This window comes from Bradyrhizobium sp. USDA 4353 (assembly GCF_054063215.1).
Genome location: NZ_JBSSGB010000001.1, coordinates 57,672 through 286,163 on the forward strand (window position 1 = coordinate 57,672; position 228,492 = coordinate 286,163).

The following is a 228,492-nucleotide window of genomic DNA, read 5'->3' on the forward strand; positions in this document are numbered from 1 at the left end:
GATGTCCTTGGTCTCGCCGCCATTGGCGCCGGCATTCATGCGCAGCGCACCACCGATCGTGCCGGGAATGCCGAACAGGAATTCCAGTCCGGCGAGATCGGCTGAAGCCGCGACCTCGGCGACGCGCTTGTCGAGCGCGGCGGTGCCCGCAGTGACGATCTCGCCGTCCGCCTTGACCTCACCGAACGCACGCGGCGCCAGTCGGATGACCACGCCCGGCACGCCGCCATCGCGGACGATCAGGTTCGAGCCGACGCCGATGACGTAGACTGGAAGTTCCCCCGGAAGGTGCTTCAGAAAATAGGCGAGGTCATCGGTGTCAGCCGGCGTGAACAGCACCTGCGCCGGGCCGCCGACGCGAAACCAGGTGAGCGGGGCAAGACTCTCATTGGCGAGCAGCCGGCCGCGCAGCTCGGGCATCGCCGCTTTGAGGTCGGGTGTGATGTCGGGGAAGCTCACTGCGCGCCTCTCAGTTTGCGCCCTGGCATTGTCAGGGGCGACACAGTCTTTTCGTTCCCTCCCCCCTTGTGGGGGAGGGGCAGGGAGGGGGGTGAGCCGCAGACGCCGGCGTTCGTGGTCCCCCCCTCTCCACCTCTCCCCCACAAGGGGGGAGAGAGCCGAGCGTGCCGTGTCGTTGTCAGCTCGCGTACCAACATCGAGACTAGCCCAGCGCCTTCAACTCATTCGGCAGCGCGTAGGCCCATTGCGTGATGTTGCCGGCGCCGAGGCAGACGACGAGGTCGCCCGGCTTGGCGAGATCCTTGACGATGCCGGCGAGACCGGCGGCGCTCGGCAGCGGCACGACGTCGCGGTGGCCATGGGCGCGCAGGCCGAGCACGAAGTGGTCGCGGTCGATGCCCTCGATCGGCGCTTCACCGGCCGGATATACGTCGGCGACGACGACGGCGTCGGCGTCGTTGAAGCAGGTGCAGAACTCCTCGAACAGCGACTGCAGCCTTGTGTAGCGATGCGGCTGCACCACGGCGACGACCTTGCCGTTGGTGGATTCGCGCGCCGCCTTCAGCACGGCTGCGATCTCCACGGGATGATGGCCGTAGTCGTCGATGACGGTGACGCCATTCCATTCGCCGGTACGGGTGAAGCGGCGCTTGACGCCGCCGAAGCCGGCGATGGCCTTGCGAATGGCCTCGTCGGACAGGCCGAGCTCGCGGGCGACCGCGATCGCGGCGGTGGCGTTCGAGGCGTTGTGCCGGCCGGGCATCGGCAGCGCGATGTCGGCAATCTCGTGCGTCGCGCCGCTCTTGCGGTCGCGGAACACGACCTTGAACGACGAGCCGCCGCCCATCGGCGTGAGATCGACGAGCCGGACATCGGCCTGCGGGTTCACGCCATAGGTGATGATGCGGCGGTCCTCGATCTTGCCGACCAGCGCCTGCACCACCGGATGATCGATGCACATCACCGCGAAGCCGTAGAACGGGACGTTCTCGACGAAGGCGCGGAAGGCGTCCTGCACGGCATCGAAGGTCTTGAAGTGATCGAGATGCTCGGGATCGACATTGGTGACGATGGCGACATCCGCCGGCAGCTTCAGGAAAGTGCCGTCGCTCTCGTCGGCCTCGACCACCATCCACTCGCCGCCGCCGAGCCGCGCATTGGTGCCATAGGCATTGATGATGCCGCCATTGATGACGGTCGGATCGAGCCCGCCGGCATCGAGCAGCGCCGCGACCATCGAGGTGGTCGTGGTCTTGCCATGGGTGCCGGCGATGGCGACGCAGCTCTTCAGCCGCATCAGCTCGGCCAGCATCTCGGCCCGACGGACAACAGGAATGCGCTGCGCACGCGCGGCCATCAGCTCGGGATTGTCGCGCTTGATCGCGGTCGACACGACCACGACGTCGGCACCGGCGACGTTCTCGGCCTTGTGGCCGACGCTCACGGTGATGCCCTTCTCGCGCAGGCGCGCGACATTGGCATTGTCCGAGGCATCGGAACCCTGCACCGTATAGCCGAGATTGCACAGCACCTCGGCGATGCCACTCATGCCGATGCCGCCGATCCCGACGAAGTGGATGGGTCCGATTTCGCGCGGCAGTCTCATGGGGCGTCTCGTCTCAAAGGGGGCTCCGCCGCGCCCGTCGGAGGGCGAGCGGCCGCGAATCACCCGCCCTTCTTGCAAGACATGGCCGACCGGGACAAGCCCGCTTCGACCGCAAAGATCGCCAAATCGAGGGTCAACCGCCTGACTTTGGCCGATTTTCCGGCTCCGCTCCCCCCGAAATCCTGGGTGCCGCCTGCCCTCGCCCCGCGATTTTTCACGATTCGTTAAGTGCAACCTCAGGCCAGACGGGCGCAGTCCGATACCTGCAGTTTTTGCGCGTTCACTCCGCGCACCGTCGTGGCATGGGCCTCTCCAAGCCGCGGCCACACGCGCCGCGTGCAATGCCGATGGAGTGACCCGACGATGTGCGCGCTGTGTGAAACCAAATCTCCCCTCCTGTCCCGGCGCCGGCTGCTCGGCAGCGGCGTCGGTCTGCTCGCCGCAGCCACGCTGGGCGCCGGCACCGCCTGGGCCAAGGATGCAAACAAGACCGCGCCGAACGCCATCTCCGCCGACGAGGCACTGAAGCGGATCATGGACGGCAATGCCCGCTACGCCGCCGGCAATCTCGACAACAAGGATTTTTCGGCCGGACGCGCCGCACGCGCCACCGCGCAATATCCGATCGCGGCGATCGTGAGCTGCGCCGACTCCCGCGTCGCACCGGAGCTGGTGTTCGATCAGGCCCCCGGCGAGCTGTTCGTGGTCCGCGTCGCCGGCAATTTCGTCAATGACGATGGTCTGGCCAGCCTCGAATATGGCGTGAAGTTCCTCGGCATTCCGCTCGTGCTCGTTCTCGGCCATAGCGGCTGCGGGGCCGTCGACGCCACCATCAAGGTGTTGAAGGACGGCACCAAGCTGCCGGGCCATCTGCCGGAGCTGGTGAACGCGCTGAAGCCGGGGGTGGAGGCCGCGATCGCCAGGAAACCGCAGGATCTGCTGGCGGAGGCGACGAAAGAAAACGTCCGCCACAACGTGCAGCGCCTGTCGAAGGCCAAGCCGATCGTCAGCAGCATGGTGGCCGACGGCAAGGTGAAGATCATCGGCGGCGTCTACGACATCGAGTCCGGCCGCGTCGTCACGCTCTGACACTTGCCGACAGCAGCGCGCGGTCAGCACGCTCGCCGGCCGCCGCCAGCCAGCAGATCTGATGGCAGAACCAGGCTTCGACCGACTCCACGAATTCAGGCGTCAGCGACAACCGCTGGCGCCGCTCGTCGAAGCGCAGCAGGCCGCGCCCCTCCATGGCCGTGAGCAGGTTGCGGATATGCGAGCGTGACACACCGAGCGAGGCCGCAAGCTCGGCGGTCGACACGTCGACGGCGGCCCGGCCAGCAGCAGAGCGGGCGACGAGCGTCAGCGCCAGATGAATGCCGCTGTCATGCTCGTCGGTCCAGGCGAGATCCGGAAAATTCGTCAGCGGCCGGTTGGCGCGGCACAGCCATGTCGCACATTGCCGGATCATCTCGGCGAAAAAAGTGTCGTCGCTATGCAGACGCCGGATCAATCGCTCGCCCCGTGTCAGCTGGGCGTGGCAGTCGAGGTGAAGCGCGAGCCAGCCACGAAGGCCATCGAGGATGATCGGCCCCGGAACCAGATAGCGGATGCGGGCATCGTTGGGATCGCGCTCCACCTTCACCAGCGCCAGACCGCGCAGCATCGCAACGAAGACCGCGGTCTGTCGCGGCCCCGGCAGCCGTGCCTGCAACCGAGTCAGGGTCGGACGCTCGGTGGCGTCGCGCGCCGACACATGCATCATGACGATATGCGCGGCGATCTCGGTGGGAGCACGCTGCCCGAACAGCTTGATCATCAGGCGCTGGCCGCGCAGCGGCGCGACCAGCTGGTCGCAGAAGTTGACGAAGACCGGGACGAAGGACGGATGATGCCGCAGGCGCATCGGATCGTGCTGCGACTGCGTCACTCCGGTCATGCCCAGCCTGCGCGCGCTCCGCTCAAGGCGTGGCGGTCTTGATGACGAGATCGGCCAGCCGCTCCGCGGCATCGAGCCGGCCCGCGGCGCGCGCGGCCTGAACCATAGCGGTGAGGCGCGACGGCTCGGCGGCTAGGGACGAGATCTCCGAGGCCAAGCGGTCGGACGTGAACTCGCTCTGCACGATCCGGATCGCGGCGTTGGCGTCCGACAGCACGCCGGCATTGGCGAACTGGTCCTGGTCGATGGCGCCGGGCAGCGGCACCAGGATCGAGGGCCGGCCGATGGCAGCGAGCTCCGCCACGGTGCCGGCGCCGGAGCGGGAGATGACCAGGTGATTGGCGGCGAGCCGCGCCGGCAGGTCGGTAAAGAACGGCGCAAGCTCGGCATTGATCTTGAGCCGATCGTAGACCGCGCGAACCCGCGCCATGTCCTCCTGGCGGACCTGCTGGGTCAGCACCAGCCGGCTCCACAGCGCCGGCTCCAGCCGCTCGATCGCTCCAGGGACGACATCGCTCATGACGCGCGCGCCCTGGCTGCCGCCGATCACGAGCAGCCGCAAGGGACCCGCGGGCTGCGGCGCCGCATAGGGAACGGCCGCCGCTTCGAGAATTGCGGGACGCATCGGCGTGCCGACGGTGGTGGTCTTGGCCGATAGCGCGGGATCGCGGTCGAGCACGCCGGGCAACGAGGTCGCGATCGCCTTCACGTGAGATGACAGGAAGCGGTTGGCGCGGCCGAGCACGGCGTTGGCATCGTGGATCAGGCTGGGCACGCCGGCGAGCCGCGCGGCAAGCAGCGGCGGCACGGTCGGATAGCCGCCGAAGCCGATCACGGCCGCGGGCTTGAGCCGCCGCATCAGGTTGAAGGCAGCCAGGGTGCCGGTGCCCAGCAGCAGCGCGGTGCGCGCCAGCGCCACCGGCGAGCGGCTGCGCACCGTCTCGCTCGGGACAACGTCGATCATGTCCTTGGTGAACAGGCCGCTATATTTCAGCGCGCGGGCATCGGTGACGAGGCGGACGCGATAGCCGCGCTTGATCAGCTCGACGCCGAGCGCTTCGGCGGGAAACAGATGGCCGCCGGTGCCGCCGGCGGCCAGGAGAATGAGAGGCGCAGATGAGATCATGCGGGCTTGTTTACAGGCAATGTGTCGTCATTGCGAGCCGGCCGGCCTCTAGGCGTAGGTGCGCAGCGTTCCGGCCGCATCCGTGACCTCGGCCTCGATCCGCGGCCGCTGGCGCGTCAGCGCCAGCATCATGCCGACGCCATAGGCCAGCGACACGATCGAGGAGCCGCCATAGGAGATGAAAGGCAGGGTCATGCCCTTCGCGGGGATCAGCTGCAAATTGACCGAGATGTTGATGGCCGCCTGGATGCCGAACAGGATCGCGAGGCCCGAGGCGGCGAACCGCGAAAAACCGTCCTCGCTGGCATAGGCCCGCGTCAGCGTGCGGATGACGATGAAGCCGAACAGCGCGACCAGCGCCAGGCACAGGATGATGCCGAACTCCTCGGCGGCGACCGCGAACACGAAGTCGGTGTGGCTGTCCGGCAGGCTGCGCTTGGCGATGCCCTCGCCCGGCCCGAGGCCGAACCAGCCGCCGTTGGAAAACGCCTCCATCGCTGTATCGACCTGGAAGGTGTCGCCCGAGGCCGGGTTCATGAAGCGCTTGATGCGCCCGGCGACGTGGGGAACCAGCAGATAGGCGCCGAACAGGCCGGCGGCGGCGGCGCCGGCGAGGCCGGCGACCCAGATCATCCGCATGCCGGCGATGAAGAACAGCGAGCCCCACACCATCAGGATCAGCATGGTCTGGCCGAAATCCGGCTCCATGACCAGGAGCGACACCAGCATCAACAGCAGCACCAGCGCCATCGTCGTCGCCGGCATGTCCGGCCGCCGCGCCGACTCCGAGAACAGCCAGGCGGCGACGACGACGAAGGCCGGCTTCGCCGCCTCCGAGGCCTGGATGTTGACGCCGACGATCGTGATCCAGCGCCGCGAGCCCTTCACCTCGGGACCGATGGCGAGCGTCAGCACGATCAGCACGATGGCGATCGCGAACACTACCAGCGCGCTGCGCCGGATCTGTCGCGGCGACAGGAAGGAGACGCCGATCAGCACGATGAAGGACGGCAGCAGGAACAGGACGTGGCGGTTGAAGAAGTGGAACGGATCGAGCCCGATGCGCGTCGCCACCGGCGGGCTCGCCGCCAGGGACAGGATCACCCCGCACAACATCAGCGCGAGAATGGAGCCCAGCAGCGGCTTGTCGACCGTCCACCACCAGTCCGACAGCGGATTGCGTTCTTCACGGGAGAGCATCGGGCGTCCACCTGAGCCGAATGATTCAGCCCATTGGCGCTCAGGATGGTTATCGAAGGGTTAAGGATGCCCTACGCGTTTGAGCCAGGAAACAGACCGGCTCGCAATTCGACCTGACCGATATCGCGCACTCCATCTCGGGCCCGACATAGGACATCGCGGTCGCTCTGAGCCAGACTCGGCAAGTCGCCATCCTTGAAAAAACCGAGAGCCTTCAATGGCAGGGCAGCATCGCTCCTGAACATCCTCGCGAAGCCGGCGAGCGCACGTTCCAGGGATACGCCTGCAAGCAGCATCGCAGCAATGTCGCGATAGTCCTTCGCCTCGGCGCGATCGAGGATCGCCTTCAACTTGGTTGCAAGAAGATCTTCCAGAGACGCAACCAGTAGGACCCCATCCCTGGTCGGCAACGGATCGTTGAGCCGTCCCAACGCAAGGCCGCCAAAGAAAGAGACTTTCACTTGGCCGTCCGAAGTGTCCACGTTCAAGACGAGAGAATTGATGTCTTCCTGAATTGGTCGCGCATACCGCATGAATAAGAAAGCTGACGAGATCCTTTCCTTGTCGAGCGGCGACGCATTGAAAAAATCGAAGTCGACGGACGTTCTGTGACCAAGATGCAGCGCAACCGCCGTTCCGCCGTAGAGCACAAAACCAAGCTCCCGAGCCGGAGAAAGCTCGGTCCAAAGCTTCAACTGGGCCGGGGGCAGAAGATCGAGGTGTGGCTCAAACGGGACCGGCATCGAAAGATCTCGCCGGCGCCTCCACAGGGATCGTTCGTCCCGTCGCGCGCGTGAGGCGGCCGCGCCAGAATTCCCAGGATCGCGCATCGATCCAGCCCGGCTGGGCATTGAGCATGATGTCGACGAGCAGATCTGGACCCAGCTCCTGCTCGAGTTTGCGGATCTCGTCGTATCCGGCAAAGCTCATCGCCTGTGCGATGATCCGTTCAGGCGAGCGCGGCTCAGATCCCACGGGGGCCCACCAGAAGAACCGCCGTTCGAGATCGGAAAGCTTGTCTCCGGGAATGAGTAGCTCCGCCTGACTTGCCATGCTGCCACCCTAGCACGATCACGGTTTCAGAACCAGCAGCAGGCCTTCAAACCACCTTCTCTACCCCGGGCAGTGCCTGCACGAGATCGCGGAAGCGGGTGCCGCGGATTTCGAAATTGCGGAACTGGTCGAACGAGGCGCAGGCGGGCGACAGCAGGACGACGGCTTCCCGCAAACCCGACGCCTCGGCGTCGGCGGCCGCCTGCTCCACCGCGACTTCGAGTGTGCCGGACATCGCGTGCGGCACTTTTTCGCCGAGCGTGCCGGCGAACTCGGCGGCGGCTTCGCCGATCAGATAGGCCTTGCGGATGCGCGGGAAGAAGCCGGTCAGGCTGGTGATGCCGCCCGCCTTCGGCTTGCCGCCGGCGATCCAGAAGATATCGGCAAAGGACGACAGCGCGTGCGCGGTCGCGTCCGCATTGGTGCCTTTGGAATCGTTCACGAACAGCACGTGGCCACGGCGGCCGACTTGCTCCATGCGGTGTGCCAGCCCGGGGAAGCTGCGCAGGCCCTGCTGCAGCACGTCCTCTTTCACGCCGATTGCGAGCGCGGCCGCGGCGGCGCACGCCGCGTTCTGGGCATTGTGCTGGCCGCGCAGCGAGCCGATGCCGCCCAGCCGCGCGACCTCGCTGCGCGCGCCACCGGCGCTGCGCAAGATGGTCTCATGCTCAGTGTAGAGGCCGTCAGCCAGCGGGTTCTTCACCGAGATTCGCACGACGCGCTTGCCGGCCCGGTCGAGCCGGTCGGCGATGGCGCGGCAGAAGCCGTCGTCGACGCCGACAACCGCAGTGCCCGCAGGCTGAACACCGGCCACCAGCCGCTCCTTCACCGCCGCGTAGTTCTCGATCGTGCCGTGGCGATCGATATGGTCCTCGCTGACATTGATCAGGATGCCCACGCTCGGATCGAGCGAAGGCGTCAAATCGATCTGATAGGACGACATCTCGATCACATGGACGCGGCCCATCCGCGGCGGCTCCAGCGACAAAATCGCGGTGCCGATATTGCCGCCCATCTGGGTGTCGTAGCCGGCGACCCGCATCAGATGCGCGATCAGCGCTGTTGTCGTCGACTTGCCGTTGGTGCCGGTGATCGCGACGAACGGCGCGTCCGGCGCGTGCCGCTTGCGCTCGCGGCAGAACAGCTCGATGTCGCCGATCACCTCGACACCGGCTTCGCGCGCCCTCAGCACGCTCCAATGCGGTACCGGATGCGTCAGCGGCACGCCGGGCGCGAGCACCAGCGCGGCGAAGTTCGCCCAGGACACGGTGCGCAGATCGGCGGTGATAAAGCCGGCCTTGGCCGCTTCCGTCACGCGGTCAGCACCGTCGTCGGCCGCAATCACTTCGGCGCCTCCGGCACGAAGCGCGTGGCACGAGGTAAGACCCGAGCCGCCGAGCCCGAACACGGCGACGGTCTTGCCGGCGAATGAGGTGACGGGGATCATGTCAGCGCAACTTCAAGGTCGACAGGCCGACCAGCGCCAGCATCACCGAGATGATCCAGAACCGGATCACGATCTGCGGCTCGGTCCAGCCGAGCTGCTCGAAGTGGTGATGGATCGGCGCCATCCTGAAGATGCGTTTTCCGGTCAGCTTGAACGAGGCCACCTGCACGATCACCGACACCGCCTCGAGCACGAACAGGCCGCCGATGACGGCCAGCACGATTTCGTGCTTCACCGCGACCGCGATCGAGCCGAGCATGCCGCCGAGCGCGAGCGAGCCGGTATCGCCCATGAAGATCGAGGCCGGCGGCGCGTTGAACCAGAGGAAGCCGAGGCCCGCGCCGAGCACGGCGCCGCAGAGCACGGCGAGCTCGCCGGTGCCCGCGACATAGTGGATCTGCAGATAGTCGGAGAACACGGCATTGCCGGCGAGATAGGCGATCAGGCCGAAGCTGGCGGAGGCGATCATCACGGGCACGATGGCAAGGCCGTCCAGGCCGTCGGTCAGGTTGACCGCGTTGCCGGCGCCGACGATCACGAAGGCGCCGAAGATCACGTACATCCAGCCGAACTTGAAGATCAGATCCTTGAAGAACGGAATCGCCAGACCGGCCGAGGAGGGATCGCGCCCCAGCCGGACCAGCGCGTAGCAGGCGACCAGCGCGATCGCAGCCTCGATCAAGAGCCGCGCGCGTCCGGCAAAGCCCGAATGCGACTGCTTGGTCACCTTCAGATAGTCGTCGTAGAAGCCGACGAAGCCGAAGCCGAGCGTCACCGCGAGCACGATCCAGACGTAAGGGTTGAGCGGATTGGCCCACAGCACGGTGGAAACGACGAGACCGGACAGGATCATCAGGCCGCCCATCGTGGGCGTGCCCTTCTTGCTGATGATGTGCGACTGCGGGCCGTCGGTGCGGATCGGCTGGCCCTTGCCCTGGCGCAGGCGTAGATGATCGATGATCCAGGGCCCGAACAGGAACACGAACAGCGCACCGGTGACCACGGCGCCGCCGGTGCGGAACGTGATGTACCGGAATACGTTCAGCACTCCGCGAAACACCGACAGGCTCGGAAACGTATTCGTCAGCTCGATCAACCAGTAGAACATCCAACCCGCCTATGCCGTCTCACCGAGACTGCGAACACGAACTCGTCGACGCGAATCCGGCCCACCGCCTCTTTTAACCATGATCGGAGCCCGGTGCGAATCGCAGCCGACGGAATGTTCCGTCCGGCGTGGACCGGTCACCAATGAATCATCGCCCCTGCCGCGCCGCGATATTGCCCGCTGTCACGCGCTGCCCTGCAGCGCGGCGGCGAGCTTCGACACGAACTTGTTGACCCAGAAGATCTTCTTGCTGCCCTTGATGACCACGACGTCGCCGGGCGCAAGCAGCGCCGCGACCTGCTTGGGGTCGAGCGTTGCGGGATCCTCGTGCCAGCCGAGCCGCTTGTCCTGCGGCAAGGCGTCGAACAAATGACGCATCAGCGGGCCGACGCAATAGACACCATCGATCCCGGCGAGGTGACTGACCATGCCGGCATGATAGGCCGGCGCCTCGTCGCCGAGCTCCAGCATGTCGCCGATGACAGCGATCCGCCGCCTGCGCACGGGCCGCGCCTGCAGACCGTCGAGGGCAGCCGCCATGCTGGCCGGATTGCCGTTGAAGCTGTCGTCGATCAGCACGATGTCGCCGACGGTCTGCTCGACGCCGCGTCCCGTCATGATGCCGACGTGGCTGAGAGCTGGCGCCAGCTGCGCCGGATCGAGCCCGGCCGCGGCCACTGAGGCGAGCGCCGCCAGGGCGTTGTGCAGGCGATGCGGCGCGCCCGGCGTCAGCGCGAATTCGACGCGGCGGCCGGCGATGTCGGCGGTCACGTCCCAGCTCTCGCCGCGAGACGTGTGCGACAGCTCGCGCACCTCGGCCCCGCCGCCGAAGCGGATCGTCTTGCCGGTCCATTCCGGCGCCGAGAGATCGGCGGGCAGCACAAAGATGCCGTCGGCCGGCAGGCCGCGCGCGATCGAGACCTTCTCTTGCCGGATCGCCTCCAGGCTGCCGAGCTTCTCCAGATGCACCGGCTGGACGTTGACGACCAGCGCCACGGTCGGCTGCGACAACTCGGTCAGCCGCGCGATCTCGCCCTTCTGGTTCATGCCCATCTCCACGACCCAGACGGAGGCCGAGGGATCGGCATTGCAGAGCGTCAGCGGCACGCCCCAGAAATTGTTGAAGCTCGATGGGCTCGCAGAGGCGCCGGGATAGGCGGCAATGAACTCCTTGGTCGAGGTCTTGCCCGCGCTGCCGGTCAGTCCGATCACAGGCCCATGGAAGCGGGCGCGGGCAGCGCGCGCGAGCGCCCACAAACCATCGATCAGCGTGTCCGGCACCACGAGCTGTGGCACCGTGATGCCCTCGATCCGATGCGGCACGATCATCGCCACCGCGCCGGCCTGCTCCGCATTGGCCGCGAACTCCCAGCCGTCCCGGCTGGAGGCAAAGCTCGACACGAAGCCGCCGCTCGGCGTGCCGCTGAGCGCCACAAACAGGCTGCCGGGCTTCACCGCGCGGCTATCCTGCGTGACGAAGTCGATCGGCGTGTCCGGATAGTCCCCTGTCAGGCCGAGCGCGCGCGCCGCCTCGGCCACGGTCCACAGCGCCTTCGTCATGATCCCCTCGCCGCCAATACGTCCGCGACCGCCTCGTGATCGCTGAAATGCAGGGTGGTGCTGCCGATGATCTGGCCGACCTCATGCCCCTTGCCGGCGATGATCAGCGCGTCGCCCGGCTGAAGCTCGCTGATCGCGAGCTTGATCGCCTCGGCGCGGTCACCGATCTCGCGCGCGCCCGGCGCGGCCGCCAGGATTGCGGCGCGGATGGAGGCCGGGTCCTCGCTGCGCGGGTTGTCGTCGGTCACGATGACGCTGTCAGCCCCGGCGGCGGCGATTTCCCCCATCAGCGGCCGCTTGCCGGTGTCGCGATCGCCGCCGGCGCCAAACACCACGACCAGCTTGCGCGCGGCATAGGGACGCAAGGCGTGCAGCGCCTTCGCGAGCGCATCCGGCTTGTGAGCGTAGTCGATGAAGATCGGCGCGCCATTTTGCTCACCGACCAGCTCGAGCCGCCCCTTGGCGCCCTCGAGCGTCTCCAGCGACTCGAACACGGCTTGCGGATCGCTGCCGGTGCCGATCGCAAGACCGGCAGCGACCAGCGCGTTCTCGATCTGAAAGGCGCCGACCAGCGGCAGCCGGACCGAATACATCCGGCCGCAATGCTGGATCTGGAGCTGCTGCGCAAAGCCGTCCACCGCCGCGGCCACCAGCCGGATGCCCGGCCCTGCCCCGTCGCCGCTCGTTCCCACGGTCATCAGCCGAAGCCCGCGCGCCTCAGCCGCCGCGATCACCTCCGGCGAGCAGTCATGATCAGCCGAGATCACGGCGGCACCACCCGGCGGCACGAGATCGCGAAACAGCCTGAGCTTGGCGTTGAGATAGTGCGCGAGGTCGGGATGGTAATCCATGTGGTCGCGCGACAGGTTCGTGAACCCGCCGGCCGAGACCTTGACGCCATCCAGCCTGAACTGATCGAGCCCGTGCGACGACGCCTCGAAGGCGAGATGCGTGACGCCGTCCTGGGTGATCTCGTCGATCTGCCGGTGCAGCGCGATCGGATCCGGCGTGGTCAACGACCCGTAGACCGTGCGCTTGTCCGACACCAGGCCGACCGTCCCGATGCTGGCCGAGCTGTGACCGAGCTTCTGCCAGATCTGCCGAGTGAAGGCTGCGACCGACGTCTTGCCGCTGGTGCCGGTGACGGCCGCGATGGTCGCAGGTTGCCGAGGAAAGAACCGCGACGCGGCAAGCGCCAGGGCCCGCCGCGGGTTGGACAGCGCGACGAATGGAACCGGGAGCGGCCCGTCAGGTGCCGAGGCACCGGCCACGGCGACCGCGCCCGCCGCAATGGCGGCTGCGACGAAGCGGGCACCGTCCGTCTTGGTTCCCGAGAGGGCGAAAAACAGGTCGCCGGGCCGGACGGCCCGGCTGTCCACGGCAAGGCCGGAGACGTCCACGGCGGCGATCTGCGGATCGAGCCCCGCCTGATCGCCGAGGAGGTCGTGAAGTTTCATCCTGGTCCCGTACCGGTGCCGGCCCGCCCAGCGGGCGGAACCTCGAAAGCCGATGATTCGCGGACGGCTTACTGTGTCAGCCGCGATGCCGCAAGAATTTGGCGGTCGGACGGCGGCAGGTCGAAACGGGGCTCGATGCCGAGCAGCGGCCCGATCCGGGAGATCACATTGCCGGCGGTCGGCACCGCGTTCCAGCCGGAGGTGATGAAGCCGTAGGTCTCCTTCAGCGCCTGCGGCTCGTCGAGCATGATCAGGAGCTGGTATTTCGGCTTGTCGGCCGGGATCACGGCCGTGAAGAGGGTCAGCACCTTCTTCTTGGCATAGCGGCCGTTGATCACCTTCTCGGCGGTGCCGGTCTTGCCGCCGATGTAATAGCCCTTCACGTCGGCCTTGCGCGCGGTGCCGACCTCGGCGTTCAGACGCATCAGATAGCGCATCTTCTCCGAGGTTTCCGGCTTGATCACGCGCTTGGCGATCGCCATCGCCTCCGCTTCGGTGCGCTTCATGAAGGTCGGCGGGATCAGCAGGCCGCCATTGACCAGCGCGCTGACGCCCATCACGCCCTGCAGCGGCGCCACCGCCATGCCATGGCCGAACGCGATCGTGACCGTGTTCAACTCGGCCCAGCGCTTGGGCAGGATCGGCGAGGCGCTCTCCGGCAGCTCGGTGCGCAGCCGGTCGAACTGGCCCATCTTGCGCAGGAACGCCTTATGGCCCTCCACGCCCTGCGTCAGCGCGATCCTGGCCGCGCCGACGTTGGAGGAGAAGTAGAACACCTCCTTCATGTTGAGGAAGCGGCCCTTCGGCTCGTCGTCATGAATCGCGAACTTGCCATAATGCAGCGGCCCGCGCGCATCCCATAGCGAGTTCAGATCATACTTGCCGGTGTCGAGCGCCATCGCCAAAGTGAACGCCTTGAACGTCGAGCCCATCTCGTACACGCCGGTGGTCAGGCGATTGATCCGATCGGGATCGTGCGCTTCCTTCGGATTGTTCGGATCGAAGTCCGGCAGCGACACCATCGCGATGATCTCGCCGGTCCTGACGTTGACGACCAGACCGGAGGCGGCCTTGGTCTTGAACTTCTCCTTCGCCTTGAGCAGTTCGTCGCGCAACGCATGCTCGACGCGCAAATCGACCGAGAGCTCGACGGGCTTCTGCAGGCGATCGGTGGCGAAGCCGGCGCGATGCAGGTCGGCGAGGCCCTGATTATCGAGCCACTTCTCCATGCCGGCGATGCCCTGGTTGTCGATGTTCACCAGGCCGATCAGGTGGGCCACCTCGTTGCCGGTCGGATAGACCCGCTTGTTCTCGCGCAGGAAGCCGACGCCCGGCAGGCCGAGGCGATGGATGTCCTGCTGCTGCTTCGGCGTCATCTCGCGCTTGAGCCAGACGAAGCCCTTGCGCGACATCATGCGCTCGCGCACCTCGTTCGTATCGAGATCGGGCAAGGTCGCGGTCAAGAGCTCGATGGCCTCGTCCTTGTCGATGAGGCGGCGCGGCTCGGCGAACAGGCTCGGCGTCTTGACGTCGGTCGCCAGCACGGCGCCGTTGCGATCGACGATATCGGGCCGTGCGGTCGCGATGGCGTCCTGCTGCGCGGCTCGCCGCGCACTCGGACCATCCGAGCCCGCCGCAAACATCACGAGACGGCCGCCGATGACGGCATAGACCGCGGCGAAGGCGATGATCGCAAGGCCAATGCGCGCCCGCGCCTTGGCGGTGCGATCGACGTCGCGCCCGTAGAGCAGCGTGCGCACCAGGCGCTGCCGCCACGGCTCCTGCGGCTTCACGTGCGGCCGAGGCTGGTCGGTCATTGCTGATCCTCCGGACGAGAGACCGATCCGGTCACGGGGGGTTCTTCATTGATGGCGTCGATCGTATCGATCATCGAGCCGATCGGATCCGGATTGTCGGGACGGGCGAAGCGCGGCGGCCGCTCCGGCAGGTTCTTCAGGCTATCGTATTGCGTGGCGTTGAGCGGCTTCAGCGGCAGATGCCGCTCGACCAGCCCCTGCAGCCGCAGCGGCGCGTCGAGCTTGGCCCATTCCGAGCGCAGGATGGCGATCGCCTCGCGCTGCTCGCGAATTTCGGCGCGCAATTGCAGCACGCGCTCGACGCGCGCCGTCGACTCCATCTTGATCCGATAGACATAGGCGGCCGCGAAGATCAGCGAGCAGATCACCACGAGATGCAGGAGGCGCATCGGTCAGCCTCCCCGCAGGACGTCGGCCAGACGCGGCCAGGGGGACGAAGAGGACCGGCTGTGCGCCGGCGCAGCCGTGCGCTCAGCGCCGCGCAGCTTGGCGGACCGCGCACGCGGATTGGCCTCGGTTTCAGCCTCCCCGGCCACCACCGGCTTGCGGTTGAGAAGCTGAAAGCTCGGCGTCTCCTGCGCGATCTCCGGCAGATGGCGCGAGCCGCCGCCGGTCTTGCTGCGCTCGGCGAGGAAGGTCTTGACGATGCGGTCCTCGAGCGAATGGAACGAGACGACGGCGAGACGGCCGCCCGGTGCGAGTATGCGCTCGGCTGCCGACAATGCCTCTTCGAGCTCGTCGAGCTCCTCGTTCACGAGGATACGCAGCGCCTGAAACGTGCGCGTCGCCGGATGAATGTCGCCCGGCTTCGATCTCACCACGCGCGCCACGATGTCCGCGAGTTGCCGCGTCGTCGTGATCGCCTGCTCCTTGCGCGCCGCCACGATGGCGCGGGCCACCCCGCGGGAGTGGCGTTCCTCGCCGAAGATATAGATGACGTCAGCGAGATCGCGCTCGGAGGCGTGCGCAAGGACATCGGCAGCGGTCGCCCCCTCCTTGCCCATGCGCATGTCCAGCGGACCGTCGAACCGGAACGAGAACCCGCGCGCGGCGGAATCGAGCTGCATCGACGACACGCCGACATCCATCACGATGCCGTCGACGCGGTCGAGCCCCTGCGCGGCGCAGATATCGGCGATGGCCGAGAAGCGATTCTCGACCAGCATAAGCCGGCCGCCCGCCTCGGCAACGAGGTCAGCGCCGCCCGCAATCGCGGTGCTGTCGCGGTCGATCGCGATCACTCGCGTTCCCGCTGTTGCCAGGATCAGACGCGTGTAGCCGCCCGCGCCAAAGGTCGCATCGACATAGGTTCCGCCATCGCGCGGCGCCAGCATCTCGACCGCTTCAGGGCCGAGCACCGGGATATGGCGCTGGTCAGCCGTGCTCACGCGGCCGCTCCACACGGATGCCGCCGACCCGGACTGACTATGCTCGGCTGCGAGCCCATCGCGCCTTCGATCCTCGCGCCTCGTCAATTCACCAAGCCGTCGCCCCGGACGGTCGACCGCCCACCTCACAAGGGACCGAGACCCGGAGCGCGAACTCCGCGCGCGGGCGATCGCCGGTCCGTCAACGATCGCGCGCGGCCGGATGCCCCCGACAGCGCTCGAACCGATGATATCCCGTGCAGGACCTTGCATGTGGCGGCTTGCCGTCCCGAAAGCCGGCTTGGCTCTTCACCACTTAGTAACGGCCTTTAGCGTTAACAAACCGTTGACGGTCTGTGGCGGATCTTAGGCGCTCACCTGGAACAGCCGAGCCGTGACGAGCGAGCGGTGCGGTCCCCACCACCTCGCCTTCGCGCAATGCTCTGATCAATATGAAGGGCCGGCATGCGATTTCGATTGCGGCTGGGACATGTAAAAGAGTAGTGCCTGCCCATATTCAATTTGATTCATTGCCATCGCCGCCTCCGCTTCGAGTGCTTCATGACCGATTCAACCGACAAGTCCGAATCGAAGCGGCCGCGCGCAGTGCCGATTCCGAAGGGCGTCTCAGACCTGCCTGTTTTCACACCGGATTCGTCGATCGCGTCCGACGTGATCCCGTCGGCAAATTTTGGTGAGCGCAAGGGTGGCCGCCAGCCGGACATGGTCATCCTCCACTACACCGGCATGCCGGATGTCGAGGGCGCGATCACCAAGCTGTGCACCGCCGGCACCGAGGTCTCGGCGCATTACATCGTGCTCGAGGATGGCCGCATCGTCCAATGCGTGCCCGAGGCGCTGCGCGCCTGGCATGCGGGGCTGTCGTCCTGGGGCGGCGAGGAGGACATCAACTCCTGCTCGATCGGCATCGAGATCGTCAATCGCGGCCACGACTGGGGCTATCCGGACTTTCCACCGCGGCAGATCGCCGCCGTGATCGCACTGTGCCGCGGCATCATGCTCCGCCGCAACGTGCCGGCGCATCGCGTGCTCGGCCATTCCGACGTGGCGCCGTCGCGCAAGAAGGATCCGGGCGAGAAGTTTCCCTGGCACTCCCTCGCCAATTCCGGCGTCGGCCATTGGGTCCAGCCCGCGGCGATCACCAAGGGCGAGACCTTGAAGCTCGGCAGCATTGGCGACGATGTGAAGGGTCTGCAGAAGGCGCTCGCGAAGTATGGCTATGGCGTGCCGATCACCGGCAAGTTCGACGGCCTGACGATGGAGGTCGTCACGGCATTCCAGCGGCATTTCCGCCCCGAGAAGGTCGACGGCATTGCCGATCGCTCCACCTTGTGGACGCTGCATGCCCTGCTGACGAGCCTGCCGGCGGAAGACACCGCACCGCGGGTCTGAGCCGTCACACCTTGGCGTCGAGCTCGGTGAGCCGCCGCGCATAGAGGCGCTTGAGCGGGAGGAGTTGGGTCGCTTCGCTGGCCGCAACATAGGCTGCGCGCGCCTCCTCTCGCCGGTCGAGCCGCCGCAACAGATCGGCGCGCACGGCCGGCAGCAGATCGTACTGCTTCAAGCCGCCACGCGCGGCCAGCGAGTCCACCAGCGCGAGCGCGCGCGCCGGCCCGTCGACCATTGAAACTGCAGCCGCATGATTGAGCTCGATGACGGGCGATGGCGCGATCCGCAGCAGCACCTCGTACAGGCCGACGATCTGGCGCCAGTCCGTGTGCTCATAGCTTGGTGCCTGCGCATGGAGCGCGGCGATCGCCGCCTGCACCGTATAGGGCTGTGGTCGACCTTTGACGCTCAAGGCCTGTTCGACCAACGATAATCCCTCGGCAATCTGCCCGCGATCCCACAGCGCGCGGTCCTGCTCCTCAAGCAGAACGATGTCGCCCGACGCATCGGTGCGTCCGGCGCGGCGCGCATCGTGCAGCAGCATCAGGGCGAGCAGGCCCTTGATGTCGAGCGCCTGCGGCATCAGGCCAAGCAAGAGCCGGCCGAGCCGGATCGCCTCGTAGGCGAGATCGTTTCGGATCAACTCGGGGCCGGAGGTCGCGAGGTAGCCTTCGGTGAACACCAGATAGATCACGGTCAGCACGCCGCGCAGCCGCTCGTCGAGCGCCTCGCGCCCCGGTACCTCATAGGGGATGCCGGCAAGGCGGATCTTCTGCTTGGCGCGCACGAGGCGCTGCGCCATCGCCTCCTCGGTGGCGAGGAAGGCGCGGCCGATCTCGGCCGTGGTGAGGCCACAGACCGTGCGCAAGGTCAGCGCGACCTGGACCTCCGGCGCGAACGCCGGATGGCAGCAGGTGAAGATCAGCCGCAGCATGTCGTCGTCGAATTCGGACGGCGCCTCTGCGTCTTCGCTGATCGCGTCGCGTTCGATCGCGTGAGCGATCTCCTGCTCCTTGTCGCGAAAGCTGCTGCGACGCCGAATGCGGTCGATGGCCTTGTTGCGCGCCACGTTGACGAGCCAGGCGCGCGGATTGGCGGGGGCCTCGCTCCCCCGCCATTTGAGCAGCGCCGCCGCGAACGCATCCTGCAAAACGTCCTCGGCGAGATCGAAGTCGCCGACGAGCCTGATCAGTGTCGCGAGGGCGCGGCTCCCCTCGTCGCGAAACACTTTCTCGATTGCGTCAGGCGTCATCGTCGTCGGCCCGCGGCGCTGGCTTCAGTGATTATACTGCCAGACCGGCCGCACTTCAATGGAGCCGAAGCGCGCGCCCGGAATGCGCGCAGCGATGCCGATCGCCTCGTCGATGTTGTTGGCTTCGATCATGTAGTAGCCGCCGAGCTGCTCGCGCGTCTCCGCGAACGGACCATCCGTCGTCAGGATCTTGCCGTCGCGCACCCGCACCGTCGTGGATGTGGTGGTCGGCTGCAGCCGGTCGCCGCCCTTGAAATTGCCGCTGGCGATGATCGACTGGGTGAAGGTCTGGTATTCGGCCAGCATCTTGCCTTCGGCCTCCTTCTCCATCTTCGCGTATTCGACCTCGTTCTGATAGATCATCAGCAGATATTGCATCGGACTTGCTCCCTTGTTGCGGCGAGATCGCCGACATCCAGTCGAACGACGTCGACCCGGGACGACACGGGCAAGATAATATTTTTCGTCGCCACGGCGACGACTTGACGCGCCGGCTGCAAAGCCCCATTCACAGCGCGTCAGTCGGCCGGACGGCCGCTCCGGCAGGTGCCGAAAGGCCGCCGGGGAGGAAAGTCCGGGCTCCATCGACATGCGGTGCCGGATAACGTCCGGCGGGGGCGACCCCAGGGACAGTGCCACAGAGAACGAACCGCCCGCCTCCGCTCTCACGGGCTCCGGCGCGGTAAGGGTGAAAAGGTGCGGTAAGAGCGCACCGCGGGGCCGGCAACGGAACCGGCATGGTAAACCCCACCGGGAGCAAAACCGAATAGGGACGGCCACGCGGAGACAATCGTTTCGACGATGACGTCCGCGGGAGCGATGTCAGGCTCGCCGTCCGGGTAGGTTGCCCGAGGTCTCGCGCAAGCGCGATCCCAGAGGAATGGCCGTCACGTATCGTCATGCGCAAGCTTGGCGGTGCCCTACAGAACCCGGCTTACAGGCCGGCTGATATGTTCATGAGGGGCTCGACGCTCAAGCGTCGGGCCCCTCACCATTTGTTAGCCCGCGGCGGAGAGCTGGCCGAACTCGGTGGCCTGGCGCTCGAACAGGCTGCGATAGAGTCCGCCGGGCCGGCCGACGAGCGCGGCGTGATTACCCTGCTCGACGATGCGGCCGCGGTCGAACACCAGGATGCGATCGAGGCTGCGCACGGTCGCCAGCCGATGCGCGATCACGATCGCCGTCCGGCCCTTCATCAGCCGCTCCATCGCCTCCTGGATCAACGCCTCCGATTCCGAGTCGAGGCTCGAGGTCGCCTCGTCCAGGATCAGCACGCGCTTATCCGCCAGGAACGCCCGCGCCAGCGCCACCCGCTGCCGCTCGCCGCCCGACAGCTTGACGCCGCGCTCGCCAACGAGCGTCCCATACCCCTTCGGCAGCCGCATGATGAACTCATGCGCGTTGGCGAGCCGCGCCGCCTGCTCGATCTCCGCCTGGCTGGCGCCGGGGCGGCCATAGGCGATGTTCTCGGCGAGCGAGCGATGGAACAGGATCGGCTCCTGCTGCACGATCGCGATCTGGCTGCGCAGCGAATCCTGCTTCGCATGAGCGATGTCCTGCCCGTCGATCAGGATCCGCCCGCCACTGACGTCGTAGAGCCGCTGCACCAGCTTGACGAAGGTCGTCTTGCCGGAGCCGGAGCGCCCGACGAGGCCAATCCGCTCGCCCGGCCGGATGTCGACCGACAGCCGGTCGTACAGCGGCACGCGATGGCCGCCATAGTGGAACGTCACTGCGTCGAACAGGATGTGCCCGCCGGTCACCGTCATCGCCTTGGCATCGGCGGCATCGACGATGCCGATCGGCTCGCCATGGATCGCCACCAGCTCGTCCATGTCGTTGACCGCGCGCTGCAGGTTGTTGATGTGCATGCCGACGTCACGCAAGTAGGCGTGGATCACGTAGTAGCTGGTAAGCACATAGGTGACGTCGCCCGGCGAGGCCCGGCCGGCCATCCACAGCAGCACGGCGCCGCCGATCACCGACGAGCGCAGGCACAGCAGCACCCCGAGCTGCACGGCCGCCGTGGTGTTGTAGCGCAGCCAGGTGCGGTTGACGCGCCGGGACCAGCGGTTGACGACGCGCATCAGCCGGCCGTCCTCGCGCGCCTCCGCCCCGAACGACTTCACCACCGCATTGCAGCTCAGCGCATCCGCCAAGGTGCCGCCGACCTTGGTGTCCCAGGCATTGGAGATCCGCGCGGCGGGGGCGATGTAGCGGGTCGAGAACACGACCGTCATCGCGACGTACAGGACGGCACCGACGGCAATCACCCCGCCCAGCACGCCCCAATGCAGGCCGAGCAGCATCATCGAGCCGAGCAGCACCGAGAGCGACGGCAGCAGGGCCAGCAGGATGGTGTCGTTGTAGAGATCGAGCGCCCACATGCCCCTGGTGATCTTGCGCACCGTGGAGCCGGCGAAGCTGTTGGCGTGCCAGTCGGTGGAGAAGCGCTGCACGCGCACAAACGCCTCGCGCGCGACGTCCGACATGATGCGGAGCGTGAACGGCACGATCAGTTGCAGGCCGGACAGCCGCAGCACGATCGAGGCGAAGCCGAGCGCCACGATGGCGGCGAACGCCACCAGCGCCGAGTGCCGCGCATCTGAATTTGCCGGGCCGAGCGTCAGCGCATCGACCAGCTTGCCGGAGAACAGCGGCATGAACAGGTCGGCGGCGGTGGCGCCGAGCAGGCACACGGCGATGCCGAGGGTCATGCGCGGCTGCTTCAGCCAGTGACGGGTGACGAAGGGGATCACGACGCGGATCGCGGCGGGACGCTTGTCGGCCTTCAGGCCGGAGACGTTGAGGGTCATGGCTTCATCCGGCCGCGCTCGTCGCGCAGGGCTGGCTCCAAATGAAGCAGACGCGACGCGGCGCGCGGTCTGCGAATGAGTAATCAGGCGTTGGGAAGTGAGACGGTGGCGCTCAATGCGAGCGACTGACTACCAGGACCGGCATCGACCTTGCGGGCGTCGAGAGCACGAGGGTCGACAGCGCTGATATCGACCGGGTGCATGCGGTCTGCAGATGCGATGTGGTCATGCAGATCTCCCCGGTTCGAGCGGCAATCTGCATTCCATACCAGCGACGGTACGATTTGGCAACCCGCGCGACGCGCGGGCTTCTCACGTCAATGTGCGTCGCCGCCGCCGGCCATCGGCGAGCTCGGCTTGTTCAGCAGCAGCACCATGAAGCTGAGCGCGATGTAGAAGCAGGTCAGCATGAAGAAGGCGTCACCATAGCCCATCACCACGGCCTGGCGATGCACGATCTGCGATAGCTGCTTCATCGCCATGACAGCGGAATCGCCCATGCCCTGCAGCTTCTGCTGCAGCATGTTGAGCGTCTCGACCGCCGTGGCGTTGCCCCAGTTCACGCGCTCGTGCAGGCGCGAGATGTGCAGGTCGGTGCGATCGTTCAGCACTTGGTTGATGATCGCGAGCCCGACGGCGCCGCCGAGATTGCGCATCAGGTTGAACAGGCCCGACGCGTTCTTGACGCGGTCCGGCGCCAAGGTGCCGAGCGCAATGTTGTTGGTCGGGACCATCGCGCACATCATGCCGACGCCGCGCAACACCTGCGGCAGGAACAGCTCCCAGAAGTCGTAGTCGCGGGTGATGCCGGTCATCTGGTAGGAGCCGATCGCGAAGATGACGAGGCCGAAGGCGATGATCAGCCGCATGTCGATCTTCACCATCAGGCGGCCGACCACCGGCGCCATCAGGAACATCACCACGCCGGAGACGAACATCGTCTCGCCGATCATCAGCGCGCTGTAGCCGCGGACTTCGGCGAGATAGCGCGGATAGATGTAGGTCAGGCCGTAGAGGCCGATGCCGATGCAGAATTGCAGCAGGCAGCCGACCGCGAAATTGCGGTTGCCGAAGGCGTAGAGATCGACGATCGGCTCGTCCGCCGTCAGCACGCGCCAGAAGAAGCCGATCGCGGACACCGCGCACACCGCGGCGAAGATCGCGACCGAGGTGTCCTGCAGCCACTCATATTGCGGCCCCTCCTCCAGCACATATTCCAGCGAGCCGAGGAAGCCGGCCATGAACAACAGGCCCCACCAGTCGAAGCGCTCGAGCAGCTCGAAATGCGGCTCGTCGAAATCGACCAGCGCCAGCACGCCGATGGTGATCAGGATGCCCGGCGGGATGTTGACGAAGAACAGCCAGTGCCACGACATCGCGTCGGTGATGTAGCCGCCGACGGTCGGGCCGACGGTCGGCGCCAAGGTCGCGACGAGACCGATGATCGGGCCCACGATGTGGAATTTGGAGCGCGGGAACACCGTGTAGGCCGAGGCGAACACGGTCGGGATCATGCCGGCGCCGAGAAACCCCTGCAGCGCGCGCCACAGGATCATCTGCTCGATCGACGAGGCGAAGCCGCACAGGAAGCTCGAGATGGTGAAGCCGGCGGCCGAGATCGCGAACAGCAGCCGCGTGCCGAGCGCGCGCGACAGGAAGCCTGACAGCGGAATCGCGATCACTTCGGCGATCAGATAGGCAGTCTGCACCCACGACACTTCGCTGGAGCTCGCCGACAGGCCGGCCTGGATCTCGGTCAGCGAGGCCGACACGATCTGGATGTCCAGGATCGACATGAACATGCCGAACACCATGATCAGGAACGCGATCAGCCTGCGCGGCGCGATGCGATCCGACGGCGCCGCGGGCGCGCTCATGGTGGGGTCGGCTGTGGTGGCGGTGGCCATGGTCTCATTAGTCCGCTTGGGTCGAGGACCGCGCCGCATAGACGGTGCGCTCCCCTCCCCCTTGCGGGGAGGGGTCGGGGGTGGGGGTCCACGGCGGCAGTCTCGCCCGGAGTACCCCCCTCCCCAACCCTCCCCCACAAGGGGGGAGGGAGCTCACTGACGATGCCGAAGCATCTCGTTCAAGGTCAAGCTGCAGACCCAAAATCTCCGCAGCATTTTGGCTTAGACGTTCAACGTACTACTTCCCCTGCACCGTCGCCGGTGCATCGAGATCCGCGTCATTGTCCGCATCCTTGGCGCCGTCGGTGGTGTCCACCGTGACGTAGACCGACATGCCGGCGCGCAAGAGGTTCTGGCGCGCAACCTCCTTCGGCACGCGGATGCGGACCGGCAAGCGCTGCACGATCTTGGTGAAGTTGCCGGTCGCGTTGTCCGGCGGCAGCAGGGTGAACACCGAGCCCGCGGCCGGCGAGATGCTGTCGACCGCCCCCTTGAAGCCGCGCGAGCCATAGGCATCGACCTTGATCGTGACCGGCTGGCCGGGGCGGATGCGCTTGAGCTGGGTTTCCTTGAAGTTCGCGTCGATGAAGACGTCGTCCAGCGGCACGACGTTGCCGAGCCGCTGGCCGACCGCGACGAAGTCGCCGGTGTTGACCAGGCGGTTGGAGAACGTGCCGTCGACCGGCGCGCGCACCGTGGCGAATTCGAGATCGCGCTCGGCCTTGGCGAGCGAGGTCTTCAGCTCGGCGAGTTGAGCCTCTGCCTCGGCCTGCTGCGCCTTGGTGACCTCGACATTGTCGCGCGCGGCATCGAACGCGGCGCGGGCGGCGCGGACGGCGGCCATGCCCTGGTCGCGCGCCGCCTCCGACTGCTCGAAAGTGGCGTGCGAGGCGAAGCCCTTGGTGCTCAGCGCCTGCTGGCGCTCATAGTCGAGGCCGGCACGCTTCATCGCAGCTTCAGACGAGGTGAGGTTGGCCTGCGCCTGCTCGACTGCGCTCTGCTGGGCGGCGACCTGGCGGCCGATGCGCGCGATGGTCGCCTCCTGGGTCGCGATCTTGGCGCGCGCGGCGTCGACCGCGATCTTGTAGTCGCCATCGTCGATGCGGAAGATCACGTCGCCCTTGCGCACCACCGCATTGTCGCGCGGCACGATCTCATGGATGTGGCCCGAGACGCGCGCGCCGAGCATGGTGTTGTTGGCGCGGACATAGGAGTCGTCGGTCGACACCATGAAGCGGCCGACCATGACATAATGCGTGGCATAGCCGGCGGCGGCGAGCGCCAGCAGCAGGCCGATGCCGGCGAGCACGCGCTTGCGCTTGCCGGATTTCGGCGGCGCGGCGGGGGCGGCCGGGGGTTTCTGTCCTGCGGGTTGACCAGCCGGGGCGGCGGGCCGTTCGGCCGGCGCTTCAGCGGTGACCTCGGCGGAGTTGTCCAGTTTGAGCGACGCGGCCTCGTTGGACTGCGAACGGGCCGCCTCGGGCTTGGCCTGGCTCGAGACTTGGCTCGGCACACTCTCCGCCTCGGGCCGGCGTGCCCGCACAGCCTGTTCCCTCGCAGCAGCCATCAGAGACTCCCACCCATCACTGCGGGGCCGCATCGCCCCCGAAAAAATCGACCGAACCGTTCGGTCAATTTGACCTATATCATTGACCGAACCGTTCGGTCAATCTATATCTTCGCTGCTGCAACATACTCGCTCACGTCCTGCCGCGACGTTGCGTCGACGGGCATTTTCTGGAACAGCCTGAACCAATGATTGAAGGCGACCACACCACACCCCCGGTGACGCAGGACGAGGATTCCTCGAAGCGGCGCCAGATCCTCGACGGCGCCCGCAAGGTCTTCATGGACTTGGGCTTCGACGGCGCCAGCATGGGCGAGATCGCGCGTGCGGCCGGCGTCTCCAAGGGTACGCTCTACGTCTACTTCGCCGACAAATTCCGCCTGTTCGAGGCGATCGTCGAGGAGGAGACGGTGCATCGTGGCGCCTCGAATTTCAGCTTCGACCCGGCGCGCGATGCCGCCACCGTGCTGTACGAGTTCGGCTCGGCCTGGATCGCGGTGGTGTGCCGCCCGGGCGGCGGCTCGGCCATTCGCACGGTGATGGCGATCGCCGAGCGCATGCCGGAGGTCGGACGGCGCTACTATGATTGCGTCCTCGAGGGCACCATCAACCGGCTCGCGGCCTATCTGCAGGCTCGTGTCGAAGCGAAAGAGCTTGCGATCGACGACTGCCATCTCGCCGCCTCGCAATTCCAGCTGATGTGCCAGGCGACCTTGTTCCTGCCCTTCATCTTCCAGGGCGCGCCGGCGCCTGCGCCGGACGATGTTCACCGCGTCGTGTCGAGCGCCGTGCGCATGTTTCTCGCCACCTACGGCGTCAAGAACTGAGACATCGCTGACGCCCACCGCCTTGTCTCCAGACATGCGCTCTCCTTCTCGCGGCAGGGGACGCCCGAGCTTTGCAATCGGATCACCCTCGTCGTGATCGGAGGGCGCAGGGAAGGCCGGGCGCTGGCCGCGCCCGTGGCCCGCCTGCGAAAAAAAATGCAGGCGGCAGGTACCACAGGTCTGGCCGAGAACACCCGGCCTTCCCTGCGCGATGGGTTGACGGATTATACGCAGTCTCCCCGGTGTCCGGGCTTGTTAGCCACCGTCGCTCGTCCGATGCCCTGAGCATCCGCAACGAACTTGACGCCAGCATCGGGGCGTCAGGACCCTACGACTTCACCGTCCTGCCGGTCGCGTTCGTCCGCTCGCGATTCCAGCGCGCTGCGCGCCGACAGGCCACCGCTCCCCACCTCCAACCGCTCGTGACGACCGCGAAACGTCCCTCTTCGATCGAGGCGGGATGGGCAGAGTGAAACATGAAATTCGGAAAATTGGAAGATGAATATTTTTGCGCGCGGGACTGGACAGGGCAAATCAGGTTGATGGGATTGGAGAAATTGGTTTCTGGGCGCAGGGTGATTGTTGGCACCATCAGGCGTCATCTGCTCATGATTGCGCCCTCTCCCCTTGTGGGAGAGGGCATGTAGGACAGTGCAGCAAGCTCGGTCGGGTGAGGGGTATGTCTCTACGGGCAATGTGCCTGCGGACAGAGACCCCTCACCCAACCTTACGCGCGGATAGTCCGGAGATGCCCTCTCCCACAAGGGGAGAGGGCGCAGTCATGAGCAGCACAACTACTTCTTACCGCTCTTCGTGGTGTGGGAATGCGAGTGACTGTGGCTGCTGCTGTGGCTGTGCGAATGACTATGCGCGTGCCCATGCTCCGCGACCGGCTCGATCGGCATCATCGCGACGTGGCCGTGGCGGACGCCGCGTTCGGCGATGACGTGGTCGGCGAAGGCCTTGACCTCGGCACGCTCGCCCTTGAGCACGGTGACCTCGAGACAGCTCTCCTGGTCGATGTGGACGTGCAAGGTCGCCTGGGCGAGACCGGAGTGATCATGCGCCTCCTGCGTGAGACGCTTCGGCAGCTCGCGCGCGGCGTGATCGTAGACGTAGCTGAGGGTGGCGATGCACGGCCGGGTATCGCTGGCGCCGGTGTCGGCGCTCTCCAGACCGCTGCGCAGAAGATCGCGAAACGCCTCCGAGCGGTTGTCGTAGCCGCGCCGCGCCATGAAGGCATCGACCTCCGCGAGCAGATCGTCGTCGATGGTGATCGTCAGGCGCTGCATGCATCGTCTCCCGGCGGCAACACTGTTCCACGCGTATGATATTGAGTATGATGTTTGCTCGTTGACATCATACTGGTGTCACCTTAGCGTTCTTTAACACTCGACAGCGGGGCGATCCAAGCGAGCGTGTCGCGGGCCAATGACGGCTTGCGGCAGATGATGACGCACGTCCCGAGGCGAGACCGAGGGGCGTGACGATGCGGTGGCGTGGGGCGAGTGTTGGTGTGCTGATGGCGGCAGTGGCGCAGTCCTTGGCGCAGCAGGCGCAGGCCCATCCCGAGCGCCCGCCCGCCGAGTTGCCGACCGTCGACGTCGATGCGCCCAAACGCAGCGCGAAGCCGAAGCCGCAAGTGAGGCGCGAGGCGCAGCGGCCGAAGCCCGGCGCGCCGCGCACGGCCGCGGCCGTGCCCTCGGCGGCAGCGACCGCGGCTGCACCGTCCGGCGCGCCCAATGTCGGCTCGGGTGCGCCGCGCGCGCAGGGCATGGCGAGCGAGACCGTCATCACCGGCGAGGAGATCAACGCGCGGCCTGCGACGCGCCCCGGCGAGGTGCTGGAGGCGGTGCCCGGCCTGATCGTCACGCAGCATTCCGGCGAAGGCAAAGCCAACCAGTATTTTCTGCGCGGCTATAATCTCGACCACGGCACGGACCTGGCGCTGTTCGTCGACGACGTGCCGGTCAACATGCGCACGCATGCGCATGGCCAGGGCTATGCCGATCTGAATTGGCTGATGCCGGAGACGATCGGCCGCGTCGACGTCCGCAAGGGCCCCTATTTTGCCGACGAAGGCGATTTCGCCTCGGTGGGCAGCGTGCATATCGGCCTAATCGACAGCGTGCCCAAGGCGATCGCGCAGATGACGGCGGGCAGCTTCGGCTATCGCCGCTTCTTCGGCATGGATTCGGTGCATGTCGGCGACGGTCATCTGCTGATCGCGGGCGAAGCCGCCCGTTATGACGGCCCGTGGACCACGCCCGACGACGCCAAGAAGATCAACGGCCTGATGCGCTACTCGCAGGGCACGGCGACCGACGGCTTCTCGATCACCGGCATGGCCTATGCGAACCGCTGGACGTCGACCGACCAGGTGCCCGAGCGCGCGATCACCTCGGGCGTTCTCGGCCGCTATGACGCATATGATCCGACCGATGGCGGCAAGACCAACCGCTTTGCCCTGTCGGGCCGCATCGCCGGCACCGACGATGCCGGCTCGTGGAAGGCCAACGCCTATGTGGTGAAGAGCCAGCTCGATCTCTACAACAATTTCACCTACGCGCTGCGCGACCCCGACAATGGCGATCAGTTTCACCAGCATGACGACCGGCTGATGCTCGGCGCCAATGCGTCGCGCACCTTGAACGGCAGCTTTGCCGGGCGGCCGATGGAGACGACGTTCGGCATCCAGACCCGCTATGACGACATCGCGCTGGCGCTCAGCTACACGGCCCAGCGCAACTATCTCACTCCCGTCCGCAGCGACAAGGTCGGCGAAGGCAGCGTCGGGCTCTATGTCGAGAACACGGTGCGCTGGACGGATTGGCTGCGCACCACCGTCGGCTATCGCGGCGACTATTACCAGACGCACGTCTACTCGCTGTATAATGGCAACAACACCGGCGATGCGCAGGCGAGCCTCGGCAGCCCGAAATTCCGCATGGTGCTCGGGCCGTTCGCCCAGACCGAGTTCTTCCTCGGCGCGGGCTATGGCATGCACAGTAACGACGCGCGGGGCGCCACCACCACCGACGATCCGAACGCGCCGGGCAACCGGATCGACTCGTCGCCGCTGCTGGTGCGCACCAAGGGCGCGGAGGTCGGCGTGCGGACCCGCGTCATTCCGGGGCTCGACTCGTCGCTGAGCCTGTTCATGCTCAACCAGGATTCCGAGATCCTGTTCTCCGGCGATGCCGGCGACACCGAGGCCAGCCGGCCGAGCCGGCGCTACGGCTTCGAGTTCACCAACCATTATCGGCCGGCGTCGTGGATCGACATCGATGCCGACCTCGCGATGACGCATGCGCGCTTTGTCGGCGACAACACCGATCAGGCGGCGACCTATGCCTCGCTGGCCGGCTGGCCGCAGGCTCAGCTCGGCAACGCCCCGGGCAACTACATCCCCAACGCGCCGTCGATGATCGCATCGGCCGGCATTACGCTCGGCGAGAAGACCGGCTGGTTCGGCGGCTTGCGCTGGCGCTATCTGGGCTCCACGCCGCTGACGGAGGACAACTACTTCCGCTCCAATTCGACCAGCGTCTTCAACGGCCGCATCGGCTTCCGCGACGCCAATGGCTGGCGCATCCAGCTCGACGTGCTGAACCTGTTCAACACCAAGGCCAACCAGATCTCCTATGGCTATGGCTCGCTGCTGCCAAGCGACGCGCTGTTCCAGGCGTGCTACCCTCGCGCGGGAACGTCGACCGTCCCCACGCAAGTCTGCCAAACCGGCGTGATGGACCGCGTCCTGCACCCGATCGAGCCGCTGACGTTCAGGGTCACGGTGGCGGGGACGTTCTAGCTCGCCGCTGTCGACGTTCGCCCCGCTGTCGCGGCGCCGACGGTGCACTCCCCTCCCCCTTGCGGGGAGGGGTCGGGGGTGGGGGTCCGCGAACTCTGCTGTCAATGGTGAGCTCCGCCCTGTTACATCAGCGTCGCGCTATCGCCGCAGACAGCCAACAGCGTCTAAGGGGTGCCACTCACCGAGTTCAGCGCCCGGAGACCCCCACCCCCGACCCCTCCCCGCAAGGGGGAGGGGAGCGCACCGTCGCCTTGGCGAAGAGCTCGGCTTCATGAGAAGAAGAGCTCGGCCTGATACGGAGTCGACTTAGGCAGCTCGAAGCGATGCTGATGAAGATCGATATGCACGCGGCAGCGGCAGTGCGCTCCCTCTCCCCGTTCTTCACGGGGAGAGGGTCGGGGTGAGGGGCGGCGGCACGGGCGGTGTGAATGTCGATCGACAACAGTCTTTGCCTGACCGAGAAAGACAACTGCATCATCGAAGCCGTCATGAATGAGCAGGAATTGAACTCATTACTTGCTCTGCCCGTGCGGCTGCCCCTCACCCCAGCCCTCTCCCCGTGAAGAACGGGGAGAGGGAGCGCACCGCGCTCGCTGCGAGAGGGCAGCCCAACCAGGCGAGACCATACAAGCCCGCAGCTCGTCACCCGCACAACGGCGGACCATCCGCGACGATCGCGATCTCGAAATCGACGTCGTCCTCGCTGAACTCACCGCAGGCCTCGCGCGACGGCGGCACCCGCCACGGAATCGGCTTCGGCGGCAGCAGCGCCAGGCGCTGCGCATCGGCCACCGCGCGGCGGGCGATCTTCAGCGAGCGGCAGACCAGCACCGGATGCTCCTCGGTGCTGACCTCGAAGCCCACGCCAATCGCCCTGATGCGATACGATGCCATGTCCACCACTCCCATCCGGCGTGCAACCAGAACCCCGCGCGCCTTGTTCCTGGCGAGTGTGGCAGGTCTAGTGTCGGCCAATGGCGGACGGCAAAATTGGTCAACGGACTCCTAATGCGCATATTGCGCTGGTCGCGATTGCGTTCCGGGGCGGGACAGGAGGCGCACTCCGTTCATCCTGCGGAGGAGAAATCCACAGACGCGCACAAGCGACAAGCGAGTGGCGAATGTCGGGGCGCGAACACGAACAGCGAATTGAGCTTTCCCGATTCGCGCCCGTTGTTCTCAGCCTCAGCCTCAGCCTCAATAATCGCGGAGCTCGTCTTCCTCGTTGATCAATTGCCCGATCGACTTGGGCTGCTTGCGCGAGGCGATCGAGCTGGTCACGTCGGGATCGCGCTGGCCGTAGCCGTAGCGGCGCTGCTGCGCGCGCGCGGCGATCGTCTCGCCGGATTGCGCCGCCGGCTGGCAGATCAGGCGGCGGCTGGCGCGGCGCATCAGGTCCACATGGATGTGGTCGTAGTGATAGACGTTGGAGCCCGGCGCGAGCACGGTGGTGAATTGCTGGCACGCCCCGCCCTGGACGTCGCGCAGAAAGCCCTGCTCCTCCGGCAGGCCGATCCAGCCGTCCTTAACGGTGATGCGGCGGCCGTCGGCGAGCGTGAAGGCGGCGATGTCGAGCGCGTTGCCGAAGGCGTGCTCGGAGATGTGCGCGCTCGGATTGCCGTTCATGCCGCGACAGGAATAGGCCGAGATCTGCTTGATCTCGACCACGCGCTGGCCGAACCAGCGCTGCGCGGCCGGCTGCACCGACTCCGCGAGCCAGCGATCGAGCGCGGAGACGATCGGACAAGCGAGCGTGGCGGTCGGCTTCACCGCGACGGGACCGGTGGTGCCGATGGGATCGCGTGACGGCCCGAGCCGCGGCGGCGGCTCCTGCTGCGGATAGGCGGTGCGCGGCGCCGGCTGGGTTCGATATGGCGCGGCGGGGTAGGACGTGTCGGCCGGAAGATTGACGTCGTCCTCGCCGGCTGGCGGCTCGAGCTGCAGCGGCGCGCCGGGCGCGGCGCCATAGCTCGGCTGGGCCGCAGCGGCGTTCGGATAACCTGCGCTCGAAGGCGGATAAGACGACGCGGGCTGATAGGTGGACGACGGATAATTCTGCGGCTGCTTGTTGATCGGCCAGCGCGGCTGGCCGCCGATCGATCCCGGCGGGCGCAGGCTCTCATCGGCGAAGCCGTAGCTCGCGCTGGCTTCGCCGAGCGCCGCCACCTTGAGCGGGTAGTCGGCACCGCACATGCCGGGGCCGGAGATCGGATCGATGCGGACAATGTCCGCACTCTCCTTCACCGCTCCCGATTTCAGGCAGGCGATCTCGGCCTCGGCCCGCCACGGCTCGCGCTCCTGGAAAAATCCACGGCCGCAACCCGCAAGCGAGACAAGGACGATGGAGCCGACGAGATACAAACGAACTCCGCGCGTCATCTGCAGAGGTTTGCGGCAATTTGCTTAAGGAGCTGTCAATGCCGTCTGTTGACGGAGAAGAAACCATCTCCGTAACGGACCCCGCTGATCCCCGTGCAAGTGGCAGCGGCCCTGCCTTTTCTGCCGAGGGCGGACGACTATTCTTCGCTGCGCGCGCGAGATTGGCGCGATGAAACGCTGATGATGGGAACCGTGTCATGACCTCTGGCGGTCGCCTGAGCACGATGGTTGCCTATGCCGCGTTTGCCTTTGTTGGCGCGATCGTGATCGGCCTGATCTAGGATCGCAGCTCTCCGGGCCTGGGCGACGTCGCCGGCAAGGAGCGCTGACCGTGACGCGTCTCACAGATGTGTGCGCGTCATGGGCTTACGAGTTCCCTCAGGTTCACCACGCCGACCGAAGGGAGCTCATCCATGAAGACCGTGTCTCTGGCCGCCGCCGCCATTCTGATCGCGAGCAGCGCCGCGCAGGCCGGCAGCTCGATCGCGTTCGATTTCGACGGCCGCAAGATTCGCGTCACTATGCCGCGCAATTGCCAGTCGCTGTCCTGCCTGCAGGTCTCCGGCGTCGATCTCAGCGGGTTGAAATCCAAGCTCGACGATGACGATACGCCGGCGAGCAAGGCGCCTGCCGCCAGCGCCGCCGCTGCACCTGCTGCAACGACTCCCGCGCCGGCCGCGGCTCCGCCGATGGTGACTGCGCCCGCCGCTGTCGCCGCGCCGGTCGCGCCGGCTCCGGTCGCGCCCGCCTCGACCGTGCAGATGCCGGTGCCGCCGGCGCCGGTCACAGCGACTGCGCCGGCCGTGCAGCCGGCGCCCGCCCCTGCTCCGGCGCAGACGGTCGCCGCCGCCGCGCCTGCGGCCGTTCAGCAGGCTCCCGCGCCGGCCACTGACCCGACCTCGCCGCTCGGCCTGTGGGCCACCGAGGGCGGCAAAGGCAACGTCGTGATCGAGCCGTGCGGCACCAATATCTGCGGCTTTGCCGAGAAGACCCGCGAGAAGATCCTGATCAACATGAAGCCGAAGGACAGCAAATGGGTCGGCCGCATCCATGATCCCGACGGCGGCGGCAACTACGACTCGACCATCGTCCTGAAGAACCCGACCACCTTGCGCGTCCAGGGCTGCGCCTTCGGCGGCCTGTTCTGCGGCGGCCAGACCTGGAAGCGGATCAGCTGACGCCGTCCCCCCGCCGTCAGTGGATGCGAAGGCCCCGCCGGACCAGTCCCCCGGCGGGGCCTTTCGTTCACGCCACCTTGGCCGGGATCGGCGCGGCGGCGGACAGCGCCGCGCGCAGCGGCAGCGACAACCGCACGCGCAGGCCGCGCGGCGTGTTCGGCATCAGGGCGATGCCGCCATCGTGCTTCTTCATGATCTCCTGCGCGATCGAGAGCCCCAGGCCGAAGCCGCCGGCCGAGCGCGCCTGGTCGAGCTTGACGAACGGCTCCAGCGCGCGCGCCTGCAACGCCTGCGGAATGCCCGGGCCGTCATCGGCCACCTCGATGGCGATGATCCCATCCATTGTGCTGTCCAGGCTGACGATCACCTCGCTGCCATGCTTGACCGCGTTCTCGACCACGTTGGTCACCGCGCGCGACAACGCCCGCGGCCGGCCCTCGCAGACCAGCCGCTGCGGGCCGCGATAGCTGACGGCGTGGCCGACATCGGCGAAGTCGCAGCAGATCGTCTCCAAAAGGCTCGACAGCTCGATGCGCGCCGGCTGCTCGGCCTTCGTGTCGTCGCGCAAATAGTCGAGCGTCTCGTCGAGCATGCGGCTGACCTGGTCGATGTCGCGCAGCATCGCCGCGCGCATGTCGCCTTGCCCGATCCTATCAGAGCGCAACCGCAGCCGGGTCAGCGGCGTGCGCAGATCGTGGCTGATCGCCGCCAGCATCCGCGTGCGGTCGTCGAGCAGCGTGCGGATGCGCGCCTGCATCTCGTTGAGCGCGTCGGCGACCTGCACGATCTCCTTCGGCCCGCGCCGGGCGAGCGGCTCCTGTGCGCCCGGCGAGCGGCCGAACGCGGCCGCCGCGCGCGCCATTTCCGACAAGGGCCTGATGATCGCCCGCGCCGCATAGATCGACAGCAGCACGCCGAGGATCAGGATGAGGAACAGGAACACCATGGTCGGCTTGACCACGATCGACCAGAATTCCAGCCGCGGCACGTCGTCGAACACCAGCGCATGCTCATTATCGACCTGGACGATGATCTGCGTCGGCGGCGCCGCGCCGTAGCCGACGCCGTGCAGCAGGGTGACGTCGCGCAGCACGCCGAGCTGGCGGCGCGCAAGCTTCGACGTCAGCGGCACGCTGCGCTCCGGTTTCGGCAGCAGCGTGAGCGACGTCAACGGCACCAGCTCGACCTGGATGCCCGAGCTGCGCAGGCTCGACAGGCTGCTCTCGACGGCGACGGGATCCTTGGCGGCGCGGACGAAATGCACCGCCTCACTCACGCGGGCGACGCCATAGGCCGGCGATTCCTGCTCGTCGGGCGGATCGAAGAACAGCAGCACCGCCGCGATCATCAGCACCATGCCGAACAGCACCGACAACGACGCCAGGGTCACGATCTGCGTGGTGAGGCCGAGCCGCGGGAACGCGTTGCTGCAGGTCTTGCTATCAGGCTTCATCGAGGGTCTCGACCTTTGGCGTGAACACGTAGCCGCCGAGCCGCACGGTCTTGATCATGCTCCAGCTCTTGGCGCCGGGCTCGATCTTCTGGCGGATGCGGCTGATGTGGACGTCCATGCTGCGCTCGACCGGGCCGGCCTGGCCGCCATGCGCCAGCTCGATCAGCTGCTCGCGCGACAGCACGCGGCCGGCGTTGCGGCAGAACGCCAGGAGGATGTCGAACTCGGCGCTGGTCAAGGTGATCTTGACGCGGTCGGGATCGAACAGCGTGCGCGTCGCCGGCTCGATGCGCCAGCCGTCGAAGCTCATCGGCGCCTGACGCGCGGCGATCACGGCGGGATGGAGCTGCGAGCGGCGCAGCAGCGCGCGGATGCGCGCCACCAGCTCACGCGGATTGAACGGCTTGACGACATAGTCGTCGGCGCCGAGCTCGAGGCCGAGGATGCGATCGATGTCCTCGCCCTTCGCGGTCACCATGATGATCGGCACCGTCGAGATCTGGCGCAGCCGGCGGCAGATGCTCATGCCGTCCTCGTCCGGCAGCATCAGATCGAGCATGATGAGATCGACCTGCTCGCGCTGCAGGACGTCGTTCATCGCAGCCGCCGAGGCGACGAAGCGCGGCGCAAAGCCGTGCTCCTGCAACAGCTCGGTGAGCAATGCTGCGATCTCGCGGTCGTCCTCGACGCAGAGGATCCGCGCGGCTGCCGGCAGGTTGGCGTCGATAGTCACGGCGGTATTGTGTGACGACATCATGCGCGGAAGATGGTCGATTTTGGCCGAAAAGAACAGCCCGAAGCCGCGCCCGATCGTGGCGAAATCAAGCTGTATTGTTAAGGCGGAAACATTTCTTCACGCGACTTAACCCTGTGCAACGGCCATCACGCCTAAGGCTTGAGCGATCAAACAATCAATCAACAGGGAAGTCCTGCGGCGTGGCCGTCCAGCCGGCGCGGCCTCCTTCCGAACCGCGATGCAAAGCCCCGTGAAGCCAGCGCTGCTTGCCCTCTGCCTCTCCACGCCGCTGCTCGCCGGCTGCGCTGTCGGACCCGACTACATCACGCCGGATTTCGGCACGCCGCAGCGCTGGAGCAGCGATCGAAGCCAGCCAGCGCAACGGCTCGAGCTTGCGCAGTGGTGGCGCAACCTCGGTGATCCCTTGCTCGATCAACTGATGGGCGAAGCGGTCGGCGGCAATCTCGATGTCGCCGCCGCCAAGGCGCGCATCCGCGAGGCCCGCGCGACGCAGCGCCAGGCGGTGGGCGCATTGTTTCCAACCGTGAGCGGCACCGGGTCGGCGACCGAGACCCGCAGCGCCGGCTCGGCCACGAATGGCATCGCGATCGCACCCTCCACCTATAGCCAGTTCCAGGCCGGCTTCGATTCGAGCTGGGAGCTCGATCTGTTCGGCGCCAACCGCCGCGCCGTCGAGGCCGCGGGCTACGGCGTCGATGCCGCCGAGGATGATCTACGCGCGACCTTGCTGACGCTGATCGGCGACGTCGCCTCCAACTACATCGATGCCCGGGCCTATCAGGCGCGGGTGGCGCTGGCGCGGCGTACCGCCGCCTCGCAGCGCGAGACCGCGGCGCTGACCCAGCGCAAACAGAATGCCGGCTCGGCCTCGGCCGTCGACACCGCCAAGGCCGCGGCGCTTGCGGCCAGCACGGAAGCCACCATCCCGACCTATGAGGCGAGCTATCAGCAAGCGGTGCACCGGCTCGGCGTGCTGCTCGGACGCGATCCGACCGCGCTCAGCCAGCGCCTGTCGCGCACCTTGCCGATCCCCGCGCCACGCCTGCCGCTGCCGAAGGGCATTCCGGCCGACGTGCTGGTGATGCGTCCGGACGTCCGAAAGGCCGAGCGGCAGCTCGCGCAGTTCACCGCGAAGATCGGCCAGGCCACCGCCGCGCTGTATCCCGACGTCAGCCTGACAGGCACGGTCTCGACATCAGCGCTCAAGCTCGGCGATCTCGGCAAGAGCTCGACGATCGGCTGGTCGATCGGCCCGAGCGTCTCGCTGCCGATCTTCAACGGCGGCAAGCTGCGGGCCGCCGTCGAAGTCGCCGAAGCGCAGCGCGACGAATATCACGTTGCCTGGCGCAATGCCGTCCTGAGCGCGCTCGAGGACGTCGAGAACGCCATCGTCAACCTCGGCCAGGAGCGGCTGCGCATCCGCAGCCTCAGCGAATCCGCGCGGCGCTATGGCGAGGCCGCCAAGCTGTCGCGTTCGCTCTACCAGACCGGCTCCAGCACCTTCCTCGACGTCCTCGACGCCGAGCGCTCTCAATTCACCGCCGAGGACAGCCTGCTCGCCAGCCGCGCCACATTGGCGAAGAACTACGTGGCGCTCGCGAAGGCGCTCGGCGGCGGCTGGACCGGCCCGATCGACAGCTCGGTGCCGGAGGTCGTCGACAGCGGCACCGGCCCGCATCTCGCCCAGGCCGTTGCGCCCAGATGATCCCCACGTGATTCACCAGCGTCCCAAGTAGCCCGATGAATGCACCCCTGCCCCATCTGTCCAACCCGGTCGCGATCGACGAAGGCACCACGCCGTCGTCCAAGCCGAAGCCACGACGACGCTGGCCTCTGCTGATCACCGGTCTCATGATCCTTGCGGCGCTCGGCCTGGTCGTCCAGCGCGCCACCCGCAATCCCAACGCCAACCTCGCCACCGCGCCCGTCACGATCGGCGACATCGAGCAGACCGTGCTTGCGACTGGCACGCTGAAGCCGGTCAAGCTCGTCGCAGTGGGCGCCCAGGTCTCCGGCCGGCTCGTCGCGCTCAACGTCAAGCTCGGCCAGAAGGTCAAAGCGGGCGATCTCATCGCCGAGATCGATTCGCTCACTCAACAATACACGTTGCGCACCAACGAGGCCGCCTTGCGCAACGTGCGCGCCCAGCGCGACGAGAAGCTGGCCACGCTGGCGCTTGCGGAGGCGAATCTGGCGCGGCAGCAGACGACGCTGGCGCAGAAGGCGTCGTCGCGGGCGGACTATGACAGTGCCGAAGCCACCGTGAAGCAGACCCAGGCACAGATCGCGCAGCTCGAGGCGCAGATCGTCGAGGCCGAGGTCGCGATCGAGACCGCGCGGGTCAATCTCGGCTACACCAAGATCACTGCTCCCATCGACGGCACCGTGCTGGCGATCGCCACCCCGCAGGGCCAGACCGTCAATGCCGTGCAGTCGGCGCCGACGATCGTCGTGCTCGGCCAGGTCGAGACCATGACGGTGCGCGTCGAGATCTCCGAGGCCGACGTCGTCAGGGTCCGGCCGGGCCAGAACGTCTACTTCACCATCCTCGGCGATCCCGATCGCCGCTACACGGCAACCCTCGGGAGCATCGAGCCCGCGCCGGAATCCGTCAAGACCGACTCCAGCTTCTCCTCGACCACGACAACGACGTCGAGCAGCAGCAGCACGTCCTCCTCCAGCTCGACCGCAATCTACTACAATGGCGTCTTCGACGTCGCCAATACGGACGGGCGGCTGATGACCTACATGACCGCCGAAGTCCACATCCTGCTCGGCGAAGCGCGCAACGTGCTGACCATCCCGTCCTCGGCGCTCGGCAACCCCGAACCGGACGGCAGCTATCGCGTTCGCGTGCTCGACAGCGCGGGCGTCCTGCAGAAGCGCAGCGTCCGGATCGGCCTCAACAACAAGATCCGAGCCGAGGTGCAGTCGGGTCTGGACGCGGGCGAGCGCGTGGTCATCTCGGCCGCCGGCGAGGGACCGAAGCAGACCATCATGCCGCCCCCGCCCGGGGCTGGGGGTCCGTGATGGCGGAGCTTCTGATCGATCTGCAGAACGTCGGTCGGCGCTACGCGTCGGGCGAAGGAACCGTGCACGCGCTCCGCGGCGTCGACATCCGAATTGCGCGCGGCGAGATGGTCGCGATCATCGGCCAGTCCGGCTCTGGCAAGTCGACGCTGATGAACATTCTCGGCTGTCTCGATCGCCCGACCTCCGGCAGCTACAGGATCGCCGGGCGCGAGATGGGCTCGCTCGATCCCGACGAACTGGCGGCCCTGCGCCGCGAGCATTTCGGCTTCATCTTCCAACGCTATCATCTGCTCGGCGAGCTGACCTCGGGTCGAGAATGCCGAGGTGCCTGCGGTGTATTCGGGACTTTCCTCCGAGGCGCGGCGCCGCAAGGCCGCGTCGCTGCTGCAGCGGCTCGGCATGGGCGGCCGTATCGGGCACAGGCCTGGCCAGCTCTCGGGCGGCCAGCAGCAGCGGGTGTCGATCGCACGCGCCCTCGTCAACGATCCCGATGTCATCCTCGCCGACGAGCCGACCGGTGCGCTCGACCGCGCCAGCGGCGAGGAGGTGCTGCGCATTCTCGACGAGATCAGCGCGTCCGGCCGCACCGTCATCATCGTCACCCATGATGCCGGCGTCGCCCAGCGCGCCCGGCGCATCATCGAGCTTCAGGACGGACGCGTCATCTCCGACCGCCCCAATCCGCGCGCGTCCAGCCCCGCGACGGCCACGGCGAGCGAGGACCATCCGGCGCCGATCGCATCATGGTGGCGCAGCCAGCTCGACCGCCTGCGCGAGGCCGCCCGGATGGCGCTGCTCGCGATGAACGCGCACCGGATGCGCGCTTTCCTCACCATGCTCGGCATCATCATCGGCGTGGCCTCCGTCGTTCTGGTGCTGGCGCTTGGCCGCGGCTCTCAGGCGCGTGTCCTCGAGAACATCAACCGGCTCGGCACCAACACGCTGGAATTCTTCCCCGGCAAGGATTTCGGCGATACCAAGGCCAGCAAGATCAGGACGCTGGTGCTCGCCGACGCCAGGGTGATGGCGGAGCAGCCTTATGTCGATGCGATCTCGCCGACGGTGTCGACGACCAGCACGCTGCGGTTCGGCGCGATCGAGGTCAGCGCACAGGTCTCGGGCGTCGGCGAGCAGTATTTCCGCGTCAAGAATACCGAGCTCGCCGAAGGCAGCTATCTCGATGCCGATTCCGTGCGCTCCTATGCACAGGATGCCGTGATCGACGACAATGCGCGCAAGGCGCTGTTTCCGGATGCCGATGTCAGCCCGCTCGGCAGCGTGGTCCTGATCGGCAAGGTACCGTGCCGAATCGTCGGCGTCACCAAGCAGCAGCAGGCCGGCTTCGGCTCCAGCTCGACGCCGATCGTCTATCTGCCCTATACCACCGTGCAGGCGCGCTTCATCGGCAACCAGGTGCTGCGCAGCATCAGCGTCCGCGTCGACGAGGCGACGCCGATGGCCGACGCCGAGCGCGCCGCGACGGCGCTGCTGACCTCGCGCCACAACGCCAAGGACTTCTTCGTCCTCAACACCGACGACATCCGCAAGACCGTCGAGAGCACGACGCAGGTGCTGACCTTGCTGGTCGCGGCCATCGCCGTGATCTCGCTGCTGGTCGGCGGCATCGGGGTGATGAACATCATGCTGGTGTCGGTGTCCGAGCGCGTCGGCGAGATCGGCGTGCGCATGGCGGTCGGCGCCCGGCGCAGCGATATCCTGATGCAGTTCCTGATCGAGGCGGTGCTCGTGTGCTTATTAGGTGGCGCGCTAGGATTGTCGCTCGCGGTCGGCTTCGGCACCGTCTTCAACGCGCTCGATGTCGGCTTCCAGCTGATCTACTCGCCGCTCGCCATGGTCGGCTCCGCCGTGATCTCCATGGCCATCGGCATCGGCTTCGGCTACATGCCCGCCCGCAACGCGTCCCGGCTCGATCCGGCGACGGCGCTGGCGCGGGAGTAGTTTGTCGAGATTAACATCAATGGGCAGAGTGGATCTCGCATGCGGCGGCAGTATGCTCCCTCTCCCCGTTCTTACGGGGAGAGGGCTGGGGTGAGGGGCAGCCACACGGGAGGTGTCAACAAGGAGACGAACTCCATTCTCCCGTGACGACATCGCAAGATGTAGTCAGTGGAAAAGAACCGAGTTTGATTACACGCACCACCCGTGCGGCTGCCCCTCACCCCGACCCTCTCCCCGTGAAGAACGGGGAGAGGGAGCGCACTGCCGTTGCGGCGCGGGTTCGTGTTGATCGTCTCTACACCCATGCCTATCCCGATTCGTTCCGCGCGACCTAGCTCCTCAAGGCAATCTCGGTCGGCACCGGCGGTGCAAACCTCTCCCCGCTCTTTGCGGGGAGAGGTCGGATTGCGCAGCAATCCGGGTGAGGGGCATGGCACATAAGAAGCTACATCGATGCTCTATTGGACGCGTAGGTCGGCGGCTGGTAGTTGCACCACCGGTGTCGCTGCCCCTCACCCCGACCCTCTCCCCGTGAAGAACGGGGAGAGGGGGCGCACTGGCATTGCGGCGCGGGTTCGCGTCTATTGCCTCTGCATCTATGATGACTGTCCTAGTCCGTTCCGCGCGACCGAGCTCCTCAAGGCAATCTCGGTCGGCACCGGCGGTGCAAACCTCTCCCCGCTCTTTGCGGGGAGAGGTCGGATTGCGCAGCAATCCGGGTAAGGGGCATGGCACATACGAAGCTCCATCGATGCTCCATCGGACTCGTAGGTCGGCGGCTCGTAGTTGCACCACCCGTGCCGCTGCCCCTCACCCCGACCCTCTCCCCGTGAAGAACGGGGAGAGGGAGCGCACTGCCATTGCGGCGCGAGTTCGCGTCTATTGCCTCTGTATCTATGATGACTGTCCTAGTCCGTTCCGCGCGACCGAGCTCCTCAAGGCAATCTCGGTCGGCACCGGCGGTGTAAACCTCTCCCCGCTCTTTGCGGGGAGAGGTCGGATTGCGCAGCAATCCGGGTGAGGGGCATGGCACATACGAAGCTCCATCGATGCTCCATCGGACGCGTAGGTCGGCGGCTGGTCGTTGCACCACCCGTGCGGCGGCCCCTCACCCCGACCCTCTTCCCGTAAGAACGGGGAGAGGGAGGGCAGCGTGGCTCGGGGGCGAGTGTTGGTTCTCATCTATTAGCTTCGACAGCCTGTCACGATCTACTTGCGCGGCCTGCCCTACCGCTTCGCCGCCATCTGCGTGCTCGCCTGTGCCTCGGACGCTGGCGCGCCCTTGTCGGTCCATTCCGGGGGGGCGCCGAGGCGGCTGGCGACCATGCCGATCAGGCCGGGGTCTCTGCCATACGCCTCGCAGGCGGGGTTCTTCGGCTTGGCGCCGAGGGCGGCGCCGATGCGCTCGATGGACGGGATCTTGGGCGGCTTGCCGAAGGGCGTCTCGCCGGTCACCAGCAACTGGCCGAAATCGGCGCTGAACGAGCCCGCGAGATCATAGGCGTCGCCGGCCTGCGAGATCACCGGCGAGTTGGTGAACGAGTTGGCGCCGCGCGCCCACACCATGGCGGCCTGCTGCCGTCCCTTGCGATCGACCGCCTCCGCTTCGATGGTGAGGCTGCCGAGCCCGATCGGCAGCCGCGGGACCGGCACGGGAACGCCGAGCGCGCCGGGAACGGCGGAGACGACCTTCGAGGCACCCGCGGCCACCGGATCCGTCGCGGCCGCCTGCGTGATGAAGGTGCGCGTCGTCAGGTCGGCCCGCTCGTTCGGCAGCACGACCGTGAAACGCTCACTTAAATTGAGGCACAGCGCGCGATCGACGGCGTTCGTCACCAGCCGCTGCTGCGGCTCGCTGAGCACCGAGCCGACGTCGCCAGCAAACGTTGTCGGCATGATGCGCACCGTCGTCGCAGCCAGCACGTTATCCTTGTTGATGTTGAGCACCGACTTGGCGAGCAGTCCGTTCGACTCCTCCAGGGAACGATAGGACGCGAGCGCGCCGCTCTGCGTGATCGGCGCAGTCGCGCAGCCGGACAGGCCGACGGCCGCGCACAGCGCTGCCAAATGTGTGAGCGGCAGGACCCTGCTTGAGCTGACCAAACGCTGGATGTCGACCATGCCGGGATCGCCTCACGCTGACCAAATTGCGCCGGCTCGGGCGCCGCCTGCTTGTCCTCCGACAATCCGGACAGCATGGGGCGGAAGCGTGGAGAGATGTCCGCCGGCGCCGCGAACCAAGGAGAGAGTGCGGCAGGATTGTTGGCGTTACGATCGCGGGTTTCAGAATCCGCTGGTGATTGCGGCGATGCCCATGACCGCCAGCACAGCGCCGAGCCAGGCGGCCCCAGACGGCCGGAGACCGGTGCTCCACCAGAGCAGCGGCAGGATCATGACGGGCGTCGTGGACGACAGACTGGATACGATCCCGACCGGCCGGCTCGTCAACGCGAACAAGACCAGAGTCATGCCCACCCCCATCCCGAGCACGCCGCTGAGCGCGGATCGGAGGACGACGGATGCGCTCGCCGGGCTGGAGCGTCGGACGCCGGGCATGGCGGACAAGATCAGCAAGGCGACGAGTCCGATCGCAGCACGGATCGATGTAGCCAAAGCCGGATCCAGTCCCGCCGCCATGACAGGCCGGGCGATCAGGACGGCGGCGGCCGCGAACAACGCGGATGCAAGGCCGAACAGGAGGCCCGAACGCAGCGAGCCGTGGGTCTCATCGGCAATCGCGCCGGGTTGTCTGAAGATGATGGCGATGCAGACGCCCGCCATGATGCAGCCAATTCCTGCGCTCTTGATCACCGACAACGTTTCGCCCAGCAGCAGATAGCCGAGCATGGCAGCGAAACCTGCCCAGCTCGCATAGACCACAGACGTCAGGCGCGGCCCGAGCCGCGCCAACGCCGCATAGAAGCAGGAATCCGCAACCACGACGCCGAGCAGGCTCGAGCCCGCCAGCATCAGCAATTGAGTGACGGATGGCGACGCCCAATGCCCCCGCAGCGCGACGGTGATCAGCACCGTGACGAGCGCGGCGGCCAGACGGATGGCGTTGAACACCAGCGGGCCGAGATGACGAACGGCCGACGGAGCGACGATGTTGCTGACGGCGATGCTGAGCGCGGCTGCGAGCGCCGCCAGATCGGAGACCATGACAATCGGCATGCGTGTCCGGCATCGGACGATGGGATCATCCGACGATCATGGTCTGCGCTCGGCATCGGGTCAAGCGATGCTCACCCCAGCAATTTGTCCAAGGTGATCGGCAGATCGCGCACGCGCTTGCCCGTCGCATGATACACGGCGTTGGCGATCGCGGCGGGCACGCCGACGATTCCGATCTCGCCGACGCCCTTGATGCCCATCTTGTTGATGATGCGATCCTCCTCGTCGACGAAGATGACCTGGATGTCGTGGACGTCGGCGTTCACCGGCATGTGATACTCGGCGATGTTGGCGTTCATGATGCGGCCGAAGCGGTGATCGATCACAGCCTCCTCGTGCAGCGCCATGCCGATGCCCATGACGACGCCGCCCATGATCTGGCTCGCCGCGGTCTTGGTGTTGAGGATGCGCCCCGCGGCCACGGCGTTGACGATGCGCGTCACGCGGATCACTCCGAGCTCCTCGTCGACCTTCACCTCGACGAAGATCGCCGAGTGGGTGTTGTGGGCGTGCTTGTCGTCGTCCTCGAAGTCCGCGCCGCGCTCCTTCTCGATGCGATCCTTGCCGCCGTGGCGCATGACGTCGGACATCGGCACCGACCGGCTGCGATCCGCGATCGCGACAATGGCGCCGTCGGCCAAGGTGACCTCGTCGGCCGTCAGCCCCTGCAGCGGCGAGTCCGGCATGGTCTGCGCGATCTGCGACAGCTCGGCGCGGATGTCGTCGGCGGCATTGACGATGGCATGCGAGATCGAGGCGGCGGTCCATGAGCCGCCCTCGACCGGCGCCTTTGGCAGGGTGGAATCGCCGAGCTTCACGGTGATGCTGTCGAGCGGCACGCCCAGCATGTCGGCGGCGACCTGCGCCATGATGGTGTAGGTGCCGGTGCCGATGTCCGAAGTCGCGCTGGCCACTTCGACATGGCCGTTGGCGGTCATCACGATGCGCGAAGCGAACGGCATCTGCATCGCTTCCCAGGCGCCGCTCGCCATGCCCCAGCCGACCAGCTCGCTTCCGTCGCGCATCGAGCGCGGCTCGGCGCTGCGCTTCGACCAGCCGAACGCCTCGGCGCCCTGCTGATAGCATTCCTTGAGCCGCTTGCTGGAGAACGGCAGGTTCTTGTCCTGGTCGCGATCCGTGTAGCAGCGCAGCCGCAGCTCCAGCGGGTCCATCTTCAGCGCCACGGCAAGCTCGTCCATCGCGCATTCCAGGCCATACACGCCGCTCGCCGCACCCGGCGCGCGCATGTCGCCTGGTGTCGGCACGTCGAGCTTGGCGAGGCGGTGCGTCGCGCGCGACGTCTCGGAGGTGTAGAGCACGTCGCCCCAGCCGATGTCGTTGCGCGAGAACGCCTCGTGCTGCGACGTCATCGAAATGGCCTCATGCGTCAGCGCCGTCAGCGCGCCGTCACTCGTGGCGCCGAGCGCCAGCCGCTCGATTGTCGCGGGGCGGTAGCACAGGCCGTACATCTGCGCGCGGCTGAGCACGACGCGCACCGCGCGCTTGAGCTTGAGCGCTGCCATCGCCGCCAGCGCGACCTGGAACTGCGGCCGCAAGCCGGAGCCGAAGGCGCCGCCGACGAACGGCGACATCACCTGGACGTCGTCCTCCTTCAGCTCGAATACGCTGCAGACATAGCGCTGCACGTTCTGCACGCCCTGGGTCTTGTCGTAGACGACGAGCTTGCCGCCGTCCTTCCAGAGCACGGTCGAGCCATACAGCTCCATCGGATTGTGATACTCGATCGGCACGCCGTAATCGGCATCGTGACGCACGGGCGCGCCGGCCAGCGCCTTGGTCGCGTCGCCGCGCGGCTTGACCGGCTTGTCGACCTTGAAGGCCTGCTCGCGCTTGGCATGCAGATCGGTCGCGAACTCCTCGGTGTGATAGCGGACATTGACCAGCGTCGCGGCGAAGCGCGCGGTGTCCTCGTCCTCGGCCACGACCAGCGCGACCGGCTGGAAGTTGAAATGCACGCGGTCGTCGTACAGCGGACGATAGGGCGAGCCGTCCTCGGGCGCGACCTCATCGCGGTAGCCGTCGTCCTTGTCGGCCATGCGGACGCGGTTGGTGTGGGTCAGCACGTCGATGACGCCCTCGACCGCACGGGCCCGGCTGGTATCGATGCTGACGACGCGTCCCCTGGGGATCGTGGAGCTGACCACGACGCCGAAGGCGAGGTCTGGCGCCGAGAACTCGGCGGCGTATTTGGCGGCGCCCGTGACCTTCGCGCGGCCGTCGACGCGGGAGGTGGCAGTGCCGATGTGAGCGGTCATGAGATCACCAGATGGTCTTGATGGATTGGATCTGCGGCGTGCCGTTGGCGGCCTGCGTCAGCGTGCGGACGATGGCGCGACGGGCGAGCCGCGGCTTGAAGGCGTTGTGTCGCCGCGGCTTGGCGTCCTGGAGCAGGATGTCGGCCGCGCGCTCGAAGGTGGCGCGCTCCGGCGCCTGGCCGCGCAGCGCGGCCTCCGCAGCCTCGTTGCGCCACGGCTTGTGGGCAACGCCGCCGAGCGCGAGCCGTGCGTCGCTGATGACGCCATTGTCCAGCTCGATCGCCGCAGCGACCGAGACCAGGGCGAAGGCGTAGGACAGGCGATCGCGGATCTTGAGATAGCTGTAGTTGGCGGCAAAACCCTGCGCCGGCAGCTCGATCGCGGTGATGATCTCGTCGGCGCGCAGCGTGTTGTCGAGATCGGGCCGGTCGCCGGGCAGACGGTGGAAATCGGCAAACGCGATCGTGCGCTCGCCCTGCGGGCCTGCGACATGCACCGTGGCTTCCAGCGCGGCCAGCGCCACGCACATATCGGACGGATGCGTCGCGATGCAATTTGCGCTGGTGCCGAGGATCGCGTGATTGCGGTTCAGGCCGTCGATCGCCGAGCAGCCGGCGCCGGGCACGCGCTTGTTGCAGGGCGTGGCGACATCGTAGAAATAGGCGCAGCGGGTCCGCTGCAGCAAATTGCCGCCGGTCGAGGCCATGTTGCGCAGCTGCGCCGAGGCGCCGGCCAGGATGGCGCTTGACAGCAGCGGATAGCGGCTCTCGATCAGAGGGTGATAGGCCAGCGTGCTGTTCGGCACCAGCGCGCCGATCCTGACGCCGCCGGCAGTCGTCTCCTCCACTGCGTTCAGCGGCAGGCGGCTGATGTCGATCAGGCGGCGCGGCTGCTCGACGTGATACTTCATCAGGTCGATGAGATTGGTGCCGCCGGCGATGAATTTTGCATCGGGGGTATCGGCCTTCAGCCTGACGGCCTCCGCGACATCGCTGGCGCGTGCGTAGTCGAAGCTGTTCATTGGCCGCCTCCGATGGTCGGCTTATTCATGGCCTGCTCGATCGCGCCGACGATGTTCGGATAGGCGCCGCAGCGGCAGATGTTGCCGCTCATCAGCTCGCGGATCTCGTGCTTCGTCTTCGCCCTGCCCTCGGCGATCAGGCCGACGCCGGAGCAGATCTGCCCCGGCGTGCAATAGCCGCATTGGAAGGCGTCGTGATCGATGAAGGCCTGCTGCAGCGGATGCAGCTCGTCGCCCTTGGCGAGGCCCTCGATCGTGGTGATCTCGGCACCGTCCTTCATCACCGCGAGCGTCAGGCAGGAGAGCGAACGGCGGCCGTCGATCAGCACGGTGCAGGCGCCGCACTGGCCGTGATCGCAGCCCTTCTTGGTGCCGGTGAGATCGAGATGATTGCGCAGGAGATCGAGCAAGGTCGTCCAGGGCGCCACCGACAGCGTGCGGCTTTCGCCATTGATCCGCAGGGTGACGGACAGCGGGGCGGGTTTGGTGAGAGATGCGGCACTCTCGCGCGGCGGGCTCATGCGGGGTCTCCGTTGACGGACCCGCATCAACCCGCAATGGCGCGAATGGTTCTCAGCAATTTTCGCGTGGCGGACAGAAGGACTAGCGGCAGGCCGCGGGGCCCCTCAGGCTCAGGCCGCCCGGCCGAGCCAGGCCCGCATCTTCTGTGCCAGGCTGCGACGCCCGCCGCTGTCCGGCGCGTCACTGGTGGCGATGGCGCCGTCCTGCAGCTCAACATCCGTGTCGGGCTTCAACGCGTCCGCGCTTTGCTGGCCGTACTCAGCGACCGGCTCAGCAGCCGACGGCACGAGCGATTTGATTGCGGCGGCGACGGCCTCGACGCGTTCGAGATCCGCCGGCACACGCTCGGGAGCCGCAGCCTCGGGCGCGGCCACCGGCTCCGTTTGCGGCGGCAATGCCGCCTCGGCCGCAACCGGTTCGGAGCCATCCAACGCGGAGCTCGCATCGAGCGCCGGTTCGCTTGAGATCTCCGGGATCGCCTCCATGACCTCGACGGCCGGCGGGATCGCCTCGACGGGCTCGACCGCGGCTGGCGCGACAGGCAGCTCGGTCGGCGCGGACTGCGGCGCCGCGCGGCTACGGCGCTTTTTGGCAACCGCGGGCTTCTCGGTCGAAGGCTTTTCGACGGGTGCTTTCTCGACCGCAGCCTTTTCAACCACCGCCTTTTCAACAGCGGCTTTGGGCTCCTGCGCCGGCTTGGCCTTGGCCTTGCGGATCAGACCGGCCAGCGCATAGGGGCCGACCGTCTCCAGAAATGTCTTCTCGTGATCGCGCGACAGGCGCTCGACCGCCGCATCCAGCGGCAGCCAATCGACGGCGCGGACGTCGTCCATCAGCGGCTGCGTCTGCGTGCCGCTCGCTTCCATCCGCCAATAGTGCACGACCTTGGAGCGCGTGCCGGTGTCATAGACCAAGGTGCCGAGGAATTCATGCACGGTCACCTTGTGGCCGGTCTCCTCCAGCACCTCGCGCTTGGCTGCATCACGCGGCGTCTCGCCGTCGTCGAGCTTGCCCTTCGGCAGCACCCATTCGTCGCGCTTGCGCAGGCGCACGACCGCGATCCGCGGCGGTTGCTCCCGCCGCAGCACAATGCCGCCTGCTGCCATGATCGGCACTCTCGCCATCGCCTCTCCCACACCACCGGGTTGCAGCCCGTTGATTCGCCAGTTCAACGCCAGGATATGGGCAGGCGCAACGGTGAAATCGAGATGGCTGTCGTGCCGACGTCACATTGAACCTTCGGCGACGCGCCTGCGCCACAGTGGTTGGCCAGCACGGACGCGCGCGCCTTCCGAGATCCCTTCACAGAACGTGAAGTCACCGGGCGCGAGCAGGATGATCGTCGAGCCATGCTCGAACCAGCCGAGCTCGTCACCCTTCTTCACCGGGTTGTTGCAGACGTAAGACAGAGGCCGTTCGGTCTGCGCATTCAACACGCGATCCAACGCATGCAGGCGGATGCTCGCGACCAGGATCGCGGCGACCGGCACGATCGTGAACGGCTCGCCTGTTGCAAGATGGGTGCGGATCACGGCGCGCTCATTCTTGCAGAACAGCCGCTCGACGCGCTTCAACGCAATCGGATTGACGTTCCAGACGTCGCCATGGATCAGGCTGACATGCTCGAGCGTCATATCCGCCGGCGCGTGGAAGCGGTGATACATGCTCGACGTCAGCCGGATCGTGACGAAGCTGCCGTTGCGATGGGTCTCGACGACGGCGGGGTCCGCAACCAGATCCTTCAACGAGTACGGCGCGCCCTTGATCTGATACATCTCGCCGTCGCGAATCTGGCCGTGCGCGCCGATGATACCGTCGGAGGGCGTGGTCACGATAGCGGGATCGGGATCGAACGGCCTCTGGCCCGGCTTCAGCTCGCGGGTGAAGCAGGCGTGCAGGCTCTTGAACTCGCTTTCTTTGGCCTCGGAGAGGTCGAGGTCGGAGAACAGCTTCCACAGCGCGATGGAGGCGTCCTTGACCAGCGGGTTCTCGATCTTGGAGAACCAGCCCATGAAGCGGGTCAGCGTCGCACGCGGCACGCGGTTGGTGAGCAGGAAGTTAAGATCTTCCTGTTGGGTGAAGGAGGCGATCAGGCTTTTGATTGTCATGAATCTGTCAGCAGGTGGGGTTAGCGCTTTTGGACATGATGGAAACCTCGATTCCTTATGTATCGCTCGCCGTTGGCGCTGCCGTGACGGCCGCCGTCGCCCCGAAGGTCAAGGCCCGCATCGAATTGTCGCGCGCCAAGCACCGCTCGCTGGCCGGCCATTCCAAGATGTCCCGCCGGATCTCCAAGCTGATCCCGCGCTATGAGTTCGACATCGACGACTTCTTCCGCTCCGACGGCGCGCCGCAGGCGATCGCCACGCAGCGCCAGGACGGCTTCTTCCGGCTCGGCGCGCTGTTCCAGGAGAAGTTCGCCAAGAGCCGTGCGCTGACCGCGGAGGCCGCGAGCCGCATCTCCGATTTGCAGTTCACCCAGGCCTACCGGGTGCCGTTCCAGTACAGCAGACTGGTCAAGGAGCAGCTCGGCGCCGGCTCGTTCATGCAGTCCTCGTCGGGCGTGACGATCACCGATCTCGACGGCAACCAGTTCTACGACCTCACCGGCTCCTACGGCGTCAACATCTTCGGCTACGACTTCTACAAGGAGTGCATCGCGGCCGCCGAGCGGCGCGCGCAGGCGCTCGGCCCGGTGCTCGGCCTGTATCATCCGGTCGTCGCCGACAATGTGAAGCGGCTGACCGAGCTGTCCGGCATGGACGAGGTCTCGTTCCACATGTCCGGTACCGAGGCGGTCATGCAGGCGGTGCGGCTCGCCCGCTACCATACCGGCCGCTCGCACCTGGTGCGATTCGCCGGTGCCTATCACGGCTGGTGGGGCGACGTGCAGCCCGGCGTCGGCAACCCGATCGCGCCGCACGAGACCTACACGCTCGCGGAAATGTCCGAGCGAACCTTGCACGTGCTGCGCACGCGGCGCGACATCGCCTGCGTGCTCGTCAATCCGCTGCAGGCGCTGCATCCGAACAGCAACGCGCCCGGCGATTCGGCGCTGGTGGATTCCTCGCGCAAGGGCCGTTACGACCGCGAGGCCTACACGGCCTGGCTGAAGCAGCTCCGCGAGGTGTGCACCGAGCGCGGCATCGTGCTGCTGTTCGACGAGGTCTTCCTCGGCTTCCGGCTCGCGCCCGGCGGCGCCCAGGAATATTTCGGCGTGAAGGCCGACATGGTGACCTACGGCAAGAGCCTCGGCGGCGGTCTGCCGATCGGCGTGGTCTGCGGCAAGAAGCAGTATATGCGCCGCTTCCGCGACGACCGCCCGGCCGACATCTGCTTCGCCCGCGGCACCTTCAACTCGCATCCCTACGTCATGACGGCGATGGACGAGTTCCTGAGCCGGCTCAACAGCCCGAACTTCCGCGCCATCTATGACGGCCTCGACGACACCTGGAACGGCCGCGCCGCGCAGCTCAATGCGGAGCTCACGTCTAAGGACCTGCCGGTGCGAGTGTCCAACATGCAGTCGATCTGGCTGGTCGAGTACACCGTGCCGTCGCGCTACAATTGGATGCTGCAATATTATCTGCGCGCCGAGGGCCTGGCGCTGAGCTGGGTCGGTACCGGCCGCTTCATCTTCAGCCTCAACTACACCGACGCCGATTTCGCCGAGGTCACCAAGCGCTTCGTCGCGGCCACCGAGAAGATGAAGCAGGACGGCTGGTGGTGGAACGACGGCAGCCTCACCAACAAGGCGATCAAGCGCCAGATCCTGAAAGAGATGCTCGGCGCCGCCTTCGGCCGCTGAGGCCTCTCTCACCCTCCCCTGGAGGGCAGGGTGATCGCATACGACGATCGGAGTTTGGCGCTGGTCCATCTCCACAACGTCATGGCCGGGCTTGTCCCGGCCATCCACCACGTCGTTCGGCATCCTGAGAACGACGTGGATGCCCGGGACAAGCCCGGGCATGACGGAGAACATCATCGGCAGCATCGTTCGCCGAGACAGCTTTGCACGTCCATAAGCGATAGCCCCGCCCTGGAGGGGGAGGGTCGCCTTGCGGGGCGCGCAGCGGCACGTGAGGCGGGGTGGGGTGATCTCCCCGCATTCACCGGCGCGCGCGGACAGATCACCCCACCCCGACGCCCGCTGCGCGTGCGTCGACCCTCCCCCTCCAGGGGAGGGTGGCACTGCCCTCCTGGCTCCGTGCGCGATTGATCTCACTTGCGCTTCCTGCAAGACACTGACAGTCCCCCACAAACACCGATGCCCGGGACTGGCCCGGGCATCGCGACGTTTCAGACTTCAAGCCAGCTCAGGCGTGCTGCTCTTCGAGGCCTTCGTTCATCAGATGCAGGCCCGGATCGATCAGTTCGCCGCGCAGCAGCGCCAGCGGAGCCGAGCGGTACTGCATGAAGTCGTTGAACGGGTCGGTGATGATCTTGGTCATCCAGACGAGGCCGGTCTCGACGTCGCGGATGAAGAACAGCTGAACGGTGCGGAAGACAAGACCGCCGATGCCGATGACCAGCCACAGCTTGGCGGTTTCGCGGGCGAAATCCATCGCCGTGGTCCAGGGCGACAGCAGGCCGAAGAAGGTCGGCTGCAGGTAGAGCACGACAGGAGCGGCGGCCCAGATCGACATCAGCACGACCTTGCGCTGCAGATTGTAGCCGACCTTGATCTCTTCCTTGTGCTCGTGGGTCGCCTGGTTGACGTGGTCATAGCCCTTCGGCTCGAAGAAGAAGTGACCCGCCTGGCGCGAGGTCATCGACACCAGCCAGCCGATCAGCGCCGACATCAGCGGGTCGAACACCATCATGACATAGGCGATCAGGAAGCTGAGCGCGCTGACGAAGTGCAGGCTCTGATTGATGCGGCTGTGGTGATAGTAGCGGTGGTCGTCCCAGCGCTGGATCCGCAGCTGCTCCAGAAAGTTCTTGATCATGGTTGCTCCGAAGAATGAGTTGCAGGTCGTGTACAGGGATTCGATGTAGTTCGTGTGACATCATCAAGATGTCACACGAACGGACGCAAGGAAACGTCGAAAACTACGGGGAAGGCCGCGCGCAGCGGTAGGAGGCTGCCGCGCCCTCAGGCGGCGGCAGCGAGATCCATCTTGCGGAAGCGGACCAGCGAGAAGTGGCCGAGCGGCGGAATCAGGCGGCGCTCCACCAGCTCCATGCGCTGCGCGCCGGCGAGCCAGCGCATGTAGCGCGACCAGCCGAACTCGGCGGTGCGGAAACCGAGGCGGCGGACCACCGGCTGCAGCGCCTGCTCGATGACGCGGCGCAGACCGTCATCGGCGCTGACGCGGGTCAGGATGATCAGCTCGCCGCCCGGACGCAGCACGCGGGCGAACTCGTCGAGCGCGACCTCCGGATTCGGCACGGCGGTGACGACATATTGCGCCATCACGACGTCGAAGGAATCATCGGGAAAATCGAGGTTCTCGGCATCCATCACCGCCAGACCCTCGACGTTCTTCAGCCGCTGGTCGGCGACGCGGCGCATCGCCTTGCCGAGCATCGCCTCGGAGATGTCGGTGCCGAATACGCGGACATGCGGCGCATAGAGCGGCAGCGAGATGCCGGTGCCGACGCCGACCTCGAGCACGCGGCCGCCCATCTTGTTGGTGGCTGCGATCGCGGCCTTGCGGCCCTTCTCGAACACGCCGCCGAACACGAGGTCGTAGATCGGCGCCCAACGGTCATAGGCCTGCTCGACCTGCTCGCGATCGAAATCGAGCTCGCGCGTACCATCGAGCTTCATGGTTTCTGCCATCTTTACTTCTCGCTACTTTTGAAAGTGATTTGTTGACGCGATAGTTCCTGTCAGCCACGCACCACGCTCTCGCCGGCCACGACCGGTGCGGGACGGATGATGCGGGACGGCTGGAGAACGGCGAGATTGCCGATGAACTGGCGCGCGCTGTTCTCCCAGGAGCGGTCGAGTGCGAAAGCCCGGCACGTCTCGCGCGACATCGTCAATGCCTTCAGGCAGGCCGCGCGCAGATCCCAGTCGATCGCGCCGATCGGATGATCGGCAATGACGTCGAGCGGCCCGGTGACCGGGAACGCCGCCACCGGCGTGCCGCAGGCGAGCGATTCCAGTTGCACCACGCCGAACGTATCGGTCAGGCTCGGGAAGACGAAGACGTCCGCGGCGGCCATATGCGCCGTGAGGTCCTTGCCCTTCTTCTCGCCGAGGAAATGCGCCGTCGGGAAGCGGCGCTCCAGCTCCGCCTTGGCCGGACCATCGCCGACCACGACCTTGGAGCCCGGCAGATCGAGCGACAGGAACGCTTCGAGATTCTTCTCGACCGCGACGCGGCCGACAGACAGGAAGATCGGTCGCGGCAGATCGAGCGTAGCCGGCTCATCGGGATTGAACAGCTTGGTGTCGACGCCGCGGGTCCAGAAGCCGAGCTTCTTGAAGCCGCGGCCCGCGAGCTCCTGCCGCAGCGAATTCGTGGCAACCATCGTCATCGCGGCCGCATCGTGGAAGCGGCGCATGACCCAGTAGCCGACGGCATCGGGAATGCCGGTGCGCACCGAGACATATTCAGGGAAGCGCGTCGTGTAGGACGTCGTGAACGGCAGGCCGTGGCGCAGGCAGTAGCGCCGCACCGACCAGCCGATCGTGCCTTCGGTCGCGATATGAATGGCGTCGGGCGCAGCCGCCTCGATACGACGAGCGATCTCGCTCGGCTTGGGAATCGCAAGGCGCAGACCCGGATAGGTCGGCACGCCGAACGACGGAAAGCCTTCCGGCGTGAGGAAGGTGATGTCGGCGCCGAGACCGGCAGCCGCCCGCGACAGCGATGTGAGCGTGCGCACCACGCCATTGACCTGCGGGTGCCAGGCGTCGGTAGCGATTAAGATCCGCATAAGGCGATCCGGAGAGTTGCAGCGATTCTGAACAGCCGCAAATTCCGACATTGTTATTTCAGGCGTGTGACGTCATCGAACTGTCGAAGGTGTTTTTGCCTGCCTCGGGCCGTTTTCCCCGCGATCTGTGGCGCAATCGCGCGGGCGCTGTCGTGAAACCGTCATGAAACAAACGGTTAAGCCGACGAAACCGTTTTGCCGGCACCGCGCAAACGCAGCGAAACTTTTCTCCCTTATGAGTTGCAGCATCGGGCGCTCGTCCAATGCGCCAAAACAATGATGACAGGCAGCTGATTTCAACGGTGCCGATCGGGATGACCGGCACGGCGTCAAATAATCAAACAGGGGACGTCCATGCTCACCTCAGGCAAAATCCGTTCATCCTCCCATATTCTGCTTGGCACGCTGATCGCCGGCGCCATGATGGCCGCCACCCCGACACACGCAGCGCCGCCCGCGCCGCTTCCCTTTCCGTTCCTGCTGCCGCCGCCGGTCGCGACCTATGAGCCGCCTGCGGCCGCGCCGCAGATCATCGATCCGCGCGAGGACGAGGCCACGGACTATGAGCTGCCGGCGCGGCTGCGCCGCCAGACCGTGAGCTACGCGAGCCGCGAGGCGCCCGGTACCATCGTGATCGATACACCTAACAAGTACCTTTACTACATCCTCGGCAACGGCCAGGCGATGCGCTACGGTATCGGCGTCGGCCGCGACGGCTTCACGTGGTCGGGCGTGCAGTCGGTGACGAAGAAGGCGGAGTGGCCGGATTGGACGCCGCCGCCGGAGATGATCGCACGCCAGCCTTATCTGCCGCGCCACATGGCCGGCGGTCCCGGCAACCCGCTCGGCGCCCGCGCGATGTATCTCGGCGGCACCGTCTACCGCATTCACGGCACCAACGCGCCCGAGACGATCGGCACCCATGTGTCGTCGGGCTGCATCCGCCTGACCAATCAGGACGTGATCGACCTCTATTCCCGCGTGAATGTTGGCGCCAAGGTGATCGTGCTGCCGATGGAGCGCCGGGCCGATCTCGGCCGCGTGACGCGCTGACGGGCGCGCCCACTCTCTTCTCCCATCCCCTTTTCGGATCCTCCCTGACTGGACCGCCGTGGCCGCATACGCCCCGGCGGTCACTTCTTTGCGTGCCCTGCCCCATTCACCATCACGGCCGATTGATGGCTCCCGGCTCCGCCGGCTGCCCTGGCGCGCCTCTGTCCGGCCCTGTAAGCTCGGCAATCTTGTATTAACCGCGTTTTCGCCCGCGCGCGGCAGCAGCCGGCACGCGGGCGGCTGGAGTCCGTGGAATCCGACATGAACCTTCCGACGCCCCGACCGGATTGGCAGGGCAAGCCTCACCCGCTCGCCCCGAGAATGCAGCCCCCGCCGCGGCGCTCGCCGCCACGGCTGCGGCTGATCCTGATCGGCGCTGCCGGCGTCGCTGCCATCGTGCTGATCGGCATCATCGCGTGGGAAGTCTTTCTGTTCTCGGGCAGCACGCCGGCGCCGCAGCTCACTCAGCTGCCGCCGCTGCCCCCGGCCACGCGCAATTCGATCATGATGGCGCCGGTCTCGATCTCGCTCGGTGCCATCCGGGACGCGGCCGAGAAGGCGACCCCGCGCAATTTCTCCGGCAAGGCCGATAATCCCGTCAGCCAGATCCTGCAGAACGCCGATATCGGCTGGACAGTCAACCGCGGCGCCATCGCCGCGACCGGCACACAGGATACGCTGTCGCTGGCGACGCCGCTGTCGGGCCGGCTGAATGTCACGGGCTCGCTGTCCTCGAAGGCCACCGGCGCGATCGGCGACGCCCTCGGCGGCCTGCTCGGCTCCGATGCTGCGAAGCAGATCGGCGGCATCAACATCAAGAATCTGAACGCCACCGCCGACATCAAGGGCAACGTCCTGATCGCGATGCGGCCGCGGCTCGCCAGCTCCTGGTATGTCGAGCCGAACTTCTCCGCCCAGGTCAATCTCGGCGACACCGCGCTCACGGTGGCCGGCGCCCGGGTCAACGTGCCGGCGCAGATGAAGCCGGTCATCGACAAGACCGTCAACGATCAGCTCGCCGTGCTCAGCGACCGGCTGCGCAAGGACCCGACGATGAAGCGCAACGCGCAGGCGCAATGGGCCCGCGCCTGCCGCTCGGTGCCGCTGCAGGGCACCGCCCCCGGCCTGCCCGCCGTCTGGCTCGAGATCAAGCCGACGCGGGCGCTCGCGGCCCAGCCCGTGATCGATTCCAACACAGCCAGCATCACGATCGGCATCGAGGCGGAAACGAAGGTAACGGCTGCGGAGACCAAGCCGGTGTGTCCCTTCCCCGAGAAGCTCACGATCATTCCGCCGACGGCCGGCGGCATCAACGTCGCCGTTCCGATCGACGTGCCCTTTACCGAGCTCAACAAGCTGGTCGATTCGCAGCTCGCGGGGCGGACCTTCCCCGAGGACGGCTCCGGCCCGGTGGCGGTGACCGTGAAGCACGCCACCGTCGTGCCTTCCGGCAACCGGCTGCTGATCTCGCTCCAAGTCAAGGGCAAGGAGAAAGAGAGCTTCTTCGGCCTGGGCGCCGATGCGACGGTGCACATCTGGGGACGGCCGATGATCGACCAGGCGCAGCAGATCCTGCGTCTCTCCGACCTGCAGCTCGCCGTCGAATCGGATGCCGCCTTCGGCCTGCTCGGCGCCGCCGCCCGCGCCGCGGTTCCCCATCTGCAACGCGCCTTGATGGAGCGATCCGTGATCGACCTCAAGCCGTTCGCCGACAATGTCCGCGACAAGATCGCGACCGCGATCGCCGAGCTGCAGAAGAACGAGAACGGCATCCGGGTCGATACCGACGTGAACAATCTGGCCCTGACCGACATCGCCTTCGATGCCACCACGCTGCGCGTGATCGCCACGGCCGAGGGCACCATGACCGTGCGGGTGAATTCGCTGCCGCCGCTCTAAAGCGTGATCCGCAAGACGTGCGCAGCGGCATTCCGAAAAGACCATGCGCAACAACAACGTAAAGCGCGATGACGATCCATCCTGATCTCATCGCGCTCTCGTCTGAAAGCTTTCGCAACCGTCCCATGCGCCGACTTGCTTTGCAGCACGCAGCAAGGCGGCTACAACTCTCCCACTAACAACAACAATCTCGGGAGAGACATATGAGACCTTCGGCGCAAGCCGCCGCTGCAGCCATCGCGCTCGCAGCCCTCTGCGGAACCGCATCTGCCCAGACGATCTCGGATGATATCGTCAAGATCGGCGTCCTGACCGACATGTCGAGCCTGTATGCGGACGCCACCGGCAAGGGCTCGCTTGCGGCCGTGCAGATGGCGGTCGAGGATTACGGCGGAAAGGTCAAGGGCAAGAAGGTCGAGGTGGTCTCGGCCGACCACCAGAACAAGCCCGACGTCGGCGTCAACATCGCCCGCAACTGGTACGACAATGAAAAGGTCGATGCCATCTTCGACGTGCCGACCTCCTCGGTGGCGCTGCCGATCTCGGCGCTGACGCGCGAGAAGAACAAGATCCACATCAATTCCGGCGGCGGCTCGTCCGACATCACCGGCACGCAATGCTCGCCGAACACGGTGCACTGGACTTACGACACCTATGCGCTGTCCAACGTCGCCGGCAAGGCGATGGTCAAGCGCGGCGAGGACACCTGGTTCTTCATCACCGCGGACTACGCCTTCGGCCAGGCGCTGGAGCGCGATGCCGCCAACGTGGTGAAGGAGGCCGGAGGCAAGGTGCTCGGCGACGTCCGCCATCCCCTGAACTCGTCCGACTTCTCGTCCTTCGTGCTGCAGGCGCAGGCGTCGAAGGCCAAGGTCGTGGGCCTGGCCAATGCCGGCGGCGACACCCAGAACGCGCTGAAGCAGGCCGCCGAGTTCGGTCTGGCGCAGAGCGGCCAGAAGATGATCGCGCTGCTGATGGAGATCACTGACGTGCATTCGCTCGGGATCAAGTCGACCTCCGGCCTGATCGTCACCGACGCGTTCTACTGGGACATGAACGACGAGACCCGCGCCTTCTCCAAGCGCTTCAACGACAAGGTCGGGCATATGCCGACCATGATCCAGGCCGGGCTCTATTCCGCGACCATGCATTACCTCAAGGCGATCGAGGCAATCGGCACCGACGAGGCACCGAAGGTGATGGAGCAGATGCGCGCCATGCCGGTGAACGACTTCTTTGCCAAGAACGGCAAGATCCGCATCGACGGCCGCATGGTCCACGACATGTATCTGTTCGAGGTCAAGAAGCCCGAGGAGTCGAAGAGCGACTGGGATCTCTACAAGCTGATCGCCACCGTCCCAGGCGACGAGGCCTTCCGCCCGCTCGACAAGGGCGGCTGCCCCCTGGTGAAGTAGGAAGAGCTCCTTGTCGCCGCAGTGAGACTGCGCAATACAGTGCCCTCTCCCCCTGTGGGAGAGGGCATCGCCGGGTCCAAACCGGCTACATAGGTGACAGAACAAACCGACGACATGGGTGACAGGTTGAGGTGATCGGCAGGAGGACTTGCCGATGGGCTGGAAGGAAACCTGCGCTGTGGACGAACGGATGCGTTTTGTGTTGGCAGTTGAAGCGGGAGAGAAGTCGTTTGCGGCACTCTGTCGGGAGTTCGGGATCAGCCGGCAGCAGGGCTACAAGTGGTGGCACCGCTACCAGGAGGAGGGTTTGGAGGGTCTGTTCGACAGGTCCCGAGCGCCTTTGCATCACCCCCAAGCAATCTCGGGGAAGATCGCCGAGCTCTGCCTCGAAGTCCGACGGGCTCATCCGACCTGGGGACCAGCGAAGGTACGCGCCTTTCTCAAGCGGAAGCGGCCCAGCACGACATGGCCCGCGGCCAGCACGATCGGAGCGCTGTTTGACCGCGAGGGTCTCACGGTGAAGCGGAAGATTCGTCGCCGCAGCCCTCCTTCGAGCTTTCCATTTGCCGATTGCGAGCAAGCCAACGATGTCTGGTGCATCGACTTCAAGGGCTGGTTTCTGACTGCGGATGGCACCCGTTGCGAACCGCTCACGCTGACGGACGCAGAGAGCCGCTGTCTGCTGCGGTGCCTGCCGTTGCAGCGTACCGACGGTGAGCATGTCTGGCCCGTGCTGGATGCGGCATTCCGCGAATTTGGCCTGCCGCTGCGGATGCGATCGGACAATGGCGCCCCCTTCGCATCACAGGGTGCGGGCGGGTTGTCGCGGCTATCGGTGAAGCTGATCAAGGCCGGCGTCACACCGGAGCGCATCACGCCCGGCAAGCCGCAGCAGAACGGCCGCCACGAACGTATGCACCTGACGTTGTTGCAGGACACCGCGAAGCCGCCGGCCCGAACGTTGCGCGAGCAGATCAAGCGCTTTCAGAGCTTCCAGCGCATCTTCAACGAAGAACGGCCGCACGAGGCTCTCGACAACGCAACGCCAGCCGAGCGCTATCGTCCCTCGCCGCGCGCCTATCATGGCGTGCTGCGCTCACCCGAATACGAAGCGGACAGGGATGTCCGGCGTGTTCGCCACAATGGCGAGATCAGGTGGGGCGGCGAAACGATCTACATCAACCAGGCGCTCGCGGGTGAGCCGGTCGGCCTCTTGGAAACCGAGACGGGCTGGACTGTGAGCTATGGACCCGTCCTGCTCGGTACCATCGATCCAAAGAAGCACCTGCTCAGGCCGCCGAAGCGAAAGCGCCGTGGACTTGTGGACAACGCTACGCGTTGCCCACAGGGTCCACAGCGGCAAACGCAGCAAAAACCACAACAATTGAAGATCTGAACAAAACGAGAATTGTGTCAACTATGTCGTCGGTCAGATCTGTCACCTATGTCCCCGGTTGCTCAGCCGGCTCATCCAATTGCTCGGTTGGGTGAGGGGTCTCTCTCAACGAGCACACGCGTGGAGAGAGACCCCTCACCCAACCGAATCTGCTCCACCTTCCTACATGCCCTCTCCCACAAGGGGAGAGGGCGCAATAACAACCATTGCATGGTTCTACATTCCGCCGGGCACTCCCAGGTAGCCCGATGCAGCCGCCTCCCACCACAGCACCTCTGCCCTCCGTATCGCGCTTGACGCCCCCCCATCAAAGCCGCAACACGGGGTGTAGACGGTGTCCGCGCCTTGCCGGACGTTGCCGCTCAGGAAACATTCCGTAACAAAAAATTTCGCAAAAGGCCGCGATTCTAGGTCAATTGAAACCATGGCCCAGACACAACCCCACATCCTGGTCGTCGAGGACGACCGCGAGACGCGGACGCTGATTGCGAAATATCTGCGCAACAATGCCTGCAACGTGACGACCGCGACCGACGGCCGCGAGATGACCCGGATCATGGGCGATCACCGCATCGACCTCCTGATCCTCGACGTGATGCTGCCCGGCGAGGACGGTCTCACTCTGTGCCGCAAGCTGCGCGCGGAATCGCAGGTGCCGATCATCATGCTCACCGCGCGCGGCGAGGACGTCGATCGCATCCTCGGCCTCGAGATGGGCGCCGACGACTATCTGCCCAAGCCGTTCAATCCGCGCGAGCTGCTCGCGCGCATCAACGCCGTGCTGCGCCGGCAGGCGGCGGCGATGACCGCCAGCGCCACCGAAGGCGCCACCGCGCTGAGCTTCCTCGGCTGGAGAATCGATTTCCGCCTGCGCGAGCTGCGCAATCCCGAAGGCGCGCGCGTGGCGATGACCAGCGCCGAGTTCGATCTGCTGCGCACCTTCTGCGAGCGGCCCGGCCGCGTGCTGTCGCGCGACAGCCTGCTCGACCTGACGCAGGGCCGGAGCGCCGGCTCGTTCGAACGCTCGATCGACGTTCTGGTCAGCCGCATCCGCCGCAAGATCGAGCCGGATCCGCAGGAGGCCACGATGATCAAGACGGTGCGGTCCGGCGGCTACATGTTCACGCCTGTCGTCGAGGTGGTGACGGCGCCGCAGAGCCATTGACCGGTCGAATCGGGACAGGCGCGTGATGACGTCGATCGGCTTTCTCAACCTGAAGGGAATCCGCGGCCAGATCACGGCGCTGGTGGCCATCTCGATCGTGGCGCTGCATGCCATCATCACGGCGGCGTTCCTGATCTATCGCGCCGAACAGCCCGAGCAGGAGAACGAGGCCGGGCCGTTCCAGCTCACGACCGCCATCCGCATTCTCGGACGTGCTCCGACCGACGAACGGCCGCGGCTGATCGCCGATATCGCGCGCGCCTATCCGGAATTTCAGCTCACCCCCTACACCGGGCCAGAGCCGGCGGATGCCGGCCGCTTGCGTGAGGCACAAGGCGCCGACGCTCGCCCCGTCCCACCGGACATCTCCGAAGGGCGGCCGCACGGTCCAGGCGGCTTCCGTGGACTTGGCCCGGGCTTCCGTGTCTTCATGCCGCCACCGGGCTCGCCTGTGCGCCACGTCATCTTCACGCTGCCGGACGGCGGGATGGTTTCGGCCCGGATGACCGACCGGCCGCACCGGCCGCCATTCTGGGGCGCTCCCTGGCTGACCACGATCATGTTCGCGCTGATCAGCATGACCTTGCTCGGCTTGTGGGCCGCACGCGCGCTGACATCGCCGCTGTCGAGCTTCGCCAAGGCGGCCGAGAATTTCAGCCTCGATGGCGACGCTCCCGCGCTGCCCGAGCGCGGTCCTGAGGAGATCCGCTCGCTGGCGCGCGCGTTGAACCGGATGCGCCAGCGCATCACCGCACTGATGAACGACCGCACCAAGATGCTGGCGGCGATCAGCCATGACCTGCGCACGCCGCTGACGCGCATGCGGCTACGCTGCGAATTCGTCGAGGATGAGCTGCAGCGCAGCCGCATGCTCGCCGATCTCGACCAGATGCATGCCATGCTGGGCTCGGTGCTGTCCTTCCTGCGCAACGGCCGCAAGCTGGAGCCGATGACATTGGTGGACATTGCGAGCATCCTGCAGCTCGTCGCCGACCAGTTCGCCGATGTCGGACACAATGTCGGCTATGTCGGTCCGGCGCATGCCATGGCCACCGTCCGGCCGGACGACCTGATGCGCTCGGTGACCAACCTGGTCGAGAATGCCGTCAAATACGGCACCGAGACCATCATCCGCCTGACCGTCCAGGGCGAGAGACTCGTCATCGATGTCGAGGACAATGGGCCCGGCATCAGCGATGCGCGCAAGCCCGACATGCTGGAGCCGTTCGTGCGCGGCGATGACGCCCGCAACATGGACGAAGCCACCGGCTTCGGCCTCGGCCTGTCAATCGCGAAGGCGATCGTTCAGGCCCATGGTGGCGAGTTGTCGCTGCACGACCGCACGCCGAGCGGACTGATCGCGCGCATCGAGCTGCCGCTCAGCAGGTCGCATCTTCGCCCGGCGGCATGACGCGCGAACGCGCCCGGACGAGTCCGGGCGCGCCGCATCCAGATAGTCATCGCGTGGCCTGAGGCCGATTACTCCGAGTACTTGAACTCGGGCATCGACTTCAGCTGGTCCTTGCTCGCATTGATCATCGCGTGGTCGGGATACCAGCGGCTCTTCGACGAGCTCATCGAGGACGACGACGAGGTGCCGGTGGCGGCGCCGGTCGTGGTGGTGGAGGCCGGCGGCGTGGTCGACGAGGTCGTGCCGGAGGCCGGAGCGTTGGAGGCGGTGTTCGACTGCACCGGCTGATCCGAGAACTTCACCTGGTCGAAGGAGACGGCGACGAGGTGCTCGCCCATGCCGAGGAAGCCGCCGACGCCGATCACGACGCCCTTGACGTTGCCGCTCTTGTCGACGAGCAGATCGTCGATCGAGCCGACATTCTCGTTGTTGTTGTTGTAGACCTTGACGCCGACCAGCTTCGAGCTGCGCCAGTCACCCTGATAGGACGCCGCGGTGGTGTCGCTCTTGATCGTGGTGCTGGTCGTGGTGGTGGTGCTCTCGGCGGCGAAAGCCGCGGTCGCGAGCAGCAGGGAACCGGCAAGGCCGGCCGCAACAGTCTTCATCACCATGTGGTGTCTCCTCTCAGTGAATGGTGACGAGAGAACGACACCGGCCATTCCGCGTTCCGCCGGAACCACGATTTCGTCATGCTGCGCGACAAGCGGTCTCAGTGCAGCGCGGCACTGTTACTTTGTGACAGTTCGAGGTGGATGTGTTGACGGGCAGGCAATCTGCTCACTGCGAGGACGGTGGGCCCCCTCTCCCCGTTCTTCACGGGGAGAGGGTTGGGGTGAGGGGCAGCCGCACGGGAAGTGTTTGTAAGAGACACATCTCCAAGCGCGACGGTCTCACCGCGAGCATCGAGATCTTCTCGAGATCAAGCCTCGTTCTGAAAGTCCGCCGGAGCGTGCGTCCAGATCAACATGATCGCAGCGATGCCGCTCCAGGCGACCACCTGACGTCATGCCTTTGCGGGGGGGTTCGGGTCTTGTTGTTAGATGCAAACGGGCCGGCGGAGAACAGACGCTTCTGCTCAACGAGCACTTCCCGTGCGGCTGCCCCTCACCCCAACCCTCTCCCCGTGAAGAACGGGGAGAGGGAGCCGAGCGTCAGAGCGGCGAAGAGCTCGCGATCAACCTACGCCGCCAGCGCGCCGTCTTCGTCGACCGCTTCCGCGTAGAATGCGATCGTCTCGTAGCGATAGTCGCAGAGCCGGCAGTGCCAGAGATAGGAGGTGCGGCGGCCGTCCTTCTCGACCCAGGAGGGCAGCGCGATCGGCTCGCCGCATTGGGCGCAGGGATTGTTACGTGGCAGGTCCAGCACGCGCACGCCGGGCAACGTGCCGTCGAGCCCGCGGAAGTGAATGTCGGCTGCCTTGATGCCGTCTACCTTGGTGTCGGTTGCCTTCACGGCCATGACGCGCTCCCTCTCTGTTCAGGCTTCTGATGAGCCAGATTGAATCAGTCAGGCTTGCTGTCGAACTGACGCGATCGATGATAGCTGCGCGCGACCTGATTTGCACGCGCCCGGATGCCGCGCGACATCCAACCTCACGCAGTTGAGATCGGATCGGTTCTGTCGATTCCCGCCGATACCGACGGCGGGCCGCCGCGCCCTCCTTGCAGCCGGTGACGGCTGGCGATGTCATCGGCAAGACACTTTCGGCAGCAATCAATGGGAGAGCAGCCTCCTCCCGGGCCGTCCCGTCATCCGGGACCGCCCGGAGCATCCCGCCCGAATTTCGCCATATTATCGCCCGGCCTTTGCACCAATTACGGTGTGCAAAGTGTCAACGCGTGCTTGGGGGGCTGCTCGGCACGCGCACGGTTCCCGGGGGATCCTGACTGATGAAACGTCTTGTGCTGACGGCCTGCCTGGCAGGCTTTGCGATGGCTGGCCACCTGCCGTCCGTCCTGGCGGCCGAGGATGCGAACGCCGCATCCGACGCGAAAGCCCGCTCCGGCAAGGTCAAGCTCGCCCATGTCCGCGCCGACAGCATCAAGGACCTGGCCGCACGCAGCGCCGTCACCAAGACCGCGCGCGAGGTCGAGGCGATCGAGGCGGTCAGCAGCGCCGATACCGGCGAGCCGATGGATGCCAATGCCGCAGCGCCCGCCGACGATGCCGTGCCGGCCGATGCCCCCGCCGCCGAGTCGCGCGAGAGCGACCGCAAGGCCGCCGACGCCAAGCCCAAGCACATGAACACCGGCCATCCGCATATCGACGCGCTGGTCGCCGTGCATGCGGCCGCCAATAACATTCCGGAAGCGCTGATCCACCGCGTCATCGTGCGCGAGAGCAAATATCAGAAGGACCTGGTCGGCCGCTGCGGCTGCATCGGCCTGATGCAGATCAAGCTCGGCACCGCGCGCGGCCTCGGCTACACCGGCGACGCCGCCGGCCTACACGATCCCAACACCAATCTCACCTATGGCGTGCGCTACCTCGCCGGCGCCTACCGCGCCGCCCGCGGCGACCATGACCGCGCGGTGGCCTATTTCGCCAAGGGCTATTACGAGGAGGCCAAGCGGCAGCGCCTTGCCGATGCCGGCCCCGCCGGCCGGCCCGAGCGCGTCAGCGCCCCGCTCGACATCACGCCGAAGATCGCGACCTCGCGCCACGCCCGCGCGCATTGAGGGGGTTGGTTCCTAAGCCGTCCCGGATGTCTTTCCGTGACACTCCGTTGACACCGGGGCGTATCGGGCTATTTTAAGCGCGTTCCGAGGGGAGCTCCGAGGGGGAGCTGAGATACCGCACGTGATGCGGTGACCCTTTGAACCTGATCCGGGTCATGCCGGCGAAGGGACAGGGATGCAGCAGACAACGACCCGCGGGGATCGTCCCGTATCCATCATCGGCGCCGGTATTGCGGGCGCCTGGCAGGCCTTGCTGTTCGCGCGCGCCGGCCACGATGTGACCTTGCACGAACGCAGCGACGCCGCGCTGATGCTCTCCACCAGCCATTGGGCCGGCGGCATGCTGGCGCCCTATTGCGAGAGCGAGGTCTCCGAGCCGGTCATCAGCCGCCTTGGCCTCGCCTCGCTCGACATCTGGCGGCGCGAGATGCCGGAGACGCCGTTCAACGGCTCGCTGGTGATCGCGCATGCCCGCGACCGCGCCGATTACGACCGCTTCGCCCGCCGCACCTCCGGCTATCAGCGCCTCGATGCGGCTGCTCTCGCCGAGCTGGAGCCATCGTTGGAAGGCCGATTTCGCGAAGGCCTGTTCTATCCGACCGAGGGCCATGTCGAGCCGCGCCGCGTGCTGCCCAGGCTGCATCAGCGCATCGTCGAGGCCGGCGGCCGGGTGCTGTTCAACAGCAACGTCAGCGCCGCTGATCTCGACGGTCTCGTGATCGACTGCCGCGGCCTGGAGGCGCGCGACGCCGAGCCCGAGCTGCGTGGCGTCAAGGGCGAGATGATCCTGATCGAAACCTCCGAGGTGCAGCTTGCGCGCCCGGTGCGGTTGATGCATCCGCGCTTTCCGCTGTATCTCATTCCGCGCGAGGACAATCTGTTCATGCTCGGCGCGACCTCGCTGGAAGCCGAGGACACCGGCGTCAGCTTGCGCTCGGCGCTGGAGCTGCTGGGCGCCGCCTACTCCGTGCATCCAGCGTTCGGCGAAGCGCGCATTCTCGAATTCGGCTCCGGCCTACGGCCGGCCTATCCCGACAACCTGCCGCGCATCACCGTCAAGGGCGAGCGCGAGATCCGCGTCAACGGCCTCTATCGTCACGGCTTCCTGATCGCACCCAGCCTGGCGCAGGCGACGTTGAACTACGTCGCGCACGGCCAGATCGACAATGAGGTGATGCGATGCGCGTGACCGTCAATGGCGAGGCGCGTGACATCAATTCGACCGACGTCGCCGCGCTGCTGTCCGAGCTCGACTACGAAGGCACCCATTTCGCAATCGCGCTGAACTACGACGTCGTGCCGAAAAGCCGCTGGGCCGAGACGGCGCTGAAGGCGGGCGACGAGATCGAGATCATCACGCCGCGGCAGGGAGGGTGAGGATGCTCATGGAGCTCACGCTCTCGCCGCGCCCTCTGCTGTCGTCCCGGCGAACGCCGGGACCCATAACCACCGGCCGCGGTGATGGCGCCGGGTCTCTCCCCGCGTGCCTCAATGCAACACCTCGCGGTATGGGTCCCGGCGTTCGCCGGGACGACAGCTGTACTCGTGGCGACCACCGTCCGACATGACGGAGACAATCCATGCTGAAATTCTACGACAAGACCTTCGCCTCGCGCCTCCTGATCGGCACGGCGCTGTATCCCTCGCCCGCCATCATGCAGGATGCGATCCGCGCTTCGGGCGCGGAGATCGTCACGGTGTCGCTGCGGCGTGAGGCCGCCGGCGGCAAGACCGGCGATGCGTTCTGGAAGCTGATCAACGCGCTCAATGTCACGGTGCTGCCGAACACCGCTGGCTGCCGCAGCGTGCGCGAGGCCATCACCACCGCCAAGCTCGCGCGCGAATTGTTCGGCACCCCCTGGATCAAGCTCGAAGTGATCGGCGACAACGATACGCTCCAGCCCGACGTCGTCGGTCTCGTCGAAGCTGCGACGATCCTGATCAAGGACGGCTTCGAGGTCTTTCCCTACTGCACAGAGGATCTCACGGTCGCCACGCGCCTGGTCGATGCCGGCTGCAAGGTCGTGATGCCCTGGGCCGCGCCGATCGGCAGCGCCAAAGGCATCACCAACCGCGATGCCTTGAAGCTGCTGCGCGACCGCCTGCCCGACATCACCCTCGTCGTCGATGCCGGCCTCGGCGCGCCGTCGCACGCGGCCGAAGCGCTGGAGCTCGGCTACGACGCCGTGCTGCTCAACACCGCGATTGCCAAGGCCGCCGATCCGATCGCGATGGCCCGCGCCTTCAGGCTCGGCGTCGAGTCCGGCCGCATGGCCTACGAGGCCGGGTTGATGGACGCCCGCGATTTCGCCTCGCCCTCCACCCCTGTCGTTGGGACCCCGTTCTGGCATGCCGTATCCTGATCGCTTCTATCCCGTCGTCGACAGCCTCGCCTGGGTCGAGCGCCTGACGAAACTCGGCGTCGGCACCGTGCAATTGCGCGCGAAAAATCTCGACGACGGCCAGGCGCTGCAGATCGTCACCGACGCGCTCGCCATCACCAAGGGCACCGCGACCAAGCTGATCGTGAACGACTACTGGCGCGCCGCCATCGTCGCGGGCGCGCAGCATGTTCATCTCGGCCAGGAGGATCTTGCGGAAGCCGACGTCAAGGCGATCAAGGACGCCGGCCTGACGCTCGGCCTGTCGACGCATGACGATGCCGAATTGGAGACCGCGCTCGCGGCCAAGCCCGACTACGTCGCGTTGGGGCCAATCTTCCCGACCACCCTGAAGGCGATGCGCTTCGCGCCGCAGGGCATCCCGAAGATCAGCGTGTGGAAGCAGCGCATAGGCCAAATCCCGCTGGTCGCCATCGGCGGCATCAAGCTGGAGCAGGCCGCGGAGATCTTCGCCGCTGGTGCGGACTCGATCGCGGTCGTCAGCGACGTCACCCAGAACGCCGATCCGGACGCGCGCGTCCGCGCCTGGCTGGATGCAGCGAAGGAGCCGGCGTAATGCGCCCGCATGTTGCGAATGCGCCCGAGAGCGATTGTGCCCCTACGTCGCCTCGAAAGAGGTCGTTCCCTCCCCCCTTGTGGGGGAGGGTTAGGGAGGGGGGTAACTCCGGGGTCGGTGGGTGTGGCTCACCCCTCTCCCCACCCCTCCCCCACAAGGGGGGAGGGAGCCTGAACAATCTGCGCCCCTTACGTCCACGTGCGCTCGCGCCTGCGCGATGTTGCACGAAGCCGTTTCCGCAAACGCGGTGCGCCCCCTCCCCCTTGCGGGGAGGGGTTGGGGGTGGGGGTCCACGCGCACTGCTGTCAGTGAGAGGTCACATCCAGCAATCGCCTTCGTTGAAGAGCGGCTCACTCATCGGCACCACCTTCCGGGCACCCCCACCCCCGACCCCTCCCCGCAAGGGGGAGGGGAGCGCACTGCCATCGCCGCGACATCTCGCTTCAAAACGTACATCCGCTGCACCAGCCGCTTCAACACATCGCGCCTCGCCCTCTCGCCTCTGAACTCCGCGCCCGCGCTCGGCCCGGCCGACAAAAATTGACCAGGAGGATCCCATGAACATCCGCTCCAATCCCGACACCACCCTGCCCGCCGTCACGACAGGCCCGCTGCCGTCCTCGCGCAAGATCTACGCGACGCCTGATTCCGCGCCGGACCTGCGCGTGCCGCTGCGCGAGATCATCCTGTCGGAAGCGGCCAGCGAGCCGAACCTGCCGGTCTACGACACCTCCGGCCCCTACACCGATCCGACCGTCACCATCGACGTCAACGCCGGCCTGCCGCGCAATCGCACCGCCTGGGTCAAGGAGCGCGGCGGCATCGAGGAATATGTCGGCCGCGACATCAAGCCGGAGGACAACGGCAATGTCGGCGCCGACAAGGCGGCGAAGGCGTTCACCGCGCATCACAAGCCGTTGCGCGGCCTCGACGGCCACAAGATCACCCAGCTCGAATTCGCCCGCGCCGGGATCGTCACGAAGGAGATGATCTACGTCGCCGAGCGCGAGAATCTCGGCCGTAAAGTCCAGCTCGAGCGCGCCGAGGCCGCGCTCGCCGACGGCGAGAGCTTCGGCGCGTCAGTCCCCGCCTTCATCACCCCGGAGTTCGTGCGCGACGAGATCGCGCGCGGCCGCGCCATCATCCCCTGCAACATCAACCACGCCGAGCTGGAGCCGATGATCATCGGCCGCAACTTTCTCACCAAGATCAACGCCAATATCGGCAACTCGGCGGTGACCTCGTCCGTTGAGGAAGAAGTGGACAAGATGGTGTGGGCGATCCGCTGGGGCGCCGACACCGTGATGGATCTCTCCACGGGGCGCAACATCCACACCACGCGCGAATGGATTTTGCGCAACTCGCCGGTGCCGATCGGCACCGTGCCGATCTACCAGGCGCTGGAGAAGTGCAACGGCGATCCGGTGAAGCTCACCTGGGAGCTCTACAAGGACACGCTGATCGAGCAGTGCGAGCAGGGCGTCGACTACTTCACCATCCATGCCGGCGTGCGGCTGCAATACATCCACCTCACCGCGTCGCGCGTCACCGGCATCGTCAGCCGCGGCGGCTCGATCATGGCGAAGTGGTGCCTTGCGCATCACAAGGAGAGCTTCCTCTACACCCATTTCGACGAGATCTGCGACATCATGCGCAAGTATGACGTGTCGTTCTCTCTGGGCGATGGCCTCCGCCCCGGCTCGATCGCCGACGCCAACGACCGCGCCCAGTTCGCCGAGCTGGAGACCCTGGGCGAGCTCACCAAGATCGCCTGGGACAAGGGCTGCCAGGTCATGATCGAGGGCCCCGGCCACGTGCCGATGCACAAGATCAAGATCAACATGGACAAGCAGCTCAAGGAGTGCGGCGAGGCGCCGTTCTACACGTTGGGGCCGCTGACCACCGACATCGCGCCGGGCTACGACCACATCACCTCGGGCATCGGTGCGGCCATGATCGGCTGGTTCGGCTGCGCCATGCTGTGCTACGTGACGCCGAAGGAGCATCTGGGTCTCCCCGATCGCAACGACGTCAAGACCGGCGTCATCACCTACAAGATCGCCGCCCACGCCGCCGACCTCGCCAAGGGCCACCCCGCAGCCCAACTGCGCGACGACGCCCTCTCCCGCGCCCGCTTCGAGTTCCGCTGGACCGACCAGTTCAACCTCGGCCTCGACCCGGACACCGCGAAGAGCTTCCACGACGAGACCCTGCCGAAGGAAGCCCACAAGGTCGCACATTTCTGCTCGATGTGCGGCCCCAAATTCTGCTCGATGAAGATCACCCAGGACGTCCGCGACTACGCCGCCACGCTCAATGACCCCGCGACGGTTGGCATGACCATCTCCGGCACCATCGAGGACGGCATGGCCCAGATGAGCGCCAAGTTCAAGGAAATGGGCGGCAGTGTGTATCTGGACGCGGAGAAGGTGAAGGAGAGCAACAAGGCGTTGTCTTGACGCCCTACTCTCTCGATCGTCATGGCCGGGCGCAGACCCGGCCATCCATCAAAGCCGGGCGCAAGCCCGGCTTTTTTGTATGATGGTCTACGAAGTGGCGCACCGCACACAGATGGCCGCAGCGCCCCCTCGGAGTGACCTGCTCGATACTCATATGGAGACGTCATGCCCATACACCACATCTCCGCCCCACCGCGCATCAAAGCCCCACCACTCTCATTCGGTACCCGCATCGGCGATCTCCTCTTCATCTCCGGCATTCCCGGTTTCGACGCCGGCGGCAACCTGCCCGATGAGTTCGAGGAGCAGTTCGCCAATGTCGTAACCAACTTCACGCGCGTGCTGACCGAGGGCGGCGCCGGCATCCGCGATCTCGTCAAGGTCAACGTGCTGCTGACGCGCGCGGCCGATGTGGCGGTGATGAACCGGCTCTATGCGGCGGCGTTCGGGCCGGCGCCGTATCCGGCGCGGACGACGTGCGTGGTGGTGGCGTTGCCGGATCCGAAGATGCTGATTGAGATCGAGGGGGTTGCGGCGGTGGTGACCAAGGCGTAGCAGTTTAGCGAGGCGGCAAGGGCACTCTAGCTACTTGCGCGGGTGCGCGTGAATGTGCCCTCTCCCCTTGTGGGAGAGGGCATGTAGGGAGGTGCGGCGGGCTCGGTTGGGTGAGGGGTATGCTTCCGCGAGTCGAGCTCTCGGAGAGAGACCCCTCACCCGACAGCAGGCGTTGAGAGGCCGCGCATGCCCTCTCCCGCAAGGGGCGAGGGCGCTGTATAGCACGGCGCGGTGCTGGGCCGCGTTACGCACAATGGCTGTAGCACCAGTGACGCCGCGCCCCCGACCGTCCACCGAGCTATGGGACGTTGATCTGCTTCCTGCTCGTGGCACCGATCACTTCGATTCCCTTTGTGCCGCGCACATGGGTAATGTCGAGAACAACATGATACGGTGCCGTCTGCGGCAGACCCGGGCCGCTTTGGCAACCGACGACTTCGATGCCCCAATAGTCCGGTTGCCGGATATAGATCAGCGGATGCAATTCGACCTTCATCGTCACCCAGGGCTTGGTGCCGGTGACGATCAGGAAATAGGTGTTCGACACGATGCCCGGCACCACGGTCGCGCTGTCGAACGTGATGATCCTGCACGAGGTGGACTGAGGTAGAGCCTCAAATGCCTTGAGATGCGCCTCTTCCATGACAAGCTCCCTTGAAATGACACTCAAAAATTCACGGGATGAAACAGCCGCCCATCCTAAGCTCTAGACGACATTATTTACAACCATTGATTACTCTACTATGTTGACGAGATCGATGTCCTCATTGTCAGAGGTCCCAATGACGACGCGTCGTGTCACGTGGATGCTGTGCACCCTGATCGGCTTTCCCGCGGCTACGCTTGCTGGCGAGGCGCCTCGATCGGCCGTCAGTATGAGAGTGGCCCAGTCCACGTGCGAGCAGGTCATTTCCTGCGGCCTCAAAGACGGCAAGTGGAAGGAATATCCGACGCCTTGCGCGGCGAGAGATGACGGCGCAACCAATGTGAGGCCGAAGACAGGCCAGAGCTGCGAGGCAGCAACGAAGTAGTCGCTTGGGTAGAACGAGGACAGCGACTTTCAGTGCGGCTCAATGCTCGCACGGCAATGCTGACTGAGACTGTCCAGCGCGGGAGTCGCGCATCTCATCTTTGGACTTTAAGGTCTGGAGATCTACTTCGAGGCGTATGGATGCCCCGTCATCGTAGAGCTTCGCAAAATGAAAGAGGGCATGTAGGACAGTGCGGCAGGTTCGGTTGGGTGAGGGGTATGCTTCCGCGAGTTGCGCTGGCGGACAGATACCCCTCACCCAACCGAGGGCGTTGAGAGGCCGTGCATGCCCTCTCCCGCAAGGGGAGAGGGCGCTGTATTGCGCAGCGCGGTGCTCGGTGACAGCGCTCATGAGCAAGCCGTGAAGACCGCTCTCGGCCGCCGGCGCCCGAGCTGCACGCATTGAGCCCGATCAGCACCGAGCGGAGCTCAGATCGCCAAGCCCCGCCCACACCCGCCCACTCCTGCCGCAACCCAGCGTGGTGCCGCCGCGCGCGCCACTATTTCTCCTCTTGCGCCACATTTAATTTTTAAATATCATAAAATGATCCGAAACATTATATCCGAAAATATCCCGATTAATGTTTTATATCTGGCCGATCCATGCCCTGCCCGGCCTCCTGCGCGATGCCGCATTGGCGCTGCGCGACGGCATCCGGGATGCGGTCCGGGCGCAGGTGTATCCGCTCGGCTATGTGCCCTCGCATGACGGGATGCGCGGGCTGATGACGTTGGGCGTGGTGACGGCGCATGTGTCGCATACGTTAGTGCCGGGCGCGGTACTGTATATCGACCTGTTCTTCGTCGCGAGCGCCTATTACATCACCGGCCTGTTGCTGCGGGATGTCGACAAGCACGGCCATATCCGGTTCCGCGAGTTTTATGCGCGGCGCTTCGCGCGGATCGTGCCGCCGCTGCTCTTGATGCTCGCGGCCTATCTGCTGTTCACCTGGCTGCTGCGGCCGCCGTTCCTGCCGGCGCTGGAGCGCGCGGCGATCGCGCTCTCCTACGTCGCCAACTACTGGTACGTGTTCGATCCCAAGACGATCGAGGACATCGGCCATACCTGGACCTTGTCGACCGAGGAGCAGTTCTATCTGCTGTGGCCGCTGACCTTCGCGCTCTTGGTGAAGCGCTTCGGCGTGACCTGGCGGCTCGTCGGCGCCATCTGCGCCATTGCGGCTACGATCTGGGCGTGGCGGGTGGCGCTGGTGCTGGATGGCGCGGAGTGGCGGCGGCTCTACACCGCCTTCGACACCCGCGCCGATGCGCTGATGGCGGGCTGCGCGATGGCGGTCGTGCTGCGGCTGGTGCCGCACGGCGCTTCCCCTAAGCTCGACCGGCTCTGGCCGAAGCTGGCGTGGCCGCTGCTGCTCTACTGGGTCACGGTCACCTTCCTGTTCTGGCCGGCGGACGGGCCGAGCATGAACTACTATTTGTTCGGCAGCATGGTGTGCGGCGTGCTGCCCGGCATCCTCGTGCTGACCATGCTGGCGCGCAGCAGCGGCACGATTCTCCACCGCGTCTTCGAATGGCCGGTCGCGATCCTGCTCGGCCGGATCTTCTACGGCATCTATCTCTGGCACCTGCCGATCCTGAACTTCCTCGACAGCTACGGCGTCTGGTGGCCGCTGCGGCTCGCGATCGGCCTGCCGCTGTCGATCATTGCCGCGACCCTGTCCTACGCGCTGCTGGAGCGGCACTTCCTGCGCCGGCGCTCGCCGGCCGTGCCGCCGCAGGCCGCGCAGCCGAACAGCCACGCCGCGCAGGTCCCGATGCCCGCATCGCGGTTCAGGCCCGAGCCGGCCGCCAAGCCGGACCTCGGCTTCGTCTCGCGCCAGGCAGCGCCGCTCGACGCGGTGAACGGGCCTGCACGTCAGCGGTCGGTGATCCGCCGCTGAGCGGAGCTCTCCGGCACGCGTCGCCCGGTTTCAATCGACGCGATCCCGATTGCGCCGCTCATCGCGCGGATTTGACGCATGATGCGGCCATCACTGCCTTCAAAACGAACGACGCCGCCGCGACAAGGCGCCCGATGGCTGGGGCCTGTTTGTTGCCGGAGTTTTCCTGATGTCTCGTTTCACCACAATCGGTCTTGCGTGCGCCTGCGCCATCGCTGCGCTCGCCGCCGCCCCGGCACAGGCCGGCTATTACATCCTGCGCTGGGAGAACACCGGCATCTGCCAGGTCTGGAGCGAGGCGCTCACCTTCAGGCCGCTGCAATGGCCCTCGCGCTACCAGGTCATCAGCCGTCCCGTGCCGACCTTCAACGATGCCGTCACCCTGCAGGTCAGGCTGCGCCGCCAGGGCCGCTGCACACTATGAACGCCGAGGGGCACTGCGCCGTATCGGCGCACGTGCCGGACACTCTCTGACTCACTGACATCGCTGTGAACGACCGACGTCTGTGCCTTGCCTTGCGGGCGCTTTTGTCGCACCACTTCGGCCCGGCGGCCGCGCGTCCATCGCGCGTGCCGCCGCAGGTGATTTGGTTGGTTCGTTTCAGGAGATTGACGATGCGCCGCTTGACCTCTCTCGCCGCTGCCGCCGCGTTCGCCGCTGCCTCGGTCGCCGCCCCCGCTTTGGCCGCACCGGCGGCCAAGAGCGGCTACTACGTGATCCGCTGGGACAACACCGGCATCTGCCAGATCTGGAACACCGATCTGCAGTCCAAGCCGGTGGAATGGCCGTCGACCTACAAGGTCGTCTCCAAGCCGGTGCCGACCTTCGTCGAAGCCACCAACATCCAGCTCAAGCTGCGCGACGAGCGCCGCTGCTTCCTGTAAGCGGCGCGTCAGGCGCGGCCGATCCTTATCAGGCCGCGCCGGCGACCGGGCTCGCCTGCATCGGCACGAAGCCGGGCAGCGCGGCGATCCGGGCCAGCCATGCGACGACGTTGGGATAGGGCGTGAGCGACACGCCGCCCTCCGGCGCGTGCGCGGTGTAGCTGTAGAGCGCGATGTCGGCGATGGTCGGCGTCGCGCCGGCGAGGAACGGCCGGGTGCCGAGCTCGCGCTCCATCACCGCGAACAGATTGTTGGCGATCTGATGCGCCTTGGCCATATCGAGCGGGCCGCCGAACAGCGTCGCGATCCGCGCCGCCGCGGCGCCGAAGGCCAGCGGACCAGCCGCTGCCGACAGCCAGCGCTGCACCTGCGCTTGCCCCAGCGGATCACGCGGCCACCAGCGCCCGGAGCTGTCATAGCGACCGGCGAGATAGACCAGGATCGCATTGGAGTCGGGGATCACGGCGTCGCCGTCGACCAGCACCGGCACCTGACCGAACGGATTCAGCGCGAGGAAATCCGGCTGCTTGTGCGCGCCGCCCCTGAGGTCGACGTCGACGAGCTCGCACGGCAGGCCGAGCAAGCTCAGCATCAGCCGCGCGCGGTGCGCGTGGCCCGACAAGGCGAAGTGATACAGACGGCGTTGCGACATCAGGTGCTCCCATGGCTGTGCCGCATGGTCTATGCCGAGGCCACCCGATCAACAACGCCGCCCGGCATCAATGGCTTGTTGCAGACAGCGCAATAATGCGACAAGCGCGCGATGGACCGCCTGCCCGATCAGCTCCAGCCCGGCCTGCGTCTCGTCTTCGTCGGCACCGCCGCCAGCGAGCGCTCGGCCGCGACCGGGCACTACTATGCGCATCCCGGCAACCGCTTCTGGCGCACGCTGCACGAGGTCGGCCTGACGCCGCGGCTGTACCTGCCGGCGGAGTTTCCAACGCTGCTGTCGCTCGGCATCGGTTTCACCGACCTGTGCAAGCTCGGCGCGGGGATGGATCATGTCGCGCTGAAGGCCGGCGTCGATGTGGCGGGCTTCGTGACGAAGATCGTCAAGCATCAACCGGCGACGGTGGCCTTCACCAGCAAGAAGGCCGCGAGCCTGTACTACGGCCGCCCGACCAGCACGATCGCGCTGGGACGGCAGCCGGAGCAGGATGATTTTCCGACCACGTTCGTGCTCGCCTCGCCGTCCGGCGCGGCCTCGGGTGCGTGGACGTTGCAGCCATGGCGCGAGCTGGCGGAGCATGTGGGAAGGAAGGCCTGATACGCGGTGCTCATGACGATCGGTAGGGTGGGCAAAGCAGCCGCCCGCAGGGCGGTCGCGTGCCCACCATGCATCCGCGCACTCAGCAGCAAGGTGGTGGGCACGGCGCGGGATGCAGCGTAGCAAGCCACGCGCACGCGGGCGCGCCTTTGCCCACCCTACGGGCCTGACGCTCGCAACTGGTTAGTAGTCAGCATCATGATCATGGCGAAAGGCGATGATCTGAATATGATGCGAGCAATGCCAGTTATTGCGCCCTCTCCCCTTGCGGGAGAGGGCATGTATGACAGAGCAGCAAACTCGCTTGGGTGAGGGGTATGCCTCAACAAGCACAACTCACGGAAAAATACCCCTCACCCAAGCGAGTAAGTTGATAGGTCGGGGATGCCCTCTCCCGCCCTGGCGAAGCTATGGTTCGCCTTGGGGGAGAGGGCGCTGTATCAGATAGCGCGATGCTCGGCGGCAGACGCTCTCGCATGTCGTGCAACGTCGAATGCGGATCTGGGCCAATTAGAGATGGGCCAGCCCGGCCCACCCGACGGGCACTCCACGCATACATCCCATGCGCCAACTGCCCGTCGTGTTGGTTTGTCGCAGCGATCAGCCCTTGCCATGTCGGGCAAATCAGCACGATGCTCTCGCTCAACCCGCCTCATGCAGAGGGACGTACGCGTCGTCACGATACGTGGAGGTGGGCCGCGGTGGACGCGATCGCTGCGCTGGACGGGCGCAAAGCGGTTGCGTACGGCGAATTCGTGATGTCCTGATACCCCGAAGCTGGTATCACGCGCGCGGGTGCGAATTGCCTCCCGTGCGTCATGGTGGCCAAAACGCCGGTGCACCAGGGAGACCACGTATAAGCCGTCAGACCATCCGCGCAGGGAAGGCCGGGATGTCCCAGCCGAGCCTGTGGTTCTGCCGCGTGCTTTTCTTGTTGCACGCGGACCATGGGAGCGGCGAGCTCCCGGTCTTCCCTGCCCCTCTCGGGATTTCGACGGGGCGACGACGAAGCATCCCTCGCGCAAGATGTGCGGCGAGAACGTGGGGTCGTGCCTGCGTGACGCCGGCGCCGACCTCATCCTCCGTGTCGTCCCGGACAGGCGCGCCGCGCGCGCCGATCCCGGACCCATAACCCCAGGGAGACGTTCGTGGCACAGATGGTCGACCTGCCGCGCCAAGCCACATTCCCCGCAGCGCATGGCTCCCGGCTCGAGGCCGGGACGACGTCGTTGTTAGTCAGGAGGCACCGACCATCAATGCCGCAACTACCTGATCGTGATCGCCAGGCCCGACAGATCGACATTGGCCAGCAGGCCGATCTGCTCGCCCGAAAGCTCGAGCACGGCGCCCTTCTGGTTCGTCAGCACGATGCCGCGCACGCCGCGGCCGACGGCGAGGCCGGCGCCGGCGGCGCCGTAGACGCCCTCGACATCCGACGGACGCCAGATGTTGCTGACGCGGCCGCGCAGCACGGTGCGCGAGCCGCCGAACACGAGACCCCAATCGAGACCGCCGGTCGACAGCGGATAGGCGCGGCCATGGAAGTTCAGCACGCCGCTGCCGCCGGAGCCGCCGATGATCCATCCGGCCTTGTAGATGGTCAGCGTGATGAAGCCGCCGTCCGCGCGCGCGGCGCCGGGCAGGACGGCAAAGGCTGCGGCCGTCAGCGCCACCGCGAGACCACGGACGAAGGATGCAATTCTCATGGATGAAGTCTCCAGCGAAGTGAACTTGAGGTAATTCGATGGCCACGTGTGACGATCGCGGCCCATCAAGCGAATCGATCCGGCCGAATTTAGCCCTTCGCGCGGCAGCGCGCATGCCGCGCCGCGACTGTGTTCGAAATGCCGCCCTCGCCAGACAGCGACGATTGCCAACCAGCGCCTATCCTGGTCGCATCCACCTCGCCGCATCGCTCGCGTGGCAAAAGGACGGCGACGCCGGCAAAATGGGCCGAGACCCCAGCGAAACCAAGGCCATTTCGGGGTATTCGGCGCTCCCAAGGCGGCCGGAGGCGGATGTTAAGGCGCCGTTAACCTTGTCCGACCACGGTGATTTACGGGCTGGATGTTCAGTTGGTCTCGATGTTTTCGCGTCGTTTTCGGTTTCGGCGCGGGCGTTGATCGGGAGGAGTTATGTCACAAGAGTTGTCAGCCGATGCCGCAAGTCCTTCACTCGTACCCCTCGTCATGCCGCCGTCTCCGTCTGCGGCGGAGGTCCTGCCGCTGTTGATCGGCACGCCGCTGTCCGAGATCGAGCGCGAGCTCATCGTTCAGACATTGGTCCGCTGCAACGGCAATCGCACCCACGCTGCACGGCTGCTCGGCATGCCCGTGCGGACCTTGCGGAACAAGATCCGCAGCTACACGGCCGACGGCATTTCGGTGCCGGCCTATTCGGCCTGAGACGACGGCGGCCACGCGGTCTTCCACGGCGTGGAACTCATCAGGATGCGACGCCGATTGATGTTGATCAGTCGGCCTCGCAGCCCGCCTGCAATTGCTGCGATCATCACGGCTCTGTTAGGCTTTGCCGCGAATCAGGGATGTGGTGTGGAGTTGCGGTAGTGGCAAAGAACCCGGCCGGACGCGGCCTGCAGGGCCCGGTGGGTCCACGTGGCCCGCAGGGGCAGCCCGGACGGCGCGGGCCGGATGGCCAGCGCGGCAAGCCCGGTCCCGACGGCAAGGCAGGCCCGCAAGGCAAGCCAGGTCCACAAGGCAAGCCCGGACCGCAGGGGCCGCGCGGAGAGCAAGGCCCGCCCGGCAAGCCAGGCCCCGAGGGACCGCAGGGCCCGCGTGGCGAACAGGGACCTCCCGGCACGCTGCCGACCATCGATCAGCTCATGCCCTGGCTGGAGCAGATCTTCGCCGCCTATGACGACTACAAGCGCAACCGGGATCGCGAGGCGCACGAGCGCGACGCGCAGCTGATCGCGGTGCGCGACATCTTCGCCGCCACCGAGCATGACGAGGCGCTCGAAGAGGCCTTCGAGGACGACGATCCGCACGAAATCGACATCCCCAAAAAGAAGAAAAAGAAGAAGCACAAGAAAAAGAAGAAGCACGGCAAGCACGCCGCCGAAGAGCGTGGCGAAGACCACGGTGACGACGAGTTCTGAGGCGCGACCGAGCGGACGCGGCGGGCTTCAGCCTTTGCCGAACCTGGTCGCAGAGCGCTCGCGCGCCTTGGCCGCCTCGATCTCGCGGTCGCGCGGCGGCGCCTGGGTGTGCAGCGAGGTCAGCAGCCGGCGCGCGGCGTCGGCGACCTCCTCGACCGCATGTGCGAAGGCGGCCTCGTTGGCCTGTGACGGCGCGTTGAAGCCGGAGAGCTTGCGTACGAACTGCAGCGCGGAGGCCTGAATCTCGGCCTCGGTCGCTGGTGGCTCGAAATTGAACAGTGTCTTGATGTTGCGGCACATGACGGGATCAATCCGGTGCTGAACCAGGTCGGGGATCGTGCTATCATGCTCGTGACGCGGCCGCAAAGAGCCGCGCTCTTGCAGGGGGATCCGATGCTTCGACCGTTTGCCGCCGTCTTCGCCGCCGTCATTCTTCTTTGTGCGGGACTTGGCGCCGCCGCAGCCGCCGACTACCCCGCCCCCAAGCAGGGCGATGTGATCGTCAAGGACTTCAAGTTTCACACCGGCGAGACGCTGCCCGAGCTGAAGCTGCACTACACCACGGTCGGCGAGCCGACCGGACAGCCCGTGCTCGTGCTGCACGGCACCGGCGGCTCCGGCGCCAGCATGCTGGTGCCGACCTTCGCCGGCGAATTGTTCGGCAAGGACCAGCCGCTCGACGCGACCAAGTACTACATCATCATCCCCGACAGCATCGGCCACGGCCAATCCTCGAAGCCGTCCGACGGGCTGAAGACCAAGTTTCCGGCTTACGACTATGCCGACATGGTCGATGCGCAGCACCGGCTGCTGACCGAGGGCCTCGGCATCAAACATGTGCGGCTGATCATCGGCAATTCGATGGGCGGCATGCACAGCTGGGTGTGGGCGACGCGCTATCCGGAATTCATGGACATCGCGGTGCCGATGGCCTCGCAGCCGACCGAGATGGCGGCGCGCAACTGGATGCTACGCCGGATCATGCTGGAGACCATCCGCAACGATCCCGACTACAATGGCGGCAACTACACGGCGCAGCCGCGGATGATGAAATATGCCGTCACCGCCTATGGCACGGCGACCGCGGGCGGCACCCTCGCCTATCAGATCGCGGCCCCGACGGCGGCCAAGGCCGACAAGATGGTCGAGGAGCGGCTCGCCCAGTCGGTCCCCACCGATGCGAACGACTTCATCTATCAGTGGGAGTCCTCGCACGACTACAATCCCTCCGCCGATCTGGAGAAGATCAAGGCCACGGTGATGCTGATCAACTCGGCCGACGACGAGCGCAATCCGCCGGAGACGGGCATCACCACGGATGCGATGAAGCGCGTCGCCAACGGCAAGGTGCTGCTGATCCCGGCCTCCGCCGAGACGCGCGGCCACCTGACCACGGGCAACGCGAGGTTCTACGTCGAGCCGCTGCGCGAGCTGCTCGCCACGGCGCCGCAGCGGGGGATGTAGTCCGGGATGGAGCTTCGCATGCGCGCAACGATCCTGGCCGCTCTGACGCTCAGCTCGCTGGCCTGCGCGCGCCTCGCGCTGGCGGTCGACAACGGCCAGTTCGACAACGTTCCCCCTGACGTGCGCGCCTGGTTCAAGAGCGTGATCGCCCCCAACGGCGTGCCCTGCTGCGACATCTCCGACGGCCACCGCACCACCTATGACGTACGCGACGGCACCTATTGGGTGCCGATCGAGGGCCGCTGGATGGCGGTGCCGGAGCGCGCCATCATCCGCGACCGCGGCAACCCGATCGGCGAGGCCGTGGTGTGGTACGTTCATCACCGCGGCGACATCGTCATCAGCTGTTTCGTTCCCGCCGATGCCGTCTGACCTGCACGCAAGATCGCCGCTTGCCCCACAAGACGACCGGACGCGCATGGTCATGCGCTGGGTGATGGCGGCGTTCTACATGGCGGCGGGGATTGCGCATCTCGCGATCCCCGAGCCGTTCCTGCGCATCACGCCCTCGATCGTTCCGTTTGCCCCTGAGGTCATCATGATCACCGGGCTATGCGAGATCGCCGGCGCGTTGGCGCTGGTCACAGGGCCGATGCGGCGCTGGGCGGGGATCGGGCTCGCAGCCTACGCCGTTTGCGTCTGGCCCGCGAATTTCAAGCATGCACTCGATGGCATCGACCTGCCTGTTCTCGGCAGCAGCTGGCTCTATCATGGCCCGCGCCTGGCGTTTCAGCCGGTGCTGGTGTGGTGGGCGCTGTACAGCGCGGCCGTGATCGATTGGCCTTGGCGTCGTAAGGCCGAGCAGTAGGATGCGAACAGGAGCAACGTCGTGAGCAACCCAGCCAATGCCGATCTCGCTGCGATCTATCCGCAGCCGCAGGAGCGCGTGATCGCCAAGGTGCGTCCGGCGCTCGACGCTCACAGCCGGAAGTTCATTTCGCTCTCGCCGTTCTGCGTGATGGCGACATCCGGCAAGGATGGCAGCGTCGACGCCTCGCCGCGCGGTGGCCATCCGGGGTTCGTCCACATCGACGGCGACCATCGGCTGCTGCTGCCCGATCGCCCCGGCAACAACAGGCTCGACAGCCTGAGGAACCTCTCCGAGGGCACGGGTCAGGTCCAACTCATCTTCTTCGTGCCGGGACTCATCGAGACGCTGCGCGTCGGCGGCACGGCCTCGGTGTCCGCCGATCCCGATCTGCTCGGCAAGCTGGAGGAGTTCGGCAAGCCGCCGCGGAGCGTCGTCAGCATCGCTGTGCAGGAGGTCTACTTCCATTGCGGCAAGGCGATCATGCGCTCCAAGCTGTGGGCGCAGGACGCGCAGGTGCCGCGCTCGACGATGCCGAGCATCAGCGAGATCATCCACGATCAGACCAGCCTCGGCGCGCCGGAGCCTCAGGAGGTTACCGACGCGCGGTGGCGCGAGCAGCTTTGAGAATGCCATCCATTCGCAAACTTACGTCAGCGTCGCGTCATCTTTCCTAGTCCATCAGTGGCGCGCTCGCAGTCGCGAGCCCACATGTTGATGCAGCTCAGCAGCCGCCGACGCGGTCCGGGCTAGCTGATGACCTGTCGTTTTGAAAGCTGGAAACGAGCTCAGTGATGCCCGCGCCACGTGCTGCCTATCTTGCGCGACCTTGCCGTCTGGCAGGCGCGCTGCTCCTGATCGCCTCATGCGCGACGCCCTCGGCCGTGTCGGCCGAGGATGTGAAGCTCACACCGGCGCAGGCGCAGAACCTCGGCATCCGCGTCACGCATCCGATCTCGAGCCGGAGCGACAAGACGCTGCCCTACCCGGCGCAGATCGTGATACCGACGCCGCAATTGTGGGTCGTCAGCGCTCCGGTCTCCGGCATGGTCACCAATCTCGCGGTCGCGCGCGGCGATCGGGTCAGTGTCGCACAGCCGCTGCTGACGCTCGAGAGCCCGAGCTTCGTGTCGTTGCAGCGCGAGTACCTACATGCACTCGCCCAGGAGGCTCTCGCTACTCAGCAGTTGAAACGCAATGCTGACCTGTTCGAGGGCAAGGCGATCCCGCAACGTGTGCTGGAGTCCAGCCAGGCCGAGGCACGTCAGGCCAGCATCACGGTCGCCGAGCGACGGCAGATGCTGCATCTCAGCGGCCTCTCGGACAAGAGCATCGGGCGCCTGACCGATGAGGCGGCGATCAGCGCGACGCTGACCGTGAACGCGCCGCAGGCGGCCTCCGTCGTCGACATCATGGTATCGCCGGGCCAGCGCATGGAGCAGGCCGCGCCGCTGGTGAAGCTCGCGCGGCTGTCGCCGCTCTGGGCAGAGATCGCGATACCTGCCACCAACATCGGCGCCATCAGGACCGGCGCACGCGTCGACATCGACGGCTACGCGACGCCGGGCCGCGTCATCCTGGTCTCCGAGACCACCGACGCCGCAACGCAGACCATCCTCGTTCGCGCCGAGATCCCCAACAACGGCGAGCTGCATTCCGGCCAGACTGCTGCGGCACGGATCGGATTCATCTCGGCGGGCGAAAGTGCCTGGGAGATTCCCTATAGCGGCCTCGTCCGCCGCGGCGAGCAGACCTCGATCTTCGTCGCCACGGAAGGCGGCTTCCGTCAGGTTGCCGTCACGCTGCTCGCAGAGGATCAGGACCACGTCGTCGTGTCCGGACCGATCACCGAGAAAGACGAGGTCGCCATTGGCGGCATCTCCGCGCTGCGCGGCATTCTCTCGCGGCTGGGGCAATGATGCTGCAGCGGCTGGTCGCCTTCGCGCTGTCGCAGCGGCTCTTCGTCGTCCTGAGCGTATTGCTGCTGCTCGGCGCGGCCGCCGTGTTCCTGCCGACCCTGCCGATCGATGCGTTTCCGGACGTCTCGCCGGTTCAGGTCAAGGTCATCATGAAGGCGCCGGGCCTCACGCCCGAGGAGGTCGAGCAGCGCATCACCGTGCCGATCGAGCTCGAGCTGCTCGGCCTGCCCAACAAGAGGATCCTGCGCTCCACGACCAAATATGCGCTCGCCGACATCACCGTCGATTTCGAGGACGGCACCGACATCTATTGGGCGCGCAATCAGGTGTCGGAGCGGCTGTCGAACATCTCCCGCGATTTTCCCGAGGGCGTCAGCGGCGGGCTTGCGCCGATCACGTCTCCGCTCGGCGAGATGTTCATGTTCACGATCGAGAGCCCGGAGCTGTCGCTCGCCGAGCGGCGCAGCCTGCTCGACTGGGTGATCCGTCCGGCGTTGCGCACGGTGCCCGGCGTCGCCGACGTCAACGCGCTCGGCGGCTACGTCCGCGCCTATGAGATCGTGCCGCGCAACGACGCGCTGGCGGCGCGCGGCATCTCCTCCGAGCTGTTCCGCAAGGCGATCGAGGCCAACAGCCGCAATGACGGTGCCGGCCGCGTCAACCAGGGCGAGGACAGCGCGCTGGTGCGGATCGAGGGCAGCATCCGCGGCATCGAAGACATCAGAGCCATCGTCGTCGACACCCGCGACGGCGTCCCGATCCGGGTCAGCGATGTCGCCCGCGTCAAGATCGGCGCGCTCACCCGCTATGGCGCGGTGACCACCGACGGCAAGGGCGAGACGGTCGAGGGCCTCGTGCTCGGGCTGCGCGGCGCCAATGCCGGCCAGCTGGTGCGCGACGTGCGCGCGCGGCTGGAGGAGTTGAAGCCGTCGCTGCCCGCCAGCGTCAGCATCAACGTGTTCTATGACCGCAGCAGGCTGGTCAACCGCGCCGTCGGAACGGTGGTGCGGGCGCTCGGCGAGGCCACCGTGCTCGTCATCGTGCTGCTGCTGCTCTTCCTCGGCAATTGGCGCGCTTCGCTGGTGATCGCGCTCAGCCTTCCCTTGGCGATCGTGATCGCGCTGCTGGTGATGCGCGCCGTCGGCATGTCGGCCAACCTGATGAGTCTCGGCGGCCTCGCGATCGCGATCGGCATGCTGATCGACGCGCTCGTGGTCGTGGTCGAGAACATCGTCGGCAATCTCGGCAAGCATGATCCCGGCCGAACCGCGCCCCTGATCCACGTCGTGTTCCGCTCGGTGTGCGAAGTGTTGCAGCCGGTCGCCTCGGGCGTGCTGATCATCATCATCGTGTTCGTGCCGCTGCTGACCTTGCAGGGCCTGGAGGGCAAGCTCTTCATCCCCGTGGCGCTCGCCATCATCTTCGCGCTGGCCGCCTCGCTGCTGCTCGCGCTGACGGTGATCCCGGTGGCGACCTCGTTCGCCCTCAAATCGGCTTCCCATGAAGATCCGCTGTTGATCCGCGCCGCGCAGCGCATCTATACGCCAGCGCTCGCCTGGGCGCTGGACAATGAGCGCAAGGTCATCATGGCGGCCGTCCTCAGCCTGGTCGCGGCTGGGTTCGGCTACAGCCAGCTTGGCAAGACCTTCATGCCGACGATGGATGAAGGTGACGTCATCGTCAGCGTGGAAACGCTGCCCTCCGTCAACCTCGATGAATCGCTGGCCATCAATGCCCGGCTGCAGACGGCCTTGATGAAGGTGCCCGATATCGCGGGCATCATCGCCCGCACCGGCTCGGACGAGCTCGGCCTCGATCCGATGGGCCCCAACCAGACCGACACCTTCCTGGTGCTCAAGCCGGCCGACCAGCGGCAGAGCGAGAACAGGGACGGGCTTCTACAGAAGCTTCGCGACGTGCTGTCGGACTTTCCCGGCATCTCGCTGAGCTTCACCCAGCCGATCGACATGCGCGTGCAGGAGATGATCAGCGGCGTGCGCGGCGACGTCGCCGTGAAGATCTTCGGACCCGACATCACGAAGCTCAACGAGATCGCGGCGAAGCTGTCGGCGATCCTGTCGAGCGTGGAAGGCGCGGAGGACGTCTACACCACCTTGAACGAAGGTGCGCAGTACTACACGGTCACCGTCAACCGGCTGGAAGCCGGCCGTCTCGGCCTGTCGGTCGATTCGATCGCCAACGCCTTGCGAACCCAGATCGAGGGGCGCACGATCGGCACCGCGCTCGAAAACGGGCGGCGGACGCCGATCCTGGTTCGCGGCAGCGAGACCACGCGCGAGGCGCCGACGCTTCTGGCGATGCTGCCGCTGACATTGGCGGCCGGACAGCACGTGGCCCTGTCGCAGGTCGCGCGCATTCAGCGCGTCGACGGCCCGGTCAAGATCGACCGCGAGGACGGCAATCGCATGAGCGTGGTGCGCAGCAATGTGCGCGGCCGCGACATGGTCGGCTTCGTTCAGGCCGCACAGCAGAAGGTGGCGGGCGAGTTGCCGCTTCCCGCCGGCTATCGGCTGACCTGGGGCGGGCAATTCGAGAACCAGCAGCGGGCCGCCGCGCGGCTTTCCGTCGTGGTGCCCGTCGCGATCGGTCTGATCTTCGTGCTGCTGTTCACGACGTTCGGCTCGGTACGCCAGGCCCTGCTGGTGCTGGTGAACATTCCCTTCGCGCTGATCGGCGGCGTGTTCGCGCTGGTGTCGACCGGAGAATATCTCTCCGTGCCTGCCTCCGTCGGCTTCATCGCCCTGCTCGGAATCGCCGTGCTGAACGGGGTCGTGCTGGTGTCGTATTTCAACCAGCTCCGTGCGCACGGACTGTCCGAGCAGCGCATCGTCGTCGAGGGCGCCAGGCGCCGCCTGCGTCCGGTGCTGATGACCGCCAGCATCACCGCGCTCGGGCTGATCCCGCTGCTATTTGCGACCGGTCCGGGCTCCGAGGTACAGCGTCCGCTGGCCATCGTGGTGATCGGCGGATTGTTGTCGTCGACGTTGCTGACCTTGATCCTGCTGCCGATCCTGTATCGCCGCTATGGGGCGGCGAAGAAGGAGGCGATGTGACGAGCCAAGCCTTGTGCCTGACGCTGATCGCGCCGCGCGAGCTGCGCGACGAGCTGTTCGATTTCTTGAGTGAGCAGACGGATCTGGTTTCCGGCTTCACCGCCTCCGATGCCGCCGGTCACGGCGCCCGCGTCCGGCTGCGCACGACGGCGGAGCGGGTCAAGGGCCATGCCGACGAGGTCGTGGTGAGGATCGTGCTGCAGGAAGCAGACAGCGAGCGGCTGCTGGAGCGGCTCAGAAGCGCCTTCGCGGGCACCAAGCTGGTCTATTGGGCGATGCCGGTGACGGCCTTCGGGATGATCGACTGAGCCCGCGCGATGTCTGCGATGGCCTTGCCGGTCGATTCAAGGCTTGAAAGCTTCGCCTTGAACCGACCTGTTGCAGAGAGGGGCGCCGCAAGGCGGCGAGCATCAATGCTCGCTCTCGAGTCCGCCGACGTGCTTCTGGGTGTAGAGTTCGAGGCCGATGCGGCCGATCAGATCGAGCTGCGTCTCGAGGAAGTCGATGTGATGCTCCTCGTCCTTCATCAGCCGCTCGAACAGGTCGCGCGACACGTAGTCCTTGACGCCGTGGCAGTAGGTTGCGGCTTCCTGATAGAGCGTCCGCGCGCCGATCTCGGCGGCGAGATCGCACTCGATGATCTCCTTGACGTTCTGTCCGATGCGCAAGGGGTCGAGCACCTGCATGTTCGGGAAGCCGTCGAGGAAGAGGATGCGGTCGGTGAACTTGTCGGCGTGCTCCATCTCCTCGATGGATTCCTTGCGCCAGACCTTGGCCATCTCCAGAAGGCCCCAGTTGTTGAGCAGGCGGTAATGCAGCCAATACTGGTTGATGGCAGTCAGCTCGCTGCGCAATCCCTTGTTGAGATATTCGATGACCTTGGGGTCGCCCTGCATAGATAAGCTCCGAAAAAGTTAGAGGCCGCAGGCGCTCCATAACAGGTTCGAAGTTCGGAGACGACCCCCGATCATGTGCATTTTTAGGGCGAAAGGGACGAGATTGAAGGCAAACGCACGTCAGCAGGCAGCCAGCGCGAACCGGCTCTGAATGTCGTCCTCGGCTACCGCGGGCGCGTGGCCATGTGCATGGGCGGGGGCATGTGCATGGGCGTGCGGGCAACCCGACTGGCACGCGCGCGCGCAAGGCCCCAGCGCCTCGTCGATGATGGTCTTGATCGTGCGCGCGCAACGGCCGCACTCCGCACTGCAACCCAGGCAGCCATAGACCTGCTTGGGGCTCCGCGGCAATTCGTCCGCGGATGTCACCGCCTTGCGGATGTCGTGATCGCTAATGACGTTGCAGGAACAAACAATCATGAGAACCGGCCACTCGTCTTGGGTCAGCTATCGATAGTCATCCGCATCTCCCCGCGCAAAGGGAAACCGGCGCTTTTGAAGCTATTCCAATCTCGTAGTTGACCTAGAACGGATCTAAGAATGCGATCTTGTCGCAGATCAAACTGACTGCAAATCGCCCCTTCAATCGCCCCCGCCTCCGTCGCCTCCACCCCCGTCGCCACCGCTATCCGATCCGCCGCCATCGACAGGATTTCCCATGACGTCCGTCCCGGTATTGCCGAACCAGCCTGAGGAGGTTCCCGATTCCCACGGCCAGGAGCCGCCCGAGTCCGCTCCTGTCGTATCGGCGCCGCTCCGCCGTCGCGTCCAATCCACCACGACCAGCAGGACGTAGCAGGCGCCTGCAGCCAGGCAGATGGCGACCGCGACGATCAGGGCGCTGGGCATTCATTCTCCCGACTGTTGTTTTTTGTGCGACGCAGCATTGAACGCATTCTCCGGATGGGTCGTCCAATGGGGCGAGCCCGTTCATTGATCATTCAAGCGGGATGTGGGAACGTGTGGCATGGCTTGATGCGCCATCTGCCGACCTGGAGTGAGAGAGGTTAAAGGTCATGAAGAAGACTCTTGCGGTCCTGGCCGCCGTCGCGACCGTGTCGAGCGCCGCGCTGGCTCCTGCCCCGGCTGAAGCGCGCAACGGGCGCGTTGCTGCAGGCGTCGCGGCGGGGCTGATCGGCGGCGCGCTCATTGGTGGCGCCATCGCCGCCGGCAGCAATCCCTATTATTACGGTCCCGGATACTCGTACTCGCCGGGCTATTCCTACGGGCCGGGCTACTCCTACGGACCGGGCTACTCGTACTATGGCGGCCCGGCCTATGTGTCCGACCCCGGCTATGCCTGCTACTGGCAGCGCCAGCGCTTCTGGGACGGCTATGGCTGGCGGATCCGCCGCGTGCGCGTGTGCGAGTGAGCGTTCACCTTCATTAATTCCATGACCTTGCACCGGAATTTCGAATGATCCTGGCCGGCGTGGCCAGAAAAAACCGTTTTTCCGTCGCATCAGGTCAGAGAGAGTTTACGGAGGGTTGACGGATTATCGTGTTTTCTCACGATGCTGACAGCCCTTCGAGCGTGAATCACCAACCCGGCGCCTCCAGGGGCGCTCCTCCAGGAGATCTCGGAAGATGAAGAAGATCCTGACCGCCGTGCTTGCGGTTGCGACAATCGCCGGCTCGCTGAGCGTGACTGCACCGGCTGCGAAGGCCGGCGACGTCGGGGCCGGCGTGGCCGCGGGCCTGATCGGCGGCGCCCTGATCGGCGGCGCGATCGCCTCCAGCCGTCCGGCCTATGGCGGCCCGGTCTATGTCGAAGCCCCCCCGCCGGCCCCGCCGCCGTGCGTGTGGCGCCGTGAGCGCTATTGGGACGGCTATGGCTGGGTCTCGCGCCCGGTCCGCGTCTGCTACTGATCGAAACCACGCATTTCGATGCGGCACGAGCCCGGCCCTGCGGCCGGGCTTTTTGCTGTCTGGCTCCCGGGCCTACCCGCCCCCGTCAGCGCGCGGCGTTGATCGCCTGCAGCACCGTTTCGCTCGGCCAGCAATCCACCTTCAGGCCGGCCCGTTTCTGGAACGTGCCGAGCGCGGCACGGGTCTGCATGCCCGCCTTGCCGTCCAGCTTGTCCCCATAGAGCCCGAGGCGCGTGAGACCCTTCTGCATCGCCTCGACGTCCTTGCTGCGCAATTGCTGGGACGCGGACCACGGCCTTGCAAATCCGGCCGGGCTGGTCATGCGGTCGGCGAGGTGGCCGACGAACAGCACGTAGAGGTCGGAGAAATTATACTCCTTGATGACGAAGTAATTGGCGGTCGTCAGGAACGCCGGGCCATAGATGCCCTCGGGCTGCAGCAGGGAGGCCGGCTGCTGCTGCTCGGCGGCGCTCAGCCGCTGGCCACGCACAGGCACGAAGCCGGCCCGCAGCCATTCCGCGATCGGCTTCTTCACCTCCGGCACGCCCATCGTGCAATCGACATTGGCCGGCGGCTTGACCTCGTAGGCCCAGCGCACGCCGCTCTGCCAGCCCTTGTTGGCGAGCTGCTTGGCCGCCGAGCCTAGCGCATCCGGCACCGAGTGCCAGAGATCGACCTTGCCGTCGCCGTCGAGATCGACGCCGTGCTTGTAGTACTCGGACGGCAGGAACTGCGTCAGGCCGACTGCGCCGCCCCAGGACGCCCGGAGATCGCGGCGCGTCACCACGCCGTCGCTCAGCATCTTGAGCGCCATGATGAACTCGGTGCGGTACTGGTCCTTGCGCCGGCCGACATAGGCCTGCGTCGCCAGCACGCGCAGCGCGTCATACGGCAGCGCATAGCGGCCGAAATCGGTCTCACGGCCCCAGATCGCGAGCACGATCGGCCCGGGCACGCCGAAGCGGCGCTCGATCTCGGCCAGAGCCGGCCGGTATTGCTGGATCAGCGTCTGGCCATGCGCGGCCAGCCGGGCAATCGAGGCTTCCTTGATGTAGTCGGCCGGCACCTGCACGAACTCGGCCTGCGCCGGCGCACCGGTCGCGGGACGGCCGGGCAGCAGCAGATCGGGCAGCTTGTAGTCAGGCTCGAGGCCGCGTGTCTCGGCATCGAACGTCGCACGCGACACGCCCTGCTCCTTGGCTTCGGGCCAGAGCGAGGCGACGAATTGCGTAAAGGCGGAGTCGGCGGCGTAAGAGACCGACAGAAGCGGCGAAACCGCGAGCAGCAGAATAGCGAGGAGCGCGCGCAACAGCACTGCTGGGCGTCCGCCCTAAGCTTCTGTCAGCTCAAGGCGCTTCTCCACGCGCTCGAGGCGACCCGAAACACGGTCAACGCGCTCCGAAAGCTCGGCAATCCGAACGTGCACCTGCCCAAGCTCGACGTGCACGTGGGCAACTTCGCGCTCGAGCCCACCCACGCGCTGCTTCACCTCGCGGACATCCTCGCGAAGCAAATCGAGCGTGCCCCGGATGAGACGCAGATGTTCAAGGACGATGTTTTCCACCTCGGTCATGAACCATGTCTACCACGATGCGAACGGGAAGTGAACGACCGACTTGCACTGCCTTACTCAGTGCTCCGCCGCCCGCTTCGCGTCCTCGATCGCGGCGTTCGACAGCTTGTCGACCACGGCGATGCCGATCGCGGAGAGAATGAAGACCGTGTGGATGATGGTCTGCCACATCACGCCGGTCTCGGTGTAGGTCGACTTGCCCGATGACAGCGCGCCGGCCTCGATGAACGTCCGGAGCAGATGGATCGAGGAGATGCCGATGATGGCCATCGCCAGCTTGATCTTCAGCACGCTGGCATTGACGTGGCTGAGCCATTCCGGCTCGTCCGGATGCCCCTGCAGGTTGAGCCGCGACACGAAGGTCTCATAGCCGCCGACGATCACCATCACGAGCAGGTTCGAGATCATCACGACGTCGATCAGGCCGAGCACCGCGAGCATGATCTGCTGCTCGGAGAAATCGAAGGCGTGCGCGAACAGGTGCCAGAGCTCCTTCAGGAACAGCACGACATAGACGCCCTGCGCGATGATCAGTCCGACATAGAGCGGCAGCTGCAGCCAGCGCGAGCCGAAGATCAGCATGGGAATGGGGCGCAGCGCACCGCCCTTGGAGGACAGGGACGCGTCGGAAGAAGACATGTGAGGAATCTCGCGGCGGGGGGGGATTGCGGATCATCTATCTACGCAATCGCAGCACGCGGAAAAGCGACAAGGGGCCGCAGCCGGGGCGCGACGCTTTGTCTCGGAACAGAGACCGCGTCGCGCCCCGGGAGTTCGGAAATCAGCGCGTCAGCTTCTTGTACTTGACCCGGTGCGGGATCACGCTGTCCTGGCCGAGCCGGCGCATCTTGTCCTTCTCGTAGTCCTGGAAGTTGCCCTCGAACCATTCGACATGGCTGTCGCCCTCGAAGGCCAGCATGTGGGTCGCGATGCGGTCGAGGAACCAGCGATCGTGGCTGATGATGACGGCGCAGCCGGCAAAATCCTCCAGGGCCTCCTCGAGCGCGCGCAGCGTGTCGACGTCGAGATCGTTGGTCGGCTCGTCGAGCAGCAGCACGTTGGCGCCGGACTTCAGCATCTTGGCAAGATGGACGCGGTTGCGCTCACCGCCGGAGAGCGCGCCGACCTTCTTCTGCTGGTCGGCGCCCTTGAAGTTGAACGCCGAGCAATAGCCGCGCGAGTTCACTTCCTTCTTGCCGAGCAGGATCAGCTCGTTGCCGCCGGAGATCTCCTCCCACACCGTCTTGTTGCCGTCGAGCGCGTCGCGCGACTGATCGACATAGCCGAGATGCACGGTCTCACCGACGGTGATGGTGCCGGCGTCGGGCTTCTCCTGCCCGGTGATCATGCGGAACAGCGTGGTCTTGCCGGCGCCGTTCGGGCCGATCACGCCGACGATGCCGCCGGGCGGCAGCTTGAAGGTGAGATTGTCGATCAGCACGCGGTCGCCGAAGCTCTTCGACAGGCCCTCGAAATCGACGACGTTGTTGCCGAGGCGCTCGGCCACGGGAATGATGATCTGCGCGGTCTGGGTCTGCTTCTCGCTGGCCTTCTTGAGCAGCTCCTCGTAGCGCTGGTAGCGCGCCTTCGACTTGGCCTGGCGCGCCTTCGGCGAGGCCGCGATCCACTCCTGCTCGCGCGCCAGGGTGCGTTGATGGGCGGCGTCCTCGCGACCCTCCTGCTCCAGCCGCTTCTGCTTCTGCTGCAGCCAGGACGAGTAGTTGCCCTCGTAGGGAATGCCGCGGCCGCGATCGAGCTCCAGGATCCAGCTGGTGACGTTGTCGAGGAAGTAGCGGTCGTGGGTGACGATCAGGATCGCGCCGGGGTAGTTGCGCAGATGGCCTTCGAGCCATGACACCGACTCGGCGTCGAGATGGTTGGTCGGCTCGTCGAGCAGCAGCAGGTCGGGCTGGTCGAGCAGCAGCCGGCACAGCGCGACGCGGCGGCGCTCACCGCCGGAGAGCTTGGTCACATCGGAATCGTCGGGCGGACAGCGCAGCGCATCCATCGCCTGGTCGACCTTGCTGTCGAGATCCCACAGGCCCTGGGCCTCGATCTCGTCCTGCAGCTTGGTCATCTCGTCGGCGGTTTCCTCGGAGTAGTTCATCGCCAGCTCGTTGTAGCGATCGAGGATCGCCTTCTGCTTGCCGACGCCGAGCATCACGTTCTCGCGCACCGTGAGCTTGGGATCGAGCTGCGGCTCCTGCTCGAGATAGCCGACGCGCGCGCCCTCTGCGACCCAGGCCTCGCCGGTGTAGTCCTTGTCGATGCCTGCCATGATCTTGAGCAGGGTCGACTTACCCGAGCCGTTGACACCGAGCACGCCGATCTTGGCGTCGGGATAGAAGGACAGATGGATGTTATCGAGCACCTTGCGGGTCGGATAGGTCTTGGACAGACCCTGCATGAAGTAGACGAACTGGCGCGCCATCGCGTGTCCCTCGAAACCTGCCGGAATTTTAAGGAAAATGGTTGCCGCTGATGTAACCGCGCGGTCCCCAAAGGGCAACCGGCGAGGCGGTCATTGGCCGGGACAATCACCGGGAGAATGAGGGTCCGAGCATCCCCGGCCGGCACGGATGATTACGGGTCCCTCACCATGTGTGCGGTCGATCACGACAATTGCAACCATCTTTTAATTAATTCGGCGGGACACTCGAGCTTGGCGCGCAAGAACCGCGCGCCCAACCGGCGAAAGCCCGAGACGACAACAGCGAGAGCCCGTCATGGCCACCCTTTCGTCAGCCTCCCTGCCCGCCGTGGCGGCAGAACGCCCGAGCCGATCCGGCCTGCTCGATGACGTCAGGACCTTCTGGCGCGAATTCGTCACGCGGGCCTTCAACCCGTACCGGCCGGAACTGCATTACATGCGCGGCCCGGGCCCCGCCTGGCGCGCCAAATATGGCGATGACGCCGCGTTCCGCCTCAAGGCCAATCTCGACTGAGCGCCTGGCGCGCTCCTGCTCCCGACGCGGCGCCTTGCGCCGTTGCCCGTTTACGCGCAAGCATGGCTCCATTCCTGACGGCGTCCATCGATGGCGCCCTCTTCCGATGAATGGACTCTGCCGATGACGCGGCTGCGCTGTGCAATCCTCGACGACTATTACGATACGGCCCTGTCGCTGGCAGATTGGCCGCGGCTGGCCGACCAGGTGGACGTCACCGCCTTCACGCACCCCTTCGCCACTGAGGACGCGGCGGCCGCCGCCCTGGCCGACATCGACATCGTCTGCGCCATGCGCGAGCGGACGCCGTTTCCGCGTACCCTGATCGAACGCCTGCCGAAGCTGAAGCTCCTGATCACCTCGGGCATGCGCAATGCCGCGATCGACATGGAAGCGGCCAAGGCCCGCGGCATCGTCGTCTGCGGCACGCAATATGGCCGCGATCCCACCGCGCCGCTGACCATGGGCCTGATCCTGGAGCTCACCCGCAAGATCGGCCAGGAGAATGCCCGGATGCATGCCGGACAGCCTTGGCAGGCGCTCGGCGGCGTCGAGATCGAGGGCAGGACGCTCGGCATCATCGGCCTCGGCAAGCTCGGCAGCAAGGTCGCGGGCCTGGCGAAGGCCTTCGGCATGAAGGTGATCGCTTGGAGCCCTAATCTGACGCCGGAGCGCTGCCAGGAGGCCGGCGTCGGCTACGCGGCGAAGGACGAGCTGTTCGCGACCGCCGACATCATCACCATCCACGTCGTGCTCAGCGACCGCTCGCGCGGACTGGTCGGCGCCGCCGATATCGCGCGGATGAAGCCATCGGCCTATCTGGTCAACACCTCGCGCGCGCCGATCGTGGACGAGGTGGCGCTCTTGCAGGCGCTGCGCGAGAAGCGCATCGCGGGGGCCGGCCTGGACGTGTTCTCGGTCGAGCCGCTGCCGGTGGCGCATCCGCTGCGCGGGCTCGACAACGTCGTGCTGACGCCGCACCTCGGCTACGTCACCGAGGAGAGCTTTCGCGCGCATTATGGCCAGATGGTCGAGTGCATCTCGGCCTGGCTCGGCGGCGTCGAGCCGCCGCGACGGCTGGCCTGACAGTTCGCCTGAAAGCGGCTCAAAACAAAACACCCTCCGCAAGGAGGGTGTTTTGCAATCTCATCGATCTCGGCTGCGTCAGCGGATAGTCACCGGCGGCGGCAGCGGCTGCATCGTCGCGGGCTGGGCGACCGGCACGTTGGCCTGGGCCTGAACCGGGGCCGGCGCAGGAGCGCCGTTGGCAGCGGCCGCCATGTTCTTGGACGAACCCGCCGGCGCGCCGCCAGGCATGACGACCACGCGGGTGCCGACCTTGACGCGGTCGAACAGGTCCGAGACGTCCTCGTTCAGCATGCCGATGCAGCCCGAGGAGACGAACTTGCCGATCGTCGAAGGCTGGTTGGTGCCGTGAATGCGGTACACGGTCGAGCCGAGATACATCGCGCGGGCTCCCAGCGGATTGCCGGGGCCGCCGGCCATGAAGCGCGGCAGGTAGGGCTGGCGCTCGATCATCTCGCTCGGCGGATACCAGTCAGGCCACTCGGTCTTCTTGGTGATCTTCTGCACGCCGGTCCAGGTGAAGCCCTCGCGGCCGACGCGGACGCCGTAGCGCATCGCGCGGCCATTGCCGAGCACGAGGTAGAGATAGGTGTTGGGCGTATCGACGACGATCGTTCCCGGCGGCTCCTTGGTAACGAAGTCGACCTCCTGACGGCGCAGGTTCGGCGGCAGCGGCGCGGGCGCAGCGTCCGGCTGCTCTTCCGGCGGCAGCGCGGCTACCGTCATCGGGCGGTCGCCGGCCGGCGGCTGCACGGCTCCGGTCACAGCCGGAGCGCCACCCACGGCACCCGGCGGGCGCGGCGCGCCGGCATCGCCGCCAGGCGCGCCATTGCCATAGGCACCACCATAAGCCTGCTGGCTGGGGTCCCGACGATCGCCATAGATCACCGGCGGCGGACCGGCCGGACGGCCATAGCGCGGATCATCCGGAGACATCACCGGACCATTGGCGGCGGAGCCATAGGTCGGCGCCACGGCGGGACGCCCATACCGGGGATCGTCGGGCGACATCACCGGTCCCGTCGGCGCGCCACCATAAACAGGCCCATTGGCCGGACGGCGATAACGCGGATCATCCGGCGACAGCACCGGACCGGGCGGCGGCAGAGCGGCCGAGTTGCCGGGAGTGTCCTCGTCATCGAGCGCGTCGAAATCCGGCCCCTGGCCGCGCGCATCGGTCGGGTAAGGTGTCGGCGCGGGCGAATACGCACCGGGCGCCGTCTGATAGACTTGCTGTGCCTCAGCAAACGAAGCTGCCGCCGCGCTCGCTGCCGCGACCGCGCAAACCGTCAGGATTTGTCTGATCATCATTGCCCTTGCAGTATCCCCAAGCCGCCGATTGGGACCTTTGCCTCGCCAAATGGCCGAAGATAGCGGCGCATTCAAGACAATTCCGGCCAGAGCGGTCCCATTTCGGCAATTTGTGATCATGTCTCCGTCGTTGCACGGAAGTCTCACGGCGCTGAAAAAGTGCAATGCAGCCGCGGCAGGCCGCATCAACGCCGCGATTTGCCGAGCGGGCGGGAACACTTTCGGTATTCTGACTTCAGCCTGATTCGCGATGCACGGCAGAAGCCGGCTCCGTCGCGAACGCGGCCATTCCCTGTGATCACCGCGTTCCCTACTGGCTCGAATGTCTCGGCAGTCCCGCTGCCGTGGCGGAGAGTTTCCGTCAATGCTTCCCGGCTTTCGTTTCCTCGTCGCCGCGATCGTCTGCTCCATCTCTCTCACCGTCTTCGGCATGGGCGCTGCCGCCCTGCTGCGCGCCGCCCATGAGCAGTTCGCCAGCAATTCGTCCTGGCGCTCGACGCAGGCGTCCGGCTTCACGACATTCCTGCCGCCGGCCGAGCCGGCGCCGGTTCTGGCCGTGCTGCGGGTCGAGCCGATCCCGCCGGTGACGCCGCCGGCCGCCGTCGTCGAGGCTCCCGTGACGACTGCGACTGCACCTGCCGATCAGCCGAGCGCGCCGGCGCCTGCCGTCACTGCGCCTGAGAAGGTCGATGTGGCGACCATCACGGAAGCCGCCGCCTTGCCGACGCCCTCGCTGCCGGCAGAAACGGTCGACACCAGCAAGACCACCATCATGCCGAAGACGATGGCAGCGCTCGACGATCGCCTCGACACCGCCAAGCCCGATGCGGCAAGCCCGGCGGTTTCAGCCACCGTCGTCGAGAAGGCGACTGACAAGCCGCGGATGGACACGACGTCCGAGCCCGCAGCCCAGCCCGCGTCGCCGGCCTCCAGCGAGGTTGCGCCAGCACCGACCCAGATCCCAGTGTCTCCACCCGCGCCGCAGATCCTGGCCAGCGCCGATCCGACCATGACCGCGATGGCGCCCGCAGCGGGCACTCCTGCACCGGCTCCGGTCGTGCTCGATCCCATCGCCGCCAAGCTTGCGGCGCTGGCTGAACAGCCGGTGCGTCAGGAGCGCCCGGCCGCCGGCGAGCATCGCGCCTCGGTGAAGGTTGCGAGCGTCCAATTGCGCCGGAGCATCTTGAAGAAGCGCAAGGAGCGCGAGAAGCAGCTTGCCGCCCGGCGCGCCAAGCAGCGACGCGTCGCCCAGCGGGTCAGGGCCGCGCGGCAGGCGGCGGCCCAACAGCAGCAGCAACAGCAGGCGTTCCCCGATCCGTTCGGACAGCCCTTCTCGCAGCCGCAAGCCATCGGTCAGCAAGCCGCGGCACCACGCACGCAATAGAAGCGTCGATCAGGCCGGTCCCGTCGCAACCGGCGGGCCGTTCTCGACGCCCCATTCCGACCACGAGCCGTCGTAGAGCGCGGTGTCGCGGATGCCGAGCCGATAAAGCGCCAACGTCAGCACCGCGGCCGAGACGCCGGAGCCGCAGGAGGTGACGATCGGCCTGCCGAGATCGACGCCGGCCGCGCCGAACGCCTGGCGCAGCTCATCGAGCGGCTTCATCACGCCGGTCGCGGCGTCGAACAGCTCCGCATAAGGCAGATTGCGGCTGCCGGGGATGTGCCCGGAGCGCAGGCCGGCCCGGGGCTCGGCGACCTCGCCGGCGAAGCGCGGCGCCTGGCGCGCGTCGATCACCTGCTCGGCATTTCCTGCGAGATTCGCGACCATCTGCTCGATCTTGCGCACGCGTGCGGCATCAAACATGGCTTGATAGTTGCCGAGCGCCGGCGTCACCTGACCGCTATCGACCGGCCGCCCCTCGGCGATCCACCTCTTCAAGCCACCGTCGAGCACGCGCACGTCCGTGTGGCCGAACGACAGGAACATCCACCAGGCCCGCGGCGCAGCGACCCAGCCGCCGGCATCGTAGACCACCACCGTGTCGCCATTGCTGACACCGAGCCGGGCGGCGTCGCGGCCGAACTGCTCCGCGCTCGGATACATGTGCGGCAGCGGATTGGAATGATCGGAGACCTCGTCGACATCGAAGAACACGGCGCCGGGAATATGCGCCTTCAGATAGTCGTCCTTCGGCAATGGCAGCACGCCGGGCATCTTGAAGGTGGCGTCCAGCACCTTGACCTTGGGATCGCCGAGATGCGCCGCGAGCCAGTCGGTGGTGACGAGCGGGTCGTTGGGGGTGGTCATCTGCAAGCACTCCAGGCGTCACATTCAGTCGTCATCGCCGGACTTGATCCGGCGATCCATCTCTTCAAGCGATGGACACGCGGGTCAAGCCCGCGTGTGACGCGTTCGTTCAATCCTTCTTCTTCGGCGCCCAGGCTTCGACCGGGCCGCCAGCGTCGCGCCAGGCGGCAAAGCCGCCCCCGATATGAGCCACGGGCTTGAGCCCCATATCCTTTGCCGTCTTGGCCGCAAGCGCGGAGCGCAGGCCGCCGGCGCAGTGGAAGATGAAGGTCTTGTCCTCCTGGAAGATCGGCTTGGCGTAGGGGCTCTGCGGATCGATCCAGAACTCCAGCATGCCGCGGGTGCAGGAAAACGCGCCAGGGATCCTGCCCTCGCGTTCGATCTCGCGGGGATCCCTGATATCAACGATCACGACGTCATCGCGCTTGGCCGCCTCGATCGCCTCAGCCGCAGAGAGCGTCTCGATCTCGGCATTGGCCTCGTCGAGCAGCGCCTTGATGCCGCGGGTGATGGTCTGGGGCATCCTCGAACCTCCCTGCTCCGTCTTTGCGGAGCGTCGTCTTGCCTGGTGTGATTCCGGGCCGGTCTACCGCACCAGCTCCTTCATCGCCGCCTCGAGTCCTTCGATCGTGATCGGGTACATGCGCTCGGAGAAGATGCGGCGGATGATGGTGGTGGACTCCGAGTAGTCCCAATGCTTCTGCGCCACCGGATTGAGCCACACCGTATGCGGATAGGTGCGGATCACGCGATCGAGCCACACCGACCCCGGCTCCTCGTTGACGTGCTCGACCGAGCCGCCAGGCACCATGATCTCGTACGGGGACATCGAGGCGTCGCCGACGAACACGACCTTGTAGTCGTGCGGATATTTATGCAGCACGTCCCAGGTCGGCGTGCGGTCGGTGAAGCGCCGCTTGTTCTGCTTCCACACGCCCTCATAGAGGCAGTTGTGGAAGTAGAAATATTCCATGTGCTTGAATTCGCTCTTCGCCGCCGAGAACAATTCCTCGACCTGGGCGACGTGCGAATCCATTGAGCCGCCGATGTCGAAGAACACCAGCACCTTGACCGCATTGCGCCGCTCGGGCCGCATGTGCACGTCGAGATAGCCGTGATTGGCGGTCTCACGAATGGTGGTGTCCAGATCGAGCTCGTCCGGCGCGCCGGTGCGGGCGAATTTCCGCAAGCGCCGTAGCGCGACCTTGATGTTGCGAATGCCCAGCTCAACATTGCCGTCGAGATCCTTGAACTCGCGGCGGTCCCACACCTTCACGGCGCGGTTGTTGCGGTTCTTGTCCTGGCCGATGCGCACGCCTTCGGGATTGTAGCCGTAGGCCCCGAATGGCGACGTGCCAGCCGTCCCGATCCACTTGTTGCCGCCCTGGTGCCGGCCCTTCTGCTCTTCCAGCCGCTTCTTCAAGGTCTCCATGAGCTTGTCCCAGCCCATGGCCTCGATCTCTTTCTTCTCCTCCTCGGTGAGGTACTTCTCGGCCAGCTTCCTCAGCCACTCCTCGGGGATCTCGGCCTTCTCCATCGCATCCAGGAGATTTTCCAATCCCTTGAACACGGTGCCGAACACGCGATCGAACTTGTCGAGATTGCGCTCGTCCTTCACCAGCGCCGTGCGCGACAGATAGTAGAAGTTCTCGACCGAATGCTCGGCGAGATCGGCATCGATCGCCTCCATCAGCGTGAGATATTCACGCAAGGAGACCGGGACCTGCGCGTCGCGCAGTGCTGTGAAGAATTGCAGGAACATGCCCATTAGATCGCGCGGCCAAGAGGGCACGTCAAGGGCCGCTCCTTGGGCATGGCCTGGACCGGGCGGCTTTTTGCTCTACAATCCCTGGGAACCACGGATGGAATGGGGGTTTTCATGGGTATCATTGCAGCGCTGATCATCGGCGCCATCGCGGGCTGGCTGGCGGGACTGATCGTGCGAGGCGCCGGTTTCGGCCTGATCGGCAACATGGTGGTCGGCATTGTCGGCGCCCTGGTCGCGAGCTACGTGCTGCCGGCGCTGCACATCGCGCTGGCCAGCGGCACTTTGGGGGCGATCTGGACGCCACGATCGGCGCGGTCATTGTGCTCGTGATCCTCTCATTGATCAGGCGCGCTTGATTATTTCCGCTTCTGATGGCAGCCATCATCTCAAGGCCGCTGCCGCGGCGTAGCCACTCAACACAAGTTCGAGCCATACAAGTTCGATCCGGAAGCGAGGCGTGATGAAATTTACCGGGACCCAGGACTACGTCGCCACCGACGACCTCAAAGTGGCCGTCAATGCGGCGATCGTGCTCGAACGGCCGCTGCTGGTGAAGGGCGAGCCGGGGACCGGCAAGACCGTGCTGGCCGAGGAGGTCGCCAAGGCCGTCAACGCGCCGCTGCTCACCTGGCACATCAAGTCCACCACCAAGGCGCAGCAGGGCCTCTATGAATACGACGCCGTCTCCCGCCTGCGTGACAGCCAGCTCGGCGACAGCCGCGTGTCGGACATCAAGAACTACATCAAGCGCGGCAAGCTGTGGGAGGCCTTCACCGCCGAGCAGCGCCCGGTGCTGCTGATCGACGAGATCGACAAGGCTGACATCGAGTTTCCGAACGACCTGCTGCTCGAGCTCGACCGGATGGAATTTCACGTCTACGAGACCAACGAGACCATCAAGGCCAAGCTGCGCCCGATCGTCATCATCACCTCCAACAACGAGAAGGAGCTGCCCGACGCCTTCCTGCGCCGCTGCTTCTTCCACTACATCAATTTCCCCGACGCGGACACGATGGGGCGCATCGTCGACGTGCATTTCCCGAACATCAAGAAGCGGCTGGTCGAGGAAGCCTTGCGCATCTTCTTCGAGGTGCGCGACGTGCCCGGCCTGAAGAAGAAGCCGTCGACCTCCGAGTTGCTCGACTGGCTCAAGCTGCTGCTCAACGAGGACATCGGCCCCGAGCAGCTGCGCGAGCGCGATCCGCGCAAGCTGATCCCGCCGCTGCACGGCGCGCTCCTGAAGAACGAGCAGGACGTGCACCTGTTCGAGCGGCTCGCCTTCCTCAGCCGCCGCGAGGTCTGAGACCTCGCTCCCCGGAGCGACGGGGCGAAGCATTTGCTCGCCCCGTTCAATGTCCGACCATGCGCCCGAGCGCACGGATGATGCCGTCGACCGCGATCGGCTTCTCGCAACGGAGAATGTTCGAGAACCGGTCCGGAATGATCGACTCGTCATAGCCGGTCGTGAATACGAAGGGCACGCCGCGTTCCACCAGCAGATCCGCCACCGGGAACGCCATCTCGCCGCGCAGATTGACGTCGAGCACGGCGACTTCGATGCGCTGCTCCCGCTTGATCAAATCGAGCGCGTCCGGGACGGTTCCCACCGGCCCCAGAACGGTGCCGCCGGCATCGCCGAAAGCGCAGCGCAGCTCGTCCGCCAGCATGTATTCGTCCTCGACGATGAGGATGTGTCGATCGCGAAGCGAGCGTTCAGGCATGCTCCTCGAGCTCCAATGTGGTGAGCGAAACAGGAATCGAGATGGTGCAACGGACGCCGTCAGGGGCGAAGGTGTAGGAGGTCCTGGCGCTGAGCTGATAGGGCAAGGCCTGCTCGATCAGCTCCCGCCCCTGCCCCGTCCCGCCGGGCATCGCGCCGGGTGGCGGCATGTCGACGCCGCTCTCGCGCCAGTCGATGTGCAGCCAGGGCGTTTCGTCCGCGCTGTGGCGTTCGAGCGACCAGGACACCGCGAGATGGCCTGAGGGCTGCGCCAGCGCACCATATTTGACCGCGTTGGTGGCGAGCTCATGCAGCGCCATCGCGAGCGTCTGCACGGTCGAGGACCGCAGCCGCACGCCGGACGGCCCCGACAGCTCGACGCGCTCAGAGCCGCCCGCCACCGCAGACAGCTCGCTGCGGATCAGATCGTCGAAGCTGACGCGGTCATGCTCCGTCAGGCGCGACAACAGCCCCTGCACGCGGGACAACGTGTCCAGCCGATCGCGGTAGCGCGCGCGGAAATCGGCGAGGTCCGTGCTGGCGCGCGCCGTCTTGTCGGCCATCGAGCGGACCACGCCCAGCAGGTTGCGCGTGCGATGCTGCAGCTCGGCCACCAGCACCTTCTGCCGCTCCTCCCATTCGCGCCGCTCCGTTACGTCGACCATCGCACCCGTCATGCGGATCGGCTGTCCGGCATCGTCGTAGAAGAAGCGACCGCGGCCATACAGGCAGCGCACGCTGCCGTCCGGGTGGACTACGCGAAACTCGCGCGCATACTCCTCACGCAGCTCCATCGCCCGGCGGAGTGCCGCCTCCGTTGCGGTGCGATCCTCCGGATGAAGTCGCGCGGTCCAGGCTTCGTAGCTAGGCGTCACCTCGCCGACACCGTAGCCTTCCATGCGGAAGTGCTCGTCCGACCAGTAGACCTCGCCGGTCGCAACGTTCCAGTCCCACAAGCCCAGCCGCCCGACCTCGACCGCGTTGCGCAGCCGCTCCTCGCTCTTGCGCAGCTCATATTCGGCCTGCTTCTGCTCGGTGATGTCGCGTGTGGCCCCGAACCACTCCACGATCTCACCGTCGTCACGACGCATGGGAATGGCGCGCGAATGCGCCCAGCCCAGCGTGCCGTCGACGCGGATCACACGGTGCTCCAGCTCGAAGACGCTCTTGGCCCTGATCGCCCCGGTGATAGCGGCCCTGACCTGCGGCTGATCGTCCGGATGAATGTACTTGGCGAGCCAGTGCCGGCTCGGCGCCATCGTGTCGGCAATGAAATCCTTGCCTTGGAGATAGCGCATCTCCGTCCAATCGGGGCTCATGCAAAAAACGATATCGGAGCTTGCCGTGACGAAAGCACGGAAGCGCTCCTCACTGGCGCGCAGACGCTCGGTCGCCTCGGCGCGCAAGCGCGCCATCTTCAGGTGCGCCTCGACCCGCGCCAGCAGCTCGCGGGCGCTGAAGGGCTTGATCAGGTAATCATCCGCACCCGCTTGCATGCCTTCGACGCGGCTTTCCTCGCCCGCACGCGCCGACAGCAGGATGACGGGAAGGGTGCTGACCTCCCTGTCGGCGCGGATGCGTGCGAGCAGCTGAATGCCATCGAGCCGCGGCATCATGATGTCGGACAAGACGAGATCGGGCTTGGCCCTGGCGATCGCTGCGAGCGCCGCCTCGCCGTCGCCGACCGACACGACATCGTAGTGCGCCGCGAGCAACCGGCGGACATAGTCGCGCATGTCGGCATTATCGTCGGCGAGCAGGATGCGGGCGCGAGCTTCGCTCCCTTCCCCTTCCTCAGCCGTCGAGATCTCCATGCCGGAAGCGGCATGCTCGACAACCCCAAGCGGATCCGGCAGCCAGTGCAGAGCCTCCTCGATGAAGGCGCGCGCACCGCGCACGGTCGGCGCCTGCGCTGCGGAGAGGTCGATCTGCCCGGACGGAAGGTGGCTCCGGCCCTGCGGAATATCAACCGTGAAGACGCTGCCACGTCCGAGCGTACTGGTGACGGCGATCGATCCGCCGTGCAGCCTCGCAAGCTCCTGCACGAGGGCGAGGCCGATCCCCGAGCCTTCATGCGTTCGGCCATCCGCACCCGCGACACGATGAAAGCGCTCGAACAGCTTCGGCAGCTCGTCCTGCGGAATGCCCGTGCCGGTATCGCGAACGGCGAGCTCGAATTTTCCGTCGATCGCGCGCAGCTTCACCTCGATCTCGCCGGTGAAGGTGAACTTGAAGGCGTTGGAGAGCAGGTTGAGGACGATCTTCTCCCACATCTCGCGGTCGACGAAGGCGGGCTCTTGGAGAGGCGGGCAATCGACGATCAGCTTCATGCCCGCAGCCTCGATCGCCGAGCGGAACACGCTGGCGACCTCCTCCGTCAATCTCGCCAGATCGGTCGGGGCGAAAACGGCCTGCATCCGACCGGCTTCGATGCGCGAGAACTCCAACAGCGAGTTGACGAGCTTGAGCAGCCGCAGGGCGTTGCGCTGGGCGATCTCCAGGCCGCCGCGGTCCGGTGGCAACGGCCCCTCGGGCCGCGACAGCACGTCGTCGAGCGGCCCGAGCATGAGTGTGAGCGGTGTGCGGAATTCGTGGCTGACATTTGCGAAGAACGCGGTCTTAGCCCGGTCGATCTCGGCCAGCGTCTCGGCGCGCCGCCGCTCCTCCTCATAAGCGAGCGTCTCGGCGAACGAGCTGCCGAGCTGGGTTGCCATCAGCGTGAAGAAGCCCTGGTGCTCCTCATCGAGCGCGCGGCGCGGATTGACGCCGCAGATCAGGATCGCGGTCGGCCGCTCGCGTCCGGTCGTGACCGGAAGCAGCAGTGCGAGCCGTGGCGGTTCGGGCCAGGCGCCTCTCGGCACATCCGGAAACCTTGCGCCCGCGAGCTCGACGCGAATCGGCGCCACCGCATGCGCCGCCTCCCGGAGCGGCCAGAGTGCGTCAGCCTCGGCATCGAGAGCGATCTGCTTTGGCGCAACGGCACCGCCGGGCTCGACGCCGGACGCGCCGAGCAACTGCGCCGATCGTCCATCCTCGCTCGGCTGGTAGATCAGCGCAAACGGGACGTCGTGCGCATTCTCGGCGAGGACAGCGGCCACGCCACGGCAGGCATGCTGCAAGCTCTCGGCGCGACCACGCGCAGCGAGATCGCGCAAGGTCCGCATGCGGCGCTCGCCGACGACTTTCGCGGTGGTCTCGATGACTGGCGTGAACACGCCGCCGACGCCGCCGGTCTCGTCGCGAATCGGCGAATAGGAGAACGAGAAGTAGGTTTCCTCGAGATAGCCGTGGCGATCCATGAACAGCGGCAGGTCGCGCGAGCGCGTCGCCTCGCCGCGCGCGATGACCTGCTGCAGCATGGGGCCGATGACATCCCAGATCTCCGGCCACACGGCGCGGCCCGAAGTGCCCAGGGCGAAGGGGTGCTTCTGCGAGCCCAGGATCGATCGGTACTCGTCGTTGTAGAGCATGACGAGCTCGGGTCCCCACCAGATCAGGATGGGGAATGCACAGTCGAGGCAGGTGCTGATGGAGGTGCGCAACGATTGCGGCCAGCACTCCGGCGGGCCCAGCGGCGATCGCGACCAATCATGGGCACGCATCAGCGCCCCCATCTGTCCGCCGCCCTGGAGGAAATCGGCCCCGGACGCGAGGACCTGAAACGTCGCACGGCTGGCGTCCGAGTGCTCGTTCACGCGTTGCCCCATTGTTGCCGGACAGTAACCCGAAATGCGCGCGCTCGCCAATTCATGGGCTCTCCCGCGACAACGACGGTCCAGCATGGAACCGGCGAGCAAGCCGTGGGTTCCATATTCGGCAACGCCATCCACAGCCGATCCGGAATACGGGACAAGCCACCCGGAATGCTCGACGGGCGCGCCACGACTTGATATCCGCCACCCTCTGCGAGACGCGGGTTTGAGTCGGGGCACATGACGGTTGCGATCGAGATGGGGCAGACGGCGGCGGGATCGGCCGCAGCGCTCGACCTCGAAGAGCTGCTGGCGACGCGGCTCCTCGTGCAAGGCAATTCCGGCTCCGGGAAATCGCATCTGCTGCGGCGGCTCTTGGAGCAGAGCGCGCCCTGGGTGCAGCAGACGATCATCGATCCCGAAGGCGACTTCGTTACGCTCGCCGAGCGATTCGGCCATCTCGTGATCGAGGCCGAGGATCACACCGAGCGCGCCCTGCAAGTCGCCGGCGAGCGGGCGCGCATCCATCGCGTCTCGACGGTGCTCAACCTCGAGGGCCTCGACGCCGAGAACCAGATGCGGCGGGCGGCCGCCTTTCTCAACGGGCTGTTCGAGATCTCGCGCGACCATTGGTACCCGATGCTCGTCGTCGTTGACGAAGCCCAATTGTTTGCGCCCGCTGTGGCGGGAGAGGTCTCGGACGAGGCGCGCAAGGCCTCGCTCGGCGCGATGACCAACCTGATGTGCCGCGGCCGCAAGCGCGGGCTCGCCGGAGTGATCGCGACGCAGAGGTTGGCGAAGCTTGCCAAGAACGTTGCGGCCGAGGCGTCGAACTTCCTGATGGGGCGCACCTTCCTCGATATCGACATGGCCCGCGCCGCCGATCTGCTCGGCATGGAGCGGCGCCAGGCGGAAGCGTTCCGCGACCTCGAGCGCGGCCAGTTCATGGCGCTCGGCCCCGCGCTGTCGCGCCGGCCGCTGGGCCTTCGCATCGGTCCGACCGATACCAAGCCGCGCAATGCGACGCCGCGGCTGATGCCGCTGCCGGAGGCCTCGCTCGAGGACGCCCGCTCCGTCATCCTCGCAGCCCCGCCGCCGGAGACCAACGCGCGGCCGCAGCGCAAGCCGCAGCCGGAGCTGCTCGACCAGCTGATGGCGGCGAAGTCCGCCGCGCTGGAGTTTCGTCCCGAGCCGCCGCCGCCCGAGGTCAGCGAGGAGGAGCTCGCCGAGCGCCGCGCCCGCGTCGAGCGCGTGCTGCGCGCTGTATTGGCCGAGCCCGATGCCGGCTTCCGCGCCGTCGGCGTGCTCTACCAGGAGTTCGTCGTCCGCTGCCGCATCGAGGGGCTGGGCACGGCGGTGCCCGACCTCAACGAATTCCGCCGCATGCTTACCCGTGCCCGCGCCGGTCTCGGTGGCGACGAGACCTCGGACGATGCCGGCTGGCAGGACGTCACCTTGCGCGCCTCGCTGCTGCCCGAGGACATGCAGGGCGTGTTCATGATGCTCGCCCGCGCCGCCAAGGATGGCCGCCCCTGCCCCAGCGACGCCGCGATCGCGCGCGCCTACGGCTCGCACTCGCTGCGCCGGGCGCAGCGGCTGCTGACCTATATCGAGGACCAGGGCCTGATCGTCTGCCAGCTCGATGGCGCCGGCCGCCGCATCGTCACCCTGGTCGAATTGGCCTGGGCCACCGCGCCCGGTGATCCCAACGCCGACGACGCCGATCAATCGCTCGTCACCTCTTCGTCCTGACGACGCGCCCGGATCGCTCCGGGCGCATCGCGTTGTTGTCCGCGATCAGGTCGCGGCGATCTTGCCCATCGCCGGATCGCTGATGCTGGGACGGCCGTTCTCGACGTGACCGGCGAGCTGCCAGTTGAAATTGGCGTCGCTGTCGGTCGTGACCGTCAGGTCGTACCAGCCGTGGGTCTGCTGCAGCCACACCTGCGTCTCCAGACGCTGGCCCCGCTGCAGGCGATGCCGCTCGCTCCGCCCCGTGTAGTTGTCGAGGAGCGTGACCACGCAGCTCGCGCCCTTGTTGGTCAGCGCGATCGCGAGGCTGCGGGTATCGTCGTCATCGCCCCAATTGCAGAGATGAACGGTGTCGACATCGACCAGCGCCGAGGTCGAGACGACGCCGCCCTTGAAGTGGCGGTAGAAGCCGTTCGGGCCGTAGACCGACAGATCATACTGGCCGGCGCTGGCCGCGAGGTCCCACACGCCGTTGAGCGACTTGCCGGACTCGACCGTGTAGCTCCACGGACCGGTCGCGGTGTTGCCGGAACGGACATGGAAGCAGACGCCCGCCTGGCCGGGATTGACGAAGCGGATGCCGAACTTCTTATGTGCCGCATCAGCATCGCCGTCGACGCGGAGGTCATAGGGCAGCGCGCGCGCGCCGGACGGATGCCGGGCTCCTGCTGCGGCAGCACCTGCTTGGCCGGCGGCACCGGATGATAGTCGTCGAAGCGCGCGCCCGAGGTGATGTCGGAGGCCGGCGGCTTGAAGCCGGCCGTGCTCGGCAGCGGCGCGAGACCTTCGTTCGGCGAGGTGAAGTTGAACGCCGAGGTGAGATCGCCGCACACCGCGCGACGCCAGGCCGGGATGTTGGTCTCGAACAGATCCTTCGCATGACGATGGAAGCGGCGCTCGATGAAGCGGATCACCGAGGTGTGGTCGAAGACCTCCGAGCACACGAAGCCGCCGCGCGACCACGGCGACACCACCATCATCGGCACGCGCACGCCGAGGCCATAGGGGCCTGCGAGATGATTGGCATCGCCGGCGAACAGGTCAGTGCTGACATCCACGGTGGACTGGCCATAGGCCTGCGACATCGCCGGATAGGGACCGACGACGTGATCGAAGAAGCCGCCGCCCTCATCATAGTTGATGAGCAGCACGGTCTTGCTCCACAGCTCCGGATTCGAGGTGAGGATGTCCAGCACCTTGGAGATGTACCAGGCGCCAGGACCCGGCAGCCAATTCGGATGCTCGCTGAACGCCTCGGGCGCCGCGATCCACGACACCTGCGGCAGGGTGCCGTTGCGGACGTCGTTGCGCAGGCCGTCGAACAGGTTCTCGAACGTGCCGCCATTGGCGATGTTGCTGCCGCGCAGCGCCTTTTCATACAGCGGGCTGCCGGGCTGCGAATTCTGGTACTGATGGAAGTACAACAGCGAGTTGTCGCCGTAATTGCCGATCCAGGGATTCTGCGTCCAGCCCCAGGAGCCGGCCGCATTCAGCCCCGTGCCGATGTCCTGATAGACCTTCCAGGAGATGCCGGCCTTCTCCAGACGCTCCGGGAACGTCATCCAGTCATAACCGGCCTCGGCATTGGTGATGACCGGGCCGCCATTCTTGCCGTCATTGCCGTCCCAGCCGGTCCAAAGGTAATAGCGGTTGGGATCGGTCGGTCCCATCACCGAGCAGAAATACTGATCGCAGATCGTGAAGGCGTCGGCGAGCGCGTAGTGCCAGGGCAGATCCTGCCGGTTCATGCAGGTCATCGTCGTGGTGCCCTTGTTGGCGATCCACTTGTCGTAATTGCCGTTGTTCCAGGACTTCTGGCCGTCGTTCCAGCCATGCGCGACGTCCTCGACATAGACCTGGCCGGCATTGTCGACACGGAACGGCATCACCGAGCCGGCACCGTTCGGCTGCTGCCAGACCGGATTGCCGTTCGGCAGCTTCACGGCGCGCGGGTCGTTGAAGCCGCGCACGCCACGCATCGCGCCGAAGTAATGATCGAAGGCGCGGTTCTCCTGCATCAGCACCACGATGTGCTTGACGTCCTCGATGCTGCCATGGCGGTTGAACGCCGGAATGGCGTGCGCGCGCTCGATGCTCTGGCTGAGCGCCGCGGTGGCCGCCGAAGCGCCAAGCAGGCGCAGGAACTCGCGACGGTTGTGCGCGATCGTGTTCGACATCTCGTTCAATCCCTTGGTGATGACGGTGTCGAGCGGCTTAGGTGTCGGCGTTAACAGCCGCGTGACCGAGCGGTTAAGGATGTGTTGCACGGATTTGACAGCGGCCACCTGTGCTGCACATGCCATGGCGCGCGGCCGAGCCGGTGCATCGCCCGTTACGCCGTGGCCATGGCCCTTGCGCCACAGCCGAAAAGCTGAATGATCCGTTCGGTTTGAGCGACGAAAGGGCAAAGCCCGGTCCCGGACCGGGCGCGTTGCGTTGTTGAGGATGGTTTGCATATGCCGACGTTGACGGTGCAAGCGGCGGGACTGCAGGGCGCGCCGGCGTGGCTCTGGCTGCAGGTCGTCGCCAACCTCCTCGTTGCCAGTGCGTTCTTCACCATCGCCTACGTGGTCGGCACATTCCTGCGGCGGCGCTGGCGCGACGTGATGTTCCGTGGCGTGGTTGGCGCGCTCGCAATCTTCGTGGCCGTGCTGGGCGTCGCCCACCTGCTCGCCATTGCGGACATCTGGGTTCCGACCTCGACCGTCGAAGGCCTCATCAATATCCTGCTCGGCGTGATGTCGATCGGCATCATCGTCGTGATGCTCAAGATGCTGCCGCAGCTCCTGGTGTTGCCGACGCGCATCACCCTGCAGAAGGCCTATGCGCAGCTCGAGGAGGAGATCAGGCAGCGGCGCGCCGCCGAGGCTATGGTCAAGCGCTTCCAGGAGATCGAGGCCAACGAGGCGCAGGTCCGCCAGGCGCAGAAGATGGAGGCGATCGGCCAGCTCACCGGCGGTGTCGCGCACGACTTCAACAACATCCTGACCGTCATCACCGGCACGATCGAGATCCTCGCCGACGCCGTGAAGGACAAGCCGCAGCTCGCCGGGATCGCCAACATGATCAGCGCCGCCGCCGAGCGCGGTGCTGATCTCACCCGGCATCTGCTCGCCTTCTCCCGCCGTCAGCCGCTGCAGCCGCGCGCCACCGACATCAATGCGCTCGTGGTGGATGCGGCGCGCCTGCTGCGCCCGACGCTCGGCGAGCAGATCGAGATCGAATCGATGCTGGCGCATGACAGCGCCCCGGCGTTGATCGATCCGAGCCAGCTCTCGACCGCGATCCTCAATCTCGCGCTCAATGCGCGCGATGCGATGCCGGATGGCGGCAAGCTGACGCTCGAGACCAAGAACGTCACGCTCGACGAGCACTATGCGCAGCTCAATCGCGACGCCAAGCCGGGCAGCTACGTCATGATCGCGGTCAGCGACACCGGCGAGGGCATTCCGGCCTCGCTGCTCGACAAGGTGTTCGAGCCGTTCTTCACCACCAAGGACGTCGGCAAGGGCTCCGGCCTCGGGCTCAGCATGGTCTATGGCTTCGTCAAGCAGTCCAACGGGCACGTCAAGATCTACAGCGAGCAAGGCCACGGCACGACCGTGAAGCTGTATCTGCCGCGCGCCGCCAGCGCGCCGGAGCTGCCGGCCGCCGAGACCGGCCGACCGGCAGTCGCGCGGGGCGACGAGACCATCCTGATCGTCGAGGACGATGCGCTGGTGCGCGACTACGTCGTCGCCCAGGTCCGCCGGCTCGGCTATCGCACGCTGTCGGCCAGCAACGCCGCCGAGGGTCTGTCGATCATCGACAGCGCCGAGCGGATTGATCTGTTGTTCACCGACGTCATCATCCCCGGCGGCAAGAACGGCCGCCAGCTCGCGATCGAGGCGGAGAAGCGACGGCCCGGGCTGAAGGTGCTGTACACGTCCGGCTACACCGAGAACGCGATCGTGCATCATGGCCGGCTCGACGCCGACGTGCTGCTGCTCGCCAAGCCCTATGTCAGCGCCGATCTCGCGCGCATGATCAGGACCGCGCTGGAGGCGTGAGGCGTCTCGCGCTGGACCTCGCTTCATCTCGTCTGCCACAGACCGCGCACCACACTCGGTGTCGTCCCGGCCTCGCGCCGGGACCCATACGCCGCGGCGGTTGTGGTCGGGCGAGATGGATCGGCCATCGTGCCCCAAACTGCTCCCTGGGGTTATGGGTCCCGGCTCAAGGTCGGGACGACAGCGGAGGTCTTGGCCGGCGCCTTCCATCACATCGCTGGCTTGAAGACAGATCATCGCCTTCCCGCGGCACGTGATGCCCGAGTCATGCATCGCTCATGTCCCTCTTGAAAGACGAGAGGGCGCGGAGAAGGCCGGGAGCCTGCCGCCCCCATGGCCCGCCTGCAGAAGAAAAATGCAGGCGGCAGTCACCACAGGTTTGGCCAGAACATCCCGGCCTTCCCCGCGCGATTGGTTTTAACGGTGTCCTTCGTGCTCTCCCTGGGGATCGGCGTTCTTGCCCCCATCGCCCGCGTGTGCCGTCAAGCATCCACCGCAGACTTGACCTCGGCATCGAGAGGCCAGGACCACACGACTTCGCCGTCCGTCACGTCTGCGCTCGTCGGGCGCAGCCGTCACGTCCATCGCAGCCCACCTCCACGTATCGTGACGACGCGTACGTCTCTCTGCATGAGGCGGGATGCAGGGATGAAACCATGAATTCTGAAAAATCGCAAGATATTTTTATTTCAGCGAACAAGACGATCAACCGTCAGTCGGTCGGGGGCTCGCCGGCCCTGTCCTTCAGGACCTCGCGCGCCGCGGCCGCGATGCGCTGGCACAGAGAGAGCGCGGCTTCGCGGTCCCTGACATGGAAGATCTCGTCGCTGATCAGGCGGTCGTCGAGCCAGGCGCGGAACGCCTGCTCGCTCTCCGGCGTAAACGTCCCCTCCTCGTAGAGGAAGCCGCTGAGCGGGCCCTCGATCACGTAGTCGGTATCGGCGGCCAATTGCGAGGAACGCGCACATTGCGCCCAGATGCGGCCATCGGCGTCGATGCACGCCAGGGTGCCGTCGTCACGCTCTTCGACTTTCATCCGCGGCTCGTCACGGCAGAGCCATCATATATGACGATCGGAGTTTTGGGCAGGTCTCTCACCACATCGTCATGGCGGGCTTGTCCCGGCCATCCACGTCGCTCGGCGTCCTGAGAACCACGTGGATGCCCGGGACAAGCCCGGGCATGACGGAGAAAATCGCTAACCCTGCCCGGGACACTTGATCTCCTTATAGACGGCATCCGCGAACGCCTTGATGCCGGTGTTGATGCGCAACGGCGAGGTCAGCGTCTGATAGGTGACGATGCCGCGGGTGATCGACAGCACCTTGTAGCTCTCGGCGATCTTCGTCTTGTAGCACTTGCCGACCTGGATGGTGTCCTCGGTCAGTGGCATGGTCTCCCCTCCGCTCTCGACTCGCTCATCTGACGTCACGATTCACACCAGTGGCGACGCGTGGCGCACGCCCGGGACCGGTGGCTCGCGGTCGACGGCCTTGAGCGCGTCGAGCGCTGCAAGCAGCGCCAATTGTCCGTCGGCGATCGCCTGCTGCGCGGTCTCGCCGATGCCGATGACACCGGGAATGTCGGGGAAGGTGACGAGACAACCGCCGCCATCTTCGGCGCCCAACGCCGTCAACTCATAGGAATAGGCGTCGGCGCCGCTCATCGCGCGACCTCATCCATGCCGTCGATCATCGCGACGAAGGCGCGGATATGCGGCGGCCTGATCGGAGCCTTCAGCGGAATGGTGACGCAATGCGGGACGGACGGATGCAGGAAGACCTCGTGCGTGCCGGTGATCTTGCGAAACTTCATCGCATATTGCGAGGCGATGATCTCGAGATCGACCGGCTTCCAGTCGCCACGGGGATCAGCGCGTAAGGCTTCGACGCGCTGGTTGTGCGGCCTGCCCTGTCGGCTTTGCAACACGGGGCTGGAGGGAGACCCGCCATTGTCGGTTGCGGCTCGGGCACCAGTTGGACGGACGAGACCGAGAAACGCCCCGATGAAGTCGCCCACCGTGTCGTTGCGATGCGCGAGCCGCCAGTTCTGCGACAGCACCAGCTTGGCGCCGCTCTGCGCATTGTGGAGCGCGACGAGCTCGTCCATCATCGCCAGGACCCTGACAGCGCTGAGATTATAGGGCTCCTGCGTGAACTTGCGCTTGAGGTCGATGCGCTCCTTGCGCAGGCTGGCATTCGTGACCAGCCAGTCGACGATCGTCCCGACCCAGAACGCCTCGGTGTTGACAGCCTCAGACATGATCGTTCTCCGGACCACGCGCCGTCGGCGCGCAGCCGCTGCCCGGAGATCGATACAAGACCCATGCCACTGGGCCGCAACTGCCGGCGGAGGGACGCCGGCCGGGCCTGTCGATCCGTCTGCGCGATGGCTCGCGCAGACGGCTTCGCGTGCTCGGTCAGCCGAAGCTCACCACCAGGGGCCGCCCCACGGTCCGCCACCCCAGCCGCCATAGTAACGGCGCGCGTAATAGGGACGGCCGTAATACGGCGCGTAGCCGACGCCGGCATAGCCGTAGGGCCCGCCGCCGTAATAATAGGGATCATCGTCGTAGTAATAGGGCGTTGCCGCCGCGGCGATGCCAGCGCCGAGCAAGGCGCCGGCTGCGAGACCGCCGAAGCCCCAGCCGCCACCGCGCCATCCGCCGCCGCGCCAGCCACCACCATGCCAGCCGCCGCCATGCCACCCGCCGCCGAACCCACGGCCGCCATAGCGCACCTCGGTGGTGCTGAGCGGCGCGGCGTCGGGCTTGGCGGCGGCCGACAGCGCCGTCATCGGAGCAGACATCGCCGGCGCGTTCGCACCGGCCAGCAGCGCACCCGACAGGGCCAGCGCCGCCACGTAGTTCAAGCTTCGCATCACTAGGACTCCTCGACAGAGATCATCACGCATGACGGCTCCCCGTTCTGATGGGGCACCGTCGTCCGCCGCGACCGCGACGGCTTGGAGCACGTGAGTTGCTCGAAAGCTACGAACGGCTGGTTTGCGCTGCCGTTCCACGCAAAGCGCCGGCCGTTGCAGGAACACGGGCGTTTGATGCTGCATCCTTTGCGCCATGACAGGTGCGCTCCCCTCCCCTTGCGGGGAGGGGTCGGGGGGTGGGGGTCTCCAGGCGCTGAACTGATGATGAGCAAGGTCTGTTTTGCAGAACGAATCAGGCGAGTTGCTGAGGAGTCGGGTCATCATGGAGAGCGCGTTCCGGGACCCCCACCCCCGACCCCTCCCCGCAAGGGGGAGGGGAGTTCACCGCCGTTGCGGCTTGAGTTGGAAACCCGAACTCACTGCGCGTAAGGGCGGCGGAACAACAATGCTCCCCATCAGCCATCAATGCCGGCCGAGATTGCTGGAGCTTCCGGACGTGTCGTCGCCGGTGCTCGGGCTGTTGTTGTTGAGCGAGCCGGTCGTGTCGTTCGGCGCCGACCGCGTGCGACCCGATCCGTTGCCGGCCGTTGCGGCGGCGTCGTTCGAGCCGCCCTGCCCCATGCCGGTGGTGCCCGTATTGCCCTGCGCCTTGTCCGGTGCTGATGACGGCGCGTTGTGCGACGGGCCTGCGCTGCTGCCGCCGGTGCCGCTGCTTCCGGACCCGCTGCTCTGGGCCAAGGCGAGCGTGCTCGACAGCGCGAGCATCGCGGCGGATGCGATCAAGATAAGTTTCATGAGGACGTCCTTCGTTTGAGAAGGACGACAAGGCCGGCTTCGTCGGGACGTTCCTCAGCCCGTCAGCCGCGTCGCTTGCGCGCCTGCCCCACGGCGGCCTGCTTGCGCAGGCTCTCAGCGGCGCCGCCGACGATCTCGGAGATCTGCATCAGTTGCTTGGCGAGCGGGCTGGTCTTGCGCCAGACCATGCCGATGCTGCGCTGAGGCTGCGGCTCGGCGAAGCGCGCCAACGACACCGAGGCCGAGCGGGTCTCGACGCCGACGGCCATCTCCGGAATCAAGGTCACGCCCATGCCGGCGCCGACCATCTGCACCAAGGTCGAGAGCGAGGAGGCATCGAGCATCTCGCGCGGCGCCTGCATGTTGCAGAACGACAGCGCCTGATCACGGAAGCAGTGCCCCTCCTCCAGCAGCAGCAGCCGCATCTCGCGCAGGCTCTCGCTGCTCGGCACGTCTGCGCCTTCATATTCCGGCGGGCGCACCAGCAGGAAGTTCTCCGAGAACAGCGCGACCTCGGTCAGCGACGGCTCCGACACCGGCAGCGCGACGATGGCGGCGTCGAGCCGGCCTTCGACCAGTTCCTCGATCAGCTTCGGCGTCTTGGACTCGCGGACATGGATGTCGATCTCGGGATGCTTGCGGGTGAGATCGCCGATCACTTTCGGGAGAAGATAGGGCGCGACCGTCGGGATCATGCCGAGCCGCAGCCGTCCCGTGAGCTTGTCGCGCGAGGCGCGGGCGAAATCGCCGAGCTCGTCGACCGAGCGCAGGATCTCGCGGACGCGCTCGGCGAGCTGCTCGCCGAACCGCGTCAGCACCACCTGGCGCGCATTGCGCTCCAGCAGGACGCCGCCGAGCGCGTCCTCCATCTCCTTGATCTGCATCGACAGCGCCGGCTGCGAGATCGCGCAGGCTTCCGCGGCGCGACCGAAATGGCCGAGACGCGCCAGCGCGTCGAAATAGCGAAGCTGCCGCATCGTGAGGTGGATCATCAGATTATCTTATTGTTCATCGACCTGAAGTCAATTTCCGGACCACAATCTCAGGATGTACCGACAACGCGCAATGCCGCTCAACGTTTGCGCGGCGTCACACCATGTTCATCAGATAATCTTATCGTTGCAATCACCAAACTCAATTTCCCCTGATCGAAGGAGCCGCGTAGGGTCCCGCCACCCGTTGCAGGGGGAACAATGCCGTTCAGGTCAGGAGGCAAACATGGATGACGTCAGCAAGTGCCCGTTTTCGGGCGGCTTGAAGGGATTCAAGAACAAGGACTGGTGGCCGAACCAGCTCGATCTGTCGGTGCTGCATCAGCATTCGAACCTCTCCGATCCGCTCGGCGAGGCGTTCGATTATGCCAAGGAATTCAAGAGCCTCGATCTCGATGCGCTGGTCAAGGACCTGACCGCGCTGATGACGGACTCGCAGGAGTGGTGGCCGGCCGATTTCGGTCATTACGGCCCGCTGTTCATCCGCATGGCCTGGCACGCCGCCGGCACCTATCGCATCGGCGACGGCCGCGGCGGCGCCGGCACAGGTCAGCAGCGTTTCGCGCCGCTGAACAGCTGGCCAGATAACGCCAACCTCGACAAGGCTCGCCGCCTGCTGTGGCCGATCAAGCAGAAGTATGGCCAGAAGATCTCCTGGGCCGACCTGTTCGTGCTGACCGGCAACGTCGCGCTGGAGTCGATGGGCTTCAAGACCTTCGGCTTCGGCGGCGGCCGCGCCGACACCTGGGAGCCGGAGCAGGACATCTATTGGGGTCCTGAAGGCAAGTGGCTCGCCGACGAGCGCTACAGCGGCGACCGCGAGCTCGCGGGCTCCCTGGCGGCCGTGCAGATGGGCCTGATCTACGTCAACCCGGAAGGCCCGAACGGCAACCCGGACCCGGTCGCAGCGGCCCGCGACATCCGCGAGACGTTCGGCCGCATGGCGATGAACGACGAGGAGACGGTGGCGCTGATCGCCGGCGGTCACACCTTCGGCAAGACCCACGGCGCGGGTGATGCGTCGCTGGTCGGTGCGGAGCCGGAAGGCGCCGACATCGCGCAGCAGGGTCTCGGCTGGGCCAACAAATACGGCTCGGGCAAGGCCGGTGACACCATCACCTCCGGCCTCGAGGTGATCTGGACGTCGTCGCCGACCAAGTGGAGCAACAACTTCTTCTGGAACCTGTTCGGCTATGAGTGGGAGCTGACCAAGAGCCCGGCCGGCGCGCATCAGTGGACGCCGAAGGGCGGCGCTGGCGCCAACACCGTGCCGGACGCGCACGACAAGTCCAAGCGCCACGCGCCGTCGATGCTGACCACCGACCTCGCGCTGCGCTTCGATCCGGAATACGAAAAGATCTCGCGCCGCTTCCTGGAGAACCCGGATCAGTTCGCCGACGCCTTCGCCCGCGCCTGGTTCAAGCTGACCCACCGCGACATGGGCCCGAAGGTACGCTACCTCGGCCCGCTGGTGCCGAAGGAGGATCTGATCTGGCAGGATCCGGTGCCGGCGCTCGATCACCCCGTCGTCGACGACAAGGACGTCGCTGATCTCAAGGCGAAGATCCTCGCCTCGGGTCTCTCGGTGTCGCAGCTGGTCTCGACCGCCTGGGCCTCGGCCTCGACCTTCCGCGGCTCGGACAAGCGTGGCGGCGCCAATGGCGCACGCATTCGCCTCGCTCCGCAGAAGGACTGGGCGGTCAACAACCCGGCCGAACTCTCCAAGGTGCTCGCCAAGCTCGAAGGCATCCAGAAGGAGTTCAACGCGTTAGCCGCCGGCGGCAAGAAGATCTCGCTCGCCGACCTGATCGTGCTGGCCGGCAATGCCGGCGTCGAGGCGGCGGCCAAGAAGGCCGGCGTCGAGGTGACGGTGCCGTTCGCACCGGGCCGCACCGACGCCTCGCAGGAGCAGACCGACGTCGAGTCGTTCGCCGTGCTCGAGCCGACCCATGACGGCTTCCGCAACTATCTCGCGGGCAAGCAGTGGCTGTCGGGCGAGGAGCTGCTGGTCGACAAGGCCCAGCTGCTGACCCTGACCGCGCCGGAGATGACCGTGCTGGTCGGCGGCCTGCGTGTGCTCGGCGCCAATGCCGGCGGCTCCAAGCACGGCGTGTTCACGGCGCAGACGGAAGTGCTGAGCAACGACTTCTTCGTCAACCTGCTCGACATGGGCGTGGCCTGGACCCCGGTCGATCAGGGCGAGCACACCTTCGAGGGCCGCGACCGCAAGTCCGGCGCCGTGAAGTGGACCGCGACCCGCGCCGACCTGATCTTCGGCTCGCACTCGCAGCTGCGCGCGCTCGCCGAGGTCTATGCCAGCTCGGATGCCAAGCAGAAGTTCGTCAAGGACTTCGTCGCCGCCTGGACCAAGGTGATGAACCTGGACCGGTTCGAGCTGAAGGCCTGATGCCGTTGCGTCTCAACTGAACACGATCAGCGAGGGCGGCGTTTCACCGAAACGCCGCCCTCGTTTTTCTTAAAGCGTGATCCGGAAAAGTGCGCCGCGGCTTTCCGAAAAGATCATGCGCAAACAACAGCCTAAAGCGCGATGACGATTCATCCTGATCTCGTCGCGCTTTAGACCAGCGGTTGCCGTTTGAGCGCATCGAGCCGCTCGATGAATTTCCGCTTGTTCTCATGCCTCGTGCGGATCGCAGCGATACGCTGTTCGAACGCTGGCATCTGCTTCGTCTGATGCGCGAGCGCGCGCAGATCGGAGATCAGGGCCGCGGCCGCATCATAGCCGGATGGGTTACGGCGCTCGATCTCGGTCTCGACCTGCTTCCAAACGGCGTCGCCGCGGCTCTCGAGCGTCTTCAACCTGGTCTGGCGTTCTCTCTTCTCGCGCTCCAGCCGACGCTTGCGCTCGGCCTCAGCCGCTTTAGCCTCGGCCGCCTCGCGGGCCGCGGCGATCTCGGCGGCGCGCGCGCGCAGCGAGGCGGCGGTGCGCTGTCCGTCCGCTCTCGCAACGGGACGTCGGAAACGGCGCCGCAGCTCGGGGCCGACGCGGCCATCGCCTTCGACGACACGCAGCAACAGCTCGATCTTATCTGCATTCGGCAGCGCATCGATGTGCGCACGGAGCTCGGCTTGCGACGGTTTCACGGCAGCCGCCTGCCGTTCGGCCGCGGCCTCCACCAGGTCCGGATCGAGCAGCAGGAAATCGGCAAGGCTGTCGAGCGCTCCGCTCACCGGACCGATCCCGGGCAACGGCTCCAACGCATCGTCGGGCACGAGCTCGGACTGAACCGCCATCAGCCAGAGCAGATAGAGCGGTCTGAGGTCGCCATCGAGAAGATCAGTGCGAAGCGGCGCAAGGGCCGCCATCCACTTCGATCCATCATCCGCATAGTCGTCGGATTCGAAATCATAAAGGTTGATGTCGATGATGACGTCGTCGCCCGACGTGGTCACCTCGACACAATCGAGCTCGCCCAGGAACGGAGCAGCATCGGACGGCTCCAGTGCCGCCCTGGGCAGGCGGATCATGAAGCGTCGGGCATTGAAGTTGGCGACATAGACGTGCAGGTCGAACCATCGCCGCATCATGTCGCGCGGATCGGCGTTGAGATCGCCCCACTCGTAGTGATTGGTGAAGCTCGCGCCGGTGATGCGGGCGCGCGACGAGATCGCGCGCAACTGGTCACGTGCCGTGGCATCAAGAACGCGGTCGATGGCCAGAAACTCGTAATACTGATATTCGCTCATGCGGACGCCGTTTGCGGTAACCGGATGAGCAAACCTGACCGCAGGGGCGGCTTCAGTCCATCCCCTGCGGTCTCACCTTGCCGATCAATCCACAACAGGCTCTCACCGCTCCGCGGCCGAGCCGCCGCCGTCGATCTGGCGGCCCATCAGGGCAATGGCCTTCTGGTACACGCCGGCGGCGTTCCAGGCTTCGATGGCGGCGAAGTTCGGCTCGCCGGGCTGATAGCCGGCGCCGGCCTTCCAGCCATTGGCGCGCAGGAAGTTGGCGGTCGAGGCCAGCGCGTTGGCGGCGACGTCGAGATTGCCGACGCCGTAAGCGAGGATGTTCTTGGGCATGAACTGCGTCTGCCCGACCTCGCCATGCATCGAGCCGCGCGTCGCGCCCGACAGCACGCCGCGGTCGATCAGCTTCAGCGCGGCATAGAGCTGCTCGGTGAAGAATTCCGGCCGGCGGCAGTCATAGGCCAAGGTCGCGATCGACGACAGCATGTGCTGATTGCCGCGCTGGCTGCCGAAGCCGCTCTCCATGCCCCAGATCGCGATCAGCGGGCCCGGCGGCACGCCATAGCGCTGCTCGATCGAGGCGAACATCGCCGCCTGCGACTGCTTGAGCTGGCGGCCGCGCGCGACGATCGCCGGCGCGCCGCGCTTGGCAAGGAACTGATCGAGCGAGAGCTGGAAGCTGCGCTGGCCGCGATCCGCCGCGATCGTCGCGGTGGCGTAGTTGGTCTGCATCAGCGCCGACAGCGCGGTGTTGCCGACGCCCTTGGACCGGGCCTCCTCGCTGAACTCGCGCTTCCACGCCTCGAAGCCCGCGGGCGACGTGCCGCACTGCGCCGCTTTTGCACCGCCGGTGAAAGCCGCGAGCAGTGCGGCGGCGGCGAGAGGAATCGTGAGAAGGGCTCGGCGCTTGATCATTGATGCTCCTGTGGTGGCGTCGGGTCACGCGGCCGCGCATGACAACTGCACGACATCGAAAGCCTGTCGGCGCGGCAATATCGGCCGCGAGGTTGAAACCGCGACAACCTAACGGAAATGGCAAAAAATCATAGCCGGTGACGCCTGTCACCGCGCACGCTTCGAAGGACAAGGTATCGGCAAGTCCTGCCGCGTCGGTTCCAGACGTCGGCTCCCGCAATCGTGATCCGCCTACATAAACATGAACGCGGCCGCCTTGATCCTTCGGCAAGAATAATACTATACGGTATCGTTTATAAGACGGGAGTGTTGGGGTGCGATCGCGTTCGGTATTTGCGGCCGTTGGTCTGGCCGGCTTTGGCAGTCTCGTCCTGCTGCTCGGCGGCTGCGCATCGGTCGAGCGCGTGGCCTATTCGGCCGACGAGGCGCGACGCGCCAGGATCGAGGGCTTCGGCACCATCCGGATGTGGGCCGACGCGCCGCCCCAGAGCTTCGACAGCGCGGCGTTCAAGCCGCAGCCGCAGGCGAACAAGCCGTTCGCCTATCTCGCGCTGTCCGGCGGCGGCGGCGACGGGGCGTTCGGCGCCGGCATTCTCAACGGCTGGAGCGAAAGCGGCACGCGTCCGGAGTTCACCATCGTGTCGGGCGTCAGCACCGGCGCGTTGATTGCGCCCTTCGCCTTTCTTGGCCCGGCCTACGACCCGACGCTGAAGGAGATGTACACCAGCGGTCTCGCCAGCTCGTTCGCGGCCTCCCCGAACGCCCTGAAGGCCGTGTTCGGTTCATCGCTGTTCGACGTCCAGCCGCTGCGCGACGCCATCAGCCACTACACGACGCCGGAGTTGCTCGAGGCGATCGCCCGAGAGCATGCCAGGGGCCGGCGGCTGTTCGTGGTGACCACCGATCTGGACGCCGCCCGGCCGGTGTTGTGGAACATGGGCGAGATCGCCTCGGCGCGGACGCTGGACGCGCTCCAATTGTTCCGTCAGGTCTTGACCGCGTCGGCCAGCGTTCCCGTGGCGTTTCCGCCCTCGATGATCGCGGCCTCGTCGGACGGCAAGCCGATCGAGGAGATGCATGTCGACGGCGGCGTCTCGACCCAGGTCTTCACCTTTCCGGACCGCCTGCTGATGCAGCCGGCGTCGTCGGGGCGGATCGCGTCACAGAAGCCGGCGATCTACATCATCATGAACGGCCGGATCTCGACCGACTTCCAGCCGGTCGAGAACAGCGCGAAGGCGATCGCCATCCGCTCGCTGGCCATGAAGAGCAAGCGCGAGACCCAGAGCTACCTGGTGGCCACCTACCAGTTCGCCCGGCACAACGCGATGTCCTTCAACATGGCTGCCATCGACCCATCAGTCCCAGAGGGCCAGGGCATCGGCTTCGATACCGACTACATGCGCTCGCTCTATGCGCTGGGCTATGACGGCGCGCGCGCGGGACGGCTCTGGAGCCAGACACCTCCGGTGCCGCAACCTTGACAGAGCTGCCGCGGCATTATAGAACTATACAGTTTCGTTTTTGCGCAACCGTTTCCCAAGGGAATGCTCTACAAGCACCGACTGAGATCGGAGACAGCAGGCCGCCATGAGACGAATCATTCTCCTCACCGTCATCCTGTTGTCATGGACGTCACTCGCCCACTCAGCCGTCGGCGCGACCGATGAGCCGGCGTCGGCAAGCCCGCAGGCCTCCACCGATCCGGCGCTGAGCCAGGAGACGATCGACCGCGAGCTCGACCGGTTCCGCCGAACGGAAGTCTCGCTGCACCAGGCGTTGCGGATCGCGGAGAAGATCCATCCGGGATCGAAGACCGCCGACATCAGCTTCGAGGGCGGGCTGGACGTGCCGATCTACAAGGTCCGCACCCTGCAGAGCGGGCAGATCTGGGAATCCGACATCGACGGCGCGACCGCCAAGGTGCTGAACACGGCGCTGTTCTCGACCGTCGACGGACTGAGCGAGAGCGACCGCAACAGCCTGACCGCGCTCAGCGGCGTCAAGCTCAAGATGTCGGACGCGATCAAGATCGCCGAGCGCTCCGCCGCCGGACGGGCAATCAGCGGCGGCCTCATCAACAAGGACGGCAAGCTCGCCTTCATCGTCGTGGTGGTGAGCGGCAAGGACCTGAAGCAGGTGACGCTCGAGCCGGCATCGCTTGGGCGGCGCTGAGCGGTCTCGCTCAGGGCTTCGGATGAGTAGAGCATGATCCGGAAAAGTGGAAACCGGCCTTCCGAAAAGATCATGCTCAAACAAAGAGATAAGATCATGATGCGTTTCCGCCGAAACGCATCATGATCTAGGTCTTGGCATCTAAGTCTTGGTAGTCAGCGTAAGGAACACCTTCACCCGCTCGCGGACGAAGCCGGGCATCTCCTTGCGCAGGGTCTTTTCCTTCACGCCCATCAGCGCTCGCATCAACAGCGGCAGCACGATCAGGTCGATGAAGATCTCGGCGGACGCTTCGGCCGCCTTGGACGGCGCGCGCTTGGCCGAGCTGCCGGAGCCCATCGTGTCGGCGAGCAGCCCCGCCACCGCCTGGGTCGCGCGCTTGCGCGAGAGCTCGTGGAATTGGCAGCTGAGATCGGGAAAGCGGTAGGCCTCGCCGATCGTGACCCGCAGCAGCCCGATCGACTGCTTCAAAGCGCGGTCGACGATGGCCATCGCGAGGCCGGCAAGCCTTTCCTGGGCGGTGCCCGCAGGGGGCGTGTAGGACGAGCCCAGATTCATCAATTCGCCGATCGAGCGCACGACGACGGCGGCAAACAGCGCCGGCTTGCCGGCATAGCGTGCGTAGATGGTGGGCTTGGACGCCGGCGCCCGCTCGGCGATCTCATCGATGCTGGTGCCCTCGAAGCCGCGCTCGAGGAATACCTCGCGCGCCGCGTCCAGGATGCGCTCCTCGATATTGCCGGCCAGCGCCTTCGGTGGCCGGCCGACCCGGCCACGCAACGCCACCGTGCGCGCGACATCGCTCCGTTTAACCTTGGCCTGCGTGCGGGCCATACTCTACGACCTCGACTCGACATGTGAGCACGTCGTCAAGGGATTACATGTTCTCGGCTGAACGGCAATAGAACGCGACTAGGAGGAGCTATGCGCACCGTGGTGTACATAATCTGACATGCGGGTATCCCTCGCACCTCAAGGCATCACATGATGAGCTCGCTGAGGTCGTCCAGCACGGCCAAGGCTCCATCAAAAGTGTCGTCGTGGAAATAGAGACTGCGCGTGATCAGCACAGGCACGCCTGCGCGCGTCGCGGCCATCAGCCCGTTACCGGAATCCTCGATCGCGAGACAACTTGCCGCGGGGAGGTCGAGCTGAGACAGCACCTCGAAATAGACATCCGGCGCCGGCTTCTTGCGCGCGACATCATCAGCGGCAACCACAGCGGCAAATCTGGCCTCCCAGTCCGGGCCCAGCACCGGCGCCAGCAAGGCATCGATATTCACCCGCGTCGTCGTCGTGGCGATCGCGACCCGCTGCTGGCGCGCCCAGGCCGCGTCGAGCAGCGCCCTCACGCCCGGACGCAGCGGACAGCCCTTGTCGGCCATGATCGCCGCAAACCGCTCGGTCTTGATCCGGTGCAGCCTGGCGACCACCGCGTCACTCAAGGGCGGGCCGGAGCGCCGCATCTGATCGAAGGCACGGATGCGCTCCTTGCCGCCGGCGACGCGCAGCAGCTCCTTGTAGATGCGCCGCCCCCAATGCCAATCGATGCCCGCCGCAACGAAGGCTTCGTTGAAGGCCTCGCGATGGATTTCCTCGGTTTCCGCCAGCGTGCCGTCGACGTCGAGAAGCAGCGCTTCAGCATCGGCAATGCGGCGTCGGAGATCGTCGAGCGGCGAATTCTTCACCAGCGCGAGGCTCATGGTTGGGCTCCCGTTTTCGCGTCCCCCTGAGCGAAGACGCGGCTCGCCAACACGTCGCTGGCTTCGATCGACATCACGTCGTCGGACGTCAGCACGCGGTCGAGCCGCGACACCAGCCGGTTGGCCTGGCGCAAGCGAATGCGATCCAGCGCATTGCGGATCGAGCGCGCATTGGAGAATAGCGGCTGGGTGCGCCGAACGGTGATGTATTTTTCGAAGGCCGCCCGCGCCTCGGGCGAGAACCGATAGTTCTGCCCCTCCAGCATCATCTCCGCGATGGTCAAAAGCTCGCCTTCGGAATAATCCGGGAAGTCGATATGGTGGGCGATGCGCGAGCGGAAGCCGGGATTGCTCTGGAAGAATTTTTCCATCCGGTCGGCATAGCCGGCGAGAATGACCACGAGGTCCTCGCGCTGCGACTCCATGATCTGCAGCAGGATCTCGATCGACTCCTGGCCGTAGTCGCGCTCGTTCTCGGGGCGGTAGAGATAATAGGCTTCGTCGATGAAGAGGACGCCGCCCATCGCCTTCTTCAGCACCTCCTTGGTCTTGGGCGCGGTGTGGCCGATATATTGGCCGACAAGATCATCGCGGGTGACGCTGATGACGTGGCCGCGGCGGACGAAGCCCAGGCGGTGCAGGATGCCGGCCATGCGCAGCGCGACCGTAGTCTTTCCGGTGCCGGGATTGCCGGTGAACGACATGTGCAGGGTCGGGAAGGTCGTCGTCAGCCCCATCTTCTGGCGGATCCGCTCCATCAGCAGAAGTGAGGCGATCTCGCGGATGCGCGTCTTGACCGGTGCGAGGCCGACCAGCTCACGGTCGAGCTGCTCCAGCACCGGCGCGATCTCGACGCTCTCGAATTCCCGGCGCAGATCGATGGTCTCGACCGGCGTCGCCTCCTTGGCATCCGCCTGCGTGGCCTGCATCATGGGCTGGTGCTCCGCTTTGGCCGAAGTTCGCACACGCTGGCGGCAGCTCCTCCCGCGAACTCCGGCAAGCGGGACGCCGTCGAATCGGATTTAACAATCGGACTTCATCAGTGCGGCAGAGCCGGCGCTGAGGTCCCCGCCCTCGATAAGGATGAGACCTCAGCGCAGCCGTTGTTACGAGTAGCGCTCGCCCTCGGGACGCTCGGCCGCATAGGACCGTGTCGAGTAACGCAGATTGCGCCCGACGGTTTCCTGACGATCGAGCCGGAAGCCGGGCTCGTTTGCCGGCCGGTTGACGATGAACGACAGCCGGATCGACTCCCAGCCGTGCGAGGAGTCGAACGCCGAGATCCGGATGTAGCGGTCGCCATAGATCTTCCGACACTCCGACAGCTCCCGCATGATGCCGGCGGCATCGCGCAGGTCGAACATCGGCAGGCCCCACATCTCCCAATAGGTGTTGCGGGGATGCGGGTCGTCGGTGAACTCGATGTTCACCGCCCAGTTCTTCTCGAGGCAGTACTGGATCTGGGCCGTGATCTGATCATCGGTCAGATCCGGCAGGAAGGAAAAGCAGCCTTGGGTCACGCGCATGATGGTATCTCCTGAAATGGCTGAAAGAAGCGAGCCGGTCTCCAGCCCGCATCGCGGTAGCGCATCGAACGAAGTCCAGAGCACGATGCGTTTTGGTCTGACGAGCGGCACCCGCGATCTCCGTCCACCTCTCCCAAAGGGAGAGGTCGGATTGCATCGCCAGATGCAATCCGGGTGAGGGGTTACAGTTCATCCGGCAGCCCCTCACCCGGCGCTTTGCGCCGACCTCTCCCCGGCGGGGAGAGGTGAACTGAAATCGCGGCAAGCGCATCGATCGAGCAAGAGCACACCACGCTCTAGGCCGCCGGAGTGACGGTCGGCACGAAGTCCGGCGAGTCGGTCGATTCGTAGTTGAAGGTGACGTCCTTCCAGATCTCCAGCGCCTCGCGCAGCGGCGTGCAGGTCTGCGCCGCCTTGGCCAGGATCTCCGGGCCCTCATGCACGTAGTCGCGCCCCTCGTTGCGGGCGAGGATCATGGCCTCCAGCGCGACGCGGTTGGCGGTGGCGCCGGCGGCGATGCCGCGAGGGTGACCGATGGTGCCGCCGCCGAACTGCAGCACGACGTCCTCGCCGAGCAGGTCGAGCAGCTGGTGCATCTGGCCGGCATGGATGCCGCCGGAGGCCACGGGCATCAGCTTGTTCAGGCTCGCCCAATGCTGGTCGAAGAACACGCCGTGCTCCAGCCGCATCGGATTGAAGTCCTCGCGGCAGATGTCGTAATAGCCGCGCGTGGTATTCGGGTCGCCTTCGAGCTTGCCGACCACGGTGCCGGCATGGATGTGGTCGACGCCGGCGAGGCGCATCCACTTGGCGATGACGCGGAACGACACGCCATGCGCGCGCTGCCGCGTATAGGTCGAATGTCCCGCGCGATGCAGATGCAGGATCATGTCGTTCTTGCGCGCCCATTTCGCCATCGACTGGATCGCGGTGTAGCCAATCACGAGGTCGATCATGATGATGGTCGAGCCGAGCTCCCTCGCGAACTCGGCGCGCTCATACATGTCCTCCATCGTCGCCGCGGTGACGTTGAGATAGGTGCCCTTGATCTCGCCGGTCGCCGCCTGCGCCTTGTTGACGGCCTCCATGCAGTACAGGAAGCGCTCGCGCCAATGCATGAAGGGCTGCGAGTTGATATTCTCGTCGTCCTTGGTGAAGTCGAGCCCGCCCTTGAGCGCCTCGTAGACGACGCGGCCGTAATTGCGGCCCGAAAGACCGAGCTTCGGCTTGACGGTGGCGCCGAGCAGTGGTCGGCCGAACTTGTCGAGCCGCTCGCGCTCGACGACGATGCCGGTCGCCGGGCCCTGGAAGGTCTTCACATAGGCCACCGGCAGCCGCATGTCCTCCAGTCGTAGCGCCTTCAGCGGCTTGAAGCCGAACACATTGCCGATGATCGAGGCCGTGAGGTTGGCGATCGAGCCCGGCTCGAACAGATCGAGATCATAGGCGATATAGGCGAAATAGCTGCCCGGCGAGCCCGGCACCGGCTCGACGCGGTAGCACTTGGCGCGATACTTCTCGGCGGCGGTGAGGCGGTCGGTCCACACCACGGTCCAGGTCGCGGTCGAGGATTCGCCGGCGACAGCAGCGCAGGCCTCGACCGGATCGACGCCGTCCTGCGGCGTGACGCGGAACAGCGCGATGACGTCGGTGTCCTTGGGCTGATAGGACGGCTCCCAATAGCCCATCTTTTTGTATTCCATCACGCCGGACTTGTAGCGATCCTTGCCGCGGACGGTGATCGACTGGTCGTTCATGTGTTCCTCCTGGCTGTTTCGTTGTGGCTGTAGACGTCACGCAGCTTCGGTCATTCCCCCCATTCGCGGATCGAGCGCGCCGGAGCGATAGCGCTTGGCCATCTCCGACAGCGGCAGCACCTTGATCCTGGATGCGTTGCCGGCGGCGCCGAACTGCTCGAAGCGCTCGCGGCAGAGGTCGCGCATCGAATCCATCGCCGGCTTCAGGAATTTGCGCGGATCGAACTCGGCCTTCGACGAAGCGGCCACCTTGCGGAAGATCGCGGTCATCGCCAGCCGGCAATCGGTGTCGATGTTGACCTTGCGTACGCCGTGGCGGATGCCGCGCACGATCTCCTCGACCGGCACGCCCCAGGTCTGCGGCATCTCGCCGCCGAACTGGTTGAACATGTCCTGCAGCGACTGCGGCACCGAGGACGAGCCGTGCATCACGAGATGCGTGTTCGGCAGCCGGCGATGGATCTCCTCGATCACGTTCATCGCCAGGATCTCGCCGTCCGGCTGGCGCGAGAATTTGTAGGCGCCGTGCGAGGTGCCCATCGCGATCGCCAGCGCATCGACCTTGGTGGCGCGGACGAAATCGACCGCCTGGTCAGGATCGGTCAGCAGCTGGTCGCGGCTGACCTTGCCTTCGAGGCCGTGGCCATCCTCTTGCTCGCCGCCGCCATGCTCGAGCGAGCCGAGCACGCCGAGCTCGCCCTCGACGGAGGCGCCGACCCAATGCGCCATGTCCGTGACGCGGCGGGTGATGTCGACATTGTACTCATAGTCCGCCGCGGTCTTGGCGTCGGCCTTCAGCGAGCCGTCCATCATGACCGAGGTGAAGCCGTACTTGATCGCGGTCGCGCAGGTCGCCTCGTCATTGCCGTGGTCCTGGTGCAGGCAGAGCGGGATCTGCGGATACATCTCCTCCAGCGCGTCGATCATCTTCGACAGCATGATGTCGCCGGCATAGGAGCGCGCGCCGCGCGAGGCCTGAACGATGACGGGGGCATCGACCGCAGCCGCCGCCTCCATGATCGCGAGCCCCTGCTCCATGTTGTTGATGTTGAACGCCGGCACGCCGTAGCCGCGCTCGGCGGCATGGTCCAGCAATTGTCTGAGCGTGATCCGCGCCATGTTCGTCTCCGTCCCTGTTCGATGTTGTGTGTGGCGCGTCGTCAGTCGGCGCGCGCCCGGATGATGTTGCGCATGGCGGCATCGGCTACGGCCGCCGGCGTGATGCCGAATTGGCGGTACAGGACATCGGCCGGCGCCGAGGCGCCGAAGCCGTGCATGCCGACGAACTCGCCGGCATCGCCGAGCCAGCGCGCCCACTCGCCTTCGATGGCGGCCTCGACGCCGATCCGCGGCGCATGTCCGAGCACGTGAGCGCGATAGTCCGCGCTCTGCTTGCGGAACAGCTCGAAGCACGGGGCCGAGACCACCGCCGCATGCACGCCTTCGGCCTCGAGCAGCTTGGCTGCCTCCAGCGCGATCGCCACCTCCGAGCCAGTCGCGATCAAGGTCACGTCACGGCCGGCTTCGGGCTCGACCACCACATAGGCGCCGAGCGCCACCTTGTTGTGGTCGGACAGCTCGGTCCGGAAGGCCGGCAGCGCCTGGCGCGACAGGCACAGCACCGATGGCGAGGTCTCGGCGCGAAGCGCGCAGTCCCAGGCCTCCGCCGTCTCGACCGCATCGGCCGGACGGAACACGAGGAGATTTGGAATGGCGCGCAGGCTTGGGACATGCTCGACCGGCTGATGCGTCGGGCCGTCCTCGCCGAGGCCGATTGAGTCATGGGTCATCACGTGAATGACACGGATACCCATCAGCGCGGCGAGACGGATGGCCGGACGGTTGTAGTCGGCAAAGGCCAGGAAGGTGCCGCCATACGGAATGAAGCCGCCGTGGAGCGCGACACCATTCATGGCCGCGGCCATCGCGTGCTCGCGGACGCCGTAATGGACGTAGTTGCCGTCCATGCTGGTCGGCGTCACCGATTTGTGCGTCTTCGCCTTGGTCAGGTTGGAATGCGTCAGGTCGGCCGAGCCCCCGAGCAGGTTCGGCAGCACCGTCGCGATCACGTCGATGACGTTCTGCGAGGCCTGCCTCGTGGCGATCTTCGGCTTCTCGGCCGTGAGCTGCGCGATGAACTGCGCCATGCGCTCGGTGTAGGCGGACGGCAGCTTCTTGTTCAGCGCATCGTGACAGGGCGAGCGGTCAGACGTAGTGAGCTTGCGCGCGCGCTCCTTCCAAGCTTGGCGCATGCTGCGGCCGCGCGCGCCGATCTCGCGCCAGCTCACCAGCACGTCGGCGGGAATCTCGAACGGCCGGTGCGGCCAATGCAGGGCAGCGCGCGTCTTCTCGACCTCCTCCAGCCCGAGCGGCGCGCCATGCGCCTTCTCCGAGCCCTGGCGGCCCGGCGAGCCGAAGCCGATGGTGGTGCGGCAGGCGATCATGCTGGGACGGTCGCTCTGGCGGGCGGCGGCAATCGCCGCTTCGATCGCCTGGGGATCATGGCCGTCGATGCGGGTGGTCGCCCAGCCCGAGGCAGCGAAGCGGGCGAGCTGATCGTCGGAGCAGGCCAGCCCCGTCGAGCCGTCGATCGAGATGCCGTTGTCGTCGAACAGCACGATCAAACGATTGAGACGGAGATGACCGGCGAGCGAGATCGCCTCGTGGCTGATGCCCTCCATCAGGCAGCCGTCGCCGGCGATCACATAGGTGTAGTGGTCGACGAGATCGTCGCCATAGCGCGCGTTCATCAGGCGCTCGGCGAGCGCCATGCCGACGGCGGTCGCGATCCCCTGCCCCAGTGGTCCGGTCGTGGTCTCGACTCCCGGGGTGTGACCATATTCCGGATGCCCCGGCGTCTTGGCGCCCCATTGCCGGAACGCCTTGATCTCGTCGATGGTCACCGCCTCGTAGCCGGTCAGATGCAACAGCGCATAGAGCAGCATCGAGCCGTGGCCGGCCGACAGCACGAAGCGGTCGCGATCGGGCCAGGTGGGATCGGCCGGATCGAACTTCATGAAGCGGGAGAACAGCACGGTGGCGACATCGGCCATGCCCATCGGCATGCCCGGATGGCCCGACTTCGCCTTCTCCACGGCGTCGATCGCGAGGAAGCGGATGGCGTTCGCCATCTCGGCATGCGCAGGATCGGCTTTCGGGGCCAGCGTTTGCACGGCGGTGGCGGTCATAGCGTGCGCCTCTTTCGGTCCATCAGTTGCATGATCATCGGGGTGAGAATGAGCTGCATGGCGAGATCGAGCTTCGAGCCATGGATCACGATCGAATTGGCGCGCGACATGAAGCTGCCCTGGATCATCGACAGCAGATAAGGGAAGTCGATGCCGCGCGGATTCTTGAGACGAATGACCACCATCGATTCATCGGGTGTCGGGATCCAGCGCGCGATGAACGGATTGGAGGTGTCGACTGTCGGGACGCGCTGGAAGTTGATGTCGGTCTCGGAGAACTGCGGGATGATGTAGTTCACGTAATCCGGCATGCGCCGCAGGATGGTGTCGGTGACCGCCTCGGTGGTGTAGCCCCGCGACGCACGGTCGCGGTGCAGCTTCTGGATCCATTCCAGATTCATCACCGGCACGACGCCGATCTTCAGGTCGGCATGCTGGGCGATGTTGACCTTCTCGGTGACGACGGCGCCGTGCAGGCCCTCGTAGAACAGCAGATCGGATTCCGCCGGCAGCTGCGTCCACTCGGTGAAGGTGCCGGGCCTGGCGTCATAGAGCCGCGCCTCCTCCTCATCGTGCACATAGTGACGTGTGGTGCCGGTGCCTGTCTCGGAATAGTCGCGAAAGGTCTTTTCGAGCTCCTCGAACAAATTGGTGTCGGGGCTGAAATGGCTGAAGTGCTTGTTGCCGCGCTCGGCCTCCTCGACCATCTTGCGGCGCATCTCCTCCCGATTGTAGCGATGGAAGGCGTCGCCCTCGATATAGGCGGCCTTGACGTTCTCGCGGCGGAAGATGTTCTCGAACGTCTTCTTGACCGACGTGGTGCCCGCACCGGACGAGCCCGTGATCGAGATGATGGGATGACGACGTGACATGGCTTTTCTCCGGAACTCTCGCCGAGCCGGGGAGGCTCAGCAGCGCGCGCTCAGCGGAACAGGCCGCGGCGGGCAAACAGGGGCGCATCGCTGGTTTCGAACAGCGGCTCGACGCCCTCATGCAACTGGTCGACATCGCGCACGAGGCGGACGTCGCCCATGATCAGCGGCGCGCGCTGGTGCGGCGAGCGGGCCGACAATTCCAAAATACGCGCGCGGCCGCTCGAGGCGGAGCCGCCGGCCCATTCCATGATCAGCGCCATCGGATGCGCTTCGTAGACCAGCCGCAGCCGGCCCTCGCGATAGCCGGGGCGGGAATCGGCGGGATAGAGGAACACGCCGCCGCGCATCAGGATGCGATAGGCCTCGGCGACAAGCGAGGCGATCCAGCGCATGTTGAAGTCGCGGCCGCGCGGGCCGGCCGCGCCGGACAGGCACTCGTCGACATAGTTGCGGACGGTGCCGCTCCAGTGCCGGCGGTTCGAGGCGTTGATCGCGAACTCCGGCGTATCCTGCGGAATGCGGATGCCGGATTTGGCGAGGATGAACTCATGCAGGATCGGGTGCAGCACATAGAGGTCGACGCGATGGTCGATCGCGAGCACCAGGCAGGTCTGCGGGCCGTAGACGAAGAAGCCGGCGGCGAGTTGCGCGGTGCCGGGCTCGAAGAAGCTGGAGAGCACGTCGCGGCCGCGCGGCCGGATCGAGAAGATGGTGCCGACCGAGATGTTGTTCTGCAGGTTCGAGGAGCCGTCGAGCGGATCGATCGCCACGCAAAGTGGGGCAGCCTCGTTGACCGTTTCCGGACGATCGCCCTCCTCCGACAGGATGCCGGCGACCGGCGCCCGGCGCAGCGCGTCGCGCATCAGATTGTCAGCGACGATGTCGAGCGCCTTCTGGATGTCGCCGTCAGTGTTGACGGTGGCGGCGCCTTCGTCGACGCCGGACAGTGGCGCGATGGCGATCTGCCGCGCCAGCTCGCGGGCAGCGTCTGCGAGGGCCTCGATCACCGTGGCGCAGTCGCTGTCCGCATTCTGCAATGCGAGATGCGCTTGCAATGTCTGATGATCCGCTAGGTTATTCATAGGCCACTCCCTCGCCATCAGCTCCTCTGCCGGGAACTTGATGAAGCCGCACGAAAGCGTCGTGCCGCGCTGCTATCAACACACCGATTTGCCTGATTAGGGAAATTTCAATATCTTTGGGTCGACCAAAGTTTTCCTTATGCGATCGATCTCGTCGAGGGTTCCATGAGCCGCCACTTCTCCCGCGATCTCACCATTCGCCAGTTGCGCGCGCTGGTGGCCGTGCAGAATTCGGGCTCCGTGACTTCGGCCGCCGGCCGCCTGAACCTCACTCAGCCGGCCGTGACCTTGCAGATTCGCAATCTCCAGGAGCTCGCAGGGCTGCCGCTGATCCAGCGCACCACCGACGGCATGATCCTGACCGAGGCCGGGCGCACGGTGCACGCGCTCGCCGAACGCGTCGAGGCGGCGCTGCTCGATTGCGAGCAGGCGCTCGACATTCTCGCCGGCCGCAGCGGCGGCCGAGTCGCGATCGGCGCCGTCAGCACGGCAAAATATTTCGTGCCGTTTGCGATTGCGGAGTTTTCGCGGCGCTTTCCCAAGATCGACGTGACCCTGCGGATCGGCAACCGCGACAGCCTGCGCGAGGCGTTGCGCGGCTACGATCTCGACATCGCCATCATGGGCCGTCCGCCCGCCGACATCCCGGTGGATATGCGGCCGTTCGGCAAGCATCCGCACATCATCATCGCGCCGGCCGGCCACCGGCTGGCGCGGCGCAAGCGCATCGCCGCCGAGGATCTCGCGGCGGAAGTGTTCATCACCCGCGAGCCGGGGTCGGGCACGCGGCTGCTGATGGAGACGTTTTTGGAAAAGCGCGGCCTGCATCCCAAGACCAGCATGGAGATGGACAGCAACGAGACCATCAAGCAGGCTGTCATCGCAGGCCTCGGCATCGCCTTCATCTCGCAGCACACCGTGGCGCATGAGCTTAGCGAGGGACGGCTGGTCATGCTGAAGGTGGTGGGGCTGCCGATCGTGCGCCACTGGCATGCCGTCCGGCGCGCCGACAAGCTGCTGCTGCCGCCGGCGCAGGCGATGCTGGACTTCTTCGGCAAGGAAGGCGCGCGGTTTTTGCCCCGCTGAGCGCGACACCCGAAGTCCTGACGGTGCCGCCTCGCGCATGGCCTGACCTCACCAGTCGATCACGAAACGGCAGGCGGATGCGCCGATGGCCTCGCAACTGATCTCGCGCGCACGGGCGTTGCGATGCACTAGGCGGGCGAACAGTGTCTCGAAGGTCGCGGCGTAGAAGTCGCAGATCGGATGGACGGCCCCCTGCCCGCGGCACAGCGGGCAATGGCGGATTTCGTAAGTGGTCGGCCGCCCCGGACGCGCGGTGAAGATGCCGGTGCCGGCGAAGGTCCAGGCATGCGCCGAGATCGCGCGCGACAGCGCATGGCTGGCGAGGCGCGCCGGGAAGACGCGGAGCACGCGCTGGGCGGGCCTGGGAATGCGGTTTGCGAGCAGATAGAGCGCGGTCAATTGTCCCGCCTTGAAGCTCACCGCGCGGGCTGCATCGTCGTCCAAGGTGGCCCTGAGGGCGCGATGCAGGCGGATGACCTCGGTCTCGTCGACCATATCGGCCGGCGGCGTCGCGAGATATGGCTCAAGCCGCGCGGCCGCGAAGACGCGGCGCGCGTCATCCTCGCCGTGCAGCAGACGCAACGCCTCCGCGGTCTGGATGATCGCGTTGGGCCCGATGCGCCCGGCGGCGTGTTCCGAGGTGGCAGCGGCGCGCGGCAGCGTAACATGCTGGGCGCACGTGCCGTGCATCTCAGTGCACTCCTGTCTCGGCCTCTTCGCTCATCTGCTCGGTGCCGCCGCCGCAGGCCATCACCTGCGCCTGCTGCGGCCCGGTCAGCTTGCGATTATGGCTCGTCTTCCATTCGACCTTGCCCGGCTCGGCGCGCTTGCGCGAGGTGTCGAAGCCGAAATCGACCTTGCCCTTGGATTGCGGCCCCCAATAATTGACGCGGCCGAGATCGTAGAACTTGCGCTCGAACCCGGACTTCAGGAACGCCTTGAGGCAGCCCAGCAGATAGCGCCTGCGCTCGCCGGAGCCGGCCCAGGGATAGGAGAACAGCGCCTTGTGCATGTAGAAGCGGCGGTAGTTGTTCATGACGCCGTCGAGCAGTTCGCCACGGTCCATCGCATCGGGCTTCATGATCGGCGTGACGAAATTGTACTTCTCGTAGTCGAAGATCTCGACCTTGTCGCCGAGGTCGCGGAACAGGTCGGAGAACGGCCAGGGCGTGTACATCGCCCAATTGGCGAGATCAGGCTTCCAGTCGCGCGCCATCTGGTAGGTCTCTTCCAGCGTCTCGCGGGTCTCGTTCTCCTGGCCGACGATGAACTGCGCCTCGACCACGATGCCGGCGTCGCGCAGCAGCTGGATCGCCTTCTTGTTCTGCGCGACCGTGGTCTCCTTGTTGAAGCGGTCGAGCTTCATCTGCGCGGCGGCCTCGGTGCCCAGCGAGACATGGATCAGGCCGGCCTTGCGGTACAGCGGCAGCAGCGCCTCGTCGCGCAGGATGTCGGTGACGCGGGTATTGATCCCCCAGAGGATCTTGAGGTCACGCCGGATCAGCTCCTCGCAGAAGGCTATGAACTTCTTCTTGTTGATGGTCGGCTCCTCGTCGGCCAGGATGAAGAAGCCGACATCGTGCTCGCGCATCAGGGTCTCGATCTCGTCGACCACCTTCTTCGGGTCACGGATGCGGTAGTCGCGCCAGAACTTCCACTGCGAGCAGAAGCTGCAGGTGAACGGACAGCCGCGCGCCATGTTGGGGATGGCGACGCGCTTGTTCATCGGGATGTAGATGTATTTGCTCCATTCGAGCACGCTCCAGTCGGGCGTGATCGCATCGAGATTCTTCACCGTCGGCGCCGCCACCGTCGCAACCACCTCGGTGCCGTCGCGGTAGGCGATGCCCTTGATGCTGCGGCGATCATTCTGCCAGCGGCCATCCTCGCGGGCGCGCATCAAATCGACGATGATCTCCTCGCCCTCGCCGCGCACGATGGCATCGATCCACGGCGCTTCCGTCAGCACCTGCTGATACATGAAGGTGGCATGGATGCCGCCGAGCACGGTCAGCGCGTCCGGATGCTCCTCCTTGGCGATCTCGAGAAGCCGCTCCGCCTTGTAGATCGACGGCGTAATCGCGGTACAGCCGATCACACCGGGCTTCTCAGCGCGTAGAAGGCTGCGGACCTGCTCCTCGGAGAGGTCGTTGGTCATCGCATCGATGAAGCGGAGATCGGTGAAGCCGGCGGCCTTCAGCGCGCCGGAGATGTAGGCCGCCCAGGCCGGCGGCCAGTTGCCGGCGATCTCGGCCCCGCCAGAGTGATAATTCGGATGCAGCAACAAGATCCGCACGGCGTTCTCCCCCGATTATCAATTTGTCCTGACATCATAACGTCAAGCTGGATTGACAAATTGATCTGGCGCAAACGCCGCGCGGATCGCGCTCTAATCAAGCCGCCTGCGCGAGGCCCATCTCGGCCCAGATCTCCGACAGCGCCGAGACCAGATGCTCGATGTCCTCGTCCGAGTGGAAGGGCGACGGCGTGATGCGCAGCCGCTCGGTGCCGCGCGGCACGGTCGGATAGTTGATCGGCTGCACATAGATGCCGTAGCGGTCGAGCAGGATGTCGCTGATGCGCTTGCACAGCACGGGGTCGCGCACCATCACCGGCACGATATGGCTGGGATTGTCGAGATGGCTGACGCCCGCTTCATCGAGCCGGCGGCGCAGCCGCGCGACGCGGTCCTGGTGGCGCGCACGCTCATGGTTGCTAGCCTTCAGATGCCGGATGCTGGTCAGCGCGCCGGCCGCGACCGCAGGCGGAAGCGAGCTGGAGAAGATGAAGCCCGAGGCGAAGCTGCGGACGAAGTCGCAGACGGTGTTGGTGGCGGTGATGTAGCCGCCGATCACGCCGAATGCCTTGGCGAGCGTGCCCTCGATGACCGTGAGGCGATCGGCGACGCCATCGCGCTCGGAGATGCCGCCGCCGCGCGGGCCGTAAAGGCCGACGGCATGGACCTCATCGAGATAGGTCATCGCGTTGAACTCGTCAGCGACGTCGCAGATGTCGGAGATCGGCGAGATGTCGCCGTCCATCGAATAGACGCTCTCGAACGCGATCAGCTTCGGCACCTTCGGGTCGAGATCCGACAGCTTGTCGCGGAGATCGGCAACGTCGTTGTGGCGCCAAATCCGGGTCTCGCAGCGGCTGTGGCGGATGCCCTCGATCATCGAGGCGTGATTGAGCTCGTCCGACAGGATCACGCAACCGGGCATGCGTCCGGCGAGCGTCGACAGCGACGTCCAGTTCGAGACATAGCCGGAGTTGAACAGCAGCGCCGCCTGCTTGCCGTGCAGGTCGGCGAGCTCCTCTTCCAGCAGGATGTGATAATGGTTGGTGCCGCTGATGTTGCGGGTGCCGCCGGCGCCGGCGCCGCAGCGGTCGAGCGCCTCGTGCATCACCTCCAGCACCTTGGGATGCTGCCCCATGCCGAGATAATCGTTGGAGCACCACACCGAGACCTCGCGCTCGCCATGCGGGCCGCGATAGGTCGCACGCGGGAAGGCACCCGCCTTGCGCTCGAGATCGGCGAACACGCGGTAGCGCCCTTCGCGCCGGAGACCGTCGAGCTGGCGGCGGAAATAGTCTTCGTAGTTCATGGTACTCCCCCCTGTGCTGTCGTGTTCGGATCGACCACTGTCGTGATGGATGCGGTCAATCCGGTGATGGTTTGCGCCTGCGCGTCGTCGCGTGATTGGCGATAGGCCTGCCGGAACTGTTCTTCCAGCCGCTGCCGCGCCAAGGCGGCGGCCGTCTTTTGCGCCGACATGGATGTTTTCGCAGGCGCCGGCCGCTCTGCCTCGGGCATTACCGGCATGACGGCCAGGACCGGCCGCGCCATCGGCGTGACGGGCACGGGTGCCGGGATGGCAGTGACGGCCGCCATGACCGGCTCCGCCGGCGCGCTCCAGCGCCAGAGATTGATGACCGGCATCGGCAACGCCATGAAGCCGTGTTCGAGCAGGCCGAGCGCGATCAGCGATGCCAGGAGCGACAACGCGACGCCGTCGAAGGTCGATTTCGCGCCGAGCGCGGCGGCGGCGACCAGCACGGTCGCGGTGGTCGCCGCGGCAATCGAGAATGGAAACAGCAGGTTGATCGACTTCTTTGCGAAGTAACTACGCATGAAGCGCACCTGCTGCGGCAGCAGCTCGTCATTCAGGGTGCGCACGCCGAGAAACAGATTGATCTTAGCGCTCTGCCTGAGCACCAGCAGCGCCGCGAAGGTCCACCAGCTCAGACGGTTCGGCGCCCCTGACGTGACCGCGAAGACGAGTCCCGCCGTCGCGATTAGCGCCAGCTCGTGATAGGCGATCGCCTGCAACGCGAAGCCGACGCGCGAGGCCGGCGTGCAATCGCGCGGGCACGGCTCGGGCCGCGGCCCGGTGATCCAGCCGGCGAGCAGCGACATCTCGACCGTGCCCCACAGCAGGATCGCGCAGGTGAAGGCGCAATAGGCGTTGGCGTCATCGGCGGCCTGGCTCGACACGACGACGCCGGACAGGGCCGCGACGAAGGCCGCGGCCGTGCCCCATTTGAACGCAGCCGGATGGCGGGCGGCGAGCCCGACCAGCGCGAGCACGGCGCCGGTCGAGAACCACCAGACGAACACGACATAGGGAATGGCAATCGCGGTCGCGCCCATGTCCGGCTCCTTGTCACCAGGCGGGTTGCAGCCTGATCTCGCGCGGCAGCTCGTTGCTCTTGGCCGGCAGCAGATACAGCCGGCCGAAAGTCAGCGCCGCCTTGAGCGGCAGCACGGCGCGCTTGAGCGCGCCCATCACGCCGCCCTGCGCCTTGGCATCGGCAATCGCTTCCGAAATCTGTCGCAGCTGCTTCAAGCCCTCCCAGAAGCGCGGATTGTCGATGTCGAGCATCACCGGGAAGACCTGCCGCGAGATCTCCGAGGTGATCCGGAAAACGCGCATGTCGTACTCGTCCACCGGCATGCCGAGCGCTTCATAGAAGGCCGGCCGCATGTGGTCGCGGACATGCATGGTGGCGAACACCGCGAGCAGGAAGAACTTGATCCAAAGCTTGTTGTAGCCGCTCAAGAGCTTCGGATCGGCGCGCATCAAAAGCGCAAACGCCTCGCCGTGGCGGAACTCGTCGTTGCACCACTTCTCGAACCACTTGAAGATCGGATGGAACTGACGGTCCGGATTGCGCTCCATCTGGCGATAGATGGTGATGTAGCGGGCGTAGCCGATCTTCTCCGACAGATAGGTCGCGTAGAAGATGAACTTCGGCTTGAAGTAGGTGTACTTCTTCGTCTTGGTCAGGAAGCTGAGATCGACGCCGATGCCGTGATCCTTGAGGATCTCGTTGATGAAGCCGGCGTGCCGGGCCTCGTCGCGGCTCATGAACTGGAACAGCTCGCGGATGTCGGGATTGCTGATCCGCTTCTTGATCTCGGCATAGAGCACGCAGCCGGAGAATTCGGCGGTCAGGGACGACACCAGGAAATCCTTGAACTCGGCGCGAAGCGCCTCCGGCAGCTCGTTGAGATCCTTCTCGAATTCCGGCGTGCGCACGAAGTGCTTGCGGTTGTGGTCGGCGCGCAGCTCGGCCATGACCGCATCCCATTCGCGGCGCACCAGGTCGACATTGAGCCGGTCCATCGCCGCGAAATCGGTGGTGTAGAAGCGTGGTGTGAGGATCGTATCCTCCAGCGCCATCTTGGTGGAGATGTTTCCGGATCCGCCTTCCATTGCGATCATCTGACCCTCCCGTCCGAAAAGCTGACGTCGTACAATTCCGTGAGTTCGAGATAGCCCGCGACATGCATCATCATGCGCTTCACCGGACCGGCGCGAACGACAGTGGCCGTACGGCGCAGATTGAGTTGCTCGCCGAACTTGACCGTGATCGGATCACCATGAATGACGACCTCGTCGCCCGGACGGATGTTGACGTCGCGGTCGAGCGTGACATGGGCGTGCAGGGTCTCGGAGGTCTGCTCGACCTCGATGCTGCAGCCGATGTCGAAGCGGCGGGGCTCATTGGCCCATAATCCCTTCATCGCGTTTCTCCCATGCTCATCAGCTCCGTGAACCGGCGCTTGTTGTTGTCGCCGAACGGACCGAGATCGACGCGCCGTCCGGTCGCCGGATCGTCCAGGCTCATGCGGCCATCGGACCAGCGGTTGATCGTGAACGCTGGCCCCGAGCCGATCGCGTGACGTTGGCGGTCATACGCCATGCTGCGCAGGACGGTGCGCAGGAAGCCGTCGCCGCCGGCCTCGACGACGCCGACGACCCTGCCGCTGTCCGGCGACACCACGGAGATGCCGCCGTCGGGACGGTCCTCGAAGCGCAGCGCCACCGTCTGCACGGCCGCGGCGTGGTTGGTGTGGACCGCGCCCGCCCCCGTCCAGCGGCCGACACCGGCCGCCACGAGGGAGAAGAGAACCAGAGCAATAGCCGCGCGGAGCGCACCCTTTGGAATGACGATGTCGGGCTGGTGATGCTCCACGTGAAGCCCGGCATGGCCCTCGGCTTGGCTCATGACATCCTCCTCGTTCAAGCCGCGCTGGCGACGGCGCCGGCCGGCGACGCGCCTTGTGGCTGGCCATTGGTCGCGGCGATCGGCTGCGCCGCAACCGCGCCATCGGAGGCCGCAACCAGCGCCTTGGCCAGGATCTCGGCCACCTCGCGGGCGTCTGCCACGCCGCGCAGCATCGGCTCGACCTCGTTCAGCCGCCACGGACGCGCATGCGGCCACAGCAGCAGGTAGGACAGCCGCTGCTGCGCGGTGACGCCGAGCGGCAGATCGCCGGAGCCGTCGGAGAACAGCTTCACGTCGGCGCGCGAGACCTGCTTGAACGGCACGTTCAGGGTCATCGGCAGCACCGCTCCGAACTGCAGCAGCACGCGCCTGGAGGTGATGGTGTACCGCGTGGTGCGGCTATAGAGCACAGCGAGCCCGGCGAGCAGCACCGTCGCGATCACCACAGGAATGATCAGCGACGACGCGCTGCCCAGCGACACCGCGAGCGGCTGGTGATCCAGCGCGCCCGTCAGGACGCGAGCGCCGAACAGCGCCGCGAAGTAGGCGAGCACCAGACGCAGGTGGAAGACACGCAGCAGCAGCGCCTTCACCTTCGGCTGTCCCTGCCAGAGCAGGCGCTCGCCTGCCGGCAGCATCAGCTGATCCTGATCCCGGCGCCTGCTCACAGCAGCGGCTCCTGGCGTGCAGCGGTCGCATACAGGTGGCCGCCGCCATAGTAGCCGACGATCTTGTCCTCCTCGAGCTTGGTGACCTGATCGGGGCTGGCGAGACCGGGCACGTTGGCGAATTGCGAGGAGAGGATGGCATCGACCAGCACCGCCTTGCGCGACCGATCAACGATGGCCATGGTCATCGGCAGCAGCACGTGGCGTCCGACGATGCCGTCGACCTCGACTTCGAGATAGCGGATCAGCATCTCGGCGCGGTCGACCCACACTTCACGCACCTTGCCGCCGAGCTTGCCGTCGCAGCCGAACACCGGCATGCCGCGCGGATCCGGATCCTCCGTGGCGATGAAGATGCTGCCGTCGACGCGCAGCGGCACGATCGCCGGGATATTGTCCATGGTCAGTTCCGGCTCGTCCTTGCGCGCGGCGTAGGAGCCCGGGCCGACGCCGTCGAGCATCGGATTGCCGGTCGGCAGATACGGCGTGCCCGGCCACGGATACATCGGCGTCACCGGCGCATCCGAGCGGTCGTTGTCCCAGTTCGGCAGGCTCGCGGTGCGGCCGCCATGCATGTGATAGGTCTTGCGGCTCGGCGGCGTCGGGAAGCCGTTGCCGCTCGAAGGGACCTGCCGGCCGAGCCGGCCCTCGAACTGCAAGGGATAGCCTTCGCGCTTGTCCTCGGTGCGCAAGTAGAAAATCAAGGCTGCGAAGAAGATCCAAAACCCGTAAAGCACCACCTGGGCGACATCGATGTAACTCGTGAAAGACGTCTGCATGGTTTCCTCCCCGACTGGGCTAACCTGGAAATTCAACGATTCCGAATTGTAGTTTGTGCGGCTCCGCCGCGCGCCGCCGCACCAGTGGCCCGATGACCGCCAGCGTGACGAAGAGCAGCGCGATTTCGACGTGGTAGACGATGCTGTAACCGGTCGCGGGACCGGCGAGGGCGATGCCGAGGCGGCCATCCATCGCGAGTTGCGACATCACATCGCGAATGGCGCCGCCGCCGGCGATCGCAACACCAGCAGCCGTCGCCTGCACCGCGCCCCAGGCGCCGAGTGCCAACCCGCTCTCGCCGTTCTGCACCAGCGCCATCGCGGCGGTCAGCGTGCCCACCGCGAACAGGCCGCCGCCGAAGCCGATCAGGGTCGTGCCGATGCGGAACAGCAAGGGTGACGCGAGCGGCGCCGAGAAGATCACGGCCGAAAATGCGAACAGGCCGACGAGCCCGCCGAGCGCAGCAATGCGATAGGGATCAGAGCCCTTGCCGAGCCGGCGCGCGGAGAGGCCGAAGCCGGCGAGCGTGCCTGCGGCGAACAACGCGGTCAGCGCGGTCGTTTCGCCGACGGTGAGATGCAGGATTTCCGCGCCATACGGCTCGAGCAGAATGTCCTGCATCGTGAACCCGGCGGTGCCCAGACCGACCGCGATCAGCACGCGCATCGAGCCGCCGGCCTCGCGGAATTGCCGCCAGGACTCGCCGAAGCGCGGCCGCTCGCGGCTCGCTGACGTGCGCGAGGGATCACGCGCCTCCTGCTTCCACAGTGCGATGACGTTGAGCACCATCTCGGTGAGCGCCGCGCCCTGTATCACCTGGATCAGCCGCATCTCGCTGAAATCGGCGAGCAGCCCGCCGAAGGTCAGCGCGCTCGCCATCATGCCGAACATCAGCATCACGTAGAGGAAGGCGACGACCCGCGGGCGCGAGTGCTCCGGCGCGATATCGGTGGCAAGCGACAGGCCGGCGGTCTGCGTCGTATGCAGCCCGGCACCGACCAGCAGGAAAGCCAACGCGGCGCCCATGCGGCCGGCGATCACCTGGCCCGGCGCATCGGCTGCGGACAGCAGGAGCAGTGCGAACGGCATGATCGCGAGGCCGCCGAACTGCAACAACGTGCCCATCCAGATGTAGGGCACGCGGCGCCAGCCGAGCACCGAGCGATGATGGTCGGACTTGAAGCCGATCAGCACGCGCAGCGGCGCGAACACCAAGGGCAGCGCCACCATGGTCGCGACCAGCCACGAGGGAACGCCGAGCTCGACGATCATGACGCGGTTGAGCGTGCCGTTGAGCAGCACCACCGAAATGCCGATCGACACCTGGAACAGCGACAGCCGCATCAGTCGCGACAGCGGCAGCTCGGTCGAGGCGGCATCCGCAAACGGCAGATAGCGCGACGACAGCCGCGTCCACAGTTGCAGGACCGATGGTGCGCGCGCGCTCATGACGGGCGGAGCTCCAGCGCCTGCGAGATGTAGAAGCCGTTGGCGATGCGGCTGCTGCGCGCGCAACGCCAGTCGGCGAGATCGGGGCTGTCGGCGATCAGGCGCGACAGCTTCTGCTCGGCGACCGGCTCGATCGAGGGCGCGCGATTGCCGCGCGGGAACAGGCCGCCGACAGCGTGCATGATTGCGAGCAGCGGCGTGCGCGGCGCGTAGGTCATCAGGATCGATTCGGAGGTTCGATTGGCGAGGCCGGCGACGATCCGCACGGCATCCTCGGCGCGGTAGTGGATGAACGAATCCATCGCGACCACGAAGTTGAAGCCGCCATGCCGGGGATCGAGCATGTCGCCGGCGACGAAGCGGATCGCGTCGGGACTGATATCGTCGGGCAGCCGGCGCTGCGCGATCTCGATCAGGGTCGGCGAGATGTCGACGGCGACCACGTCGGCGCCACGGCGCGCGGCTTCGATGGAGAAGCTGCCAGTGCCGCAGCCGGCATCTAGAATCCGCGCGCCGCGCAGTTCGAGCGGCAGCCACGACAACAGTGTCCGCCGCATCTCGTCGCGGCCCGCGCGCACGGTGGCGCGGATGCGGCCCACGGGCGCATCCGACGTCAGCCGCGTCCAGGCGGCGACCGCGGTGCGGTCGAAATAGGTCTCCACTTCACTGCGGCGGGCGAGATATTCCGCTGTTGTCATGTGCCAGCCCCACTCAATCGAAGCCAAGGAGATCGAAGATGTCGCGGTCCTTCAGCGGCACCGCATGGATCGGCTCGACGCCGGCGAGCAGCGAGGCCGCCAGGCGCAGATATTCGTTCTGGGCGCGCTCGACGTCGGGTGACGGCTCCATCTCGAACAGCGTGCATTTCTTCAGCCGGCTCTTCCGGATGACGTCGAGATCGGGGAAGTGCGCCAGCGTTGTCATGCCGATGCGCTCGTTGAACTTGTCGATCTGGTCGGTGGCGGCGCTGCGATTGGCGATGACGCCCCCTAACCGCACCGGATAGTTGCGCGACTTGGCCTGGATCGCGGCGACGATGCGGTTCATGGCGAAGATCGAGTCGAAATCGTTGGCCGCGACGATCAGCGCGCGGTCGGCGTGCTGGAGCGGCGAGGCGAAGCCGCCGCAGACGACGTCGCCGAGCACGTCGAAGATCACGACGTCGGTGTCCTCGAGCAGATGATGCTCCTTAAGCAGCTTCACGGTCTGGCCGACGACATAGCCGCCGCAGCCGGTGCCGGCCGGCGGTCCGCCCGCCTCGACGCACATCACGCCGTTATAGCCCTGGTAGACGAAATCGTCGGGGCGCAGCTCCTCGGAGTGGAAGTTCACCTGCTCCAGGATGTCGATGACGGTCGGGACCAGCCGCTTCGTCAGCGTGAAAGTCGAGTCGTGCTTGGGATCGCAGCCGATCTGCAGCACGCGCTTGCCGAGCTTCGACAGCGCGACCGAGAGGTTCGATGAGGTCGTGCTCTTGCCGATGCCGCCCTTGCCATAGACCGAGAACACCCGCGCATTGCCGATCACGAGGTTCGGGTCCATCTGCACCTGGACGCTGCCGGCCCCATCGGGGCGGCGCGGGGCCGTCGTCAGCGGCGGTCTCAAGGTCACGTTCATGCGGCAACTCCCACGCCTTCGAGGCGATCTTCGAGCTCTTCCCCGGCCTTGCGCAGGACGTCGAGCATCTCGGCATCCGGGGTCCAGTAATTGCGCTCATGCGCCTCGATCAGGCGGTTGGCGATCTTCGCGGACGCGGCCGGATTGAGCGAGGCGAGACGCTCGCGCATCGCGGGGTCGAGCACGAAGGTCGTCGTGATCTGCTGATAGACCCAGGGCGCCACCTGCCCCGTGGTGGCCGACCAGCCGACCGTGTTGGTCACATGCGACTCGATCTGGCGCACGCCCTCATAGCCATGGGCGAGCAGCGCCTCGTACCATTTCGGATTGAGCGTGCGGGTGCGGGTCTCCAGCGCGACCTGCTCCGACAAGGTGCGCACGGTGCCCTCGCCGCGGGTCTGGTCGCCGATATAGACCGGCGCCGCCTCGCCCTTGGCACGCTTCACCGCGCGGCTGATGCCGCCGAGCGTATCGAAATAGTGATCGATAGTGGTGACACCGAGCTCGACCGAGTCGACGTTCTGATAGGCGGCGTCGACGCCGGCAAGCACATGGCCGAGCAGCGCATCGCGCCGGACAGGCCGGCCATCGGTGCCGTAGGCAAAGCCCTTGCGGCGGGTGTAGACGTCGGCGAGCTCGTCCTCGTCGGTCCAGGCGCCGCAATCGATCAGGTGGTTGACATTGGCGCCATAGGCGCCCTCGGCATTGCCGAACACGCGCAGCGCGGCGTCCGCGATCTCGCCGCCATGCGCGGCCTGGAAAGCCAGCGCGTGCTTGCGGACGTAGTTGAACTCGGCGGACTCATTCGCCGATGCCGCGAGCAGCGCGGCTTCGGCGAGCAGCTTGGTCTGCAAGGGCATCAGGTCGCGGAAGATGCCCGAGAGCGTTATGACGACGTCGATGCGCGGGCGTCCCAGTTGCTCCAGCGGGATGAGCTTGGCACCGCAAAGGCGGCCGTAGCTGTCATGGCGGGGCGCGGCCCCCATCAGCCATAGCGCCTGCGCGATCGGGCCGCCCTCGGTCTTGAGATTGTCGGTGCCCCACAGCACCAGCGCTATCGTCTCCGGCAGCGTGTGGCCCTCGCCGGCATGGCGGGCGAGCAGCCGCGCGACCTGGCGCTCGGCATCCTTCAGCGCGAAGGCGCTGGGGATGCGGAAGGGGTCGAAACCGTGCAGATTGCGCCCGGTCGGCAGCACGTCGGTGTTGCGCAGGAGATCGCCGCCGGGGACCGGGCGGATATAGCCGCCGTCCAGCGCATGCAGGATCGCCGGCGTCTCGCTGTCGGTCGCGAGCAACTTCTCGAGTTCGGTGCGCTTGGCTGCGTCGGTGATCCCTGCGAGATCGAGCAGCTCCTTGCGCTGTTCTTGCGGAGGCGGCGCGCCGACGACGTGCAGGCCATGCGGGATCAGCGAGTATTCCAGCTCCAGCACGCTCGCCGAGAGCGCGGCGATCTTGTCATCGCGCTCATCGCTCCACAGCGGCTCCGCGGCGGCGAGATCGACCGCTGCTGCCTGCGCCTGGATCAGCGCCGCGCTGTCGCCCCTCACCTGCTCCGTCGCGTCCGGCGCCAGAGTGCGCCAGGCATCGAGCGACGATTTCAGCTCGGCGAGGCCCTTGTAGAGTCCTGCACTCGTGATCGACGGCGTGAGATAGCTGATCAAGGTGGCTCCGCCGCGGCGCTTGGCGAGCGCACCCTCGGACGGATTGTTCGAGGCATAGATGTAGAAGTTCGGCAGGTCGCCGATCAGCCGCTCCGGCCAACATTCGGCGGACAGTCCGGCCTGCTTGCCCGGCATGAATTCGAGTGCGCCGTGGGTGCCGAAATGCAGCACGGCATGGGCGCGATACTCCTCGCGCAGCCAGCGATAGAAGGCGGCGAAGGCATGGGTCGGCGCGAAGCTGTGCTCGAACAGCAGCCGCATCGGATCGCCTTCGTAGCCGAAGGCGGGCTGCAGGCCGACGAAGAGGTTGCCGAACTGCTCGCCGAGCACCATCAGGCTGGCGCCGTCGGTCTGGTGACGGCCGGGCGCCGGCCCCCATTGCTTCTCGATCTCGGCGAGATGCCGCTCGCGCCGGACATGCTGATCGACAGGGATGCGGACAGCGACATTGGCCGCGGTGCCGAACCGCTCGGCATTACCTTTCAGCACACGGGCGCGCAGCTCATCGACCGTGGCGGGCACGTCGATCGTGTAGCCGGCGGCACGCAGCGAGGTCATCACGTTGTGCAGCGACTCGAACACCGAGAGATAGGCTGCGGTGCCGGCGCTGCCGCCGTTCGGCGGGAAGTTGAACAGCACCGCCGCGATCTTGCGCTCGGCGCGGGCCGAGCGGCGCAGCTCGACCAGGCGGGCGACACGCGCGGCAAGTTGCGCAGCGCGCTCCGGCAGCGAGGCCATGTCGCGCCCGGCATCGGCCATCGCCGATCGGCCGCCGAACACGGTCGGGCCGACCGCGCCGTCGAGCTCGGGGATCGCGACCATCATCGTGGCTTCGACCGGGGTCAGGCCGCGCGCATCATCGTGCCACTGCTCGACGGTCTGGAACTCCAAGGGATGTGCGGCGATCAGGGGCACATCGAGCCCGGCCATGACCTCTTCGGCAGCGCGCGCGTTGTTGTAGGCAGGACCCCCGACCAGCGAGAAGCCGGTGAGCGAGACCACCGCGTCGACCGTCGAAATGCCGTCCTTCTGGAAGTAACGCTCGATCGCGGGGCGCGAGTCGAGGCCGCAGGCGAACACCGGAACGACGGCGAGCCCGCGCGCCTCGAGCGCCGCGATCACGCCATCATAATGGGCCGTGTTGGCGGCGAGCAGATAGGAGCGCATCAGGATCACGCCGACGCGACCGGCCGGCTTCGGCAGAGCCGGAAGCTCCTCGATCCGCTCGGCGATGCGCTGCTTCAGGCGCGGATGATAGAGACCGACATCCGGATAGGTCACCGGCTCGGCCGCCTTGAGCTTGCCGCGCAACGCCGCGCGCGGGCCGTCGGCGTAGCGGCCGACCAGGAAGCGCACCATGTTCGCAAAGTTCTGCTCGGAGCCGGCGAGCCAGTATTGCAGCGTGAGGAAATAGGCGCGCAAATCCTGCGCGGTGCCGGGGATGTAGCGCAGCAGGCGCGGCATCCGCTGCAGCATCTTCATCTGGCCCTGCCCGCTGGCATTGCCGGAGCGGTTGCTGCCGCGCAGCCGCTTCAACAGGCCGAGCACGCCGGTCGCCGAGCCCGACATCGTCAGCTTGCCGAGGCGCGTGAGGCGCACCACCTCGCCGGCCGAGAGGCAGCCGATCATCGCATCGCACTGATCGCGGCGGGCCTGCAGGGCGGGCAGCACCGGCTGGATGTGGTCCTCCATGAACAGCATGGTGGCGACGACGATGTCGCCGGTCGCGATGTCGGCGAGACAATGCTCGAGTGCGGTAGGGTTGCAGCCCCATTCGTCGGCCGCGTGCACCTTGAGATCGAGGCCGGGCAGCTCCGCCTGCAGGGTCGTGCGCGCACGCACGGCAGCCGAGGCGAGATGGCTGTCCATCGTCACGATCACCACCCGGATGGGTGTGACGTCAGCGACCGAAATGCGCTTTGGCATCGTACAAGGTCTCGAGCGTGATCAGGTTGACGTTGCGCTCGCGCGCGAAGCGTTCGGTGTTGCGGCGCGCCTTGCCGCGCACGAAGAAGGGAATCTTGGTCAGCTCGCGCTCGGCGTCGGACGCCCAGGCGAGTTCGGTGGAAGTGACGGTTTCGACGACGCGCAGCTGGGGCTGCTGCGGCGGAGCGGCCGGCGCTGCGCCGAGATGGGAGGGCGCGTGATCGGCGAACTCGTGATCCTCGCGGAACATGCCGAGCAGATGCTCCTCCAGGCCCATCATCAGCGGATGCACCCAGGTGTCGAACAGCACGTTGGCGCCTTCAAACCCCATCTGCGGCGAGTAGCGCGCCGGGAAATCCTGCACGTGGGTCGGCGACGAGATCACGGCGCAGGGAATGCCCAAGCGCTTGGCGATGTGGCGCTCCATCTGCGTGCCGAGCACGAGCTCGGGCCTGAGCTCGCTGACGCGGGCCTCGACTTCCAGGTAGTCATCGGTGATGAGAGGCTCGACGCCGTAGAGCGCGGCGGCCTCGCGGATCTCGCGGGCGAATTCGCGGGCATAGGTGCCGAGGCCGACGACCTCGAAGCCGAGCTCCTGCGTCGCGACGCGGGCGGCGGCGACCGCGTGAGTCGCATCGCCGAAGATGAAGACGCGCTTGCCGGTGAGATAGGTCGAGTCGACCGAGCGCGAGTACCAGGGAAGCCGGCTTTCGGCGCGTGAGAGAACGGGCGCGGGGTCAATGCCGGCAAGGCTTGCGACCTCCTTGATGAAGTCGCGCGTCGCGCCAACGCCGATCGGGATCGTCTTGGTATAAGGCTGGCCGAACTGGCGGTGCAGCCATTGCGCTGCTGTCAGCGCGATCTCCGGATAGAGCACGATGTTGAAGTCCGCCTGCGGCAGGCGGGCGAGATCAGCCGGTGTCGCATTCCACGGCGCGACCACGTTGATCTCGATGCCGAGCTCCACAACCTGCCTGGTCACTTCCGCGAGGTCGTCGCGGTGACGGAAGCCGAGCGCCGTCGGACCAAGCAGGTTGCAGACTGGACGAGCGCCCACCTTCCGTTCATGGCGGGGGGAGCCATCAGCGGAAGACGCAGCCAACGCCCGTACAATCCGGTAGAAGGTTTCCGAGGCGCCCCAATTCTCCTTGCGCTGATAGGCCGGCAGCTCGAGCGGGATCACCGGAATCGGAAGCCTCAAGGCCTGCGCGAGCCCGCCGGGATCGTCCTGGATCAGCTCGGCGGTGCAGGACGCGCCGACCAGCATCGCCTGCGGCTGGAAGCGCTCATAAGCCGCGCGCGCCGCGCTCTGCAGCAGGTCAGCAGTGTCGCCGCCGAGATCGCGCGCCTGGAACGTGGTGTAGGTCACGGGTGGCCGGCGGTCGCGGCGCTCGATCATCGTGAACAAGAGATCGGCGTAGGTGTCGCCCTGCGGCGCGTGCAGCACGTAGTGCACGTCGCGCATCGCGGTCGCGATGCGCATCGCGCCGATGTGCGGGGGGCCTTCATATGTCCAGACCGACAGCTGCATCTCACACCGCCAGTCGCGTTTGCCGCAGCAAGGGCCGCGCGAACAGCTCGGCGAGATCGCCGGCCTGGTCGAAACCCTGGATGGGCGTGAAGATCAGCTCGATCGACCATTTGGTGGTGAGGCCCTCGGCCTCCAGCGGATTGGCCAGGCCGAGCCCGCAAACGACGAGATCGGGACGTGCATCACGGCAGCGATCGAGCTGGCGCTCGACGTCCTGGCCTTCGCTGAGCTGCGTGCCGGCGGGCAGCATCGCAAGCTCGGCGGCGAGATGATCGCGATGCAGGTAGGGCGTCCCGACCTCGACCAGCTCCATGCCGATCTCGCGCGCCAGGAAGCGCGCCAAGGGAATCTCGATCTGCGAATCCGGGAACAGGAAGACGCGCTTGCCGGCGAGCTGCGCGCGATAACGCGCCAGCGCCTTTTCCGCGCGCGCCTTGAGCGGCGCGATGGTGCGCTCGACATGGGCACGCGAGACGCCGAAAGCGTCAGCCGCCGCAGCGAGCCACAGCGCGGTCCCCTCCCCGCCCAACGGAAACGGCGCCGCGATCCGGCGGCAGCCGCGCTCTTCCAACGCGCGCGCGGTGTCGCCGAGGAAGGGCTGCGCGAGCAGCACCCGCGTTTCCGGTCCGATCGCTGGCAGCTCCGACGAACGGCGCGGCGGCAGGAAGGAGACCTGATCGATGCCGAGCGCGGCGAAGGTACGCTTGAACTGGTCTTCGACAACATCAGCGAGCGCGCCCACCACGAGCAGCGACGGCCGCGCGGCGTGATCGGCTGTCGGCAGCACCGGCACAAGCGCAGCCAAGCACGCATCCTCGCCTTGCGTGAACGTCGTCTCGATGCCGCTGCCGGAGTAGTTGAGTACGCGTACGCCGGGCGAGAAGCGCTGCGACAGCCGCAACGCCGCCCGCGACAGATCGAGCTTGATCACCTCCGACGGGCATGAGCCGACCAGGAACAGGAGCTTGATATCAGGCCGCCGCGCCAAGAGCTGCGCGACGATGCGGTCGAGCTCGTCATTGGCGTCGACGAGGCCGGCGAGGTCGCGCTCCTCCATGATCGCGGTGGCGAAGCGCGGCTCGGCGAAGATCATCACGCCGGCGGCCGACTGGATCAGATGCGCGCAGGTGCGCGAGCCGACGACGAGGAAGAACGCGTCCTGAATTTTCCTGTGGAGCCAGACGATGCCGGTGAGCCCGCAGAACACCTCACGCTGGCCGCGCTCGCGCAGCACGCCGTCAGAAGCAGGGGCAACGGCACAGGCTTGCGCGTGAACAGTCATGCCGCGCGCTCCGCACTGGCTGTGGCCACCGCCTGCTCCTGCAGCCGCGCGGCGCGCAGCTTGAGCAGGAACTGCGTGGCGTTGATCGCGTAGGCCGCATAGGCCGCGAGCACCAGCAGCATCTGCTGCTGCGCCGATCCGATATGTCCGATGATCGCGGCGAGATAGGCCGTATGCAGCGCGATCACCAACATCGAGAACACGTCCTCCCAGAAGAAGGCCGGCGCGAACAGATAGCGCCCGAACACGATCCGCTCCCAGATCGAGCCGGTGATCATGATGGCGTAGAGCAGCGTCGTCTTCAGAACGACCGAAGCGGTCGCAAGCCACAGGCCTTCACCGGTCGCGAGATAGCGCGCCACCAATCCCAAGCTGATCAGGAAGACGAGAAATTGCAGCGGCGCCAGAATGCCCTGCACCAGGGTCCAGGGCGTTTCGTCCCGCCGGCGCTTTTCCTCAGGCGTGTAAAGCGCTTGCCGCTTTGCACGCGGCGCCGCCTCGGGTGTGAAGCAGAGTTGACTCCACAGCGACGGATCAGTGGCGGACGTGAATTGGGCGTCACACGATGTGTAAAGATGATTTGACAACACCAGTTCCGGGTGGTGCGATGACGGCAACCACAGGGACATAATTGGTGCACCGCACTCGGTTTGATCAACGTCACGTTGTGCAGTTCGCAGGTGGCGCATCGCAAATCCCCGAGTGCGTGCCCGATGGGGAAACGCTAGACCTGGGCAGGACGAGTGTCAATCAAAATTGACGTCAAATAATATTGACGCAACGAGTGACGTGCGCTCATATGGAGGGGAGGCGCTGATGACCGAACTCAATGAGACAGCCCGATTTCCGCGAGCACGCTTTCGGACGAAGCGTGGACAGGCCGGTTTTCAGCCGTCGGCATCGCCACGCGTCAACGTGCCTTTACACAGCACCCGTCATCCCCAACTGAACGGAGCGATCGAGGCCGAGATCATTCCGCGGCTGGTCATGGCGCATGCCTCCGCGCTGGAGCGCGTGCCGGCGATCATCACGGCCTCTGCCCAGGAGGCCGCCGACTTCGCCGAGCTGGTGCTCGACGCCGATGACGACGGTGCGGTCGCCTGCATCCAGGCGCATCGCGATCACGGTGAGACGCTCGAGCGAATCTATCTCGATCTGCTGGTGCCGACCGCGAACCATCTGCGGCATCTCTGGGCCGATGACGAGCGCGACTTCGCCGACGTGACGCTCGCGCTGTGGCGGCTGCAGCAGCTGCTGCGCCATTTCAGCCCGGCGTTCTGCGCCGAGCTCGCGGTGGCGCCGACCGGATTGCGGGTGCTGCTGACGACGTCCCCCGGCGATCGCCGCGAGATCGGCCACATGATGTTCGGCGTCGTGCTCGCCGGCGAATTCTTTCGCCGCGACGGCTGGGATACTTGGATCGAGCCGGATACGGCGGATCGTGGTTTCATCGACACGCTCCGCTCGCAATGGTTCAACGTCGTCGAGTTCTTCGCCACCAGCGACAAGAAGCTTGACGATCTCGCCTCAAACATAAGGATGGTCCGGCGCGAGTCCTCCAACCAGGACATCGGCGTGCTGGTCTGCGGTCCTGCGTTTATTGAACGGCCTGAACTCGTTCTCTTGGTCGGCGGCGACGGTGTTGTCTCCGACATGAGCAGAGAGGCTTCGCAAGCCCGGCACGTCGTCAGTCTTCTGACCGAACGGCGATAGCTGAGGTGCAGTGAAGATGAATGCTGGAACGAGACTTGCCGCGCGAAGGCTCCTTGATTGGGAGGACAACGGCGTTGGTGAGGGCGTTCAGAGCTCCGAAAGAGTCGCTTGGCGATCTCAATGCGGATGTTGCGGCCATGCTGGTGGCCGCAGCCTCCGACATTGCGCTCGCGCTCGACGCCGACGGCAACATCCAGGACCTGGCCTTTCAACAGGCCGGCCTGCCGCTTGAATTGAGAAACACAGACGAGTGGATCGGCCGATCCTGGCAAGCAACAGTGTCCGAGGAAAGCCAGACCAAGCCAGAGCTGCTGCTCGCCGAAGCCTCGGAGCGCAAGGTGTCGCGCTGGCGCGAGGTGCGCTACCCGGCCGCGCGCGGACCTGACATCCCGATCCTGTTCGCGGTCGTCGCGATCAAGGGCGCGGCCCGCTACATCGCAGTCGGGCGCGACGTGCGCGCGACCGCCGCGCTCCAGCAGAAGCTGATCGAGGCGCAGGTTGCGATCGAGCGCGACTACTCGCGCATGCGCAATGCCGAATCGCGCTACCGGATCCTGTTCCAGATCACCGCCGAGCCGGTCCTGATCATCGACGCGACCAGCCACCGCATCGTCGAAGCCAATCCGGCCGCCGCCGACCTGCTCGATCACGGCGCCGCCAATCTGATCGGCAAGCTGTTTCCGGATGCGCTCTTGATCGACGACCTCGCGATGTCGCAATCGCTGTCGCTGGCGATCCGCTCGCAGGGCAAGATCGAGCGCGCCAAGGTGACGCTCGACGGCGGCCGCGACTATCTGCTCGACGGCACCTTCTTCCGCCAGGACACCTCGTCGTTCTTCCTGCTGCGCTTCTCGCCGCAATATGGCCAGCCGGCATTGCCGAAATCGTCCGACGTGAACACCCAGCTGGTGCAGTTCGTCGAATCGGCGCCTGACGGCTTCGTCATCACCGACATGGACGGCCGGCTGCTGCACGCCAACGCCACCTTCCTGCAGCTCGCCCAGATCGAGAACATGCACCAGATCATGGGCGAGACGATCGACCGCTGGATCGGCAAGTCGGCGGTCGACTTCTCGGTGATGCTCAGCAATCTGCGCCAGCACGGCACGTTGAAGCTGTTCTCCAGCGTGGTCCGCGGCGAGCATGGCTCGCCGGTCGATGTCGAGATCTCCGCCACCACGGTCGGCGCGCCCGGCCAAGCCCGGCTCGGCTTCACCATCCGCAATGTCGGCCCGCGCATCTCCGCCGACGGCGGCGACCACGCCTTCATCCCGCGCTCGCGCGAGCAGCTTGCCGAGCTGATCGGCCGCGTGCCGCTCAAGGAGCTGGTGCGCGAGACCACCGACGTGATCGAGCGGATGTGCATCGAGACCGCGCTCAAGCTCACCGGCGACAACCGCGCCACCGCAGCCGAGATGCTCGGGCTCAGCCGCCAGAGCCTCTACGTCAAGCTCCGGCGCTACGGCCTCGCCGAGCCGAGCGAGGAAGACAGTCAGTTGGAATAGTGGGAAGAGTTCTGCAATGACCGAGATCGCGCCCGTCCAGCTTTCGCCAAGGATTCCGTCAAGGCTTCAGCCCTCGGCCGTTCTCGAGTTGTTGAAGCCGATCACCTGGTTTCCACCGATCTGGGCCTTTGGCTGCGGCGTGGTGTCGTCGGGGGCGCCGCTGGCGCCACGCTGGCCGATCGTGATCGCAGGCCTCGTGCTCGCCGGGCCGATGGTGTGCGCCACCAGCCAGGCGGTCAACGACTGGTTTGACCGTCATGTCGATGCGATCAACGAGCCGGACCGGCCGATTCCGTCGGATCGCATTCCCGGCCGCTGGGGCCTTTACATCGCGCTGATCTGGACGGTGCTGTCGCTCGGCGTCGCCACACTGCTCGGCACCTGGGGCTTTGCCGCCGCCGCACTCGGCCTGGCGCTCGCCTGGGCCTATAGCGCGCCGCCTATCCGGCTGAAGCAGAACGGCTGGTGGGGCAATAGCGCGGTCGGGCTTTGCTATGAAGGCCTGCCGTGGATCACCGCGGCGGCGATCATGAGCGCACAGGCGCCATCCTGGCCGGTGCTGGCGATCGCGCTGCTGTACAGCGCGGGCGCGCACGGCATCATGACGCTGAACGACTTCAAGTCGATCGGCGGCGACCGCGTCAGCGGGGTCAATTCGCTGCCGGTGCTGCTCGGCCCCGAGCGCGCCGCGCGCCTCGCCTGCATCACCATGGCGCTGGCGCAGGTCGCCGTGCTCGCGCTGCTCGTCCTCTGGAGCCGTCCGGCGCATGCGATGGTCGTCACCGCGCTGATCGCCGCCCAGCTCGTGCTGATGCGCCGGCTGCTGAAGAATCCGCGCGAGCTCGCACCCTGGTACAACGGGACCGGCGTGCTGCTCTACGTGCTGGGCATGCTGGTGACGGCGTTTGCGCTCGCGGGGATGTCGGCATGACGACGACCACCCCCGCTCCGCTCTCCTGGTTCGGCATCGTCAGGCTCGGCCTGGTGCAGACCGCGCTTGGCGCGGTCGTGGTGCTGACGACCTCGACCCTGAACCGCGTGATGGTGATCGAGCTGGCGCTGCCGGCGATGATCCCCGGCCTGCTGGTCGCGATCCACTACGCGATGCAGGTACTACGTCCCTGGCTCGGCCACGGCTCCGACGTCGGCGGGCGTCGGTTCGCCTGGATCGTCGGCGGCATGGCCGTGCTCGCGGCCGGCGGCCTGCTGGCCGCAGCAGCGACAGCGCTGATGGCGAGCCAGCTCATGCTCGGCCTCGTCTTGGCGGTGATCGCCTTCATCATGATCGGCATCGGCGTCGGCGCCGCCGGCACCTCGCTTTTGGTGCTGCTCGCCAAGCGCACCGCGCCGGAGCGGCGCAGCGCCGCCGCCTCGATCGCCTGGATCATGATGATCGCAGGCTTCATCGTCACCACGGCGGCGGCCGGCAAGGCGCTCGATCCGTTCTCCGGCGAGCGGCTGATGCTGGTGTCCGGCACGGTCTCCGCCATCGCGATGGTGCTGACCCTGCTCGGCGTGTGGGGCATCGAGCAGCCCGAGCTGTCCGCCGAGAGGGCTACGGCGACAGCCGAGCGCGGCGGCTTCATGGAGGATTTTCGCGAGATCTGCCGGGAGCCGCAGGCGCGGCGCTTCGCGATCTTCATCTTCGTCTCGATGCTGGCCTATAGCGCGCAGGACCTGATCCTCGAGCCGTTCGCCGGCAGCGTGTTCGGCATGACGCCGGGCCAGACCACGCAGCTCTCGTCGGTGCAGCACATGGGCGCGCTGATCGGCATGATCCTGATGCCGGCGATGGCGAGCCTGCATGCCGACTGGCGCACCAAGCCGCAGCCCTGGATCGTCGGCGGCTGCCTCGCCTCGGCGCTGGCGCTGCTGAGCCTCGTCGCCGCCGCCACCGTCGGACCCACATGGCCGCTGCGCGGCTCGGTGCTGCTGCTCGGCATCACCAACGGCGTCTACGCCATCGCCGCGATCGGCGCGATGATGAACATGGTCAGCGAAGGCCGCGACAATCGCGAGGGCACGCGGATGGGCCTGTGGGGCGCCTCGCAGGCGATCTCGTTCGGCATCGGCGGCTTCGTCGGCACCGCGGCAGCGGATGCCGCGCGCGCCTTCATGCCGTCGACCGCCTCGGCCTATGCCGCGGTGTTCGCCGCCGAGGCGGCGCTGTTCGTCCTTTCCGCCTGGCTCGCGATCTGGATCAAACGCCCGCGCGAGCAGCCATCGGCGCTGGCGGCACAGCCGGCCAATCAGGGAGCCTAGCGATGAGCACCTCGTCCGAGACGTTCGATGTCGTGGTGGTCGGCGGCGGCCCGGCCGGCGCTACCGCGGCCAATGACCTCGCCCGCCAGGGCCACCGCGTGCTGCTGCTCGACAGGGCCGGCCGCATCAAGCCGTGCGGCGGCGCCATCCCGCCGCGGCTGATCGCCGAGTTCGAGATTCCCGACCATCTGCTGGTGGCGCGGATCTCCTCTGCCCGCATGGTGTCGCCGAGCAACCGGGACGTCGACATGCCGATCGATGGCGGCTTCGTCGGCATGGTCGATCGCGAGCATTATGACGAATGGCTGCGCAACCGTGCCGCCGAGGGGGGCGCGATCCGACGCACCGGCACCTACAGCCATATCACCCGCGACGACGGCACCACCGTCGTGCATTACGAGCGTCGCATGGACGACGGCAGCATGCGCGAGGATAGCGTGCGCGCCCGCGCCGTGATCGGTGCCGACGGCGCCGTCTCTGCGGTGGCGCGGCAGTGCATCCCGGAAGCCAGCGAGATCCGCTACGTCTTCGCCTATCACGAGATCATCCGCTCGCCGGACCGCAGCCATCCGCTGTTCGACGCCACGCGGTGCGACGTCGTCTATCGCGGCCAGCTGTCGCCAGACTTCTACAGCTGGGTGTTCCCGCACGGGCCGACCACCAGCATCGGCACCGGCAGCGCCCACAAGGGCTTCTCGCTGCGCGGCTCAGTCGCCGCCTTCCGCAAGGCGGCCGCGTTCGACGACCTCGAGACCATCCGCCGCGAAGGCGCGCCGATCCCGCTGAAGCCGCTGTCACGCTGGGACAATGGCCGGGACGTGGTGCTGGCGGGCGATGCCGCGGGCGTCGTGGCGCCGGCCTCGGGCGAAGGCATCTATTACGCGATGGCTGGCGGCCGCGCCGCGGCTGATGCGGTCGCGCTGTTCTTGAAGACCGGCGACGCCAAGTCGCTCGCCTCCGCCCGCAAGACCTTCATGCGCAAGCACGGCGCGGTGTTCTTCATCCTCGGCATGATGCAGCGCTACTGGTACACGAACGACGCCCGCCGCGAGCGCTTCGTGTCGATCTGCCGCGACAAGGACGTCCAGCAGCTGACCTGGGACGCCTACATGAACAAGGAGCTGGTGAAGGCCAAGCCGCTGTCGCACGTCCGCATCTTCTTCAAGAACATCGCCCACCTCACGGGCCTCGCGAAGGCGGCCTGAGCTGCTCACGCAATGGACGAGCTGTATCGCAGCCCACATGTGGTGGACATGATCCTGGGGGTGGTGGCCGTGGAGTTCGCGGCGATCACCTGGATCTGGCGGCGCCATCGTCGCGGCATCAGCCCGCGGGCGCTGCTGCCCAACCTGCTCGCCGGCATCTTCCTGCTGCTCGCCTTGCGCTGTGCGCTGTCGGATGCGTCCTGGCTCTGGCTGGCGGGCTGCCTCGCCGCATCCGGTGTCGCAAATGCCGCGGATCTCAGGCAGCGGTGGCGGTAGGCGTACCGGCGCTCGCGCTTGCCTGAAATGGTCTCGCCGGCAATGCACTGTTGTCAGGTATGCCCGCCGGCTCGCGACACCCAAAGGTGTCGTCCCCCGAAAGCGGGGACCCATAACCACCGACGGGTGTGATCAGCGAAGAAAGACGATCCAGACCGTCTTCACCAACTGGCCGTCCGCGGTATGGGTCCCGGCGTTCGCCGGGACGACAGTGGTGTGTGCCGACGGATCTCGGGCAAGCCCTCACAGATGAGGGCTCACGCCGACCTCAGCTTACTTCTTCTCCGAGAACGTCTTCAGATAGGCGATGACATCCTTGCGCTGCTGCTCATTGGCGAGCTTGAACACCATCTTGGTCGAGCCGGTGGCCTGGTCGGCCTTGCCCTTTTCCGTCAGGTATTTCTTGAGGAACGCGCTGGGGTCGACCAGGTACTCGAAGATGTTGTCGTCGGTCCAAACCAACCCGGCTTCGCCGGCATGCTTGTTCAGCTCGGAATAGGCGAAGCCCGGATACGTCCCGGTCGGGCGGCCGATCACGCCCGTGAGCACCGGGCCGACGGCGTTCTTGGCGTCCGGTCCGATGCGGTGGCAGGTCATGCATTGCTTGAAGACCTGCTCGCCTTTCGCGGCGTCGCCGCCTTCCAGCGCCGACGCGGCGCCCGCCGACATTGCAATCGCGACCGCTGCAACCAAACCCGCCTTGAGCATGCCAATCCTCCTGATGTGTCGTTCCGTTAGCGCATGTGATTTTACTTTACAGCTATCAATGTCATGAACGCTTGTCATGCTCACATGAAATGAAAGTGAGCGAATAAGTCGCAGTTCGACCATGCAGTGAGCGCAGGAATACCAACGAAAGTTGGATGCCCGGAAATAAGCCTTGACACTGAAGGCGCTGCGTGGACTAACGACATTCTCAAGACTCTCAATACGTTAGCGGGATACGGCGCATCACCTTCAAAATGCGCGCCAAACGAGCTGGCCGCGCTCCCGTGAGCGTCTTTGAGGGTGCCAAGATAACGGGTGCCAAGACCATGGCCGAGTTTCACGGTCCACGACCCGACGTGACATTGCTGCTCGACATGGACGGCGTGATCCGCGAGGCCACGCTGTCACCGAACATGTCGGCGGAGAATGTCGACGTCTGGCTCGGCCGCGCCTGGTCCGAGATCGTCGACGATGCGAGCGAGAAGATCGAGCGCATCATGCAGGACACCAAGCACACCGGCATTTCCGCGTTCCGCCAGATCACGCAGCGGTTCCCGAGCGGCCTCGAGCTGCCGATGGAGTTCACCACCGTGCTGCTCGGTGGTCGCGCCGGCATGCTGGCGATCGGCAAGAACCTGCAAGCGGTCGCCGAGCTGCAGGCGCGGCTGATTTCGGCGCAGCAGACCATCGAGCGTGATTATTGGCGCCTGCGCGAGATCGAGACCCGCTACCGCCTGGTGATCGAGGATTCCAACGAGGCCGTGCTGCTGACCAAGGTCTCGGACCTGCGCATCGTCGAGGCCAACCGCACGGCGGCCGCCGCGCTCGGCGTGTCGAGCCGGCGCCGCGACAATCTGGTCGGCCGCGAATTCCTGCACGAAATTCCGGAGAAAGACCGCGAGCCGGTCGAGCTGATGCTGCGTCGGGTGCGCGACCAGGGCAAGGCGCCGGGCATCGTGATCCATCTCGGCGAGGACGCCGCCCCCTGGATGCTCCGGGGCTCGCTGATGACCAGCGACAACGCGCCGATGTTCCTTTTGCAGATGGCGCCGATCGGCAAGTCCATCCAGCCCGGCCCGGTCGCGGATGATCCGGAAGGGCTGATCGACAACCTGCCCGATGCCATCATCAGCATCGATGCCACCGGCACCATCAAGCGCGCCAACCGCGCATTCCTGGAGCTGATCGAGATCGGATCGAAAGAGGCCCTCATCGGCGAGAAGCTCAGCCGCTGGCTGATGCGTCCCGGCGCCGACCTCTCGGTGCTGATCTCCAATGTCGAGCGCCACGGCATGGTCCGGCTGCTGTCGACCACCATCCAGGGCGAGCTGGGCACCGAGACGGAGGTCGAGATCTCCGCCGCGGCGCATGGCCAGGACAGCCAGCGCCGGATCGGCCTCGTCCTGCGCAACATCGCCCGGCGGTTGTCGCCGACGGCGGAGCATGACAATCTCAGGGCGGCGCTCTCAGGTCTCAACGAATCGGTGGGCAAGACCCCGTTGCGCGATCTGGTGCGGAGCACGGTCGAGGTCGTCGAGCAGCATTACGTCCGCGCCGCGCTCGAGCTGGCCAACGGGAACCGCACCTCGGCGGCTGAAATTCTCGGTCTGAGCCGCCAGAGTCTTTACGCCAAGCTTGATCGGTATAATCTAAGCCAACTTGAAGAAAACGGCGAGGAAACCGAAAAGGGGAGCTAGTTGCCCGTTCCGCTGACGACGCCAGCCTTCGGCCACGCTACTCTTGCGAATTGCGAGCGCGAACAGATCCATCTCGCAGGCTCGATTCAGCCGCATGGCATTCTGCTGGCGATCAAGGAGCCGGATAACACAGTCATCCAGGCGAGCGTCAATGCGGCGGAGTTTCTCAACACGAGCTCGGTGGTCGGCCGCCCGCTGCGCGATCTCGGCGGCGATCTGGCGCTGCAGATCCTGCCGCATCTCAATGGTCCGCTGCATCTTTCGCCGATGACCCTGCGCTGCACTGCCGGCTCGCCGCCGCGCCGGGTGGACTGCACCGTCCATCGCCCCTCCAATGGCGGGCTGATCGTCGAGCTGGAGCCGGCGACCAAGACCACCAACGTCGCGCCCGCGCTCGACGGCGCCTTCCATCGCATCACCTCGTCCTCCTCGCTGATCGGCCTGTGCGACGAGACCGCAACCATCTTCCGCGAGATCACCGGCTACGATCGCGTGATGGTCTATCGCTTCGACGAGGAGGGCCATGGCGAGGTGCTGTCGGAGCGGCGGCGGCCGGACCTCGAGGCCTTTCTCGGCAACCGCTACCCGGCCTCCGACATTCCGCAGATCGCGCGGCGGCTGTATGAGCGCAACCGCGTGCGCCTCCTGGTCGACGTCAACTACACGCCAGTGGCATTGCAGCCGCGCATCTCGCCGCTCAACGGCCGCGACCTCGACATGTCCCTGAGCTGCCTGCGCAGCATGTCGCCGATCCACCAGAAATATCTGCAGAACATGGGCGTCGGGGCGACCTTGGTGTGCTCGCTGATGGTCAGCGGCCGTCTCTGGGGCCTGATCGCCTGCCATCACTATGAGCCCCGCTTCGTGCCGTTCGACATTCGCGCCGCCGGCGAGGCGCTGGCCGAGACCTGCGCGATCCGCATCGCGGCGCTGGAGAGCTTTGCGCAGAGTCAGTCGGAGCTCGTGGTGCGCCGGCTGGAGCAGCGGCTGGCCGAGGCGGTGTCGCGCGACGGCGAGTGGCAGGCGGCTCTGTTCGACGGCTCGCAATCGCTGCTGCAGCCGCTCGGCGCGAGCGGCGCCGCGCTGCTGTTCGAGGGCCAGGTGATGACCGCCGGCGACGTGCCGTCGACGCAGCGCATCCGTGACCTCGCCGCCTGGCTGGACCGGCGCCGCAAGGCGCCGGACGCTGCACAGGGGCTGACCGTCACCGCCTCGCTCACCTTCGACGAGCCGTCATTCAGCGATATCCGCGGCGTGGCGAGCGGGCTGATCGCAGCGCCGCTCTCCGCCAGCGATGGCGAGTATCTGTTGTGGTTCCGGCCCGAGCAGGTGCGAACGGTGACCTGGGGCGGCGATCCGCTGAAGGCCGTGATCATCGGCGACGATCCCTCCGATCTGTCGCCCCGCCGCTCGTTTGCGCAATGGCACCAGCTCGTCGAGGGCAAGTCCGAGCCATGGTCGCCGGCGGAGCTCGCCTCGGCGCGGCTGGTCAGCGAGACCGTCGCCGACGTCGCGTTGCAGCTCCGCTCGGTGCGCATGGTGATCGCGCAGGACCAGCTCGCCACGATCAGCGCCCAGGTGCTGCGCTCGGAGCAGCCGGTCATCATCGCCGATGTCGAAGGCCGCATTCTGCTGATGAACGAAGCCTTCGAGCAGCAGCTGCGCGCCTCGCATCCGCACATTCCGCATCTGCGCGATCTCGGCGCCTACTTCTCCGCGCCGGCGGAGTTCCGCGCCAATCTCGACGATCTGATGCGCAACAAGCGCAGCTGGCGCGGCGAGCTGACGCTGACGGGCGGCGCCTTGCCGCAACGGCCGCTCATGCTGCGCGCCGATCCCGTGATCGCGCCGCACGACCGCGTGCTCGGCTTCGTGCTGATCTTCTCCGACTTGACCGAGCGCAAGACCGCGGAAGCCGCCCGCGCCCGCTTCCAGGAGGAGATCGACGGCGCGCGCCGCCCGAGCCTGCGGCTCGATCAGAGCGCCAGCCTGATCTACAAGGAGCTGGCGGCCTCCACGGTCGAGAACGCCCAGCTCGCCGCGCTGGAAGTCACGCACGGCGCGGAGGCCGGCAGCATGCCCGAGATGCTGGAGAGCATCCGCAACTCGACAGCCCGGACGCTCGGCATCCTCGAGCACCTGGTGTGGTATCGCTCGCAGAGCGAGGATTAAGAGAGTTTCGAGTGAGCGGCGTGGAGGGAGCGAGCCCGGGCTTTGCTTCGCCTAGTTGGTCATGCGGGGCACAGTCGTCCGCCAACTCAAAAGCCCTCTGATGATGTGATCCGAGATGGTCCCACGACCGCGGTGCGCTCCCCTCCCCCTTGCGGGGAGGGGTCGGGGGTGGGGGTCCGCGCACTCCGAACGTGATGGTGAGCACGACGACTTCTCACATCGCGTAACAGCTCTGGTTGCGGTGACCTCAGGAGCAAAATAGCTCTGTCGTACGGAGCTCAATCAGAAGCAGCGCGACTCGTGGACCCCCACCCCCAACCCCTCCCCGCAAGGGGGAGGGGAGCTGACCGTCCCCGCGGAAACATCTTGTCTCCAAGCGATTGTAGCGTTCAATCGCGTCGTCCGAAGCAGGCGCTTGGTGTGAACCCTATCCGCCCAGCCCCGCGGCCACTTGCAGCGCCTGCGACAACGTGATGTTCAGCTGGAAGGCCGTGGCCGCCTCCTCGACGACGACAGCATGCTCCGTCATCGCGGCACCCGCCTGCTCCAGCGCATCACGATAGGCACCCTTGAACCGTGGGATGTTCGCGATCTCCGGAAACTCGTAGAACGACAGCGCCTCGTGCGGCAGCGAGAGCGAACGCGCGAGAATCTTCTTGATGATCTGACCGCCGCTGAGATCGCCGAGATAGCGCGTATAGGCATGGGCCAGCAGCGGATGGCCGGAGCCCGATCCCGCCTCCCGGATCGCGCCGACGTAAGTGATCGCTTCAGGCAGAAGCGGCAAATCGCGGGCATCGAGTTGCGCAAGGTCGGCTGCGATCGCAGCACTGCGATGCAGCTCGGGCCGCACGATGAGGCCGGTCACGGGAGAGGCCGCATGACGTCGCAGCTCGGCTTCCATCGCCTCATAAACCGGCAAGAGATTCCGTAGCAACAGCGCGTAGGCCGCTCGCGTGCCGCGGCCGCGCAGCAGCTCGGCGACGATGCCGGTCCGCTCGGCGGTCAGATGCAGCGTCTTGGTGCGCTCGCGCATCGCTTCCAACAGACTGGCCGGACGCGTGCTGCGCCCGGCCATCTCGATCTGCTCAACTCTGTCCAACATGTCACGCCCTGCAGGACTTCAGCGCGCCGGCGCCAGCCCGTGTTTCACGCCCCAGTCGAACCAATTATCGACGACGGTGCCTGACAGTAGGATACCGATGCCGCCGGTCAAGGTGCAAAGCACGGCGAACCACCAGGCCCAGCGATGGATCGACTCGGCCGTCGCGTTGAAGCCCATCGTCCAGCGCCAGAACAGCGCACCGCGTTCGAAGGCCGTGCCGCGGTCGACGATCTGCTCCAGCTCGCGCTCGCCGCCGTAGCGGCTGATCGCCAGCACCGTCGCGCCATGCATCGCGAACAGCAGCGCCGACCCATACAGGAAGGCGATCGAGAGCATGTGGAACGGATTGTAGAACAGATTGCCGTGGGTGATGGAGAAGTTGTTGGTCCAGTCGAGATGCGGGAAGATGCCGAACGGCACCGCCTCGCTCCAGCTGCCCATGAAGATCGGCCGGATGAAGCCGAGCACCAGATACAGCCAGATGGCGGAGGCGAACGCCCACGACACATGCGTGCCGAGGCCGAGCGCCCTGGCCCGACGATAGGTGCGCGCCCACCACAACAGGATCGACGTCGTCAGGAAGAAGCCGGCCATCAACCACCAGCCGCCCTCCTGCAACGGCGGGAAGATCTGCAGGCCGTATTCCGGAGCCGGCGGCTGCAATGACAGCCAGAAGAACTGGCGGATGAACTCGAGCGGGCTCCAGTTCACCGACGCCAGCATGTTGAGACCGATGATCTCGATCGCAACGAAGCCGGACGCCAGTGAGGCGAGGCCAAGGAAGCCGAGATAGACCGGGCCGACCTGGGCGTCGCCGAGCTTACCGAACCAGTAGTTGAAGCTGCCCTTGCCGAGCCGCTCCCAGATACCCGGCTCGATCGGAATGCCCGGGTAGATTTTGCTACGAACTTGGATCTGCGTGAAGATGTTCTGGTATTGGGCCATGACGACCTCTCCTTGAACTCATTGCGGCGGCGACCAGATCGGAATGCGGCGCCACCAATCCCACCAATCCGACCAGGCATTGCCTTCGGGCATCAGCCAGGCAGGTCCGGAGATGACGATGCAGACGGCGCTGAAGAACACCGCCGACAGCGCCAGGAATAGGCCGAGGCGGTGGATGCCGAGCGTGCCGATGGAGTAGCCGATGAGATCACGGAACATGGTGTTCTCATGCTCCGGCGACTTCATCTCCTGGCCCTTGCCCGGATTGGCCGCCGACAGGATCAGCGAGCCGTGCAGCGCGAGCGCGAGACACGTCGTGAAGAAGAACGTGATCGCGATCATGTGCGCGGGATTGTAGTGGAAGTTGCCGAACTGATAGCCGGTGTTCGACACCCAATCGAGATGGGTGATGATGCCGTAAGGGAAGGCATAGCTCCACGAGCCCATCAGCACCGGACGGATCACCTCCAAGGTGAAATAGGCGAAGATCGCGAAGCCGAAGGCGACCGGGACGTGGTAGCCGATCGCGAGCTTGCGGCAGATCTCGACCTCGCGCAGCGCCCACGAGACGAACGCGCCATGCGCGCACACCGTGATGAGCTGCCAGAAGCCGCCCTCGGTCAGCGGCGCGAACGAGAGGCCGTATTTGGCGTCGGGCGGATTGATGCTGATCTGCCAGATGTTCCAGGTCGGCCCGAGTGCTGACGCGTAGAGGATCAGCGCCACGCCGACGAAGGTGAAGAAGATCGTCGTCACGCCGAAGAAGCCGACGTAGAACGGTCCGACCCAGAAATCGAAGAGATCGCCGCCGATCAACGTGCCGCCGCGGACGCGGTATTTTCGTTCAAAGCTGAGCATTGCCATCGGTCCTGCCTCCGCTGCCCGTCGCTCGATATGTGACGTGTCGTATCGCGAGGTCGTGAGCTCGCAGAGCCCCAGATGATTGGAGCTCTCGAGATTCGAAATCGTGGAGATTTGGGAAGCGGGCGAGCAGGGTCTGCCGCCCAGCTAACGTCCGCTTCCCATTGTTGAGCCGAAGCTCTAGGTGAGCTTCACCGGCGTGACCGGAGCGGAGATCGACGACGTCTTCGCCGCACGAGGTCCTTCCAGCCAGTTGAAGCGGTTCGTGCTGAGCAGGATGAAGTGAATCACCAATGCCAGACCGAACAGGAACACGCCGAGAGCCACGAGAACCCTGCGGGGATCGAACAGCAACCACAAGCGCCACATAGTTATCTCCTTTCGATCAGGTCAGGTAGGAGAGCGCGAGCGTGGCGTAGTGGGTTGCCCCATCCAGCGCCGCCTTGTAGCCTGTCGGCCCCGGCAGCCAGGGACGCCACATCCAGGCGAGAATGTGGGCGACGATCGCAACCGCCGTGAAGACCACAAAGCTCGTCATGAAGATGCTATGGAATTCCCTAGCCTCCGCTTCGGTCAGCCCCGACAGAGAGCCTCCCTTGTTTGGTTCCACCATAGTAGTACCTCCTGGTGTTGGCCTTTCGGCCGGATGCCGCCCACTGTCGCAAGCGGCGTCGAAGCGCCATCCCGTTGCCGGGATGGCATCCGCGCGGCGAGCCGCACGAATTCCTTGCAAGACTCGCGGGGCCTGAGATCACGACCCCGGCGTCCGAAACCTTTCCGGGCCGTCACAACCCCATGAACGACGAGGTCGCGCAATTCGCGGCCTTGATCCGCGCTTCGCCGACAATCGCCCCGAGCGGCGCCGGACGATGGCCGGTGATGACCGAGCCGATCCGGCGCAGCACGCCCTCGACGATCAGCACGGCAAAGCACACCGCGTAGACCAGGAGATAGTCGATCCGCTCGCGCGATCTCGGCGCGACGTCACGATCCATGCGTTCGTACAACGACATCGTCCTCTCCCTCTCCGCTATCCCGTTGCCTACGCGGCCTGGCCCGTTGCGAGCCGTGACCGCGCCTGCGCGAGAACGTCTTCCGTCACCGTATCGAGCCCCGCCTGGCGCGCGCCGCGCTCGGCCGCATCGCGCAGCCGCTTGGCCGCGGAGATCCGCACCAGCACCGGCTGTGTCTCGATGATCTGATCCAGCGCCAGCTTGGCGCCGTCATCCCATGGCAGCTCGCGCTCGAGCCGCGACGGCGTAGCCGCGATCTGATCGAGTTGCATTGCGAGCGGCAGGATGTTGAACAGCGCATCGAACAGCGCGTTGCAGACCTCCTGCACGACATAGGTCGCGCCGGCATAGCCCATGAACGGCGTGCCGGTGTGGCGGCGGATCACCGTGCCCGGGAACGAGGCCGGGATGTAGATCGCGCGGTTGCCCGCTTCCGCCGCATACATGCGCTCATTGTAGCTGCCGAACAGCACCAGCGGCGGCCGCTCATGAATCATCTTGCGGATCGAATCGTTGTCAGTCTTGGCGCCCGCGCAGCGCGAGATCGCGAAGTGGCAGGGCAGACCGAGCTCGGTCTCCAGGAAATTGCGCAGGCCTCGCGCATAGGTTTCGGACGCGACGATGCCGAAGCTCGCGGTGCCGAAGAAATCCTGCGTCACCGAGCGCCAGAGATCCCACACCGGCTTGATGGTCGTGTGCTTCTCACTGATAATGAACGGCTCGGGATCGAGCCCCGTCAACTCGCCGAGCGAGCGCAGGAATTTGGTTGTCGAATGCAGCCCGATCGGCGCCTGCAGATAAGGCCGCTCCAAGGTCTCGCAGAGCAGACGGCCGAACTCGCGATACATGCAGATGTTGACGTCGGCATTCACCAGCTTCGGCACGTCGGCGAGATGGCTGCCGAGCGGGAACACCATGTTGATCTCGGCGCCGATGCCCTCGACCAGCCTGCGGATCTCGGCGAGATCCGACGGCATGTTGAAGGTGCCGTAGATCGGCCCGATGATGTTGACCCGTGGCTTCTCGCCATCAGTGCGCGGCTTGCGCTCGGGGATCTTGCGGGAGCCGTATTCGCTCCACAGCCAGCTCAGCGCGCGGTTGGCGCTCTGCCACTGGTCCTCGTCGATCGTGCGCGGCAAGAAGCGCTTGATGTTGGAGCCTTCGGGCGTGACGCCGCCGCCGATCATCTCGGCGATCGAGCCGGTGACGACGACAGCCGGCAGGTCCGGATCGAGCGCAGCCCGGGCGCGCTTCATCGCCTGCTCGGTGCCCTTCTGGCCCAGCTCATCCTCGCCGAGGCCCGTGACGACGATCGGCAATTCGTGCGGCGGCAGGCCATCGGTGTAGTGCAGCACCGAGGTCACCGGCAGGTTCTCGCAGCCGACGGGGCCGTCGATGATCACCTGCAGGCCCTTGATCGCGGTGAACGCGTAGACCGAGCCCCAATAGCCGCCGGCGCGATCGTGGTCGAGGATCAGCATTACACCATCTCCTCGGACTTGCGCTTCTTAGCCTGCGCCGCGACCGCCTTGCGAAACTTGTCGCGGAAGTCGGGACGCGCGACGGGCGTTCCCTGCCACACGCCCGCGGCATCGCCCTCGCCGACACCTTCGAAGAAGTCGCGCATCTCGTCGAAGCGCGCCTTGCCTGCGATCGCCGCGTTGACGACCTGCGCCAGCGAGCCGGCGCCTGAGACGCCGAACAGCGGCCGCGCGGAAATGAGGTTGGTGAAGTACAGCGACGGGATCGCGCGCGCCTTGGCCTTCTGCACGACAGGCGTGGTGCCGATCGCGAGATCCGGCGCGAACTCGTCGACCGCCGCGAGATCCTGCTCCAGCGAGGCGCGGTACTGCACACGGACGCCGCGCGCCTCGAGCCAGGCGCAGTCGGCCTCCGACCAGCGGGTGCGAGGACATGCGGTGCCGACATAGCGCAGATCGGCGCCGCTCTCGACCAGCAGACGACCGACCAGGAGCTCCGAGCCCTCATAGCCCGACAGCGTGATGCGGCCGCGAATGGGAGCTGCCGCCAGCGCCCCGCGGATCGCCGGCAGCACCGTATTCTTCGCCGCATCGATCTGCGCGCGGCCGACGCCGCAAGTCATGCCGACCGCTTCGAGCCAGTCCGCAGTGCCGTCGCAGCCGACCGGTGCGGAGCCGATGATCGGACGGCCCGCCGCCTCGAATTCGCGGATCGAGGCCGTGTAGAACGGATGGATCGCCGCGACCGCCGCACAATCCAATGCGCCATACAGCTCGCGCCATTCGCGCGTCGGCACGGTGGGCCCCGCGGCGAGGCCGAGCGGCGCCAGCAGCATGCCGATCCCCACGGGATCGGCCGGGAACATTTCGCCGAGCAAGGTGATGGCCGGCTTGTCACTACGCGGCGCGCGCGGCGCCTGCACCGGCCCCTGCTCCGCCTCGCGCCGCGCATAGTTCAGCATCGCACCGGCGAGCACGTCCTTGGCCTCGGCATGGGTCGGCACGCCGAATCCGGGGACGTCGATGCCGATCACGCGGACGCCGTTGATCTCCTTCGGCAGGATCTGCAGCGGCACGCCCGAGGCGGTGGGGACGCAGAGATTGATGATGACGACGCAGTCGTAGTTCGCAGGGTCCGCGAGCTTGAACACGGCGTCGCGGATGTCCTCGAACAGCTTGCCGGTGACCAAGGTCTCCGAGTTGAACGGGACATAGCCGACGCTGCGCCGCGCGCCATAGAAATGCGAGGTGAAGGTCAGGCCATAGACGCAGCAGGCCGAGCCTGACAGCACGGTCGCGGTGCGGCGCATGCGCAGGCCGACGCGCAGCGAGCCGAACGCCGGGCACATGCTCTGCGGCTGGTCGTGCGGCCCGGCCGGATAGTCGGCTGCGTAGCGCGCCAAAACCTCGCTCTTGCCGGCGGCATCGGCCGCGCGCTTGAGCTCGGCCTTGCCGGCGTGGCAGCCGAGCGCCTCGGGCTGCGCCGGCATACCTGCCGCGCTGCTATCCGCGCTCACCGCCTGATGGACCACCGCATCGCTCATGGCACTAGATTCCGCTGCTCGGCACGCACTGATCACACATTGTCGTAGATCACTTCGAGCGACGGCTTCGCGATCGCCGTGCTGCCGCACATGTCCTCGAGCGTCGCCTGCTCCAGCACCACGTCGCGGCCGACTTCGGAGGCCTTGAACAGTCCGAGCAAGCCGTCCTGAGTCAGGGGATGCGGATGCTGCGGCGGCGCCTCGGCGACGTTGGTGGCGAGCTGCTCGAACAGCGGCGCCCAGGCCGTGCCGGGCTTGCCGATGATCTGATAGCTCGCGCTCTTGCGGCGGATGTCGTCGTCGGCCGGGATCGAGGACAGCACCGGAATGCCGACGGCGTCCGCAAAGGCCTGCGCCTCGCCGGTGCCGTCGTCCTTGTTGATGACGATGCCGGCGACGCCGACATTGCCGCCGAGCTTGCGGAAATACTCCACCGCCGAGCAGACATTGTTGGCGACGTAGAGCGACTGCAGATCGTTGGAGCCGACGATGATCACCTTCTGGCACATGTCGCGCGCGATCGGCAGACCGAAGCCGCCGCAGACGACGTCGCCCAGGAAGTCGAGCAGGACGTAGTCGAAACCCCAATCATGGAAGCCGAGCTTCTCGATCAGCTCGAAGCCGTGGATGATGCCGCGTCCGCCACAGCCGCGCCCCACTTCGGGCCCGCCGAGCTCCATCGCGAACACGCCGTCGCGCTTGAAGCAGACGTCGCCGATCTTGACGTCCTCGCCGGCGAGCTTCTTCTTCGACGAGGTCTCGAGAATGGTCGGGCAGGCGCGGCCGCCGAACAAGAGCGAGGTCGTGTCGCTCTTCGGATCGCAGCCGATCAAGAGCACCTTCTTGCCCTGCTGCGCCATCATGTAGGACAAGTTGGCGAGCGTGAAACTCTTGCCGATGCCGCCCTTGCCGTAGATCGCGATGATCTGCGTAGCCTTCTTCGGCGCAGCCGTCACCGGCGCGTCCGGCTCGATCGCAGCCTCCGCACGCAGGGCATCTGTCATCGCGGCGATCTTGGTGGGGGCGTTCATGCGGCAGCTCTCCAGTCCAGGACCATCTTGAGACATGACGGATCGTCGAACGCGGTCCGGTAGGCGCTCTCGGCCGATGCGGCCTCGGCGTGATGCGTGATCAGCCCGTCCAGCGACAGGCGGCCTGTGTCGATCAGGTTGCGCACCGCGAGCAGGTCCTCGTGCTTCCATTCGGCGGCGACACGGATCGCCGCCTCACGCATGAAGGCCGGCGGATAGGAGAAAGTCAGCGGCGCGCTGTAGAAGCCGGCGAGGATGATCTCGCCGCGCGGCGCGAGGCGCGCGATCAAGCTATCGAGCAGACCGGCATCGCCGCTGGCGTCGAAGATCAGGCGGTAGTCGCGTTTCTCGTCCCGAGCCGGATCGATGACGCGATAGCCCATCGCGCCCGCGGCGCGTTGCGGATTGCTCTCCCACACGACCGGCGGATCGCCGCCCATCGCGATGATCAGCCTTGCCAGCAAACGGCCGAGCACGCCATGACCGACCACGCATTCGGCCTGGCCATCGCCGCCGATCGACAGCGCATGATAGGCGGTCGCCGCCAGCGCCAGCAGCACGCCGCGCTCGCCGGTCGACTCGTCGATCGCGACCAGCCGCTGCGGCGGCACCGTGAGACGCGAGGCCGCCGCGCCGAACAGGCTGCGTACCTCGCCGAAGCAGCGCGCGGCGCCCGGCACGAACACCCGCTCGCCCTTCCGGAAACCGGAATGCGGCGCGGCCTGCGCCACGCGGCCGACGGCCTCGTAGCCCGGCACGAGCGGATAGCCCATGCCCGGAAACTGCGGCATGCGGCCTTCGTACAGCAACCGCTCCGTGCCGGTGCTGATCGCGCTCCATTCGATGTCGACGGTCAGGCAGTCCGGGGCGTCTGCGAGCACCAGGTGCTGCAGCGATAATTGCCTCGGCCTCCCCAGTACGACGGCGATCGCGTCCATTGCCCAACTCCCCGGCGACGCCCGCTTAGTTACGGGTGTCAGGTTAGTCGGACCACGCAAAGTGTCAATATAAATTTACATTGAGAGTGTCAGCTTTTCGCGACAATCACGCTGGCGATCAAAGGGATGCGCGTGCGAAGCGCTCGCACCTGCGAAAAACCTGCCAGGTTCAGCAACTCGCGCAGCCGTGCCGCGCTGCGGGGCCGCCCCTGCCCCATCGCGCGGAGATAGATTTCGAAGTAGGCGCTGACCCCGTCGCTGCCGCCGGCCGCCTCGCGCATCGGCTCGCCGAGCAGCAGCACGCCATCAGCGGGCAACGCCGCATGCACCTTGGCCAGCAGCCGCGCCACCGCGTCGTCGTCATGGTCGTGCACCACGCGAATCAATGAGATCACGTCGGCGCCGGATGGCAGCGGATCGTCGTAGAAACTGCCCGGCGTGATCGTGGTGCGATCGGCCAGCCCGGCCTTCGACAGACGCTCCCGGGCAATCGCGGCGACCCCGGGCAGATCGAATAGCTGCAGTTGCAGCTGCGGCGCCGCCCGCGCGGCGGCGGCGAGGAAGCTGCCGTCGCCGCCGCCGACATCGAGCAGGCAGCGATGGCCGGTGAGCGGATAGGCTGACAGCACCACGTCGGCAATCATCGGCTGCGAGGCCGCCATCAGCGCCGTGTAGGGGGCGACATCGTCACGCGTCAGCGCCGCGCCGCCACGGTCGAGCGCGTAGGGCCAGTAATGCGCGAGACGGCGTTCGCGATCCTGCCCGCGCAGCAGTGCCAGCGGATCGCCCAGATCGGCATAGAGCGCGGCATGATGGCGGACCATCGCGGCGATGCCGGGATTGCCGAGCAGCGCCGCGCCGAGCGGTCCGAGCCCGTAGCGCGCCCGGCCGCGGCGCTCGAGCAATTGCAGGGCGCAGGCCGCCTCGCACAAGCTCTCCATCGCGGGCTCGGGCACCGCCGCGCGCGAGGCCAGCGCCGCGAGCTCGCACGGTCCCGCGCGCAGCGTCTCGAACAGATCGAGCTGCACGCAGGCTGAAAGCGTTTGCGAGTAGACGAAGCCGGCGCACAGATCGAACAGCTCCGCCGCCCGCTTGCGCGCAATCGGCCGCGTCAACGGAAACGTCGCAGCCCAGCGCTGGAACGCCGCACTCGCCAGCAGCGAGTCGCGCCAGCCGCGCCAGCGATCGCCAAAGCTGATCGGGGGCGGCGTGTCGTGGGGGACGGCGGTCGACACGGATCAGTGCCCCCATAAAGAAGCAGCGGTGTTTCGACATGCACCGCTGCCCACCCTCCCCTGGAGGGGGAGGGTCACCGCGCGCAAGGCGCGCGGTGGGGTGGGGTGAGCCAGGAAACAGGTGCGGATGGGTCGAGGCGAGATCAAGTTCCGCTGCATCGGCCCTTCACGGACCATCGGCACCGCACCCGCGGACAGTCCGTCACCCCACCCCGCCGCGCATGCCGCTGCGCGCATGCGCGGCGACCCTCCCCCTCCAGGGGAGGGTGGGCATTGCGAGCGCCGCGCGAGCGTGGCCATTATTAGCAAGCTCAAGCCGCCGACGCCGCCAGGCGGCGTGGCACCAGGCGCTTGGCTTCCTGCTCCATCAGCATGCGGAGCTCATGGGCGTGAGCACAAGGCGGCATGGTGCGGATGCCCTCAGCGACGAGATCGTGCAGGTAGCTGACGGCGCCGGTGAGCCCATACAGCAGCACGGCGTTGGGCCGTCCGAGCGCCGCGTCCTGCCCGACCGGCTTGCCCGCCTCCTCCTCATCGCTGGCTGCATCGCGGATGTCGTCGGCGACCTGATAGGCCTCGCCGATGGTCTCGCCGAGCGTGCGCCACGCCTCCGGATTGTCATGCCCTGCCGCGGCGGCGCCCGACACGGTGGCGGCCGCAAACAATGCGCCGGTCTTCGACCGATGATAGCGCGACAGATCGATCTCCGGCTCGCATTCCCAGGCTTGGCCAGCCGCAATGCCATGCGGCACGCCGACGGCGTCGCCGATGGTGGCAATGAGCTGTGCCAGCCGCAGCGACGAGCAGCGCGACTTGGCAAGCGTCTGGAACGCGAGCACGATCAGCGCGTCGCCCGCGAGCACCGCGAGCGGCTCGCCGAACGCGGCATGCACCGACGGTCGGCCGCGCCGCAGCTTGGCATTGTCGAAGCACGGCAGATCGTCATGGACCAGCGAGGCGCAGTGCAACAGCTCGATCGCCGATCCCGCCGCATCCGTCGCTGCCGGCTCGTCGTCGCCGCAGGCGGCCGCCACGGCGTGGCAGAGACGGGGCCGCACCCGCGCGCCCCTCGGGAACACCGCCGCCTGCATCGCGGCCGAAAGTCGTGGCGGACAGCCGGGCCGGTCGGCCAGCGCGACCGCTGCGACGAGGGATTTCTCGATCCGGGCCATCACGTCCATGCCAGCCTCCCTTGCCGCGACGCCATCCGGGCGGTCGCTTATGTAAATTACAGCTTACACCAATACTGTAAATCATGCTAGACATTTCCAGCGTCAGGTCCCGCGGACAGGAGTGCGAGCAATGGCCGATCACCGCGTGATCGTGGTTGGCGCCGGCATTGCCGGCCTCAGCGCCGCGCTCACGCTCGCGGCGCGCGGAGCCGAGGTCACGGTGCTCGAGCGTGCGGCTGCGCCCGGCGGCAAGATGCGCCAGATCGCAATCGGACCTGCGCGTATCGACTCCGGTCCGACCGTGTTCACGATGCGCTGGGTGTTCGACGAATTATTCGACGAGCTCGGCACCTCGGTCGACGATCATCTCACCTTGACGCCGCTCGACATCCTCGCGCGCCACGCCTGGACCGATCGCCATACGCTCGATCTGTTCGCCGAGGAGAACCGCTCCGCGGACGCGATCGGCCGTTTCGCCGGGCGCAGCGAGGCCGAGGGCTATCGCGCCTTCTGCCGCGATGCGCGGCGCATCTTCGAGACGCTCAGGGATCCGTTCATCCGCACGCCGGCGCCGAGCATGACGCATCTCCTCCGCAATGCCGGCTTCCGCGACCTCACCGCCATCCGCCCGTTCCAGACCTTGTGGAGGGCGCTCGGCGGCTATTTCCGCGATCCCCGCCTGCAGCAGCTGTTCGGGCGCTACGCCACCTATTGCGGCTCGTCGCCCTTCCATGCGCCGGCGACCTTGATGCTCGTCGCCCATGTCGAGCAGGCCGGCGTCTGGTCGATCGACGGCGGCATGCAAGAGCTCGCCGCGTGTCTCGCGGCGCTGGCGCGGCGCCACGGCGTCGCCATCCGCTACGACAGCCAGGTCGCCGGCATCGTCACGCAGAGCGGCCGCGCGACCGGTGTCCGGCTCGCCGATGGCGAGCAGATCATGGCCGATGCCGTGATCGCGACGGCCGATGTCGCCGCGCTGGCGCAGGGCCTGTTCGGCACGGACGCGGCGCGAGCGCTGCCCGCGATCCCGGAGTCCGCGCGCTCGCTGTCGGCGATGACCTGGAGCTGCCTGGCGCGCGCCGACGGCTTTCCGCTCGTGCGGCACAACGTGTTCTTCTCGCGCGACTACCGCGCCGAGTTCAATCAGCTGATCGAGCGCCGGATGATGCCGGCCGAGCCCACCGTCTATGTCTGCGCGCAGGACCGCGACGACGAGCCGCGTGAGCCCGGGACAAACGAGCCGCTGTTCGTCCTGATCAACGCGCCGGCCACCGGCGATCATCATCGCTTTCCGCCCTCGGAGATCAGCCAATGTGCCCGCCAGACCTTCGACCTGTTGCAGCGCTGCGGCCTGAGCATCGCGACGAGGCCGGAATTGACCCGCGTGACGACGCCGGCGGATTTCAACCGGATGTTTCCGGGCACGGGGGGCGCGCTGTACGGCCGCAGCTCGCACGGCTGGATGGCCTCGTTCCAGCGGCCGGGCGCACAGACGAAGCTGCCGGGGCTCTACGTCGCGGGGGGCAGCGCGCATCCGGGACCGGGCGTGCCGATGGCGGCGCTGTCGGGCCGGATGGCAGCCAACAGGGCGATGGCGGACCTCGCTTCGACCGCGCCGTCCCGCCGGACGGCTATGCGTGGTGGTATGTCGACGCGCTGAGCGACGACGGCCGCTTCGGGCTGACCATCATCGCCTTCGTTGGCAGCGTGTTCTCGCCTTACTATGCATGGGCGCGGCGGCGCGGGCCGGCCGATCCGGAGAACCATTGCGCGCTCAACGTCGCACTGTATGGCGAGCGTGCGCGGCGCTGGGCGATGACCGAGCGCGGCCGCGGCGCCATGGCTCGCGACCAGTCCAGTTTTGCCATCGGGCCGAGCAGCTTGAGCTGGACCGGCCGCGAGCTGTCGATCGAGATCAGCGAGGTCAGCGTGCCCAGGCCGCTGCCGCTGCGCGGCAGAGTGCGCGTCGTGCCGACGGCGCTGAACGAGGTCGCGTTCACGCTCGATGCCGAGGGGCGCCATCGCTGGCAGCCGATCGCGCCCTGCTGCCGCGTGGCCGTGGACTTCGATCATCCCGACCTGCATTGGCGCGGCGACGGCTATTTCGACCTCAACCATGGCGATGCGCCGCTGGAGCGCGACTTCCAGAGCTGGCAATGGTCGCGCGCCGCGACCCGCACCGGCACGGTGATCTCCTACGACACGGTCGCACGCGCCGGCGCCGACAAGACGATCGCGCTGCACGTCGATCCCGATGCGACGCTGGAGCGGATCACGCCGCTCACCGAAACACGGTTGCGCAAGACGTTGTGGCGCGTCGACCGCAGCGCCCGCGCCGATGCGGAGACATGCGTGCGCGTGGTGAGTACCTTGGAGGATGCCCCGTTCTACGCCCGCAGCCACCTTTCCGCGCACGTCCGCGGTGAGGAGGTCGCCATGATGCATGAAAGCCTCTCGCTCGACCGCTTCCAGATGCCGATCGTCCAGGCCATGCTGCCGTTCAGGATGCCACGGCGTGCTGGCTGGAGAGGATGACGTTGGTCACTGCCATTTCGTCACACTCCGCTGTCGTCCCGGACAAGCCGTGATGCGCGCCAGCGCGTCACGGCGCCGATCCGGGACCCATACGCCGCGGCCGTCGTGACGGGCAAAGGCCAATCGGCGGCGTGCCTCAAACCACTCCCTGGGGGTATGGGTCCCGGCTCAAGGCCGGGACGACAGCGGTGTATTTGGATGCGTCGGGATCAATGCTGGCAACTCCCGAGCGATGCGGCTGTAGCCGGTAGGGTGGGCAAAGGCGCGAGCGCGGCAAAGCCGCGCGCGCGACGTGCCCACCATCAGCATCAAACGCGGGGCGCGGTGGGCACGGCGCGCGTGCCGATCTCCACTCATCGCAGCCATATAGGCGCGCCTTTGCCCACCCTACGAGGAGTTCTCGTCGGCGGCACGCTCCCTCGCCTCGCGCTCGGCGCGCTGGCGGTCGAGGCGGCGGCCTTGCCACTCGAGCACGAGCCAGCCGAGCACGCAGAGCGCGACGACGACGAATTCGAGCAGGCCGCCCATCTCGCTCATGATGTCTTGCTCATGATGTCTCGCTCATGAACCGCGTCTCACTCGCGATGTCGAGACGACCGGATCCTCACGACGCCCGCCCCGAACGCAACAGCTGGTCGCGACGCTCCAGCCGTTCGAACAGGTCGATCACCCACAGCGCACGGTCATGCATCGTCCGTCGCGGCGGTCCGAGCGCATGTGGGCGTTGCGCATCGGCAACTAACACGGCATCGATCAGCACCCGCGCCTCCGGGCGCGCAGGGGCCAGCGACGGCTGCGCCTGCAGCAACGACACCGCCGCGGCCTTGCCGAGCAGCTGCAGCTTGCGCGACATCGACACGAAGGCGCGCTGCGACATCGAATCGAACCCGGCGCGCGCCACTTCGCGGCCGATCTCGGCATAGATCAGCCGCGCCGCGTGAATGCCGGGCCGGCAGGTCCATGGCAGATCGGCAATGCCGGCGGCGGCGCGGGCATAGAAGACATCGGCGACCGCGAGCAGCCGCGCGGTGACACGGCCGATGCGATCGTCAAAGAACGGCGCGGCCCGCCAAGTCGCGACGTCGAGCCCGGTCTCGCGCAGCCATTGCTGCGGCAGATACAGCCGGCCATTGCGCGCATCCTCGCCGACGTCGCGGGCGATGTTGGTGAGTTGCATCGCGATGCCGAGATCGCAGGCGCGCCCGATCGTCTCGGCCTCACGCCTGTTCATCAGCAGCGACATCATCACGCCGACCGTGCCGGCGACACGCACGGCATAAGCGAGCACGTCGCTCAAGGTTTCGTAGCGACGGCCTTGAGCGTCCCAGGCGAGGCCTTCGAGCAGCGCCTCCGGTAGCGCGCGCGGAATTGCAAAATGCGCAACCACACCGGCCAGCGCACGATCGACAGGACTGTCGTCGGGCTGAGCATCATAGATCCGGTCGAGCCGCTCATGGAGAACCTCGATGGCATCGACGCGGCGGCTGGGACCATCGATCGCATCATCGGCCTCGCGGCAGAACGCGTAGAGCGCAATGGCGGGATCGCCGACCGATCGAGGCAACACTTTCGACGCGGCGAAGAAGGTCTTCGATCCGCCCCGCAACATCCGCCGACAGATCGCGATATCTTCGTCCCAGCTCATCGGCGCTCCAGCTCATGCGGCGCCGGCACGAGATCATCCAGCACGCGCGCCGAGGACAACACACCGGGCAGGCCAGCGCCGGGATGCGTGCCGGCCCCGACCAGATAGAGTCGCTCGACCTCTTCGCTCTTGTTGTGCGGCCTGAACCAGGCGCTCTGCATCAACACCGGCTCGAGCCCGAACGCGGCGCCGCGATAGGACGACAGGCGATGCTCGAAATCGTCGGGCGTCAGCAGCCGCGAGGTGACGATCTGTCCGGCGAGATCGGGCAACAGCGTCTCGCTCAAAGCGGTCTCGATCCGCTTGCGGAACGGCTCGGCGGCAGCCGCCCAGTCGATGCCGCTCTCCTGATGCGGCACCGGCGACAGCACATAGAAAGCATCGCAGCCGTCGGGCGCCAGCGACGGATCGGTCGCGGTCGGCCGGTGCAGATAGAGGCTGAAATCATCCGCCAACACCTTGCGGCGGAAGATGTCGTCGAGCAGCTCGCGGTAGCGCGGACCGAGCAGGATGGTGTGATGCTCGACGTCGTCGTAGCGGCGCTTCGTGCCAAAATACCAGACGAACAGGCTCATCGAGTAGCGCGCGCGATCGATGCGCGCATCAGTCCAGCGCCGGCGCGAGACCGATGGCAGCAGGTGCTTGTAGGTCCAGGCGGCACAGCCATTGGAAACGACGACATCGGCGCCGATCGTCTCGCCGGATTTCAGGCGGACGCCGGTGGCAGCGCCGTTGCTGGTCGTGATCTCGGCCACCGGCGCCGAGCAGCGGACCTCGCCTCCCAGCCCTTCGATCAGGCTGACGAGACCCGTCACCAGCGCGCCTGTGCCGCCCATCGCGAAGTGCACGCCCCAGCGGCGCTCGAGATAGGCAATCAGGCAATAGATCGACGTGGTCGTGAACGGATTGCCCCCGATCAACAGCGGATGGAAGCTGAGCACGATCCGCAGCCGCTCGTCGCGGACATGCTGCGACACGAGGCCGTAGACCGAGCGAAAGCTCTGCAGCTTGATCATCGCCGGCGCGATCTTGGCCATGTCGAGCAGCGACAGGAACGGAACGTCGCCGAGCTCCTCGAAGCCCTTCTTGAAGATCGCCTCGCTCGCGGTCATGAAGCGCTCATAGCCGTCGAGGTCACCGGGCGAGATCCTCGCCACCTCGGCACGCATCGCCGCCGGGTCGGCCGAGCAGTCGAAGATCGTGCCGTCGTCGAAGCGGATGCGATAGAACGGCGAGATCGGCTTCAGCGTAACGTCGTCGGACATCCTCCGTCCGCACAGCTGCCACAGCTCCTCGAACAGGAACGGCGCGGTGACGATGGTCGGGCCGGCATCGAAGGTGAAGCCGTCCTGGCGGTGGACATAGGCCCGGCCGCCGGGCGCATCGAGCTGCTCGAACACGGTGACACGATAGCCGCGCGCGCCGAGCCGCACCGCCGCCGCAAGGCCGCCGAAGCCGGAGCCGATCACGACCGCATGCGGCCGGTCTCCGAGCGCAGCCGGAACAGCGGCCTTGATGGTGGAGACGTCGAGCATGACGGAAAGCGTAAATTGAAATTGACGATTTCGCCAGTCAAAAATGTCAATCTAGTTTGACATTTCCTGCTGCACCGCGAGCACACCGGCGCGCTCGGCGGCGGCGAGGATCAGCGCCGCGATCCGCGCCGGCTCCTCCTCGTGCGCCAAATGGCCAAGCCCATCAATGAGTTCGAGCTGCGCTTGCGGCACCAATTGGCGCACCCGGCGGGCTACGTCAGGGGTGATGGCGTGGTCGTGCGTGGCGGCGATCAGCAGCAGCGCCGTCTTGAGCCGCGGCAAATCACGCACCAGGGGATTGAGGTCCCAATTCGCCATCATCTCCAGCGCGGCGCCCACGTGACCGGGGCTGCCGACGAGACGGCGATACAGCCGCTCGCCATTGGCATCGAGCGTCGATCCGGTCGCCTTGAGCAGGCGGTGCACCGCCGCCGGATCGCGCCCGCGCCAGGCGAACAACCGCGGCACCAGCGGGTTCAGCGCCATCATCTTGGCGAGCGGCGACAGGAATTGCGCGGCGACGCCGCCAAACGGCAGATAGGCGCCGTTCAGGCTGACGATCAGTTTTGGCGCGATCAGGCCGTCGAGCGTCATCCGCGTGAGGATCGCAGCACCAGCGGAATGGCCGATCGCGATCTCAGGCTTGATCGCGAGCTGCTCACACAAGGTGGCGAGATCGCGCGACATGCCCGGCAGCGACAGCCGCTGCCAGTTCGGCGTGGAGGTGAAGCCATGGCCGGAGAGATCGGGCGCGACGACGGTGAAATGCCTGGCCAGCAAGGGCGCGAGGTCGCGCCAGGAATGGGTCGCTGCGCCCGTGCCATGCGCCAGCAGTGCGACCGGCCCTTGGCCCATGATCTGGACGTGCCAGCGAAGGCCGCCGGCGTCGACGAAGCGGCTCGCCTCGCGGTTCGGCCAGGTTCGGCCGTCGATGCTCCAACTCGGCTTGTCGCTCATGCCGACGACCTGTTCGGACGGCCCATCCCCGCGCCGCTGCGGCTCACGCGCCGGCGGCGCGCGCCAGGAAATCATCGTAGCCTGCGACGACTTTATCAAGCTGCTCGAAATGCGGCATCGCCCCGGTCTGCATCACCTGGATGGTCCAGTTCGGCAGGCCCTCGACGGCATGCTTGCCCTTGTAGTCGACGAAGTCGCCGCGCACGCCATGCACCATCCACACCGGCATCGCCAGCGCCTGGTAGAGCTTTAGGGCCTGGGCGCTGAACAGATAGCCGGAGACGAAGGAATACGGTGCGTTCTCGGCGCCGGGCTGATGCGTGGTGATATAGTCGTATTCCAGCAGGCCTTCGTCGATATCCTTGCGGCCAAAAGTCTTCTGCAGGAAGAAGCGGATGCTGGCGCGCGAGGTCAGCAAAGTGAAGAAGCCGCGCTTCCACAGCGGCACGGTGAGGATGTTGCGGACCCAGGGCATGGATTGCGTCGTATCCTTGTTGCCCGCCTTCTTGGCTGCGGCTTCAGCGCGACGGTCGAAGCCGGTCGGGCTGAGCAGCGCCAGCGTGCGAAACAGGTTCGGCGCCTCGGCCCCCGCGCGCGCGGCGAACTCGCAGCTGAGCGACAGCGCGATCGCATCGATCGCGACATCGCCGTGTCGGCGACGAACCTCATTGGCGGCCAGAAGGATGGCATCGGTCATGATGCGCGGCGTGTAGATGCGGTCGGCGCGGTCAGACAGGCCGAAGCCCGGGAGGTCGAGGGCGTAGACCGGACGACGCTGCCGATAAACCTCGAACAGCGGCCTCATCTCGTACGCGGTGGCTGCGGCGTTGACGCTGTGGATCAGGAGCAGCGGACGCTCGGTGGAGCCGGCCGGACCATCGCCATAGCAGGCGATGCGGCCGATGCGTGCATCGGTGAGCTCGAAGCGCGGCGCGTCGAGCGGCGGCCGGCATCGTCACGGCACGGGCACCGGCCGCATGATCACTTAGGGTGGTCGAAGCGACCTGCATGGCGTGCTCCTGTGTGACGGATTGATGTCGAAAGACGCGATCATGCTGCCAGCGACGGCGCCGAGCATAACAATGACCGGAGCGCTTGTCAGTCACCGTTGGGAACGCCGCTTGACGGCGCGTGTTCCACCGAGTTCAGCGGTGGCCGGCCTGGGCCATCACCGCCTGCGACAGCCGCGTGGCATCGGCGTGAGGCAGCGCGACGTAGCGGGCCTGCATCGCGCCGGCGAGCTGTGCCGCCTTGTCCTGCGGGCGCGGCGAAGAATCGACCAGCACGACCGGGATTCCGGTGAGCGCGAGCTGCTTCGCCGCCACCAATGCCTCCGCCTCGGCTTCGCTGCGGCCACCGCCATCGCGCGCGACATTGGCGCGGCCGTCGGTCATCAACACGATCGTCGGCGCCTGCCCCTTGGCCTTCACAGCAAGAGCCAACTCCGTCGCCGCGAAGATCGCAGACGACAGCGGGGTGCCACCGCCGCCGGGCAGGCCGGCGAGGCTGCGCTTGGCGCGCGTCAGCGACCGCGTCGGCGGCAGCAGCAGTTTGGCCAACTTGCCGCGAAATGCGATCAGCGCCACCTCGTCACGGCGGATGTAGCACTCGGCGAGCAGCAGCTCGACCGCGCCCTTCACCTCCGCCAGCCGCTGCAACGCCGAGGAGCCGGAGGCATCAACGACGAAGATCGTCGTCGTGCCCGAGCGCTGCTTGAAGCGGGTGATGCGGATGTCGTCCTTGTGCACGATGAGGCGACCGCTCTTGCCGGCACGTTGCGCCCGCCGCCGCAACGGCTGCCACGGCGCTGCCGCGCGCAGCGTCTCGAGCACGTTGAGCCGCGCCCCGGCGCGCCACTCGCCGCGCCGCGCGCCGATGGCACGGCCGCGCTTGGGCGCCTTCTGCGCATTGCCCTGCCGGCCCGCGCTGCTCGATCGCGCCCGCATCGCGCGTTCGTCCTGCAGGCGCTGGAGGAGATCCGCGGGAATGGCCGCCTGCGCCGCTTCGAGCACTCGGTCTTCGAGCGGACCGTCGTTGGTGCGGTCGTCCTCGGCACTCTCGGCCTGATCATTCTGCGGCTCCGGCGCCTCGCTACTGTCGGCATCTTCCTCAGTCGCAGGCAGCCGTGTGGCGCGCGGCGCCAGCACCAGCCGCGCGGCGCAGGCGACGTGGGACTCGGCGACGTCAGTCTCACCGTCGAGCGCCGCTGCAATGCGCGCCACGCGACAGGCCAGCAACGGCGCGCGCAACGTGTCGATGCCGAGCGCGACAGCCGTGGTGGTCAGTGCGCCGATAGCATCGTCTGACAGCCGGACCTGCGGCAGCAACGCGCGTGCTGCGGCAATGTCCGACGATTTGAACAGGCTCTCGCCGAGATCGGCGCGGGCCACCGTGCTGAGATCGATATGACAGGCCAGGCGGTCGGCAAGCGCCGGCGACACGCGCTCATCGCCGATGCCTTCGTCGAGCGCAATCAGGCCAAAGCGGGCCGGCGCACGCAGCGACAGGCCATCGCGCTCGATGCTGACGACGCCGGTGTCGAGAGCCGCGCAGAGATGCGCGACCGTCGATGCGGCCATGCGCTCGGCCATGACGGCGATCAGCACGCCGCCATCGGCCTCGGCGAGCAGGCCGCGCTGCATGACGGGGCGACCAGCCTGCAAGGTCGCGGCGAGATCGAGGCCACCGAGCAGACGATCGTCGGAAATCGACGGCGGGAGCTTGCGAATGGTCACCGACAGCGGAGTCAGCTCGCGCAGCAAATCGAGCCACTGCTCGCGCACCGGACCTGCCTCGGCGCGCAACAGCACCGACGCAGTTGGATCGATCGCGGCCAGCGCGGCCGCGGTGACAGCATCGGCCCAGATCGCGGCGCCCTCGCTCACGATGCGAACAGCTCGGCAAGCGCGCGCTCGACGCGCACCGACGAGCCGGAATCGTCGAGCGGATTGCGTCGCAGACGATGCCGCAGCGCCATCGGCGCGACGGTCTTGAGATGACCGTCATCAACCGCCTTGGCGCCGTCGAGCGCCGCCGCCGCGCGTGCCGCGCGCATCAAGGTGAGCTCACCGCGCAAGCCGTCGGTGCCGAGCGCCATGCACAGCCGTGCCGCGTTCTCCAGCTCGCGATCGGCGACCTTGACCGAACCGATATGGGCGCGCGCCGCAAGGATGCGCTTGCGCTGCTTGGCCTCCTCCTTCTCCCAATGCGCGACGAAGGCGGTGGAATCCGTTTCGAACGCGTCGCGCCGTTTGATCACCTCGATCCGCGTGGGCAGATCGCTCGGCGTCTTGACCTCGACCGACAGCCCAAAGCGATCGAGCAGTTGCGGCCGCAGCTCGCCCTCCTCCGGATTGCCGGTCCCAACCAGCACGAGGCGCGCGGGATGACGGATGCTGAGGCCGTCCCGCTCGACGACGTTTTCGCCGGAGGCTGCGACGTCGAGCAGGAGGTCGACGAGATGATCCTCCAAGAGGTTGACCTCGTCGATGTAGAGGAAGCCGCGGTTGGCGCGCGCCAGCAGCCCCGGCTCGAACGACTTCTCGCCATGCGCCAATGCGCGTTCGAGATCGAGCGCGCCGACGACGCGATCCTCGGTGGCGCCGAGCGGCAAATCGATGACCGGCACCGGCACCTCGTGCGCCTTCAGCGCGGCCGGCTTCTTGCCCTTGCCGCCCGGCTTGGAGCGCGCGCGGCATTCGGCGCATTGCCCGGCGACATCGGCCGGATCGCATTGATAGGGACAGCCGACCACGGCGCTCATCGGCGGCAGCAGCGCGGCCAGCGCGCGCACCGCGGTGGACTTGCCGGCGCCGCGATCGCCGAAGGCCAGCACGCCGCCGACCTTCGGATCGACGGCGGCGATCATCAGCGCCAGCTTCATCTCGTCCTGGCCGACAATGGCCGAGAACGGAAAGGCAATTCCCATGAGCGTCCCCTGCATCGCGGCATCTCGGCCGCGTTGGCGGCATGAGACCACAATCAGGGGCCGCTCTTCAACCCATCAGAGATCAGCGAGCGAGGCTCGGCAGATCGAGCCCGTTGGCCTCGGCGCAGGCGATGGCGTCGTCATAGCCGGCGTCGGCATGGCGCATCACGCCGGTCGCGGGATCATTCCACAACACGCGCTCCAGCCGCCGCGCCGCGTCATCAGTGCCGTCGGCGACGATGACCATGCCCGCATGCTGCGAATAGCCGATACCGACGCCGCCGCCATGATGCAGCGACACCCAGGTCGCGCCGCTGGCGCAATTGAGCAGCGCGTTGAGCAGCGGCCAGTCCGACACGGCGTCCGAGCCGTCCTTCATCGCCTCGGTCTCGCGATTGGGGCTCGCCACCGAGCCTGAGTCGAGATGATCGCGGCCGATCACGATCGGCGCCTTCAGCTCGCCGCGCGCCACCATCTCGTTGAAGGCGAGCCCGAGGCGATGGCGGTCGCCAAGCCCCACCCAGCAGATCCGCGCCGGCAAGCCCTGGAACTTGATGCGCTGCCTCGCCATGTCGAGCCAGTTGTGGAGATGCTTGTTCTCGGGCAGCAGCTCCTTCACCTTGGCATCGGTCTTGTAGATGTCCTCGGGATCGCCCGACAAAGCCGCCCAGCGGAACGGGCCGATGCCGCGGCAGAACAAGGGGCGAATGTACGCCGGCACGAAGCCGGGGAAATCGAACGCGTTGGCGAGGCCCATGTCCTGCGCCATCTGACGGATGTTGTTGCCATAGTCGAGCGTCGGAACGCCCATCGCGTGGAAGTCCAGCATCGCCTGGACGTGGCCGACCATCGAGGTCTTCGACGCCTGCTCGACGGCTTTTGGATCAGAGGCGCGCTTGGCTTCCCATTCGGCGAGCGTCCAGCCCTTCGGCAGATAGCCGTTGATCGGATCATGCGCGCTGGTCTGGTCGGTGACGATGTCAGGACGCACGCCGCGGCGCACGAGCTCGGGGAAGATCTCGGCGGCATTGCCGAGCAGGCCGACCGAGACGGCCTTCCTGGTCTTGGCGGCCTCTTCCATCAGCGCCAGCGCCTCGTCGAGCGAGCCAGCCTGACGATCGAGATAGCCGGTGCGCAGCCGCATCTCGATGCGGCTCGGCTGGCATTCGATGGCGAGCATCGAGGCGCCGGCCATCGTCGCGGCCAGCGGCTGCGCGCCGCCCATGCCGCCGAGGCCCGCGGTGAGAATCCATTTTCCCGCGAGATCGCCATTGTAGTGGCGGCGGCCGACCTCCACAAAAGTCTCGTAGGTGCCCTGCACGATGCCCTGGCTGCCGATGTAGATCCAGGAGCCGGCCGTCATCTGGCCGTACATCATCAGGCCCATTTTATCGAGCGCATTGAAGTGATCGAGCGTCGCCCAATGCGGCACGATGTTGGAATTGGCGATTAGCACGCGCGGCGCATCCGGGTGCGTGCGGAAGATGCCGACCGGCTTGCCGGACTGCACGACCAGAGTCTGGTCCGCCTCGAGCTTGCGCAAGGATGCGACGATGCGATCAAAACTGTCCCAGTCGCGCGCGGCGCGGCCGATGCCGCCATAGACGATGAGCTCGCTCGGCTTCTCGGCAACGTCGGGATCGAGATTGTTCATCAGCATGCGCAGCGGCGCTTCGGTGAGCCAGCTCTTGGCGCTGATGTCGCTGCCATGGGGGGCGCGGATCACCCGTTCATTGTCTAGACGTCGGTTCATGGGTCCCTCTCATCCAAGCCTAGGAAACGGATCGCGCCCGAGTGCATCGGCAGCAGCGCGGGCCAAGGCGCCGGCCGCGACGAGCGCGGCGGCTTTCGCGAGATCGTCGGCCATGTAGCGGTCGCTCTCCAGCGCCGGCACGTGCATGCGCAAGGCGCCGATGACGGCGGAGAGCGCGGCGCTGGTGCCGTGCGGGACGCGCAGCTCGATGCCCTGCGCGGCGACCAGGAGCTCGATGCCGATGATATGAGCGAGATTGTCGACCATATCGTGCAGCCGCCGCGCGGCATGCGCGGCCATCGAGACGTGGTCTTCCTGATTGGCGCTGGTCGGCGTGGAGTCGATCGAGCATGGCAGCGCGCGCTGCTTGTTCTCGGCGAACAGCGCCGCCGCCGTCACCTCGGCGATCATGAAGCCGGAGTTCAGGCCCGGTTCCGGCGTGAGGAACGGCGGCAGGCCGAAATTCAGCGCGGGATCGACCAGGGTGGCGATGCGCCGCTCGCTGATGGCGCCGAGTTCGGAGAGCGCCAGCGCGATCTGATCGGCGGCGAACGCGACCGGCTCGGCGTGGAAATTGCCGCCGGAGATGATCTCGCCAGTTTCGACCAGCACAAGCGGATTGTCGGTGACGGCATTGGCTTCAGCAGTGAGCGTGCGCGCCGCCTGCGTCAGCAGATCGAGCGCGGCGCCGGCGACCTGCGGCTGGCAGCGCAGGCAATACGGATCCTGCACGCGCTCTTCGCCTTCCAGATGCGACAGCCGGATCGCGCTGCCGTCGAGCAGCTCGGTGAGCACGCGACCAGCCTCGATCTGGCCGGGATGGCCGCGCAGCGCGTGGATCTCAGGCCGGAACGGCGCCGTCGACGCCATGGCGGCATCGACCGACAGCGCACCCGTCACCAGCGCGGCGTTGAGCAGGTCGTGCGCGCGGAACAGGCCGGCGAGCGCATAGGCTGTCGAGAACTGTGTGCCGTTGATCAGCGCGAGCCCTTCCTTCGGCCCAAGCGTGACCGGCTGAACTCCGGCACGCGCGAGCGCATCGCGCCCGGCGACCAAGCCGCCGTCGACGAACGCCTGCCCCTCGCCGATCATCACCGCGGTCATATGCGCGAGCGGCGCGAGGTCGCCCGACGCGCCGACCGACCCCTGCTGCGGGACGAACGGCAACACACCGTGGGCCAGCATCGCCTGCAACTGCGCGATGATCTCGCGCCGCACGCCGGACGCGCCGCGGCCGAGCGAGATGATCTTGAGCGCCATCATCAGGCGGACGACCGGCTCCGGCGTCGCAGGACCGACGCCGCAGCAATGCGAGAGAATCAGGTTGCGCTGCAGCTGCGCCGTCTGGTCGGGCGGGATGCGCTTCGAGGCGAGCTTACCGAAGCCGGTGTTGATGCCATAGACGGGATCGGCGCCCTGCGCCGCCTTCGCCACGATCGCCGCCGCGGCTTCGACGCGCGGCCAATATTCTGAATGAAGCGTGAGCGATGCGCCGGCGTACACGCGTGCGAGATCATCGAGACTGACGTGGCCGGGCTCAGCCATGATCGTGCTCATTGACCCCTCCACACGCGCTGATGCAGCGGATTGAAGCCCATGCGATAGACCAGCTCGGCGGGGCGCCCGATGTCCCAGATCGCGAGATCGCACCACTTGCCGGCCTCGAGCGTGCCGGTCTCGGCTAACAAGCCCAGCGCGCGGGCGCCTTCGCGCGTCACGCCGGCGATGCATTCATCCACGGTCATTCGGAACAACGTCGCTGCCATGTTCATGGTCAGGAGCAGTGACGTCAGCGGCGACGAGCCCGGATTGCAGTCGGTCGCCAGCGCGAGCTTCACGCCATGCTTGCGGAATAGTTCGACCGGCGGCTTCTGCGTCTCGCGGATGAAGTAGAACGCTCCGGGCAGCAACACGGCCACCGTGCCGCTCCGCGCCATCGCAGCAGCGCCGGCGTCGTCGGTGTGCTCCAGATGATCGGCCGACAACGCGCCGAACTCGGCCGCGAGCGCGGCGCCACCGAGATTGGAGAGCTGGTCGGCATGAAGCTTGACCCGCAGGCCAAGCGCCTTGGCCGCCGCGAAAACGCGCGACGTCTGCGCGGCTGAGAACGCGATGTTTTCCATGAAGGCGTCGACAGCATCCGCGAGACCTGACTTGGCAACCGCCGGCAGCATCTCGTTGCAGACGAGATCGATGTAGCGGTCCTTGTCGCCGTCGGCCTCGATCGGCAGCGCATGCGCGCCGAGAAAGCTGGTGCGGACACTGACCGGCCGCTTGTCCCCGAGCGCGCGAGCGGCGGCCAGTTGCCACAGCTCGGTCGCGGTCTCCAGTCCGTAGCCGGACTTGATCTCGACTGTGGTGACGCCCTCCGCGAGCAACGCATCGAGCCGCGGCAAAGCGCTGGCGATCAGCTGCGCCTCGGTCGCGGCGCGCGTGGCGGCCACGGTTGAGACGATGCCTCCGCCGGCGCGCGCGATCTCCTCGTAGCTTGCACCGGCTAGGCGCCGCTCGAACTCATGGGCGCGATCGCCGCCGTAGACGAGATGAGTGTGGCAATCGACGAGGCCCGGTGTGATCCAGCGTCCGTCGCAATCGATGCGCTCGGGCGCATCGGCATCGGCAGCAAAATCCGCTTGCGGTCCGGCGAAGGCGATGCGGCCGTCACGGGCGGCGATCACGCCCTGCTCGACCACGCCGAGGCCCGGCTGCCCTTCGCGCAGGGTTGCGAGCCGCGCATTGTGCCAGATCCGGTCGAAACGCTCGGCCATGCGGCCTCCCATTTTCACGAAAGCTTGACGGGCGATATGTCTATACATAAACTCGCCTCCGCCGTCCTGTCCAGCGGGTTGATCGACCATGGCGTCCCTGCACTTCGCATCCGCGCTTCTGCCCCATGGCTGGGCCGAGGACGTGCAGGTCGTCATCAGCAACGGCGAGATCACACAGGTCTCCGCGGGCGTCCCGCCGACGCTCGACGACGAGCAGCATGAGGTTGCGATCCCCGGCATCGCCAGCCTGCACAGCCACGCATTCCAGCGCGGCATGGCCGGGCTTGCCGAGATCAGCGGCCCCTCGACGGACACGTTCTGGACCTGGCGCGAGACGATGTATCGCTTCGCGCTGTCGATGCGCCCGGAGGATGTCGAGGCGGTCGCGACCCTGCTGTATGTCGAGATGCTCGAGCGCGGCTTCACGCGAGTCGGCGAATTCCATTATCTGCATCACAATCGCGACGGCACGCCGTACTCTGATCTCGCCGAGATGGCGCGGGCCGAGTCGCAGCGGCTGCCCAGACCTCCGGCATCGGCCTGACCCTGCTGCCGAGCTTCTACGCGCATGGCGGCTTCGGCGGCGCGGCACCGCATGACGGCCAGCGCCGCTTCATCTGCGACGTCGATCAGTTCGGTAAGCTGCTGACGGCTTCGCGCAAGGCGATCAGCACGCTGCGCGGCGCCAATCTCGGCATCGCGCCGCATAGTCTGAGAGCGGTGGCGCCTGATGAATTGACCGCATTGCTGCCGCTTGCCGAAGGCGGCCCGGTTCACATCCACGCCGCCGAACAGGTCAAGGAGGTCGAGGACTGCCTCGCCTGGTCGAGCCAGCGCCCGGTGCAATGGCTGCTCGATCACCACGCTGTCGATACGCGCTGGTGCCTGATCCACGCGACACACATGACCGCGGACGAAACAGCAGCGCTCGCACGCAGCGGCGCGACGGCCGGCCTCTGCCCGGTCACCGAAGCCAGCCTCGGCGACGGCATCTTCCCGGCGCGCGACTATCTGCGTGCGGGCGGCCGCATCGGCATCGGCACCGACTCCAACGTGCTGGTCGGCGTCAGCGATGAGTTGCGCCAACTCGAATACGGCCAGCGGCTGACGCATCGCGAGCGCAACATGCTAACGTCAGGCCCGGCTGCGTCGACAGGCCGCACCTTGTTCGATGCCGCTCTTGCCGGCGGCGCGCAGGCGCTGGCGCAACCGCTCGCCGGGCTGCAAGTCGGCGCGCGTGCCGATATCGTCACGCTCGATCTATCGCATCCGTCGCTCGCGGGGCGGTCGCAGGATGCACTGCTCGACGGCTGGATCTTCGCGACGTCGCACGATGCCATCGACTGCGTCTGGGCCGGCGGTACGAAAGTCGTGCAAGGCGGTCATCACCGCTCGCGCGAGGCTGCGCGGCGCGGCTTCAATCGGGCGGTGCGGAGGCTGCTTGCATGAGCCTCGCCGAGGATCGGATCAAGCCGGGCGCCGGCACGCTCTACAAGACGATCCGGCAGGACATCGAGCGCCGCATCCTCACCGGCGAATGGCCGCCCGGCCACCGCATCCCGTTCGAGCACGAGATCATGGAGCACTATGGCTGCTCGCGCATGACCGTGAACAAGGCGCTGTCGGAGCTCGCGCAGGCGGACCTGATCGAGCGGCGACGCCGTGCCGGCACCTTCGTGCGGCGGCCGCAATTTCTGTCGGCCGTGCTGAAGATCCCGGACATCCGCGCCGAGATCGGCGCGCTCGGCCGCGCCTATGGCTATGAGCTGATCTCGTCGGCGCGGCGCACGGCCAATACGGCCGATCGCGAGCGGCTCGGCGTGAAGACGCCATGCAAGGTGATCGCGATCCGCTGCCGCCATAGCGCCGACAATTTGCCGTTCGCGCTCGAGGATCGCCTGATCGATCTCGACGCTGTGCCCGACGCGGCAAAGGCGAACTTCAAGCTCGATCCGCCCGGCTCATGGCTCCTGCATCACGTGCCCTGGACCGAGGCTGAGCATGCAATCAGCGCGATCGTTGCCGACGAGACCATCGCCGATGGCCTTGGCATCGCCGAGGGCGCGCCATGCCTCGTCATCGAACGCCACACCTGGCGGCAGGGCCGGCCGCTCACGGCTGTCAGGCTGGTCTACCCAGGTGACCAGCACCGCCTCGTCGCGCGGTTCAGGGGCAGCGAATGAAAGATCCGCGATCTGAGCACGAGATTTGCAAGAGCGGCGGCGAACGCGCCGGACAATTGCGGTTCTCCGTGACCGCACCGACACCTCGTTTCAACAGCAAAGGATGATGACGATGCGCAAACTTGGACTGCTTGCCTTGACGGCCACGCTGCTGGCCTCGACGACCGCTTTCGCCGATGACGTCAAGGTCGGCATCGGTATTTCCGGCTGGACCGGCTTCGCGCCGCTGACGCTGGCGAAGGAAGCCGGCATCTTCAAGAAGAACGGCCTCGACGTCACCATCAAGAAGATCCCGCAGAAGGACCGCCACCTCGCGATCGCCGCCGGCGACGTGCAGTGCGCCGCGACCACCGTGGAGACCTGGATCTCCTGGAACGCCAACGGCGTCGCCACCAAGCAGATCTTCCAGCTCGACAAGAGTTTTGGCGCCGACGGCATGGTCGTGCGCAACGACATCGCCTCGATCAAGGACCTGAAGGGCAAGACGGTCGCTGCATCCGCGCCGGGCACCTCGCCCTATTTCGGGCTGGCCTGGATGCTAAAGAAGAACGGGCTGACGGTGAAGGACGTCACCGTCGTCAACATGGAGCCGGGCCCGGCCGCGCAGGCTTTCGTCGCCGGCCAGAACGATGCGGCGATGACCTATGAGCCGTATCTGTCGACGGTGCGTGCCGCGCCCGACAAGGGCAAGATTATCGCCACCACGCTGGACTATCCAATGGTGATGGACACCTTCGGCTGCACGCCGAAATTCCTCACCGAGAACCCGAAGGCCGCCAAGGCGCTCGCCGACAGCTATTACGAGGCGCTCGACATGATCGCCAAGGACCAGGCCAAGGCCTATGAGATCATGGGCGCGGACGTGAAGCAGAGCGGCGAGCAGTTCGGCAACTCCGCCAAGTATCTGCGCTGGCAGGACAAGGCCGCGAGCCAGAAGTTCTTCGAGACCGAGTTCAAGACCTTCAACAAGGACGCAGCCGAGCTGCTGCTCGAGGTCGGCATCATCAAGCAGATCCCGAACGTCGAGGATCTGTATGATGCCAGCTTCATCAAGTAGCCTCAGAACTCGCTCTAAGTAGAGTCGTCATTGCGAGCGAAGCGAAGCAATCCAGGGGCCGAGGGTGCGGCTCTGGATTGCTTCGTCGCTTCGCTCCTCGCAATGACGGCGTTGATACACTCTGCTCAAAACTGCGTCCGCCTGCTCTGAAGCAAGTCTGTTCCACCGACCCGCACCAGCCCACGAAAGCCTCCTCCGTGATCCGTCCTCTCGATCCCGTCAGCGCCCGAACAAGAACAGCCCTCGGCCTCGCCTTCTTCGTGCTCTTCGTCGCCGCCTGGTCGCTGGCGACGTTCGGCGGCTATGTGTCGAAGACCTTCCTGGCCGATCCCCTGACCATGCTGCGCGAGGGTTGGGATCTGCTGGTGAAGTTCGGCTTCCTCTACGACATCGGCATGACGGTCTGGCGCGTGGTCGGCGGCTTTGTGCTCGCGGCTGCCATCGCCGTGCCGCTCGGACTGCTGATGGGCGCCTATAAGCCGGTCGAGGCGTTCCTCGAACCGTTCGTCTCCTTCGCGCGCTACCTGCCCGCCTCCGCCTTCATTCCGCTCTTGATCCTGTGGGCCGGCATCGGCGAGTTGCAGAAGCTCCTGATCATCTTCATCGGCTCGGTGTTCCAGATCATCCTGATGATCACCGTCACCGTCGGCAACACGCGGCGCGACCTCGTCGAAGCGGCCTACACGCTCGGCGCCAGCGATCGCGGCATCATCGCCCGCGTGCTGCTGCCGTCGGCCGCGCCTGATATCGCCGAGGTCCTGCGCCTCGTGCTCGGCTGGGCCTGGACCTACGTCATCGTCGCCGAGCTGATCGGCTCCTCGTCCGGCATCGGTCACATGATCACCGACAGCCAGGCGCTGCTCAACACCGGGCAGATCATCTTCGGCATCATCATCATCGGCCTGATCGGGCTGATCTCTGATTTCCTGTTCAAGGCGTTCAACGCCTGGCTGTTCCCGTGGAAGCTCGCATGACCACGCTCGTCATCGATCAGGTCACCCGCATTTTCCCGGCCCGCCAGGGCCACGCGCCGACGCGCGCGCTGGAGCCGGTCGATCTCACCATCGGCAACAACGACTTCGTCACCATCCTCGGCCCGTCCGGCTGCGGCAAGTCGACTTTGCTGCGCATCGTCGCCGGCCTCGATCATCCGACCAGCGGCAAGGTGCTGCTCGACGGAAGCGAGGTCGAAGGCCCCGGCGCCGATCGCGGCATGGTGTTCCAGTCCTACACGCTGTTTCCCTGGCTCACGGTGCGCGAAAATATCGCCTTCGGCCTGCGCGAGCGCGGGGTGCCGGAGGACAAGCGCAATGCCGTCGCCGACCGCTTCATCCAGCAGATCGGCCTGAAGGGGTTCGAGAACCACTGGCCCAAGCAGCTGTCCGGCGGCATGCAGCAGCGCTGCGCGATCGCGCGTGCGCTCGCCAATGATCCGAAGATCCTGCTGCTCGACGAGCCGTTCGGCGCGCTCGACAACCAGACCCGCGTGCTGATGCAGGAGATGCTGCTCGGCATCTGGGAGCGCGACCAGAAGACGGTGCTGTTCGTGACCCATGATATCGAGGAGGCGATCTTCCTCGGCAGCCGCGTGCTGGTGATGAGCGCCCGCCCTGGCCGCATCAAGGCGGATATCACGATCGATTTGCCGCATCCGCGCTCGTACAAGATCAAGACCTCGCCGGAGTTCGTCGCGCTGAAGGAGCGCCTGGTGGAGGAGATTCGGGCGGAGGCGCTGAAGGTGGCGGCGGAGGCGTGAGGTCGAGTCGCTAACTCGATTGAGCGCTATCTCTACAGCGGGCCCGCGGTACCCCTCACCCGAGCGCTTTTGCCGCCCTGCTATACATGCCCTCTCCCACAAGGGGAGAGGGCGCAATAACGAGCACCGCGCTGACCCAAATCACGAGCTGCTTTCAAGTGACCGCCGCGACAAGACTGCGCAATACAGCGCCCTCGCCCCTTGTGGGAGAGGGCATCGTCGGCTTCTCCGCGGGCTCGCTTGGGTGAGGGGTTCTCTCCGCAAGCAACCCTCGTTGATGCATGGGAAAGCACGTTCCTTGGCCGTCAAGTTCGGCCGCCTCGCGAACTCGCGAAGCCCCCAATGCGCTTCAACCACGGCGCCAGATGAAACACGCTCATCAGCAGATACATCACCGTCATGTCACCGAGCGGGGCACCCGCCGGCATCGCCGAGCAGATCACGTCTGCTCGGCCATCCCTGGCCATGACGTTCAGCACCGCCATCAGCGCGAAGGTCGGCGTCGCTGCGAGGCGCAGGGCCTCGGCGAGGTCCGGCATCATGCGCGGCTTGGACGGGAAGAACGCCATAGCTTCACTCCCTGCTCTCAGCGCGCGGCGTATTCGTCGCGGCGGCGCCACCACACGCCCTGCTCGTTACGCCCCTTCGGCGCGCGATCGAGCCACTGATAGGCGCCCCAGAGACCATCGAGACCGCGGGCGTAGGCCGAATAGGTGTGATAGACGATGCCGTCCTCCAAGATGAACGCACTCATGCCGGGACGGTCACGCATGAACGTTGCACTGTCGGTACCGGCCGTCGCAGCGATCTCGGACACCATCGGCGGGACATCACCGGCGCCCATCGGCGGGCTGGTGCGGTAGTTGTATTCGGTGCCGCCCTGGCGCTGTTGCTCCTCGGTGATCGCAACGTTGAAATCAAAATTGAAGTCGCTGCTGGCCGATGACGCCCACGGGAAGCTCCAGCCCATGCGCTTCTTGTACGCCGTCAGCTTCGCCAGCGGCGCGCGCGACACCGCCCACAGCATCACGTCGTGGTTGGCGAGGTGGACCTGAAAGCCGTTGAAGCCGTCGGCGATCATCGAGCAGGACGGGCAGCCGGCCTGGAAATCAGGCCCGAACATGAAGTGATAGACGAGCAGCTGCGAGCGGCCCTTGAACAGATCGGGCAGCGTCGCCGGCCCCTCCTCCGTGTCGAAGCGATAGCTCTTGTCGACTCGTACCCAGGGCAGCGCCTGCCGCCGTTGCGCCAATTCGTCACCGCGTCGCGTGAATTCCTTTTCAGCTTGAAGCAGGTCGAGCCGTGCCTTGAGCCAGTCCTCGCGAGTTCCCGTCAGATGCATGGTCATGTCTGTCATCCCTTTGCGTGTTGACCGCGACTGAGACTAGGATCGGTGCGGGAGGAGACGAGAGTGACAAGTGTGGCGGGATTGGCATGGACTCGTTGATCTCAGCGGCGGCGCAGGCGCTGGCCGCCGGTGATCCGCTCGGCGCGCTGAACCGGGTCGCTTTGCGCGCTGATCCGCCGGCGCTGGCGCTGCGCGGCATCGCGATGGCACGGCTCGGCGATGTCGTGCGCGCAAAGGCGCTGCTGCGGCAGGCCGCGCGCGGCTTCGGTCCCAAGGCAGTCATGGCGCGTGCGCGCTGCGCCGTCGCGGAAGCCGAGATCGCGCTGGCGGCGCGTGATCTGTCGTGGCCAACGAAGGCGTTGGCCGAGGCGCGCGAAACGCTGGAGCAGCACGGGGACCGCACCAATGCCGCCTACGCGCGCAGCCTCGAGATCCGGCGCATGGTCCTCATCGGCCATCTCGATGCCGCAGAGCGAGGCCTGGCCGAGCTCGATCCCTCGCCGCTACAGCCGGCGGCGCGCACCATCTATGAGCTGATCGTCGCTGGCCTGGCCTTGCGCCGGCTGCAGACCAAGGCGGCGCAGGCGGCGCTCGAACGGGCCGCGCGCATGGCGCGTCAGGCGCGCAGCCCGGAGCTGCATGCCGAGGTCGAACGGCTCTCGGCAACGCTGACGGCGCCGGCCGCGCGCCTGATCCGAGGCGCCGAGCAACGGCTGCTGCAGCTCGATGAGGTCGAGGCGCTGTTACGGTCGGACAGGCTGATCATCGATGCGTGCCGGCTCGCGATCAGACGAGGCGACCGCATCGTGCCATTGGCGCGGCGTCCGGTGCTGTTTGCGCTCGCCCGCAGGCTGGCAGCGACCGCCCCCGATGATGTGTCGCGCGCGGAGCTGATCGCGGAAGCATTCCGCGGCAAGGACGCCGACGAGTCGCATCGCGCGCGTTTGCGCGTCGAGATCGGACGCCTGCGCCAGCTGTTGAAGGGCATCGCCGAGGTCAATGCCACACGCAACGGCTTCGTGTTAGCTCCCTGTGACGGCGGCGAGATCGTCGTGCTGGTGCAGCCGATCGAGGATGAAAATGCACCCGTGCTGGCCTGCCTCGCCGACGGCGAGGCGTGGTCGAGCTCCGGCCTCGCGCTGGCGCTCGGCTTAAGCCAGCGCACGGTGCAGCGCGCGCTCGATGCGCTGGCGCTGTCGGGCAAGGTCCAATCGTTCGGGCGCGGCCGCGCGCAGCGCTGGACCTGTCCGGTCGTGCCGGAATTCGCGACCAGCTTGTTACTCCCGGCGTGGTCATCGCTCGATTAACGTGCCGCTGTCAGAAGCCATGGATAGACCCAGATGAGACGAGCCCCGGCCGAGATCCTCCGCGAATACGGCCCCTTCGCGGGTGACCAAGTGGCTGGTGTCACCCATGACGGCCGGCACGTCTGGATAGCGACCGGCTCGAGCATCAAGGCGTTCGATCCGGCCGATGGCGCGGTCAAGCGGTCGCTCGACATCGCCGCCCATGCGGGCACCGCCTTTGACGGCAAGCATCTCTATCAGATCGCCGAAGCGCAGATTCAGAAGGTCGATCCGGACAGCGGCGAGGTGATCTCGACCATTCCGGCTCCGGCTGGCGGCGGAGATTCCGGGCTGGCATGGGCGGAGGGCTCGCTCTGGGTCGGCGCCTATCGCGACCGCAAGATTCACCAGATCGATCCCGCCACAGGGCAGATCCTGCGCAGCATCGCCTGTACGCGCTTTGTCACCGGCGTCACCTGGGTGGATGGCGAGCTGTGGCACGGCACCTGGGAGGACGATGTCAGCGACATCAGGCGGATCGATCCGGCGACCGGCGAGGTGCTCGATCAGCTCGACATGCCCGCCGGCACCAGCGTGTCCGGCATGGAGTCGGATGGCGGCGACACGCTGTATTGCGGCGGCGGTCACAGCGGCAAGGTGCGCGCGGTCAGGCGCCCGCAGCGCGGGCGTGGCTGAGCGGGGGGACTCTCGCCGAAGAGCTGCCCGACCGGTCCGCGAAGCTTACTTGCCGATCGACGTATAGGCGGCCTTGCGGAAGTTGGCGTTCGCCTCCTCGCGCGTCTGCAACTGCTGGCCACCGCCGCTGCCGACCGGCTTGGTCGGCGTGACGACCGAGAACAGCACGAAGCCGCCTGCCTTGCGCGGGAAGATGAAGTACTCGGCGATGTCAGACTTTTCGCTGTCCTCGCAAGACGACATGCCGCGGAACACGACGGCGCTGTCGACCAGCTCGCTGTTGCGCGCGGAGATGAACTTGCCTTTGCAGTCGCGGGCATCGTTGCCGATGATCGTGGCGGCGACCTCCAGGCCATCGAGATTGCGCTGCGGCGGCACGATCCGAACGAAGCCGGTGGCATTGTCCGACTTCCAGGCGACCCCGCCCGCTGTCAGCCACACCGGCCGCTCGCCGCTGCCGAGGATCGCCGGATGCGACAGCGCCGCCTTGAGAATGAAGTTGGAGGCGATCTGCATCGCTTCGAGCTGCAGCTCTGGAGAATCGTCCGATGCCCGTGCCGGCTGCACCGTCGCCGTCACGGCCGGCGCGGCGACAGTCGGCGCTGCCGGACGCTGCGCCGACGGAGCATTCGGCTGCACCGTGAAGTTCGTCGCGGCCGCCATTCCGCCGGCATTGATCAAGCGCACGCAGTTGGCGAGTGATGGCAGCAGCACGGAGGTGCCGTTGAGATCGAACTGGAACAGGTTGCCCTGCGCGAAGGCCGACATCGTCCGCGCCGCCCGGAACGCCTTGATCAGGCTGGAGTCGTTCGGCATCGGCACGACGACCATATTGGCCGACCACACCGAGCCCTCGACATTGTAGGAGTTGCGGCCATCGAAGCTCAGCACGATGGGAAACTTCTGACCCTGCGTGAGCGACCAGGTGGGATGGATGAAGGCGAGCGCCCAATTAAAGGTCGGCAGCGCGAGCACGCCGAAATTGATGCCGCTCTTGTAGCTGGCGGACGCGATGCAGCTCGAGAACTTGCCGGTGTTGTCGTCGGTGTAGGCGCCGCCCGACCAGCCGGCCACGGAGATGGCGCCATACGGCCCCTTCGCATGCGCCGGCGCGTTCAACGCAGCCATGGTCAGCGCCAGGAGCGAAAGCATCGTCCCGCAGATCGCACGCCGTACTGTCATCCCAAGTCCCCTTTTTCGCCGCATTGTTGCAATTCCCGCGGCTACGTCAAGTAGCACCGGCGGCTGACCGGCCACTCTAGGGATAGGACAACTCGCCGCCATCCTCCGCGAGGGGACACAACATGTCGCGGTCCTCGTCCACAGCCCTTCATGGGGACGTCATCGAACTCCGCTAGCGCTCACGAGGTCTCAAGCAGGGGATTTCGCCCAATGTCCGCCACGCTGCCCGTCCTCGGCGCCGCCCTCTCCGTCAAATCGATTCCGGCCCATACCGACTGGCTGCTGGAGCGCCAGCGTGATCTCGAGATCCAGGACTTCTTCCGCGCCGATCTGCTCGACAGCGACTGGCGCGGCACCGCCAAGGAAATCAAGTCGATGCTGTCAGGGCACACCGGGCGGCTCGGCATCCACGGCCCGTTCTGGGGCTTCACCATCGCCAGCCACGATCCGATGATCCGCCGCGCCGTCACCAAGCGACTGCTGCAGGGCCTGGAGGTCGCGGAGTTCCTCGGCGCCACGCAGATGGTGATCCACTCGCCCTACACCACCTGGGACTACAACAACATCGACATGCTGCCCGACAATCGCGAGGCGCTGATCGAGCGCGTCCGCGCCACGCTGTCCGACGTCATCGCCTCCGCCGAGCAGGCCAATTGCGAGCTCGTCATCGAGAACATCGAGGACAAGAATCCGCTCGATCGCGCCGGCCTCGCGCACGCGCTGGGCAGCAGCAAGGTGCGGGTGTCGCTCGACACCGGCCACGCCAACTACGCACATCATTCCACCGGCGCGCCGCCAGTCGATTACTATGTCGACGCCGCCGGCGACATGCTGGCCCATGTGCATCTGCAGGACACCGACGGCTATGCCGACCGCCATTGGGCGCCGGGCGAAGGCAACATCCGCTGGGTCGCCGTGTTCCGCGCGCTGGCGAAGCTGAGCTCCAATCCGCGCCTGATCCTCGAATTGCGCAACCATGATCACGTCAAGGCTGGCGCGGCATATCTCGCCTCGCTCGGTCTCGCTCAGTAAGCAACGACTGTTTTCCTGACAACCTCCAGAGAGATTGCCATGACCAAGCTCACCCGCCGCGGCCTGCTCGGCGCCGGCGCCGGCGCCGCGATCGGCGGCAGCTTCATCCTGCCGCGCGTCTCGATCGCGCAAAGCGACAACCGTCCCTCGGTCACCATCGCCGTGCAGAAGGTGACGAACTCCAACGTGCTCGACGTGCTGCGCGAGCAGTCCAATGTCGGCGAGCGCGTGTTCTACTCGTCGCTGTGGGAAAGCCTGATCTCGAAGAATTTCCGCGGCAATCTCGAAGCCGTGCCCGGTCTTGCCACCGAGTGGAAGCGCATCGACGACCAGACCGTCGAATTGAAGCTGCGCCAGGGGGTCAAGTTCCACAATGGCGACGAGATGACCTCCGAGGACGTCGTGTTCTCGTTCAGCCGCGAGCGCATGTTCGGCGACAGCGAGGCCAAGAGCCGCACCACCATCAAGGCGTTCGAGAAGATCCCGACGCCGCGCCCCGGCAAGGAGCTGCCGCCGGACGTCATCGGCGTTGCCCGCCGGATGTGGCCGGATCTCGTCCGCGTCGACGCGGTCGACAAATACACGGTGCGCTTCGTCAACGCGACGCCCGACGTGACCATCGAAGGCCGCCTGATGCGCTACGGCTCGGACATCATGAGCCGACGCGGCTGGGAGGAGGCGGCGAGCTATCTCGACTGGGCGCGCAAGCCGATCACCACCGGTCCCTACAAGATCGTCGAGTTCAAGCCGGACGTGTCGCTGACGCTCGAAGCGCATGACGAATATTGGGGCGGCCGTCCGCCGCTGAAGCGCATCCGCTTCGTCGAAGTGCCGGAGGTCGCGAGCCGCATTAATGGTCTGCTCTCAGGCGAGTATCAGTTCGCCTGCGACATCCCGCCGGACCAGATCGCCGGCATCGAGAAGAACGCCGCATTCGAGGTCCAGGGCGGCACCATTCTCAATCACCGCCTGACCGTGTTCGACAAGAACCATCCGCAACTCGCCAATCCGCTGGTGCGCCGCGCCTTCACCCATGCGATCGACCGCCAGGCCATCGTCGACAGCCTGTGGGCCGGCCGCACCCGCGTGCCGAAGGGCCTGCAGTGGGAGTTCTACGGCGACATGTTCATCGCCGACTGGAGCGTGCCGGCGTTCGACCCGAAGCTGGCGCAGGATCTCCTGAAGCAGGCCGGCTACAAGGGCGACACGATTCCCTACCGCCTGCTCAACAACTACTACACCAACCAGACCGCGACCGCGCAGGTGCTGGTCGAAATGTGGCAGGCGGTTGGCCTCAACGTGCAGATCGAGACCAAGGAGAACTGGTCGCAGATCCTGGAGCGCGCCCCGACCCGCGCGGTACGCGACTGGTCGAACTCGGCGGCCTTCAACGATCCGGTGTCGTCGCTGGTCGCTCAGCACGGCCCGAACGGCCAGCAGCAGCAGGTCGGCGAATGGACCAATGCCGAGCTGAACAAGCTGTCGGAGTTTCTGGAGACCTCGACCGATCGCGCCGCACGCAAGAAGGCGTTCGGCCGCATGCTGGAGATCGCCGAGCGCGAGGACCCGGCGTACACCGTGCTGCACCAGAACGCGACGTTCACGGCGAAGCCGAAGTCGATCAAGTGGAAGGCCTCGCCGGCTTTCGCGATGGACTTCCGCAACGGCAACTACGGAGCGTAAGGCCGTGGCGCCGCTGGTCAGCATCTCCGGCCTGAAGGTTGCCTTCGACGGCACACAAGTGCTGCACGGCATCGATCTCGACATCGCCAAGGGCGAGGCCGTTGGCCTCGTCGGCGAGTCCGGATCCGGCAAGTCGGTGACCTGGCTCGCGGCGCTCGGCCTGTTGCCGGCCAAGGCGAAGATCGCCGGCTCCACCACGCTCGATGGCCGCGAGCTGATCGGGGCCGAGGGCAAGGTGCTCGACCAGGTGCGCGGCCGGCGCATCGCGATGATCTTCCAGGATCCCGCCAGCGCGCTCAACCCGGTGCTGACGATCCGCCGCCAGCTGTGTGAGAGCCTCGGCCTGCATCGCGGCTTGCGTGGCGAGGCCGCGCGGGTCGAGGCGCTCCGACTGCTCGACCTCGTCGGCATTCCCGATGCGACCAGGCGGCTGTCGGCCTATCCGCATGAATTCTCCGGCGGCCAGGTCCAGCGCATCATGATCGCGATGGCGCTGGCCGGCCAGCCTGATCTCTTGATCGCCGACGAGCCGACCACCGCGCTCGACGCCACCATCCAGGCGCAGATCCTCGATCTGCTGGCGGCCGTGCGCCGCGAGTTCAACATGGCGATGGTGCTGATCAGCCACGACCTCGGCGTCGTCGCCGAGAATTGCGACCGCGTCTGCGTGATGTATGCCGGCCGCATCGTCGAGCGCGCGCCGGCCACGGCTCTGTTCGATGATCCCTGGCACCCTTACGCACAAGGCCTGATCGGCGCGCTGCCGCCGCTCGATGGCGCACGCCGGCGGCTGCAGGCGATCCCGGGCACGGTGCCGGATCCGCGCGCGCTGCCGAGCGGCTGCGCCTTTGCGCCGCGCTGCAATTTCGCGGGCGACGGTTGCCATGCCGGCGTGCCGCCGCTCGCGCCGGTCGAGGCGGACCGCGCGGTCGCCTGCCTGCGGCCGCAGCGGCTGCCGGTGGAGCTCGCCGCCGAATGACCACGCCGCTCGTCGAGATCAACGCGATCTCGCGCACCTATCGCATGCGGTCCGGCCTGTTCGGACGCCCCGCCTCCGTCCACGCCGTCGACGGCCTGAGCTTCTCGATTGCCAAAGGCGAAACGCTCGGCATCGTCGGCGAGTCCGGCTCCGGCAAATCCACCACGGGACGCATGGTGCTCGGGCTCGAGCCGCCGGATGAAGGCCACGTGCGCTTCGATGGTGCACCGATCGCGGCACCGGGCACGGCGGCGTGGCGCGCCCAGCGCGCGCGCATGCAGATGATCTTCCAGGACCCGCTCGGCGCGCTCGACCGCAGGCTTCCCGTCGGCGAGCAGATCCGCGAGCCGCTCGACATCCACGATATCGGCAGCAAGGCCGAGCGCGACGCGCGCGTGCACGAGCTGCTGCAATCAGTCGATCTCAACGACAGCCATGGCCACCGCTATCCCGGCGCACTCTCAGGCGGCCAGCGCCAGCGCATCGTGCTGGCGCGCGCGCTGGCGACCAAGCCCGACTTCCTCGTCTGCGACGAGCCGGTCAGCGCGCTCGACGTCTCGATCCAGGCACAGGTCGTCAATTTGCTGGTCGATCTGCAGGCGCGGCTTGGCCTGACCATGCTGTTCATCAGTCACGATCTCCGCGTGGTCAGGCAGATCAGCAGCAAGGTCGCGGTGATGTATCTCGGCCGCATCGTCGAATATGGCGACGCCGACGATCTGTTCGCGCGGCCGCAGCATCCGTACACGCAGGCGCTGGTCTCGGCGTCGCCTGCTCCCGGCCGCCGCAGCACGGGTCGCATCGTGCTGACCGGCGATCCGCCCAATCCGGCCGCGCGCCCCTCCGGCTGCGCCTTCCATCCGCGCTGCCGCCATGCGGTCGCGCGCTGTCAGGTCGAGGTGCCCCAACTCACCGCGCTGGATGCGCAGCGCCAGGTGGCGTGCCATCTCGCGACCGGTGCGCCGTCGCAGAACCAGGACGCCGCGTGATGCTCCGCTTCTTCGCCATCCGCGTCGCCCGCGCCCTGCTGACGATCGCACTCGTCGTCACCTTTGCCTTCATCGTGCTGCGGCTGTCGGGCGATCCCGCGCTGATGATCATGGGACCCGAAGCGCCGCCGGAGGTGATCGAGGCGTTCCGCAAGGCGTGGGGCCTCGATCATCCGATCTGGGTGCAGTATCTCGACTACTTCAAGGCGATCGGACAGGGTGAGCTCGGACGCTCAATGCGCGATGGGCGCCCGGCGATCCAGCTCGTGCTCGAGCGCATCCCGGCCACTCTGGCGCTGACCATTCCTGCCCTCCTGGTGAAGGTGCTGCTCGGTATTCCCGCCGGCATCTACGCCGCGTTGCATCGCGGCTCGGCCATCGACCGCGCCGTGATGATCACGGCGGTGGCCGGCTTCACGGTGCCGAGCTTCGTGCTGGCCTTGATCCTGGTGCTGATCTTCGCCGTGCAGCTCGGCTGGCTGCCGTCCGGCGGCCAGGACTCGTGGCGCCACGCCATCCTGCCGATCGTCACGCTCGGCTTCGGCGGCGCCGCCGTGCTCGCGCGCTTCACGCGCAGCGCGATGCTGGAGATCCTTGGCCAGCCCTATATCCGCACGGCCTCCGCTAAAGGCGTGCCGTGGCGCCGCGTCATCACCGACCACGCGCTGCCGAATGCCGCGATCCCCACCGTCACCATCCTCGGCTTCATGGTCGGCAGCCTGATCGCTGGCGCCGTCGTTGTGGAGAGCGTGTTCTCCTGGCCCGGCGTCGGTCGCCTGCTGGTCGTCGCCGTCGCCAATCGCGACCTCGCCGTCGTGCAATGCATCCTGCTGCTGGTCGCGATGACGATGGTGACGTCGAACCTGATCGTCGATTTCCTCTACGGCCTGCTCGATCCGCGGCTGCGCAGCAAGGGAGCCGCGGCATGACCGACGTCGCGATGAAGGCGCCTGTCGCAAGGCGGCTGCGCTGGCCGAACATTCCTGTCTCCGTCGCGATCGCGATCGGCTGGATCGCGGCGATGCTGATCGTGGCCATCTTCGCCGATCAGATCGCGCCTTACGGCTTCACCAAGTTCGACCTCCGCAACCGCCTGTCGCTGCCCGGCAACCCCGCACATCTTCTCGGCACCGACGAGCTCGGCCGCGACGTCCTGTCCCGGCTGATCGTCTCGATCCGCATCTCGCTCTTGATCGCGTTCGGCGCGACCGCGATCTCGGCGATCGCCGGCACCACGCTCGGCTTTCTCGCCGCGCATTTTCGTGGCCTCGTCGAGCAGGCCGTGCTGATGCTCGCGGACTTCCAGGCCAGCATGCCGTTCCTGATTCTCGCGCTCGCGGTGCTCGCCTTCTTCGGCAATTCGCTGCCGCTCTTGATCGGTCTGATGGGCCTGTTCGGCTGGGAACGCTACGCGCGCATCGCGCGTGGGCTTGCGATCTCCGCCAATGCGCAGGGCTATGCCGCCGCCGTGCGCCAGCTCGGCGCGACGCCGCAGCGCGTCTATCTCAGGCACATCCTGCCGAACATCGCCTCGACCCTGATCGTGTCGATGACGCTGGTGTTCCCCGAGGTGATCCTGCTCGAATCCGGCCTGTCGTTCCTCGGCCTGGGCGTGCAGCCGCCGATGACCAGCCTGGGCAACATGGTTGGCTATGGCCGCGAATATCTCACGCGCGCCCCGTGGATCATGCTCGCGCCGGCGATGACCATCGTGGTGACCACGCTTGCCGTCTCGGTGATCGGCGACTGGCTCCGCGACAAGCTGGATCCGACGTTGCAATAGATTGATCAGTGGCGTGCGTCCTGGCTCGCCGCCGAAGCGTGGTCGCAGACGATCAGGGCATGCCCCGCCTGCTCGCTCGCGAGCGCCATCCATTTCGACGCCTGCTGCAGCCAGAGTTCGCGCCGGGCGGGATCACGCTCGGCTTCCTCACGGCAGCTGGACGCAGCCGCCAAACATGCCGATTTCCTGTCCATGGGCCATGGTCCGACACGTCAACGGGTGCGGCACTTACATAGGATATCGCGATTTCAGGTTGTGATCAAACTCTCCTGAGAGTTCGAGCTCGACGATTCCACGTAGCGCATCGGCAATGAGTGATGTGCGTGGCATGCCGCGACCGCAGCATGGCCGAAGGCGACCGCGATCTGATGCAGATCCGTGACGACATCGCCGATGCCATAGAGGCCGTCGACCCCGCAGCGCTGCTTGGCATCGACCTCCAGAAAGCCGTCCGACGTATGCCGCGCGCCGAGCTTGATCGCGAGGTCGGATCGAACGTCGGCGCCCATGGCCGGATATACGATCTCGAACCGCTCGCTGCTGCCATCGGCAAAGTCGGCAGCGATCGCCCCCTCGCCACGGTGCAGCGAGTGAAGCGGCGGCGTGATGCGGACGCCGGCCGCGTCCAGCTCTCGGCGTTTGTCGTCGTTCTGTTCGTCCCCGACCGGGATCAACGTGACGTCGGAGCTGTAGACCCGCATGAAAAGGGCCTTGCCGGCGGCGTGACCAAGGGGACCGACGATCGCGATCTTGCGGTCGGTCGCCTCGAAGCCATCGCAGACGGGACAGTAGCGCAGCTCGCCGTCACGAACGGCAGAAGTCCAGTCGGCGAGCGGCGTCTGCTTGTCGACGATCCCCGTGGCCAGGATCGCCCGCTGCGCCACGATCGGCTCGCCCTCATGCGACGCAACGATCTCGCCGTCTTGGGCTTCGAGCGCGGTCACCATGCCGCGGATGATGGGCACACGGAGCTCCTCAACCTGCCGCTGCATGCGTGCGAGCAGCTCGCTGCCCGGAAGACCATTCGGGAAGCCCGGCAGATTGTGACTTCGCGGAATCAGCGCCGCGCGTGATGCGCCGCTGTCGACAATCACCACGTCACGCCGGAAGCGCGCCAGATAGATCGCGGCCATGAGGCCCGCTGGCCCGCCGCCGATGACCAGAATCTCGGTGCGCATCGCTGCCCTCGTGTTGGATCGATGGAACCAAATGTCGAGAGACGGAAGCGTTCCTGCGGGATCTCGCGTCAACCAGTGCAGACAGCGGAACACGAACGGAACTATTTGCCGCGGACACCGTTAACCTATGTCGCTGCCGCGGCGGAAAAGCCGTGTCAACTTGTCAGCGAGGGGGAATTGGTTTGCGAGGGCGCGTGGATGAGATTTGTGAATTCGACTGATGAGAGCTTGATGGCGTATTACGAAAGCGTCCGCAAGCAAGTGGCCGCAGACAGCCGGATCGGGGGACCCTACCGGCTGATCGGCGAGCGGGCCAAGCAATACGCCCAGGAGCTCCAGGCCGAGATGCGGCGCCGGCAATTGCGCTTCACGCCGATCGAGTGGCCGAACTAATTGATGAAGTAGCTGAAAGCGCAGTGTCGGTTATTGCGCCCTCTCCCCTTGCGGGAGAGGGCATGTAGGACAGAGCAGCAAACTCGGTTGGGTGAGGGGTATCTCTCGGCGGAATCGCTTGCCGAGAGATACCCCTCACCCAAGCGAGCACGTGGATCGGCTCTCGATGCCCTCTCCCGCAAGGGGAGAGGGCGCAGTATTGGGCAGCGTCGCTGCGGCGTCGCAGGAAGAACGTACGCCGCTCACTCCCAGCTCCAGCTCGCAAAATCATTCTCGAACTGCGGCACGTCCTTCCAGACGCCCTTCAGCTTCTTGTTGATCACCGTGATCCATTGCGGCTGGAACAGGAAGCCGGCGGCGGCGTCTGACGCCAGCAGGCGCTGGGCATCGCCGAGCAGCTTGGCGCGGTCGGCCTCGGCGGGCGTGTCGACGATCTGCTGATAGAGCTTGTTGAACGCCTCGGACTGATAGCCGAAGTAATAGTTCGGCTCGGTGAACTTGCCGAGATCGAACGGCTCGACATGGGAGACGATCGTGAGATCGAAATCATGCGGGCCGTTGAAGACCTGCGACAGCCATGCCGCCCATTCGAGGTTCTCGATCTTGGCTGTGATGCCGACCTTGGCCAGTTGCGCCGCGAGCACCTCGCCGCCCTGCCGCGCATAGGCCGGCGGCGGCAGCCGCAAGGACAGCTGCAGCGGCGTGGTGATGCCGGCTTCCGCCAGCAGCTTCTTGGCCTTCTCCGGATCGTAGGGATTGATGTCGGTGGTGTCGACATAGCCGAGCGAGCCCGGCGTGTAGAAGCTGCCGATGGGCGTGCCCAACCCGTCGACGGCGCCCTCGATCAGCGCCTTGCGATCGATCGCGGCGAGAATGGCACGGCGGACGCGGACGTCGTCGAGCGGCTTCTTCCTGTTGTTGATGGTGACGATGGTCTTCGCCTTGGAGCCGCCGATCAGCACCGTGAAGCGCGGGTCGGACTTGAACTGCGCGATGGTGCGCGCCGTGGTGCCGCGCGGGAAAGCGTCGACGTCACCCGACAACAGCGCCGCGACCTGCGCCGCGGGATCGGAGATGAAGCGGATCGTCACCTTCGACAGCTTGACGGCGGCAGCGTTGCGATACTCAGGCCATTTGTTGAGCGTGAGCGACGAGCCCTTGGACCAGGCGCCCAGCGTATACGGCCCAGTGCCGACCGGCTGCGTGGCGTTGGTCGGCGCGCTCTTCGGCTCGACGATCGATGCGGTCGCCTGCCCCAGCAGGAACGGCAGGTTCGGCTCGGAATATTTCAGCTTGATCTCGATGGTCTCGGCGTCGGGCGCGTTCACCGCCTCCATCGCCTGGAACAGCGCCTTGTCCTTGTTGGTGCTGTTGGCGGCACCGGCGCGCTCGAACGAGAACTTCACCGCGGCGGAATCGAACGGCTCGCCGTTGTGGAATTTGACGCCCTTGGCAAGCTTGAACGTGTAGCTCTTCAGGTCGGACGATGGCTGCCAGCTCGTGGCCAGCAGCGGCGACACCGAGCCGTCCTCGTTGATCTTGGTCAGCGTCTCATAGACGTTGTAGAGCGTCACCTCGGCAATGGCTGCCGCCGCCGCACTGGTCGGATCGAGCCCCGGCGGCTCCAGGGTCATGCCGACGACGACGCTGTCCTTCTTGCTCTGCGCCGAGGCAGGCGCCGCGGCCGCAACGAGCGCGGTCAAAGCAATGATCGATAGTTTTTTCAGCATTGTTTGTTTCTCCCGGACGGAACCGAATTATGCGTCAAAGCGGCTTGGAGACAAGGGGCGGATCTTCCCCGGCGGCCAGCGCCGGCAGCGCCATCACGCTTTCCGCGTGGTGGCAGGCAGCCGAATGTTGCGGGGTGAGCGGCCGCAGCGCCGGAGCGGTCTCGCGGCAATGGGAATCCGCAAGCGGACAGCGCGGCGCATAGGCGCAGCCGGTCGTGCCCAGGGACTGCGAGGCGATCGGAATGTCCGCGCCCCGGCGCCTGACAGCGCCCGCCTGGGCGCGCGGCACCGCGTCCAGCAGCGCGCGCGTATAGGGATGCGCGCATCGGCCGAACAGATCCTCAGGCCGTCCCCGCTCGACGATGCGGCCGAGATACATCACCGCGACCTCGTCGCAGAGATAGTCGACGACCGCGAGGTCATGGCTGATCAGGACGTAGCTGAGACCGAACTGCTGCTGCAGATCCTGCATCAGGTTGAGCACCTGGGCCTGCACGGAGACGTCGAGCGCCGAGACCGGCTCGTCGGCGACGATCAGCTTCGGCTGGGTGATCAGCGCGCGCGCAATCGCGATGCGCTGGCGCTGGCCGCCGGAGAATTCGTGCGGATATTTGTCCATGTCGGCATCGCGCAGGCCGACCTGTCGCAGCACGCTCCCCACGCGCGTGCGCAAGGTGTCGCGACCGGGGCTTTCCAGCACGGTGAGCGGCTCGGCGACGATGCGCGCGATGGTCTGGCGCGGATCGAGCGAGCCATACGGGTCCTGGAACACCATCTGGAAATCCCGCCGTGCGCTTCGCAGCTCATCGGCCGGGAGACGGTTGAGATCGCGCCCCGACAGCAGCACCGATCCCGATGACGGCGTCTCCAGCGCCATGATCAGTCGCGCCAAGGTCGACTTGCCTGAGCCGGACTCGCCGACGATGCCGAAGCTCTTGCCCGGCATCAGCGACAGCGACACGCCATTGAGCGCGAGCACCTGCCCCGGCGGCCGCAGCAGGCTCTCGCGTGGCAGCGTATAGCGCTGCACGAGATCGCGGACTTCCAGCAGCGGCGTCGCTGCATCTTTCCGTGCCCCGACGCTCACGCGACCACTCCCACCGGAACGCGCGCGAGCGCGGCATCAGTCCGGATGCAGCGGGCATGATGCCCTGCGCCGATCTCGATCGCCGGCGGCAGCCCCGCGCGGCACGCATCGATGACCAGATCACAACGATCCGCGAACGGACAGCCGGCGGGCAGATCGGCGAGCTCCGGTACGGTGCCGGCGATGGTGGCAAGCCGCATGCCCTTACGGGCGCCGAGCCGCGGCCGCGCCCGGAACAGGCCCTGCGTGTAGGGATGGCCCATGCGCGAGAACACCGCGTCCGTGCTGCCGCTCTCGACCACCGTGCCGCCATACATCACGATCATGCGCTGGACGTTCTCGGCGATGACGCCGAGATCGTGCGAGATCAGGATCATCGCCATGCCCTGCTCCGCCACGAGGCCGGCGATGAGGTCGAGAATCTGGCGCTGGATGGTGACGTCGAGCGCGGTGGTCGGCTCGTCGGCGATCAGCACGTCAGGCTTGCACGCCAGCGCCATCGCGATGGTGATGCGCTGACGCTGGCCGCCGGAGAATTGGTGCGGATAGGCGTCGAAGCGCCTGACGGGATCGGGTAGACCGACACGGTCGAGCAGCGCGATCGCCTCGCGTTTGGCCTCCGCGGCCGAGCAGCCGGTGTGGCGCAGCAGCGGCTCGGCGACCTGATGACCGATCGTGTGCATCGGGTTGAGCGCGGTCATCGGCTCCTGGAAGATCATGCTGATGCGGTTGCCGCGCAGCTTGCAATAGTCGGCATCATCGAGACCCGCCAGCTCGCGGCCGTCGAGCTTGATGCTGCCGCTGACGACCGCGCTGTCCGGCAGCAGCCCGAGCAGCGCCAGCGCGGTGATCGACTTGCCGCAGCCGGATTCGCCGACGATGCCGAGCGTCTCGCCGCGCCTCAGCGCGAACGAGACCTCGCGCACCGCCTGCGCCGGGCCGCGGCTGGTGTTGAGCCGGATGCCAAGGCCGGAGACATCGAGCAGCGGCTGTTTGTCTGCACTCATCGCTGCCTCGCCAGTCGCGGATCGAGCAGGTCGCGCAGACCATCGCCGAGCAGGTTGAGACCGAGCACCGCGAGCGCGATGGCAGCCCCGGGATACACCGCAAGGCTCGGCGACTGGAACAGCAGCGTCTGCGCATCGTTCAGCATGCGTCCCCAGGACGGCTGCGGCGGCTGCGTGCCGAGACCGAGATAGGACAGCGCGGCCTCGGCCAGGATCGCCAGCGCGAACTGAATGGTCGCCTGCACGATCAGGATCGACAGGATGTTCGGCAGCACGTGCTCGATGGTGATGCGGAAGCGGCCCTTGCCAGCGGCGCGCGCCGCGAGGATGAACTCGCGCGCCCAGATCGCGCCGGCGGAGCCGCGGGTGACGCGGACGAACACCGGGATCTGGAAGATGCCAATCGCAGTGATCGACGTCACCATGCCCGGCCCGATCACCGCCGCCAGCATGATCGCCGACAGCACCGCGGGAAATGCGAAGGTGAAGTCGCTGAAGCGCATCACCAGCTCCTCGGTCCAGCCGCGTTGCGCAGCGGCGACGAGCCCGAGCGCAACGCCGCAGGTGAGGCCAATGCCGACGGCGATGATGCCGACCAGGATGGTCGCGCGCGCGCCGACGAGGAGCAGTGAGACGATGTCGCGGCCGAGCACATCGGTGCCGAGCCAATGCGCCGAGGACGGCGGCCGCAGCTTGGACGCGACGTCGATCTCGTAGGCCGACCACGGCGTCCACACCAGCGACAGCAAGGCGGCGCCGAGCACGACGAGGCAGAGCAGCGCGCCGATGACGAAGCTGCGATGCCGCAACGCGCGGCGCCAGAACGCATTCGGCGCGGGCGCGGCGCCGGCCTGAAGTGTCACGGACGCACTCACAGCTCGTGCACCTTGATGCGCGGATCGATCACGGCATAGAGCACGTCGACCACGAAATTCACGATGATGACCATGGCCGCCAGCAGCATCACGCAGTTGCGGACGACGATGAGATCGCGATTGGCGATCGACTGGAAGATCAGACGGCCGAGACCCGGCAGATAGAACACGTTCTCAATCACGATGGTGCCGGCGAGCAGATTGGCGAATTGCAGGCCCATCACCGTGAGCACCGGGATCATCGCGTTGCGCAGCACGTGCTGCCACAGGACCTCGCGCTTGCTGAGGCCCTTGGCGCGCGCGGTGCGCACGAAATCTTCGCGCAGCACGTCGAGCACCGCCGAGCGCGTCACCCGCGCCAGGATCGCCGCCTGCACCACCGCCAGCGCCACCGCCGGCAGCAGCAGCGCGCGCAGGCCGGGCCAGATGCCGTCCTCCCAGCCGGGGAAGCCGCCCGCCGACAGCCATTGCAGCTTCACCGCGAACAGCAGGATCAGCAGGATCGCGAACCAGAAATTCGGCAGCGCAATGCCGATCTGGGTCAGCGACATCACGCCGACATCGCCGATGCGGTTATGATTGGCGGCGGTGTAGATGCCGGCGGCGAGCGCCAGCACCGTCGTCAGCGCCATGGCCATGATCGCCAGCGGAATGGTCATCGCCAGCCGCTCGCGGATCAGCTCTGCGACCGGCGTGCCATAGGCGTAGCTGTTGCCGAGATTGCCGGTGGCGAGGCCGCCGAGCCATTGCAGGTAGCGGAGCGGAAGCGGCTGATCGAGCCCGAGCTTGATCGTCAGCGCCCTCACCGCATCGGGCGAGGCGTCCGCGCCCATCAGCATCTGCGCGGCATTGCCCGGCAGGGCATCGAGCACCAGGAAGATGATCAGCGATGCCCCGATCAGGGTCGCCAGCAAGGTCAGGCATCGCCGCAGCAGAAACACACTCATTCGAGCCGAAACTCCTCATTCTCGGCGGTCGCACGTTCTACAGCTTTGGCCCGGGATGCAAGCCCCGCCGCCTGCATGATCCCCCCTCGCCGGCGCAGGACTCTCACATACGGGCGCGATATCTTGAGCCCGTCTGCATCCTCCTCGTCATGGCCGGGCTTGTCCCGGCCATCCACGTCGTCCGGCGTCCGCGGATAGACGTGGATGCCCGGGACGAGCCCGGGCATGACGGAGTAACAATCGGCCGCGACTCGTGCCGCCTCAATGTCATAGCCGATCGCCGGCGCAGGACACCGCCGAGCCGCTTGATCCCGGTCAACGGCCCGGCAGCGGCGATCGGCAACATGAGCCGGAACGCAGCAGTGCAAGGCCTTTCCCGATCATGACCACACGTCCGAACTTCATCTGGGGCGCCTCGACCTCGGCCTTCCAGATCGAAGGGGCGGCCCATCTGGACGGCCGCGCCGACAGCATCTGGGACGTGTATCTGCGCGCGCCGGGCCGCATCAAAGGCAATGAGACTGCGGAGGTCGCCTGCGACCACTACCGTCGCTATGCCGAGGACGTCGCGCTGATGCGCGAACTCGGCCTCAACGCCTACCGGTTCTCGATCGCCTGGCCGCGCGTGCTGCCGCAAGGGCGCGGCGCGGCGAACGAGGCCGGCCTCGCCTTCTACGACCGGCTGATCGATGCGCTGCTCGCCGCGGAGATAGAGCCCTGGCTTTGCCTCTACCACTGGGACCTGCCCCAGACGCTGGAAGCGCTCGGCGGCTGGCCAAACCGCGACATCGCCGGCTGGTTCGCTGATTACACCGCGCTGGTGGCGCGGCGCTATGGCGACCGGGTCAAGCGCTTCGCCACCTTCAACGAGCCGTGCGTGTTCACGCTGTTCGGCTACGGCCTCGGCTGGCATGCCCCGGGGATCGCCGACAAGGCGGCGCTGCACAAGGCCATTCACCACGTCAATCTCAGCCATGGCCGGGCCGTCGACGTGCTGCGCAGGGATGTCGCGGGCGCCTCGATCGGCGCGATCCATAATCGCCAGCCCTGCTATCCCTGCTCGGCCGATCCCGCCGACGCCGCCGCGGCGCTGCGGCTCGCCGCCTATTGGAACGACGCTTTCCCGTTTCCGCAGGCCTTCGCCAGCTACCCGCCGGCGCTGCTCGAGGCCATCACGCCCTATGTGATGCCCGGCGACATGGCCGACATTGCGCGGCCCCTCGACTGGTTCGGGTTGAACCATTACTCGCCGCACTACGTGAAAGCCGACACCAACCTGATCGGCGCCGCCTTCGGCCCCGCGCCCGACAAGGTCCCACGCAGCGCGATCGGCTGGCCTGTCGTGCCGGATGCATTTCGGGACACGCTGCTGGACATCCATCAACGGTTCCAGCTGCCCATCTACGTGCTGGAGAACGGCACCGCCGCCAACGATGCGATCGATGCCGCGGGCCAGATCCAGGACCCCGACCGGATCGGCTATCTCAAGGCCTATGTCGCGGCGATGGAACAGGCGATCGCCGACGGCGCCGACGTGCGCGGCTACTTCGTCTGGTCGCTCTTGGATAATTTTGAGTGGGGGGCGGGCTATTCGCAGCGCTTCGGCATTGTCTATGTCGATCACGCCACCCAGCGCCGCATTCCCAAGGCGTCGGCACGGTGGTATGCGGACATCATTGCCGGCCACCGGAACTCCCATGACCCGGCAGGCCGCACAACCGGGCGGATGACTGAGGGATGAGCGAGCGCGTTCTTCTGGGCGATATCGGCGGCACCAATGCGCGCTTCGCGCTGCTGGCGGACGGGGTGATCGGCGAGGTCGCGCATCTGAAGGTCGCCGACTTCCCGACCATCGCGGACGCGATCACCGACTTTCTGGCGCGCCATGCCACCGGCGGCCCGCCGACCGCGGCCGTGCTCGACATCGCCGGTCCGATCGAGCGCAACCGCGGCATGCTGACCAACTCGACCTGGGTGATCGACGGCGCCGAGCTTGCCGCACAGTTCAATCTGCGCTCGGCGAAGCTGCTGAACGATTTCGAGGCGGTCGGCTGGTCGCTGCCCGCGCTGCATCCCGACGATCTGTTTTCCCTCGGCGGCAACGCCGCGGTCGATGGCGCGCCGATGCTGGTGATCGGTCCGGGCACCGGCTTCGGCGCGGCCTGCTATCTCCCCAATGATGGCCGTCCGGCCGTCGCCGTCACCGAAGCCGGCCATGCGACCTTGCCCGCGACGACGGCGCGCGAGGCCACCGTGCTCGCCAAGATGCGCGAGCGCTTCGGCCATGTCTCGATCGAGCGCGCGCTGTCCGGCATGGGCCTGGAGAACGTCTATCAGGCGGTCGCTGCCATCGACGGCGCGAGCGTGCCAAGGCGTGACGCGGCGGCGATCACCCACGCGGCGCTCGACGGCAGCTGCGCCACAAGCCGCGCTACGCTTGACATGTTCTGCGCCTGGCTCGGCGCCGTCGCCGGCAACCTCGCGCTGACCTTTTGCGCCCGCGGCGGCGTCTACATTGCCGGCGGCATCCCGCCGCGCTTTCCGGACTATTTCGCCAAGTCCGACTTCCGCCGGCAGTTCGAGAGCAAGGGCCGCTACGACAGCTATCTGCGCCCGATCCCGGTGCATCTCGTCACAAAGCCTGATATCAGCTTCCTCGGCCTCAAATCCTTCTACGAGTCCGGCCTCCCCGCGCACTGACAGAGATGAGCGACATCATCACGATCACGCCGAACCCGGCGGTCGACGTCTCGACTGTGGTCGAGGCGATCGTGCCGGTGGCGAAGCTGCGCGGCACCACGCAGCGGCGCGATCCCGGCGGCGGCGGCATCAACGTCGCGCGCGTCATCACCCGGCTCGGCGGCGACGTCACGGCGCTCTATCCGGTCGGCGGCCCGACCGGCCTGCTGCTGAAGCAGTTGGTCGATAATGAGGGCGTCACCAGCCGCACCTGGACGACATCAGACGATACGCGCGAGGACTTCTTCGTGCAGGAGCGCAGCACCGGCCAGCCCTATCGCTTCATCCTGCCGGGTCCTGCGCTCAGCGAGACCGAATGGCTGGCCGGGCTCGCGCTCGTGAGCGCGCTCGATCCCTTTCCGCGCTTCGTCATCGGCAGCGGCAGCCTGCCGCGGGGCGTCCCGAGCGACTACTACGCGCGCATCTCAGCCATCGCGCGGGCGCGTGGCGCGCAATTCATTCTCGACACCTCCGGCCCGGCTCTGGCCGCGGCAGTCGCCGGCGGCGTCGATCTGATCAAGCCCTCGCTGCGCGAGATGCATGAGCTCGTCGGCGGCGAGCTGCCGGATGCGACGGCCTGGGAAGCTGCGGCGCGCATGCTGGTCACGACCGGGAAAGCCAGAACGGTGGCGCTGACCATGGGCCATCTCGGCGCGCTCCTGGTGACATCGGAGCGCGTGCTGCGCGCGCAGCCCTTGCGGATGGTGCCGGTTAACGCTGTCGGCGCCGGCGACAGCTTTCTCGGCGCGCTGGTGGCCAAGCTCGCGGCTGACGCGTCGCTCGAGGACGCCTTCCGCTTTGCCGTCGCTGCCGGCGCCGCGGCGCTGCTGCGCACCGGCACCGCCCTGTCCGACCCCGCCGACATTACCCGTCTGCTGGCTGACGTGCGGCTTCAGACGGCCTGACGTCTACCTCGGCGGCATCATTCAGCAGGTCGAGTGACAACAACAATCCGCCGACGCGCTCCAGCGACGAGATCCAGTCGGCGACACGGCTGTAATTGTCGACCAGCCAGTTGAACGAGCCCTGCACCAAGGTGAAGGCCGCCGCCGCCTGCGTCAGCTCGCCCAGCGACATCTCGCTGCTTAGGAATTTCGGCGCGCACAGCACGAGGCCGATGATCGGCGCGAGCAGCGTGTTGGTGTGTGACACCAGGGTCGTGCGCATCAATCGCCAGCACAGCCGCCGCCACTGCCGGATCGTCCGGTCGAGCGCCTGCCACAGCGCGGCGATGACCCCGCGCGTATCCGACTTCGGCGCAACACCTTCGCCGATGTCGCGCAGCCGATGCGCTGCCGTGATCAGCTCCGACTCGGCCTGGTTCTTGACCTGGATGACATGCGTCAGCGGCGAGCCGACCCACAGCATCGCGCCGGTGACCAGCCCGGAATACACCGCGACGCTGACGACGAGATAGCCGGGAATCCAGACCTGGAGACCGGCGAGGCTGAATCCGATGGGGCCACCGACCTGCCACAGCACCTGCAGGAAGATCACCGCCGTCAGCAGCGAGGAGATCACGTTGACCGCGAAGTCGACCGGCGCGTCGGTGGCGATGCGGACGTCCTCGGCAATGCGATATTCCGGAATCTTCTGATCCCCTTGCACCAACGCCAGCCGCGCATAACGGTCATTCTCGATCCAATAGTCGATCACCTTGGCCGCGAGCCATTGCCGCCAGTTGCGCTGCATGGCCATGCGGCCCCAGACGGACGCCACCGCCAGGGCCACACTGGCGAGACATAGCGGCGCAAGCAGCATAGCCTGCTCGCGCAGGCGCGTGGGATCACGGCCCTCCAGCGCATTGAAGAAATCCCTGTTCCAAGTGTTGAAGCGGAATTGCACATAGAGCTGCAGCGTGACGATGCCGACCAGGATCGCGCAGAGCAGCCAGACCCGCCACGCCCGCCACCCGCACCAGAAATTCCGCGCCGTCAGCCAGAACCGCGACCATTCGCGATGGCTGTCCTCATTGTCCTCGACCAAGCCGGCTGGGAGGTCGTCCGGTTCATCGACAGCGAACGGCTCTCGCTGGGGAACTTTTGTCATAGGATCATCTAAGGAGGCCCGCCGGCCTGCTGCTTGATCTTGCGCAAGTCGGCCCCCGCCGGACGCGACAAACTACGGCCTGCGTTGCGATGCGGGAGACAGGCCATGACGGCATCCGGTACCATCCGCTGGTTCAAGGATATTCGGATCGAGGACGTGCCGGAGGTCGGCGGCAAGACGGCCTCGCTCGGCGAGCTATATTCCGCGCTGACCGCGCAGGGCGTGCGCGTGCCCAACGGCTTTGCGCTGACGGCCGCGAGCTATCGCGATGCGCTACGCGCCGATGGCGCCGACGATGAGCTGCGCAAGCTGCTCGCCGGCCTCGACAAGCGCCGCATCGCCGATCTCGCCAGGCGCGCGGCGAAGGCGCGCGCCATCGTCTTCGAGGCCACGGATCGTGATGATCTCCGCCGCGAGGTGGCGACGGCGTACAAGCAGCTCGAGCAGGAATATGGCCGCGGCGTGGCGGTTGCCGTGCGCAGTTCGGCCACCGCGGAGGACCTGCCGAATGCGAGCTTCGCCGGCCAGCACGAGAGCTTCCTCAACATCCGCGGACCCACGCAGCTGTTCGAGACCTGCCGCCGCTGCTTCGCCTCGCTCTACACCGACCGCGCGATCTCCTATCGCATCGACAACGGCTTTGCACACGACAAGGTCGCGCTGTCGGTCGCGGTGATGAAGATGGTGCGCTCCGATCTCGGCGCCAGCGGCGTGATGTTCTCGCTCGACACCGAGAGCGGCTTTCGCGACGTCGCCTTCATCACCGGCGTCTACGGATTGGGCGAGACCATCGTGCAGGGCGCGGTCGATCCCGACGAGTTCTACGTCCACAAGCCGACCTTTGCCGCCGGCTTCCGCAGCGTGCTGTCACGCCGGCTCGGCGCCAAGAGCAAGCGCATGGTCTACGCCAAGGCCGGCGCACGCGGTGCCACCACCCGCATCGAGCCGACGCCGCCGGCCGAGCGCGCCAGATTCTGCATCGATGATGCCGACGTGCTGGAGCTGGCGCAGGCGACGATCACCGTCGAGCAGCACTACTCGCAGAAGGCCGGCCGGCCGACGCCGATGGACATCGAATGGGCCAAGGACGGCCGCGACGGGGCGCTCTACATCATCCAGGCGCGGCCGGAGACCGTGGCCTCGCAGCGCCGGCCGGACTCGGTCGAGACCTACGCGTTGAAGAAAGCCGGCAAAGTGCTGGCGACCGGACGCGCGGTCGGTGAGAAGATCGCCGCCGGCAAGATTCGCATGATCCGATCAGCCAAGGACCTGCGCGCGTTCAAGCCCGGCGAGGTGCTGGTGGCGGCCTCGACCAGTCCGGACTGGGAGCCCGTCATGAAGACGGCGGCCGCGATCGTCACCGATCACGGCGGCCGCACCTGTCATGCCGCGATCATCGCCCGCGAGCTCGGCGTGCCCGCGGTGGTCGGCACCGAGGATTTCAGCAAGCGCGCCAAGACCGGCGCGACGGTCACGGTGTGCTGCGCCGATGGCGATGCCGGTCATGTCTATGACGGCGCCCTGCCCTTCGCGGTCGAGCGGCTTTCGATCGACAGACTGGACAAGCCGCACACCCACATCATGGTCAATCTCGGCAATCCCGAGCTCGCCTTCAAGACCGCGCTGCTGCCGAATGACGGCGTCGGCCTGGCGCGCATGGAGTTCATCATCAACCAGTCGATCGGCATCCATCCGATGGCGCTGGCCGCGCCCAGCAAGGTGACGTCAGCAAAAGAGCGCGCGACGATCAAGCGCCTCACGGCGCGCTACAAGAAGCCGGCGGACTTCTTCGTCGAACGTCTGTCGGAAGGCGTGGGCACCATCGCCGCCGCGTTCTATCCGCGTCCCGTGATCGTCAGGCTGTCGGACTTCAAGACCAACGAATATGCCAGCCTGATCGGCGGCGCCGATTTCGAGCCGAGGGAAGAGAACCCGATGCTCGGCTTTCGCGGCGCCTCGCGCTACGCGCACCCGGCCTATGCCCAGGGCTTCGCGCTGGAATGCGCGGCGCTGAAGCGCGTGCGCGATGCCATGGGGCTGGCCAACCTGAAGATCATGATCCCGTTCTGCCGCCGCGTCGAGGAGGCGCGCAAGGTGATCGCCGCGATGGCGGAGCATGGCCTCGTCCGCGGCGAGAACGGGCTCGAGATCTACATGATGTGCGAGATCCCGAACAACGTCATCCTGATCGATGAGTTCGCCAAGCATTTCGACGGCTTCTCGATCGGCTCCAACGATCTCACCCAGCTCACCCTCGGCGTCGACCGCGATTCCGACATCGTCGCGTTCGATTTCGACGAGCGCGATCCCGGCCTGCTTGCGATGCTCAAGCTCGCGGTCGAGGGCGCGCATCGCAACCGCCGCCATGTCGGCATCTGCGGCGAGGCGCCGGCCAACTATCCGGACGTGGCGCGCTATCTCGCCGAGCTCGGCATCGACTCCATCAGCGTCAATCCCGCGAGCCTGGTGCGCACGATGGAGGTCGTCCGCGCCGCCGAGCAGGCGCTGATCGCGCGGGCCCCGCAGGCGTTGGCGAGCTAAAGCATGATCCGGAAAAGTGGAAACCGGTTTTCCGAAAAGATCATGCTCAAAGAAGAGACTAGATCATGATGCGTTTTCGCCGGAACGCATCATGATCTAGGACGCGGCTCGCCTCGTCAATGGTCGCGCGGACGGTGATCGTCTGATGGCACGATCCCGTCGTGATCCCTGACATCGGCAAGAGCGCGCTCGGCTTCGGCGATCAACTGGCGGATGGGAGCGGACTGCTCGCTCGGAACAGCATGGCCGTCAGCCTCGGCAAGCTGGTCGAGCCGGCGCAGGATCTGCCGCCAGGCCTGGAGCGTACGCCTGAGGTGCGTGAGCTGCAACGCGACCGCGTCATCGAGCGGGAGGCTCATCCGGTCCTCGCGCGCGACCCGTGCTGCGGCCGTCGGAAATGGGATGATGTCGGCCAACGGCGCTCCACGAGATTGCCTACAGAGCGTGGCCGATCCACCGGATGTGAATCGCAACCGCATCTGCATGGCCGCGTTCTCCGTTGAAGCGGCCTCAGGCCAGATGCGGCGCATTGTCACCGGGGACCTTAAAGAACTCTGTACTTTCGCCACCCGTGGAACTCCGGGCGACCGCCACCGGGGCGATCAGACTCCGTAGGCCTTCGGGGACGGCGGTCCTCTCTCCGTCATCATGGCATGCCTGACGGCCGCCGCCATCGATGCCTCGACGTCGACCAGTGAGCAGGCCAGCCCCTGCGAGGCAACAGGCCGACGCTCAGCAGGCCGATGGCGAGTGGCGCAAACAGGCTGCGCCTCCGGCGCGTCGCCATGATCATCGCCCCGCATTTCTCACGGGGCGCGTCACCGCGCTTCTTCGAAGCCCGCCAGCACCGCCGTCAGATTTTGCCCGAGAATGTCCGACAGATAACCGCCCTCCTGCACGAACACGGTGGGCAGGCCAAGCCGTGCGATGGCGGCGCCGATGCGCCGGAAGCCGGGAGTCGTGACGGACAGCCCCTTGAGCGGATCATGCTCGGACGCATCGAGGCCGAGGGCGACGACGAGCGCGCCGGGCGCGAAGGCGTGGATCGTCTTCGCCGCCGTTTCGAACGCCTTCAGATAGGTGTCGTCGCCGCTCTTCAGCGGCAGCGGAATGTTGAGGTTGGCGCCGAGCCCGGCACCGGCGCCGCGCTCATGCGCATAGCCCCACACGAACGGATAGTAGTGCGTGGGATCGGCGTGGATCGAGATCGTGAGCACGTCCGGCCGCTCGTAGAAGATGCCTTGCGTGCCGTTGCCGTGATGGACGTCGACATCGAGGATCGCGACGCGCTCGTGGCGCTGACGCAGATGCGCCGTCGCGATCGCCGAATTGTTCATGAAGCAGAAGCCGGAGGCAATGTCGCGATAGGCGTGATGCCCGGGCGGACGGCACAGCGCGTAGACGGCATCCTCACCGTCGAGCAGCAGCTGCGCCGCCGATGCGGCGACGTCAGTCGCGGCGCAGGCGCCCTCCCACGTCCCCGGCCCGATCGGCGCCGAGGTGTCGGTCGTGTGCCAGCCGAGCCGTCCGACGATGTGCGTCGGATAGGTCGCGGCGTTGCGCACCGGGTGCATGTTCGGGATCATCTCGGTGCCGGCATCGCCCAGTGCGGCCCACGCCTCCCACGCCTCCTCCAGGAAGCTCAGATATTCCGGACTGTGGACGCGGGCGCGCGCCTCCTGGCCGAAATGCAGCGGCGCCACCAGCTCGTGATGCCCGGCCTTCAATCCCGCAAGCAGACGATCAGCCCGCTCCGGCTGCTCGGTCGTCCGCTTCACGACGCCCCGCACCAGATAGAATTGCGGATCATGGCTGCGATGCAGCTCGGTGTAGACGGCCTTCACGCGCAAATGCTCCTGTTCGCTCGTGCGAACGATTGTGCACGCAGCGGCGGCCGAGACAAGCACAGATGAGTTGCACGCCGTCGCGTGAGGCAGGCAACTTCCAAGGCGCGGAACGCAACCGGCTGCGCGCCAAATTGTCGGGAGCGAGTCCGCCGGGATCAAGGCCGCGCGGCGGGTGAGACGCGGTGGATCTGAGGAGAGAGACGGCTACGGTCCGCCCGCGAAACCTTCGCGAATGATCGTCATCGTCCTCATGCCCCGCATCTCTCAACGAGCAGTTGGACGCAGCAGCCGGGAACCAGGCTCAACTGCATGAAGCCCGGGTGATCGATCCAAAATTTGGATCGATCGATACAGGCTTCGGTTTGGACCCGGGCCCGTTCCGTCCTCTAGGACAGTTCTTGAGGAACGTTTAAGAGAGGTAGCGCGCATGAGCGCAATCGTAACTACGGCAGAATTGCGCCGCTCGCGGGTGCGGCTGTTCATCGTGACCATGCTGTTCCTGGTCACCACCGTGAACTACGCCGATCGCGCCACGCTCTCGATCGCGGGCCCTGCGCTCTCCAAGGATCTGCATCTCGATCCCGTCGCGATGGGCTATGTATTCTCCGCCTTCGGCTGGTCCTATGTGATCGCGCAGGTGCCGGGCGGTTGGCTGCTCGACCGCTTCGGCTCGCGCTGGGTGTATGCGTTCAGCATCGTGATCTGGTCGATCTTCACCATGATGCAGGGCTGGATCGGCTTCTTCTCCGGCGGCGCCGCCATCGTCGCATTGTTCGCGCTGCGCTTCCTGGTCGGCCTTGCCGAGGCGCCGAGCTTCCCGGCGAATGCGCGCATCGTCGCCGCCTGGTTTCCGAGCAACGAGCGTGGCACCGCCTCGGCCTTCTTCAACTCCGGGCAATATTTCGCGACCGTGATCTTCGCGCCGCTGATGGGCTGGATCGCGCATGAGTTCGGCTGGCGCCACGTCTTCACCGTGATGGGCGCGCTCGGCATCATCATGGGCCTGGTCTGGATCAAGACCATGTATGGCCCGAAGGAGCATCCCGGCATCAACGAGGCCGAGCTCGACTACATCAAGCAGGGCGGCGCGCTGGTCGACATGGACGGCGCCAAGGATGAGACGACGGACGGCAAGGCCCAGGGCGGACCGACCTGGTCGCATATCGGACAGTTGCTCTCGAACCGCATGATGCTCGGCGTCTATATCGGCCAGTACTGCATCAACACGCTGACCTACTTCTTTCTCACCTGGTTCCCGGTCTATCTCGTCAAGGAGCGCGGCCTGTCGATCCTGCAGGCGGGCTTCGTCGCCACTCTGCCGGCGCTGTGCGGCTTCATCGGCGGCGTGCTCGGCGGCTTCATCTCGGATGCCATCCTGCGCAAGACCGGCTCGCTGACCCTCGCCCGCAAGATCCCGATCGTCGGCGGCATGCTGCTGTCGATGGCGATCATCGGCTGCAACTATGTCGACGCCCAGGCGCTGGTGGTCGGCCTGATGGCGCTCGCCTTCTTCGGCAAGGGCATCGGCGCGCTCGGCTGGGCCGTCGTCTCCGACACCTCGCCGAAGGAAGCCGGCGGCGTCTCCGGCGGCCTGTTCAACACCTTCGGCAATCTGTCCAGCATCACCACCCCCATCGTGATCGGCTACATCCTCTCCGCCACCGGCTCCTTCAATGGCGCCCTGGTGTTCGTCGGCCTCAACGCTTTGGTCGCCGCATTCGCCTATCTCTTCATCGTCGGCCGCATCCAGCGCGTCGAGCTCCGAGCCTCCTGAGCACCACGCCTCGCTTCGCGTGGTCTCAAACTCGAACGGCGGCCTCAGGCCGCCGTTTTTTTTTGCGTTGTATGAGAACCCGCCAAGTTGCCGCGAAGACGGTGCGCTCCCCTCCCCCTTGCGGGGAGGGGTCGGGGGTGGGGGTCCGCGAGTCACGCTTCGCGCGATGCGCACTATCTCACCGAGCATCTCGAGTGAGTGCTTGAAGACATTTCGTTCAGCGCATCTCACCGAATTCAGCGCCCGGAGCCCCCCACCCCCGACCCCTCCCCGCAAGGGGGAGGGGAGCCGACCGCCGCCGGGGGCTCCCTTCTGCGAAATAAAATCTTCTTGCTATTTTTCAGAATTCATGATTATGCTCCCCGCATCCCGCCTCACTGCAGTAGGGGCGTAGCGCGCGATCGTCACGACACGCGAGGCGGCGATGCGCCGATCCGGGACCCATACGCCGCAGCAGGCGTGAGGCGCCAGCTGATCATAACCAGCCTGCCTCAAGCCGCTCCCTGTAGTTATGCGTCCCGGCGCCGCGTGCGCAATTGCGCACCAGGCCGGGACGACGCCGGTGAGTGTCGATGCGTGTGGGCCCATCCGACAGCCTCGATCGCGCTGCCGTAGGGTGGGCAAAGACGCGCACGCGGCAAGGCCGCGGGCGCGGCGTGCCCACCATCGGCATCAGATGGGGAGCGCGGTGGGCACGGCGCGCGCACCCCTTTTTACGCTCGGCAGCGGTCGTGCCGCGCCTTTGCCCACCCTACGGCAGCGCGTTCCCCTCGTCCGCAATCAATGCTACCAACGCGGCAATGCCCGCCCCATCCATTCCCCGGAAGCATCGATGTTCGATCTCAACCAGCTGCGCTGCTTCGTCACCGTGGCCGAGGAGCTGCATTTCGGCCGCGCCGCCGTCCGGCTGAACATGACGCAGCCGCCGCTGTCGCGGCAGATCCAGGTGCTGGAGCACATCATCGATGCCGCGCTGCTCGAGCGCACCAGCCGCTCGGTGAAGCTGACGCCGGCGGGACGCAGCTTCCTGCCCGAGGCGCGGCGCATCCTGAAGATGGCGGAAAGCGCGGCGCAGGTGGCGCAGCGCATCGCCAGCGGCAAGAGCGGCTCGCTCAAGATCGGCTTCACTGCGGCCGCCGCCTATGGCTTCCTGCCCGAGCTGGTCGCCGCCTGCCGCACCGAATTGCCGGAGGCCGACCTGTCGCTGAAGGAGATGGTCTCGGGCGACCAGATCGAGGCGCTGGCCTCCGGCCAGATCGATGCCGGCCTGCTGCGGCCGCCGATCGCACGCCCCGAATTCGCCACCCGCCGCGTCGTCGCCGAGCCGCTCTGCGCCGCCCTGCCGCGAAGGCATCGCCTCGCCTCAGCAGAGAGCGTGTCGATCCGCGATTTCGACGGCCAGCCCTTCATCATGTATTCGCAGACCGAGGCGCGCTACTTCCACGATCTCCTGGTGTCGCAATTCATGCGCGCCGAGGTGCTGCCGCGCTATGTCCAGCATCTCAGCCAGATCCACTCGATCCTCGCGATGGTCCGCGCCGGGCTGGGGCTCGCCATCGTGCCGGAGGCGGCGGCGAACCTGAAGATCGCCGACGTCCGGCTGCGGCCGCTGAAGCTGCGCAATCCCATGCCGGCCGAGCTGTTCCTGGTCTGGCGGCGCGACCATGACAATCCGCTGCTGCCGGCGCTGATCGATCTCGCGGGCCGTCTGGCGGCCCTGCAGCAGCCGGAGGATTGATGCCGGCACGGCATCAATCAATACCGTGATTGGCTTGGACCAGCATCGAACTTGGTCCTACGAAACCCGCGATGAGGACGCGCGCTGGTGGAGCCCGCCGTGCCGTTCCCCGGAACATTCGTGAAGGACCCGCGCGATGAGCAAGATGACACCTCAGGAAATGGCTGCGAAGATCGGCAGCGGCCTGCTCTCCTTCCCCGTGACGCCGTTCAAGGCCGACTACTCCTTCGACGAGGCCACCTATCGCGCCAACATGGACTGGCTGTGCGGCTATGAGGTCGCCGGCCTGTTCGCCGCCGGCGGCACCGGCGAGTTCTTCTCGCTCACAGCAGCCGAGGTGCCAGAGGTCGTCAAGGTCGCCGTCGACGAGACGCGCGGCCGCGTGCCGGTGCTGGCCGGCACCGGCTACGGCACCGCGATCGCCCGCGAGATCGCGGTATCAGCCGAGAAGGCCGGCGCCGACGGCCTGCTGCTGCTGCCGCCCTATCTGATGCATGCCGAGCAGGAGGGTCTCGCGGCCCATGTCGAGGCGATCTGCAAGTCGGTGAAAATCGGTGTCATCGTCTACAATCGCGACAACGCGATCCTGCAGCCGGACACCTTGGCCCGGCTGTGCGAGCGCTGCCCGAACCTGGTCGGCTACAAGGACGGCATCGGCGACATCGAGCTGATGACCCGCGTCTACAGCAAGATGGGCGACCGCCTGACCTATATCGGCGGCCTGCCGACCGCGGAGACCTTCGCCCTGCCCTATCTCGACATGGGCGTGACGACCTACTCCTCGGCGGTGTTCAACTTCGTGCCGGAGTTTGCCACCAACTTCTATGCCGCAGTGCGCAAGCGCGATCACGCCGCGATCCATGCCGGATTGAAGGATTTCATTTTGCCGCTGATCGCGATACGCAACCGCAAGAAGGGCTATGCGGTCTCGATCATCAAGGCCGGCATGAAGGTCATCGGCCGCGATTCCGGCCCGGTCCGCCTGCCGCTGACGGATCTGACCGAAGCCGAGATGGCCGAGCTGACGGCGCTGGTGAAGGCGCTGCCGGGCGCCGTCTCGGCGCAGCAGGCGGCGGAGTAAACACTAAGGCTGTCGCCGTAGTGGCAGCCTTTCTCCTCATCCTGAGGAGCTTGCGCAAGCAAGCGTCTCGAAGGATGAGGCCACAGCTGGGGCCTCGTGGTTCGAGACGGCGCTCCGCGCCTCCTCACCATGAGGATCTGGCACCCAAGGGGGTCCTGCACACCGACCATGAACACGCCATTCGGCGTGTTCATGGAGAGGGGAAGCAAGAACGAGATACGAAGGAGGAGCATCATGAGTCACGCAGCCACCAGCACAGGAATCTCCGGCGCGCCGGTTGTCACCGGCATGGAGGTCATTCCGGTCGCGGGCCGTGACAGCATGCTGCTCAATCTCTCGGGCGCGCATGGGCCGTTCTTCACCCGCAACCTCGTCATCCTCACTGACAATTCCGGCCACACCGGCGTCGGCGAAGTGCCCGGTGGCGAGAAGATCCGGCAGACGCTGGAGGATGCGAAGAGCCTGATCGTGGGCCAGAGCATCGGCGCCTGCAACACCATCCTCGCGACGATGCGCACCGCGTTCGCGGACCGTGATGCCGGCGGCCGCGGCAAGCAGACGTTCGATCTGCGCGTGATGATCCACGCGGTCACGGCCGTCGAGTCCGCGCTGCTCGATTTGCTCGGCCAGCATCTCGGCCTGCCTGTGGCAGCGCTGCTCGGCGAGGGCCAGCAGCGCAAATCCGTCGAGGCGCTCGGCTATCTCTTCTTCGTCGGCGACCGCAGGAAGACCGACCTGCCCTACGCGTCAGGCGAAGGCGAGCGTGAGGGCTGGTACACCTTGCGCCATCAGGAAGCGATGACGCCCGAGGCCGTGGTGCGGCTGGCCGAGGCCACCCACGACGCCTACGGCTTCGCCGACTTCAAGCTGAAGGGCGGCGTGCTCAAGGGCGAGGCCGAGATCGAGGCGGTCACCGCGATCGCAAAACGCTTTCCGCAGGCGCGCGTGACGCTCGACCCGAACGGCGCCTGGTCGCTGGACGAGGCGATCCGTCTCTGCAAGGACATGCACGGCATCCTCGCCTATGCCGAGGATCCCTGCGGCGCCGAAGCCGGCTTTTCGGGGCGCGAGATCATGGCGGAATTCCGCCGCGCCACGGGCTTGCCGACCGCCACCAACATGATCGCCACCGACTGGCGGCAGCTCAGCCATGCGTTGCGGCTCGGCGCGGTCGACATTCCCCTCGCCGATCCCCATTTCTGGACCATGCAGGGCTCGGTGCGAGTCGCCCAGACCTGCAAGGACAACGGCCTCACCTGGGGCTCACACTCCAACAACCATTTCGACATTTCGCTGGCGATGTTCACCCATGTTGCGGCCGCCGCACCCGGCAAGGTGACCGCGATCGACACCCACTGGATCTGGCAGGATGGCCAGGCGCTGACCAAACAGCCGCTGCAGATCAAGGGCGGCCGCATCGCGGTGCCCGAGCAACCCGGGCTCGGCATCGAAGTTGACCGCGGCGCCATCGAAAAGGCTCATGAACTTTACAAGAGCCACGGGCTCGGCGCACGAGACGACGCCGTCGCGATGCAGTATCTGATCCCCGGCTGGACCTTCGACGACAAGCGGCCCTGCCTCGTGCGGTGACGGACCTGATCGGCTAGATTGTGCCAGCACAGTCGCGCAAGCCTGGAGAGTTTTGAAATGAACGCGATCCTCAAGAATTTCATTGCCGGCGAGTGGGTCGACGGCAGCGG

Annotated in this window: 202 protein-coding genes, 1 other RNA gene, 5 pseudogenes and 1 riboswitch (2 of these 209 running past the window's edge); of the genes and pseudogenes, 84 read left to right on the forward strand and 124 right to left on the reverse strand. The window is 66.4% G+C overall.

Going from position 1 to position 228,492, the window contains the following annotated elements:
• Together murB and murC are read right to left on the reverse strand one after the other, a co-directional pair.
• Nucleotides 1-459, reverse strand: the start of a protein-coding gene (gene murB / locus ACVILH_RS00230) for a UDP-N-acetylmuramate dehydrogenase (protein ID WP_456711077.1). Its footprint begins 465 nt before the window's first position; only the first 459 of its 924 coding nucleotides appear in the window; its start codon is at nt 457-459; its stop codon lies beyond the left edge, outside the window.
• Between the two features lie 202 nt (nt 460-661).
• On the reverse strand, nt 662-2,065 hold the full coding sequence (murC, locus tag ACVILH_RS00235; protein WP_456711078.1) for a UDP-N-acetylmuramate--L-alanine ligase: 1,404 nt from the start codon (nt 2,063-2,065) through the stop codon (nt 662-664).
• A 363-nt stretch (nt 2,066-2,428) separates the two neighbouring features.
• Between murC and ACVILH_RS00240 the strand changes: the two genes are divergently transcribed.
• On the forward strand, nt 2,429-3,154 hold the full coding sequence (locus ACVILH_RS00240; protein ID WP_456711079.1) for a carbonic anhydrase: 726 nt from the start codon (nt 2,429-2,431) through the stop codon (nt 3,152-3,154).
• Here ACVILH_RS00240 and ACVILH_RS00245 read toward each other — a convergent pair.
• The 12 genes from ACVILH_RS00245 to rsmH all read right to left on the reverse strand — a co-directional run bounded on the left by ACVILH_RS00245 (nt 3,144) and on the right by rsmH (nt 16,154).
• Entirely contained in the window at nt 3,144-3,998 is an 855-nt protein-coding gene (locus ACVILH_RS00245) for a helix-turn-helix domain-containing protein (RefSeq protein WP_456711080.1), read from the reverse strand. The genes ACVILH_RS00240 and ACVILH_RS00245 overlap by 11 nt on opposite strands.
• 22 nt (nt 3,999-4,020) lie before the next feature.
• Nucleotides 4,021-5,124, reverse strand: coding sequence for an undecaprenyldiphospho-muramoylpentapeptide beta-N-acetylglucosaminyltransferase (gene murG / locus ACVILH_RS00250; protein ID WP_456711081.1), 1,104 nt, complete (start codon nt 5,122-5,124; stop codon nt 4,021-4,023).
• Nucleotides 5,125-5,172: 48 nt separating this feature from the next.
• Nucleotides 5,173-6,324: a putative lipid II flippase FtsW gene (gene ftsW / locus ACVILH_RS00255; RefSeq protein ID WP_456711082.1), complete on the reverse strand. Its 1,152-nt coding sequence runs from the start codon at nt 6,322-6,324 to the stop codon at nt 5,173-5,175.
• Between the two features lie 71 nt (nt 6,325-6,395).
• The gene (locus ACVILH_RS00260) at nt 6,396-7,067 is read right to left on the reverse strand and encodes a nucleotidyl transferase AbiEii/AbiGii toxin family protein (RefSeq protein ID WP_456711083.1); all 672 of its coding nucleotides are present in this window, start codon (nt 7,065-7,067) and stop codon (nt 6,396-6,398) included.
• The gene (locus ACVILH_RS00265) at nt 7,051-7,377 is read right to left on the reverse strand and encodes a hypothetical protein (protein WP_456711084.1); all 327 of its coding nucleotides are present in this window, start codon (nt 7,375-7,377) and stop codon (nt 7,051-7,053) included. Before ACVILH_RS00265 ends, ACVILH_RS00260 begins: the two co-directional genes overlap by 17 nt.
• A 46-nt stretch (nt 7,378-7,423) precedes the next feature.
• Entirely contained in the window at nt 7,424-8,824 is a 1,401-nt protein-coding gene (murD, locus tag ACVILH_RS00270; RefSeq protein WP_456711085.1) for a UDP-N-acetylmuramoyl-L-alanine--D-glutamate ligase, read from the reverse strand.
• 1 nt (nt 8,825) lies between these two features.
• On the reverse strand, nt 8,826-9,932 hold the full coding sequence (gene mraY, locus ACVILH_RS00275; protein WP_456711086.1) for a phospho-N-acetylmuramoyl-pentapeptide-transferase: 1,107 nt from the start codon (nt 9,930-9,932) through the stop codon (nt 8,826-8,828).
• A 183-nt stretch (nt 9,933-10,115) separates the two neighbouring features.
• On the reverse strand, nt 10,116-11,492 hold the full coding sequence (locus tag ACVILH_RS00280; RefSeq protein ID WP_456711087.1) for a UDP-N-acetylmuramoyl-tripeptide--D-alanyl-D-alanine ligase: 1,377 nt from the start codon (nt 11,490-11,492) through the stop codon (nt 10,116-10,118).
• A complete protein-coding gene (locus tag ACVILH_RS00285; RefSeq protein WP_456711088.1) occupies nt 11,489-12,949 on the reverse strand; it encodes a UDP-N-acetylmuramoyl-L-alanyl-D-glutamate--2,6-diaminopimelate ligase in 1,461 nt (486 codons plus the stop codon). Before ACVILH_RS00285 ends, ACVILH_RS00280 begins: the two co-directional genes overlap by 4 nt.
• Nucleotides 12,950-13,017: 68 nt before the next feature.
• Nucleotides 13,018-14,766: a peptidoglycan D,D-transpeptidase FtsI family protein gene (locus tag ACVILH_RS00290; RefSeq protein WP_456711089.1), complete on the reverse strand. Its 1,749-nt coding sequence runs from the start codon at nt 14,764-14,766 to the stop codon at nt 13,018-13,020.
• Nucleotides 14,763-15,155, reverse strand: a complete 393-nt coding sequence (ftsL, locus tag ACVILH_RS00295; RefSeq protein ID WP_006614104.1) for a cell division protein FtsL — start codon at nt 15,153-15,155, stop codon at nt 14,763-14,765. The genes ACVILH_RS00290 and ftsL overlap by 4 nt, the downstream gene beginning before the upstream one ends.
• Nucleotides 15,156-15,158: 3 nt before the next feature.
• A complete protein-coding gene (gene rsmH / locus ACVILH_RS00300) occupies nt 15,159-16,154 on the reverse strand; it encodes a 16S rRNA (cytosine(1402)-N(4))-methyltransferase RsmH (protein ID WP_456711090.1) in 996 nt (331 codons plus the stop codon).
• Between the two features lie 540 nt (nt 16,155-16,694).
• Here rsmH and ACVILH_RS00305 point away from each other — a divergent pair.
• A complete protein-coding gene (locus ACVILH_RS00305; RefSeq protein ID WP_456711091.1) occupies nt 16,695-17,546 on the forward strand; it encodes a peptidoglycan recognition protein family protein in 852 nt (283 codons plus the stop codon).
• A gap of 4 nt (nt 17,547-17,550) precedes the next feature.
• Here ACVILH_RS00305 and ACVILH_RS00310 read toward each other — a convergent pair whose 3' ends face one another.
• Together ACVILH_RS00310 and ACVILH_RS00315 are read right to left on the reverse strand one after the other, a co-directional pair.
• Nucleotides 17,551-18,795 carry an RNA polymerase sigma factor gene (locus ACVILH_RS00310; protein ID WP_456711092.1) on the reverse strand — a complete coding sequence of 415 codons (1,245 nt, stop codon included), beginning with the start codon at nt 18,793-18,795 and terminating at the stop codon, nt 17,551-17,553.
• A 24-nt stretch (nt 18,796-18,819) separates the two neighbouring features.
• Nucleotides 18,820-19,173, reverse strand: coding sequence for a YciI family protein (locus tag ACVILH_RS00315; RefSeq protein ID WP_456711093.1), 354 nt, complete (start codon nt 19,171-19,173; stop codon nt 18,820-18,822).
• 140 nt (nt 19,174-19,313) lie between these two features.
• Between ACVILH_RS00315 and rnpB the strand changes: the two genes are divergently transcribed.
• An RNA gene (gene rnpB, locus ACVILH_RS00320) (RNase P RNA component class A) lies at nt 19,314-19,748 on the forward strand.
• 45 nt (nt 19,749-19,793) lie between these two features.
• Here the strand turns inward: rnpB and ACVILH_RS00325 are convergent.
• From ACVILH_RS00325 to ACVILH_RS00335, 3 genes are all read right to left on the reverse strand, one after another.
• Nucleotides 19,794-21,611, reverse strand: coding sequence for an ABC transporter ATP-binding protein (locus ACVILH_RS00325; RefSeq protein ID WP_456711094.1), 1,818 nt, complete (start codon nt 21,609-21,611; stop codon nt 19,794-19,796).
• Between the two features lie 317 nt (nt 21,612-21,928).
• Nucleotides 21,929-23,518: a DHA2 family efflux MFS transporter permease subunit gene (locus tag ACVILH_RS00330; RefSeq protein ID WP_456711095.1), complete on the reverse strand. Its 1,590-nt coding sequence runs from the start codon at nt 23,516-23,518 to the stop codon at nt 21,929-21,931.
• Nucleotides 23,519-23,756: 238 nt separating this feature from the next.
• Nucleotides 23,757-25,085: an HlyD family efflux transporter periplasmic adaptor subunit gene (locus ACVILH_RS00335; protein WP_456711096.1), complete on the reverse strand. Its 1,329-nt coding sequence runs from the start codon at nt 25,083-25,085 to the stop codon at nt 23,757-23,759.
• A gap of 188 nt (nt 25,086-25,273) precedes the next feature.
• Between ACVILH_RS00335 and ACVILH_RS00340 the strand changes: the two genes are divergently transcribed.
• Nucleotides 25,274-25,912, forward strand: coding sequence for a TetR/AcrR family transcriptional regulator (locus ACVILH_RS00340; protein WP_456711097.1), 639 nt, complete (start codon nt 25,274-25,276; stop codon nt 25,910-25,912).
• A 794-nt stretch (nt 25,913-26,706) separates the two neighbouring features.
• Here the strand turns inward: ACVILH_RS00340 and nikR are convergent.
• Complete coding sequence (gene nikR, locus ACVILH_RS00345) at nt 26,707-27,204, reverse strand: nickel-responsive transcriptional regulator NikR (protein WP_456711098.1); 498 nt, start codon at nt 27,202-27,204, stop codon at nt 26,707-26,709.
• A gap of 197 nt (nt 27,205-27,401) precedes the next feature.
• Here nikR and ACVILH_RS00350 point away from each other — a divergent pair, with 197 nt between their 5' ends.
• Nucleotides 27,402-29,723 (forward strand): TonB-dependent receptor, encoded by a 2,322-nt coding sequence (locus ACVILH_RS00350; RefSeq protein ID WP_456711099.1) that lies wholly within the window; start codon nt 27,402-27,404, stop codon nt 29,721-29,723.
• Between the two features lie 428 nt (nt 29,724-30,151).
• Nucleotides 30,152-30,286 carry a hypothetical protein gene (locus ACVILH_RS00355; RefSeq protein WP_456711100.1) on the forward strand — a complete coding sequence of 45 codons (135 nt, stop codon included), beginning with the start codon at nt 30,152-30,154 and terminating at the stop codon, nt 30,284-30,286.
• A gap of 79 nt (nt 30,287-30,365) precedes the next feature.
• On the opposite strand, the gene ACVILH_RS00360 is transcribed toward ACVILH_RS00355, so the two are convergent.
• Nucleotides 30,366-30,617 carry a hypothetical protein gene (locus ACVILH_RS00360; RefSeq protein ID WP_456711101.1) on the reverse strand — a complete coding sequence of 84 codons (252 nt, stop codon included), beginning with the start codon at nt 30,615-30,617 and terminating at the stop codon, nt 30,366-30,368.
• Between the two features lie 303 nt (nt 30,618-30,920).
• A complete protein-coding gene (locus ACVILH_RS00365) occupies nt 30,921-32,102 on the reverse strand; it encodes an extensin family protein (protein ID WP_456711102.1) in 1,182 nt (393 codons plus the stop codon).
• A 413-nt stretch (nt 32,103-32,515) separates the two neighbouring features.
• Between ACVILH_RS00365 and ACVILH_RS00370 the strand changes: the two genes are divergently transcribed.
• Nucleotides 32,516-33,280, forward strand: coding sequence for a DUF2147 domain-containing protein (locus tag ACVILH_RS00370; protein WP_456711103.1), 765 nt, complete (start codon nt 32,516-32,518; stop codon nt 33,278-33,280).
• Between the two features lie 67 nt (nt 33,281-33,347).
• Here ACVILH_RS00370 and ACVILH_RS00375 read toward each other — a convergent pair whose 3' ends face one another.
• Entirely contained in the window at nt 33,348-34,733 is a 1,386-nt protein-coding gene (locus ACVILH_RS00375) for an ATP-binding protein (RefSeq protein WP_456711104.1), read from the reverse strand.
• Nucleotides 34,723-35,490 (reverse strand): response regulator, encoded by a 768-nt coding sequence (locus tag ACVILH_RS00380; protein ID WP_456711105.1) that lies wholly within the window; start codon nt 35,488-35,490, stop codon nt 34,723-34,725. The genes ACVILH_RS00375 and ACVILH_RS00380 overlap by 11 nt, the downstream gene beginning before the upstream one ends.
• Nucleotides 35,491-35,707: 217 nt before the next feature.
• Between ACVILH_RS00380 and ACVILH_RS00385 the strand changes: the two genes are divergently transcribed.
• The 4 genes and pseudogenes from ACVILH_RS00385 to ACVILH_RS00400 all read left to right on the forward strand — a co-directional run bounded on the left by ACVILH_RS00385 (nt 35,708) and on the right by ACVILH_RS00400 (nt 40,482).
• Entirely contained in the window at nt 35,708-37,195 is a 1,488-nt protein-coding gene (locus tag ACVILH_RS00385; protein WP_456711106.1) for an efflux transporter outer membrane subunit, read from the forward strand.
• A gap of 35 nt (nt 37,196-37,230) precedes the next feature.
• Nucleotides 37,231-38,520, forward strand: coding sequence for an efflux RND transporter periplasmic adaptor subunit (locus tag ACVILH_RS00390; protein WP_456711107.1), 1,290 nt, complete (start codon nt 37,231-37,233; stop codon nt 38,518-38,520).
• Nucleotides 38,521-38,627: 107 nt separating this feature from the next.
• Nucleotides 38,628-39,948 (forward strand): annotated as a pseudogene (locus ACVILH_RS00395) (ABC transporter permease); the annotation flags it as partial.
• Nucleotides 39,949-40,164: 216 nt separating this feature from the next.
• On the forward strand, nt 40,165-40,482 hold the full coding sequence (locus ACVILH_RS00400) for an FtsX-like permease family protein (RefSeq protein WP_456716830.1): 318 nt from the start codon (nt 40,165-40,167) through the stop codon (nt 40,480-40,482).
• 1,227 nt (nt 40,483-41,709) lie between these two features.
• Here the strand turns inward: ACVILH_RS00400 and ACVILH_RS00405 are convergent.
• The 7 genes from ACVILH_RS00405 to asd form a co-directional block, all read right to left on the reverse strand.
• Entirely contained in the window at nt 41,710-42,603 is an 894-nt protein-coding gene (locus ACVILH_RS00405; RefSeq protein ID WP_456711108.1) for a DUF3313 domain-containing protein, read from the reverse strand.
• A 162-nt stretch (nt 42,604-42,765) separates the two neighbouring features.
• Nucleotides 42,766-43,656 carry a DMT family transporter gene (locus ACVILH_RS00410; protein WP_456711109.1) on the reverse strand — a complete coding sequence of 297 codons (891 nt, stop codon included), beginning with the start codon at nt 43,654-43,656 and terminating at the stop codon, nt 42,766-42,768.
• Nucleotides 43,657-43,727: 71 nt separating this feature from the next.
• Entirely contained in the window at nt 43,728-45,932 is a 2,205-nt protein-coding gene (locus ACVILH_RS00415) for a xanthine dehydrogenase family protein molybdopterin-binding subunit (RefSeq protein ID WP_456711110.1), read from the reverse strand.
• Between the two features lie 4 nt (nt 45,933-45,936).
• Entirely contained in the window at nt 45,937-46,953 is a 1,017-nt protein-coding gene (locus ACVILH_RS00420) for an FAD binding domain-containing protein (protein WP_456711111.1), read from the reverse strand.
• Complete coding sequence (locus ACVILH_RS00425; protein ID WP_456711112.1) at nt 46,950-47,474, reverse strand: (2Fe-2S)-binding protein; 525 nt, start codon at nt 47,472-47,474, stop codon at nt 46,950-46,952. The genes ACVILH_RS00420 and ACVILH_RS00425 overlap by 4 nt, the downstream gene beginning before the upstream one ends.
• 111 nt (nt 47,475-47,585) lie before the next feature.
• The gene (locus tag ACVILH_RS00430; RefSeq protein ID WP_456711113.1) at nt 47,586-48,599 is read right to left on the reverse strand and encodes an NUDIX domain-containing protein; all 1,014 of its coding nucleotides are present in this window, start codon (nt 48,597-48,599) and stop codon (nt 47,586-47,588) included.
• A 102-nt stretch (nt 48,600-48,701) separates the two neighbouring features.
• Complete coding sequence (gene asd, locus ACVILH_RS00435) at nt 48,702-49,583, reverse strand: archaetidylserine decarboxylase (RefSeq protein WP_456711114.1); 882 nt, start codon at nt 49,581-49,583, stop codon at nt 48,702-48,704.
• Between the two features lie 38 nt (nt 49,584-49,621).
• Between asd and ACVILH_RS00440 the strand changes: the two genes are divergently transcribed.
• Nucleotides 49,622-51,283, forward strand: coding sequence for an aminotransferase class III-fold pyridoxal phosphate-dependent enzyme (locus tag ACVILH_RS00440; RefSeq protein ID WP_456716831.1), 1,662 nt, complete (start codon nt 49,622-49,624; stop codon nt 51,281-51,283).
• A gap of 508 nt (nt 51,284-51,791) precedes the next feature.
• Here ACVILH_RS00440 and ACVILH_RS00445 read toward each other — a convergent pair.
• From ACVILH_RS00445 to ACVILH_RS00455, 3 genes are all read right to left on the reverse strand, one after another.
• A complete protein-coding gene (locus tag ACVILH_RS00445) occupies nt 51,792-52,424 on the reverse strand; it encodes a hypothetical protein (protein WP_456711115.1) in 633 nt (210 codons plus the stop codon).
• A gap of 146 nt (nt 52,425-52,570) precedes the next feature.
• A complete protein-coding gene (locus tag ACVILH_RS00450) occupies nt 52,571-53,260 on the reverse strand; it encodes a class I SAM-dependent methyltransferase (RefSeq protein ID WP_456711116.1) in 690 nt (229 codons plus the stop codon).
• Nucleotides 53,261-53,310: 50 nt separating this feature from the next.
• Entirely contained in the window at nt 53,311-54,366 is a 1,056-nt protein-coding gene (locus tag ACVILH_RS00455; protein ID WP_456711117.1) for a glycosyltransferase family 4 protein, read from the reverse strand.
• 354 nt (nt 54,367-54,720) lie between these two features.
• On the opposite strand from ACVILH_RS00455, the gene ACVILH_RS00460 reads away from it, so the two are divergent.
• The 6 genes and pseudogenes from ACVILH_RS00460 to ACVILH_RS00485 all read left to right on the forward strand — a co-directional run bounded on the left by ACVILH_RS00460 (nt 54,721) and on the right by ACVILH_RS00485 (nt 62,705).
• Entirely contained in the window at nt 54,721-55,419 is a 699-nt protein-coding gene (locus ACVILH_RS00460; protein ID WP_456711118.1) for a L,D-transpeptidase, read from the forward strand.
• Between the two features lie 261 nt (nt 55,420-55,680).
• A complete protein-coding gene (locus tag ACVILH_RS00465) occupies nt 55,681-57,318 on the forward strand; it encodes a DUF4403 family protein (protein WP_456711119.1) in 1,638 nt (545 codons plus the stop codon).
• A 203-nt stretch (nt 57,319-57,521) separates the two neighbouring features.
• Nucleotides 57,522-58,733, forward strand: a complete 1,212-nt coding sequence (locus ACVILH_RS00470; RefSeq protein WP_456711120.1) for an ABC transporter substrate-binding protein — start codon at nt 57,522-57,524, stop codon at nt 58,731-58,733.
• Nucleotides 58,734-58,887: 154 nt separating this feature from the next.
• Nucleotides 58,888-60,045 (forward strand): annotated as a pseudogene (locus ACVILH_RS00475) (helix-turn-helix domain-containing protein); the annotation flags it as partial.
• A gap of 508 nt (nt 60,046-60,553) precedes the next feature.
• Nucleotides 60,554-61,294 (forward strand): response regulator, encoded by a 741-nt coding sequence (locus ACVILH_RS00480; RefSeq protein WP_456711121.1) that lies wholly within the window; start codon nt 60,554-60,556, stop codon nt 61,292-61,294.
• 25 nt (nt 61,295-61,319) lie between these two features.
• Nucleotides 61,320-62,705: an ATP-binding protein gene (locus ACVILH_RS00485; protein ID WP_456716832.1), complete on the forward strand. Its 1,386-nt coding sequence runs from the start codon at nt 61,320-61,322 to the stop codon at nt 62,703-62,705.
• Nucleotides 62,706-62,773: 68 nt separating this feature from the next.
• Here ACVILH_RS00485 and ACVILH_RS00490 read toward each other — a convergent pair whose 3' ends face one another.
• A complete protein-coding gene (locus tag ACVILH_RS00490) occupies nt 62,774-63,316 on the reverse strand; it encodes a PRC-barrel domain-containing protein (RefSeq protein ID WP_456711122.1) in 543 nt (180 codons plus the stop codon).
• A gap of 568 nt (nt 63,317-63,884) precedes the next feature.
• Complete coding sequence (locus tag ACVILH_RS00495; RefSeq protein WP_456711123.1) at nt 63,885-64,163, reverse strand: hypothetical protein; 279 nt, start codon at nt 64,161-64,163, stop codon at nt 63,885-63,887.
• 431 nt (nt 64,164-64,594) lie between these two features.
• On the opposite strand from ACVILH_RS00495, the gene ACVILH_RS00500 reads away from it, so the two are divergent.
• The 7 genes from ACVILH_RS00500 (at nt 64,595) to ACVILH_RS00530 (ending at nt 71,355) form a co-directional block, all read left to right on the forward strand.
• Entirely contained in the window at nt 64,595-65,383 is a 789-nt protein-coding gene (locus tag ACVILH_RS00500; RefSeq protein ID WP_456711124.1) for a transglycosylase SLT domain-containing protein, read from the forward strand.
• Nucleotides 65,384-65,460: 77 nt separating this feature from the next.
• Nucleotides 65,461-65,571: riboswitch (TPP riboswitch) on the forward strand.
• Nucleotides 65,559-66,572: an FAD-dependent oxidoreductase gene (locus tag ACVILH_RS00505; protein ID WP_456711125.1), complete on the forward strand. Its 1,014-nt coding sequence runs from the start codon at nt 65,559-65,561 to the stop codon at nt 66,570-66,572. Its footprint overlaps the riboswitch before it by 13 nt.
• Entirely contained in the window at nt 66,563-66,760 is a 198-nt protein-coding gene (thiS, locus tag ACVILH_RS00510; RefSeq protein WP_456711126.1) for a sulfur carrier protein ThiS, read from the forward strand. Before ACVILH_RS00505 ends, thiS begins: the two co-directional genes overlap by 10 nt.
• Before the next feature lie 203 nt (nt 66,761-66,963).
• Complete coding sequence (locus tag ACVILH_RS00515; RefSeq protein WP_456711127.1) at nt 66,964-67,746, forward strand: thiazole synthase; 783 nt, start codon at nt 66,964-66,966, stop codon at nt 67,744-67,746.
• Nucleotides 67,733-68,341, forward strand: coding sequence for a thiamine phosphate synthase (locus ACVILH_RS00520; protein WP_456711128.1), 609 nt, complete (start codon nt 67,733-67,735; stop codon nt 68,339-68,341). Before ACVILH_RS00515 ends, ACVILH_RS00520 begins: the two co-directional genes overlap by 14 nt.
• A 557-nt stretch (nt 68,342-68,898) precedes the next feature.
• Nucleotides 68,899-70,800 carry a phosphomethylpyrimidine synthase ThiC gene (gene thiC, locus ACVILH_RS00525; protein ID WP_456711129.1) on the forward strand — a complete coding sequence of 634 codons (1,902 nt, stop codon included), beginning with the start codon at nt 68,899-68,901 and terminating at the stop codon, nt 70,798-70,800.
• Nucleotides 70,801-70,965: 165 nt separating this feature from the next.
• Nucleotides 70,966-71,355 (forward strand): RidA family protein, encoded by a 390-nt coding sequence (locus ACVILH_RS00530; protein ID WP_456711130.1) that lies wholly within the window; start codon nt 70,966-70,968, stop codon nt 71,353-71,355.
• 298 nt (nt 71,356-71,653) lie between these two features.
• On the opposite strand, the gene ACVILH_RS00535 is transcribed toward ACVILH_RS00530, so the two are convergent.
• Nucleotides 71,654-71,998: a hypothetical protein gene (locus ACVILH_RS00535; RefSeq protein WP_456711131.1), complete on the reverse strand. Its 345-nt coding sequence runs from the start codon at nt 71,996-71,998 to the stop codon at nt 71,654-71,656.
• A gap of 968 nt (nt 71,999-72,966) precedes the next feature.
• Here ACVILH_RS00535 and ACVILH_RS00540 point away from each other — a divergent pair.
• The 3 genes from ACVILH_RS00540 (at nt 72,967) to ACVILH_RS00550 (ending at nt 75,171) form a co-directional block, all read left to right on the forward strand.
• Entirely contained in the window at nt 72,967-74,286 is a 1,320-nt protein-coding gene (locus tag ACVILH_RS00540) for an acyltransferase family protein (RefSeq protein ID WP_456711132.1), read from the forward strand.
• 169 nt (nt 74,287-74,455) lie between these two features.
• Complete coding sequence (locus tag ACVILH_RS00545) at nt 74,456-74,710, forward strand: hypothetical protein (protein ID WP_456711133.1); 255 nt, start codon at nt 74,456-74,458, stop codon at nt 74,708-74,710.
• A gap of 191 nt (nt 74,711-74,901) precedes the next feature.
• On the forward strand, nt 74,902-75,171 hold the full coding sequence (locus tag ACVILH_RS00550) for a hypothetical protein (protein WP_456711134.1): 270 nt from the start codon (nt 74,902-74,904) through the stop codon (nt 75,169-75,171).
• A 28-nt stretch (nt 75,172-75,199) separates the two neighbouring features.
• Here ACVILH_RS00550 and ACVILH_RS00555 read toward each other — a convergent pair whose 3' ends face one another.
• Nucleotides 75,200-75,823 (reverse strand): glutathione S-transferase family protein, encoded by a 624-nt coding sequence (locus ACVILH_RS00555; RefSeq protein WP_456711135.1) that lies wholly within the window; start codon nt 75,821-75,823, stop codon nt 75,200-75,202.
• 111 nt (nt 75,824-75,934) lie between these two features.
• Here ACVILH_RS00555 and ACVILH_RS00560 point away from each other — a divergent pair, with 111 nt between their 5' ends.
• Complete coding sequence (locus tag ACVILH_RS00560) at nt 75,935-76,438, forward strand: mismatch-specific DNA-glycosylase (RefSeq protein WP_456711136.1); 504 nt, start codon at nt 75,935-75,937, stop codon at nt 76,436-76,438.
• Nucleotides 76,439-77,703: 1,265 nt separating this feature from the next.
• Here ACVILH_RS00560 and ACVILH_RS00565 read toward each other — a convergent pair.
• Nucleotides 77,704-78,144, reverse strand: coding sequence for a hypothetical protein (locus ACVILH_RS00565; protein ID WP_006615597.1), 441 nt, complete (start codon nt 78,142-78,144; stop codon nt 77,704-77,706).
• 429 nt (nt 78,145-78,573) lie between these two features.
• On the opposite strand from ACVILH_RS00565, the gene ACVILH_RS00570 reads away from it, so the two are divergent.
• Together ACVILH_RS00570 and ACVILH_RS00575 are read left to right on the forward strand one after the other, a co-directional pair.
• Nucleotides 78,574-78,843 (forward strand): helix-turn-helix domain-containing protein, encoded by a 270-nt coding sequence (locus ACVILH_RS00570; RefSeq protein ID WP_456711137.1) that lies wholly within the window; start codon nt 78,574-78,576, stop codon nt 78,841-78,843.
• Between the two features lie 161 nt (nt 78,844-79,004).
• Nucleotides 79,005-79,556, forward strand: a complete 552-nt coding sequence (locus tag ACVILH_RS00575) for a collagen-like protein (protein WP_456711138.1) — start codon at nt 79,005-79,007, stop codon at nt 79,554-79,556.
• Nucleotides 79,557-79,583: 27 nt separating this feature from the next.
• Here ACVILH_RS00575 and ACVILH_RS00580 read toward each other — a convergent pair whose 3' ends face one another.
• Nucleotides 79,584-79,856 (reverse strand): DUF2277 domain-containing protein, encoded by a 273-nt coding sequence (locus ACVILH_RS00580; RefSeq protein WP_456711139.1) that lies wholly within the window; start codon nt 79,854-79,856, stop codon nt 79,584-79,586.
• A 93-nt stretch (nt 79,857-79,949) separates the two neighbouring features.
• On the opposite strand from ACVILH_RS00580, the gene ACVILH_RS00585 reads away from it, so the two are divergent.
• The 7 genes from ACVILH_RS00585 to ACVILH_RS00615 all read left to right on the forward strand — a co-directional run bounded on the left by ACVILH_RS00585 (nt 79,950) and on the right by ACVILH_RS00615 (nt 87,129).
• Nucleotides 79,950-81,020: an alpha/beta fold hydrolase gene (locus ACVILH_RS00585; protein WP_456711140.1), complete on the forward strand. Its 1,071-nt coding sequence runs from the start codon at nt 79,950-79,952 to the stop codon at nt 81,018-81,020.
• Between the two features lie 18 nt (nt 81,021-81,038).
• Nucleotides 81,039-81,392 (forward strand): hypothetical protein, encoded by a 354-nt coding sequence (locus ACVILH_RS00590; RefSeq protein WP_456711141.1) that lies wholly within the window; start codon nt 81,039-81,041, stop codon nt 81,390-81,392.
• A gap of 46 nt (nt 81,393-81,438) precedes the next feature.
• Entirely contained in the window at nt 81,439-81,828 is a 390-nt protein-coding gene (locus ACVILH_RS00595; RefSeq protein ID WP_456711142.1) for a DoxX family protein, read from the forward strand.
• Between the two features lie 21 nt (nt 81,829-81,849).
• Entirely contained in the window at nt 81,850-82,455 is a 606-nt protein-coding gene (locus tag ACVILH_RS00600; protein WP_456711143.1) for a pyridoxamine 5'-phosphate oxidase family protein, read from the forward strand.
• A 167-nt stretch (nt 82,456-82,622) separates the two neighbouring features.
• Entirely contained in the window at nt 82,623-83,747 is a 1,125-nt protein-coding gene (locus ACVILH_RS00605) for an efflux RND transporter periplasmic adaptor subunit (RefSeq protein ID WP_456711144.1), read from the forward strand.
• Nucleotides 83,744-86,821: an efflux RND transporter permease subunit gene (locus ACVILH_RS00610; protein ID WP_456711145.1), complete on the forward strand. Its 3,078-nt coding sequence runs from the start codon at nt 83,744-83,746 to the stop codon at nt 86,819-86,821. Before ACVILH_RS00605 ends, ACVILH_RS00610 begins: the two co-directional genes overlap by 4 nt.
• Nucleotides 86,818-87,129 (forward strand): DUF3240 family protein, encoded by a 312-nt coding sequence (locus ACVILH_RS00615; RefSeq protein WP_456711146.1) that lies wholly within the window; start codon nt 86,818-86,820, stop codon nt 87,127-87,129. Before ACVILH_RS00610 ends, ACVILH_RS00615 begins: the two co-directional genes overlap by 4 nt.
• Nucleotides 87,130-87,231: 102 nt before the next feature.
• On the opposite strand, the gene bfr is transcribed toward ACVILH_RS00615, so the two are convergent.
• The 3 genes from bfr to ACVILH_RS00630 form a co-directional block, all read right to left on the reverse strand.
• Nucleotides 87,232-87,717 carry a bacterioferritin gene (bfr, locus tag ACVILH_RS00620; RefSeq protein WP_015665016.1) on the reverse strand — a complete coding sequence of 162 codons (486 nt, stop codon included), beginning with the start codon at nt 87,715-87,717 and terminating at the stop codon, nt 87,232-87,234.
• Nucleotides 87,718-87,837: 120 nt separating this feature from the next.
• A complete protein-coding gene (locus ACVILH_RS00625) occupies nt 87,838-88,137 on the reverse strand; it encodes a (2Fe-2S)-binding protein (protein WP_456711147.1) in 300 nt (99 codons plus the stop codon).
• A 162-nt stretch (nt 88,138-88,299) separates the two neighbouring features.
• Nucleotides 88,300-88,566, reverse strand: coding sequence for a hypothetical protein (locus ACVILH_RS00630; protein ID WP_456711148.1), 267 nt, complete (start codon nt 88,564-88,566; stop codon nt 88,300-88,302).
• A 167-nt stretch (nt 88,567-88,733) separates the two neighbouring features.
• On the opposite strand from ACVILH_RS00630, the gene ACVILH_RS00635 reads away from it, so the two are divergent.
• Together ACVILH_RS00635 and ACVILH_RS00640 are read left to right on the forward strand one after the other, a co-directional pair.
• On the forward strand, nt 88,734-89,090 hold the full coding sequence (locus tag ACVILH_RS00635) for a hypothetical protein (protein WP_456711149.1): 357 nt from the start codon (nt 88,734-88,736) through the stop codon (nt 89,088-89,090).
• Between the two features lie 214 nt (nt 89,091-89,304).
• Nucleotides 89,305-89,586 carry a hypothetical protein gene (locus tag ACVILH_RS00640; protein WP_006615582.1) on the forward strand — a complete coding sequence of 94 codons (282 nt, stop codon included), beginning with the start codon at nt 89,305-89,307 and terminating at the stop codon, nt 89,584-89,586.
• Nucleotides 89,587-89,671: 85 nt separating this feature from the next.
• On the opposite strand, the gene ACVILH_RS00645 is transcribed toward ACVILH_RS00640, so the two are convergent.
• The 4 genes from ACVILH_RS00645 to ettA all read right to left on the reverse strand — a co-directional run bounded on the left by ACVILH_RS00645 (nt 89,672) and on the right by ettA (nt 93,590).
• Nucleotides 89,672-90,898 (reverse strand): lytic murein transglycosylase, encoded by a 1,227-nt coding sequence (locus ACVILH_RS00645; RefSeq protein ID WP_456716833.1) that lies wholly within the window; start codon nt 90,896-90,898, stop codon nt 89,672-89,674.
• Between the two features lie 18 nt (nt 90,899-90,916).
• Nucleotides 90,917-91,159 (reverse strand): hypothetical protein, encoded by a 243-nt coding sequence (locus tag ACVILH_RS00650; protein WP_456711150.1) that lies wholly within the window; start codon nt 91,157-91,159, stop codon nt 90,917-90,919.
• A gap of 57 nt (nt 91,160-91,216) precedes the next feature.
• Nucleotides 91,217-91,798, reverse strand: a complete 582-nt coding sequence (locus ACVILH_RS00655; protein WP_456711151.1) for a TIGR00645 family protein — start codon at nt 91,796-91,798, stop codon at nt 91,217-91,219.
• A gap of 142 nt (nt 91,799-91,940) precedes the next feature.
• On the reverse strand, nt 91,941-93,590 hold the full coding sequence (ettA, locus tag ACVILH_RS00660) for an energy-dependent translational throttle protein EttA (protein WP_456711152.1): 1,650 nt from the start codon (nt 93,588-93,590) through the stop codon (nt 91,941-91,943).
• 295 nt (nt 93,591-93,885) lie between these two features.
• Here ettA and ACVILH_RS00665 point away from each other — a divergent pair, with 295 nt between their 5' ends.
• Both ACVILH_RS00665 and ACVILH_RS00670 read left to right on the forward strand, forming a co-directional pair.
• A complete protein-coding gene (locus ACVILH_RS00665) occupies nt 93,886-94,104 on the forward strand; it encodes a hypothetical protein (RefSeq protein WP_456711153.1) in 219 nt (72 codons plus the stop codon).
• 123 nt (nt 94,105-94,227) lie between these two features.
• Nucleotides 94,228-95,190, forward strand: a complete 963-nt coding sequence (locus ACVILH_RS00670; RefSeq protein WP_456716834.1) for a D-2-hydroxyacid dehydrogenase family protein — start codon at nt 94,228-94,230, stop codon at nt 95,188-95,190.
• A 78-nt stretch (nt 95,191-95,268) separates the two neighbouring features.
• Here the strand turns inward: ACVILH_RS00670 and ACVILH_RS00675 are convergent, their stop codons facing one another.
• Nucleotides 95,269-96,501 (reverse strand): L,D-transpeptidase family protein, encoded by a 1,233-nt coding sequence (locus tag ACVILH_RS00675; RefSeq protein ID WP_456711154.1) that lies wholly within the window; start codon nt 96,499-96,501, stop codon nt 95,269-95,271.
• 364 nt (nt 96,502-96,865) lie between these two features.
• On the opposite strand from ACVILH_RS00675, the gene ACVILH_RS00680 reads away from it, so the two are divergent.
• Nucleotides 96,866-97,885 carry a hypothetical protein gene (locus tag ACVILH_RS00680; RefSeq protein ID WP_456711155.1) on the forward strand — a complete coding sequence of 340 codons (1,020 nt, stop codon included), beginning with the start codon at nt 96,866-96,868 and terminating at the stop codon, nt 97,883-97,885.
• A gap of 9 nt (nt 97,886-97,894) precedes the next feature.
• Here ACVILH_RS00680 and sseA read toward each other — a convergent pair whose 3' ends face one another.
• The 3 genes from sseA to ACVILH_RS00695 all read right to left on the reverse strand — a co-directional run bounded on the left by sseA (nt 97,895) and on the right by ACVILH_RS00695 (nt 100,514).
• Entirely contained in the window at nt 97,895-98,752 is an 858-nt protein-coding gene (sseA, locus tag ACVILH_RS00685) for a 3-mercaptopyruvate sulfurtransferase (protein WP_456711156.1), read from the reverse strand.
• A 109-nt stretch (nt 98,753-98,861) separates the two neighbouring features.
• Nucleotides 98,862-99,275 (reverse strand): rhodanese-like domain-containing protein, encoded by a 414-nt coding sequence (locus tag ACVILH_RS00690; protein WP_456711157.1) that lies wholly within the window; start codon nt 99,273-99,275, stop codon nt 98,862-98,864.
• 63 nt (nt 99,276-99,338) lie between these two features.
• A complete protein-coding gene (locus ACVILH_RS00695; RefSeq protein ID WP_456716835.1) occupies nt 99,339-100,514 on the reverse strand; it encodes a vWA domain-containing protein in 1,176 nt (391 codons plus the stop codon).
• Between the two features lie 117 nt (nt 100,515-100,631).
• On the opposite strand from ACVILH_RS00695, the pseudogene ACVILH_RS00700 reads away from it, so the two are divergent.
• Nucleotides 100,632-100,876: pseudogene (locus ACVILH_RS00700) on the forward strand (GlsB/YeaQ/YmgE family stress response membrane protein).
• 104 nt (nt 100,877-100,980) lie between these two features.
• The gene (locus ACVILH_RS00705) at nt 100,981-101,823 is read left to right on the forward strand and encodes an AAA family ATPase (protein WP_456711158.1); all 843 of its coding nucleotides are present in this window, start codon (nt 100,981-100,983) and stop codon (nt 101,821-101,823) included.
• 46 nt (nt 101,824-101,869) lie between these two features.
• Here ACVILH_RS00705 and ACVILH_RS00710 read toward each other — a convergent pair whose 3' ends face one another.
• Together ACVILH_RS00710 and ACVILH_RS00715 are read right to left on the reverse strand one after the other, a co-directional pair.
• Nucleotides 101,870-102,241: a response regulator gene (locus ACVILH_RS00710; protein ID WP_456711159.1), complete on the reverse strand. Its 372-nt coding sequence runs from the start codon at nt 102,239-102,241 to the stop codon at nt 101,870-101,872.
• On the reverse strand, nt 102,234-105,935 hold the full coding sequence (locus ACVILH_RS00715) for a PAS domain-containing protein (RefSeq protein WP_456711160.1): 3,702 nt from the start codon (nt 105,933-105,935) through the stop codon (nt 102,234-102,236). Before ACVILH_RS00715 ends, ACVILH_RS00710 begins: the two co-directional genes overlap by 8 nt.
• 237 nt (nt 105,936-106,172) lie before the next feature.
• Here ACVILH_RS00715 and ACVILH_RS00720 point away from each other — a divergent pair, with 237 nt between their 5' ends.
• A complete protein-coding gene (locus ACVILH_RS00720; protein ID WP_456711161.1) occupies nt 106,173-107,684 on the forward strand; it encodes a helicase HerA domain-containing protein in 1,512 nt (503 codons plus the stop codon).
• Between the two features lie 45 nt (nt 107,685-107,729).
• On the opposite strand, the pseudogene ACVILH_RS00725 reads toward ACVILH_RS00720, so the two are convergent.
• A pseudogene (locus ACVILH_RS00725) lies at nt 107,730-109,861 on the reverse strand (phosphocholine-specific phospholipase C).
• 279 nt (nt 109,862-110,140) lie between these two features.
• Here ACVILH_RS00725 and ACVILH_RS00730 point away from each other — a divergent pair.
• Nucleotides 110,141-111,733, forward strand: a complete 1,593-nt coding sequence (locus ACVILH_RS00730) for an ATP-binding protein (RefSeq protein ID WP_456711162.1) — start codon at nt 110,141-110,143, stop codon at nt 111,731-111,733.
• A 712-nt stretch (nt 111,734-112,445) separates the two neighbouring features.
• Here the strand turns inward: ACVILH_RS00730 and ACVILH_RS00735 are convergent.
• The 7 genes from ACVILH_RS00735 to ACVILH_RS00765 all read right to left on the reverse strand — a co-directional run bounded on the left by ACVILH_RS00735 (nt 112,446) and on the right by ACVILH_RS00765 (nt 116,403).
• Complete coding sequence (locus tag ACVILH_RS00735; RefSeq protein WP_456711163.1) at nt 112,446-112,769, reverse strand: hypothetical protein; 324 nt, start codon at nt 112,767-112,769, stop codon at nt 112,446-112,448.
• 162 nt (nt 112,770-112,931) lie between these two features.
• Nucleotides 112,932-113,126 (reverse strand): hypothetical protein, encoded by a 195-nt coding sequence (locus ACVILH_RS00740; RefSeq protein ID WP_456711164.1) that lies wholly within the window; start codon nt 113,124-113,126, stop codon nt 112,932-112,934.
• Nucleotides 113,127-113,168: 42 nt separating this feature from the next.
• Nucleotides 113,169-113,399, reverse strand: a complete 231-nt coding sequence (locus ACVILH_RS00745) for a type II toxin-antitoxin system HicB family antitoxin (RefSeq protein ID WP_456711165.1) — start codon at nt 113,397-113,399, stop codon at nt 113,169-113,171.
• A complete protein-coding gene (locus ACVILH_RS00750) occupies nt 113,396-113,995 on the reverse strand; it encodes a hypothetical protein (RefSeq protein WP_456711166.1) in 600 nt (199 codons plus the stop codon). Before ACVILH_RS00750 ends, ACVILH_RS00745 begins: the two co-directional genes overlap by 4 nt.
• A 168-nt stretch (nt 113,996-114,163) precedes the next feature.
• The gene (locus tag ACVILH_RS00755; RefSeq protein WP_456711167.1) at nt 114,164-114,613 is read right to left on the reverse strand and encodes a hypothetical protein; all 450 of its coding nucleotides are present in this window, start codon (nt 114,611-114,613) and stop codon (nt 114,164-114,166) included.
• Nucleotides 114,614-115,078: 465 nt separating this feature from the next.
• A complete protein-coding gene (locus tag ACVILH_RS00760; protein ID WP_456711168.1) occupies nt 115,079-115,411 on the reverse strand; it encodes a hypothetical protein in 333 nt (110 codons plus the stop codon).
• A gap of 62 nt (nt 115,412-115,473) precedes the next feature.
• Complete coding sequence (locus ACVILH_RS00765) at nt 115,474-116,403, reverse strand: LysR substrate-binding domain-containing protein (RefSeq protein WP_456711169.1); 930 nt, start codon at nt 116,401-116,403, stop codon at nt 115,474-115,476.
• A 226-nt stretch (nt 116,404-116,629) separates the two neighbouring features.
• Here ACVILH_RS00765 and katG point away from each other — a divergent pair, with 226 nt between their 5' ends.
• Nucleotides 116,630-118,810, forward strand: coding sequence for a catalase/peroxidase HPI (gene katG, locus ACVILH_RS00770; RefSeq protein ID WP_456711170.1), 2,181 nt, complete (start codon nt 116,630-116,632; stop codon nt 118,808-118,810).
• Between the two features lie 170 nt (nt 118,811-118,980).
• Here the strand turns inward: katG and ACVILH_RS00775 are convergent, their stop codons facing one another.
• On the reverse strand, nt 118,981-120,111 hold the full coding sequence (locus ACVILH_RS00775) for a hypothetical protein (RefSeq protein WP_456711171.1): 1,131 nt from the start codon (nt 120,109-120,111) through the stop codon (nt 118,981-118,983).
• Nucleotides 120,112-120,213: 102 nt separating this feature from the next.
• Entirely contained in the window at nt 120,214-121,029 is an 816-nt protein-coding gene (locus ACVILH_RS00780; protein WP_456711172.1) for a lytic murein transglycosylase, read from the reverse strand.
• Nucleotides 121,030-121,343: 314 nt separating this feature from the next.
• Between ACVILH_RS00780 and ACVILH_RS00785 the strand changes: the two genes are divergently transcribed.
• Together ACVILH_RS00785 and ACVILH_RS00790 are read left to right on the forward strand one after the other, a co-directional pair.
• Nucleotides 121,344-122,513 carry a patatin-like phospholipase family protein gene (locus ACVILH_RS00785; RefSeq protein WP_456711173.1) on the forward strand — a complete coding sequence of 390 codons (1,170 nt, stop codon included), beginning with the start codon at nt 121,344-121,346 and terminating at the stop codon, nt 122,511-122,513.
• A 106-nt stretch (nt 122,514-122,619) separates the two neighbouring features.
• Nucleotides 122,620-123,204 carry a PepSY domain-containing protein gene (locus ACVILH_RS00790; protein WP_456711174.1) on the forward strand — a complete coding sequence of 195 codons (585 nt, stop codon included), beginning with the start codon at nt 122,620-122,622 and terminating at the stop codon, nt 123,202-123,204.
• A gap of 141 nt (nt 123,205-123,345) precedes the next feature.
• On the opposite strand, the gene ACVILH_RS00795 is transcribed toward ACVILH_RS00790, so the two are convergent.
• From ACVILH_RS00795 to ACVILH_RS00835, 9 genes are all read right to left on the reverse strand, one after another.
• Nucleotides 123,346-124,038: a TetR/AcrR family transcriptional regulator gene (locus ACVILH_RS00795; protein WP_456711175.1), complete on the reverse strand. Its 693-nt coding sequence runs from the start codon at nt 124,036-124,038 to the stop codon at nt 123,346-123,348.
• A 146-nt stretch (nt 124,039-124,184) separates the two neighbouring features.
• Nucleotides 124,185-124,907 (reverse strand): HAD-IA family hydrolase, encoded by a 723-nt coding sequence (locus ACVILH_RS00800; RefSeq protein ID WP_456711176.1) that lies wholly within the window; start codon nt 124,905-124,907, stop codon nt 124,185-124,187.
• The gene (gene cbbX / locus ACVILH_RS00805) at nt 124,904-125,836 is read right to left on the reverse strand and encodes a CbbX protein (protein WP_456716836.1); all 933 of its coding nucleotides are present in this window, start codon (nt 125,834-125,836) and stop codon (nt 124,904-124,906) included. Before cbbX ends, ACVILH_RS00800 begins: the two co-directional genes overlap by 4 nt.
• Before the next feature lie 177 nt (nt 125,837-126,013).
• Nucleotides 126,014-126,433: a ribulose bisphosphate carboxylase small subunit gene (locus tag ACVILH_RS00810; RefSeq protein ID WP_456711177.1), complete on the reverse strand. Its 420-nt coding sequence runs from the start codon at nt 126,431-126,433 to the stop codon at nt 126,014-126,016.
• 296 nt (nt 126,434-126,729) lie between these two features.
• Nucleotides 126,730-128,190, reverse strand: coding sequence for a form I ribulose bisphosphate carboxylase large subunit (locus ACVILH_RS00815; RefSeq protein ID WP_456711178.1), 1,461 nt, complete (start codon nt 128,188-128,190; stop codon nt 126,730-126,732).
• A 36-nt stretch (nt 128,191-128,226) separates the two neighbouring features.
• Nucleotides 128,227-129,309, reverse strand: coding sequence for a class II fructose-bisphosphate aldolase (fba, locus tag ACVILH_RS00820; RefSeq protein WP_456711179.1), 1,083 nt, complete (start codon nt 129,307-129,309; stop codon nt 128,227-128,229).
• Between the two features lie 41 nt (nt 129,310-129,350).
• Complete coding sequence (gene tkt, locus ACVILH_RS00825; RefSeq protein ID WP_456711180.1) at nt 129,351-131,378, reverse strand: transketolase; 2,028 nt, start codon at nt 131,376-131,378, stop codon at nt 129,351-129,353.
• A complete protein-coding gene (locus ACVILH_RS00830; protein WP_434856011.1) occupies nt 131,375-132,250 on the reverse strand; it encodes a phosphoribulokinase in 876 nt (291 codons plus the stop codon). Before ACVILH_RS00830 ends, tkt begins: the two co-directional genes overlap by 4 nt.
• 50 nt (nt 132,251-132,300) lie before the next feature.
• Complete coding sequence (locus ACVILH_RS00835) at nt 132,301-133,353, reverse strand: class 1 fructose-bisphosphatase (RefSeq protein WP_456711181.1); 1,053 nt, start codon at nt 133,351-133,353, stop codon at nt 132,301-132,303.
• Nucleotides 133,354-133,500: 147 nt separating this feature from the next.
• On the opposite strand from ACVILH_RS00835, the gene ACVILH_RS00840 reads away from it, so the two are divergent.
• Nucleotides 133,501-134,421 (forward strand): LysR family transcriptional regulator, encoded by a 921-nt coding sequence (locus ACVILH_RS00840; protein ID WP_456711182.1) that lies wholly within the window; start codon nt 133,501-133,503, stop codon nt 134,419-134,421.
• Nucleotides 134,422-134,469: 48 nt separating this feature from the next.
• Here ACVILH_RS00840 and bchJ read toward each other — a convergent pair whose 3' ends face one another.
• From bchJ to bchF, 16 genes are all read right to left on the reverse strand, one after another.
• Complete coding sequence (gene bchJ, locus ACVILH_RS00845; protein WP_456711183.1) at nt 134,470-135,111, reverse strand: bacteriochlorophyll 4-vinyl reductase; 642 nt, start codon at nt 135,109-135,111, stop codon at nt 134,470-134,472.
• Between the two features lies 1 nt (nt 135,112).
• The gene (bchE, locus tag ACVILH_RS00850; protein WP_456711184.1) at nt 135,113-136,717 is read right to left on the reverse strand and encodes a magnesium-protoporphyrin IX monomethyl ester anaerobic oxidative cyclase; all 1,605 of its coding nucleotides are present in this window, start codon (nt 136,715-136,717) and stop codon (nt 135,113-135,115) included.
• A gap of 97 nt (nt 136,718-136,814) precedes the next feature.
• Entirely contained in the window at nt 136,815-138,026 is a 1,212-nt protein-coding gene (hemA, locus tag ACVILH_RS00855) for a 5-aminolevulinate synthase (RefSeq protein WP_456711185.1), read from the reverse strand.
• A complete protein-coding gene (gene puhE / locus ACVILH_RS00860; RefSeq protein ID WP_456711186.1) occupies nt 138,023-139,072 on the reverse strand; it encodes a putative photosynthetic complex assembly protein PuhE in 1,050 nt (349 codons plus the stop codon). The genes hemA and puhE overlap by 4 nt, the downstream gene beginning before the upstream one ends.
• A gap of 13 nt (nt 139,073-139,085) precedes the next feature.
• On the reverse strand, nt 139,086-140,147 hold the full coding sequence (acsF, locus tag ACVILH_RS00865) for a magnesium-protoporphyrin IX monomethyl ester (oxidative) cyclase (protein ID WP_456711187.1): 1,062 nt from the start codon (nt 140,145-140,147) through the stop codon (nt 139,086-139,088).
• The gene (locus ACVILH_RS00870; protein ID WP_456711188.1) at nt 140,144-140,449 is read right to left on the reverse strand and encodes a hypothetical protein; all 306 of its coding nucleotides are present in this window, start codon (nt 140,447-140,449) and stop codon (nt 140,144-140,146) included. Before ACVILH_RS00870 ends, acsF begins: the two co-directional genes overlap by 4 nt.
• On the reverse strand, nt 140,446-140,934 hold the full coding sequence (puhC, locus tag ACVILH_RS00875) for a photosynthetic complex assembly protein PuhC (protein WP_456711189.1): 489 nt from the start codon (nt 140,932-140,934) through the stop codon (nt 140,446-140,448). The genes ACVILH_RS00870 and puhC overlap by 4 nt, the downstream gene beginning before the upstream one ends.
• 14 nt (nt 140,935-140,948) lie before the next feature.
• Nucleotides 140,949-141,602 (reverse strand): photosynthetic complex putative assembly protein PuhB, encoded by a 654-nt coding sequence (gene puhB / locus ACVILH_RS00880; protein ID WP_456711190.1) that lies wholly within the window; start codon nt 141,600-141,602, stop codon nt 140,949-140,951.
• The gene (gene puhA / locus ACVILH_RS00885; protein ID WP_456711191.1) at nt 141,599-142,381 is read right to left on the reverse strand and encodes a photosynthetic reaction center subunit H; all 783 of its coding nucleotides are present in this window, start codon (nt 142,379-142,381) and stop codon (nt 141,599-141,601) included. The genes puhB and puhA overlap by 4 nt, the downstream gene beginning before the upstream one ends.
• 19 nt (nt 142,382-142,400) lie before the next feature.
• Nucleotides 142,401-143,831 carry a BCD family MFS transporter gene (locus tag ACVILH_RS00890; RefSeq protein ID WP_456711192.1) on the reverse strand — a complete coding sequence of 477 codons (1,431 nt, stop codon included), beginning with the start codon at nt 143,829-143,831 and terminating at the stop codon, nt 142,401-142,403.
• Nucleotides 143,828-144,529, reverse strand: a complete 702-nt coding sequence (gene bchM / locus ACVILH_RS00895) for a magnesium protoporphyrin IX methyltransferase (protein WP_456711193.1) — start codon at nt 144,527-144,529, stop codon at nt 143,828-143,830. The genes ACVILH_RS00890 and bchM overlap by 4 nt, the downstream gene beginning before the upstream one ends.
• Before the next feature lie 13 nt (nt 144,530-144,542).
• Nucleotides 144,543-145,448, reverse strand: a complete 906-nt coding sequence (bchL, locus tag ACVILH_RS00900; protein ID WP_456711194.1) for a ferredoxin:protochlorophyllide reductase (ATP-dependent) iron-sulfur ATP-binding protein — start codon at nt 145,446-145,448, stop codon at nt 144,543-144,545.
• Nucleotides 145,445-149,035: a magnesium chelatase subunit H gene (locus ACVILH_RS00905; RefSeq protein ID WP_456711195.1), complete on the reverse strand. Its 3,591-nt coding sequence runs from the start codon at nt 149,033-149,035 to the stop codon at nt 145,445-145,447. The genes bchL and ACVILH_RS00905 overlap by 4 nt, the downstream gene beginning before the upstream one ends.
• Nucleotides 149,010-150,566 (reverse strand): ferredoxin:protochlorophyllide reductase (ATP-dependent) subunit B, encoded by a 1,557-nt coding sequence (gene bchB / locus ACVILH_RS00910; protein ID WP_456711196.1) that lies wholly within the window; start codon nt 150,564-150,566, stop codon nt 149,010-149,012. Before bchB ends, ACVILH_RS00905 begins: the two co-directional genes overlap by 26 nt.
• 1 nt (nt 150,567) lies before the next feature.
• Entirely contained in the window at nt 150,568-151,848 is a 1,281-nt protein-coding gene (locus tag ACVILH_RS00915; protein WP_456711197.1) for a ferredoxin:protochlorophyllide reductase (ATP-dependent) subunit N, read from the reverse strand.
• Complete coding sequence (bchF, locus tag ACVILH_RS00920; protein ID WP_456716837.1) at nt 151,845-152,435, reverse strand: 2-vinyl bacteriochlorophyllide hydratase; 591 nt, start codon at nt 152,433-152,435, stop codon at nt 151,845-151,847. The genes ACVILH_RS00915 and bchF overlap by 4 nt, the downstream gene beginning before the upstream one ends.
• Before the next feature lie 229 nt (nt 152,436-152,664).
• On the opposite strand from bchF, the gene ACVILH_RS00925 reads away from it, so the two are divergent.
• The 6 genes from ACVILH_RS00925 to ACVILH_RS00950 all read left to right on the forward strand — a co-directional run bounded on the left by ACVILH_RS00925 (nt 152,665) and on the right by ACVILH_RS00950 (nt 158,809).
• Nucleotides 152,665-153,561 (forward strand): cobalamin B12-binding domain-containing protein, encoded by an 897-nt coding sequence (locus tag ACVILH_RS00925; RefSeq protein ID WP_456711198.1) that lies wholly within the window; start codon nt 152,665-152,667, stop codon nt 153,559-153,561.
• A 137-nt stretch (nt 153,562-153,698) separates the two neighbouring features.
• Nucleotides 153,699-155,066 (forward strand): transcriptional regulator PpsR, encoded by a 1,368-nt coding sequence (gene ppsR / locus ACVILH_RS00930; protein ID WP_456711199.1) that lies wholly within the window; start codon nt 153,699-153,701, stop codon nt 155,064-155,066.
• A 16-nt stretch (nt 155,067-155,082) separates the two neighbouring features.
• On the forward strand, nt 155,083-155,997 hold the full coding sequence (gene chlG / locus ACVILH_RS00935; RefSeq protein WP_456711200.1) for a chlorophyll synthase ChlG: 915 nt from the start codon (nt 155,083-155,085) through the stop codon (nt 155,995-155,997).
• Nucleotides 155,994-157,328 carry a BCD family MFS transporter gene (locus ACVILH_RS00940; RefSeq protein ID WP_456711201.1) on the forward strand — a complete coding sequence of 445 codons (1,335 nt, stop codon included), beginning with the start codon at nt 155,994-155,996 and terminating at the stop codon, nt 157,326-157,328. Before chlG ends, ACVILH_RS00940 begins: the two co-directional genes overlap by 4 nt.
• Before the next feature lie 2 nt (nt 157,329-157,330).
• Nucleotides 157,331-158,533, forward strand: a complete 1,203-nt coding sequence (locus ACVILH_RS00945; protein ID WP_456711202.1) for a geranylgeranyl diphosphate reductase — start codon at nt 157,331-157,333, stop codon at nt 158,531-158,533.
• Nucleotides 158,534-158,545: 12 nt separating this feature from the next.
• Nucleotides 158,546-158,809, forward strand: a complete 264-nt coding sequence (locus ACVILH_RS00950; protein WP_456711203.1) for a hypothetical protein — start codon at nt 158,546-158,548, stop codon at nt 158,807-158,809.
• Between the two features lie 273 nt (nt 158,810-159,082).
• Here the strand turns inward: ACVILH_RS00950 and ACVILH_RS00955 are convergent, their stop codons facing one another.
• Nucleotides 159,083-159,517, reverse strand: coding sequence for a c-type cytochrome (locus ACVILH_RS00955; protein WP_456711204.1), 435 nt, complete (start codon nt 159,515-159,517; stop codon nt 159,083-159,085).
• A gap of 326 nt (nt 159,518-159,843) precedes the next feature.
• On the opposite strand from ACVILH_RS00955, the gene ppsR (ACVILH_RS00960) reads away from it, so the two are divergent.
• Both ppsR (ACVILH_RS00960) and ACVILH_RS00965 read left to right on the forward strand, forming a co-directional pair.
• Entirely contained in the window at nt 159,844-161,214 is a 1,371-nt protein-coding gene (gene ppsR / locus ACVILH_RS00960; RefSeq protein ID WP_456711205.1) for a transcriptional regulator PpsR, read from the forward strand.
• Nucleotides 161,215-163,386 carry a GAF domain-containing protein gene (locus ACVILH_RS00965; protein ID WP_456711206.1) on the forward strand — a complete coding sequence of 724 codons (2,172 nt, stop codon included), beginning with the start codon at nt 161,215-161,217 and terminating at the stop codon, nt 163,384-163,386.
• A gap of 427 nt (nt 163,387-163,813) precedes the next feature.
• Here ACVILH_RS00965 and ACVILH_RS00970 read toward each other — a convergent pair whose 3' ends face one another.
• The 12 genes from ACVILH_RS00970 to ACVILH_RS01025 form a co-directional block, all read right to left on the reverse strand.
• Nucleotides 163,814-164,491 (reverse strand): biliverdin-producing heme oxygenase, encoded by a 678-nt coding sequence (locus ACVILH_RS00970; RefSeq protein WP_456711207.1) that lies wholly within the window; start codon nt 164,489-164,491, stop codon nt 163,814-163,816.
• Between the two features lie 18 nt (nt 164,492-164,509).
• On the reverse strand, nt 164,510-165,436 hold the full coding sequence (pufM, locus tag ACVILH_RS00975; protein WP_456711208.1) for a photosynthetic reaction center subunit M: 927 nt from the start codon (nt 165,434-165,436) through the stop codon (nt 164,510-164,512).
• Between the two features lie 18 nt (nt 165,437-165,454).
• Nucleotides 165,455-166,300 (reverse strand): photosynthetic reaction center subunit L, encoded by an 846-nt coding sequence (gene pufL, locus ACVILH_RS00980; protein ID WP_456711209.1) that lies wholly within the window; start codon nt 166,298-166,300, stop codon nt 165,455-165,457.
• 177 nt (nt 166,301-166,477) lie between these two features.
• The gene (gene pufA / locus ACVILH_RS00985; protein WP_006615514.1) at nt 166,478-166,666 is read right to left on the reverse strand and encodes a light-harvesting antenna LH1, alpha subunit; all 189 of its coding nucleotides are present in this window, start codon (nt 166,664-166,666) and stop codon (nt 166,478-166,480) included.
• Between the two features lie 16 nt (nt 166,667-166,682).
• On the reverse strand, nt 166,683-166,910 hold the full coding sequence (gene pufB / locus ACVILH_RS00990) for a light-harvesting antenna LH1, beta subunit (RefSeq protein WP_008964695.1): 228 nt from the start codon (nt 166,908-166,910) through the stop codon (nt 166,683-166,685).
• Nucleotides 166,911-167,082: 172 nt separating this feature from the next.
• Nucleotides 167,083-167,310 carry a hypothetical protein gene (locus tag ACVILH_RS00995; RefSeq protein ID WP_456711210.1) on the reverse strand — a complete coding sequence of 76 codons (228 nt, stop codon included), beginning with the start codon at nt 167,308-167,310 and terminating at the stop codon, nt 167,083-167,085.
• A 29-nt stretch (nt 167,311-167,339) separates the two neighbouring features.
• Nucleotides 167,340-168,791 (reverse strand): chlorophyllide a reductase subunit Z, encoded by a 1,452-nt coding sequence (gene bchZ / locus ACVILH_RS01000; RefSeq protein WP_456711211.1) that lies wholly within the window; start codon nt 168,789-168,791, stop codon nt 167,340-167,342.
• Nucleotides 168,791-170,335: a chlorophyllide a reductase subunit Y gene (gene bchY / locus ACVILH_RS01005; protein WP_456711212.1), complete on the reverse strand. Its 1,545-nt coding sequence runs from the start codon at nt 170,333-170,335 to the stop codon at nt 168,791-168,793. Before bchY ends, bchZ begins: the two co-directional genes overlap by 1 nt.
• Nucleotides 170,336-170,367: 32 nt before the next feature.
• The gene (locus ACVILH_RS01010) at nt 170,368-171,366 is read right to left on the reverse strand and encodes a chlorophyllide a reductase iron protein subunit X (RefSeq protein ID WP_456711213.1); all 999 of its coding nucleotides are present in this window, start codon (nt 171,364-171,366) and stop codon (nt 170,368-170,370) included.
• A complete protein-coding gene (gene bchC, locus ACVILH_RS01015; RefSeq protein WP_456711214.1) occupies nt 171,363-172,304 on the reverse strand; it encodes a chlorophyll synthesis pathway protein BchC in 942 nt (313 codons plus the stop codon). The genes ACVILH_RS01010 and bchC overlap by 4 nt, the downstream gene beginning before the upstream one ends.
• Before the next feature lie 89 nt (nt 172,305-172,393).
• Nucleotides 172,394-173,539, reverse strand: coding sequence for a methyltransferase (locus ACVILH_RS01020; protein ID WP_456711215.1), 1,146 nt, complete (start codon nt 173,537-173,539; stop codon nt 172,394-172,396).
• A gap of 311 nt (nt 173,540-173,850) precedes the next feature.
• The gene (locus ACVILH_RS01025; RefSeq protein ID WP_456711216.1) at nt 173,851-174,720 is read right to left on the reverse strand and encodes a polyprenyl synthetase family protein; all 870 of its coding nucleotides are present in this window, start codon (nt 174,718-174,720) and stop codon (nt 173,851-173,853) included.
• 121 nt (nt 174,721-174,841) lie between these two features.
• Between ACVILH_RS01025 and crtD the strand changes: the two genes are divergently transcribed.
• Entirely contained in the window at nt 174,842-176,371 is a 1,530-nt protein-coding gene (gene crtD / locus ACVILH_RS01030) for a 1-hydroxycarotenoid 3,4-desaturase CrtD (protein WP_456711217.1), read from the forward strand.
• Between the two features lie 47 nt (nt 176,372-176,418).
• Nucleotides 176,419-177,246: a hydratase gene (locus ACVILH_RS01035; protein ID WP_456711218.1), complete on the forward strand. Its 828-nt coding sequence runs from the start codon at nt 176,419-176,421 to the stop codon at nt 177,244-177,246.
• A gap of 387 nt (nt 177,247-177,633) precedes the next feature.
• Here ACVILH_RS01035 and ACVILH_RS01040 read toward each other — a convergent pair whose 3' ends face one another.
• The 10 genes from ACVILH_RS01040 to hutI form a co-directional block, all read right to left on the reverse strand.
• Nucleotides 177,634-177,783: a hypothetical protein gene (locus ACVILH_RS01040; protein ID WP_456711219.1), complete on the reverse strand. Its 150-nt coding sequence runs from the start codon at nt 177,781-177,783 to the stop codon at nt 177,634-177,636.
• Between the two features lie 67 nt (nt 177,784-177,850).
• Nucleotides 177,851-178,891 (reverse strand): phytoene/squalene synthase family protein, encoded by a 1,041-nt coding sequence (locus tag ACVILH_RS01045; RefSeq protein ID WP_456711220.1) that lies wholly within the window; start codon nt 178,889-178,891, stop codon nt 177,851-177,853.
• Nucleotides 178,888-180,426 (reverse strand): phytoene desaturase, encoded by a 1,539-nt coding sequence (locus ACVILH_RS01050; RefSeq protein ID WP_456711221.1) that lies wholly within the window; start codon nt 180,424-180,426, stop codon nt 178,888-178,890. Before ACVILH_RS01050 ends, ACVILH_RS01045 begins: the two co-directional genes overlap by 4 nt.
• A 51-nt stretch (nt 180,427-180,477) precedes the next feature.
• A complete protein-coding gene (gene bchO, locus ACVILH_RS01055; RefSeq protein ID WP_456716838.1) occupies nt 180,478-181,383 on the reverse strand; it encodes an alpha/beta fold hydrolase BchO in 906 nt (301 codons plus the stop codon).
• A gap of 43 nt (nt 181,384-181,426) precedes the next feature.
• A complete protein-coding gene (locus ACVILH_RS01060; protein WP_456711222.1) occupies nt 181,427-182,188 on the reverse strand; it encodes an alpha/beta fold hydrolase in 762 nt (253 codons plus the stop codon).
• Nucleotides 182,189-182,528: 340 nt separating this feature from the next.
• Nucleotides 182,529-184,268 (reverse strand): magnesium chelatase subunit D, encoded by a 1,740-nt coding sequence (locus ACVILH_RS01065; RefSeq protein WP_456711223.1) that lies wholly within the window; start codon nt 184,266-184,268, stop codon nt 182,529-182,531.
• A complete protein-coding gene (gene bchI / locus ACVILH_RS01070) occupies nt 184,265-185,311 on the reverse strand; it encodes a magnesium chelatase ATPase subunit I (RefSeq protein ID WP_456711224.1) in 1,047 nt (348 codons plus the stop codon). The genes ACVILH_RS01065 and bchI overlap by 4 nt, the downstream gene beginning before the upstream one ends.
• Nucleotides 185,312-185,393: 82 nt before the next feature.
• Nucleotides 185,394-187,064, reverse strand: a complete 1,671-nt coding sequence (gene hutU / locus ACVILH_RS01075) for a urocanate hydratase (protein ID WP_456711225.1) — start codon at nt 187,062-187,064, stop codon at nt 185,394-185,396.
• 9 nt (nt 187,065-187,073) lie between these two features.
• Nucleotides 187,074-188,621, reverse strand: a complete 1,548-nt coding sequence (gene hutH, locus ACVILH_RS01080; protein ID WP_456711226.1) for a histidine ammonia-lyase — start codon at nt 188,619-188,621, stop codon at nt 187,074-187,076.
• Nucleotides 188,618-189,832, reverse strand: a complete 1,215-nt coding sequence (gene hutI, locus ACVILH_RS01085) for an imidazolonepropionase (protein ID WP_456711227.1) — start codon at nt 189,830-189,832, stop codon at nt 188,618-188,620. Before hutI ends, hutH begins: the two co-directional genes overlap by 4 nt.
• A gap of 88 nt (nt 189,833-189,920) precedes the next feature.
• On the opposite strand from hutI, the pseudogene ACVILH_RS01090 reads away from it, so the two are divergent.
• From ACVILH_RS01090 to ACVILH_RS01110, 5 genes and pseudogenes are all read left to right on the forward strand, one after another.
• A pseudogene (locus ACVILH_RS01090) lies at nt 189,921-191,281 on the forward strand (formimidoylglutamate deiminase).
• Entirely contained in the window at nt 191,278-192,015 is a 738-nt protein-coding gene (gene hutC / locus ACVILH_RS01095) for a histidine utilization repressor (RefSeq protein WP_456711228.1), read from the forward strand. The pseudogene ACVILH_RS01090 and the gene hutC overlap by 4 nt, the downstream one beginning before the upstream one ends.
• Nucleotides 192,016-192,127: 112 nt before the next feature.
• On the forward strand, nt 192,128-193,072 hold the full coding sequence (locus ACVILH_RS01100; RefSeq protein ID WP_456711229.1) for an ABC transporter substrate-binding protein: 945 nt from the start codon (nt 192,128-192,130) through the stop codon (nt 193,070-193,072).
• A gap of 200 nt (nt 193,073-193,272) precedes the next feature.
• Nucleotides 193,273-194,046, forward strand: coding sequence for an ABC transporter permease (locus ACVILH_RS01105; protein WP_456716839.1), 774 nt, complete (start codon nt 193,273-193,275; stop codon nt 194,044-194,046).
• Entirely contained in the window at nt 194,043-194,828 is a 786-nt protein-coding gene (locus ACVILH_RS01110) for an ABC transporter ATP-binding protein (protein ID WP_456711230.1), read from the forward strand. Before ACVILH_RS01105 ends, ACVILH_RS01110 begins: the two co-directional genes overlap by 4 nt.
• Before the next feature lie 305 nt (nt 194,829-195,133).
• Here ACVILH_RS01110 and ACVILH_RS01115 read toward each other — a convergent pair whose 3' ends face one another.
• Together ACVILH_RS01115 and ACVILH_RS01120 are read right to left on the reverse strand one after the other, a co-directional pair.
• The gene (locus ACVILH_RS01115; protein ID WP_456711231.1) at nt 195,134-195,397 is read right to left on the reverse strand and encodes a hypothetical protein; all 264 of its coding nucleotides are present in this window, start codon (nt 195,395-195,397) and stop codon (nt 195,134-195,136) included.
• A gap of 17 nt (nt 195,398-195,414) precedes the next feature.
• Entirely contained in the window at nt 195,415-196,176 is a 762-nt protein-coding gene (locus ACVILH_RS01120) for a DUF899 domain-containing protein (protein ID WP_456711232.1), read from the reverse strand.
• An 86-nt stretch (nt 196,177-196,262) separates the two neighbouring features.
• Here ACVILH_RS01120 and ACVILH_RS01125 point away from each other — a divergent pair, with 86 nt between their 5' ends.
• Nucleotides 196,263-197,483 (forward strand): helix-turn-helix domain-containing protein, encoded by a 1,221-nt coding sequence (locus ACVILH_RS01125; protein ID WP_456711233.1) that lies wholly within the window; start codon nt 196,263-196,265, stop codon nt 197,481-197,483.
• A 33-nt stretch (nt 197,484-197,516) separates the two neighbouring features.
• Nucleotides 197,517-198,158 carry a Vgb family protein gene (locus ACVILH_RS01130; protein ID WP_456711234.1) on the forward strand — a complete coding sequence of 214 codons (642 nt, stop codon included), beginning with the start codon at nt 197,517-197,519 and terminating at the stop codon, nt 198,156-198,158.
• A 45-nt stretch (nt 198,159-198,203) separates the two neighbouring features.
• Here ACVILH_RS01130 and ACVILH_RS01135 read toward each other — a convergent pair whose 3' ends face one another.
• Nucleotides 198,204-199,340 carry a hypothetical protein gene (locus ACVILH_RS01135; protein ID WP_456711235.1) on the reverse strand — a complete coding sequence of 379 codons (1,137 nt, stop codon included), beginning with the start codon at nt 199,338-199,340 and terminating at the stop codon, nt 198,204-198,206.
• A gap of 210 nt (nt 199,341-199,550) precedes the next feature.
• On the opposite strand from ACVILH_RS01135, the gene ACVILH_RS01140 reads away from it, so the two are divergent.
• Genes ACVILH_RS01140 through ACVILH_RS01165 form a run of 6 tightly spaced genes read left to right on the forward strand, consistent with a single transcriptional unit; the run spans nt 199,551 to nt 205,806 of the window.
• Nucleotides 199,551-200,372 carry a sugar phosphate isomerase/epimerase family protein gene (locus tag ACVILH_RS01140; protein ID WP_456711236.1) on the forward strand — a complete coding sequence of 274 codons (822 nt, stop codon included), beginning with the start codon at nt 199,551-199,553 and terminating at the stop codon, nt 200,370-200,372.
• 39 nt (nt 200,373-200,411) lie between these two features.
• Entirely contained in the window at nt 200,412-202,055 is a 1,644-nt protein-coding gene (locus ACVILH_RS01145) for an ABC transporter substrate-binding protein (RefSeq protein ID WP_456711237.1), read from the forward strand.
• A 4-nt stretch (nt 202,056-202,059) separates the two neighbouring features.
• The gene (locus tag ACVILH_RS01150; RefSeq protein WP_456711238.1) at nt 202,060-203,034 is read left to right on the forward strand and encodes an ABC transporter ATP-binding protein; all 975 of its coding nucleotides are present in this window, start codon (nt 202,060-202,062) and stop codon (nt 203,032-203,034) included.
• Nucleotides 203,031-204,023: an ABC transporter ATP-binding protein gene (locus tag ACVILH_RS01155; RefSeq protein ID WP_456711239.1), complete on the forward strand. Its 993-nt coding sequence runs from the start codon at nt 203,031-203,033 to the stop codon at nt 204,021-204,023. The genes ACVILH_RS01150 and ACVILH_RS01155 overlap by 4 nt, the downstream gene beginning before the upstream one ends.
• Nucleotides 204,023-204,952 (forward strand): ABC transporter permease, encoded by a 930-nt coding sequence (locus ACVILH_RS01160; RefSeq protein ID WP_456711240.1) that lies wholly within the window; start codon nt 204,023-204,025, stop codon nt 204,950-204,952. The genes ACVILH_RS01155 and ACVILH_RS01160 overlap by 1 nt, the downstream gene beginning before the upstream one ends.
• An 11-nt stretch (nt 204,953-204,963) precedes the next feature.
• Nucleotides 204,964-205,806 (forward strand): ABC transporter permease, encoded by an 843-nt coding sequence (locus tag ACVILH_RS01165; RefSeq protein WP_456716840.1) that lies wholly within the window; start codon nt 204,964-204,966, stop codon nt 205,804-205,806.
• 5 nt (nt 205,807-205,811) lie between these two features.
• On the opposite strand, the gene ACVILH_RS01170 is transcribed toward ACVILH_RS01165, so the two are convergent.
• Nucleotides 205,812-205,979: a hypothetical protein gene (locus ACVILH_RS01170; protein ID WP_456711241.1), complete on the reverse strand. Its 168-nt coding sequence runs from the start codon at nt 205,977-205,979 to the stop codon at nt 205,812-205,814.
• Between the two features lie 75 nt (nt 205,980-206,054).
• Nucleotides 206,055-206,984 (reverse strand): NAD(P)/FAD-dependent oxidoreductase, encoded by a 930-nt coding sequence (locus tag ACVILH_RS01175; RefSeq protein ID WP_456711242.1) that lies wholly within the window; start codon nt 206,982-206,984, stop codon nt 206,055-206,057.
• 231 nt (nt 206,985-207,215) lie between these two features.
• Here ACVILH_RS01175 and ACVILH_RS01180 point away from each other — a divergent pair, with 231 nt between their 5' ends.
• A complete protein-coding gene (locus ACVILH_RS01180) occupies nt 207,216-207,377 on the forward strand; it encodes a hypothetical protein (RefSeq protein WP_009025659.1) in 162 nt (53 codons plus the stop codon).
• Nucleotides 207,378-207,619: 242 nt separating this feature from the next.
• Here ACVILH_RS01180 and ACVILH_RS01185 read toward each other — a convergent pair whose 3' ends face one another.
• The 5 genes from ACVILH_RS01185 to ACVILH_RS01205 are packed head-to-tail and all read right to left on the reverse strand — an operon-like array spanning nt 207,620 to nt 213,023.
• Entirely contained in the window at nt 207,620-209,107 is a 1,488-nt protein-coding gene (locus ACVILH_RS01185) for an ABC transporter substrate-binding protein (RefSeq protein WP_456711243.1), read from the reverse strand.
• A 34-nt stretch (nt 209,108-209,141) separates the two neighbouring features.
• Nucleotides 209,142-210,194, reverse strand: a complete 1,053-nt coding sequence (locus ACVILH_RS01190; protein WP_456711244.1) for an ABC transporter ATP-binding protein — start codon at nt 210,192-210,194, stop codon at nt 209,142-209,144.
• Entirely contained in the window at nt 210,191-211,201 is a 1,011-nt protein-coding gene (locus ACVILH_RS01195) for an ABC transporter ATP-binding protein (RefSeq protein ID WP_456711245.1), read from the reverse strand. The genes ACVILH_RS01190 and ACVILH_RS01195 overlap by 4 nt, the downstream gene beginning before the upstream one ends.
• Complete coding sequence (locus ACVILH_RS01200; protein WP_456711246.1) at nt 211,198-212,076, reverse strand: ABC transporter permease; 879 nt, start codon at nt 212,074-212,076, stop codon at nt 211,198-211,200. Before ACVILH_RS01200 ends, ACVILH_RS01195 begins: the two co-directional genes overlap by 4 nt.
• Entirely contained in the window at nt 212,073-213,023 is a 951-nt protein-coding gene (locus ACVILH_RS01205) for an ABC transporter permease (RefSeq protein WP_456711247.1), read from the reverse strand. Before ACVILH_RS01205 ends, ACVILH_RS01200 begins: the two co-directional genes overlap by 4 nt.
• 382 nt (nt 213,024-213,405) lie before the next feature.
• Here ACVILH_RS01205 and ACVILH_RS01210 point away from each other — a divergent pair, with 382 nt between their 5' ends.
• Genes ACVILH_RS01210 through ACVILH_RS01220 form a run of 3 tightly spaced genes read left to right on the forward strand, consistent with a single transcriptional unit; the run spans nt 213,406 to nt 216,667 of the window.
• Entirely contained in the window at nt 213,406-214,764 is a 1,359-nt protein-coding gene (locus ACVILH_RS01210) for a GH1 family beta-glucosidase (RefSeq protein ID WP_456711248.1), read from the forward strand.
• Entirely contained in the window at nt 214,761-215,723 is a 963-nt protein-coding gene (glk, locus tag ACVILH_RS01215; RefSeq protein ID WP_456711249.1) for a glucokinase, read from the forward strand. The genes ACVILH_RS01210 and glk overlap by 4 nt, the downstream gene beginning before the upstream one ends.
• Before the next feature lie 5 nt (nt 215,724-215,728).
• Nucleotides 215,729-216,667 carry a 1-phosphofructokinase family hexose kinase gene (locus ACVILH_RS01220; RefSeq protein ID WP_456711250.1) on the forward strand — a complete coding sequence of 313 codons (939 nt, stop codon included), beginning with the start codon at nt 215,729-215,731 and terminating at the stop codon, nt 216,665-216,667.
• Here the strand turns inward: ACVILH_RS01220 and ACVILH_RS01225 are convergent.
• Nucleotides 216,627-217,811 (reverse strand): SbmA/BacA-like family transporter, encoded by a 1,185-nt coding sequence (locus ACVILH_RS01225; RefSeq protein ID WP_456711251.1) that lies wholly within the window; start codon nt 217,809-217,811, stop codon nt 216,627-216,629. The genes ACVILH_RS01220 and ACVILH_RS01225 overlap by 41 nt on opposite strands.
• Before the next feature lie 105 nt (nt 217,812-217,916).
• On the opposite strand from ACVILH_RS01225, the gene ppsA reads away from it, so the two are divergent.
• Nucleotides 217,917-220,352, forward strand: a complete 2,436-nt coding sequence (gene ppsA, locus ACVILH_RS01230) for a phosphoenolpyruvate synthase (RefSeq protein WP_456711252.1) — start codon at nt 217,917-217,919, stop codon at nt 220,350-220,352.
• A gap of 116 nt (nt 220,353-220,468) precedes the next feature.
• Here ppsA and ACVILH_RS01235 read toward each other — a convergent pair whose 3' ends face one another.
• Nucleotides 220,469-220,768, reverse strand: coding sequence for a hypothetical protein (locus ACVILH_RS01235; protein ID WP_456711253.1), 300 nt, complete (start codon nt 220,766-220,768; stop codon nt 220,469-220,471).
• Nucleotides 220,769-221,170: 402 nt separating this feature from the next.
• Nucleotides 221,171-222,196 (reverse strand): histone deacetylase family protein, encoded by a 1,026-nt coding sequence (locus ACVILH_RS01240; RefSeq protein ID WP_456711254.1) that lies wholly within the window; start codon nt 222,194-222,196, stop codon nt 221,171-221,173.
• A 430-nt stretch (nt 222,197-222,626) separates the two neighbouring features.
• Here ACVILH_RS01240 and ACVILH_RS01245 point away from each other — a divergent pair, with 430 nt between their 5' ends.
• The 5 genes from ACVILH_RS01245 to ACVILH_RS01265 all read left to right on the forward strand — a co-directional run.
• Nucleotides 222,627-223,973, forward strand: a complete 1,347-nt coding sequence (locus tag ACVILH_RS01245; RefSeq protein ID WP_456711255.1) for an MFS transporter — start codon at nt 222,627-222,629, stop codon at nt 223,971-223,973.
• 832 nt (nt 223,974-224,805) lie between these two features.
• A complete protein-coding gene (locus ACVILH_RS01250) occupies nt 224,806-225,711 on the forward strand; it encodes a LysR substrate-binding domain-containing protein (RefSeq protein WP_456711256.1) in 906 nt (301 codons plus the stop codon).
• A 136-nt stretch (nt 225,712-225,847) separates the two neighbouring features.
• Entirely contained in the window at nt 225,848-226,792 is a 945-nt protein-coding gene (gene kdgD, locus ACVILH_RS01255; protein WP_456711257.1) for a 5-dehydro-4-deoxyglucarate dehydratase, read from the forward strand.
• A gap of 234 nt (nt 226,793-227,026) precedes the next feature.
• Nucleotides 227,027-228,382 carry a glucarate dehydratase gene (gudD, locus tag ACVILH_RS01260; protein WP_456711258.1) on the forward strand — a complete coding sequence of 452 codons (1,356 nt, stop codon included), beginning with the start codon at nt 227,027-227,029 and terminating at the stop codon, nt 228,380-228,382.
• A 57-nt stretch (nt 228,383-228,439) separates the two neighbouring features.
• A protein-coding gene (locus tag ACVILH_RS01265) for an aldehyde dehydrogenase family protein (protein ID WP_456711259.1) crosses the window boundary here: on the forward strand, nt 228,440-228,492 show its beginning. Its footprint extends 1,396 nt past the window's final position; the window shows 53 of its 1,449 coding nt (coding positions 1-53); it begins with the start codon at nt 228,440-228,442; its stop codon lies off the right edge, out of view.

Bases quoted from the DNA above. Each gene is read 5' to 3' on its own strand.
- hutI (WP_456711227.1), bottom strand. From the start codon at position 189,832: ATGGCCGAGCGTTTCGACCGGATCTGGCACAATGCGCGGCTCGCAACC.
- murD (WP_456711085.1), bottom strand. From the start codon at position 8,824: ATGATCCCCGTCACCTCATTCGCCGGCAAGACCGTCGCCGTGTTCGGG.
- ppsA (WP_456711252.1), top strand. From the start codon at position 217,917: ATGACGGCATCCGGTACCATCCGCTGGTTCAAGGATATTCGGATCGAG.
- thiC (WP_456711129.1), top strand. From the start codon at position 68,899: ATGAACATCCGCTCCAATCCCGACACCACCCTGCCCGCCGTCACGACA.
- ACVILH_RS01025 (WP_456711216.1), bottom strand. From the start codon at position 174,720: ATGGACGTGATGGCCCGGATCGAGAAATCCCTCGTCGCAGCGGTCGCG.
- ACVILH_RS00750 (WP_456711166.1), bottom strand. From the start codon at position 113,995: ATGTCTGAGGCTGTCAACACCGAGGCGTTCTGGGTCGGGACGATCGTC.
- ACVILH_RS01220 (WP_456711250.1), top strand. From the start codon at position 215,729: ATGAGCGACATCATCACGATCACGCCGAACCCGGCGGTCGACGTCTCG.
- ACVILH_RS00590 (WP_456711141.1), top strand. From the start codon at position 81,039: ATGCGCGCAACGATCCTGGCCGCTCTGACGCTCAGCTCGCTGGCCTGC.
- ACVILH_RS00430 (WP_456711113.1), bottom strand. From the start codon at position 48,599: ATGGCGAGAGTGCCGATCATGGCAGCAGGCGGCATTGTGCTGCGGCGG.
- ACVILH_RS00465 (WP_456711119.1), top strand. From the start codon at position 55,681: ATGAACCTTCCGACGCCCCGACCGGATTGGCAGGGCAAGCCTCACCCG.
- ACVILH_RS00265 (WP_456711084.1), bottom strand. From the start codon at position 7,377: ATGGCAAGTCAGGCGGAGCTACTCATTCCCGGAGACAAGCTTTCCGAT.
- ACVILH_RS00385 (WP_456711106.1), top strand. From the start codon at position 35,708: ATGCAAAGCCCCGTGAAGCCAGCGCTGCTTGCCCTCTGCCTCTCCACG.
- ACVILH_RS00730 (WP_456711162.1), top strand. From the start codon at position 110,141: ATGCCGACGTTGACGGTGCAAGCGGCGGGACTGCAGGGCGCGCCGGCG.
- ACVILH_RS00735 (WP_456711163.1), bottom strand. From the start codon at position 112,769: ATGAAAGTCGAAGAGCGTGACGACGGCACCCTGGCGTGCATCGACGCC.
- ACVILH_RS00580 (WP_456711139.1), bottom strand. From the start codon at position 79,856: ATGTGCCGCAACATCAAGACACTGTTCAATTTCGAGCCACCAGCGACC.
- ACVILH_RS01010 (WP_456711213.1), bottom strand. From the start codon at position 171,366: ATGAACGCCCCCACCAAGATCGCCGCGATGACAGATGCCCTGCGTGCG.
- ACVILH_RS00360 (WP_456711101.1), bottom strand. From the start codon at position 30,617: ATGGCATCGTATCGCATCAGGGCGATTGGCGTGGGCTTCGAGGTCAGC.
- kdgD (WP_456711257.1), top strand. From the start codon at position 225,848: ATGAGCAAGATGACACCTCAGGAAATGGCTGCGAAGATCGGCAGCGGC.
- ACVILH_RS00740 (WP_456711164.1), bottom strand. From the start codon at position 113,126: ATGCCACTGACCGAGGACACCATCCAGGTCGGCAAGTGCTACAAGACG.
- ACVILH_RS00670 (WP_456716834.1), top strand. From the start codon at position 94,228: ATGACGCGGCTGCGCTGTGCAATCCTCGACGACTATTACGATACGGCC.
- ACVILH_RS00380 (WP_456711105.1), bottom strand. From the start codon at position 35,490: ATGATGTCGTCACACAATACCGCCGTGACTATCGACGCCAACCTGCCG.
- ACVILH_RS00790 (WP_456711174.1), top strand. From the start codon at position 122,620: ATGAGACGAATCATTCTCCTCACCGTCATCCTGTTGTCATGGACGTCA.
- cbbX (WP_456716836.1), bottom strand. From the start codon at position 125,836: ATGCAGGCCACGCAGGCGGATGCCAAGGAGGCGACGCCGGTCGAGACC.
- ACVILH_RS00745 (WP_456711165.1), bottom strand. From the start codon at position 113,399: ATGAGCGGCGCCGACGCCTATTCCTATGAGTTGACGGCGTTGGGCGCC.
- ACVILH_RS00415 (WP_456711110.1), bottom strand. From the start codon at position 45,932: ATGACCGCTCACATCGGCACTGCCACCTCCCGCGTCGACGGCCGCGCG.
- ACVILH_RS00365 (WP_456711102.1), bottom strand. From the start codon at position 32,102: ATGACGCGCGGAGTTCGTTTGTATCTCGTCGGCTCCATCGTCCTTGTC.
- ACVILH_RS00650 (WP_456711150.1), bottom strand. From the start codon at position 91,159: ATGACCGAGGTGGAAAACATCGTCCTTGAACATCTGCGTCTCATCCGG.
- ACVILH_RS01040 (WP_456711219.1), bottom strand. From the start codon at position 177,783: ATGAGCGAGATGGGCGGCCTGCTCGAATTCGTCGTCGTCGCGCTCTGC.
- ACVILH_RS00870 (WP_456711188.1), bottom strand. From the start codon at position 140,449: ATGAAGGGATTATGGGCCAATGAGCCCCGCCGCTTCGACATCGGCTGC.
- ACVILH_RS00755 (WP_456711167.1), bottom strand. From the start codon at position 114,613: ATGCGAAGCTTGAACTACGTGGCGGCGCTGGCCCTGTCGGGTGCGCTG.
- ACVILH_RS01140 (WP_456711236.1), top strand. From the start codon at position 199,551: ATGTCCGCCACGCTGCCCGTCCTCGGCGCCGCCCTCTCCGTCAAATCG.
- ACVILH_RS00810 (WP_456711177.1), bottom strand. From the start codon at position 126,433: ATGCGCGTGACCCAAGGCTGCTTTTCCTTCCTGCCGGATCTGACCGAT.
- ACVILH_RS00675 (WP_456711154.1), bottom strand. From the start codon at position 96,501: ATGATGATCAGACAAATCCTGACGGTTTGCGCGGTCGCGGCAGCGAGC.
- ACVILH_RS00530 (WP_456711130.1), top strand. From the start codon at position 70,966: ATGCCCATACACCACATCTCCGCCCCACCGCGCATCAAAGCCCCACCA.
- ftsL (WP_006614104.1), bottom strand. From the start codon at position 15,155: ATGCGCCTCCTGCATCTCGTGGTGATCTGCTCGCTGATCTTCGCGGCC.
- ACVILH_RS00535 (WP_456711131.1), bottom strand. From the start codon at position 71,998: ATGGAAGAGGCGCATCTCAAGGCATTTGAGGCTCTACCTCAGTCCACC.
- ACVILH_RS00690 (WP_456711157.1), bottom strand. From the start codon at position 99,275: ATGCCCCAGACCATCACCCGCGGCATCAAGGCGCTGCTCGACGAGGCC.
- ACVILH_RS00485 (WP_456716832.1), top strand. From the start codon at position 61,320: ATGACGTCGATCGGCTTTCTCAACCTGAAGGGAATCCGCGGCCAGATC.
- ACVILH_RS01160 (WP_456711240.1), top strand. From the start codon at position 204,023: ATGCTCCGCTTCTTCGCCATCCGCGTCGCCCGCGCCCTGCTGACGATC.
- bfr (WP_015665016.1), bottom strand. From the start codon at position 87,717: ATGCAGGGCGACCCCAAGGTCATCGAATATCTCAACAAGGGATTGCGC.
- ACVILH_RS01165 (WP_456716840.1), top strand. From the start codon at position 204,964: ATGAAGGCGCCTGTCGCAAGGCGGCTGCGCTGGCCGAACATTCCTGTC.
- ACVILH_RS01120 (WP_456711232.1), bottom strand. From the start codon at position 196,176: ATGACCATGCATCTGACGGGAACTCGCGAGGACTGGCTCAAGGCACGG.
- ACVILH_RS00280 (WP_456711087.1), bottom strand. From the start codon at position 11,492: ATGACGAAGGCGCTGTGGACCGTGGCCGAGGCGGCGCGCGCGCTCGGC.
- ppsR (WP_456711199.1), top strand. From the start codon at position 153,699: ATGCTGGTGGCCGCAGCCTCCGACATTGCGCTCGCGCTCGACGCCGAC.
- ACVILH_RS00830 (WP_434856011.1), bottom strand. From the start codon at position 132,250: ATGTCACGTCGTCATCCCATCATCTCGATCACGGGCTCGTCCGGTGCG.
- murG (WP_456711081.1), bottom strand. From the start codon at position 5,124: ATGATCTCATCTGCGCCTCTCATTCTCCTGGCCGCCGGCGGCACCGGC.
- nikR (WP_456711098.1), bottom strand. From the start codon at position 27,204: ATGCAGCGCCTGACGATCACCATCGACGACGATCTGCTCGCGGAGGTC.
- ACVILH_RS00925 (WP_456711198.1), top strand. From the start codon at position 152,665: ATGACCGAACTCAATGAGACAGCCCGATTTCCGCGAGCACGCTTTCGG.
- ACVILH_RS00305 (WP_456711091.1), top strand. From the start codon at position 16,695: ATGACCGATTCAACCGACAAGTCCGAATCGAAGCGGCCGCGCGCAGTG.
- gudD (WP_456711258.1), top strand. From the start codon at position 227,027: ATGAGTCACGCAGCCACCAGCACAGGAATCTCCGGCGCGCCGGTTGTC.
- ppsR (WP_456711205.1), top strand. From the start codon at position 159,844: ATGGCCGAGTTTCACGGTCCACGACCCGACGTGACATTGCTGCTCGAC.
- ACVILH_RS00520 (WP_456711128.1), top strand. From the start codon at position 67,733: ATGCCGTATCCTGATCGCTTCTATCCCGTCGTCGACAGCCTCGCCTGG.
- ACVILH_RS01180 (WP_009025659.1), top strand. From the start codon at position 207,216: ATGGCGTATTACGAAAGCGTCCGCAAGCAAGTGGCCGCAGACAGCCGG.
- bchI (WP_456711224.1), bottom strand. From the start codon at position 185,311: ATGGGAATTGCCTTTCCGTTCTCGGCCATTGTCGGCCAGGACGAGATG.
- ACVILH_RS00555 (WP_456711135.1), bottom strand. From the start codon at position 75,823: ATGTCGCAACGCCGTCTGTATCACTTCGCCTTGTCGGGCCACGCGCAC.
- ACVILH_RS00425 (WP_456711112.1), bottom strand. From the start codon at position 47,474: ATGAGCCCGCCGCGCGAGAGTGCCGCATCTCTCACCAAACCCGCCCCG.
- ACVILH_RS00775 (WP_456711171.1), bottom strand. From the start codon at position 120,111: ATGAGCGAATATCAGTATTACGAGTTTCTGGCCATCGACCGCGTTCTT.
- ACVILH_RS01210 (WP_456711248.1), top strand. From the start codon at position 213,406: ATGACCACACGTCCGAACTTCATCTGGGGCGCCTCGACCTCGGCCTTC.
- mraY (WP_456711086.1), bottom strand. From the start codon at position 9,932: ATGTTCTACTGGTTGATCGAGCTGACGAATACGTTTCCGAGCCTGTCG.
- chlG (WP_456711200.1), top strand. From the start codon at position 155,083: ATGACCGAGATCGCGCCCGTCCAGCTTTCGCCAAGGATTCCGTCAAGG.
- ACVILH_RS00455 (WP_456711117.1), bottom strand. From the start codon at position 54,366: ATGCGGATCTTAATCGCTACCGACGCCTGGCACCCGCAGGTCAATGGC.
- ACVILH_RS00890 (WP_456711192.1), bottom strand. From the start codon at position 143,831: ATGAGCGCGCGCGCACCATCGGTCCTGCAACTGTGGACGCGGCTGTCG.
- ACVILH_RS00560 (WP_456711136.1), top strand. From the start codon at position 75,935: ATGGACCGCCTGCCCGATCAGCTCCAGCCCGGCCTGCGTCTCGTCTTC.
- bchL (WP_456711194.1), bottom strand. From the start codon at position 145,448: ATGAACGTGACCTTGAGACCGCCGCTGACGACGGCCCCGCGCCGCCCC.
- bchC (WP_456711214.1), bottom strand. From the start codon at position 172,304: ATGGACGCGATCGCCGTCGTACTGGGGAGGCCGAGGCAATTATCGCTG.
- ACVILH_RS01110 (WP_456711230.1), top strand. From the start codon at position 194,043: ATGACCACGCTCGTCATCGATCAGGTCACCCGCATTTTCCCGGCCCGC.
- ACVILH_RS01050 (WP_456711221.1), bottom strand. From the start codon at position 180,426: ATGCTCGACGTCTCCACCATCAAGGCCGCTGTTCCGGCTGCGCTCGGA.
- ACVILH_RS00515 (WP_456711127.1), top strand. From the start codon at position 66,964: ATGCTGAAATTCTACGACAAGACCTTCGCCTCGCGCCTCCTGATCGGC.
- ACVILH_RS00420 (WP_456711111.1), bottom strand. From the start codon at position 46,953: ATGAACAGCTTCGACTACGCACGCGCCAGCGATGTCGCGGAGGCCGTC.
- ACVILH_RS00505 (WP_456711125.1), top strand. From the start codon at position 65,559: ATGCAGCAGACAACGACCCGCGGGGATCGTCCCGTATCCATCATCGGC.
- ACVILH_RS01130 (WP_456711234.1), top strand. From the start codon at position 197,517: ATGAGACGAGCCCCGGCCGAGATCCTCCGCGAATACGGCCCCTTCGCG.
- ACVILH_RS00635 (WP_456711149.1), top strand. From the start codon at position 88,734: ATGAAGAAGACTCTTGCGGTCCTGGCCGCCGTCGCGACCGTGTCGAGC.
- ACVILH_RS01195 (WP_456711245.1), bottom strand. From the start codon at position 211,201: ATGAGTGCAGACAAACAGCCGCTGCTCGATGTCTCCGGCCTTGGCATC.
- ACVILH_RS00400 (WP_456716830.1), top strand. From the start codon at position 40,165: ATGCTGGTGTCGGTGTCCGAGCGCGTCGGCGAGATCGGCGTGCGCATG.
- ACVILH_RS00630 (WP_456711148.1), bottom strand. From the start codon at position 88,566: ATGCCCAGCGCCCTGATCGTCGCGGTCGCCATCTGCCTGGCTGCAGGC.
- ACVILH_RS01125 (WP_456711233.1), top strand. From the start codon at position 196,263: ATGGACTCGTTGATCTCAGCGGCGGCGCAGGCGCTGGCCGCCGGTGAT.
- ACVILH_RS00470 (WP_456711120.1), top strand. From the start codon at position 57,522: ATGAGACCTTCGGCGCAAGCCGCCGCTGCAGCCATCGCGCTCGCAGCC.
- bchZ (WP_456711211.1), bottom strand. From the start codon at position 168,791: ATGCTGATCCTCGACCACGATCGCGCCGGCGGCTATTGGGGCTCGGTC.
- ACVILH_RS00705 (WP_456711158.1), top strand. From the start codon at position 100,981: ATGAAATTTACCGGGACCCAGGACTACGTCGCCACCGACGACCTCAAA.
- ACVILH_RS00335 (WP_456711096.1), bottom strand. From the start codon at position 25,085: ATGGCTGCTGCGAGGGAACAGGCTGTGCGGGCACGCCGGCCCGAGGCG.
- ACVILH_RS00585 (WP_456711140.1), top strand. From the start codon at position 79,950: ATGCTTCGACCGTTTGCCGCCGTCTTCGCCGCCGTCATTCTTCTTTGT.
- ACVILH_RS00325 (WP_456711094.1), bottom strand. From the start codon at position 21,611: ATGACCCTCAACGTCTCCGGCCTGAAGGCCGACAAGCGTCCCGCCGCG.
- ACVILH_RS00490 (WP_456711122.1), bottom strand. From the start codon at position 63,316: ATGGTGATGAAGACTGTTGCGGCCGGCCTTGCCGGTTCCCTGCTGCTC.
- ACVILH_RS00720 (WP_456711161.1), top strand. From the start codon at position 106,173: ATGACGGTTGCGATCGAGATGGGGCAGACGGCGGCGGGATCGGCCGCA.
- ACVILH_RS00565 (WP_006615597.1), bottom strand. From the start codon at position 78,144: ATGAGAATTGCATCCTTCGTCCGTGGTCTCGCGGTGGCGCTGACGGCC.
- ACVILH_RS00680 (WP_456711155.1), top strand. From the start codon at position 96,866: ATGCTTCCCGGCTTTCGTTTCCTCGTCGCCGCGATCGTCTGCTCCATC.
- hutH (WP_456711226.1), bottom strand. From the start codon at position 188,621: ATGAGCACGATCATGGCTGAGCCCGGCCACGTCAGTCTCGATGATCTC.
- ACVILH_RS01100 (WP_456711229.1), top strand. From the start codon at position 192,128: ATGCGCAAACTTGGACTGCTTGCCTTGACGGCCACGCTGCTGGCCTCG.
- ACVILH_RS00355 (WP_456711100.1), top strand. From the start codon at position 30,152: ATGTCGATCGACAACAGTCTTTGCCTGACCGAGAAAGACAACTGCATC.
- ACVILH_RS00570 (WP_456711137.1), top strand. From the start codon at position 78,574: ATGTCACAAGAGTTGTCAGCCGATGCCGCAAGTCCTTCACTCGTACCC.
- ACVILH_RS01045 (WP_456711220.1), bottom strand. From the start codon at position 178,891: ATGAGCTGGGACGAAGATATCGCGATCTGTCGGCGGATGTTGCGGGGC.
- ACVILH_RS00375 (WP_456711104.1), bottom strand. From the start codon at position 34,733: ATGAAGCCTGATAGCAAGACCTGCAGCAACGCGTTCCCGCGGCTCGGC.
- bchY (WP_456711212.1), bottom strand. From the start codon at position 170,335: ATGAGCGATGCGGTGGTCCATCAGGCGGTGAGCGCGGATAGCAGCGCG.
- thiS (WP_456711126.1), top strand. From the start codon at position 66,563: ATGCGCGTGACCGTCAATGGCGAGGCGCGTGACATCAATTCGACCGAC.
- ACVILH_RS00445 (WP_456711115.1), bottom strand. From the start codon at position 52,424: ATGATCAAGAACTTTCTGGAGCAGCTGCGGATCCAGCGCTGGGACGAC.
- ACVILH_RS00350 (WP_456711099.1), top strand. From the start codon at position 27,402: ATGCGGTGGCGTGGGGCGAGTGTTGGTGTGCTGATGGCGGCAGTGGCG.
- ACVILH_RS00285 (WP_456711088.1), bottom strand. From the start codon at position 12,949: ATGAAACTTCACGACCTCCTCGGCGATCAGGCGGGGCTCGATCCGCAG.
- ACVILH_RS00540 (WP_456711132.1), top strand. From the start codon at position 72,967: ATGTTTTATATCTGGCCGATCCATGCCCTGCCCGGCCTCCTGCGCGAT.
- bchO (WP_456716838.1), bottom strand. From the start codon at position 181,383: ATGAGCGACAAGCCGAGTTGGAGCATCGACGGCCGAACCTGGCCGAAC.
- pufB (WP_008964695.1), bottom strand. From the start codon at position 166,910: ATGGTGGAACCAAACAAGGGAGGCTCTCTGTCGGGGCTGACCGAAGCG.
- pufL (WP_456711209.1), bottom strand. From the start codon at position 166,300: ATGGCAATGCTCAGCTTTGAACGAAAATACCGCGTCCGCGGCGGCACG.
- ACVILH_RS00970 (WP_456711207.1), bottom strand. From the start codon at position 164,491: ATGTTGGACAGAGTTGAGCAGATCGAGATGGCCGGGCGCAGCACGCGT.
- katG (WP_456711170.1), top strand. From the start codon at position 116,630: ATGGATGACGTCAGCAAGTGCCCGTTTTCGGGCGGCTTGAAGGGATTC.
- ACVILH_RS00695 (WP_456716835.1), bottom strand. From the start codon at position 100,514: ATGTTCCTGCAATTCTTCACAGCACTGCGCGACGCGCAGGTCCCGGTC.
- ACVILH_RS00460 (WP_456711118.1), top strand. From the start codon at position 54,721: ATGCTCACCTCAGGCAAAATCCGTTCATCCTCCCATATTCTGCTTGGC.
- ACVILH_RS01060 (WP_456711222.1), bottom strand. From the start codon at position 182,188: ATGAGGCCGCTGTTCGAGGTTTATCGGCAGCGTCGTCCGGTCTACGCC.
- ACVILH_RS00640 (WP_006615582.1), top strand. From the start codon at position 89,305: ATGAAGAAGATCCTGACCGCCGTGCTTGCGGTTGCGACAATCGCCGGC.
- ACVILH_RS00760 (WP_456711168.1), bottom strand. From the start codon at position 115,411: ATGAAACTTATCTTGATCGCATCCGCCGCGATGCTCGCGCTGTCGAGC.
- ACVILH_RS00940 (WP_456711201.1), top strand. From the start codon at position 155,994: ATGACGACGACCACCCCCGCTCCGCTCTCCTGGTTCGGCATCGTCAGG.
- ACVILH_RS00370 (WP_456711103.1), top strand. From the start codon at position 32,516: ATGAAGACCGTGTCTCTGGCCGCCGCCGCCATTCTGATCGCGAGCAGC.
- crtD (WP_456711217.1), top strand. From the start codon at position 174,842: ATGGCCGATCACCGCGTGATCGTGGTTGGCGCCGGCATTGCCGGCCTC.
- asd (WP_456711114.1), bottom strand. From the start codon at position 49,583: ATGACAATCAAAAGCCTGATCGCCTCCTTCACCCAACAGGAAGATCTT.
- ACVILH_RS00500 (WP_456711124.1), top strand. From the start codon at position 64,595: ATGAAACGTCTTGTGCTGACGGCCTGCCTGGCAGGCTTTGCGATGGCT.
- tkt (WP_456711180.1), bottom strand. From the start codon at position 131,378: ATGACCGCCACCGCCGTGCAAACGCTGGCCCCGAAAGCCGATCCTGCG.
- bchM (WP_456711193.1), bottom strand. From the start codon at position 144,529: ATGACAACAGCGGAATATCTCGCCCGCCGCAGTGAAGTGGAGACCTAT.
- ACVILH_RS01225 (WP_456711251.1), bottom strand. From the start codon at position 217,811: ATGACAAAAGTTCCCCAGCGAGAGCCGTTCGCTGTCGATGAACCGGAC.
- bchB (WP_456711196.1), bottom strand. From the start codon at position 150,566: ATGCAGCTGTCGGTCTGGACATATGAAGGCCCCCCGCACATCGGCGCG.
- ACVILH_RS00595 (WP_456711142.1), top strand. From the start codon at position 81,439: ATGGTCATGCGCTGGGTGATGGCGGCGTTCTACATGGCGGCGGGGATT.
- ACVILH_RS00945 (WP_456711202.1), top strand. From the start codon at position 157,331: ATGAGCACCTCGTCCGAGACGTTCGATGTCGTGGTGGTCGGCGGCGGC.
- ACVILH_RS01175 (WP_456711242.1), bottom strand. From the start codon at position 206,984: ATGCGCACCGAGATTCTGGTCATCGGCGGCGGGCCAGCGGGCCTCATG.
- pufM (WP_456711208.1), bottom strand. From the start codon at position 165,436: ATGGCCCAATACCAGAACATCTTCACGCAGATCCAAGTTCGTAGCAAA.
- ACVILH_RS00995 (WP_456711210.1), bottom strand. From the start codon at position 167,310: ATGTCGTTGTACGAACGCATGGATCGTGACGTCGCGCCGAGATCGCGC.
- ACVILH_RS00390 (WP_456711107.1), top strand. From the start codon at position 37,231: ATGAATGCACCCCTGCCCCATCTGTCCAACCCGGTCGCGATCGACGAA.
- ACVILH_RS00915 (WP_456711197.1), bottom strand. From the start codon at position 151,848: ATGACTGTTCACGCGCAAGCCTGTGCCGTTGCCCCTGCTTCTGACGGC.
- ACVILH_RS00330 (WP_456711095.1), bottom strand. From the start codon at position 23,518: ATGGCCACCGCCACCACAGCCGACCCCACCATGAGCGCGCCCGCGGCG.
- ACVILH_RS00450 (WP_456711116.1), bottom strand. From the start codon at position 53,260: ATGGCAGAAACCATGAAGCTCGATGGTACGCGCGAGCTCGATTTCGAT.
- hemA (WP_456711185.1), bottom strand. From the start codon at position 138,026: ATGAACTACGAAGACTATTTCCGCCGCCAGCTCGACGGTCTCCGGCGC.
- puhC (WP_456711189.1), bottom strand. From the start codon at position 140,934: ATGAGCCAAGCCGAGGGCCATGCCGGGCTTCACGTGGAGCATCACCAG.
- puhA (WP_456711191.1), bottom strand. From the start codon at position 142,381: ATGCAGACGTCTTTCACGAGTTACATCGATGTCGCCCAGGTGGTGCTT.
- ACVILH_RS01245 (WP_456711255.1), top strand. From the start codon at position 222,627: ATGAGCGCAATCGTAACTACGGCAGAATTGCGCCGCTCGCGGGTGCGG.
- acsF (WP_456711187.1), bottom strand. From the start codon at position 140,147: ATGATCGCAATGGAAGGCGGATCCGGAAACATCTCCACCAAGATGGCG.
- ACVILH_RS01250 (WP_456711256.1), top strand. From the start codon at position 224,806: ATGTTCGATCTCAACCAGCTGCGCTGCTTCGTCACCGTGGCCGAGGAG.
- ACVILH_RS00840 (WP_456711182.1), top strand. From the start codon at position 133,501: ATGAGCCGCCACTTCTCCCGCGATCTCACCATTCGCCAGTTGCGCGCG.
- ettA (WP_456711152.1), bottom strand. From the start codon at position 93,590: ATGGCGCGCCAGTTCGTCTACTTCATGCAGGGTCTGTCCAAGACCTAT.
- ACVILH_RS01145 (WP_456711237.1), top strand. From the start codon at position 200,412: ATGACCAAGCTCACCCGCCGCGGCCTGCTCGGCGCCGGCGCCGGCGCC.
- ACVILH_RS00410 (WP_456711109.1), bottom strand. From the start codon at position 43,656: ATGCCGATTGTCATGGTCTCCGATCTGGCGGCGCTCGCAGCCGCGCTC.
- ACVILH_RS00800 (WP_456711176.1), bottom strand. From the start codon at position 124,907: ATGAGCCTCGCGCTGGTGAAGAATTCGCCGCTCGACGATCTCCGACGC.
- ftsW (WP_456711082.1), bottom strand. From the start codon at position 6,324: ATGCTCTCCCGTGAAGAACGCAATCCGCTGTCGGACTGGTGGTGGACG.
- ACVILH_RS00610 (WP_456711145.1), top strand. From the start codon at position 83,744: ATGATGCTGCAGCGGCTGGTCGCCTTCGCGCTGTCGCAGCGGCTCTTC.
- ACVILH_RS00950 (WP_456711203.1), top strand. From the start codon at position 158,546: ATGGACGAGCTGTATCGCAGCCCACATGTGGTGGACATGATCCTGGGG.
- sseA (WP_456711156.1), bottom strand. From the start codon at position 98,752: ATGACCACCCCCAACGACCCGCTCGTCACCACCGACTGGCTCGCGGCG.
- ACVILH_RS00765 (WP_456711169.1), bottom strand. From the start codon at position 116,403: ATGATCCACCTCACGATGCGGCAGCTTCGCTATTTCGACGCGCTGGCG.
- fba (WP_456711179.1), bottom strand. From the start codon at position 129,309: ATGGCGCGGATCACGCTCAGACAATTGCTGGACCATGCCGCCGAGCGC.
- hutU (WP_456711225.1), bottom strand. From the start codon at position 187,064: ATGAACCGACGTCTAGACAATGAACGGGTGATCCGCGCCCCCCATGGC.
- ACVILH_RS00665 (WP_456711153.1), top strand. From the start codon at position 93,886: ATGGCCACCCTTTCGTCAGCCTCCCTGCCCGCCGTGGCGGCAGAACGC.
- hutC (WP_456711228.1), top strand. From the start codon at position 191,278: ATGAGCCTCGCCGAGGATCGGATCAAGCCGGGCGCCGGCACGCTCTAC.
- ACVILH_RS01205 (WP_456711247.1), bottom strand. From the start codon at position 213,023: ATGAGTGTGTTTCTGCTGCGGCGATGCCTGACCTTGCTGGCGACCCTG.
- bchJ (WP_456711183.1), bottom strand. From the start codon at position 135,111: ATGCACGGCACGTGCGCCCAGCATGTTACGCTGCCGCGCGCCGCTGCC.
- ACVILH_RS00550 (WP_456711134.1), top strand. From the start codon at position 74,902: ATGCGCCGCTTGACCTCTCTCGCCGCTGCCGCCGCGTTCGCCGCTGCC.
- ACVILH_RS00835 (WP_456711181.1), bottom strand. From the start codon at position 133,353: ATGGCGAGGGAGTGGCCTATGAATAACCTAGCGGATCATCAGACATTG.
- ACVILH_RS00780 (WP_456711172.1), bottom strand. From the start codon at position 121,029: ATGATCAAGCGCCGAGCCCTTCTCACGATTCCTCTCGCCGCCGCCGCA.
- ACVILH_RS00545 (WP_456711133.1), top strand. From the start codon at position 74,456: ATGTCTCGTTTCACCACAATCGGTCTTGCGTGCGCCTGCGCCATCGCT.
- ACVILH_RS01155 (WP_456711239.1), top strand. From the start codon at position 203,031: ATGACCACGCCGCTCGTCGAGATCAACGCGATCTCGCGCACCTATCGC.
- ACVILH_RS00260 (WP_456711083.1), bottom strand. From the start codon at position 7,067: ATGCCGGTCCCGTTTGAGCCACACCTCGATCTTCTGCCCCCGGCCCAG.
- ACVILH_RS01135 (WP_456711235.1), bottom strand. From the start codon at position 199,340: ATGACAGTACGGCGTGCGATCTGCGGGACGATGCTTTCGCTCCTGGCG.
- puhE (WP_456711186.1), bottom strand. From the start codon at position 139,072: ATGGGCGCGACCGCGATTGCCATTCCCTATGTCGTGTTCGTCTGGTGG.
- ACVILH_RS01115 (WP_456711231.1), bottom strand. From the start codon at position 195,397: ATGGCGTTCTTCCCGTCCAAGCCGCGCATGATGCCGGACCTCGCCGAG.
- ACVILH_RS00340 (WP_456711097.1), top strand. From the start codon at position 25,274: ATGATTGAAGGCGACCACACCACACCCCCGGTGACGCAGGACGAGGAT.
- ACVILH_RS00245 (WP_456711080.1), bottom strand. From the start codon at position 3,998: ATGACCGGAGTGACGCAGTCGCAGCACGATCCGATGCGCCTGCGGCAT.
- ACVILH_RS00795 (WP_456711175.1), bottom strand. From the start codon at position 124,038: ATGGCCCGCACGCAGGCCAAGGTTAAACGGAGCGATGTCGCGCGCACG.
- ACVILH_RS00955 (WP_456711204.1), bottom strand. From the start codon at position 159,517: ATGCTCAAGGCGGGTTTGGTTGCAGCGGTCGCGATTGCAATGTCGGCG.
- ACVILH_RS00625 (WP_456711147.1), bottom strand. From the start codon at position 88,137: ATGATTGTTTGTTCCTGCAACGTCATTAGCGATCACGACATCCGCAAG.
- ACVILH_RS00290 (WP_456711089.1), bottom strand. From the start codon at position 14,766: ATGACCGACCAGCCTCGGCCGCACGTGAAGCCGCAGGAGCCGTGGCGG.
- pufA (WP_006615514.1), bottom strand. From the start codon at position 166,666: ATGTGGCGCTTGTGGTTGCTGTTCGATCCCCGCAGGGTTCTCGTGGCT.
- ACVILH_RS00905 (WP_456711195.1), bottom strand. From the start codon at position 149,035: ATGCCAAAGCGCATTTCGGTCGCTGACGTCACACCCATCCGGGTGGTG.
- ACVILH_RS00240 (WP_456711079.1), top strand. From the start codon at position 2,429: ATGTGCGCGCTGTGTGAAACCAAATCTCCCCTCCTGTCCCGGCGCCGG.
- murC (WP_456711078.1), bottom strand. From the start codon at position 2,065: ATGAGACTGCCGCGCGAAATCGGACCCATCCACTTCGTCGGGATCGGC.
- ACVILH_RS00815 (WP_456711178.1), bottom strand. From the start codon at position 128,190: ATGAACGACCAGTCGATCACCGTCCGCGGCAAGGATCGCTACAAGTCC.
- ACVILH_RS00495 (WP_456711123.1), bottom strand. From the start codon at position 64,163: ATGGCCGTGAAGGCAACCGACACCAAGGTAGACGGCATCAAGGCAGCC.
- ACVILH_RS00605 (WP_456711144.1), top strand. From the start codon at position 82,623: ATGCCCGCGCCACGTGCTGCCTATCTTGCGCGACCTTGCCGTCTGGCA.
- ACVILH_RS00440 (WP_456716831.1), top strand. From the start codon at position 49,622: ATGGAAACCTCGATTCCTTATGTATCGCTCGCCGTTGGCGCTGCCGTG.
- ACVILH_RS00315 (WP_456711093.1), bottom strand. From the start codon at position 19,173: ATGCAATATCTGCTGATGATCTATCAGAACGAGGTCGAATACGCGAAG.
- glk (WP_456711249.1), top strand. From the start codon at position 214,761: ATGAGCGAGCGCGTTCTTCTGGGCGATATCGGCGGCACCAATGCGCGC.
- ACVILH_RS00480 (WP_456711121.1), top strand. From the start codon at position 60,554: ATGGCCCAGACACAACCCCACATCCTGGTCGTCGAGGACGACCGCGAG.
- ACVILH_RS00405 (WP_456711108.1), bottom strand. From the start codon at position 42,603: ATGGTCGACATCCAGCGTTTGGTCAGCTCAAGCAGGGTCCTGCCGCTC.
- ACVILH_RS01185 (WP_456711243.1), bottom strand. From the start codon at position 209,107: ATGCTGAAAAAACTATCGATCATTGCTTTGACCGCGCTCGTTGCGGCC.
- ACVILH_RS00310 (WP_456711092.1), bottom strand. From the start codon at position 18,795: ATGACGCCTGACGCAATCGAGAAAGTGTTTCGCGACGAGGGGAGCCGC.
- ACVILH_RS00710 (WP_456711159.1), bottom strand. From the start codon at position 102,241: ATGCCTGAACGCTCGCTTCGCGATCGACACATCCTCATCGTCGAGGAC.
- ACVILH_RS00655 (WP_456711151.1), bottom strand. From the start codon at position 91,798: ATGTCTTCTTCCGACGCGTCCCTGTCCTCCAAGGGCGGTGCGCTGCGC.